A 227,480-nucleotide genomic window follows, 5' to 3' on the forward strand; every position below is an offset into this window, starting at 1 on the left:
GCACCTGCCCGGCAAGGACGGCGTCATCGAACTGCTACGCCAGCAGGGCTTCACGGTGACAGCCGTCAATTAGGTCCAACCTCAGTAATTTGCGGTAGCGGCAGCTCTCTGAGATTGACAACCCCAGTTTGCATACGTCACATGGCGGCATTTACAGCCCTTTGTTCCCAAAAGAGTTTCAATGCTCAGCCAGAATATGGTTTTCACCTCGAGAGCGGCCTCGAAAGGTCTTCCCACGTTCGGTAACGGCGCAATGCTAGTGGCGGCGGCGATGCTAACGATATTTTCCCTTTCGCCTGCCTTGGCCGATGACGAACTGGCTTGCCCGGGTCAGAACCTTTTGACCCAACTGGAAAAGGAAGATCCCGTCCGTTTCAGGAAGGCTGTCGAGAAAGCCGAGACGATACCGAACGGCAATGCGATCTTCTGGAAAATCGAAAAGCCCGGTCTCCAGCCTTCCTGGTTGCTCGGCACGATGCATGTGAGCGATTCCCGTGTATTGGATATGCCGGAAGGATTTTACGAGGCGTACGACGCTATCGACACTCTGACTGTCGAGTTAGCGGAAATCGCAGAGCCGGAAAAACTTGTGCTGGAGATCTTCAAGCATCCCGAGCTGACCACGCTCCACGGTGACAAAACCCTCGATCACATCTTGCCCCCTGACGCGACCAGCGAAGTCGCTGCCGGCTTGAAGAAAAAGGGCATCAACGTGAACCTGATGGCCAAGATGCGACCTTGGTTCATCTACGCCAGCCTCCAGACACGTGGCTGCGATATCAAGCGCAGAGCAAGCGGCCTCAGGGTACTGGACGAATCTCTCGCCCTCGAGGCGCTAGATGATGGTGTCAATCTGGTCGGCCTGGAAACGCCAGTCGAGCAAATTAAGGCCCTGTCGGATGTCCCGGACGACCGCATGCTTCAGAACCTGCGGGAGTTGTTGGCGTTTCCGAATGGTATGGATGACATAACCGAGACGATGATCAGCCTCTACGATCAGGGTAAGATCGGAATGATCTTCTCGCTCATGGAGGTCGTCTCGACAGATCTCGCTGCTGAAAAAGCCTTCGAAAACCGTATGATCACGGATCGAAACAAGGTCATGGCGGAGCGGGCGAAGCCCTACCTCGACAAGGGGCGCACCATGATCGCCGTCGGAGCGGCGCACCTGCCCGGCGACGACGGCTTGGTTGAACTGCTACGCCGGCAGGGCTTTACCGTCACCGCGGTGAACTGAACCCGCCGTCGGTCAGCCGAGCGTCATGCGGCGCAGAACATTGCTTTTCCAATAGAAATGATGGACGAGGGCGCCGGCGACATGCGCCGCGATCAGCGCCCAGAGAATGATCTTCAGGACATCCGCGTGTAACGAACCGGCGGGATCGATACCGAAATAGTAGGCGGCGATGCCCGAAAGCGGCATCGCGAAGATCAGGATGTAGAGGCCGGCATGGGCAAGCCTCGCTGCAAGACGGAAGATCGCCGGCTCCTGTGCGGCCTCGTCCGGGACGCCCTTGGTAAAACGCAGCCCGAGCCTGAGGACGGCAAGCATCAGGATGGCGATGCCGACATAGGCATGGATATTCGCCGACGAAATCTGCTCCGGCGTCGGTACCTGGCCTCTGCGCATCAGCCGATGCCAGATATTCATGCCATCGGGAAACAGCAGGTTGAAGAAGATCAGCAGCGCCACGGCCCAGTGAAGAAAACGCTGGCTCAGGCTGTAACTCACGATGGACGGCTGCTGCATTTCTGGACCTTCACGGATGCTGAACTCAACGATAGGCAACAACTAGAGCCTTTCCGGGTTAGATTGAAGCATTCTGTTGGCTCAAACGGAGTCGGATGGTCGACCGGCCGGCGCGCGTCGTAGTCCAGCTCTGCGGCCAAGCCGGCCGGTCGATCAGCCGGCCCGTTTCAGCCAACCCGAAGGGCCGGGCATCTTTGCGCCAGGGCAGAGGCGATCGGCTCGGACGTACCAAGGGGTATGCCCTTCGCCAATCGCCTCTGCCCTGACGAAAACCTGCTCCGGCAGAATGCTTCAATCTAACCCGGAAAGGCTCTAGAACAGCCGCCTGCCTTCCGGCAAGCGGCTGTATGCTTTGTTACGAATATGTAAGATTACATATGGATCGGCTTGAAGAAGGTTGCGAGCGCAGCCTCTTTCACCGCTTCCGACATTGTGGGATGCGCGTGGCAGGTACGGCCGAGATCTTCTGACGAACCGCCGAACTCCATCAGCACGGCGATCTCGTGGATCATCTCGCCGGCGCCGAAGCCGACGATATGGCCGCCGAGCACGCGGTCGGTTTCCTTGTCGGCAAGAATCTTGACGAAGCCGTCCGTCGCCAGCATCGCACGCGCCCGGCCGTTCGCCGTGAACGGGAACTTGCCAACCTTGTAGGCGATATCAGCCGCCTTGAGTTCTTCCTCGGTCTTGCCGACGGAAGCGATTTCCGGCTGGGTGTAGACGACGCTCGGAATGACCTCGTAATTCACATGGCCATGCTGCCCGGCAAGGATTTCGGCAAGCGCCACGCCTTCGTCCTCCGCCTTGTGCGCCAGCATCGGACCTTTGACCACATCGCCGATCGCATAAATGCCGGCAACATTGGTCTTGAAGTGACCGTCGATCTCGACGCGGCCGCGATTGTCGAGCGTAACACCGGCTTCTTCGAGGCCGAGACCCGATGTATAGGGCTTGCGGCCGGTGGCGATCAGCACGACTTCGGCCTCGAGCGTCACCTTGTCGCCACCCTTGACCGGCTCGAAAGTGACCTTGGCGCCCTTGTCGCCCTTTTCAACGCCGGTGACCTTGGCGCTGAGATTGAAATCGATGCCCTGCTTGGCAAGCATACGCTGGAATTGCTTGGAGACTTCGCCGTCCATACCACCAAGGATGGTGTCGAGATATTCGACGACGGTGACTTTGGCGCCGAGGCGCGACCAGACGGAACCGAGCTCGAGACCGATAACGCCTCCGCCGACGACGATCAGCGTTTCCGGCACCTTCTCCAGCGCAATGCCGCCGGTCGAGGAGATGATGGTCTTTTCATCGATCTCGACCTGCACGCCAGGAATGCCGGCGACGTCGGAGCCGGTGGCGATGACGATGTTCTTGCCTTCGATCTCCTGCACCTTGCCATCGTCGGCGGTGACGGAAACCTTGCCGGCCGAGACGACCTTGCCGATGCCCTGAAAGGTATCGATCTTGTTCTTCTTGAAGAGGAAGGCGACGCCGTCGACATTCGACTTCACCGTCGCATCCTTGTGGGCCATCATATTGCCGAGGTTGAGCGTCGGCGCCGGAATATCGATACCGAGCGCGCTCATTCCGTGGCCGGCCTGATGGAACATTTCGGAGGCATGCAACAGCGCCTTCGACGGGATGCAGCCGACGTTCAGGCAGGTGCCGCCATAGGTCGCCCGCTTTTCGACGACGGCGACCTTGAGGCCGAGCTGGGCCGCCTTGACGGCGCAGACATAGCCGCCCGGGCCGGTTCCGATAATGATCACATCGTAGGACATTGCTTCTTTCCCTTTGGATTTTTCGTTTAATCGGCCGCGCGCGACAAAGCGAGGCGGAAGCCGAAGCCGACAAGTGCCGCTCCGGTGATGCGGTTGAACCATTTGCCGCTGGCGATGAAGCGGTCACGGATCGCCTTGACCGTGAAGAAATAGGAGACGCCGGCAAACCAGGAGACCAGCGCCGTCGCCATGCCGATGCCATAGGAGAACTGGATCAGCGCCGGCGTGTCGTGATGGACGAGCGTCGAAAACAGCGACAGGAAGAACAGCACCGGCTTCGGGTTCAGCGCATTGGTGATGAAGCCCATGCCCAGGCATTTCAACATCGAGACCGGCTTGCGGTCTTCCGCCGTCACCTCGATATCCCTCACCTTGAAACCCGGTTCGCGGAACGACTTGATGCCGAGATAGACCAGATAGGCGACGCCTGCCCATTTGATGACAGCAAACAGCATCAGTGATTTGGACACGATCAGGCCGAGGCCGAGGATAGTGTAACTGATGTGGAAGAGCAGGGAGAAGCCCATGCCGAGCCCGGTCATGATGGCGGCGCGTCGCCCATGCACGATGCTCTGGCGCAGGATAACGGCAAAATCGGCGCCTGGCACGACGATGAAGATCGAAAAGACGGCCATCAGACCGAGGAATTCGAGAATATATTGCATGCTGTTTTTCGCCCTGTCGTTCTAGCGGCCGCCGCTCACATTGAGGATCGCGCCGGTTATATAGGAAGCCGAAGGTGACAGAAGATAGAGGATCGCATCCGCCACCTCCTCGGGCGTGCCCGCACGCTGCATCGGAACCGCCGGCGCCATCTCGCGTGCCCGGTCAGGCAGCCCGCCCGAAGCATGGAGGTCGGTCTCGATGATGCCGGGCCTTATCGCATTCACGCGGATGCCCTCGGCAGCGACTTCACGCGCCAAGCCGACAGTGAAGGTGTCGATCGCCGCCTTCGAAGCGGCATAATCGACATACTGCGTCGCCGAACCGAGGATCGCCGCCATCGACGAGATATTGACGATCGCCCCGCCCTGCCCGCCATGCCGGCTCGACATCCGGCGTATGGCCTCTGCGGCGCAGAGGATGGAGCCGGTCACATTGATGCGCAGCATGCGCTCGATTCGCTCCGCCGACATCTCATCGATGCGCTGCGGATAGTCGACGATGCCGGCATTGTTGACGAGCCCGTCAAGCCGGCCGAAATGTCGGTCGACCGCCGTAAACATCGAGACGATATCCGCAGCCTTGCCGACGTCACCCTGGATCGCCACGGCCTCGCCGCAGCCTTCTGTGATCGAAGCCACGACCGCATCCGCGGCTTGGCGGTTGGCGGCATAATTCACCGCAACACGCCAGCCCTGGCGCGCGGCGAGCCTTGAGGCCGCGGCGCCGATACCCCGGCTTCCGCCGGTGATGAGAACAACAGGTGCATCGCTCATGTCGCACACTCCTTGAATGTCAGTACGTCCCAAGGCGCTACCGAAGCCTTGCCCTCGCCCCAGGCACTGGATTCGCGGATGGCGGGACCAAGGCCGGGGAGCACGAGCTTTTCGGCCGCCGCCGCACCTTCGGGCTGCAGATTGTCCATCTCACCCTCGGCATCCATGCCGTAGACCGCGCCCTGCCAGACCGTGCAGGCATCGAGATCGGCGCCGGTCGCATCGCCCTCGGGGCAGTTGAACATCAGGATGCCGATGGCGCGCACCGGATCTTCCGATGGCATGACATAACCTTCCATCACGACAGGTGTCTTAAGCGCGCTGACCTTGAACTGGTTGCTGGCGGCGGCCGATGGAGAATTCAGCGGTGCGAAGCGCAATTCATAGGCACCGTCGCGATCGACGTAGACGGCTTGTTCCTGCTTGCATGCGGCGCCGAACGTGGATGCCGGAACGGCGAAAAACGCGGCGGCTGCGATCGCAGCCACGCCTTTCCGTCCCGCCATGGTCCCGATCCTTCCGCTCATTGCAGCGTCGGCTCCTTCCGCCCGTCGGCGTTTTCGACAACGCTAAAATCCGTCAGCAGCACCAGCGCGCGGCCGTCCTTGTCGAGCCCCCAGAAAACCGGGTAGAAACCGTCGCCCCAGCCGCTCCAGAACACGGCGACATTGCCTCGTCTGCCGGCAACCGGCCGGTGCAGTGCATAGATGCCCTTGTTGGCATTGAGGTCCGACGCCAGCACGTCATCGTAATAATTGACGTCGGCATCCGGTTTCTGCGCCTGTACCTGCCCTTCACGCTCCCCGATCAGATCAAGCGTATCGGCATCCATGTAGCAGCCGAGGCCGGCATCGACGGGATAGCCGAAGATCTCACCGTCCTTCAGCGTCGCCGGGTCCTGCCCGGGCAGGACCGCAAGCTCCCAATGATCCGGCCTGCCCTCAGCAAACCGCATGCTGGCGGCGGCGATGCGCCCGAAGGCCTGGTAGAGCGTCACCGGATAGTCGCCCGGCGCAACCGTTCTTGCGAGCGCCGGACGATCGGGCTGTGCGAGCGGATCGGCGGCGACGATGCGCCCCGAGGTCAGCTCGACATTGCCCATATGGATCGCGCCGATCGACCGGCCGGAGAGTTCGGCATCGCTCAGCGCTATCAGCTCGAAATTGCTGCTTGCCTTGCTGATGTCCCAGCCAGCAGCCGATGCGGAGACCGGAATATGCGCGGCGGCAGCGCAAAGAAGAAGGCGCGCCGCTCGCATGATCCGGTTCCGCATCGAAAGCGCTCCCTTAGAGATCGAGAACCAGACGTTCCGGATCTTCCAGGCTTTCCTTGACGCGCACGAGGAAGGTGACCGCTTCCTTGCCGTCGACGATGCGGTGATCGTAGGACAGCGCCAGATACATCATCGGACGGATGACCACCTGGCCGCCGATCGCCACCGGCCGTTCCTGGATCTTGTGCATGCCGAGAATGCCGGACTGCGGCGCGTTGAGGATCGGCGAAGACATCAGCGAACCGTAGACGCCGCCATTGGTGATGGTGAAGGTGCCGCCCTGCATGTCGGCCATGGAGAGCGAGCCATCACGGGCTGCCTTGGCAAGACGGCCGAGTTCCTTCTCGATTTCGGCGATCGACATCTGGTCGGCGTCGCGGATGACAGGAACGACGAGGCCCTTGTCCGTGCCGACGGCCATGCCGACATGGCAGTAGTTCTTGTAGATGACGTCGGTGCCGTCGATTTCGGCGTTGACGGCCGGCAATTCCTTCAGCGCATGCGTCACCGCCTTGGTGAAGAAGCCCATGAAGCCGAGCTTGACGCCGTGCTTCTTCTCGAAAATGTCCTTGTACTTGTTGCGCAGGTCCATGACCGCCTTCATGTCCACCTCATTGTAGGTGGTCAGCATGGCGGCGGTGTTCTGCGCGTCCTTGAGGCGCTTGGCGATCGTCTGGCGCAGGCGCGTCATCTTCACGCGCTCTTCGCGCGAGGCATCCTCGACCGTCGACGGGCCACGCGCGGCGGCAGGCGTTGCTGCGGGTGCGGCCGCCGGAGCGGAAATGCCCTTGGCGACGGCGGCGATGACGTCGCCCTTCAGCACCTGGCCGCGCTTGCCACTACCGTCGAGCTGGTCGGCGGAAAGATTGTTTTCGGCAAGCATCTTCGAAGCCGCCGGTGCCGGCGGCATGGTGGAGACGGAAGCGCTTGATGAGGACGACGCAGCAGCGGCAACTGGCGCTGGCTGGGCAGCAGCAGCCGGGGCTGGCTGGGCAGGTGCGGCGGCCGGTACAGCAGCAGCCGGCGCGGCAGCGGCAGCTGCGCCTTCGGCGATCTGGCCGAGCAGCGCGCCGAGGCCGACGGTCTCCCCGGCGGCGACGACGATTTCCGAAAGCGTGCCGGAGGCGGGTGCTGGAACTTCGATGGTCACCTTGTCGGTTTCAAGCTCGAGAATCGGCTCGTCGGCCTTGATGGCGTCGCCGACCTTCTTGAACCAGGTGCCGACGGTTGCCTCGCTGACGGATTCACCGAGAGTTGGAACGCGGATTTCTGTGGCCATTGTTCAGATCCTGATTTCGTGTGTTTTCGTTAATGCGTTTCAGACGGCGGGCGGCCGCAAGATGATCGAAGGCATCGGCAGGATATCGAAGCGGAAACCAAAACCGGAAGCGATGATCGGATCGCCGTCGGCAAGAACCTGCGCCGCCGCCTGATCCTCGACCTCGACGATCGCCATGCCCCAAGCGCCTTCACCCTCGAAGACGGGGCCGACGATGATCGCCGATCCCGCAAGGGCGTGCCGATGCCAGTATTCGACATGGCGTTTCATCGCCGCCATTTCCTCCCCGGTCCCGTCATGCGGGAAAGTGGGGCGCGGCGGCTGCAGTCTCAGAAAGAAATAAGCCATTGCGCCCCCCCGTGTTTTAACCGCCCAATGCATCCTCGAGGAATGCGGCGAGCTGCGACAGATGCTTGGACATCAGACCCGTCGCCGGCGAGGCGGCGGCCGGACGGCCGGTATAACGGACGCGCTGGTATTTCGCGTCGATATGGGCGAGCACCCATTCGAGGAAGGGGTCGATGAACGACCAGGCGCCCATGTTCTTCGGCTCTTCCTGGCACCAGACCATCTCGGCATTGCGGAAGCGCGACAGCTCGTTGATGAGCGCCTTTGCCGGGAACGGATAGAGCTGCTCGACGCGTAAGAGATAGATGTCGTCGATGCCGCGCTTTTCACGCTCTTCGAGAAGATCGTAATAGACCTTGCCGGAGCACATGACGACGCGGCGGATCTTGTTGTCCTTCTGCAGCTTGATCGGGCCGTCCTTGATCACCTCGGCATCGTCCCAGAGCAGGCGATGGAAGGCGGATTCACCGGCCATTTCGGCAAGCGTGGAGACCGCCCGCTTGTGGCGCAGCAGCGACTTCGGCGTCATCAGGATCAGCGGCTTGCGGAAGTCGCGCTTCACCTGCCGGCGCAGGATGTGGAAGTAGTTCGCCGGCGTCGTGACGTTGGCGACCTGCATGTTGTCTTCCGCGCAAAGCTGCAGGAAACGCTCGAGGCGGGCCGAGGAATGTTCCGGACCCTGACCTTCATAGCCGTGCGGCAGCAGGCAGACGAGGCCCGACATGCGCAGCCACTTGCGTTCGCCCGACGAGATGAACTGGTCGAAAACCACCTGCGCGCCGTTGGCGAAATCACCGAACTGCGCTTCCCACAGCGTCAGCGCATTCGGACGGGCGAGCGAATAGCCGTATTCGAAACCGAGCACGGCCTCTTCCGAAAGCATCGAATTGATGACTTCGTAGCGCCCTTGCGTCGGCGAAAGATTGGCGAGCGGGATGTAGCGCTCTTCAGTTTCCTGATCGTAGAGAACCGAGTGGCGCTGCGAGAAGGTACCGCGTTCGCAATCCTGGCCGGACAGACGGATCTTGCTGCCTTCGACGCAGAGCGCACCGAAGGAGAGTGCTTCGGCCATCGCCCAGTCGATACCCTCGCCGGTGGCGATCATGTTGGCGCGGTTTTCCATGAAGCGCTGGATCGTCCGGTGCGCATTGAAGCCCGCCGGGATCTCCGAGAGCTTGCGGCCGATATCCTTCAGCGTCTTCATCGGCACGGCGGTCTTGCCGCGGCGCTGCTCGTCGGCATTGTCGGCCGTGCGCAGGCCCGACCACTCGCCGTCCAGCCAGTCGGCCTTGTTCGGCTTGTAGTGCTGGCCGGCCTCGAACTCCTGTTCGAGATGGGCGCGCCAATCGGCCTTCATCTTCTCGACTTCGCCGTCGGTAAGCAGGCCCTCGGCGACGAGCCGGGCCGCATAGAGCTGCAGCACGGTCTTGTGGGCGCGGATCACCTTGTACATCTTCGGCTGCGTGAAGGACGGTTCGTCGCCTTCATTGTGGCCGTAGCGGCGGTAGCAGAACAGGTCGAGCACCACAGGCTTGTGGAACTTCATGCGGAATTCGGTGGCGATCTTGGCGCCATAAACGACCGCTTCCGGATCGTCGCCGTTGACGTGCAGGATCGGCGCCTCGATCATCTTGGCGACGTCGGACGGATAGGGCGACGAGCGCGAGAAGGCCGGGTTCGTGGTGAAGCCGATCTGGTTATTGATGATCACATGCATGGTGCCGGCGACGCGGTGGCCGCGCAGGCCGGAAAGGCCGAGGATTTCGGCAATGACACCCTGGCCGGCAAAAGCCGCGTCGCCATGGATCAGCAGCGGCAGAACCTTGGCCCGCTCGGAAAGCGGGATGATGTCGCCGTCCCAGACGGTGGCGTTCATATCCTGCTTGGCGCGGGCCTTGCCCATGACGACGGGATCGACGATTTCGAGATGCGAGGGGTTCGCCGTCAGCGAAACGTGGATCTTGTTGCCGTCGAATTCGCGGTCTGAGGAGGCGCCGAGATGGTACTTGACGTCACCCGAGCCCTCGACCTCGTCGGGAGCGGCCGAGCCGCCCTTGAACTCGTGGAAGATCGCCCGGTGCGGCTTGCCCATGACCTGGGAGAGCACGTTCAGGCGGCCGCGATGGGCCATGCCGAACACGGCTTCCTTGAGGCCGAGATGGCCGCCACGCTTGAGGATCTGTTCCAGCGCCGGGATCAGCGATTCGCCGCCGTCGAGGCCGAAACGCTTCGTGCCCTTGAACTTGACGTCGAGGAACTGCTCGTAGCCTTCGGCTTCGACGAGCTTGGCAAGGATCGCCTTCTTGCCTTCCGGCGTAAAGGCCACACCCTTGTCCGGTCCCTCGATGCGCTCCTGGATCCAGGCCTTCTCCTCAGGGTTGGAGATATGCATGAATTCGACGCCGAGCGTCGAGCAATAGGTGCGCTCGAGGATTTCGATCATCTCGCGGATGGTCGCGTATTCCAGGCCGAGCACGTTGTCGATGAAGATCTTGCGGTCGTAATCGGCGGCCGTGAAGCCGTAATTCTCCGCCGACAGCTCGCGATAGTCGTCGACGGGAGCGGCAATGCCGAGCGGGTCGAGCTTGGCGTGCAGGTGGCCGCGCATGCGGTAGGCGCGGATCATCATGATGGCGCGCACGGAATCGCGCGTCGCCTGCAGGACCTCTGTGCTGTCGGCGGGCTTGCCCTGAGCTTCAGCCTTGGCTTTGACCTTGGTCTCGATGACCTTCTCGACGATGCCCCAGTCGCCATCGAGAGCCGACACCAGATCGCCGCTTGCCTGAAGCGGCCAGTTCTTCTTGCGCCAGGAAGCCCCCTTGGCCGCCCTCTTCACATCGCTGGGATCCTCCTCCAGCGCCTTGAAGAAGGCACGCCACTGGTCGTCGACCGATGCCGGATCCTCTTCGTACCGCGCGTAGAGCTGCTCGATATAGGCAGCGTTGGCGCCATCCAGAAACGAGGTGACCTGAAACTGCTCGTTGGCTTCTTGCCGTGCCATGGTGATATGCGGACGCTTCCGTCCGCCTCCTGACTTTGATGAATTTGCCGGCTTGATGGCCGGCTGCCGCATTTCGATTGCCGCCTGTCCGCGGCGCATCTGCTGTTCTCGTGCCGTCGAGGCCGGGCGGAAGGCGCAGATGCCGTTCCTCCGCCCGGTCTATATTTAGGTGGCTTAGCCCTTGAGGACTTCAACCAGCGTCTTGCCGAGGCGGGCCGGAGAGGGCGACACCTTGATGCCTGCCGATTCCATCGCCGCGATCTTTGATTCCGCATCGCCCTTGCCGCCGGAAACCACAGCGCCGGCATGGCCCATGGTGCGGCCCTTCGGCGCCGTACGGCCGGCAATGAAGCCAGCCATCGGCTTCTTGCGGCCCTTCTTGGCTTCGTCCTTGAGGAACTGCGCTGCGTCTTCTTCAGCCGCACCACCGATTTCGCCGATCATGATGATCGACTGGGTGGCTTCGTCAGCCAGGAACATTTCCAGGACGTCGATGAACTCGGTGCCCTTGACCGGGTCGCCGCCAATGCCGACGGCCGTCGTCTGACCCAGACCTTCGTTGGAGGTCTGGAAAACGGCTTCATAGGTCAGCGTGCCCGAGCGGGAAACGATACCGACCGAACCCTTGCGGAAGATCGAGCCCGGCATGATGCCAATCTTGCATTCTTCCGGCGTCAGGATACCCGGGCAGTTGGGGCCGAGCAGGCGCGACTTGGAGCGGTCGAGGCGAGCCTTGACCCGCACCATGTCCATGACCGGGATGCCTTCGGTGATGCAGGTGATGAACGGGATCTCGGCGTCGATCGCCTCGATGATGGCGTCGGCAGCGCCGGCCGGCGGAACATAGATGACGGTCGCGTTGGCGCCGGTCTTTTCCTTGCCTTCGGCAACGGTTGCGAAGATCGGCAGGCTTTCGCCCTTTGCGCCGGTCCAGGTTTCGCCGCCCTTCTTCGGATGGATGCCGCCGACCATCTGGGTGCCGTAGTAAGCGAGCGCCTGTTCGGTGTGGAACGTGCCGGTCTTGCCGGTTAGGCCCTGAACGAGAACCTTGGTGTCTTTGTTGACGAGAATGGACATGCGAGGCCTTTGTTTAGGAGAGGTTGGAAGACGTGGAGGACGCGCGACGATAGACGCCGCTGACGACCTCCTGCCAAGTATCGCTGCCTGCAGGCGAAAAGCTGACGCCCATCCGGTAGCAGTCTTCATTTTCAAACGTGAATACGGTGCGCTGGCTGCCGCGCGGCGAAGTCTTCATCAGCACAAGTTCACTGCCGTTCCACTCGCCGGACGCCGGTACGGGCGGCGCAAAACCTGCGGTATCGAACTGGTAGAGTTTGTAGGTCTGGTCCGAAGCATCGAAGCCGAAAACATTTCGCGCCTCGAACGAAACAGCACCATCGCGCGTCTGGCGATAGCGCTGCTCGAGGAAGAAGCCGCCGAACAATACCTCGCCGGAAAACTCAGCACTGGCCCTGCCTTCACTCGTCCACGCCGACGCCGCGACACGCTCGTCCCCTTCCCACACGCCGGCGAAGGCGTTCAGGCGGAAATGAGCAGCGGAGGGCGTGGACTGGAAGGCCATGATCGTTCTCAGCCGTTGATCGCCGCGACGATCTTCTTGGCAGCATCGTCCAAGTCGTCGGCCGCCGTGATCGCCAGACCCGACTCGTTCAGGATCTTCTTGCCGAGCTCGACATTGGTGCCTTCAAGGCGCACGACGAGCGGAACCTTGAGGCCGACTTCCTTGACCGCGGCAATCACGCCCTCGGCAATGACATCGCACTTCATGATGCCGCCGAAGATGTTGACGAGAATGCCTTCGACCTTGGGGTCTGCGGTAATGATCTTGAAAGCCGCAGCAACCTTCTCCTTGCCGGCGCCGCCGCCGACGTCGCAGAAGTTGGCCGGCTCCTTGCCGTAGAGCTTGATGATGTCCATCGTCGCCATGGCAAGACCAGCGCCGTTGACCATGCAGCCGATATTGCCGTCGAGCGCGACATAGGCGAGGTCCCACTTCGAGGCCTCGATTTCCTTGGCGTCTTCTTCGGTCTCGTCGCGCAGCGTCTTGACGTCGTCGTGACGGAAGAGAGCGTTGCCATCGAAAGACATCTTGGCATCCAGGACGCGCAGGTGGCCATCCTTCATCACGATCAGCGGATTGACCTCCAGGAGAGCCATGTCCTTCTCGCCAAAGGCCTTGTAAAGCGCCGGGAAAAGCGACTTGGCATCCTCGGCGGCAGCGCCGTCGAGCTGCAGAGCCTTGGAGATCGCAGCAACGTCGGCAGCCGTCACGCCGGCTTCCGGATCGATGGCGATCGTCTGGATCTTCTCCGGCGTGTCGTGGGCGACGGCCTCGATGTCCATGCCGCCTTCGGTCGATACGACGAAGGCAACGCGGCCGACCGAGCGGTCGACAAGGATCGAGCAATAGAGTTCGCGGGCGATGTCGGCACCGTCTTCGATGTAAAGGCGGTTGACCTGCTTGCCGGCTTCGCCGGTCTGGGCGGTCACCAGCGTGTTTCCGAGCATTTCCTTGGCGTGGGAAACGACTTCCTCGATCGACTTGGCGAGGCGAACGCCGCCCTTGGCATCAGGGCCGAGCTCCTTGAACTTGCCCTTGCCGCGGCCGCCGGCATGGATCTGGCTCTTGACCACGTAAAGCGGACCGGGAAGCGACTTGGCGGCGGCCTCGGCTTCTTCAACCTTGAGAATAGCCACACCTTCGGCAACCGGCGCGCCATAGCCCTTCAGCAGAGCCTTGGCCTGATATTCATGAATGTTCATGGGTGTATCCCTGTTTCGATTACTTCAGCCCGTCGACTACTTGAGGGCCGGCGCGATGTTGATGCAGGCTTCGCAGAGACCGGCAACGGCGCCGACGGACTTGTCGAAGGCTTCCTTCTCGGTCTTGTTGAGATCGATCTCGATGATGCGCTCAACGCCGCCGGCGCCGATGACGGTGGGAACGCCGACATACATGTCCTTGACGCCGTACTGACCGGTGAGGTGGGCAGCGCAGGGCAGAACGCGTTTCTTGTCCTTGAGGTAGGATTCGGCCATCTCGATCGCCGAGGCAGCCGGCGCGTAATAGGCCGAGCCGGTCTTCAACAGGCCGACGATTTCAGCGCCGCCGTCACGGGTACGCTGGATGATCTCTTCGAGGCGCTCCTTGGTGACCCAGCCCATGGTGACGAGGTCGGTGAGCGGAATGCCGCCGACCGTCGAGTAGCGGGCGAGCGGTACCATCGTGTCACCGTGGCCGCCGAGAACGAAGGCCGTGACGTCCTGGACGGACACGTTGAATTCCTTGGCGAGGAAGAGGCGGAAGCGCGAGGAGTCGAGAACGCCGGCCATGCCGACGACCTTGTTGGCGGGAAGGCCGGAAAACTTCTGCAGCGCCCAGACCATGGCGTCGAGCGGGTTGGTGATGCAGATCACGAAGGCGTTCGGCGCATACTTCTTGATGCCGGCGCCAACCTGCTCCATGACCTTGAGGTTGATGCCGAGAAGATCGTCGCGGCTCATGCCGGGCTTGCGGGCGACGCCTGCGGTGACGATGCACACGTCAGCGCCTTCGATCGCGGAATAGTCGCTGGCACCGGTCAGATTGACGTCGAAGCCTTCGACGGGCGACGACTGGGAGATATCGAGACCTTTGCCCTGGGGAATGCCGTCCGCGATGTCGAAGAGAACGATGTCGCCCAGTTCCTTCAGGCCGGCGAGGTGCGCCAGCGTGCCACCAATCATGCCAGAACCAATGAGTGCGATCTTGTTACGCGCCATTTTCGCTGTTTCCTTTGCGATCAAATTCGTCGAACGGACGCGCAAGGCACCGCCCAATGACGCAATCGCATAGACCCAAAGCCAAAAAATGGCAATTCATTATTTTTGATGCAGCGTTTTCAATCGTTTAGATACAAAAATTCTTACGTAAACGTAAGACAACCTGTCACTGAATTGTTACTCTGCGGCGCGTTTCTCATGGTGCAGCGCAAGATATTCCGCACTGCGCATCTCGAACAGGCGCGATGCCGTGCGGTCGAATTCGAAGCCCTCGGTGCCCCGGCGCTGCAATAGCAGTTCCTCCGGCATGGCCGCCGCGGAAATGTAAAGTCGCACGGCATGATCGTAGAACGTATCGACCAAAATGATGAACCGTTTGATCTGGTTCCGCTTTTCCGGCCCGAGCAACGGAATGTGATCGAGGAAGACCGTATCGAAGCGTTCGGCGATGGCCAGGAAGTCGACCGCCCCGAGCGGTTTGTCGCAAAGATCGGCGAAAGAGAACCGCGCCATGCGGTCGACGGCGAGCGGCACGTGGATGTGGCGCCCCTTCATCGGAATATCCAGCGGCTGCGCCTTGCGCCCATGCAGCGCCTGCGTCCAGGACGCGTCCATCGCCATGTCGTTATGCTCGTTGATCGGCACCAGATAGACCGGCTGACTGCTCAGCTTCTCCATCCGGTAGTCGGTCGGCGAATCCAGGGTGACGACATCGACATGCTGCTTGAGCAAGGCGACGAACGGCAGGAAGAGGCCGCGATTGAGACCATCCGTGTAGAGATTGTCGGGCTCGACGTTCGAGGTCGCGACCAGCACGCATCCGCGCGCGAAAAGCTCGGAGAACAGCCGCGACAGGATCATCGCATCGGCGATGTCGGTGACCGTGAACTCGTCGAAGCAGAGCAGTTCTGCCTCGTCGTAAAGCGCTGCGGCGACCGGCGGCATCGGATCGGCCTGCTTCGTCTCGCCGTTCTTGAGCTTCAGCCGGTGTGCCGCGATGCGGTTGTGCACATCCGCCATGAATTCGTGGAAATGCGCCCGCCGTTTCTTCCTGCACGGCGCCATTGCGAAGAACATGTCCATCAGCATGGTCTTGCCGCGCCCGACGCTGCCGTGGATGTAAAGCCCCTTGATGCCGTCGGCGGACTTCTTCTTGGCAGCAAACAGCCAGCCAAGCGCGCTCGATTTTGCCGCCGGCCGCCGCTGCTTCAGCCCGGCAAGCACCCGATCGAGGCTCTTTGCCACGTCCAATTGAGCCGAATCGACCTGGAGCGCGCCCGATGCGGTCAGCGCTTTAAGCTGTTCGCAGACGCTGAGCGCATAATCCGGCATTGGTTGCATGAGGGCATATCCGCCTGTCAGTCATCGCAGGAGACCTGCTGGAACATTTAGCGGCTGAGGTTGATCGACTGGCCCGTGCTCGTCTGTCCCTCAAAGCGGTTGTCGGCCGTCTTGTAGACGCTGCCGAGCTGGTTGCCCGAGCGGTCCTTGAGCAGCACCTGCTTGCCGGCGACCTCCCAGGACCCCATCGCCGTCAGCTCGCCGACGCAACCACGCGTTCCGCCGCGCGAACCGCTGCCGAGATTGGTGAGCGTCAGGAACATGTCGCAACTGCCGTTGACACGCCAGCTTCCGACCATCGATTCCTTGGTGATATCGAGCGCATTTGCGGCCATTGCGCCAGGCTGAGCGCCCGGCATCGGCGCCGTCGTCGTCGGCGCGGCCGGAAACTGCGAGCTGCCGGTCGGCGGAGGAAGCTGCCCACCCTGCACCGAGGGAACCGGCTGCGCCGTCAACGGCGCCGGGTCGGCACTGGCGTTGGAGCTGTAATCATATGCCGTACGCTGACAACCGGCTAGCGACAGAACCACCACCAGACCTGTCATCGCATATCGCAACTGCATCATCATACTCCTGAATTCGGCTATCGCCGTAGAGAAACGGGCGTGAGACAAGTCCGATTATCGTAATTCGATTTGGTTAATCAAGTCGTGCTGCATAAATTGCCCGTGACAACAACTAACCGAAAAACGATACAGTTCAACTGTCCCGCTGCAAAACTTCCTGCACATAGAATTTGTCAGCAAGGTGTTGCGCGCGTTCATCTCTGTCAGGATCGCTGTCGAACTCGCGCAATGTCTCGGAATAGCGCTCCGGTGCATCCTGCAGAAGGATTGCACCGAGCCGACCTGATATAGATGACGGCTTCGGGATCGAAGCCGTCGATTCCGCCATCGGCATGCACGCTGATCAAACCCGGCGCTCGACCATCATCTTCTTGATTTCGGCGATCGCCTTGGCGGGGTTGAGGCCCTTCGGGCAGGTCTGCGCACAGTTCATGATCGTGTGGCAGCGATAGAGGCGGAATGGATCCTCGAGATTGTCGAGGCGCTCGCCGGTCGCCTCGTCTCTGGAATCGATCAGCCAGCGATAGGCCTGCAGCAGAACGGCCGGACCGAGATAGCGGTCGCCGTTCCACCAGTAGCTCGGACAGGAGGTCGAGCAGCAGGCGCAGAGGATGCACTCATAGAGGCCGTCCAGCTTCTGCCGGTCCTCATGGCTCTGCTTCCATTCCTTGGCCGGCGCCGGCGACACTGTCTTCAGCCATGGCTCGATCGAACGATGCTGGGCATAGAAGTTGGTGAGGTCCGGAACCAGATCCTTGACGACGGGCAGATGCGGCAGCGGATAGATCTTCACCGCACCCTTGATATCGTCGAGACCCTTGGTGCAGGCGAGCGTGTTGGTGCCGTCGATGTTCATCGCGCAGGAGCCGCAGATGCCCTCGCGACAGGAGCGGCGCAGCGTCAGCGTCGGGTCGATCTTGTTCTTGATGAAGAGAAGACCGTCGAGCACCATCGGCCCGCAATCGTCGACATCGATGTAGAAGGTGTCGATTGACGGGTTCTGACCGTCATCCGGGCTCCAGCGGTAGACGCGGAATTCGCGGGTGTTCTTGGCACCCGCCGGCTTCGGCCAGACCTTGCCTTCGCGCATCTGAGAATTCTTGGGGAGAGCGAGTTCAACCATGTCCGGTTCCTCTTGAGATCAGTACACGCGAGCCTTCGGCTCGATCTTGTGCGGATCGATGCCTTCGGCGATCAGCTCGGTGTGGACCGGCCGGTAGTCGAGTTTCACGTCGCCTGCTTCGTTCACCCAGGCGAGTGTATGCTTGCGCCAGTTGACGTCGTCGCGGCCCGCGAATGCACCTTCGGTAAAGTCTTCGCGTGCATGCGAACCGCGGCTCTCCTTGCGGGCCTCGGCGCCATAGATCGTCGTGATGGCGTTGGCCATCAGGTTCTGCAGCTCAAGCGTTTCCACGAGGTCCGAGTTCCAGATCATCGAGCGATCGGTGACCTTGATGTCCTTCATCTCGCCCCAGATTGCCGAGATGCGCTGGCAGCCCGATTCCAGCGATTCCTGCGTGCGGAAGACGGCGGCGTCTTCCTGCATGGCGCGCTGCATCTTCTCGCGCAGTTCCGCCGTCGGCGTGCCGCCGCTGGCATGACGCAGACCGTCGAAGCGGTCCATGATCTTGTCGCAGGCTGCGACATTGAGATGCGGGATCGGCGCTGCGCGGTCGATGACCTCGCCGGCACGGATCGCAGCGGCGCGGCCGAAGACCACGAGGTCGATCAGCGAGTTGGAGCCGAGGCGGTTGGCGCCGTGCACCGAGGCGCAGCCGGCTTCACCGACAGCCATCAGGCCGGGGATGATCCGTTCCGGATTGGCACTGTCGGCGTTCAGCACTTCGCCCCAATAATTCGTGGGAATGCCGCCCATGTTGTAGTGTACGGTCGGCAGAACCGGGATCGGTTCGCGCGTGACGTCGACGCCGGCGAAGATCTTGGCGCTCTCGGAAATCCCCGGCAGGCGTTCATGCAGAACGGCCGGATCGAGGTGGTCGAGATGCAGGAAGATGTGGTCCTTGTTCTTGCCGACACCGCGGCCTTCGCGGATTTCCAGTGTCATGCAGCGCGAAACGACGTCGCGCGAGGCAAGGTCCTTGGCCGAAGGCGCGTAGCGCTCCATGAAGCGTTCGCCCTCGGAGTTGACGAGGTAACCGCCTTCGCCGCGGGCGCCTTCGGTGATCAGACAGCCCGAACCGTAGATGCCGGTCGGGTGAAACTGGACGAATTCCATGTCCTGCAGCGGCAGGCCTGCACGCGCCACCATGCCGCCGCCGTCGCCGGTGCAGGTATGGGCTGACGTTGCCGAGAAATAGGCGCGGCCGTAGCCACCGGTCGCCAGCACCACCATCTTGGCGGCGAAGCGATGGATCGTGCCGTCATCGAGGCACCAGGCGACGACGCCAGTGCAGCGGCTGCCGTCTTCCGACATGATCAGGTCGAGCGCGAAGTACTCGATGAAGAATTCGGCATTGTTGCGCAGCGACTGGCCGTAGAGCGTATGCAGAATGGCGTGGCCGGTACGGTCGGCAACGGCGCAGGTGCGCTGTACCGGCGGGCCTTCACCGTAATTCTGCATGTGGCCGCCGAACGGGCGCTGATAGATCTTGCCTTCCTCGTTGCGCGAGAACGGCACGCCGTAATGCTCGAGCTCATAGACCGCCTTCGGCGCTTCCATGGTGAGATACTGCATGGCGTCGACGTCGCCGAGCCAGTCGGAACCCTTGACGGTGTCGTAGAGGTGCCACTGCCAGCTATCCGGCGTCATGTTGCGCAGCGAGGCGGCGATACCGCCCTGGGCCGCGACCGTATGCGAGCGGGTCGGGAAGACCTTGGTGATGCAGGCCGTGCGGAAACCCTGCTCGGCCATGCCGAGCGTGGCGCGCAGCCCGGCACCACCGGCGCCGACGACGATCACGTCGTAGGAGTGGTCGACATACTTGTAGGCCTTGCCATTCTGGGCGGGTGAAGTCGGTGCCATGTCAGCTTATCCTACGAATGCGATTTTCAGAATGGCGAAGAGACAGAGGCCGGCGATCAGGATCGCAAAGAACGTGTTCAGCATCAGGAGAACGATCTTGCCGAACTCGCCATGCACGTAATCCTCGATGATGACCTGCATGCCGAGCTTCATGTGGATGACGCCCGAGATCACCATCAGCCCCATGACGACCGCGACGAACGGGTTCGACAAGGCGCGAACCACATCCGCATACGGCGCACCGGCATAGGCGAGCATGAAGATGACGAAGAACAGGATGAGCGGAACATTGGCGACGGCCGTCAGCCGCTGACGCCAGAAATGGTCCGTGCCTTCCTTGGCGGAGCCGAGCCCGCGAACCTTGCCGAGGGGGGTGCGCATATCCATGAGAGGACCTTCAGAAGCGAATGAGGAAGCCGATCACCCAGACCAGCACGGTCAGACAGAGCGACCCGATGATGTTGGCGATGGCGAGCTTGGTCGAGAACTCTTTCCCGAAGCCATAGCCGAGATCCCACATGAAGTGGCGGAAGCCGCCGAGCATGTGGTGCAGCAGCGCCCATGTATAGCCGAGAAGCACGAGCTTGCCGAGAAGGCTACCGAGCACCCAATTGGCCCAGTCATAGGAGCCCTGGCCGCTTGCCGCCGCGATCAGCCACCAGGCGACGAGCACCGTGCCGACATAGAGCGCGCCACCGGTAATGCGGTGAACGATGGACATGACCATGGTGGGAATAGGCTTGTAGATTTGCAGATGCGGCGATAGGGGCCGGTTATTTGTCACGTTCGCCATCAGAACCTCGCGGCGGCTTCTCTGCGCTCCCGGATTTCGGAGCATGCTCAGTCAACCACACGAATGACAAAATTCTCTGTGTGCGTTGCATCAATTGCGACGTTTAATCACCGGGAACGCCGACGACAAGCACAATCGCTGTCTGCTTTTAATTTAATCGATTCGCGTTACCGGGAAGTTCGCAGGCTAAAGAAACTGGTCTTTTCCGCTCAAATTTTGTGCCGGTTGGCCGACCTGAATGGACAAGCTTCGGCTTTTGGCGCAATCTGGCGTTAACGATTTGTTAGGGATCGGAATTCCGGAGGCCGGCCACCCATGTTTCGCAGTCTGTCCGCAGTCGCCCTGATTGCCCTGTCCGCGCTTGCTGCACTTCCCGCCGAAGCCGGCGACCGCCGCAACGATCATCGCTTTCCCGGCCATCGTCACGCTTTCCACGGCGGATTGCTCCTCGGCGAACGTATCGGCTGGCGCGATCGCGGCATCCGTTTCGACAACGCTTATCGATACCGGAACCGCAAGGAACGGATGCCGTTCCTGAAACAGTTTTCATCGCCGGCGACCAATCGCGTCGCCCGCAACAATCTCATCGTCGTCGTACCCCAGGCGCAGGGTGGTGGTGGCGGCGACACTTATGCCGGTTCTTCCTACGTCTATCAGGCCGATGGCGGAACCTATGTCGGCGGCGACGGCTATGGCTTCTATCCCCCCGCACGGCCCGAGCAACTGGCGCCGAAGGCGAAGGTCATCGATATTGCAGTGCAAGACGATCCCTGCGCCTACGAGGCAAATGTCTGCGTCATCCGGCCTTAGAGCATGATGCCGAAAGTGCGGAATCCTGTAGCAAATTCCGAGGCCGCTCTTCGCCTACCTTACCGGTTACATCATCCCTTGATCACAAAAGGTCGCAAAGCATCCGGCACCTTTGCTCCTGGAGCAATTCCAGGAAAAGTGCGAAGCGGTTTTCCGTCCGGAATTGCGTAAAAACAAAAGCCAGAGCGGTCCTGCGCTTCCGTTAAAAGCCGTACCGCTCTAGCAAGACATAGCCCTCTTCGACGAAATGTAGACCGTCCTGCTTCAAGCACTTCCGGGTCCGGCTTCGCTGACAAGAGTGTGAAGACGACGAATACAGGCGGCTCAAATTTGCCCGGCCTCACTCTTTCGCGACGCGGCTACGTCAATACGGATGGCGCACATCGGCGGAAGATTCTTGTCCTCAAACGTTGCCCGCCGTGGCGTTCCGCTATCAGGCATCCAAGCATCCCAGGCTCTGTTCATTTCCTCGAATGAGGCAAGGTCCCTGAGCCAAATGTTGACGAGAATGATCTCTGACTTGTCGGTACCTTCGCGCAGTAGCATGTCATTGATGCGCTCCAGTATTTCGTTGGTTTGCGCCGTCACGCTCGCTCCCCTCGTGAGGTTTGCGACCTGGCCGGGCAGATAGGCGGCATCTGCGAGAAGAGTTTCGTCAACTTTGGCTTGCCCCATCATCGTATTCGCAGACTTCCATGAATGCTTGAGATTGGGTCGTCGACCCTTCATTCGATCACTGTGGGGCTTCGCTCGCCACTTCGGTAGGGGGAATTAAATTGACCCGATATAATGGAAGCTGAACGCTCCCAGAGCCTTTCCCGGTTAGAATGCTGCAAGCTGACCAAGAAAGGCTCTAGCTCGACAATATGGCCGTATGCCGCGAAATGAAGTCTACAAGATAGCGCGCGCCTTCGGCCGTCTCGGATTGAGCATACAGACCGATTTCAATGCGCACCGGACCGGGCAGGTCCGCCGATCTGTCAAGCGTCCGGCAGCCCTCGGGTTTCGTGTTGAGCATCATTGGCGCGATACCGATACCAACGCGAACCGCGGTCGCCATGGCCACCAGCGTCGATGCGACGCACGCCGTCTTCCACTTGACGTTCCGCTGGGACAGAGCGGCAAGCGTCGGCAGCGTCCAGGGACACTCCTCCTCGAACATAATGATGGGAAGCGGCTTTTCCGCATCCGCCACAAAGTCGGATCTGACCGTCCACATCAAATATTCGGTCCAGATCAGGGTCGGTTTTCGCGCGAGGCAGGTGATGTCGCAAACCACGAGATCCAGCTTCCCGTCTTCAAACAGGTTGGCGAGGCGGCGATTCGGCTCGACAATGATGTCGATATCGACCTTCGGGTTCTGCGCCCTAAAGTCACTAAGAATGTCGATCAGGTGGCCGGCTGCGAAGTCCTCAACGACGCCGAGGCGAATGCGGTCCTCGATCATCTTGCCTGTCAGCCTTTTCTCGACCTCGTCGCTGAGGGCGACCATTTCGCGGGCATAAGCCAGCATGATCTGCCCATGGCTCGTGAGCTCGAGGCCTTTTGACGAACGCGAAAACAGCGTAACGCCGACAAGCTCCTCCAGCTTGCGGATCTGCATGCTCACGGCGGCCTGCGTTCTGTTCAGCTTGACGGCTGCTCCATTGACGGTGCCGATCTCCGCGACGGTCAGAAATGCACGAAGCAGATAGGAATCAAGATCAAGCATCAGAAGCGCATTCCAAAGTTTGGGGCGCTCGAGTGCTGAGTGCCTCTCCGCCTATAAGCGGATATTGGACGAACCATGTCCTTCCGACAACTGGTGACACTTAGTCGGGAATGCCAGCTTATCGCGCGAAGAGAACGCATGCGTCGGGCGGAATGGAAACGCTGATCTCCTGCCCGCGAGCAAAGGCTATGTCTGGACGGTTCGGGCAAGCCGAGATTAAGCGGTCGCCACTGACGAGGTCCAGAACGATATGCCTGAAGGCACCGAGTGTCACAACGTCGGCAACGCGTCCGGGCATGGCCCCGGCACCCGGAGCGCCGGACGATATCTCGACGCTTTCCGGCCTCACGCAAATCTCGGCGGCACCTGAAAGGCTTCCCGTGGACGCAACCGGAAACTCCCAGCCGGATTCGGAGCGAAATTTGCCGGCCGTTCCGCCCGCGGCCGAAATCGAGCCATGAATCCAATTCGTCCGCCCCATGAAATCCGCGACGAAATGCGAGTCTGGACGCCAATACACATCATCAGGCCTGCCGGATTGCATGATGGCTCCACGGTTCATCACGAATATGCGCTCTCCCAGGCTCATCGCCTCCTCCTGGTCGTGGGTTACCACGATTGCGGTCGAGCCGACCGCGGCGAGCACATCCTTCAATTCGGTGCGCAGCTCATGTCGAAGTTTGGCGTCGAGGGCCGACAGGGGCTCATCCAGAAGAACAAGGCTCGGATGGGTGGCGAGCGCCCGCGCAAGCGCAACACGCTGCTGCTGGCCGCCGCTCAACTGGTGCGGCCGCCGCTGTCCGAATCCGACGAGCCGGACGAGCTCAAGCATCTCGGCGATGCGGCGCGGTATTTGCCCCGGCGGATGGTTGCGATGGCGAAGCCCGTAGCCGATGTTCTGTTCGACGGTCATATGCGGGAAAAGAGCGTAGTGCTGGAACAGCAGCCCGACATTGCGCTCATAGGGTTTCAATCCGGCCATCGGCTCGCCGTCGATCAGGATCGAGCCTTTGTCGGGCCGCTCGAATCCGGCAATGAGCCGAAGAATGGTGGTCTTGCCGCAGCCGCTCGGTCCAAGCAGTGCGATTGTTTCACCTGGGTTCACCGAGAAGGAGATATTACCGAGGGCGACCGTTTCGCCGAAGCGCTTGCTGACCCCTTGAAATTCCACGGCAGAAATCATCGTATTGTCCTCATGAACGAAACAGGCCCTGACCGACGACAGTGTCGAAGCCGACGACACGGTCCAGCACAACGATCAGCAACGCGGTGACGGCAATCAGGACCACGGCCGCCGCAGCGATCGTCAGATCGAAAGCCGCGCGCATGTTGCTGACCAGCGTAACAGGCAAGGTCGTTGCCGACGGATCGCTCAGAAAGAGACTGATCGATACGTCATCTATCGAAATTGCGAAGGCGAAGATCGCGCCGGTGACGACGCCGGTCCGCATGAGCGGTAGGGTAGTGGTCCAGAAGGCCTGGCGCTCGGTGGCGCCGAGAACCATTGCGGCTTCCGTCAATCGTTGGTCGCTGCCAAGAAGGCTGGCGAGGCTGGTCCTTATGCAATAGGGCAACGTCACGATCACGTGGCCGAGGAGCAGTCGCGCCATACCATTTGTGATACCGGCCTTGGAAAGGAAAAGCAGCAGACCGAATCCAATGACGACCGGCGGAACGATGAGTGGCGAGAGAAAGGCCGAAGTCAGCGCTGCCTTTCCTGGAAAATTGCCACGGGCAAGGCCGACAGCCGCCGCCGTTCCGATCGTGACGGACAGAACCGTCGTGAGTACCGCCAAGATGAGGCTGGTGCGTAGGCTGGTAAGGATATCCGCCTGAGAGACGAGCCGTTCGAACCAGTGAAGCGACAAGGCAGGTGGCGGCAGTGGACCGAGGTAGGTCCTGGCGTCGAAAGCCATAAGGCATGTTATCACCAACGGGATGGCGAGGAACGCCAATCCAAGGCCGATGACACCGTAGGCGAGGGAAACGGCGATCCGGTCCCCGGTTCGCGCTGCAAGAGATTGTCTGCTCATCGGGAAACCTTCCAGGCCTGCGCAAACGTTATGACAGCGACGACCGCCAAGGCCGCGGTTAGCATGACGAGCGAGATCGCCGCGCCGCTCGGATAGTTGGCGATATCGCTGAACCGGGTGTAGATGACGTTCGATATGAAAAGCACCCGGCCCCTCCCGAGCACCATGGGAATGACGAAGGCGCTGATCGCGAAAGTCAGCGAGACAAGCGTGCTTGAGATCAGAGCCGGGAAGCTCAGGGGAAGGGTGATCGACAAATGGGCTCTCCATCCCGGCGCGCCGAGCGACTGGGCTGCATCGAGCAGACGCGGATCGATCGATTGCATCGCGCCAATCAGCGTTAGCGTTGCGACCGGTATGATCGAGTGAACCAGGCCCGCAGTAACGACGATATTGATATATTCGCGGCTGTTGGGCGAAAGGCCAAGTGTCAAGAGGAGGGGTCGCAAGATGCCGACCGACCCGAAGGTCAGTTCGATCGCGTATGTCTTGATCAGGACGCTGGATAGAACAAGCGTAATCAAAAAACCGAGGGTGAGCGCGCGCATCCGCGGGGAAATGCGCCGCACGATAAAGTAGGCCAGCGGGAATGCCACAAGCTGGCCGATGATTGCGGCAACTCCACCGATCCAGAAGGTCGTCAGCAGGACACTCGCAAACGCCTGGTTTGCAAGCTCGTAATAGTTTTGGACCGTTGCCGCGGCATTTTCAACGGAACCGACGCGCCCCGGCGTAAACTCCTTCAAGCTTTCGATTGCCAGATTGATTAATGGTGACAGAAAACCGAATGCGAACACCAGCAGGGCTGGCCCGAGCGTCAGGGCCGCATCTCGGCGATCAGGTATCGAAATGGCAACGGGTTGCCGCCTTACTTTGGTCATGGTGGAACAGCCTTTTCCTCGCCCTTACGGGCATGAGAAAGGGAGGCCATCGAAGCACGCTGGCGCCTTCGATAACCTGCCGCGAGGTGCCTTAGAGCAACGGGGCGATATCCTGTTCCCAGCGCTTGGACCAGGCATCCTGCTGTTCGAGAACGACATTGTAGTCCGGCACATAGACGAAGCTCGAAAACTCGTCCGATGTGAAGGACAGATGCTTCAGATTGTCGGGCGTGACCGCCTTGCTGTTCAATGGCGCTTCGCCCGCCACCTTGGCGTAGAGCGAGTTCATGTCCGGGCTGATTGCGAAGTTGACGAAATCGAGCGTTGCCTTGGTGCTCGGTCTATTCTTCAGTACGCCGAAACCGCTCTGGTAGAGGAAGGCCTTGAAGTTGCTGTCCTTGGTGAAACGAGTAACCGGGAAGTTCTTCGCCACGGCCGCCCAGCCGGGCTCGGCGAAGAAGCCGACGGAGGTCTCGCCCGACGTCAGCGAATTGGTGAAATCGATATCGGTGATGGCGACGCGGCCGATATTGCCGGATTTCGCCAATTCCGTCATGAGCTTCCATCCAGGTTCCATATTCGTTTCACTGCCGCCAGCGTGAAGGGCGAGCGCGACAATCTGGAGCATCATGCTCTGTGTTGGGCCTGGCCAGCAGATCGCACCCTTAAGATCGGGGCTGAGCAGATCATCGATGGTCTTCACAGCGATCGGGGCCGTGTCGGTTCGGGCGCCGAAATACATGCCGCCAACTGCGCGTGGGACCGCTTTGATATTGCCCTTGCCATCACGAATGATGATTTTCTCGGGAATATTCGCAAGGTTGGGAACATCGGCAGGATTGATGGTCTCGAGCCAATCCTCCTTCACCATGCTGTTGAATGAGCCCTCCCAGCCAGCGACGTAGTCGTAGTCGACATTCGGCCAGACTGCCTTGATCTTTGGCAGGATAGCGCCCGCGCCGCCCTGATGAAGAACCCAGTTGAATGTCGCCGCATTCTGGTCGGCGGCAATCTGCTTCATAGCTTCGACGACCTCGCCGCCCCATTCGACGGCGGTGAGATTGCCGCTGCCGGCTGCGGCGGATCTCGCAAACCCGGTCATCGTGCCGGCAATCCCCGCGGCAGCGGCGGATCCGAGGAAGCGGCGGCGTGTCATATCGTGCAACATGGTAGGTTCCCTTTGTTGTCGGCCCTCTGCTGGACCGTTCGCATCGGAGACTGCTTGGAGGTTACCAACCGCGGTAGTGGGAAAATTCTCGCCGGGTTATAAAGTTTTCTGAACGCCCGGATGAACGCACTACCCGCTTCGCGCAGCCTCGGCCGGCCTGGTCTATCAAGAATCGTTATATCCCCTCTCGAATTTTCGCGGTTCCAAGAGAAGCGGGCGGCGCCGATGATGATGGCAGCATCAATACCGCGGGAGCCTGCCTTGACCATTGACCGGGATTTTCTGGAAGACTTGAGAAAGCGCTTCGGCAGCGCTGCAGGCGGGGAGATGGAAGATCCGCACTTCCGCGCCGTGGCGACGAGCGTATTCAAGGACGGCGACAGCCGCAAATGGCCCTTCGCCGACCCTGCGACCTTTCTGGACGCCCGTTTCATCGAGAACGGCTTGCGGCCCGAGGTGCTTGAGGCGCTTGACGTGGCCCTGATCGGCGTGCCGATGGATCTCGGCGTCACCAATCGTGCCGGCGCGCGGCTGGGGCCGCGGGCCGTCCGGGCTGTCGAGCGCGTGGGGCCGTACGAACATGTTCTGCGTGTCGCGCCGATGGGAGGGCTAAAGGTCGCCGACGTCGGCGACGTGCCGATGCGCAGCCGGTTCGGCCTGGCCGAGTGCCATGCCGACATCGAGGCCTGCTACCGGATGATCGCGGCAACCGGGGTTATCCCGTTGTCGGTCGGCGGCGACCATTCGATCTCCGGCGCCATTCTCAAGGGCCTGGCGGCCAGTCAGCCGGTAGGCATGATCCACATCGACGCTCACTGCGATACCGCTGGTCCCTATGAGGGCTCCAAGTTCCACCACGGCGCGCCCTTCCGCGAGGCAGTTCTGGCGGGCGTGCTCGATCCGAAGCGTACGATCCAGATCGGCATCCGCGGCGGCGGCGAATATCTCTGGGAGTTCTCCTTTGCCGCCGGCATGACCGTCATCCACGCCGAAGAGGTGGCGGAGATGGGCCTCAAGGCTGTGATCGCAAAGGCTCTGGAGGTTGTCGGCGCCGGTCCGACCTATCTCAGTTTCGACGTGGACAGCCTCGATCCGGCCTTCGCGCCGGGAACCGGCACGCCAGAAGTCGGCGGGCTTCAGGAGGGAGGTCCTGACCCTGCTGCGCGGCTTCAAGGGCATTAACCTCATCGGCGGCGACGTCGTGGAAATCGCGCCGCAATACGACAATACCACCAACACCGCGCAGATCGCCGCGCAGGTCCTGTTCGAACTCCTGTGCCTCGCGATGTTCAGTCCCGCGGTCAGGACAAACGTGACCTGAGAACCAGCTCCACACCGGCAGCGTGCCTCGCGCCCGCTGCCTCCATCACCTGTCGCACAACACGTCTCAAAAAGGGGAACGACATGACTGCTCTTATGAAATTGCGCTACACCGCCACCGCGGCAATTGCCGTGTTCGGCATCCTGGCAGGAGCCGCACAGGCCGACGAACTTGCCGATATCAAGGCCGCAGGCGAGATCAACATCGGCATCTTCTCCGATTTCCCACCCTTCTCTTCGGCAAGCGCCGATATGAGCATCAAGGGCTATGACGTCGACGTCGCCCAGAAGATCGCCGACGGGCTCGGCGTGAAACTCAATCTCGTGAGCGTTACTGGCCAGAACAGGATCGCCTACCTGAACGACGACCGCGTCGACCTGCTGATGAGCGTCGGCTATTCGAAGGAGCGCGCCGAGGTTATCGATTATGCCGCCCCGTACGCCCCCTACTATATCGCCGTCATCGGTCCGGCAGCACTGAAGGTGAGCGGCAAGGAAGACCTCGCCGACAAGACCGTTGCCGTCAATCGTGGGACGCTCGAAGACACGTCGCTGACGGCTGCCGCCCCCGGATCGGCTGCGATCCAGCGTTTCGAGAACTACAATTCGGTCATCCAGGCCTTCATATCCGGCCAGACCCAGTTGATGGTGGTCGGCAACGATGTCGGTGCGCAGGTTCTGGCACGACAGGACGAACTGAAGCCGGAGCAGAAGTTCCAGCTCCTCAGCTCCCCCTCGCACATCGCGCTCCGCAAGGGCGAGGAAGGCCTGAAGAAGGCTGTCAATGACAGCGTCGCCGCAATGATCGCCGATGGTTCGCTCGACGCAAGCTCGAAGAGCTGGCTGAAAGCGCCGCTCAACCCTGAAAACCTGAAGGACTGACGAAGACGGCCTGCCACTCACCTGAGCATGATGCCGAAAACTGTAAGCGATTGCGGTGGCATCATGCTCCCATTCTTTGGTTGAGAGGCGGATCGAGATTTCGGGCCGACCCGGCCCAGATCATCCGGCTCCAAAGGACAAACGATGAGATACAGCCTCGATTTCAACTGGCTTTGGGACGGAATGGGAGCTCTGGCTTATGGCGCAGGCACGACGCTTGCGCTGACGGCCTCCACATCGGTCCTCGGGATCGTTCTCAGCGTTCTCGGCGCGGCCGCTCGCCGGGGACCTTATCCATGGTTGCGCAAGGTCGTCGGCCTGTATGTGGAAATCATGCGCAATACGCCATTCCTGGTGCAGCTGTTCTTCATCTTCTTTGGCTTGCCTAGCCTCGGCATTCGCCTCGATCCGATCTCTGCCGCAGTCCTTGCCATGACCCTCAATATGGCGGCCTACACGATCGAGGTGGTCGGGGCCGGGCTCGATGCCATACCGAGAGGCCAGAAGGAGGCGGCGCAGGCACTCGGCCTCAGGCCCCGACTGGTGTTCTTCAAAATCATTCTGCCGCAAGCGATCGCCATCATTTTCCCGGCGCTGACGAGCCAGGTCATCATCATGATGCTGGAATCGGCGGTGGTTTCGCAAATATCCGTCCGCGAGCTGGCGCAGGAGGCCGATCTGCTTCAGTCGCGCACCTTCCGCTCCTTCGAGACCTATCTGGTGGCGACGTTGATCTACCTTTCGATGTCCGCCGCACTTCGCCGGCTCCTTTTCGCCGGGAAACGCCGTTTTCTGGGAGCCGGTCTGGCATGATTGAGTTCACCTTCTGGGACATTTTGCGCAATCTTGTCTTCGCGACACGCTGGACCCTTATGCTTTCGCTCGCAGCCTTTGCCGGCGGCGCCATCGTTGGCCTGGCGATCCTGTCTGCACGGATATCGAAAACGCGCTGGCCGCGCAGCTTCGCGTCCGGCTACATTGCCCTGTTTCAGGGAACGCCGCTCCTCATGCAGCTCTTTTTGATGTTCTTCGGCCTGCCGATGCTCGGTTTCCGGATCGAGTCATGGACCGCCGCCGTCTGCGGCCTGACGTTCTATGCCAGCGCTTATCTTGCGGAAATCTGGCGGAGCGGCGTCGAGGCGGTGCCGCGCGGGCAATGGGACGCTGCAGCCAGCCTGGGCTTGCATCGTCTCCTCGAACTTCGCCTTGTCATCCTACCGCAGGCCTTCCGGATCACCCGCGCGCCGACTGTCGGGTTCTTGGTCCAGTTGATCAAGAGCACCGCACTGGCCTCGATCCTCGGCTTCGAAGAACTATTGAAAACCGCGAACGCCATCAACAACGCGACCTTCGAACCTTTCAAGGTCTACGGTCTCGTTGCGGTGATCTTCTTCGCCCTGTGCTATCCGCTTACGCAATACGCCAGAATTCTGGAGAAGAAAGCGGCGTTTGGCTGAGCGGTGCCGAGTTGCTCCGCATTCCGATCGCAACGGAGTGTCCAAAGGGCCGATGCCGGTTGAAAAGCTAGTGCGCCGCGCAGCGGCGACGTGGCTCAGGCGCTGCCCCCTTCAATCACACAGAACTCGCTTTATCCAGCAGTCAGAACCTCCTGAGAGATCGCTTCAATGACCGACACACAAATCCGTATTCTCGATGCCCGGACAACGGGCGAGCTTCTACCTTTCGGCGCGCTGGTCGCGACCCTGCGGCAAGCATTTGCCGAAGGCTGTGTTGTGCCGGTACGGCATCACCACACGATCGCCAATAGCGGCGAACCTGATGCGACGCTGCTTCTGATGCCTGCCTGGCATGAAACGCACCGGTCGGAGCGCTACCTTGGCATCAAGATCGTCACCGTCTTTCCCGGCAACACGGTACGCGGCATTCCCGGTTTGACCTCGACTTACATGCTCTATGATGGCCGGACCGGGATGCAGCTTGCGCTCCTTGACGGAAACACGATCACCGCGCGCCGCACGGTAGCGGCATCGGCCCTTGCCGCGGACTATCTTGCCCGACAGGACGCGCGCCGCCTGCTGGTGATCGGCGCAGGCCGCGTCGCGAGCCTCATACCCGATGCCTACCGCGCCGTCCGGCCGATCGCGCATGTGGATATCTGGGATATCGATCCCGCCAATGCGGAACGGCTGGCGCAGAGCCTCCGGCTACAGGGGCTCCAGGCCACCGCCGTCACGGATCTGGAAGCCGCGGCGCGGCAAGCCGATATCGTCAGCGCGGCGACGCTGGCGACAGCACCGCTTATCCGGGGCGAATGGCTACGGCCGGGCAGCCATGTCGATCTGATCGGCGGCTTCACCCCGGCGATGCGCGAGGCGGATGACGAGGCGCTTCGGCGCTCCTCGGTCTATATCGACACTCACGAGGCCCTTCACGAAGCGGGCGATCTGGTTCAGCCGATCAGAGCCGGCGTCATTGCTGCAGATGCGGTGCGTGCGACGCTTGACGAGCTGTGTCGCCGGGATATTCCAGCGCGGACATCCAATGACGAGATCACTCTCTACAAGGCAGTCGGAACGGCGTTGGCTGATCTTGCCGCCGCGACGATGGTGTATGAAGCCGCTTTGATCGCCGGCTGACGTCTTCTGGTCCGGCCGATCGCGAATGATCGGAACGGAAGATTCTCGATTTTTCTAAGAAGGACTGATCACCCTCAAGATACGGGCTCCCGGTTTCGACGCTCTCGGCCTGTCCAGGCATTCCATCGCCAGTGCTGCACCCGACCAATGTCCGAGGCCGACCATGTCGGTTCGGTGGGCTCGGGAAGCAATGGGCCGGCGCTGATATTCGTGCGGCATAACGCTTTGTGTGCCATAGTCGGGTGAGCCCCTTGTGCAATCCGATATAGACCCGCAGTGATTACAAATCCGCCGCGCATCGAAATCCAGCAACTGGCCCATTTCGTGCTGGCCTGTCAGAGCCCGACGCTGGCGGAGACCGCGCGCGAGCTTGGGATTGCTCCTTCGGCGCTGACATCCAGTCTGCGTACTTTGGAAAATGAACTTCAACTCAAGCTCTTCATTCGCAAAAGCGGTCACCTCAGTCCTTTACCGGCAGCCTTCTGGCTGTTTCAGCAGGCAACGGCCATCCTGCATCGCGAAAGGTTCGTGCGTCGGATGCGGAATGGGGACACGGACCATCGTCGCATCGATATTCGTCTCGATCTCAGTTTCTCCATCGGCCGGTTTTCGAAGGCGATCGGACGTACCGTCGAAGATATGGAACGCGAGCGGCCCGACCTGCTGATCGACGTGATGTTTGCAGACCAGCGAGGAAAATCCCTTGTTGACGACGAGGCTGCGGACATCCCGGGCAACGCGGGTTCGGTGGAAATCGAAGTCGGCTATATGACCGGCGTGCCATCTGCGAACCTGCCTGCGATGACGCCCTTTTACGATGAGGTCTGGTTTTCCGTCGGAACGGCGGAGGCCGCGGTTGATCTTCGCTCCCCCAATCAGAAATTTGTCGTTCTGAAAATGCGTCAGGCACTTCGCGATGCCGTTATCCGATATGCGGACGAGCATGGCATCCGCGACCGCATGATCCTGATGGATGAGGAGCCGGCAGACCTTCACCGGCTGCTCAACGAGTTTCCGCAGATGCGGTTCCTGATGCCGCGCAGTATGGTCGCCGACCGGCTCGGACTTGCGCGCCTGCATCTGGAGCCCCTCGATCCGCCTTTGTCGAGCACCTTGGGCGTGCGCGCAAACGGGCCGGATCAGGAGGTCGTGTCCGCCATGCTTTGTAGCCTCAAGAAAAATCTGGAGGCAATGGAGGCCAATATCGTCTTTCGACCGCAGTTGACGGCACGTCAATTGCACTACTTCAACCTTGCGCATCTCAGCGGAGGTATTTCGGCGGCGGCGCGCGCGGCGCATGTCACGCAACCGTCCGTTTCGATCCAGATTCAGAAAATCGAGGCAGTTGTCGGGCAACCTCTGTTCGAACGGCGGCGCAACGGTGCCGAGAGCACGAAGGCCGGCAAGGCATTGCTTCCCTTCACCCTGGAGATCGAAGAGCGCATCGATAGCCTCCTTCGGGCCAGTCTGGATATTGCCGCCCACACACAGGCGACCATCTCGATCGGCATGCTGCCGAGTTCGGGGCATGATAGCGTCATGACGGACAAGGTGGCGCAGGCACTGACGGCAACCCGCCTTGGCCATCCCGAATACCGGCTGAGAATCATCGAAGGTTCCAACGCTGTGCTTCACGATCAGGTGCGCGCGGGAGAGCTCAATCTGGCCATTGTCGGTGCCGTCCAGACGCAGATGACCCGGATCCATCTCGGACCGAGCGAGCGCCTCTCGGTCGTTGCCAATCCGGCCTTGAACCTTGCCGGCCGAACGGAAATTCCACTGGCCGAAGTTTGCGGATTTCCGCTGGTTCTCGGAATCAAGCATCTCAGTATCCATCAGGCGTTCATGGCAGCCGCCAGTGCGCGGCATCTGCGTGTCGAGCCGGTCATGGACGTCGGTTCTCTGCCATTGGCCATCGCCATGGTCCGCCGTTTGCCGGTCTGTACGGTCCTGCCGGTGTCCTCGGTCCAGCAGGATATCGGCAGCGGGCGCCTCACCGCGGCGCCGATTACGGAAGACGTGATCGCCGGAAACCTCTCAGTGATTTTCTCCGGCGAAAGGACGCTGTCCGAGGCCGAACGGACGATGATCCAGTCACTCGTTGCCGTCTTCGGCCGACAGGCGTGATCTAAAAAACATATCGTGCCGAATCGTGCTCATGCGCGGAGCATTCTGATTTTCCTATCCCCCAATTCGTGATTTTCGAGCTACCCAGTCTCCGGCCTGCGGCTGATACTTGCCGCATCACAACAGCCCTCGGAAATGACTTTCACAGGATTACCGGATGAATGATCACCCTGATCCGCTTGAAAACGCGGCAATGTCATCCGGGGCGGCCAGCGCAATGCCACGCGGCGAAAGCGATCAGTCGTGTCGAGGCATTCTTCAGGAACTCGACCGACGCGGTCGGCTGCTGGTGATTTCGGAGGAAGTCGACCCGATCCACGACGTATCGGCCATTCTTTCCATCGTCGATGAAAAGGCGGCGGTACGGCTCGACCGCATCAAGGGTCACGACATGCCGATCTTCGGCAACATCCTGTCGGATCTTGATCGTGTCGCCCTGGCGCTTGATGTCGCGAAAAGCGATATCCAGCAGAAGCTGCTATCCTCGATCGCGTCTCCGGTGCCGCCAGTCTTCGTGGACGATGCGCCGGTACAGCAACAGCTCTTCCAGGACGACATCCTGACCCGGCTTCCAGTCCCGACGTTCTTTTCCAAGGAGACCGGTCCCTACATTACTGCGGGTCTGATCGTGGCGCGCGACCCTGAAACAGGCTTGGGCAACGCGTCCTATGCCCGCATCAAGGTGCTTGGTCCGAACGAAGCGATGATCGGTATTGCACCGAACCATCATCTCGCCATCATGGCTCGCAAGGCAGGCGCCAAAGGCGAGCCGCTGCCCTTCGCCGTCGTCCTCGGCGCGCATCCGGCCATTCAGCTTGCCGCCTGCTTCTATCTGGGGCTCGGTGACGATGAAATGCACTGCGCCGGATCGTTGCTCGGCGAGCCGGTGCGGCTTGTCCACTGCAAGTCGATCGATCTTGCGGTGCCTGCAGAGGCGGAGATCGTGCTCGAAGGTCATATTCATATCGACGAGCCGATCCTCGAGGGATTGGTCTCCGAATATCACGGCATGTACGAGGATTACGGCTCCGGGGTGCGCGTCAGATTTGAATGCATGACTTGCCGCTCCGACGCGATGTTGCAGGTGATCGAGCCCGGTTACCACATGGAGCACCTCTATCTCGGCGCGGTGCCGATCGCTGCAAGCCTCAAGGCCGTCATCCGGCGGTCCGTTTTCAATGTCGGCGAGGTTGCCGTCACCGCGTCAGGTAGCGGACGGAACAACGTGGTCGTGCAGATCGATGCGCCCCGCCCGGGACAGGCACGCCGCATCATGTCGATCTGCTGGGGTGCGGTCAGCATCGTCAAGAACATCACCATCGTCGACAGCGATGTCGACCCCTGGGATCTCGGTGCCGTCGAATTGGCAAAGATGACGCGCATGCGCGCGGAGCGCGACATTCTCATCGTCACGGACCTTCCGGCAGACCGGTCCGAGCCTCAGGAAGACGGCGGCGTGATCGCCAAGGTCGGTTATGACGCCACGATGAAGGCGGGCGATCGGAAGGAAGGGTTCGACAAGGCGCTTCCGCCGCTGGAAACCTACGAGCGGATGCGTCAGCTGCTGTCGCGTGTCAAGCCGGAGATGAACGTTTGAGGCGCTTGATCATCGGCATATCAGGGGCTTCCGGTGCAATCTACGGCCTGCGTGCGCTGGAGATGCTGCGGGATTTCGACGATGTCGAAACGCATCTTGTCATATCGCCCGCGGCGATCCGCACGGCACTGGCCGAAGGGACGGGAAAGACTGCGGACGAAATCCGTGGCCTCGCCGACCGGGTCTACAGCCACGGGGATATCGGCGCCTCGATCGCCTCCGGCTCCTTCCTCTGCGACGGCATGCTGGTTGCACCATGCTCGATCAAGACGCTGAGCGGGATCGCGCATTGTTATGCAGACGATCTGATCGTGCGCGCCGCCGATGTCTGCCTGAAGGAACGCCGCCGGCTGGTGCTGATGGTGCGGGAAACGCCGTTGCATGCGGGCCATATCGCGCTGATGGACCAGGCGACACGCAGCGGCGCCGTCATCATGCCACCGGTGCCGAGCTTTTACACGCTGCCGAAATCAATCGCCGAAATGGTCGACCAGACCGTGGGGCGTGCGCTGGATCAATTCGGGCTTCATCATCCGACGGTCCGGCGCTGGACGGAGGATCATAACGACTGAGCCATGAAGAGCAGCGCTGAAAGCTGCAGGGCCATGATGTCAACCGCATGCAAAACAACGACGCACAATCACTCCCCCAGGGGAACTCAAAAAAAGGAGATAGAGTGATGTTGTCAGACAATCGTTCCAGAAGGCTGCAGAGCCTGTTCATGCGTGGCGCCGCCGCCTTGCTGTTGTCGCTGACGACGGCGGCACCCGTGATGCTCGCCGCATCTTACGCGATCGCGCAGACTGAAAAGCCCGTCAGCGGCGGCACGATGACCATTATCAACGGTTCGGACATCAAGAGCTGGGATCCGGCGATCACCGCCGGCACCTATCCCGGCGGTCCGATGGATGTGCTCGACGCCGTCTACGGCTTCATCGTCTACGTCAACGATAAGGGCGTCGTGACCGGTGGCATGGCCGAAAGCCTGACCAGCACCGACGCGGTGGCCTGGACCTTGAAGCTTCGCAAGGACATGAAGTTCACGGACGGTGCGCCCTATGACGCGGAAGCCGTCAAATACAATTGGGACCGCGCCGCCGATCCGGCCACGCTTTCGCCGGCGCAGCCGTTCATCTCTTCCTGGAACAAGGCGATCACCGTCGTCGATCCACAGACGCTGACGATCAAGCTGTCGTCCCCGAACGCTAATTTCGCAGCGCAGATCGCCGAATTATGCCCCTTCATCGCCTCGCCGGCAGCATTGAAGGCCGCCAAGGAAAAGACCGATATCAAGCCGGTGGGCGCCGGCGCCTTTACGCTGACCGAATGGAACCAGGGCATATCGATGACCATGGCCCGCAATCCCGGTTATTGGGATCAGCCGCGCCCCTATCTGGATACGATCAAGTTCGCCATCATTCCCGAAACCAACAGCCGCATCGCCACCGTCGTGCAGGGCGGCGCAACGATGATGGCCGGTTATCCCTATCAGTTCGGCTCGAACGCAACGGCGCCGGGGGTTGCGACCCGCGAGATCCCGATCCGCGGCATCAACCGCGCCTATCTCAACCAGGCCAAGGGCATCTTCACCGATGTTCGCGCCCGCGAGGCCTTCTATTCCGCCATCGACCGCGCGCGGCTGATGCAGGCCTTCACGCAGATGCCCGGATACAAGGCACCCAGCAATTACTTTGGAGAGAATTCGCCCTATTTCGACAGCGTTTCATCGTTGCCCGCCTATGATCCGAAGAAGGCGCAGGAACTGTTCGATGCTCTGAAGGCGGACGGCAAGCCATTCTCGATCAAGATCGTCACCTATACCAACTCGGACCTGAAGCGTCTTGCCGCCTACATCCAGCAGGTGCTGACCGGCTATGAGGGCGCCTCGGCTGAGATCGTCGAAGTCGACCAGGCCTCGCTGATCCAGCGATGCAAGACGCAGCTCGATTTCGACATCTGCGTCGAGGGCGGGGTACTGGTGTCGAACGGTGCCGAGCCGAACATTTCCAACCTGCTGAGCTCCGGCGGTGCTTTCAACTGGGGACAGTACAAAAGTGCCGAGATGGATGCTGCACTGAAGGAGGCCAGCTCCACTCTCGATCCGGCCGCTGTCAAAGCCGCCTATGTCAAGGTTCAGAAGCTCGTTGCAACCGAGATGCCGCTCTACATCTTCGGGGAACAGACGCGCTCGCTGCTGCTGCGCGACAATACCGGCGGCGTCGTTCCCTCGAATGGCGGCATCCTGCAAAAGCAGTTCCTCTACGTTTGCACGGATACCTGCCAGAAATAGAGGACTCCAGATCACGATGCACAAGCTCGTCCGGAAGATCCGGGCGGGCTGGGAAGGGGCCCGGTCGTTGGGCTGGACGACCGTACACGCCAGAGACGTTAAGACGACGGAATGAGCCCTGCGACGCGGGGCGATCGGAAAAGGTGGATGACGATGATCGGCAATCGCAAGAAGGTGAAGTTTCGGGACCTGGTTTCCCGCAAGCAGGTGTTCACGCCCTGCGTCTGGGATTGCTACTCCGCCAAGGCGGCGGAAATGGCCGGCTTCGAGGCGATCCTGCTCAGCGGCGCATCGCTGGGATTCAGCATGTCCGGCGTGCCGGATCTCGGCCTGCACAATCAGGAGGAACTGGTCTACGCGACCGACCGCATCGCCGACTATTCGCCTTTGCCGCTGGTCATCGATGCCGATGACGGCTTCGGCGATGTCGTCCAGACCTTCCGCACCTGTTATCGTCTCGCCAAAGCCGGTGCCGGAGCGATCCTGATCGAGGATACGCCCAATGAACGCGGCTATGCGCGGTTCGGCCGCGCCATGGAGGCGGCGACGCTGGCCGGCAAGGTCGATGGCAACGTGCCGCATGAGGTCGTCTCGCAGGAGCTGTGGCTCGCCAAGATCAAGGCCTCGATCGAAGCCTGCGAAGGCACCGATTGCGTGGTTATCGCACGCACCGAATCCAAGCTCGAGAAAGGGCTGGACGACGCTATCGAACGCTGTGTGCGCGCCGCAGCACTCGGTGCTGAAATGACCTATGTGCATGGGCTGCGCACGTTGGAGGAATGTCAGAAGGTGGCAAAGGAATTGCCCGGCTGGAAGATGTTCGGCGATGTCGCGACAGTCAACGGCGTGCCCTTCGTGCGGCTCGAGGAAATCGAGGCGCTCGGCTTCAACCTGGTGACCATGCATTATCTCGAGAATGGATCGATGTATGGCATGATGGATTACGGGCGGCATGTCTTCAACGACCGCAGCACGCGTTACGCCGACGAGCACAGCATGGGCGGCATGACGCCTGCCGAGCAGAAGGCCGCGCTGGAGCGGGACAGCGGCTGGCTCGATGCCGAGGACAGATGGAAGGCACTCTGATCCCGGAGGCCGGCCGCTCTGCCGTCTCGTTTTGCGAAATCCGGATGCCGGTCCAGTCCGGCATTGGATATTCCACCTGACAATCGGAGTCCGATCGTTGCGAATTGCCAAGCTCTCCTATCTGAAAGCGGTCGGCGTCCGGCTTCTGGCCGGCATTCCGGTCTTCCTGCTGGTGACGTTCTCGGCGACGGCGCTGTCGAGCCTGATGCCGGGGTCGGCGGCGCAGCTGATCCTTGGAGAGAACGCGACGCAGGCGCAGATCGATGCGCTGAACAGCCGTTACGGCTACGATCTGCCGGTCTGGGAACGTTATCTCGGCTGGCTCGGACGGCTTCTTCAGGGAGATCTCGGGCAGACCATGTTCAGCCAGCAGTCCGTGGCAAAACTCCTGGTCGACCGGGCGGCAGTGACGTTCGAGATTGCGCTGCTTGCCATGTTCGTCTCGCTCCTGATCGGCGTGCCGCTCGCCATGTATACCGCCAGCCGGCCGGGCGGTATCGTCGATACGGTGCTGCGGGCGGTGTCCTCGGTCATGCTGTCGATCCCAACCTTCGTCATCGTGGTTCTGCTCGGCTTCGTCTTCGCAATCGTGCTGCGCTGGCTGCCGGCGACCGGCTGGGTTTCCTTCAGCGACGATCCGATCGGCAATCTCTACTACGTCGCCTTGCCGGTGATGTGCCTCAGCGTGCACCAGGCAGCCTATTTCTACAGGGTGAGCCGCAGCGAATTCGTTGCGGTCCTCCAGGAGGATTATGTCCTCGTTGCCAGGGCCAAGGGCCTGCCGACGCGCTATATCCTGATGCGCCACGTGCTGCGTCCGGCCTCTCCCCAGGTGCTGACGGTGATGGGCCTGTCGATGACCTATCTGCTCGGCGGTTCCTTCATCGTCGAGAGCTATTTCGCGGTGCCCGGCATCGGCTGGACCGTTCTCAATGCGGTGAGCAGCCACGACCTGCCCGTCATGCAGGCCATCCTGTCGCTGACGGTGGTGATCTTCGTCGTGATCTTCATCCTGGTCGATCTCGGTTATGCGCTCATCGATCCGAGGGTGGACGTGTCATGAGCCGCCTCCAGCCAACACAAACGGACCTCGTGCCCGGCGAAGCGGTCGCGTTGTCGGAGACGTTGAATGCCGCGATGCCGAAGACCGCGCGCTTCCGCATGCCGAGCGGCCATCCGATGGAATGGTTCGCCTTCGTGTTCCTGGCGGTTCTGATCGTCTCCTCGGTTTTCGTGGAGTTCATTCCGGGTCTCGTCCGGGCAAGCTTCCCCTATGGCGATTTCTCGCAAGGTCCGGAATGGAGCCTGAACGGCCTGTTCGGAACCGATGCGCTCGGGCGCAGCATCCTGTCCCGCGTGCTCTACGGCGCGCGAACGACGCTCGCCATCGTCTCGGTCGCGACGCTGATCTCGCTGGTGATCGGCATGATCCTCGGAATGCTGGCCGGCTTCTATCGCGGCCCGGTCGAGCGGATCGTCGATCTCTATGCCAATTCCATGGCGTCGCTTCCGCCGATCCTCGTCATCCTGGCGCTGATATCGGTGACCGGAAATTCGGTTTTCACGATGATGCTGGCGCTTGGCCTGCTCGATATCGGAACCTATGCACGCATCGCCAAAGGCGGCGTGATTGCCCAGAACGACCGTGACTACGTGTTGGCGGCACGCGCCATGGGCGCGTCGGACATGCGGCTTCTGCTGCGCGAGATCCTGCCCAATCTCGTTCCGGCGCTGACGGCCATCGTTCCGCCGCTGATGGCGGGGCTGATCATCACGGAGGGATCGCTGAGCTTTCTCGGTTACGGCATTCCGGCGCCGGCGCCGAGCTGGGGCGGGATGATCGCCAGCTCGACCGACCTGCTCAGCCGCTTTCCACTGCTGATCTTCGGACCGATCGTCGCCATCGTGCTGACGGTCTATTCGCTCAATACGGTCGGGGATTGTCTGGCCCGTCGCATGAACCATCGCGGCAGGGAACTCTGATATGAATGAGGCAGCGAACACTACCCCGGTCCTCGATTGTCACGAGCTCTCCTGTCATTTCAGGTCGCCGTTCGGGCCGATCCGCGTGCTGCATGACGTGAGCTTCAGCATCCCGCCGCGCACGACGCTCGGCATCGTCGGAGAATCCGGCGCGGGCAAATCCATGCTGGTCAAGACCGTCATGGGGATTGCGCCGGCGGGCATGAAAACCAGCGGCCGCATCCTTGCCGACGGGATTGATCTGTCGACGCTCAACGAGGCGAAACGCCGCGCCTTTCTCGGCCGCAAGTTCGGGATGGTTTTCCAGAATCCGATGACATCCCTTAACCCGTTCGTGCGGGTGGGGCGGCAGATCGAAGAGGCAAGCCGCTTCCATCTGCGGCTCGGAAAGGCGCAGGCGAAGGCGCTTGCGATCGAACTGCTGGCAAGCGTCGGCATTCCCGATGCCGCGGAATGTTACGGGCATTATCCGCATCAGTTTTCGGGCGGCATGAAGCAGCGGATCATGATCGCCACGGCACTTGCCTGCCAGCCGGATCTGCTGATCGCCGACGAGGCGACGACTGCGCTCGACGTCACGGTTCAGAAGGAAATTCTCGATCTGCTGCAGGTTATCCAGCAGCAGCGGCAGATGTCGATGATCCTGGTGACGCACAATCTGGGCATAGTCGCCGGACGCACCGACGACATCCTCGTGCTCTATGGCGGGCATGTCGTGGAATACGGCCCGACGAACACCGTCTTTTCCCATCCGCGCCATCGCTATACCGAGGCTCTGCTTTCGGCGATGCCGCGCATGGACCAGCCGGCTCATACGAAACTGCACACGATCCCTGGCCGTCCGCCTGATCTTGCCAACCCCGCGCCCGGATGCCCGTTTGCACCGCGCTGTCCAGCCGCCGAGGCCCGCTGCCATGCCTCGATGCCGCCGATGACCACCAGTGCGGACGGCAAGCATCGCTTCGCCTGCTATGTGCCTGTTCAAACCGGCGATGCAGCCGACACCGCGGTCGAAAGGAGGGCATTGTCATGAATGACGAGGCTTCCGGCCAGGCCATCGATGCAGGTGCCGCAACGCATGCCTTCGATGCTTTCCTGCGCGACGACGCGCTTTTGAAAGTTCGCGATCTCTCGGTCAGATACCGGCGCGGCGGCAAGATCTTTGTTGCGGTCGACGGCGTCTCCTTCGACGTGGCTCCCGGGGAAACGCTCGGTCTCGTCGGAGAGTCGGGCAGCGGCAAGACGACCATCGGCCGTGCCCTTCTGAAGCTTCTGCCGAAGGCGGACACGCGTGTCGACGGCCACGTCGAATATGACGGCCTGAATGTTGCCGATCTGTCGGCTTCCGATCTTCGCGCCATCCGCAGCAAACTGCAGATGATCTTCCAGGACCCGATTTCTTCCTTCAATCCGCGCCGCAAGGTGCAGGATATCGTCGGAGAAGGCCTCGAGATCCAGGGCATCCGCAAAGCGGAAAGACTGGAAAGGGTCGATCGTGCGCTCAACGATGTCGGCATGAGCCGGACGATGGTGGAGGGCCGCAGGCCGCATCAGTTTTCCGGCGGCCAGTGCCAACGCATTGCGATCGCGCGGGCGCTTGCCGTTGGGCCGGAGTTGATCGTTTGCGACGAGCCGGTTGCATCTCTCGACGTTTCGGTGCAGGCGCACGTGATCAATCTTCTGCAGGATATCCGCCAGAAGCGAAACCTGGCGCTGATCTTCATTTCCCACGATCTCGCCGTCGTGCGCAATGTCAGCGACAGAGTCGCCGTCCTCTACATGGGCAAGATCGTCGAGATCGGAACCGGCGATGCCATCTATCAGCGTCCGGCGCATCCCTATACCCGCATGCTGCTGGAAGCAGTCCCGGTTCCTGATGCCAGCCGGAAGATCGTGCCGAGCGCAACGCCGACGCAGGCCTTGTCGCGCAGCGCGCCGCCATCCGGATGCCGGTTCCGCAGGCGTTGCCCACGCGCTCAGGCGGTCTGTGCTGCTCAGGAACCGACGCTTGCGGCGATGCCCTACGGCCAATTCGCAGCCTGCCATTTCCCTCACGACGAACCGGCGCCCGGAATGAAGACGGCAGAACAAGCGTGATGGAAAAAGCCCCTGATGCATTCGAAGAAAAAACCTTGGCAAGCGACAGCGCTCGCTCAGAACAGGATACCGGAGCTGCGAGGCGCACTGTTTTCTGTGCCAACGTGTTCGATGCCATGGTCCGGCTCTATGGTGAGCCCGGCATCGCGTCCTTGTGCCTCGAAGCCCAGACACGTCATGCGGTGGACGTGCCGTCACTGCTGTTCTTCGCTCTTGCGGATAGTGACGGACACGGCGCGGATGACTGCGCGATGCGGCGGCTTCTGGACCGTGCCGGCGAATGGCGCTCGCTTTTCGTCCTGCCGTTGCGACATCTTCGGCTAACCCTGCGTCAAGGCCGCAGGAACACGGCAGAGATTGAATTTTACGAGCAGATCAAGGCAGCGGAGCTGGAGGCGGAACGGTTGCAGGTCCGGCGTCTGGCCGACGACTTTCTCCCGCTCGAAGGGCCGGGCGGGCTGGCAGCCCGTTATCTCGAAACGATTGCCATGCCGGAACCCAAGGCAGGGGCGTTGATCGGGCGGCTTCAAGACGCCACCAAAGCCGTGTGCCACGGCTTTCCCCGTCACGCGCACTGAGGGTCTGAAGACATCATGAGCGATTTCGGCGCCGTCATGACAGGAACCATCGTCACCGAAGAAGGTGTCGCGGAAAACTACGTCGCCGTCACTGGTGGCATTACCGCTGCGATGGAGACAGGCCGCGCTCCCGGCGCGCGACGTGTTCGATTTCGGCACTTACTTTCTCACACCCATCGAGCTTCAAGGACATCGAGATGAACGCCATAATTTTAGACGGTGACAGCCTGACGATCAGAGATACCGTTCGTATCGCGCGCCAGGGCGCCAAGGTAGCGCTCGCCGATGCAGCGCGCGCCGAAATCATCAAGGTGAGAAACTATATCGAGGAAAACTGGCTGACCGAAAACGCGCCGCCAACCTACGGCTTCAACACCGGCGTCGGCAAGCTCAAGGATTATGCCATCAACCAGGCCGATAACGATCGCTTCCAGCGCAATATCGTGCTCTCGCATTGCTCCGGCATCGGAGAACCGGCGTCGGAAGAAATCGTCCGCGCCATGATGGCCGTCCGTATCAACGCCTTCTGCCTCGGTGTTTCCGGTCTGCGGATCGAGGTGGTCGATCGTCTCGTTGAGATGTTGAACCTCGGGGTTCACCCTGTGGTGCCGATCCAGGGGTCGGTCGGCGCGTCTGGCGATCTGGCGCCGCTCGCACACATGGTTTCGGTGCTGATCGGCTATGAGGAGGCGGAAGCCTATTACCAAGGCGAACGCATGCCAGCGCCGCAGGCTCTGGAAAAAGCCGGCATCTCGCCAATTGCTTTCGATCTCAAGGCGAAGGACTGCCTTGCCCTCATCAATGGCAACAGCCTCTGCGCGGCCATGGCGGTTCTCAACCTCCATGACGCCGAGATGCTGATGAAGACAGCCGATGCGGCGGGTGCGCTCAGTCTGGAGGCGATCCGCGGCGAGCAGGCAGCGTTCGATCCCCGCATTCATCTCGTGCGCAAGCAGCCCGGGCAGATCGCGACTGCGGAAAATATCCGTCGCATTATCGGGGGTAGCCGCCGCACGACCGAGGCGGCGCGAGCGGTACGCCTCGAGGACGATATCCTGCATCCGAAACACACCGCCCGGGTCCAGGATCAGTATTCCTTCCGTTGCCTGCCGCAGGTGCATGGAAGCTGCCGCGACCAGTTGGAGCACGCCAAGGAACTGATCACGCGCGAGCTCAACGCCGCGACCGACAATCCGCTCGTCTTCTGGAACGAACTCGGCGCGCTGGAATTCCTGTCCGGCGGCAACTTTCATTGCGAACCCATCGCTTTCGCCATGGACATCCTGACGATCGCTTTGGTGGAAATCGGCAATATTTCCGAGCGACGCCTGTTCTCGCTCTGCGACACGACATTGAACTACGGCCTGCCGCCGAACCTTGCCGGCAAGCCAATCGGCCTGAATTACGGCTATGGCATCATCTCGACGGCTGCGGCGTCCGTCGCATCGGAAAACAAGACGCTGGCTTTCCCCGCCGTTGCCGATACCATCCCGACCAAGAGCAGCCAGGAAGATCATGTTTCGATGGCGACATGGGCATGCCGCAAGACGCGTCAGGTGGTCGACAACATGCCGAAGATCCTTGGTGTCGAATGCTTGCTTGCGGCCCGCGCCATCTTCCTGACCGATGAGGCACTCGGCGGCTACAAGCTCGGAACCGGCAGCCAGGCGCTCTATGATGCGCTTTGCGAGGCGATCCCGTTCCAGCAGGAGGACAGCTACATGCCCAAGCAGACCACACCGGCTCTCGAGATCGTGCGGTCCGGCGCATTTCTGGAGGCCATCGAGAAAAAGATCGGCGCGCTGAAATAGGCGGGCCGGCTGATTTGGGCTGCGGCCGCATCATGAAGCGCCGGCGTTTCATCGCCGCCGGCAAATCCCTTGACCGGAGAGAACAATGTTCGATGACCTGACAATGCCGCCAGCCGACAAGATCCTGTCGTTGATACCGATTTTCCGGCAGGATAGTCGTCCGAACAAGATCGATCTCGGCGTCGGGGTCTACCGGGACGCCTCCGGTACGACGCCGATCCCGGGGGCGGTGAGGGAGGCAGAAAAGCGAATCCATACCGCGCAGACGACCAAGGCCTATGTCGGCCCGGCCGGAGATCCTGTTTTCTGCGATCTCATCGGCAGGCTTGTCTTCGGCGCGGCCGCGCCGTGGGAGCGAATTCGCGGTATCCAGACGCCGGGCGGAGCGGGCGCTTTGACGGTGCTCGCCGGCCTGATCTGCCTGGCGCGCCCAGGTGCTGCGGTCCATGTGCCCGACCCGACCTGGGTGAACCATGTGTCGATCCTCGAAGACAACGGGCTTCGGACTGTCACTTACCCGTACCTCGATAACCGTACAGGCGAGGTGGATTTCGACGCCCTGCTCGATCATTTCTCACGGTCGAAGCGGGGCGACGTCGTGTTGCTGCACGGCTGCTGCCACAATCCGACAGGCGCGGACCCCAGCCGTTCGCAATGGCAGGCGCTGGCGGAGATCATCGCCGAACGCGGTCTCGTTCCGCTGGTCGATATCGCTTATCAGGGGTTTGGCGACGGGCTCGAGGACGACGCCTTCGTCGTGCGACTGCTCGCTGGCATGGTTCCGGAAATGCTCGTCTCCGCGTCATGCTCGAAGAATTTCGGAATCTATCGCGAGCGTACAGGTGCTGCATTCATTCTCGCCGCCAACGCGGATCGGGCGGATGCAACCAAGGCGCAACTCACGGTGCGAGCCCGTATCGTCTATTCGATGCCGCCGGATCATGGCGCGGCTATCGTCCGCACCGTCCTGGAAGACCCGGCACTTTCGGCCGACTGGCGCGCCGAACTGGACGGTATGCGCTCCAACATTCTGTCACTGCGCCAGGGGCTTGCTGCCTCGTTCCGGCGCTTCACCAATGGCAGCGACTACGATTTCCTCGCCAAGAACAAAGGCATGTTTTCGCTGATCGGTCTGACACCCGGGGAAGCTGTGATGCTGCGCGAGCGCCACGCCATCTATATCGTTGAGGACGGACGCATCAATGTCGCCGGGTTGCAGGCCAGCCAGATCGACACCTTTGCGGAAGCCGTTCTGGCAGTTCGCGGAATCAGCTGATCAGCACCCGTTTGAGGCGTTAACAGGGAGTTCGGTATCTACGCCGTGTGAAACAGCAACCGAGAATCCTCCTGCAGCCAACGTCGAACTTTGCAACGGAGCCAGACTGTGTCGTTTCGACGTTTGGGCAAAGGCTGTGACCTGCCTTGTGCCGGAAATTATCCGGGCGGATGGCGTTGAATAGCCTGCTGCCACCACGGGCCGGTGTCGCCCGCATCCGACCCGTCTTGCGCCGCTCTTCTCCCCGCAAACCGTCCAGAAATTGCCCGGCCGAATTTGCCACGCGCTCTTGCCTGAACAGTGGCCGCATTCGCGCTTTCACATCTCGTAACGAAGACGCCCAAAGCTCAAGTGTCGCCTCAATCGATACACTTGTCATCCATGACCTCCGAATCATGGAGACCTGTGGCTTCAGGTGACACAAAAAATGCAGCAGCAATGCTAAAGGTCAGCGACTTGTAGATGCATTCGGGTAAATGCGATTAAGCTTTCGATGTGGTGGGCGACAGCTCGGCGAGTTTCCTCGACGTCGCCCCGGTCGATCGCCTCGATGATAACGAGGTGTTCCGTGGAGTCCGGCTTCAGGCGATCTTTCAGGCGGTCGATTTCGAAGAGACGCGTGGTCGCCCGAAGCTCCCGCAATACCTTGGCCATTACCGCGTTGCCGCAATGATCGATGATCATATTGTGGAGATTGTCGTCGGAGAACCAGTGCGCGTCCGTGTGATACGCCGTCGCGTCCAGGAGGTCGTGAATTTCCTGCCGGACGCTCATCAAAAGTCGTCGCGGAATAGCGTTGATCGACAGTACGGCTGCGTCAGGTTCGATCAACAACCTCAGTTTCAAGCTTTGAAGATACTCGCCGACATCCACCTGTCGCACGACGTAGTTTCGGCCATCGCCCTTGCGAACCAGACCTTCGCCCTCCAACCTCTGCAGCGCTTCCCGCAGCGGCGTCCTCGAAATCCCGAGTGTTTCGGCAAGCCTTGCCTCAACGATGACATGCCCGCCTTTCAGCCGGCGATGCCGGATCATGTCGGACACGGCCTTGTAGGTCAGCGATGCAAGATTATGCTGCCCTTTCTCCGCAATTTTCCGACCCGGGGCCTCTAAGGCGTCTGTCACCGTTTGCCATTTCCTTGTTCTTTAAGGCGTTGGCCGCTCGACGCGGCATCGTGCTTTCCTTACGCGATCACTTGTTACATATGATAGCCGATTTGGAAAAGGACTGGAACGAGTGCAGATGGACGATGGTCTGAATGAAGTTGGCGACTCCAGCCTTGCTGACGAAACCTACCGTTCCCTGCTGGCCGATATTCTATCAGCCAGGCTCGCCGGGGGGTCGGTCGTCCAGCAACGCCGCCTGGCGACCAAACATGCTGTTTCGCGTTCTCCCATGCGCCACGCGCTGGGACGTCTCGAAGGAGAGGGATTACTTGTCAGAAACGAAAAAGGCGTTCTCTCGGTCAGGGTCATCAGTCTCAAGGACTACCTTGACAGTCTCACCATGAGGATGCTGCTCGAACCAACTGCCGCCGCGCTCGCCAGCCCCCATGTTTCGCGACTTGAACTGGACTCTTTGACAAGGATGCTTGACGAGATCGAGGCCGACCCCGAACCTGACCCTGAGGTGGTCTGGGCGTTTGACGACGCGCTTCACAACTATATCGCAAGCGAGAGCCGCAACCCCTTTATGGCAACCACGATCGGGGAGATGCGACGCTACACAACGATCTTCGAGCGACAGCTGCCTGTCGTGCGCGCGAAGCCGGGCGTGCGAGAACATCGAGCGATCCTGCTTGCCTTGGCCGCCAACGATGCCGAGGCGGCTCGCCGAGCCATGACCGATCATCTCGAAGTCGTCCGCCAAGGCGTCCTTGCGAACTACTGAATCGATGAATTGAGAATGCACTTGCATCCACAGTGAACTTTTGTATAAAAGTGGGATCCCACTTGAATGCAGAGTCGGGATCCAACGATAAAGAACCGAACTCCAGAGGCTCTCCATGCTCCGTTCACACTTCTCTCGCAGCGTTCTTGCCGCGTCCTTCCTGTCGATCACAGCGTCTTTTGCCTTCGCTCAATCCTGCGAACCCAAAGTGGCGGCAGGCGAGTTGATCAAGCCCGGCACGCTCGTCATGTCGACCAATCCAACGCTTCCTCCGCTCCAGTTCATCGACTCCACGGGCGATCTGAAGGGCATGCGCATCGACCTCGGCAAAGAGATCGCTAAGCGCCTTTGCCTTGAACCCGAATATGTCCGGATCGAATTCTCCGCGATGGTTCCGGGCCTGCAGGCTGGCCGTTGGGACATGATCAATACAGGCATTTTCTTCACCGAAGAGCGCGCCAAGATCATGCAGATGATCCCCTATGAAGATCAGGCCATCAGCGTCTCCGTGGCACCAGATTCGAAGAAAAACGTCGCCGCAAAAGATGATCTGGCCGGCATGACGATCGGTGTCGAAATCGGTGGTTTTGAGGAAACAAAGACACGCCTTCTCGACAAGGAACTGCGTGACGCGGGCAAGGAAGGCTTGACCATCCAGACGTTCGATAATTTCGCCCTCGCCTACCAGGCTCTGCGGGCAGGCCAGGTGCAGGGTGTTGTGTCGATCGACGCCGTCGCCAAGGAGTACGATTCTCGCGGGGACTTCAAACGGGCAATCAGCGGCCTCTACCCCGCTCCGGTCTCCGTCGCATTCAAAAGCCCGGCTTTGGCTGATGCCGTGTCTGCGACGTTGAAAGACATGAAGGCGGATGGATCTCTGAAGGCGCTCTTTGACAAATACGGTCTGCCGATGGTCGCGGGTGACTATTCGGTCAAGGGCCCCGGTCGCTGAACTGATTTCAAAGATCGTTTAGAGATGAGGCGGGGCGCGACCTCGTCGCGCCAAACCTCTTGCAGAAAGTCGTCTTCATGTCGCTTTGGAACTGGTCTGGCTTTTTCGGTTATCTGTTCAACCCCTTTATACTTGGCGGGGTGTTCACGACCGTTTGGCTCACCGTCGTCTCGTTGATTGCGGGGCTTATTCTGGGCTTTGCTCTTGCATTGATGCGGCGATCGTCGAGGCGGGTGCCAACCTACATTGCCAAGGCGTATATCTGGCTTTTTCGCGGCACGCCGCTTCTTGTACAGTTGATTGCGATCTACACGGCGCTTCCGCTGTTCGGCATCAAATTCACCGTCATAGAGGCGGCGTTGCTCGGATTGGCTCTCAACGAGGCGGCTTATCTCGCGGAGATCATTCGTGCCGGAATCGAAGCCGTGCCGGAAGGCCAGACCAGGGCAGCACGCGCGCTCGGCATGACTGAGCGTCAGATCATGCGCTACATCGTGATGCCGCAAGCCTTCAAAGTTATCGTTCCGCCTCTCGGCAATTCGGTGAACGGTCTCTTGAAAACGACCTCTGTCACCTCCGTCATCTCGGTCGAAGAACTCCTTCGCCGGACCCAGGTTCTCATCCAGGAGCGGTTCATGGTGCTCGAACTGTTTGCGGTCGCGGCGATTTATTACCTCCTCCTCACAACACTCTGGGACTTCTTCCAGAGCCATATCGAAAAGCGTCTCGGTCAAGCCGGATCTCGGCTTTCCATGAACGAGAAGCGCTAGAACCAGGATTTTCAAATGCAGAAGACGTTCCGCGGTGTCTACACCGTGATGATTACTCCGTTGGATGCCAGCGGCGCGGTCGATCTGAAGGGGCTGGCTGCCTTTACCGACTGGCAGGTCAAAGAAGGTATCCATGGTCTTATCCCTCTTGGATCGACAGGTGAGTTTCTGTCACTCAGCGAGGAAGAGCGCGATGGTGTGGCGAGGACCGTCATCGAAACTGTCGCGGGACGAGTGCCTGTTTTGATCGGCACGGGAGCGGAAGATACGCGGGAGTCCATTCGCCTTAGCGTCAAGGCCGAGGCAATGGGGGCTGACGGCGTCATGATTATTCCGCCGTTCTATTCCACCCCAACGGATGACGAACTCGTTCACCACTACAAGAGCATTGCGTCTGCCGTGGCCATCCCGATTATGGTCTACAACAATCCCGCGACCGCAAACGTCGATCTGACGCCGGAGTTGGTCAAGCGCATCGCCGAAATCGACGGCTGCGACTATATCAAGGAGTCCACCCTCGAAGTGACGCGCGTGCGCGATATCATCCGACTGGCCGGCGACGATATGACTGTGTTCGGGGGCATACTCGGGTTCGAGTCTTTCGTTATGGGTGCGCAGGGTTGGGTGGCAGTGGCTTCAAATGTTGCGCCAGGACCGATGGCGCGGATCTTCGAACTTGTCGCAAATGAGAAAAAGTTCGATGAGGCAAGAGAGCTTTACCTCAAATGGCTGCCTGTCATTCAGGCGGTCGGGGGCCAGGCCTATGTCGCAGGAACGAAGTCACTGCTGACCCACATGGGATTTGGCGCAGGCCTGCCGCGTCCGCCGCGCCTGCCGTTGCCGCCCGCGCAGGATGCCGCCATGAAGAGGCTGGTGGCCGATTTCGGTCTGACGTTCAGCGTCTGAGGAATTCCATCATGCCCGTCGCTTCCATAAACCAGAGTTTGAGACCCGACGATGCGCGGGTCAGGCTCTCGGTCGACGGTCTGCAGATATTTGCCGAAAAGGGCATGTCTGTTGCCGCCGCCATCGAAGCGACGGGGCGGCATGAATTTTCCCGAGGCATCAAAGGCGAGGGCCGTGGCCTCTTCTGCGGAATGGGTGTCTGTCACGACTGTCTCGTGACGATCGACGGAAAAGTCAGCCAGCGGGCCTGCATGACCATTGTCGACGATGACATGCAAGTTCTGCGCCCCGCTGCGCGGCCAGATCTTGCCACTGGTCAGATTGCCGATCTCTGCAGTGTGCCGCATTCCTTGACGACAAGGACGATGGACGTTCTCATTGTCGGAGCGGGCCCCGCGGGGCTTGCCGCCGCGGAGGTCCTTGCTGCGGCCGGCGCCAAGGTGACTGTCATTGATGAACGGCCGTCTGCCGGCGGGCAGTATTTCAAACAACCCTCGACACGGAGCGCCGCCGAGCGATTGAGTGGCGACGAGCAGGCTTTATCCGGCGCAGCGCTTATAGGGCAAGTGCGCGATCACGGCGTGACATTTCTAACCGCTTCAGTGGTGTGGGGTGCCGCACGTGACGACGACGGTTCGCTTATTATCGCCGGCTATGGGTCCGGCCATGCGTTTTACTGCAAGCCGAAAATACTCATCATCGCGACGGGGGCCTACGAACGCCCAACGCCGGTCAGGGGTTGGACACTTCCTGGTGCGATGACAACAGGGGCCGCCCAGACGTTGCTGAGGAGCTATGGAACCGTTCCCGGCCGAAGGATCATTGTCGCCGGAAACGGCCCTTTGAATATGCAGGTCGCAAACGAACTTCGAAAGGCAGGAGCCTCCATAGTCGCTTTGCTGGAAGCAGCACCACCACCGTGGTCTCGCCCTGCAGCAGCCTTCGGCCTTCTGACAACGGATCCCGCTCTCGCCCGTCACGGATTGCGCCAGATATCGACGCTTAGATCCGCGGGCGTCAAGATAGGCTGGAATAGCGTACTCACCTCGATCAACGGTTCGCAGCGGGTGGAGAGCGTCACGTTCGCCGGACCAGGCGGCGAGACCAATCTCGATGCTGACACGGTCCTTATCGGCGGCAATTTCGCATCCTCCAATGAGCTGTCGCGGCTACTCGGATGCGGCCATGAGGTCGTCGGCGGCGATCTGCGGGCGGTGCGGGATCTTGACGGTCAGACAACGCTTGCAAATGTGCATGTTGTCGGTGAAGCGGCGCGTTTCGGCGGCGCGCATGTTGCGATGGCAGAAGGGCAGATCGCCGCTGCGGCGATTGCTCGAAAATTGGGCCTCCTTGTCCAAACCGACGAAAGCCCAATGAAACGGCTCGCCCGCCATAGACGATTTCAGGAAGCTCTTTGGCAGGTCTTTGCGCCGAAGGACGATGCAAAGATAAAGACGGCAATTCTGCCAGATGACGCATTGATCTGCCGTTGCGAAGGCGTGACTTATGGTGTCTTGAGGACGCTCAGCGCAGATAGTGCGCAGGACATTTCGACATTGAAGCGCCTGTCGCGTGCAGGCATGGGGCGGTGTCAGAGCCGCTACTGCGGCAAAGCGATCACTGACGTCGCGAAAGAACGGCACCTCGCTGGCGAAACGAGCGGATTTCTGGCTCCGCAAATGCCACTTCGGCCTATTCCGCTGGCGGCGCTTGCGGTCGAAAAGCCGGAATGGGGCGGCCACAAGCGCGCACTTTTGCCGGAAAAACCCCCAGTGGCGAATCCTCAAGCTTTGCCGGTGGCGGAAACGTCCACGCTGGTCATCGGCGCAGGCATTGCAGGCCTTTCGACGGCGCTCTTCCTTGCCAGGGAAGGCGAGGACGTTGTGGTGGTCGAGCGCACTTTTGCGAACTCGCTGGCGTCTGGAGGGAATGCCGGAAGCCTTCATGCCCAGCTGCTTTCCTTCGACCACGGTGCCCGTGCCGAAGGTGGCGGCGGAGCGGCCGCTCAAACACTTCCCCTCCAGCGTGATTCAATCGCTCTTTGGGCGGCGCTGCAAAGCGAGCTCGGACAGGATTTCGAGATGAAGGTCACAGGCGGCCTCATGGTGGCCGAAACCGATGACCATATGCGTTTTCTGGCGCAAAAGGTCGGGGTGGAGTGCGCGGCCGGGATCGATTGCCGCTTGATCGGGCAAGAGGAACTGCGCTCCCTCGAGCCTGCTCTGTCTTCCCACTTTGTCGGCGCTGCCTATTGTTCCCAGGAGGGCAAGATCAACCCTCTCGTCGCGACGCAATATATATGGGAGGCGGCACGGCGAGACGGCGCTCAACTCTTCGAAAATTGCGAGGTCACCGGAATAAGGACCTCGGACGACGGGTTCGAGGTCAAGACATCGAGGGGCATATTGCGGGCAAAACGGATCGTCAATGCAGCCGGAGCCTTCGCTTCAAGGATCGGCGCGATGCTCGGTGTCGATGTGCCGGTATTCGGTGCTCCGCTGCAGATGGTGGTTACCGAGGCCGCAGCACCTTTGATCTCGTGTCTCGTCGCCCATGCCGACCGCCATTTGACCCTCAAGCAGGCGGCAAACGGGAACTTCATCATCGGCGGCGGCTGGACCGCAGGCCTCGATCCCGTCCATCAACATCCACGCCCGCTACTGTCGAGCCTTGAGGGGAACCTTTGGGTTGCCCAGCACGTCGTTCCCGCTCTGCGCAAACTTCACGTCATCCGAAGCTGGGCGGCGATGAACATCAACATCGACGGTGCGCCGATCCTCGGCGAACATCCGTCAATGCCCGGGTTCTTCAACGCCGTCACTTCAAACGGCTATACGCTCGGCCCGATCGTCGGCCAGTTGACATCTCGGCTCGTTCTCGGTCGCGAGACCGATAGAGCCTTGCAACCCTTTTCCATCGCGCGTTTCCAGAAAGGCCGGACATGATTGAGATCACTGGCGTTACCAAATATTATGGTCAGTTCGCTGTCCTTAAGAACTGCTCGGTGAACGTCGAGCGCGGTGAGGTCGTGGTTGTCTGCGGTCCCTCGGGGTCGGGCAAATCGACGTTGATCAAATGCGTCAACGGGCTCGAGCAGTTTCAGGAAGGTTCGATCCGGGTGCATGGTATCGAAGTCGGTGACCCGAAGACCGACCTGCCGAACCTTCGCACACGAGTGGGCATGGTCTTCCAGAACTTCGAATTGTTTCCGCATCTGACGATCATCGACAATATCATGCTGGCGCAGAAGATTGTCATTGGCCGCAGCGAAACGGCAGCCCACGCGAAGGCCATGGCGCTTCTTGATCGCGTCGGGCTGACGGACCACGCGAAAAAATATCCAAGCCAACTCTCCGGCGGGCAGCAGCAGCGCGTGGCCATCGCGCGGGCGCTCGCGATGGATCCGCTCGCCATGCTCTTCGACGAGCCGACGTCCGCGCTTGATCCAGAGATGATTTCCGAAGTGCTCGACGTCATGACCGGATTGGCAAAGGACGGCATGACGATGATGGTCGTCACCCATGAGATGGGATTTGCCCGCCGGGTGGCGACACGCGTGATTTTCATCGATCAGGGCGAGATCGTCGAGGATCGTCCGAGCGAGGAGTTTTTCGCGGGAAAACACAATCCGCGAACCGAAGCTTTCCTTGGCAAAATCCTGCAACACTGAAGGTCAGGCTTGTGAGCAACTACGATCTCATCATCCAGAACGGCACGGTGGCGACTGCTGCGGATGTTTTCCAGGCGGATATCGGCATTAAAGACGGCAAGATTGTCCAGATCGGGCAGAGCCTGTCGGGTGCTGCGCGCACGATCGACGCCTCGGGCAAATATGTCCTTCCAGGCGGCATCGACAGCCATGTCCATATCTCCCAGCCTTCGGGCGAAGGGATCGAGATGGCGGACGACTTCGAGAGCGGAACGCTGTCGGCGGTGTTCGGCGGCAATACGACCATCATGCCGTTCTGCCTTCAGGAAAAGGGCAAGTCGCTGCGAGAGGTGCTAACGGCCTATCATGCGCTCGCAGAGGGCCAGTGTTATACCGACGTCAGTTTTCATCTGATCATATCCGACCCGAGCGACGCCGTGCTGGGCCAGGAGTTGCCAGCGCTTGTGGCAGACGGCTATCCGTCGCTGAAGGTCTTCATGACCTATGAGAGCCTGCGCCTCGATGACGCGCAGATCCTGAAGACGCTCGATGTCGCGCGACGGACGGGCGCCACCGTCATGGTCCATTGTGAAAACGAGGACGCAATCAGGTTCCTGATCGAAAAACACGAGCTGGCCGGCGACGTTGCCCCACGCGCTCATGCCTCCACCCGTCCGGTCGCTGTCGAACGTGAAGCCACGCACCGCGCCCTGACGCTCGCCGAAATCGTAGACGTTCCTGTTGTCATTGTGCATGTCTCGAACGGCGAGGCGATGGAAGAGATCGCTCGCGCAAGGACGAGAGGCGTCAAGGTCGTCGGGGAAACCTGCCCGCAATATCTGACGCTCACCGCCAAGGACCTCGACGGCATGGATTGGGAGGGCGCGAAACTTGTCTGCTCTCCGCCGCCGCGGGATGAAGATGCCCAGAAAGAATGCTGGCGCGGCATCGAGACCGGGGCATTCGAACTCTTTTCATCTGATCATTGTCCATTCCGCTACAACGACCAGCACGGGAAGCTTAACCCCAAAGGCCGCACGAATTTCAGGCACATTCCCAATGGCATTCCAGGCATCGAAACCCGCCTTCCCATCCTATTTTCGCAAGGGTTCATGGCCGGACGCATCGATCTGCCGCGCTTTGTCGCCCTGACATCAACGAACCATGCAAAGACCTATGGCCTCTATCCACAAAAGGGAACGATTGCCGTAGGGGCGGATGCGGACATCGCGATTTGGGATCCAACCATCCAGCGGACCATTCGCCATGCGGAACTGCATGATGGCGCAGACTATTCGCCCTACGAGGGGATCGAGATCACCGGCTGGCCGATAACGACAATTGTCGCCGGAAAAACTGTCGTCGAAAACGGCGTCCTGGTGGGTACCAAGGGCCACGGGCAATATCGGAAAGCCGCGGCGAGACAAATCAACAAGCAGTCAAATCTAACAAGAGCGACATCATGAAACTGAAAATTACAGCAGGGCCATTCATCTTCGACGCTGTCCTGGAAACTGCCAGAGCGCCCAAAACCTGTGAAGCATTCATCAAGCAGATGCCGTTCGATGGGAAAATCGTGCACGTTCGCTGGTCTGGCGAGGGCGTTTGGATCCCGCTTGGCGACCATGATTTCGGCGTCGGTTATGAGAACCATACAAGCCATCCGGCCCCCGGTCATATCATCCTTTACCCGGGAGGCATCAGCGAAACGGAAATCCTGCTTGCCTACGGAGGCGTCGATTTTTCATCGAAAATGGGCCAACTGGCTGGCAATCATTTCATCACAATCACATCCAATCTCGACCAACTCGCCGAAATAGGGCGCCTCACGCTGTGGGAAGGCGCGCAATCCATTCGATTTGAGGCCGTATCCTGAAGCATGTCGCGCAAAACTGTGCAGCGGTTTTGCGATAACGACATGCGTAAAAACAAAGACCTAAAGTGCGACGAGCGAGGAAAGATCGCGACGCGCTTTAGGCGCAATAGCGCGAGGCGACAGGGTTGACGCCGGCGTGCCAGCAGCGCCTAACGCAGCGGTTGGCACGTTTCCTGCATTCTAGTTTTCGAGATTTTCTTCGAGATTTCCAATGGTGGACGAGGCCCGAAATGTCTTTTGATTTTGACTTCGAACTTGCGAAAAGAGCGGCGCAAGAACTGCCTCCGTCGCAGAAGCAGCCCAAAACGCGTAAGATGTCTCTTCTGCAGAGGCTCATGGCTTCGCCGCCAATTCCTCCTCGCCCGTCTCTCAGCATTCTGCGCCCATATAGAGGTGGTGATGCGCAATGACGCTGTGATACCCCTGTCGAGCAGGTAAGGCGGTGCTGTGCCGATGGTTCTATTCCCGTCGAGGCGGCGTCATTTCTGCGGATGCGGTGCGTGCCACACTTGACGAACTGTGTCGCCGGGATAGTCCAGCGCGGACGTCCAACGACGAGATCACTCTCTACAAGGCAGTCGGAACGGCGTTGGCCGATCTTGCCGCCGCGACGATGGTGTATGAAGCCGCCTTTGATCGCCGGCTGACGACTTGTGGTCCGGGCGATCGCGAATGATCGGAACGCGCCTGTTGCCCCGTTCCAATAGGCCGGCAGCCTCTGCTCCCAACGACTTCAATAGCGCGCATCTTCAAGGCCACAGAAAGGGTCTACCGGGTTGGTGCCGAGGAAGGGCTTGCGACCGAGCATACAATCAACGACGGCTTCCTGGACACTGTCCATGGTGGAGTACGCATTGATATAGGCCGGTACGCGCGGCGCATCGTAAAGGTGATAGGGATGCCCAAATGAGATCATTACGGAGGGAATATTCGTCCACGGTCGGTACATGGCCTTGAACAGGCCCCCACCACCCATCCTATGCCAGTCGACGAATATCCGGCCTCGTACGAGCAGCGACTCATCGCCTAGCGCGTAGAGGACGAGGTCGAAGTCGTCGGGGGTCGGCACGATGTCCGATCGGTCGATCGTGACTTCGAAACCTTCCTTCCGCAACAGGTCGGGTAGCAAGAATTTCAGTGGCTGCGGCATGAGCGGATGAATGATGCCGCCGTCGACCAGTAGCACACGCTTTATCATCGCCGGATCGAGCGGAAAGATACCATTGACGTCCTTCACAAGCGTGGGCGAGCGGCCGATGTATTCCCTTGATGCAGCGACATTGTCTGGATGCGCAAGCAGGCGGCGCGCTTCAGCGGCATCGGGGAGGACATCTGACGGTTGAAAAAGTTTGAGATGCGCCTTGAGCGCCAGCACGCGAAGAACCGCTTCCTCAAGTCGTTCCGGAGTAATTTTCCCATCTTCGACGGCAGCCTTGACCGCCGCCATATCCTCCTCAGGTTCATCGCTGAAGAGGATCATGTCGCAGCCATTTGCGATGATATCAGGCAGCGTATCGAGGTGGTGGCCCCAGGCGGACAGCCCTCCCATGGGTGTCGCGTCAGAGACGATGATACCATTGAAGCCGAGTTCGTCGCGGAGAAGATCAACGTTCAGCAACCGCGAAACCGAGGCCGGTCGGAAAGCTTCAAGCCCGGCATCTGGTATCTTCGATCGAATATAGGCCGGAAGGGAAATGTGCCCACTCATTATTGCCAACACGCCTTCGGTGATCAGCGTTCTATAGAGCCGACCGAAGGTTTCCTTCCACTCGTCCATGGAAAGCGGATTGGTGGTCGTGACGAGGTGCTGATCGCGGTCGTCATATCCCTCGCCCGGCCAGTGCTTTGCGGTGGCGGCAACTCCATTTCGTTGGAGACCGTGAATATGGGCAACCGCGTGGCGCTCAATCTTGTTGACATCGGAGCCGTATGACCGTGTACCGACAATCGGTGATCGGAACGCGGTATTTATGTCGATGACTGGCGTGAAGGACCAGCGCACCCCCATCGCGCGGCCCTCGCGCGCCAAGATTTCTGAACTTCTCTCGGTCGCCTGAACGTCGTCGACGGCGGCAAGGCCAAGTTGACCCAGCACCGGAGTGCCGAAAGCGAAGGAATGACGGCTGCCTTCGAGGTCTGCGCTGATGATGGGCGGGACTTTGCTCTTGGCCACGAGGTCAGAGATGACCCGCCGCTCGAATTCGAGGTCAGCCGTGAAGAAGCGGGTTACGCCGCCCGGCCTGAGTGAAGCAATGCGTTTGAAATCCTCCTCATCCGTCCCGATCATGATCAAGGTGAAGAGTTGGCCGATCTTGTCATCAAGATCGAGCGAGGCATAGGTGTCGTGGAGCCAGGATATCGCAGCGTCGTCGAGGTTGAACGGCGCTTTGCGAAGCTCGTCGTAAATCGTCATAAGTTCCCCCCGTTGATCAACGCTCTGCGGATAGCCCGTGTGAATATGCACGCTATCCCGTCATAAGCCAGTTCGGTGATGTCAGGTTAAGTTCGTCGGGAACATTTTGGATATCTCGTGCCGAGCGAAGCGCCACACCGTCGTCTTCTTGATTTCGCTGTCCTCCAGCGCCCGCGTTACCGGCACCTCATAAACCGCGCAGAATTCCAGTCGCTCTCTCGGCAGGTAACTGCGTCCGGGGTCTCCGACCAGCACCCACTTGCCGTCGGCTGCCAGCTTCGCGAACCAGGGAACGAGCGCATCGGCGAAAGCGCGGTCGTAGAAGACGTCGCCGGCAAGCACGATATCAGCGTCGACGGCCTGCCCGATCAGATCGGCGCCGGTAAATCCGAGTGAAACGCGATTGGCCTCGGCATTCAGCCGGACTGCCGTCTCCGCCCAGGGATCGACATCGCTAGCCATGACCTCCCGGGCACCGGCCATCGCAGCCGCAATGCCGACAAGGCCGGAACCGCTGGCGAAATCCAGCACCCGCTTGCCGCGCACCGTCTCGGGATGATCGAGAATGTAGCGCGCCAGTCCCTGGCCACCCGCCCAGGCAAAAGCCCAGAAGGGCGGCGGCAGGCCGATCGCTTGCAGCTCCTCCTCCGTCTTCAGCCAGAGCTCATGCGCCTCGCTTGCCAGATAGAGCGAAATCTCCGGCACATGCGGCGGCGGCATCAGGCTGGTATTGGCGCGGATGAAAGCTTGCGGATCAGTCTTCAACGCGGCGGATTGTCCAGTCCGCCCATGCGGCAGACTTCGAGATATTCTTCCTCTGTCACCGGCTGCACCGAAAGCCGCATCGAGGTGACGAGCGCCATCTTGGCGAGCTTCTCGCTCGCCTTGACATCCTTCAGCGTCACCGGCTTCGGTACGTCCATGACGGCGCGGATATCGACGCAATCCCACTTCGGATCGCCCTTGGCGGAAGAATCGGGATGCGACAGGGCGCAGACTTCGACGATGCCGACGATCTCCAGCCCGTCATTGGAATGATAGAAGAACCCTTTGTCGCCGATCTGCATCGCCCGCATATTGTTGCGGGCCAGATAGTTGCGGACGCCGGTCCATTCCGTGCCCTTTTCGCCGGCAGCCTTCTGCTGCTCCCAGGACCAGGAAGCGGGTTCGGATTTATAGAGCCAGTGCGCCATGCTCACGCCTCCGGTTTGTTGAAGACCCAGTTGTAGGCCTTGACGTCGACACTTTCGAATAGTCCGGCCTTGGCATAGGGATCGGCATCGGCAAGCGCACGCGCCGCCTCTTTCGATTCCGCTTCGACGATGATCAGGCTGCCGCAGGGTTTGCCGTCGTCATCGAGAAACGGGCCGGCGATCTTCAGCGTGCCCTCGGCGTTCAGCTTGTTCAGATGCTCGATATGCGTCGGACGCGTATCCATGCGCACGTTCAGATGTCCCGGTTTGTCCTTGCAGAGAAGGGCGAAAAGCATGTCTGTCTCCTATTCGGTGGTGATCGGACGCGTCATCAGCTGCTCTATCGCCTCCGATATATCGAGCCTGCCGTCGATGATGGCGGAAACGGCATCGGTAATCGGCATGCTGACCTTCAATTCCGCCGCAAGCCGCGAGGCGACGGAGGCGGCAAACGCACCTTCCACCAGCGCACCATGCAGGGGATCGGTCTTGTCGCCGCGCCCGAGCGCTATGCCGAAGCGCAGGTTTCGCGATTGATGACTTGTCGCTGTCAGCACCAGATCGCCGAGGCCGGAAAGCCCGCGTACCGTATCCGCCTGCCCGCCCTTGGCGACGACGAAACGCGACATTTCCGCAAGCCCGCGCGCAATCAGCGCCGCACGCGCGGAATCGCCGATACCACAGCCCTCGACGATGCCGCAGGCGATCGCCAGCACATTCTTCAGCGCGCCGCCAAGCTGCACGCCGATCCGGTCGTTGGAGGCGTAGAGCCGAAAGGTTCGGCCTGATATGGCCTGAGCGAGCCGCTCCGCGGTCTCCATGTCGGCTGCCGCGATTGCCATCGCCGTCGGCAAGCCCTTGGCAATATCGGCGGCAAACCCCGGACCGGAGAGCACGGCGATCGGATGGTCCGGCAGTTCCCGTTCCAGCATGTCGGTCAGTAGATTGCCCGTCGTCCGTTCGATACCCTTGGCACAGGTAACGACGACAGCATCCTTGGAAAGATAAGGTCCATATTGCCGCGCCGCATCGGCCTGCGCCTGCGACGGCATCGCAAAAAGCACGATGGAAGCGCCGGCGATCGCATCCGCCTCGGCGGAAAATTCCAGCGTGTCGGGCAGGAGAATGCCGGGCAGCACTGCATCATGCAGCCGTTCGGATTTCAGATCGGCAATCAGTGACGGATCACGCCCGACGAGCGTCACGGCACTTCGTCCCGCAAGCGCGATCACGGCGGCAAGCGCCGTGCCGAAAGCCCCCGATCCGACGACCGCGATGTTTTCGCTCATGCCTTGGCCCCTCGTTTTCCGAAGCCGATCAGCGTTTCCGCATTGGAATCGAGCGGCCAGCGCGAACGCGGCTGCACGTCGAGCGTATCCGGTGCGGCACCGCTCGCCATCCGTTCCAGTCCTGCCCAGGCGATCATCACGGCATTATCGGTGCAGAGGTGCAGCGGCGGCGCGACGAAGCGGAAGCCGTTCTTGTCGCACAGCGCCTGCAGCGTGCCGCGCAGTTCGAGATTGGCGGCGACACCGCCGGCAACGACCAGCGCCGGCTTTTCGCCAGTAGCAGAGAATATCGTCGGAAATTCCGTCTTGAACCGCTGCAGGCCACGGCCGATACGGTCCTTCAGCGTCCGCGAAACTGCCTTCTGGAACGAGGCGCAGATATCCGCCACGTCCTGATCGCTGAGCGGCGCGATATCCTGCGCCGCCTGCCGCACCGCTGTCTTCAGGCCGGAGAAGGAGAAATCGAGCCGTGCCTCGCCGACCAGCGGCCGCGGAAAATCGAACCGATCGGGATTGCCGTCCCGCGCCATCCGCTCCACCGCCGGTCCGCCGGGATAGGGCAGGCCGAGCAACTTTGCCGTCTTGTCGAAGGCTTCGCCGAGCGCATCGTCGATCGTCGTGCCCCAGCGCTCATACCGTCCGACGCCGCGCACCAGGATGAGCTGGGTATGGCCGCCGGAGACGAGCAGCATCAGATAGGGAAAGGACAGCCCGTCCGTCAGCCGCGCCGTCAGCGCATGGCCCTCAAGATGGTTGACCGCATAGAGCGGCTTGCCGGCGGCTCTGGCGATCGCCTTGCCGGTCATCAACCCCACAAGCAACCCGCCGATCAGCCCCGGCCCCGAGGTGGCGGCGATGGCGTCGACATCGTTGAGCGACACATTGGCGCGCTTCAGCGCCTCCTCGATCAGCTCGTCCAGCGCCTCGACATGGGCGCGTGCGGCGATCTCTGGCACCACGCCGCCATAGGCGCTATGCTCGTCGAGCTGGGAAAGCACGACATCCGACAGCACGTTGGAATGCCCCTCAGCATCGCGCTCGACGACCGCGGCGGCGGTCTCGTCGCAGCTCGTTTCGATGCCAAGGATGCGTAGAAAGGGAACCATGAAGCCTGTTCGTTGATTGCGATGGGATGGAAACCCGTTTACGAGAACTCCGGTAACAACGGAATAGAGCGGATGCAAACAAAACCTTTCCGGATCGGCACGCGAGGCAGCCCGCTGGCGCTTGCCCAGGCGCATGAGGCTCGCGACAGGCTGATGGCGGCGCATCATCTGCCCGAGGAAATGTTCGAGATCGTCGTGCTGACGACCAAGGGCGACCGCATCACCGACCGGTCGCTGGCCGAGATCGGCGGCAAGGGCCTGTTCACCGAGGAGCTTGAACAGAAGCTTACCGCCGGCGAGCTCGATTTCGCCGTGCATTCCGCCAAGGACATGGCGACGAAGCTGCCCGAGGGGCTTTATCTCTCCGCCTATCTGCCGCGTGAAGATATCCGCGACGCCGTCATCGGCCGCACCGCGCGCAAACTGATCGACCTGCCGCATGGCGCCACCGTCGGTTCCTCATCGCTGCGCCGCCAGGCGCTGATCCGCCGCATGCGGCCGGATATCAACGTCATCACCTTCCGCGGCCTCGTCGAAACGCGCCTGCGCAAGCTCGAAGAGGGAGAGGTCGATGCGACCCTGCTGGCGCTTGCCGGCCTGAAACGCCTCGGCAAGGTCGACGTGTTGACCGATATCCTCGATCCCGACACCTTCCCGCCAGCGCCGGCGCAGGGTGCGATCTGCATCGAAAGCCGCATCGGCGATGCCAGGGTCGACGATCTGCTGGCGCCCGTCAACGATGGCCCGACCTTCGACACCGTCTCCTGCGAACGCGCCTTCCTTGCGGCACTCGACGGCTCCTGCCGCACGCCGATCGGCGGTTATGCCGTCTGCGAAGGCGATCTGATCCGGTTCTCCGGCCTCATCATCACGCCCGACGGCCGCAGCCAGCATGCGGTGACGACCGACGGCCACCGCCGCGATGCGGCAGCACTCGGGACCCGCGCCGGCCAGGACGTGCGCGCAAGGGCCGGCAGCGCCTTTTTCGACGACTGGCACTGAAGCGGCCATGCGCGTGCTCGTCACCCGCCCCGCGCATTCGGCGACGAGAACCGCACAACGTTTGCGCGATATGGGCCACGAGCCCCTGCTGCTGCCGCTGCGTCAGCCGCTGCACGACAGCGCCGCCGCCCTAGCCGCGCTTGCAACCACCAGCGGCGCAATCGCCGTGACCAGCGCCGAAGCCATCAGGGTCCTCTCCGCTCTCGGGGAGCAACTTCACCCGCATCTTGCCCGCCCGCTTTTTGCGGTGGGCGAAACGACGGCCGAAGAAGCGCGCAGCCTCGGCTTCCGATCGGTCGCCTCATCCCAGGGCAACGGCCGCGATCTCGCCGATCTCATCGCGGCGGAGAAACCGGGCACGCTGCTCTACCTCGCTGGCACCCCGCGCGCCGAGACTTTTGAAGGAAGATTGCGCGAACTCGGCATCGATTTTTCCGTCGCCGAATGTTATCGTATGCAACCGGTCGTACCCAGCCCGGCCGAGATCGAATCGATTTTCTCCGGCCCTCACGCTCAGGCTATTCTTTTCTATTCCCGGCAGACGGCCGAGGATTTTTTTCGCGCGCCGGAACTGCGATCGGCCGTGCCGGAACACAGCGGAATCCGCCTTCTCTGCCTCAGCGAGGCGGTGGCGCAAGCCATCCCGACGGCTCTGAAAAAAAACGTCGAGATTTCACCGATGGCGGATGAGAAAAGTCTTCTGTCGCTGCTTTGACGGCTCTAACCGCCCAAATTTGATCTAACCTCTTCCCTTAACTGGCATCACTGTCTAGTTTCGTTGCAATGCAGAATAAAGAGGACCTCATGGTATCGGGAAACCCGCCACGCCATTCGAAGAGCGCCGACGAGCCGGTCACGATCGACCTCGATGCACAGGAATTCGCCGCTGCAGCCGATACCGAAAAACCGGTAGACAATGAAACTGCCGACGCCGACAGCACCGCTGCCGCCGATGTCGGCCTGCCGCCCGAAACCGAGACTGCGTCGCATGCCGAATATGAAGAGAAGCCTGTGATGGACGCGCCGGAGGAGGAACCGGCAGCTCCAGAACCCTCCTTCACCCCTCCTCCCGAACAGCCTGCGCCGAAGAGCGCCGGCACCTCGGGTCTCATTGCCGCCGGCATTTTCGGCGGCCTGGTGGCGCTGCTTGGCGCCGGCGCTATCCAGTATGCCGGCTACCTCCCGGGCTCCTCCGCGCCGCAGACGACCTCGCCGGAAACGGCCGATCTTGCCGGCGAGATCGACGGCCTGAAACAGGCCGTCGCCAACCTCGCCGCCAATCCGGCGAGTGCGGATAATGGTGAGCTTGAGAAGCGCGTCGCTGCGCTGGAAACGGCTGCGAAGGCCCCCGCGGTCGCCGCACCGGCCGATTCTGTTAACGTCGAGGCACTCAACCAGAAGATTGCGGAACTAACCGGTCAGGTCGACCAGCTGCGCTCGACGCTTGCCCAGTCATCCGAGCAGCAGACGACGAATGGCGCCGATATTGCCAAGCGCCTCGAAGAGGCCGAAAAGAAGCTGAACGAGCCGCGCGAGGACGTCGCCGTTGCCCGGGCGATCGCCGCTGCCGCCCTGAAGGCGGCGATCGATCGCGGTGGTCCTTTCCTGGCCGAACTCGACACCTTCGCCGGCGTCGCACCCGACGATCCAGCCGTTGCCGATCTCCGAGCCTTTGCCGAAACCGGCATTCCCTCACGCACCGAGCTGGTGGCCGAAGTTCCCGATGTCGCCACCGCGATCGTCGAGGCCGTCAACCAGCCGGATCCGAACCAGAGCTGGTCGGACCGGTTGATGTCGAGCGCCAAATCGCTGGTGAGCGTCCGTCCCGTCGGCAATATCGAGGGCGAAAGCGTCGAAGCCATCGCCGCCCGCATGGAGGACAAGGTGAAAAGCGGCGACCTGCCCGGCGCATCCGCCGAATGGAACAATCTGCCGGCCCTCGGCAAGCAGGCGTCCACCGCCTTCAAGCAATCGCTCGAAGCGCGCATCCGCGTCGAGGAACTGGTCGGCGGGGCGCTGTCGAAAGCGGTTTCCGGCACCGGCAAGGAAGGGTGAGACCATGCTGATCCGCCTTGTCGTCTTCGCCCTCTTCGTGCTGCTTCTCGCCTATGGCTTCTCCTGGCTCGCCGATCGTCCCGGTGACCTCTCGCTGATCTGGGAGGGCCAGATCTACCAGACGAGGCTGATCGTCGCCGCCAGCGCGATCATCGCCCTCATCGCCGCCGTGATGATCGCCTGGTGGTTCGTCCGCCTGGTCTGGACCTCACCGCATTCGGTGACGCGTTATTTCCGCGCCCGCAAGCGGGACCGCGGTTATCAGGCGCTGTCGACCGGCCTGATCGCCGCCGGCGCCGGCAATGCGCTGCTCGCCCGCAAGATGGCCGCCCGCTCGCGCGGCCTCATCCGCGCCGATCAGGAGCCGCTGATCAACTTGCTCGAGGCCCAGGCCGCCCTGATCGAAGGCCGCCATGATGAGGCGCGCGCCAAGTTCGAGGCGATGGCCAACGATCCAGAGACGCGCGAGCTTGGCCTGCGCGGCCTCTATCTGGAAGCCCGCCGTCTCGGGGCCAACGAGGCGGCCCGCCAATATGCCGAAAAGGCTGCCGACAACGCGCCATATCTTCCCTGGGCGGCACAGGCGACGCTCGAATATCGCAGCCAGGCCGGCCGCTGGGATGATGCGATCCGCCTGCTCGAACAGCAAAAGGCCGCCCGTGTCGTCGAAAAGGCCGAAGCCAACCGTCTGCACGCCGTCCTCCTGACCGCGCGCGCCGCCGAGAAGCTGGAAAGCAACCCGACGGGTGCCCGCGACGACGCCCTGCAGGCGCTGAAGCTTGCCGCCGATTTCATTCCGGCCGCCCTCATTGCCGCAAAGGCGCTGTTCCGCGAAGGCGGCGTGCGCAAGGCCGCCTCGATCCTCGAACAGGCCTGGAAATCGGCGCCTCATCCTGAGATCGGACAAGCCTATGTCCGGGCCCGCAGCGGCGATTCCACGCTCGACCGGCTGAAGCGTGCCGAACGGCTGGAAGGGCAGCGCCCGAACAACGTCGAATCCCTTCTCGTCGTCGCCCAGGCGGCACTCGACGCGCAGGAATTCGCCAAGGCTCGTGCCAAGGCGGAAGCGGCGGCCCGCATGCAGCCGCGTGAAGCCGCCTACCTGCTTTTGGCCGACATCGAAGAAGCCGAGACCGGAGACCAGGGTCGCGTGCGCCATTGGCTGGCCCAGGCGCTCAAGGCGCCGCGCGATCCGGCCTGGGTGGCAGACGGCTTCGTGTCCGACAAATGGCTGCCGGTATCTCCGGTGACCGGCCGTCTCGACGCCTTCGAATGGAAGGCGCCCTTCGGCCAGATCGAGGGTCCGCTCGAGGACGGTTCGGCACCGGCCTCGATCGAAACGGCTTTGAAGACATTGCCGCCGCTGCGTGACGTCAGGCCGGAAAGCCCGGTTAATGACCATCGCATCATTGAGCTGGAACGCGCCGCGACGATTGCCGAGGCCGTGCGCCCCACGCCGGCACCGGCACCGACATCGGCAAAACCGAAACCCGCCGAACCAGCCGCGGGCGATAAAGCGCCCGCGCCGAGCGAGGCAAAACCTTTCTTTGGCGGACTGCCGGATGATCCCGGCGTTCGCGATCCCAGGGTGGAACCGGAACCCAAGACACGGCTCCGCCTTTTCTGAAATGGAACGAAAACCGCATGTTCGAACGCTTTCAGGCATTCTTCCAGAATCTCACCGCCGACCACCCGAAGAAAGGTTTTGCCCCTGATGATCCCCGCATCGCAGTGGCAGCGCTCTGCATGCAGGTCATGGAGGCCGACGGTCAGATCAAAGCCAGCGAGAAGAAGCGGCTGCGCAAGCTCCTGAAGGAGCAGTATGCACTCGACGGCAAGCAGCTCGATGCTCTGATAGCCGCCGGCCTTGAGGCCGAAAGCTCCGCCGTCGACTATTATCGCTTCACCGCCGACCTGAAACGTCATCTCAATACCGAGCAACGCCTCGAGCTGATCGGCGTCCTCTGGGACATCGTCTATGCCGATGGCGAACGCAGCGAGATGGAAGACCATGTGATCTGGCGTATCGCCGATCTGCTCGGCGTCTCCTCGCGCGAGCGCATCCAGAAGCGGCAGGAGGCCGCCGCCAGGGTGACGGATGTCCAGGTTGCGCAAGATGATACCGACTGAGCAAAACCAGAACCGCGACGGGCGCCCGATCCTCATCGTCCTGCATCAGGAGCGGTCGAGCCCCGGCCGTGTCGGCCAATTGCTCGTCGAAAAGGGCTACCGCCTCGATATCCGTCGCCCGGTTCTGGGCCAGCCGCTTCCGACAACACTGAAAGACCATGCCGGCGCCGTCGTCTTCGGCGGGCCGATGAGCGCCAATGATCCCGATGACTTCATCAAGAAGGAAATCGACTGGATCGACGTTCCCCTGCGGGAAAAACGCCCCTACCTCGGTATCTGCCTCGGCGCGCAGATGCTGGTGCATCATCTCGGCGGCAAGGTGCAGTCGAATGCCGACGGCTCGACCGAGATCGGCTGGTATCCGCTGCACCCGACCGAGAAGGGCCGCCTGCTGATGCACTGGCCGAGAATGGTCTATCATTTCCACCGCGAGGGCTTCGAGCTGCCGCGCGGCGCCGACCTGCTGGCCGAAGGCGATGCCTATCCGAACCAGGCCTTCCGCTACGACGGCAATGCCTGGGGCCTGCAGTTCCACGCCGAACTGACCCGGGTGATGATGCATCGCTGGGTCGTGCATGGCGCCCATCGCTTCATCCTGCCGAATGCCCAGCAGGGCCGCGAACATCTCGAAGGCCGCATGCTGTTCGACGCGCCGCTGAAAGCCTGGTTGACCGAATTTCTCGACATCGTCTTCGAGGGAAAGACGGCGAAGGCGACGTCCTCTATCGCCATCCGCGCATAGTCGATTCCGACTATGGAGTGGGCGCGTCCAGCGTATCGATCCTGCGCAGCTTGGGGAAACTCGAGGCCCAGATCGCCGCCACGACAAGCGTTCCGATCCCGCCGATGACGACCGCCGGCACCGCGCCGAAGATCGCCGCCATCGTGCCCGCCCTGAATTCCCCGAGCTCGTTCGAAGCGCCGACGAAAACCATGTTGACCGCATTGACGCGGCCGCGCAGCTGATCCGGCGTCCAGAGCGCAATCAGGCTCTCGCGGACATAGACCGACACCATGTCGGCCGCCCCCATCAGCGCCAGCGCCGCGATCGAGACTTCGGTGTTGGTCGAGACGCCGAAGATGATCGTTCCGACGCCGAACAGGGCGACGCCGATGAACATGTAGATGCCGGCGCGATGTTTGAGCGGATAGGCGGCAAGCAATACCGCCATGACGATGGCGCCAAGGCCGGGTGCGGCGCGCAGCAGTCCGAGGCCCCACGGCCCGAGAGTGAGGATATCGCGTGCAAAAATTGGCATCAGTGCCGTCGCGCCGCCGAGCAGCACAGCGAAGAGATCGAGCGAGATCGCGCCGAGCACCACCTTTTCGGCGCGGATGAAACTGAAGCCACCAAGGATCATCGCCCAGCTCTTGGTCTCGCCGGTCGTCTTCTGCACCGGTTTCGGGATCATGTAGAGAAGGGCGGCGCCAAGCACGGAAAAGATCACCGCCACCGTATAGGCGGTCGTTGCGCTGACGCCGTAGAGCAGACCGCCGAGCACTGGGCCGGTGATTGCCGCGAGCTGCCAGGACGACGAATTCCAGGCGATGGCATTGGAGAGCGCCTCCTCCGGCACGAGATTGGGTGCCAGCGACTGCACGGCCGGGGACATGAAGGCACGTTCGATGCCGAAGATCAAAAGCACCGCGAAAACAGGCAAGGGCGTGAATGTCCCCATGACAGTCATAACCAGCAGCGCCAGCGTGCAGAGCGCGCTCACCAACGAGCAGAGTGCGGCAATCGCCCGGCGATTGTACCGGTCGGCCACCGAACCGGTGACGAGGATGAGCAGCAGCGACGGCAGGAACTGCACGAGACCGATCAAGCCGAGATAGATCGCGCTGCCCGTCTGATCGTACATCTGCCAGCCGACGGCGACGCTGACGATCTGCTGCGAGAAGGAAAGCAGGAAGCGCGCGAAGAAGAACCGCGTGTAGGACGAATGCCGGAACGCGGCAAAACGGTCTCCGGTGGGCGAAAACGACATGGAGGTTTTCCGAGGAGACGGGCGCCGGAATAGCGGCAAAGCCGCCCGTTAAACATGATTCACCGTGCGTTTCCACACGGCACTTGCTCGTTTAGTCGCCAATGTCTACATGTCTGTCAACAACGAATTGGAGACGATGATGTTTGCGCTGTTTCAAACCATTGATTTGGCTTTGAATATTTACACCTGGATCCTGATTGCCAGTGCCATTTTTTCCTGGCTCTATGCCTTCAATGTTATCAATTCCAGCAATCAGTTCGTCAATTCGGTCGGCACATTCCTCTATAATGTCACCGAACCGGTGCTGAAGCCGATCCGCCGCCTGCTGCCGAACCTTGGCGGCATCGACATTTCGCCGATCATCCTGCTGCTGATCATCTTCTTCCTGCGCACCTTGCTTTGGACCACGCTGTACCCGCTGGTCGCTTGAGCCGTCCCTGGAGCCTTTTCGATGACCATCTGCGCCTCGCCGTCCGGCTGACGCCGAATGGCGGGCGGGACGCGATCGATGGCATCGAGGCCGACGGCGAGGGTGAAGCGTTCCTGAAGGCACGCGTCACTGCCGTGCCCGAGAAAGGCAAGGCCAACAAGGCACTCATCCTTTTGATCGCAAAATCCCTGCGCATTCCCAAATCCAGCGTCAGCCTCGTCTCGGGTGAGACCGCGCGCAAAAAAATCCTCCGGATCGACGGCGATCCGGAGGATTTGGTAAAAAAGCTCGAGACAGTTTTAGGCTGAGCGATCAGCCTTTCTTCTTGGCGCGCTCGACGGCTTCGAGGATGAGTTCGCCGGCTTCCTTGGAGTCGCCCCAGCCGAAGATCTTCACCCACTTGCCAGGTTCCAGATCCTTGTAGTGCTCAAAGAAGTGCTCGATCTGCTTCAGCGTGATCTCGGGAAGATCGGTATAGTCCTTCACCTTTTCATAGCGCAGCGTCAGCTTCGGCGACGGCACGGCGATGATCTTCTCGTCCTTGCCGGAATTGTCTTCCATCTTCAGGACGCCGATCGGGCGCACGTTGATGACGCAGCCGGGAACCAGCGGGCGGGTGCTGGCGATCAGTACGTCGATCGGGTCGCCGTCTTCCGACAGCGTGTGCGGCACGAAACCATAATTGCCCGGATAGGTCATCGGCGTATAGAGGAAACGATCGACCACCAGTGTGCCGGCTTCCTTGTCCATCTCATACTTGATGGGATGGCCGCCGACCGGAACCTCGACGATAACGTTGACGTCCTCAGGTGGATTGTTACCGATTGAAATGGCGTCGATGCGCATAAGAAACTCCCGCGAGGTTGAATTTGCTGGCAGCCAGATAATCAGTTTCATGTGGCAACGCAACATCGCACAGCGTCAATGCTTAACTGCACCGGCGCCCATTCACATCAAAAGTTTCTAATAGGAGATAGTCGTACGCCGACTCCAGCGCCGCGCGCCTTTTCAGACGCGCAAAGGACGCTACAGCATTTGAAGTGCTGCCTAATATGGGAATGACGCCGCCACTCAGCTCCAGATGAAGCCGATCTTCTTCAACTGCCTGTGGTCGAAACTTTCCATGCCTTCGCAGAAATCGACGCCGCCATGATTGCGGTAGAAGTCGCTGGCGTTCTCGTTTTCCTCGAGGCACCAGACAACCAGCCCGTTGCAGCCGAGCGACTTCAAGAGCCGGCGCGCCTCGCCGAACAGCATCCTCCCGAGGCCGATGCCCTGATACTCAGGCCGAAGATAAAGCTCGTAAATCTCGCCTTCCTGCGGCAGAGCGCGGGCGCGGTTGAGGCCGAGCGTCGCGTAGCCGGCGACCGTCCCGGCAACATCGAGAACCAGCAGCGTTGCCGGGCCGCGCGTTGCCTTGCGCCACCAGCTTTCGCCGCGACGCTCGATCATCTGCGTCAGTGCGCGATGGGGAATGATGCCCGCATAGGTGTGTTGCCAGGCAAGCCTGTGTGTTTCCGATATGGCTCGGGCATCTTGCGGCTCGGCCCGCCGGACATCGATCGACAACGTCTTCATAACGTTTACTCTGGTCCCGCCGAGGGCAATTAACCATATGCACAGAGGCATTGTGATCGATTGCCCACAGACTTGATATGTGGACGACGATCAAAAGTTAACGCTTTTTTAACGATTGTCACAAGATGGAATCGACGCGGCGCACAATAAAAAACCCCGGCGTGAAGGCCGGGGTTTAAAGGATTTCTGAAAGATTGCGACGCGCTTTAGGCTCTCAGAGAGCGGCCTTCGACTTTTCGAAACGCTTGCGATCGTTTGCGTCGAGATACATCTTGCGCAGACGAATATTCTTCGGTGTCACTTCCATCAGCTCGTCATCCTGGATCCAGGAGAGGGCGCGATCAAGCGTCATGCGGATCGGCGGCGTCAGCTTCACCGCTTCGTCCTTGCCGGCGGCGCGGATGTTGGTGAGCTGCTTGCCCTTCAGGACGTTGACTTCAAGGTCGTTGTCGCGCGAATGGATGCCGATGATCATGCCGGCATAGACCTTTTCGCCCGGCTCGATGATCATCGGGCCGCGATCTTCCAAGTTGAACATCGCATAGGCGACGGCTTCGCCGGGAGCGTTGGCGAGCAGCACGCCATTGACGCGACCACCGATCACACCCTTGTAGGGCTGGTAGTCGTGGAACAGGCGGTTCATGATCGCCGTGCCGCGCGTGTCCGTCAGCAGTTCCGACTGGTAGCCGATCAGGCCACGGGTCGGTGCGTAGAAACGCAGGCGGAGACGGTTGCCGCCCGACGGACGCAGCTCGACCATTTCGGCCTTGCGCTCGGACATCTTCTGCACGACCACACCGGAATGTTCTTCGTCGACGTCGATGACGACTTCCTCGACCGGCTCAAGAAGCTGGCCGCTTTCATCCTTGTGCATCACGACGCGCGGACGCGACACGGCAAGCTCGAAGCCTTCGCGACGCATGGTTTCGATCAGAACGGCGAGCTGAAGTTCGCCGCGGCCGGACACGTAGAACGAATCCTTGCCTTCGGCTTCTTCGATCTTCAGGGCGACGTTGCCTTCTGCTTCCTTGAAGAGACGGTCGCGGATGACGCGTGAGGTCACCTTGTCGCCTTCGGTGCCCGCCAGCGGGCTATCGTTGACGATGAAGGACATGGTGACGGTCGGCGGATCGATCGGCTGCGCCGGCAGCGGTGCGGTGATCGAAGGATCGCAGAAGGTATCGGCGACCGTGCCCTTGGAAAGGCCGGCGATCGCAATGATATCACCTTGATGCGCTTCTTCGATCGGCTGACGTTCGATGCCGCGGAAGGCGAGGATCTTGGAAATACGGCCGGTTTCGATCGTCTTGCCGTCAGCGTGGAGAACCTTCACTGCCTGGTTCGGCTTGATGGAACCGGAATTGATGCGGCCGGTGATGATGCGACCGAGGAAGGGGTTGGCTTCGAGAATCGTACCGATCATCGTGAACGGGCCTTCGTGGACGGTCGGCTCCGGAACATGCTTGAGCACCAGGTCGAGAAGCGGCGTAAGACCCTGATCCTTCGGACCTTCCGGATTGACGTTCATCCAGCCGTCGCGGCCCGAACCGTAGAGGATCGGGAAGTCGAGCTGCTCGTCGGTCGCGTCGAGGTTTGCAAAGAGGTCGAAGACTTCGTTGATGACTTCTTCGTGGCGGCCATCCGGACGGTCGATCTTGTTGATCGCGACGATCGGGCGAAGGCCAACCTTCAGCGCCTTGCCGACCACGAACTTGGTCTGCGGCATCGGGCCCTCGGACGCATCGACGAGAACGATCGCGCCATCCACCATCGAGAGAATGCGCTCGACTTCACCGCCGAAGTCAGCGTGGCCGGGGGTATCGACGATGTTGATGCGGACACCCTTCCATTCCACCGAGGTCGCCTTGGCGAGAATGGTGATGCCGCGTTCTTTTTCGAGATCGTTCGAGTCCATCACGCGCTCAGCGACACGCTGATTTTCGCGGAACGAGCCGGACTGCTTGAGAAGCTCATCCACCAGGGTCGTTTTGCCATGGTCAACGTGCGCGATGATCGCGATATTGCGAAGTGCCATATGTGAAATCTCTGAAGCTGGGGCGCACGCTCTAGAGGGCGCGCCTATTAGTTTGGGGCGTCCATACAGTTTTTTTTGCGTTTGCGAAAGGGGGGAACGCGCAAAAGCTGCGGCAAGGCTGTCGCCCCGCCGCATCATCGCATGTCATCAAATTGTCTTAGGCGTCGCTGCCTGTCAATTCCTCGAAGGTCGAAAGTCCTTTTTTGACGAGCATCGCATCCGGGCTCGGCAGCTTGCCGCGGAAGGCCTTGTAGGCGTCCTCCGGATCGACCGAGCCGCCGACGGAATAGATGTTGTCCTTGAGCTTGCGCGCCATCTCGCCGTTGAAGGCGTCTCCCGTCTCCTCGAAGGCGGCGAAGGCGTCGGCGTCGAGCACCTCAGACCACATGTAGGAGTAATAACCGGCCGAATAACCGCCTGAAAAGATGTGCTGGAAGTGCGGCGTCGCATGGCGCATGACGATCGACTTCGGCATGCCGATCTCGGCCAGCACCTCACCCTGCACCGCCATCGGGTCCTCGACGGTCGTTCTCGTGTGAAACGCCATGTCGACCAGCGCCGACGAGGTGAACTCGACCGTATTGAAGCCGGCATTGAAAGTGCGCGCTGCCAGCACCTTGTCGAGCAGAACCTGCGGCATCGGCTCGCCGGTTTCGACATGCACGGCATAGCGCTTCAGGATAGCGGGCACCGTCAGCCAGTGCTCGTAGAGCTGCGACGGCAACTCGACGAAATCGCGCGAAACGCCGGTGCCCGAAACCGAGGGATAGGTGACATTCGAAAGCATGCCGTGCAGCGCATGGCCGAATTCGTGAAACAGCGTGCGGGCATCATCGAGCGACAGCAGCGCCGGCTTGCCTTCCGCCGGCTTGGCGAAGTTGCAGACATTGTAGATGATCGGCAATTCGCCGTGGCGGCCATCCTTCAGTTCCAGCCTGTGCTGCGATTGCAACGAGCTCATCCAGGCGCCGGAACGTTTCGAGCTGCGGGCGAAATAATCGCCGAGGAACAGGGCGACGAGCTTGTCCTCGCGGTCCCTGATTTCGAACACCCTGACATCCGGGTGATAGGCGGCCACGCCCTTCTTCTCGACGGCGCGGATGCCGAACAGCCGGCCGGCCACGTCGAAGCAGGCTTCGATGATCTTCTCGAGCTGCAGATAAGGCTTGAGCTCGGCTTCGGAGAAATCGAACTTCCGTGCGCGGATCTTTTCGGCATAGTGGCGCCAGTCCCAGGGCATCACCTCGTGGTTCCGGCCTTCCTCGGCGATCAATGCGGCGATGTCGACCTCCTCCTCGCCGGCGCGTTTCACCGCCCGCGCCCAGACGGCCCTCAGCAGGCCGTTCACCGCATCCGCCGTCTTCGCCATCGTGTTGTCGAGCTTCAGCTCGGCGAAATTGCCGTAGCCAAGCAGCGTCGCGACCTGATGGCGCAGCGCCAGCGTTTCCCTGATGACCGCGCGGTTGTCCGTCTCCCCGTCATTTTCGCCGCGCGCCACCCACGCCTTGAAAGCCTGCTCGCGCAGATCGCGGCGCTCCGAAAAGGTCAGGAACGGCTCGATGATCGAGCGTGACAGCGTCACCGCATATTTGCCCTCTTCGCCGCGTTCGCGCGCTGCCGCCGCCATCGCGTCACGAAGGAATTCCGGCAGGCCCTCGAGCTCGGCGTTGTCCGAAAGGACCAGTGCCCAGGCTTTCTCGTCGGCCAGCACGTTCTGGCCGAATTGCGTCCCGAGGCCGGCAAGCTTTTCATTGATCGCGGCGAGTTTTTCCTGTTCGGCCTTGTCAAGCTTGGCGCCCGATTTGACGAAGCCTTTCCAATGGCGTTCCAGCACGCGTGTCTGCTCGAGCGTCAGGCCAAGCGTCTCGCGATTCTCCCAGAGCGTGTCGATACGGGCAAAAAGCGCCGCATTCATCCCGATCTTCGAATAGTGGCGCGACATCTTCGGCGAGATCTCCCGCTCCAGCGCCTGGATCACATCATTGGTATGCGCGCCTGCTTTGTTCCAGAACAGCGCCGAGACACGCGACAGTGCGTCGCCGGCAATCTCCAGCGCCACGACCGTATTGGCGAATGTCGGCGCATCGCCGTTTCCGGCGATCTCGTCGATCTCCTTTTCATGCGCGGCAAGCCCGGCCTCGAAGGCGGCGGCAAAATCACCGTCATCCAGGGCATCGAAACGCGGCAGGCCGTGAAGACCGTCCCAGGTCACCAGCGCCGGATTGAAATCATGTGGAGAAGGCATCGGAGAATTCCTTTTGGCATGCAGATGGATCGTCAATATAGGAGAGCCGTCGTGAAATTGGTATGTTGCCGGGTAGGGCCTTTTGCCCCGTCTGCCAATCTGATGGACGTCCGTCAAATCTGGTGGACAACAATTGATACGTGAAAATTAACCAATCGTTAACGATTGACGCGAATCACGCGCAGGCGCTAGTTTTCCGATGTTCTTCTTGTAAGGGGACATGCGCCATGGAAATTTTTTCTGTGCGGTCTTCTCAGAGTTTGCTTTTTAAAAACAATCCGAATAACGCAAAAAGTTCGAAGACCTCTGATATTGAAATCGAGACCAGAGCTGTCGCCCCGGCCTCGTTCCAGATCGAAGACGAAGTTGGCGAAGGCCCGGATTTCACCGCGGTCAGCCCTGGAGAGCTGCGCAATTACGCACGCCAGAGCTTCGACAGCGGCCTGATCGATCAGAATACCTACGCCGCGATCTCCGAACCGCTGCCGATGCATGCGATCGATCCACTCGGCAACGTCATCGATCTCTCCAGCGTCACCGACGGCACCAGCTTCAATTTCCTCGATTATTACAAGAACCAGCTGCAGGTCGCCATGTCGATCGGCGATGCCAACGAGGTCCAGACGCTAAAATCGATCGTCAATTTCCTCGATGGCTGATCGGAGCATGACGCCGAAAAGTGCGCAGCGGTTTTAGGATAGCGACATGCATAACAACAAAGACAAGCGCGTCGCATGATTCAAGTTTGGCGCGACGCGCTTTAATCAGGCCTTGCGCCAGCCGAGCAGGCCGGGCGTTGCGTGCCAGAGCGCCTGGGCGGCAAACCCCATGAAAAGCACGCCGGAGCAGCGCACGATCAATCGCTCATGGGCGCGATAGAAGCGCCGCACCGTACCGGCGCCGATGATGCCGATCAGGATGATGTCGGCAGTCACGAAACCGACGAACGACACGACGAGAAGCACCGGCAACGCCTCGAAATCAAGCGCGCCGGCCGAGCCTGCAACCAGTGCGGTGAAGGTGGCGAGCGCCACCGGATAACCCTTCGGATTGGTGACGCCGAAGATCAGACCGCGGCGAAACGGCCGCTCGACCACAACAAGTGCCTGCCCTTCCGCTTTCGGCTTGGCATTGACCGCGCTCCAGCCGATCCAGGCGAGGTAGAAACCGCAGGCAAGGCCGAGCAGGTCGAAGACGAAGGTTCCGATCGTCTTTGCGCCGACGATCGCGATCAGCGCCAGCGACGACCAGATGAGATCCCCGACCAGATGCCCCATCATGAAGAAGGCGCCGGCCTTGCGGCCCTGCCCGGCGCCGATGCCGAGCAGTTGCAGGAAGGCAGGTCCTGGAATGAGCACGTAGAAGAGCGCCGCCAGAAAGGCGCCGAAGAGCAAAGACTGCGTCATGGAAATGCTCCGGAGGATGATGACGCCAGACTAAGCGATCACAGCCATCCGTCAAGGGTGGTGCACTGCCATGGAGAGTGGGATCTACCGGAGGCGGCTTTCGGCCCGAGGCGGACATCTGTTCGTTGGATGCCGCTGCTTTGCGTCCCCAAGTCGGTCGTCTACGGCGCTAGGCCCATCCCACAAGCCGACATCGTTGGGGTACTTCCGACCGCCACAGGACAGCTTAAATGCAAGCGTTCGAATCGCACCGGTGGCCGCGGTGGTACTGTCGTGTTGCTGGGAACTATCCGACCTCTACCGCCTCCAGCACCCAGGCCGTTCTCTCTGCCAGTTCGGGAATCTTGGCCAGATAGGCTTGATAATGGGGTGTCATGCGATGCACCTCGACGGCGGCGGCGTCCAGATAGAGTTCATCGAGCACGTATCGCTCGCCATGCGCCCGGTCGCACCAGACATCCCAGCGCAGATTGCCGGGTTCGGCCCGGCAAAGCGGTGCCATGCCAACAAGCAATGCTCGTAACTCGACGGCCTTTCCGAGATGAGCTGTCAGGATGGCTGTGATCTTGGTCGGCGACTGTGTCATACAGAACGCTCCTGATGGAATGCATGAGGTAACTTGCTTGGGCGGACGAGACGTCGCGGGCCGGGATAACAGCATAGAAGGCACGCCATCACCTTCCATGCCGTGTTCCATCAGATCACGCCGAAACCGTCACCCGGTTGAGGGCCTCGACCAGTTTCGCCGCAAGAGGATGATCCGATCGCGGATTTTGGCCTGTGATCAGCTCGCGGTCCTCTATCACATGGGGGGAGAAGTCGACCGGGTTCGTCGTGACGTCGCCACCCGCCATGCGCAATGCGTCTGGCATGTTGAAATAGAGCTTGCCATGAAGGACCTGTTCTTCGATCGGTTTCTCCTCACTGGCGGAGAACACCGTCATCTTATAACCGGCATACTGCCAGCCCCTAGCGAGTTCAGACGCTTCGGAAACATCGCCTGCAATCAGGGCAGCCCGATATTCCTTTGCGTGCGGCAGTGCGGCAAGCGAGGCGATCGGCCCGTGGCAAAGAAAGGCCGTGGGTTTCCGGCGAGCATGAAAGCGGCGGAGGATCTCGCCGAGATCGGCATCCTGCATAAGATCGACGGCCGGTGCCTGACCGCCGGGTACGAAGACGCCGGCATAACCATCGATCCCGTCTTCGATGACTGATCTCAATGTCCTGATATCGTTCATCGCCCGATGGTCGTCGAAAAAGGCGCGCCCGCGCTTGTGAGCAGCTTCGTCGCCGTCAAAATGCTGTGCCGCGTCCGACACGGGATCGATGTGCGGCTTGGTGCCGTCGGGCGTTGCCAACACGATCTCGTATCCGGCGGCAACAAGAGCCATGGCTGGCACCACGGTTTCGTTGAGATATTGGCCGGTTGGGCCAGTTCCACCGCCCTGAATTTCAATCCGGGTGGCATTCGACCCAACGACAAGAACGTTACCCTTGCTCATAGAATCCTCCTTATTTGATGTGGTTAATTGGTGCCGTACGGCGGATGGTCACGATGGTAGAGCCCTTCAGGGATGTCTGCAGGCCACCTTGGCTCCGCCTTCCGTAAGCATCCATTTCGCTTCGAAGCGTAAGGCTATAACGAGGGGTGGCATCGTCTTATTCGCCTCTGTCGATCCGGATTTCAGTTGTTTCGCCCAAGCGAAAGAGGCGTGCTCGCCCTTGCCACCTATTGGGCCGCCTTCACAATGAGATCCGCTACCTCCTCGGGATGGGAGAGCATCGCCACGTGGCCGGAAGGTACTTCGATCATCTCCGCCTTTGCAGATTTCACCTGATCCCTTTGCATCTGGGGAGCGATGATCTGGTCCTGCGTCGCCACGACCATGAAAGACGGTTTGTCACGCCAGGCGGCATGGCTGACGGGCATGGTGGTGGCACGCACATGGAAACGTCCCTGCACGACGGCAACGAGCCTCTGCTCGTCCGGGGAGAGGCCGGCCGCGAAGTACCTGGAAATGCCGTCATCGCTTATCTTCAGATACCCATCCTCGTCCTTGACGAATGTCTTCCGGCTTTCCTGGTCAGGGTATTTGGAGGCGACATCGACCAGCGATTGACCGGCATCAGGCGCGTAGGCGGCAACGTAGACCAGGGATTTCACCTTCTGGTCATCACCCGCTTCCGTGATGACTACGCCGCCCCACGAGTGACCGACGAGTACGATGGGTTCTTCGGCATCGCGGATCGCGCGCTTGGTGAAGGCCACGTCGCTCTCCAGGGACTCCAATGGATTTTGGACGGCGACAACTTTCAATCCGGCCTTTTCCAGAAGAGGGATGACTTTCTGCCAGGACGATCCGTCGGCGAAAGCGCCGTGAACAAGGACAACGGTCTTGGCTTTGAGATCCGCAGCGACCGCGGCGGGAGATGTGCTTGCGAACGCCACTAGGGCGCTGAAGATAAGTCCAAGGTTTCGGGACATGCGAGTTCTCCGATCATTGATCTCGATGGCGACACGGGGAATAATCGACCAACCCAGCCTCGGACGCATATTAATTGTGGTTAAATCCTGCGATTTTGCCGTGCTTAGTCGCGTGTTGGACTATTCGGGCTTTTTCTTTCGGATCCTTCGCCTATCGGGAACTGTCGAAGCCTGCGGCAGTCGTCCGTCACCGCCACAAACCCCGGAATTGCAAGGACGGCCTAAGACGCCCGGAGCTGCACCGTCTGTCCGCCATCCGAAGAGACAGCCATGCTTGCGCGGCACTGTTGAGGCGCTTGAACATGGTACAAAGACTGGCGTTGTTCGATGGGTGCGCGCTCCCCGGAGGCAAGGAGCTTGAACGCCGCATAGGCTTTAGCGATGCCCGATAGCTTGAGGTGCGCAGGTCCTGTTCCCGGATGAAGTGAGAGGAGGGACTTGTCGATAAGATTGCCGATCGATTTGATGATATCTGCCTGCTCGAAGTCATCATCTTCCACGACCGCGAGGGCAGCATCAACGGAGAACTCGCCCGGGAATACCGACAGTCGCCTGAATACCCGTTGATCCATGTCGGATAAAAGAGCGTAACTCCAATCCATCATCGCTTCTGCGGTTTGGTGGCGTGGGTTGGCGTATCGGCTGCCCCTCCATCGCAAGGAGAGCTGGTTGTCCAACAGCTCCGCGACCCGATCTAGGCCGTAGGGGGCCATGCGGCTCGCCACAAGTTCTATCGCCAGCGGATTGCCGTCCAATCTCCGGCAAACAGCCGCTATTGCCGCTGCTTCCTCGTCGCCTAACGACTCCAGATAGCCGCCATCGACCGCACGTTCCACGAAAAGCTGAATCGCAGGCCAAAGTAGCGCCTGAGCGGCAGTCAAACGCCCTGTAGGCGGAGGAACACCAAGTGGCCGGAGAAGATATACGGCCTCGCCGGGCAAACGGAACGCTTCTCGGCTCGTGGCGAGAATATGCACACTGGCGGTACGCCTGAGCACCGAACTCACGATATCGGCCACGGTGTCAATAACGTGTTCGCAGTTGTCAAGGATTACGAGGGTGCCTCGTGGAGACAACTGACCGATGATGTCGCCGATGGCATCGCCTGCTGAAAAGGGGATCTCCAGAGCCGAGGCTACCGCTTCCAAGACGGCCGTTTCATCATCGATGATGCCGAGATCGACAAAACACGCATGGTCAAACATGTGGAGGGCGTGCGCCACCAAGATGGCCAGAGTCGTCTTGCCGACCCCTCCTGCACCCACAACGGTCACGAACCGGCGCTCAGCCACCATCTGCGAAAGCTTGGAAATATTCTCGTCTCGGCCGATAGGGTGGCTCAAACGAGGCGGAAAAGAGGTATTCGTTGCGCCGTCAGATCCATTGCAGCAAGCCTGATCGCAGCTCAAGGGCGCATACCTGTCCTCCGGCTCGGACGCCTCTTCCCATATGACGGGGGCGACGAAGCTGTAGCCGCGGCCCACCACGCTGACGATATAGCGATTACCGTTTTCGCCACAGCCGATTTCGCGCCTCAGATGCGTCATTTGCACTCTTATGTTGGAGGCTTCGACGTGGAGACCGGGCCATGCGAATGCCATGAGCTCCCCGTGAGAGAGAACCCGTCCATGATTTTGAACGAGAGCGGCAAGGACGTCGAAGGCGCGGCTGCCTATCGCAAGCAGATCGTCGCCTCGCCGGAGAACTCTTGCAGCCGGATTCAAGCGATATGGTCCGAACCCGAAATAGCCGTTCCCAGCGTGAGTTTCCATATTGGTTCCCCTCAATGGTTTTGCAATCGTAGGGCAGTTAATCCATATATATTCAGCTTCAATATTATGAGAGTTCGCTCCCAATGGGAGGTAAAATCCGGTAAATATTGGCGTGGAATGGTTTGCCGCGGCAGAAACTTCGCGCCGGCGGTCCGAGACTTTACAGGCTGTAAGCAGTTATGCGCGACGGAGGCACTGACCAGCAGACCTGTGCGGCGACGTTGTTTATTGATTTGAAGATCCAAGCATCGGGTGTTCCGTCGAGGAAAGACTGAACGGCGAGCGGTGGGCGCGGCCCTTAAAAATGAGGCAACTGGGGTCAGTTCGTCCGACAGGCCCACAGGCGGAAGGCAGACCCTCCCGTGTTCGTTCGCTTAGAGTGATGTTGAGATTGCCGCGTCCACCCGCGCGATAGTGACATTGATATCATTCTTGCGCCGGGTCGATCATCGGCACGCTAAGAGGAACACATGGTACCGACGGAACCGGATGATGTGGTGGCATTTGGTCCCTTTCGCCTTTACGGGGAGCATCGCCGTTTGTTTTGCGGTGCCGAAGAGGTTCAGCTTGGCGGTCGGGCAATGGAGATGCTCGTGACCTTGGCCCGGAAGAAGGGTGAGTTGGTACATAAGGAGGAGCTGTACAATGCCGCGTGGCCCGGCATCTTTGTCCATGAAGCCAATCTGAAAGTGACGATCGCTTCGCTTAGGCGGGCATTAAGGGAATACACTCCCACAGAAGACTATATCAGGACGTTCGTAGGCCGTGGCTACCGGCTGACCGATCAGGTCATTACCGGAGAAATCCCAAAAATTGCGGATCTTCCCGTTGTGGCAAACACCCGATTTCCCGAATTGGCCACGGTTATCGGACGGGATGCCGAAATCGCTGAATTGCGAGCTAGGATTGCCGCCAACCGGCTGACGACGATCGTTGGCCCCGGGGCATCGGCAAGACAACGGTTGCAGTCGCCACAGTGCAACTGCTCGAAGACGAAGAGGGAGATCTCATCACCTTCATAGATTTCTCCCGAGTGGCCGGCGAGGAATTCGTCATCCCTTCAGTTGCGGCTGCGCTGGGCATCAGTTCAGGTAGCCAGGATCGCCTCGACGCGATCTCATCCATCCTCGCTCGAAGGAAGACCTTGCTGTTGCTGGACACGTGCGAGCATGTGCTCAATGCCGTTGCCCATCTCTGCGACGTCATTGTGGCAAACACAAGTGATGTGAGGATTCTGGCGACGAGCCGCCAGGCTCTCCGCGCGAAGCGAGAAGAGGTCTTCTGGCTTGCTCCTCTGGAAGTTCCGCCGCCTGACCATATCCATACAGCCGAACAAGTCCTCCGTTATTCCGCACCACAACTTCTCGTCGTACGAGCGTCCGAGAAAGGGAAATACAAGACGGAGGATGGGGATGCATCTGCCGTTGCCGAGATCTGCAGGCGGCTAGACGGATCGCCTCTCGCTATAGAACTTATCTCATCCCGGCTCGGAAGCCGAAGTGCTGCTGATGTCCTCGAAGAACTTGACGATCGTTTCGCCACACTGGTCGGACGTGACCAGGAGGGACCGCTTCGTCAACAGACTCTGCTTGCGACGATGCAGTGGAGCTACGCACTCCTTACGAAGAACGAGGCAGCCGTGTTGCGTGCCATCTCGATCTTCATGGGCACGTTCGATATGGATGAGGTTGTTTGCATCGTTGTCCACCATGGTTTGGATCCAACGGTCGTCTTTGATGCCATTGCCGGCCTGCGCGCCAAGTCGATGCTGAGCGTCGAACAGATGTCAGGTGGTATGCGATACCGGCTTCTCGACAGTACTCGAGCATTCGCAGGCAATCTGCTGGAAGCCGCGGGGGAACTGACCGCTGTGTCTCAGGCCCACGCCCGACTTGTGCTGGACATCTTCACTCGTGCGAATGCCGACCAGGCAAGACTTCCGACGCGGCAGTGGCATATCGCCTACGCCAGTCGTGCGGACGATTTGCGCAGGGCCATCGGCTGGGCACTCTTTCTTCGCGCCGATCCGCTGCTTGGCATGCAGTTGGTGGCATCGGGATTGCCACTGTGGCATGAGTTGTCGTTGAGCGAAGAGGCCCGCAGCAACTGCGAACAGGCGCTCGTCGAGTTCGATCGGACTGGCTGCAGAGACACAACCCTGAAGCTCAAGCTGGTCGTCGGGCTCGCCGCAGTGAGCAGCTACATATCACCCAATGCGGAGAAGGCTATCAAGATCTTTGAAACAGCAATTCAGCTATCACGTCAGATCGGCGATAGTCGGGCCGGGTGCCAAGCCTTAGGCGCCCTGGCGAGATATCGGCTCCTGCCTGGCCACCAGACCGAAGCCCGGAAGACTCTCAGAGAATTGAAAGGGCTCGCCATGCGCTCCAATAATCGGGCGGCGCAGTGGGAGCATGAGCATCTTTGTACGGAATGGGAAATCATACGTTGCGAGTACCGGCCGGCGATTGCACGGTTGGAGAAATTGCGTCTGGAGTTGCAAAATACCGCCGATGGCACGGTTTCTCGCTTCGACCTCGATCCAAGGATCAGGACGGATACTATATTGGCCGCACTCTACTGGCTCGGATCGCGCAGGCCTGGGACTGGTTTGAATAGAGTTCAAGCTGCAGCGAGGGAGGCTTTGGAAGCCCGTCATGGATGGACGCTTATTTATTGCTACACTCACGGGGTGCTTTTCGTGCTGTGCGAATGTCAGGAGCATGCTCTAGCCAGGGAATATGCCGCGCTACTAAAGGATACGATCTTCCGTCACGGCATGCCGGCATGGATTCCGGTCGCAAGCTGCTACATTGAGGCGCTTGACGCGCTTTCAGGCGTTCGAAAGGACCCGGATGGACTAATGTCAGCGTTCGATGGGCTCCGCACGGGCCTCAAGCAGATCGGACGTCATGTTTATTATGCGCTTTTGATAAGAGCCCTCTATGCGAACGGGCACATGGATGAGGGCGTACGGATTCTCGACTATTTGTTTGAAGTGGGACCGCAACGTTCGATGGTGCCCGAGCTGCTACGTCTTAGGGCTGTCAAAGAACGATCGGTCGGCCGCGACGAAGAAGCACTTTCCACCTTGCGGGGATCTTTGACAGTGGCGGAGGAAAATGGAGCATGGGCGTGGCAAATTCGCTGCGCAACTGATCTTGCTGCTCTGCTTAGAGACCGATTGCAGATCGATGAGGCCAAGAGCGTTCTCGAGCCAGTGTATGGCCAGTTCATCGATGGGTTCGATACTCCGGACTTGCAGAGAGCCCGAAACCTTATGACGGAGCTGCAGGATCTTGGACGACTTCCGGGCTCATAGCGAGTTGCCAGACGCATCCTCAAACGCCACCGATCGATCCGCTGTTTCGCGGCTCACCGGATTGCTCGCCAGCCAGCCGTGGATCGAGTGGACCACGACTGATCCTTCGCCGACGCTGGAGGCAACGCGCTTGACGGATTTGGCTCGGACGTCGCCGACCGCGAATATGCCCGGGACGCTGGTCGCATAGGGCGAACCGTTCGGTGCGCCGTCGTGGTCGTAGCCAGTCAGGATGAAACCCCGATCATCGAGTTCGACGCAACCGTCCAGCCAGTCCGTGTTTGGGACAGCCCCGATCATCAGAAAGAGGTTCGATATCATATGTTCGGACTCTTCCTTCCCGGGTTGTCCCCATCGAACCGATGAAAGGTAGCCTTCACCGGCAAGCGAGGTGATTTCGCTGCGGGTATGTAGGGTAATCCGCGGGGACTGCATGATGCGACCGACAAGATAGTCCGACATAGCGTCCGAAAGTCCGTCACCCCGGACGAGGAGATGCACATGACGCGCCTTTGCCGACAGGAAGATCGCGGCCTGCCCGGCAGAGTTTCCACCGCCCACCACCACGGCTTCCGTGCCTTCGCAAAGCTGCGCCTCGATCGACGTCGCCGCATAGTGAATTCCCTTCCCCTCGAAGCGTTGGGACTCGGGAATATCCAGTCTTCGGTAGCGAGCGCCGGTCGCGACAACGACAGATCGGCCAAACACCACGTTGCCACCTTCCAAATGCACCCCAAACGGATAGCAAGTGCAATCGAGACGCCGCGCCGCCTCGGCGACGGCGAAACGTGCGCCGAACTTCTGAGCCTGTATTTGCGCTCGCCGGGCGAGATCCTGTCCCGAAATACCCATTGGAAATCCGAGATAGTTCTCGATGCGCGAACTCGTGCCCGCCTGTCTGCCAGGCCCAACCGCCTCTATGACCAGCGTGTTCAGTCCTTCGGATGCGGCATAGACCGCCGCGGCGAGACCGGATGGCCCGGCACCCACGATAACCACGTCATATGCATGCGAAGAGTTCAGCCGCTCCGTGATCCCGAGAGCCTCGGCAAGATCATGGTTGGTCGGCTGAGTGAGTACCCTGACGCCGTTGAGAACAACGATCGGCAGGCTATCGGCGTCGGCATGGAATGTCTCCATTGCAGCCCGTGCATCGTGGTCGACGTCAGTGTCGAGGCAGCGATAGGGATAGCCGTTCCTTTCCAGGAAAGTCTGAATGCGGACCGTATTTCCGGAGCGGCAACTGCCCACGATCACGGTGCCGCCCTCGGCGAATTCCAGAAGTCTGGCGCGCCTCAGTATAAGCGCACGCAAAATGATCTCTCCGATGTCCGGCTCGGCGTTCACCAGCCTGAGAAGCGATACGCGGGAAAGGCGGATGACAGACGTGGAAGCCGTGGTTTGCGCGCATACCAGAACCGCCCGTCCGCTTAGATGATGCAACTCTCCAGTGAATTGATTGACCTGGTGCCTGGCGACAATCGCGTGGCCCCCGTGTCCGTCGCTTTCGAACACGTCGACTGACCCGTTCAGAATGATGAAGAAATCGACCTCCCGATCACCGACTTCATACAAGTATTCACCGCCGTCGAATTGATCCCTCCGTCCGAACGGGGCAATGCGTGCCATCATCTCGGGCGTGAGGCGAGGAAACGCCTCGCCAGGTATCTCCCTTAGTTCGGCGGAAATCGGGCTATTGGCTGTGCTGAAGTCACCGCTATAGGCCATCACAAAACCTCGGAATCGGCCCGCGCCGCGGCGTTTGATCGGGAAGCACGACGAACTCTTCGTCGACGTAGCACCAGCCCCATCCCTCCGGCGGATCGTAGCCTTCGATGATCGGATGGGCCGTGGCGAAATAATGCGCGGTCGCATGTCTACCTGGCGAGTTGTCACAGCATCCGACATGCCCGCAAGACCGGCACAGCCGCAAATGTACCCATGCCATGCCGGATGCCAAGCATTCCTCACATCCCAGGGATTGAGGAACGACATTTGAAATGCCCAGCCGATGATTGCAGGACTGTGACATCTTTTCTCCTAACGACATCCGGCGACTTACTTTCGGTCATCGCCGAGTCATCCAACGGGGAATGCTCGACGAAAGCCTACCTGCGTCCGCCTGCGGCAGCCCGTTAAACAGCGCTTATCATCGTGAAATACTGGGAAACGGCGAAACTGCCGCTGGCCATATACGGAGGACGTTCGTGAAAACAACGGGCCGGCCGGTCGCCTTCAACCTGCATAGTCACAGATAACGGTCGGCAAGTGATCAAAACCGAAGGACCTTTCATCAGCCACGAAGGACTTTGCTAATTCGAGCAAGGGCGATGAGATGCCAGATTTCGCGCACATTCACCCCATTTAGCGCGCGCCGCCGCGAGCAAATGTTAACCTGCATCCACTCCAAACGACGGGAACGCATCGCCCGGACGCTCCGGCTTGCCGCCCGTGAACATGGAAAGTCCGGCAGGACGGCGCGCTGATCGGCAGCGTCATCATCTTCGACGGCGCGCTCCCCGTCGTCCGCGCACGGCGGTTGATTAGGTGCCGTGGGAGCAAGCGCTGGATCGGTGGAGCAGGACATCGCTGTCGCCGAGGCCGCCATATCCGCCGTCGACCTCAATCCAGCAGATACGCATTTCGCCACTCAGGAAAGGAGCAAACAAGATGACGACCAATATCGAAGGAAAAGTCGTGTTGATCACCGGTGGCGGCACGGGCCTGGGCGCGGAGACCGCCCAGATGCTCGCCTCGAAGGGGGCGAAGGTCGCGATCGCCGCGCGTCGGCGGGGCAAACTCGACGAGGTAACCTCCAGGATTTCCTTCTCCGGCGGCAAGGCGAAAGGCTATGAGCTGGATGTGGCAGACAAGAACCAGTTCAAATCGGTCGTGGACGCGGTTGTATCCGATTTCGGGAAGCTGGATGTCCTGATCAACAATGCCGGGCTGATGCCCATCCGTCCCATGGTGGAAGTGAACACGGAAGAATGGGACGCGATGATCGACGTAAACCTCAGAGGCAGCCTGTATGGTATCGCCGCGGTTCTTCCGATGTTCATCAAACAGGAAGCGGGCCACATCATCAACATCAGCTCCGTCGCGGGGGTCAAGGTCTTCGCGCCGGGTGGCACGGTCTACTCCGGCACCAAGTTCGCCGTCCGGGCCATCTCGGAGGGGTTGCGCCAGGAGGTCGGAAGCAAGATCAGGGTGACCTCGATCGAGCCCGGCGCCGTCGAGAGCGATCTCAAGCACACGACCAGCGGCACGTCGCAGGGCACGGTCATGGAATTCTACAAGTCGGCGATCCCCGCCAGTTCCGTCGCCAGGGCGATCACCTTCGCCATCGAGCAACCCGCCGATGTGGACATCAACGAGATCGTGCTGCGTCCGACGGCGCAGGAATTCTGATCGGCGGATCGAATCCACCGCTGCCGCGACTCTGACGATCCAGACCCCCGAACCGGGTCGCGGTGTGCGTGAACGCGCGTCTCAAGGTTCAAAGACCGGTCGTTTCCGACCCCGATATAGAAAGGAGACTATGACATGGCCTATCAGAGCGTAAATCCGGCGACCGGCAAGGTCCTTAAGACATTCGACAATCACAGCGACGCGGAAATCGAACGCGCGCTCGCCTCGGCGCATTCCCTCTACAAGTCGCCGTGGTGCAAGGGCGGCAGGGCTCCCCGGCTCAAGGTCCTGAGCCGGTTTGCCGAATTGGCGAACGAGCGCGTTGAAGACCTGGCACGCATTCTCACCCTGGAAATGGGCAAGCGCATCAACGAAGCGCGCACGGAGGTGCGCATCATCGCCGATATCGCAAACTACTATGCCGACAACGCGGAAACCTTTCTCGCCCGCGAGAAAGTTGAGACATCGAAGGGCGATGCATGGCTGGAGTATCATCCGATCGGTGTCGTCGTCGCCGTCGAGCCCTGGAACTTCCCCTTCTACCAGTTGATCCGCGTGGCCGGACCGAATCTGGCGATCGGCAATCCCGTGCTCGCGAAACATGCCAGTATGGTCCCACAGGCCGCCGTCGCCTTCGAAGAGCTGCTGGCCGAAGCGGGTGCGCCGGAGGGCGCCTGGACGAATATCTTCGCGACGGGTGACCAGATCTCCAGGCTCATCGCCGATGACCGGGTCCAGGGCGTGGCTCTCACCGGTTCCGAGGGTGCGGGCAGCATCGTCGCGGCCAACGCCGGCAAGAACCTGAAGAAGTCCGTGATGGAGCTCGGCGGAAGCGATGTCTTCGTCGTTCTCGACGATGCCGACATCGACAAGGCGGCCGTCGTCGGCGTCGAGGCCAGGCTCCGCGGATGCGGTCAGGTCTGCAATGGCGCGAAGCGCTTCCTCATCCACGAGAAGGTCGCCGACGAATTCGTGAAGAAGCTCGCTGAGAAATTCACCAACACCAAGATCGGCGACCCCATGGATGAAACGGTCGGATTGGGGCCGATGTCGTCGATCGAGGCACGAGACGACATCGCCGGGCAGGTCCAGCGCGCTGTCAAGGCCGGGGCCAAGGTCCTGGTCGGCGGGGAGGTGATCGAGGGGCCGGGTGCGTACTACAAGCCGACCATCCTGACCAATGTGTCTCGGGACAATCCCGCCTATTTCGAGGAGTTTTTCGGTCCAGTGGCGCAGGTTCATGTCATCAAGGACGATGAGGATGTCGTCAGGATCGCGAACGATTCGAACTTCGGGCTTTCCGGGGCTATTTTCACTGCAAACGTCGAGCGCGCCAAGTCCCTCGCTTCGCAGGTCGAGACCGGCTCCGTATGGATCAACACATCCTCCTTCACCGGGCCGGAACTTCCTTTCGGCGGGGTCAAGAGATCCGGCTATGGTCGCGAGCTCGCGGGCGCGGGTATTAAGGAACTGGTAAACCAGAAGATGGTGCTCGTCGCGCATTGATCGGCCTCCGAAGCCGGGCGCATCACATTGAGAGCTACCGGTGCCACGATGGGCCGCAGCCGAGCGGCCCATTTTGTTTTAGTGCCGAGGGGAGGACTAACATACTGAACCATATAGTTCAGTGTTTAACCTGATCGCGCAGGAAGCGCAAGCGTCCCGAACTTTCCGTGCCGTAGACCGGTCATCCGAGGTCATGCGCCGCGGCGGCGGCAGCAAAATCGTCTGCTGCGGGGCAAAAGCGGACCTTCGAGCTCCTGATGAACCAATGTCAGCTTTCGGCGCCTGCTCCCCGAAAGCCGTCCGCCGGCGGCCCCGTAGCGGTCGTCTATCCAAGCCGAGCCGATATCCGTTGTTGGTGCAATCCGGCCATACCAGAACGCTCTAAGAGTTTGGTCGCGTTTGCTACCTCACTCCGCGAAAAAGCCCGCGCGGCGATGCCGGCGGGCTCATATCCGGTTCGAAGGAGAACCGTGATTATTTCCCGAGGTTGCGCTTGGCGAGCGTGCGCAGGCGCAGCGCATTGAGCTTGATGAAGCCGGCCGCATCCTTCTGGTCGTAGGCTCCCTGATCGTCCTCGAAGGTGACGAGCTTGTCGGAATAGAGCGACTTGTCGCTTTCGCGGCCGATGACCATGACATTGCCCTTGTAGAGCTTCAGCGTCACTTCGCCTTCGACATGCTCCTGGCTCTTGTCGATCAGCGCCTGCAGCATCTCGCGCTCCGGCGAGAACCAGAAGCCGTAATAGATCAGCTCGGCGTAGCGCGGCATGATCTCGTCCTTGAGATGGGCGGCACCACGGTCGAGGGTGATCGATTCGATGGCGCGATGCGCCGAAAGCAGGATGGTGCCGCCTGGAGTTTCGTAGACGCCGCGCGACTTCATGCCGACGAAGCGGTTCTCGACGAGGTCGAGACGGCCGATGCCGTTGTCACGGCCGTAATTGTTGAGTGTCGCGAGCAGCGTCGCCGGGCTCATCCGCACGCCATTGATCGAAACCGCGTCACCTCTTTCGAAGCCGACCTTGATGGTCGTCGCCTTGTCGGGTGCGGCCTCCGGAGAGATCGTGCGCATATGCACATATTCGGGCGCCTCCTGCGAAGGGTCCTCAAGAACCTTGCCCTCGGAAGAGGAATGCAGAAGGTTGGCGTCGACGGAGAACGGCGCTTCGCCCTTCTTGTCCTTGGCAACCGGGATCTGATGCTGTTCGGCAAAGGCGAGCAGGTCGGTGCGGCTCTTGAACGCCCAGTCGCGCCACGGCGCGATGATCTTGATGTCGGGGTTCAGGGCATAGGCCGACAGTTCGAAACGGACCTGGTCGTTACCCTTGCCGGTCGCGCCGTGAGCGATCGCATCCGCACCCGTCTTGCGGGCGATATCGATCAGATGCTTGGAAATCAGAGGCCGGGCGATCGACGTGCCGAGCAGGTAGACGCCTTCATAGACGGCATTGGCGCGAAACATCGGGAAGACGAAATCGCGCACGAATTCCTCGCGCACATCCTCGATATAGATCTCCTTGATACCGAGCATCTCGGCCTTCTTGCGCGCCGGCTCCAGCTCTTCGCCCTGGCCGAGATCGGCGGTGAAGGTGACGACTTCGGCGCCGAGTTCCGTCTGCAGCCACTTCAGGATGATCGAGGTGTCGAGGCCGCCGGAATAGGCGAGAACGACTTTCTTCACGTCTTTGTATGATGCCATGATGATGAGGTCCGTTGCATAAAAGGCCGGCGAAAACCCGGTGTCGCGGCACTTTTAGCGAGATTGGCGCGTGACGCAAGGCCAAGTGCGACGCTGATAGTGCCGATACCGTTTGACAGCGCGAAAGCGGAGCCCATATTCGCCAGCGTCCGCAAATGCTCGAGGAGAGGCTGCCCCGTGACGAATATTCAAGACATTTTCAAGAAGTCCAATGTTGCCGTCATCACCGGCGGCGCCTCCGGCATCGGTCTTGCCGCGGCGAAATATTTCGCCGGACGCGGCATGAGCGTCGCCATCGCCGATCTCGGCGGCGATCGGCTGGCCGACGCCGCCAACGAACTCAAGGCCATTGCCGGCGAGGAAAATGTGATGGCGGTCGAGACCGACGTCGCAGTCAAAGAATCCCTGGAGGCGCTCGAGCGCGCCGTGCTCCAGCGTTTCGGCCGTGTGCACGTGCTGATGAACAATGCCGGCATCGGCCCGGAAACCTCGATCTTCAGCCCGCAGGCGAACTGGGACCATATCTTCGCCGTCAACCTGATGGGTGTGATCAACGGCACACGCACCTTCGGCCCGAAGATGCTGTCGCACGGCGAGCCAGGCCTCATCATCAACACCGGCTCCAAGCAGGGCATCACCACACCGCCCGGCAACCCCGCCTACAACATCTCCAAGGCTGGTGTGAAAGTCTTCACCGAAGCGTTGCAGCATGAGCTTCGCAACACCGAAGGCGGAAAGATCTCCGCCCATCTTCTGATCCCCGGCTTCGTCTTCACCGGCCTCACCAAGGGCGACCGCGCGGAAAAACCGGCTGCCGCCTGGACGCCGGAACAGACCATCGATTTCATGGTCGAAAGCCTCGAACGCGGCGATTTCTATATTCTCTGCCCCGACAATGACGTGGCGCGTCCGGTCGACGAACGCCGAATGGCCTGGGCGGCCGGCGATATCATCGAGAATCGTCCGCCGCTATCACGCTGGCACCAGGACTTCGCCGACAAGTTCAAGGCCTTCCTCGACCAGAAGTAATCGGCACCATCAGAAGGTTTGATTGGTAATTTTCTGAAAGCCGGGTAAGAGATCCCAGATCCTTTCCGGCTTTCAGAGTGTGTCATGGATTTCCTGCCCAGCCTGCCGACCCTTCTCGCCTTTGCCGCCGCGACGCTGCTGCTTGCGGCGACCCCAGGCCCCGACATGACGCTGTCGATCAGCCGCGCGCTGGCCCAGGGCAAGAAGGCGGCCCTCTTCGTTGTCGTCGGCACCAGCCTCGGCATCGTCGTCCACACCATGCTGGTCGCTTTCGGCATTTCGGCGCTGATCACCGCCTCGCCGACCGCCTTCCTGATCCTGAAGACCGGGGGTGCCGCCTATCTGCTCTGGCTGGCGGTGCAGGCGATCCGCTTCGGTTCGAAGCTCACCGTCGCCAAGGTCGAGGAGCAGAAGGGCACGCCACTTTCGAACATCTCGTCGGGCTTCTGGGTCAATCTTCTGAACCCCAAGGTCATCATCTTCTTCATGACCTTCCTGCCGCAGTTCGTCAGCGCCGGCGATCCAGCCGTCACCCAAAAGCTGCTCTTTCTCGGCTTCTGCTTCATCCTGATCGGCATGCCGGTCAATGCCAGCGTCGTCTTTGCCGCCGACTGGCTGGCCTCCTGGCTGCAGAACAACAAGAAAGTGCTGCGCGGCATGGACTACACCTTCGCCGGCGTCTTCTCGGTCTTCGCCGCGAAGATCCTGCTCACCCAGGCGAGGTAAGCCCCCAGACATTTACCCGATCAGCCCGCTGTCGGCCTTAGCCGATCAGCAGGGCGTCATCATCCAGCGTCTGCCCGCGCATCTTGCGGAACATCGCGATCAGATCCTCGACCTGCAATGTCTTGCGGCTGTCGCCGGCGACATCGAGCACGATCTCGCCGCCATGCAGCATCACCGTCCGGTGGCCATAATCGAGCGCCTGGCGCATCGAATGCGTCACCATCAGCGTCGTCAGCCTGCGCTCGGAAACGATTTTCTGGGTCAGGCCCATGATGAATTCTGCCATGCCGGGGTCAAGCGCCGCCGTATGTTCGTCGAGCAGCAGCACTTCCGAGCCCGCCAGCGTCGCCATGACAAGCGAGACCGCCTGCCGCTGGCCGCCGGAAAGCAGGTCCATGCGGTCCTTCATGCGGTTCTCCAGCCCGAGATTGAGTTCGGCGATCCTCTCGCGAAAATGCTCGCGCCGTTTTGCGCCAAGCGCCGAAACAAGCCCGCGCCGCTCGCCGCGCCGCGCCGCAAGCGCCAGGTTCTCCTCGATCGACAAGGCACCGCAGCTTCCGGTCAGCGGGTCCTGAAAGACACGGGCGACAAGTCCGGCGCGCGCCGCCGTCGTCTTGCGTGTCACGTCGGCATTGCCGATCAGCACCTGCCCCTCGCTTGCCAGCACATCGCCGGCGAGCACGCCGAGCAGCGTCGATTTGCCGGCGCCGTTCGAGCCGATGACGGTAACGAAGGAGCCTTCCTCGATCGTCAGGCTGACACCCGAGAGCGCCTGCTTCTGCAGCGGCGTGCCGCGCCCGAAGACGACCTTGATGTTCTTGAGGTTGATCACGACGCGGCACCTCCACGCAAACGGGGAAGGATGAGCGCCACGGTCACCAGCACGGCGGTGACGAAATTGAGATCGGACGCCTGCAGACCGATGACGTCGCTCGAAAGCGCCAGCTGGATCGCGATGCGATAGAGGATCGAGCCGAGCACACAGCCGATCAACGCGATCAGCAGACCGCGCCGCCCGAGCAGCGTCTCGCCGATGATGACGGCAGCGAGGCCGACGACGATCGTGCCGACGCCGGAGGTGACGTCGGCAAAGCCGTTCGTCTGGGCAAACAGGGCGCCGCCGAGCGCCACCAGCGCATTCGAGATCGCCATGCCGAGATAGATCTGCCGGCTGGTATCGACGCCCTGGGCCCGCGCCATCCTTGCATTGGCGCCGGTCGCCCGCATTGCCAGCCCCGCATCGCTTTCCAGGAAACGCCAGACCAGGATGAGGGCAATGACGACCAGAATACCGACGAAGAGCGGCCGCACGTAGAAATCGCGAAGGCCATGGCCGAAGAACGGGCTGATCATCGTGTCGGCATTGATGAGCGCGACATTGGGTTTGCCCATCACGCGCAGATTGACGGAAAACAGCGCGATCATCGTCAGGATCGAGGCGAGCAAATTGAGGATCTTGAAGCGCACGTTGAGCAGCGCCGTCACCATGCCCGCAGCCGCACCGGCCGCCATGGCGATCAGAGCCGCAAGCCAGGCGTTGACGCCGGCAATGATCAGCACGGCTGTCACCGCCGCGCCAAGCGGAAAGGAGCCGTCGACCGTCAGGTCGGGAAAGTCGAGAACTCGAAAGGCGAGATAGACGCCGAGAGCGACGAAAGAATAGACTAGGCCGAGCTCGACGGCCCCCCAGAATGCGATTTGGCTCAAGGCTTTCAGCCCCTTTTTGTGTCCGTTCCGCCCGTCGCGAAACGGAGCCTTTTAATACAAACAACCGCTCCCGTGCAAACGAGAGCGGCTGAATACGACGAAGGCGCTAGACGTACCGGCCGACTATTCGATGACTTTGTTAGCGCGGGAAAGCACGCTCTGCGGCAGGGTGACGCCCATCTTCTCGGCCGCAGCCTTGTTGACGACGAGGTCGCTGCCGGCGGCAGTCTTGACCGCGATGTCGCCGGGGTTCTCACCCTTCAACACGCGCACGACGATGTCGCCGGTCTGCTTGCCGACATCATAATAGTTGAAGCCGAGGGCGGCGATCGAACCGCGCGAAACCGAATCCGTGTCAGCAGTGAAGAGCGGCAGCTTGCTCTCCTCGGCAACCGCGACGGCGCCTTCGAGCGCGGAGATGATCGTGTTGTCGGTTGGAATGTAGATCGCATCGGCGCGGCCGACGAGCGCGCGTGCCGCACCCTGGACCTCGGCCGACTTGGTGGCGGCCGATTCGACCACCTTCAGGCCAGCCTTTTCGGCTTCAGCCTTCAGCACGGCGAGCAGCGAAACGGAATTCGCCTCGCCGGAATTGTAGAGATAGCCGATGGTTTTCACATCAGGCAGGATTTCCTTGATCAGCGCTATGTGCTCGGCGACCGGCGACATATCGGAAAGGCCGGTGACATTGCCGCCGGGCTTGTCCATGTTCTTGACGAGTTGGGCGCCAAGCGGATCGGACACGGCCGTGAAGACGACGGGGATGTCACGCGTCGAGGAGACGACGGCCTGGGCCGAGGGCGTCGAAATCGGCACGATGACATTGGGCTCGTCGCCGGCGAACTGGCGGGCAATCTGGGCTGCCGTCGCCGGATTGCCCTGCGCCGACTCGAAGACGAATTTCAGGTTCTCGCCCTCTTTATAGCCGGCGGCCGTCAGCGCATCGAGAACGCCCTTGCGCGCCGCATCCAGCGCCGGATGTTCGACGATCGCCGTCACGGCGACGGTGACGTCATCGGCCTTTGCGGGCAGGGAAAGGGCCAAACTGGCGGCAAGAGCGAGCAAAATCGGGCGCATGGGGATCCTCCTGAATGATTTTGGCGCCACTTTTAGGAAAAGCACCCCCTGAAATCAATCGCGGAGAATTGTAGCGAGGATCAAACTTGCTGATCAGTCGTCGGCGCCGTGATTGGCGATCATCATCGCCTCGAAGGCCAGACGTTCGGTCTTGCGCATGCGTTCGGATTCCGATTTCAGCTGGCCGCAGGCGGCAAGAATGTCGCGGCCGCGCGGCGTGCGGATCGGCGAAGCATAGCCCGCCGAATTGATGAAATCGGCGAACTTCTCAATCTGCTCCCAGTCGGAACACTGGTAATTGGTGCCGGGCCAGGGATTGAACGGAATGAGGTTGATCTTCGCCGGCACGCCCTTCAGGAGCTTGATCAGCCCCTTGGCGTCTTCCAGGCTGTCATTGACATCCTTCAGCATCACATATTCGAAGGTGATGCGCCGGGCGTTCGAAAGGCCCGGATAGGTCCGGCAGGCCTCGATCAGCTCCTTCAGCGGGTACTTCTTGTTGATCGGCACGAGAATGTCGCGCAGATCGTCGCGCACCGCATGCAGCGAAATCGCCAGCATGACGCCGATTTCCTCGCCGGTGCGGAAGATCTCCGGCACGACGCCGGAGGTGGAAAGCGTCACGCGGCGCCTGGACAGCGACAGGCCGTCACCATCCGTGGCGATCAGCAATGCCTGCTTGACGGCATCGAAGTTATAAAGCGGCTCACCCATGCCCATCATGACGATGTTGCTGACCTTGCGGCCCTCGGCAGGCATGATCGTACCCTGCGGCGCTTCGCGGTCCGGGAAATCCCCAAGTCGGTCGCGGGCAAGCAGCAGCTGCGAAAGAATTTCCTCCGCCGTCAGGTTGCGCACCAGACGCTGCGTCCCGGTATGACAGAAGGAACAGGTGAGCGTACAGCCGACCTGGCTTGAGATACAGAGCGTGCCGCGGCCCTCTTCCGGAATGTAGACGGCCTCGATCTCGACGGGACGTCCGGCGCCCCGCGGCGGAAAGCGCAGCAGCCATTTGCGCGTGCCGTCGTTGGAGACCTGCTCCTCGACGATCTCGGGACGTGCGATGGTGAAATGCTGCTTCAGCATCTCCCGCATGTCCTTGGCGACATTCGTCATATGGTCGAAGTCGGAGACGCCGCGCACATAGATCCAGTTCCAGAGCTGCGAGACGCGCATCTTGATCTGCTTCTCAGCCACACCCTTTTCCCGGAGTGCCGCCCCCATCTCCTCACGCGACAGGCCGATCAACGAGGGTTTCTCGATGTTGGCGGACGTGCGCGCCTGCGGCTTGGTGACAACGATCGCATCCATGACGGACATAGGCATTTATCCCGAATTCGAACATGTGCCGGCTCTGCGAGCCCGCGCGCTTCAGGGGGTAAGCCGGAAGACTTGCGGGCGCATGACGGCACATCGGCAGAAATTGAATGGCGGAACGGCGACTGGTATCGCGATCTGTCCGCTGTTGGCGCCGGCTTTACCATCATTTTGCCCGCGCGTCACTATCAAGCATGTCGCGCAAAAACACGCGGCGGTTTTGCGATTACGGCACGCTCAAACCAAACTCCTAAAGCGCGGCAGGCGGATCTGAAAGACCGCGTCGCGCTTTAGATGGAAACGAGAAGAGCCGGCGCAAGGCCGGCCCTTGAAATTCTGCGGCCGGAAGGACCGCCTACTTGCAGGTTTCGATCTGCTTCAGGGCAGCCGAGATGCCCGAGAGCGAATAGCTGTAGGAGGTGCCGGTGCCCTTGCGCGAAACGGCATTGACCGTCATCGAATGGCCGGTCTTCATCGCCGCGACGAGGGCCGGCTCCTGCGCCGCGTTCTCGACCCAGCCAGCCTTGTCCTTGGTGAACATCACGAAGGTCTTGTTGTCGATGACGACGTTGATCTTCGAATTTTCCTTGACCGTGTAGCCCATCATCGCCTGCGGCTCGTAGGAAATGTTCTGGCCCGGACGCTGCGAGACGATGAAGAAATTGTCGCCGTGGTCGACGCTTGCCGGCTGCTTTGCCGTCGGAACGGAAAGCACGTAGCAGACGGTGCTGCTGCCCGACTTGTAGGAGTAGGCGCCCCATGCCTGGAACTGCTGGATGCGGTTCGGCGCGGCCTGCTGCGCTTCCGCAACTCCGGCCATAACAAGGGTGAGTGCGAGAGCGGATACGATACTTTTTACAAACATGGATTCCTGCCGGTTCTTGCGATTCAAGGCCCGAAGCGATCATAGCGGGCGCCGCATAATCACGATCTGCTTTATTTTGACTTAATTCAGGTTACCAAATGGTCAACAATAGCTGCGATTTGTATCTGCCTGTGTCATTTCAGCTCGAGTGTCAATTTTCGCCCCTTTGACGGTATCGACCGCGACACCGTGCCCCAATGGCACTGATCGTCCGTTCGGCTGAATTTAAGACACAAAGATTCAGGCAAGAGTTTGACCTTTCCCAAATCCGTTGTACCTCATTAAGACTTGGAAATCCGGGACGAAATTGTTGCCGCAGGGGGCTGGTGAGGGGATATGGATGCCGAGGAAAGACAGCGTTTCGCTGCCCTCGCGAAGGCCGTCGCGAACGATCGCGACCAGCAGGCCTTTTCCATCCTGTTCGACTATTTCGCACCCCGCCTGAAGGCCTGGCTGATGCGCCAGAGGATGACATCAGGCGAGGCCGAGGAACTGGTCCAGGAGATCATGATCGTGCTCTGGCACAAGGCAGACCTCTATGATGCCACGCGATCTTCACTTTCGACCTGGCTTTTCCGCATTGCCCGCAATCGCCGCATCGACATGCAACGCCGCGCCAATACCCGCATCTTCGATGAGACTGATCCGGCCCTGCAGCCGCCGGCCGATATCGGCGCGGAAGAACTCATCGCCAATGACGATCGCGACGCCAAGATACGCGCCGCCGTCGGTCAACTGCCGGAGGAACAGCGCGACATGCTGCGCGCCGCGTTCTTCCTCGGTCAATCGCATTCGGAGATCGCCGAATCGACCGGGCTGCCGCTCGGCACGGTGAAGTCGCGTATCCGGCTTGCCTTCGGCAAGCTTCGCAAGGTGCTGGAACGCGAAAACGCCTGACGTATGTCGCCCAGAAGGGCGCAGCGGTTTTGAGATGACGACACGCATGAAACAAGCGTGTCACATCCCGGCTCGATTCGACGCGCTTTAAATCGTCTTCATCGCTTCTTCCGGCCGATCGGCGAGAACGCGGTCGGCTGCTTCGTAATGGCCCGGCCGGATATGGCCGCGCACCATGGCGAAGGCGGCCGAAAGCACGGCGATGTCATCGGAAAAGCCGATGACGGCGAAAATATCCGGGATCATGTCGATCGGCATGACAAAATAGGCGAGCGCCGCAAGCAGCACGCCGCGCACCTTTGTCGGCGTCTGCGGATCGAGCGCGCAATAGAAACCTGCGACCACATCGCGCGAGAACGGGATCTGTCGCACCGCCCGTCGGAACGTCGGCCAGAATTTCTGCCTGACGGTCTTCTCGCGCCGGCTTTGGGTGTCCTCGTCGCCCGGCAAGAGGATTTCGCCGAATTTGACCTCGTCCATCCCTGCATCCCTTTTGTCCATGCGAACATATGGTGACGGCGCCCAGTCTTTCAATCGGCCCCTTTCAATCGGCCCCATTTTCAAACGACACGTCGCGCCGCAGCCTTCTCCATTGCTTTGGCGAGCTTGAAATCCAGTTCCGTCAGCCCGCCGGCATCATGCGTGTTCAGCGTCACATCCACCCTGGAATAGACGTTGAACCATTCGGGATGGTGGTTAAGCTTCTCGGCCGCAAGTGCTGCCTGCGTCATGAAGCCGAAAGCCTCGACGAAATTTGCGAACTTGAACGTCTTCGATATCGAAGAACCCGCATCATTGAGCACCCAGCCCGAAAGCTCCGTCAGTTGCGCTTCGGCCGCCGTCCGTTCCAGTTTTTCCATTTTCATGCCATGGTCCTCTTCTCTGTCCGACAGGTTACCGATGAAACGCATCAGCATCCTCTTCGTTTGCATGGGCAATATATGCCGTTCTCCGCTCGCGGAGGGAATTTTTGGCCATCTCGTCGCCGCGGCGGGGTTGACCGGCGATTTTACGATCGATTCCGCCGGCACCGGTGGCTGGCATGAAGGCGACCCGCCCGACCGGCGTTCAATCGCCATCGCGAAAGGCCACGGCATCGACATATCGAGACAGCACGCCCGCCGCGTCCAACCGAGGGATTTCAAGGATTTCGATCTGATCCTCGCCATGGACCGCGACAACCTGGCGGCGCTCGAAAAGAGTGCGCCGCATGGGGCGAACATCCACCTTTTCGGTGACACGGCGCTGGGAACGGGAGAGGATATTCCCGATCCCTATTATGGCGGCCCGGGCGGTTTCGAGCTGGTCTACACCAGGCTCTTGACCGGCTGCTGCAGCCTGCTCGAAACGCTGGGCGTCGAGCGCGCCTCGTGCAGCGGGAACACTTCCTCGGTCAGGTAAGGCCCGCCACCAACCGATTCGCGCGACGAAAGCAGCACGAAGCGCGGTGCGGTGAAGGTTGTGGTGTGGAAGTTGCCGCGCCCCGCCAGATATTGCACGACATCGTCGAGCCGCGAGGATTTGAGCCGCGCCAGCGTCACATGCGGCATGAATTTGCGGGGATCCGGCGGCAGGCCGATACGCTGGCAGATGCGCTCGATCTCGCCTTGCAGGGCATACATTTCTGGCGATTGCGAGACACCGGCCCAGACCGAATGCGGTTTCTTCGATCCGAAGGAACCGATGCCTTCGAGCCGGAACTGGAATTCCGGCCGGTCGATCCGGTCGAGGCGTTCAACGATTTCATCGGCCGTGCGGCCGTCGACATCACCGATGAAGCGCAGGGTGATGTGGTAATTCTCCACATCGATCCATCGTGCTCCGGGGAGGCCACCGCGCAGCAATGAAAGACTCATCGCCGCATTGCGCGGAATTTCGAGGGCGGTAAACAGTCTCGGCATCACGAGCACTCCCCGAATCTTTTGCAGGTGCTCACACGGAATCACGCAATCAACAACCGCGCAAGCCCCTATTTCTTCACAGAAGAAATCGTTTCGACGAAATTTGTGACAGCAGGCTCCATCTTTTCGACCATGACGTCGACACCTCTCGCGTTTGGATGCATGCCGTCTTCGAGCTTCAAGTCGGCCTCCAGCGCGACGCCGTCGAGGAAGAAGGCATAGAGTGGAAGCTTATGTTTTTCCGAGAGTTTCTGATAGATCGGGTTGAATCGTGCGGCATAATCCGCCCCCATGTTTGGCGGCGCTATGATACCGGCGAGCAGCACGCCAATCCCACGCTCCTTTAGCCGGGTAATCATTTGATCGAGATTCTTCTCGCTCTCCTCTGGCGGGATGCCGCGCAACGCATCATTGGCGCCAAGCTCGAGAATGACCCCATCGGTGCCGTCGGGCACCGACCAGTCGATGCGCGCAAGGCCTGCCGTCGTCGTGTCGCCGGAGACCCCGGCATTGGCAATGGTGACGTCGAGCCCCTTCGCCTTCAAGGCCGCCTGCAGCTTCTCGGGAAAGCCATCGCCGGGCGGCAACTGATAGCCCGCCATCAAACTGTCCCCAAAACCGACGAGATTGATCGTCCGGGCATCGGCTGCAGTGGCAAAGATCAGCGAGACGGCAATGACGGTGAATTGAAGGGCGGCAACTTTAAATCTCATGCTGGCTTCCCTAGATTGGCGAGGTGCCGTTATGCGGCCATTCGATTACGGACTTATATAGGGCGATTTCTGTTGGCAAAAACCATTATCGAGTTGAAGGGCGCCGATCTGACCCTTGGCAGCGCAGCCGCCTCCGTCCATGTGCTGAAGGGCATCGATCTCGATATCGCTGCCGGTGAATCCGTTGGCATCGTCGGCCCTTCCGGTTCCGGCAAATCCACCCTGCTGATGGTGCTTGCCGGGCTGGAGAAACTCGACAGCGGTGAGATCAACATCAATGACACGCCGCTCCATAGCCTCAGTGAGGACCAGGTCGCCGATTTCCGCGGCCGCAACATCGGCATCGTCTTCCAGTCCTTCCACCTGATCGCCAACATGACGGCGCTGGAAAACGTCGCCGTGCCGCTCGAGCTCGCCAATGTCAGCAACGCCTTCGAGATCGCTCATCGCGAGCTGAAATCGGTCGGCCTCGGCGAACGGCTGAGCCACTATCCCGGTCAGCTTTCCGGCGGTGAACAGCAGCGCGTGGCCATCGCCAGGGCGCTCGCCCCGTCGCCGGCCCTGCTGATCGCCGATGAGCCGACCGGCAATCTCGATACCGAGACCGGCCGCCAGATCGCCGACCTTCTGTTCTCCAAGCAGGCCGAACGCGGTATGACCCTGCTTCTCGTCACCCACGACGTCTCGCTTGCAAACCGATGCTCGCGCCAAATTCGCGTCCGCTCCGGCAGGATCGAAGGTGACAGTGCCGCCCACCGCAGCGAAGCGGCGATCGCATGAGGATCATCACGCCACGCGTCTCGCTCGCTTTTCGCCTGGCGCTGCGCGAGCTGCGCGGCGGCATCCGCGGCTTCTACATCTTTCTTGCCTGCATCGCGCTCGGCACGGGCGCCATCGCCGCCGTCAATTCCGTTTCGCAGTCGATCACCGACACGATCGCCTCGCAGGGGCAGGAACTGCTGGCCGGCGACGTCCGTTTCGAACTCAACAACCGCGAAGCCACACCTCAGGAAAAAGCTTTCCTCGAAGGCCTCGGCACCGTTTCGGTGTCAACAGGCCTGCGCTCGATGGCCCGCAAGCCCGACGGTTCCGATCAGGCACTGGTCGAGGTCAAGGCCGTCGATGACGCCTACCCGCTCTACGGCAAGTTCGTGGCCGAACCGGACTATCCGCTTGCAGCACTGCTTTCGGGCCAAGGCGGCACCTATGGTGCGGTCGCAGCCCCGCTGCTTCTCGATCGGCTCGGGCTTGCGGTCGGCGACGAATTGCTGCTCGGCAACGTCAAGCTCAGCATCACCGGCACGGTGAAAACCGAACCGGATGCGCTGTCGGAAGGTTTTGGCTTTGCGCCGCGTCTGCTCGTCAGCCGCCAGGCGCTTCTAGCCTCCGGGCTGATCCAGACGGGAAGCCTGGTCGAACACGCCTACAAGATCCGGCTGGAAGACAAGGCCGCGATGTCGGGCATCCAGGCGCGCGCCTCGAAGGAATTCCCCTCCGCCGGCTGGGCGATCCGCACCAGCGACCGCGCCGCGCCCTCGCTCACCGAAAACATCACCCGCTTCTCGCAGTTCCTGACGCTGGTCGGCCTCACCGCGCTGATCGTCGGCGGTGTCGGTGTCGCCAATGCGGTGCGCGCCTTCCTCGATTCCAAACGCACCACCATCGCCACTTTCAAATGTCTCGGTGCACCGGCGCAGGTCGTCGTTCTGATCTATCTCTTCCAGATCGCCATCATCGCTCTCGGCGGCATCCTGATCGGCCTCGTCATCGGCGCCCTGTCGCCGATGTTTGCCGCGCAATTCCTGGCGCAATTCCTGCCGGTCTCCACGACGCCGACCCTCTACCCCGGCGCCCTGCTGCTCGCCACGCTCTTCGGCATCCTGACGACGCTCGCCTTCGCCATCCTGCCGCTCGGCCACGCCCGCGAAGTGCCGGCGACGGCCCTTTTTCGCGAACAGGGCTTCGAGGCCCGCCACCTGCCCTCCTGGCCCTACATCCTGCTTGCCGCCCTGTTCATGGCCGCCCTTGCCGGGCTTGCCATCCTCACCGCCTATGACCGCTTCATCGCCGTCGTCTTCGTCGGCGCGATCGTTTTTGCCTTCGTCGTCCTGCGCCTGGTCGCCGCCCTGATTGCCTGGCTCGCGCGCCGCAGCCCGCGCGTCAATTCGCCGGCACTGCGGCTTGCGATCGGCAACATCCACCGCCCCGGCGCACTGACCCCCTCGGTCGTGCTCTCGCTCGGCCTTGGCCTGGCATTGCTGGTGACGCTCACCCTGATCGACGGGAACCTGCGCCAGCAGCTAACCGGCCGTATGAACGAGGGTGCGCCGAACTTCTTCTTCGTCGATATCCAGAGCGCCGAGGTCGATGCATTCCGCGATCTCGTCCAGGGCCAAGCGCCGCAGGGCAAGCTCGTCGAAGTGCCGATGCTGCGCGGCCGGATCATCACCTTCAACGGCGAGGATGTCACCAAGATGAACGTGCCGGCGGCCGGCCGCTGGGTGCTGAACGGCGATCGCGGCATCACCTATGCCGAAACCCTGCCGGAGAACGCCGCCCTCACCGAAGGCAAATGGTGGGACAAGGATTACAGCGGCGAGCCACTCGTCTCCTTCTCCTCGGAAGAGGCGCATGAGCTCGGCCTCAAGATAGGCGATAAGGTCACCGTCAACGTGCTCGGCCGCAACATTACGGCGAAGATAGCCAATCTGCGCCGCGTCGAGTGGGAATCGCTGTCGATCAATTTCGTCATGGTCTTCTCGCCGAATACCTTCCGCGGCGCCCCGCATGCGTGGCTCGCGACGCTGACCGATCCCTCTTCGACACCGGCCGAAGATGCGGCGATCCTGAAATCCGTCACCAACACCTATCCGACGATCACCAGTGTGCGCGTCAAGGACGCGATCGATATCGTCAACCAGCTGGTCGCACAGCTTGCGACCGCGATCCGCGCCGCAGCCTCCGTCGCCCTCATCGCCTCGATCCTCGTCCTTGCCGGCGCGCTTGCCGCCGGAAACCGGGCGCGCACCCACGACGCGGTGGTGCTGAAGACGCTCGGAGCCACGCGCGCCATGCTGATCCGCGCCTTCAGCTACGAATATCTGATCCTCGGGCTTGCGACCGCAATCTTCGCGCTGATCGCCGGCGGCGTTGCCGCCTGGTTCATCGTCGCCCGCATCATGCGTCTGCCCTCGACATTTCTGCCCGACGTGGCGGGACTGACGCTTGTGACCGCGCTCGTCCTCACCGTCGGCATCGGCCTTATCGGCACCTGGCGCATCCTTGGGCAGAAGGCGGCCCCCGTTTTGCGCGAGCTCTGACCGGGCAGCGGCACTCAAACCCTTCACCTTACGGCGATTTAACCGGCCGAGGCTTTGCAAGCCTCTTGTTTGCAATGGGCGAAAGCCTCATATTGTTCGCAGGCATGCTGGAGCTCCGCAGCGGCGCCCGGGTCGAAAACCCCGACACCGTATATCCATCGGAGCTTGTAAGAGGAAACTATGGCTGATCTTCGTAACTATCAAAGCCGCGCTCAGACCGGCGAGATGATTGATCAAGGCCTGCGCGCTTATATGCTCAAGGTCTACAACCTGATGGCGCTGGGTCTGGCGATCACCGGTGTGGCCGCATATCTGTCGTTCCAATTCGCCTTCGCCAATGGCGAACTGACCGCTTTCGGTCAGGCGATCTATGTAAGCCCGCTGAAGTGGGTGGTCATTCTGGCGCCGCTCGCTCTGGTGTTCTTCCTGAGCTTCCGGATCAATACCATGACGGTGGCCGCCGCCCAGACGACCTTTGCGGTCTACGCTGCGCTCGTCGGTCTGTCGCTCTCGTCGATCTTCCTGATCTACACGGGCCAGAGCGTCGTTCAGACCTTCTTCGTCACCGCCGCCTCCTTTGGCGCGCTGTCGCTGTACGGCTACACGACGAAGCGTAACCTGTCGGCGATGGGCTCGTTCCTGATGATGGGTCTCTTCGGCCTGATCATCGCTTCGCTGGTCAACATCTTCCTGGCGTCGTCCGCCGTCCAGTTCGCGATCTCGGTGCTCGGCGTCCTGATCTTCGCAGGCCTCACCGCCTACGATACGCAGCGGATCAAGGAATTGTACCTGGAAGCCGATGACGTCGCCGTCGCCGGTCGCAAGGCGATCATGGGTGCGCTGACGCTCTATCTCGACTTCATCAACCTCTTCATGTTCCTGCTGCAGTTCATGGGCAACCGTAAATAAGCAGGGCAGACTGAGATCGAAAAGGCGGCTTCGGCCGCCTTTTTTGTTGCGCAGGCTTTCGCGGGGTGGTTCGACAGCGCCGCGCGTCTTTTCAGACGCGCAAAGGACGCTGTAGCATTTTGAATTGCTGCATAATTTCGTCCTTAAATCGATTCCGATTAAAGGAATTATGCAGTAGGAAGGCCTTACCCACTCCTATGGACCTGCCGCGAAATGTCCTTCCTCCTGCGCGATGCCTCGAACGCCGATATTCCCGCCATTGCCGATATCTATCGCGAATCCGTCCTGAACGGCGTCGCGAGCTATGAGATCGTGCCGCCGTCAGAGGCCGAGCTGGCGCTGCGTTTTTCGGCGATCGTCAGCCACCAGTATCCCTATATTGCCGCAACCGATGCGGATGGAGTCCTGCTCGGCTACGCCTATGCCTCGGCGTTTCGCACGCGTCCCGCCTATCGCTGGCTGGTCGAGGATTCGATCTATCTCGCGCCTGAGGCCCGCGGCCGGGGCATCGGCAAGGCGCTGCTCGCCGAACTGATCACCCGCTGCACCGGACTCGGTTTCCGTCAGATGGCCGCCGTCATCGGCGGCGCCAGCCCCGCCTCGATCGCGCTTCATCGCGCAGCCGGCTTCGAGGAGGTCGGTCTGATGAAGGGCACCGGCTACAAGCACGGCCGCTGGCTGGATACGATGTTCATGCAGCGCGTCCTCGGTGAGGGCATGGGCACCGATCCGGACCCGTCAGCCTATCCCGGCACGCTGTTTGCCGGCTAGCGCATCGTGCTTTGCGCGTTTGGAAAGAGGCGCAGCGCTGTAAGTGCGGCTTACTTGTCGACGAGCTTCAGGGCCTTGTCGAACACCTTCAGCACCTGGTTCAGCTCGTGACCACGCTTCAGGATCGTACCGTTGGTGTTGATGACGGAATAGGCGCCCTGCTTAGCGGCGAGCTTCGGGTTTTTCTCGATGCGGAAGAGCGGCATTTCGCCGGAACGCTTGAAGACGGAAAAGACTGCCCTGTCCTTGAGGTGATCGATGGCGTAGTCGCGCCATTCACCGTCACCGACCATACGGCCGTAGATCCAGAGGATGGCGTCCAGTTCGCGCCGGTGGAAGGTCACCGGAAGCGGGTCCTTGCTTTGCTTGTATTCCCTGAGATCGACGACGACTGAGGAACTGTGGTCGACGGAACGGCTTTCGCCGTGTCGCAAATCCGGCTGATCTGTCATCAGTCTCACAAGGCCTCCACATGTGACAGGAGAGTGACAGTTTGCCCGAGCCGCCGCAAATTGCAAGAGTGCCAGCCGCCACATTCGGCCGCACCACAGCGCCGCGCGTCTCTCGCGCAAGGGCGCTATAGCACTTTGAGTCTGCGCATCATGCCTTCCGAAAGTTGGGTCCGATTTTCGGAAGGCATGATGCGCTGGGCAGGCCAACGCTTTCTCGACAGCGCCGCATTTCAGTCAAAACAGCGCCTCATTTGCAGGAGATTTATGAATTCCAGTTTGGCGCCAGCGCGCCAAAGGGCCCGGCGGAGCGTATCGACCTTAACCCCAGCCCCGAATACGCTCGGCCGGGCCGCCCCAGTATTTCATCCGTAACCGGATGAAATTTCAGATATTTTTTCCAGCCATCACCACGGTTGCGCCAAGGATCGCTGCCGGATCTCCGTCTGCGGTCGCCGATTGCAGCAGAATCGCGCAGCCCTCGAGCTGCGGACGCTGCAGGACGCTGGCCGGCAGCGTCAGACTGGTCGCCTTGCCGTCCCACATGCCGACGGTTTCGACATTGGTGACGCTGTGCAGATAAGAGATCTTCTGGCCGCTGTTCTCACCCTTTTCGACGTCGATTGTCTTTTCCTTGTCGAAATAGACCATCACGACATTGGCTTTGCCCTGTCCGGCGCCGATCTTGATCTCCAGTTCGTCGCCGCGCATCGCGGCGTTGATGGGAACGGTCAGACCGTTGCCTTCGCTGCTAAAGGTGTCGATCTTGCTGTTGATGCCGTTGAGATCGGCGCCGGCCAGATGGCCGCGTCCGTTGACGATGGCCTGCGGCGTGTAGACGTTGCTTCGGCCCATCGTCCTGGCATAGCCGTACTGCCGCTCGGTGTTTTCCTTGGAGCTCAGCGTATCGGCCCAGCCGAGATAGTTCCAGTAATCGACATGATAGGCGAGCGCGATGACATCGCCCTGGTTCACCAGCTTGCGGAAAGCGGCGTCAGCGGGAGGACAGGAGGAGCAGCCCTGCGCCGTGAAGAGTTCGACGACACCTTTCGGCGTGCCGTCCTCGGCCTGCAACGGGCCTGAGAAAACAACGCTAGCGATCAGCGGAATCAAAAAACGGGGGGACATTCACCTGCACCTCTTTTTCAGCGCCGACGGCGTGTTCGAACCGGAGGCCCTGACATATGAACGTACGAATAATCCTTCCGGGTCCAAACGAAAAGTCACGAACGGGTGAGACGTAGCTCGACGGGAACTTGCGCAAAACAAATCATCGTGAGCCCCGCTTAAATGGCGTCGCCGCAAAGAAAAGCCGCCGGAAACTGCTCTCCGGCGGCCATTATCATGTGAGTTTCTTAAAAATCAGGCAGCGAGATCGCGCAGAACCGTCTGCAGGATGCCGCCATTGTTGAGGTAGATCACCTCGTCGAGCGTATCGACGCGCGACAGCAGCGGAACCTCCTTCACGGTGCCGTCGCCATAGGTGATCCTGGCGATCTTTTTCTCGCGTGGCTTGATCTTTTCCAGACCTTCGATGGTGACGAGTTCATCGCCCTTGAGCCCGAGGCTCTGCCAGGTCGTGCCCTCTTCGAAGACGAAGGGAATGATGCCCATGCCGACCAGGTTCGAGCGATGGATGCGCTCGAAGGACTGGGCGATCACCGCCTTGACACCGAGCAGGTTGGTGCCCTTGGCAGCCCAGTCACGCGAGGAGCCGTTGCCGTATTCGACACCGGCGAAGATGACGAGCGGCACGCCTTCCTGCTTGTACTGCATGGCGGCGTCGTAGATCGAGGTTTCTTCCTTCGACGGGTAGTGGATAGTGTAGCCACCTTCCTTGCCGTTCGGGCCGAGCATGTGATTGCGTATGCGGATATTGGCGAAGGTGCCGCGCATCATCACTTCATGGTTGCCGCGGCGCGTGCCGTACTGGTTGAAGTCGGCAACGGCGACGTCGTGGCCGATGAGGTAGGCGCCGGCCGGCGATGCAGCCTTGATCGAACCGGCAGGCGAGATATGGTCGGTGGTGATCTTGTCGCCGAACAGGCCGAGAACGCGGGCGCCCTTGATGTCGGAAACGCCGGTGCCCTTCTTGCCCATCCCGACGAAGTAGGGCGGGTTCTGCACGTAGGTCGAATTGTCGTCCCAGGCATAGGTCTGGCCCGGCGGAACCTGAACGGCCTGCCAGTTGACGTCGCCCTTGAAGACATCGGCATATTTGCTTTCGTAGAGCTCGCGGGTCACGTATTTCAGGATGAATTCCTGGACTTCCTTCGAGGTCGGCCAGATGTCCTTGAGATAGACCGGGTTGCCGCTCTGGTCCTCGCCAATCGGCTCCTTGGTCAGATCCTTCTGTACCGTGCCGGCAAGCGCATAGGCGACGACGAGCGGCGGCGATGCGAGGTAGTTCGCCTGCACGTCGGGCGAGATGCGGCCTTCGAAGTTACGGTTGCCGGAAAGAACGCCGGAAACGATAAGGCCCTTGTCGTTGATCGTCTTCGAGATCGGCGCAGGCAGCGGGCCGGAATTGCCGATGCAGGTGGTGCAGCCGAAGCCGACGAGGTTGAAGCCGAGCTTGTCGAGGTCGGCCTGCAAGCCCGACTTGGCGAGATATTCGCCGACCACCTGCGATCCCGGTGCCAGCGAGGTCTTCACCCACGGCTTCGTCTTCAGTCCCTTGGCAACGGCGTTGCGGGCAAGAAGACCGGCAGCGATCAAGACTGACGGATTGGAGGTGTTGGTGCACGACGTGATGGCGGCGATCGCCACGTCGCCATGGCCGAGATCGAAATCCGTGCCTTCGACGGCATAGCGGTTGTTCAGCTGGCCGGGCTTCTTGTAATCCGTGTCCATCGAGCCGGCAAAACCGGTCGCGATGTTCTCGAGCGAGATGCGGCCTTCCGGACGCTTCGGGCCGGCCATCGACGGCACGACATCGCTGAGATCGAGTTCCAGCGTATCGGTGAAGACGAGCTCGGAGCCGTCGCCGTCACGCCACATGCCCTGCGCCTTCGAATAGGCTTCGACGAGCGCGATACGGTCCTTGGTGCGGCCGGACATGTTGAGATAATTGATGGTTTCGCCGTCCACGGGGAAGAAGCCGCAGGTGGCACCGTATTCCGGGCCCATGTTGCCGATCGTCGCGCGGTCGGCGAGCGGCATGTTGTCCATGCCAGGGCCGAAGAATTCGACGAACTTCGAAACGACGCCTTTCTTGCGCAGCATCTGCACGACGGTGAGAACGAGGTCGGTCGCGGTGACGCCTTCCTTGAGCTTGCCGGTCAGCTTGAAGCCGATGACTTCGGGCAGCAGCATCGAGACCGGCTGGCCGAGCATCGCAGCTTCCGCTTCGATACCGCCCACGCCCCAACCGAGAACGCCGAGACCGTTGATCATCGTCGTGTGGCTGTCGGTGCCGACGCAGGTATCGGGATAGGCGATCGTCTCGCCGTCCTCTTCCTTGGTCCAGACAGTCTGGCCGAGATATTCGAGATTGACCTGATGACAGATGCCGGTGCCGGGAGGCACGACGCGGAAATTCTTGAATGCCTGCTGACCCCACTTCAGGAAGCGGTAGCGCTCGCCGTTGCGCTGGTATTCCAGCTCGACGTTACGGGCGAAGGCCTGCGGCGTGCCGAATTCGTCGACGATGACGGAGTGGTCGATGACGAGATCGACGGGAACGAGCGGGTTGATCTTCTCGGGATCGCCGCCAAGCGACACCATCGCGTCGCGCATCGCGGCAAGATCGACGACGGCGGGAACGCCGGTGAAGTCCTGCATCAGCACGCGCGCCGGGCGATAGGCGATTTCGTTTTCGACCGCACCCTTATTGTTCAGCCATTCGGCAACGGCCAGGATATGCTCCTTGGTGACCGACTGGCCGTCTTCGAAGCGCAGCAGGTTTTCAAGCAGCACTTTCATCGAATAGGGAAGCTTCGACACGCCGGCCAGACCGTTTGCCTCAGCCTTGGGCAGGCTGTAATAGACATAGTCCTTCCCGTTGACGGAAAGCGTGGAACGACAATTGAAACTGTCAAGAGATTTAGACACGAGATACCCCGTTTCTGATAGCCAACACAGTCGTGCGAACGCCTATGCACTTAATGCACATCAGGATGCGGGTACGGCCATTTCCGCTGTCCGCACGTGGAACAGACGCTCCAAGTTCGGCGCAAGGATGAAATTCACGCCGACCGCTGGCGTGGTTGCAGGTCTTATAGATAATTTCCTAAAAACTTGCCATACCCGAGGACAGTCAAAATCGGACATTTTTTGACCCCGCCGGAAGCCGAAACCAAGAAAGAGCCGACGCATGCATCTCACCGCCGAAAATCTGGCTGCAAGGCGCGGTGAGGATCTCATTTTCGTTAACATTTCCTTTCACTTGGCAGCCGGCGAGGCGCTTGTTCTCACGGGTAGAAATGGATCGGGAAAGTCCACTTTGTTGCGTGTGGCCGCCGGACTGCTGAGGCCGGAAAAAGGCACTGTCATCTTCCGCGACGAAGAGGGCCGGGAAGGCAGGCATCCCGGCGAGGTCAGCCACTACCTCGGCCATAGAAATGCGATGAAGAATGAACTTACGGTTGCAGAAAACCTCGATTTCTGGCGTACCTTTCTCGGCAGTACAGGCGGCGACGCCGGCCTCGCCGTCGAGGACGCCGCCGAGGCGGTCGGTCTTTCGGGAATCACTCACCTTCCCTTCGGTTATCTCTCCGCCGGCCAGCAGCGCCGATTCGCCTTCGCCAAACTACTCGTCGCTTACCGCCCCATCTGGATCCTCGATGAACCCACAGCGGCACTCGATGCCAGCGCCGACCGGCTGCTTGCCGATTTGATCTCGGCCCATCTGGCAAAGGGCGGCATCGTGCTGGCGGCAACCCATCAGCCCCTGGGGCTGCAGAATACACAGGAATTGAAGATGACGGGCTTTGCCGGCGTGGATCATGGGGTATGGGGTTGATGTTTCTCGATGTGGCTACCCCGTCCACCGCTGACGCAAAGAGCCGCCGCGCATGACCGCCCTCTTTTTCCGCGACCTCAAACTCTCGATTCGCGCCGGCGGCGGCGCGCTGATCGGCGTACTGTTCTTCCTGACCATCGTCGCCGTCATCCCCTTCGGCGTCGGTCCCGATCTCAAGCTGCTTTCGCGCATCGGCCCCGCCATCGTCTGGATCGGAGCCCTGCTTGCCGCCCTCCTCGGCCTCGACCGCCTGTTCCAGGCCGAGCGCGACGACGGATCGCTCGACTTGATGCTGATGCAGGAAACGCCGCTCGTCCTGACGGTGCTGGTCAAATGCTTCGCCCATTGGACGGCCACCAGCCTGCCGCTGGTCATCGCCTCGCCGCTGCTCGGCCTCTTCATGAACATGGACGAGACGGCGATCGGCGCGACCATGTTGACGCTGCTCGTCGGCTCGCCCGCCATCACCTTCATCGGCGCTGTCGGCGCCGCTGTTGCCGTGGCGCTGCCTCGCGGCGGCCTGCTGGTCTCGATCCTCGTGCTGCCTCTGACCATCCCGGTGCTGATCTTCGGCGTCAGCGCCACCTATGCCGCGGTCGAGGATCCGGCCCCGTTCCTGCCGCCCTTTCTGATCCTCATCGCTCTGACACTCTTCTTCGCGGTCATCGGCCCGGCAGCAGCCGCCCTTGCGCTGCGAAACACGGCGGATTGATTGGTCATTCGATTGCAGGAAAAACCGGATCAAGGTATGGAAGCGACATGAGCGAAACGAGCCTTGCCATCAGCAAATTCAGCGATCTCGCCAACCCGACGCGATTTCTGGCGCTGGCGGCGCGCGCCATTCCGTGGCTGGCCGGCATCACCGCCCTCTGTTTTACCGTTGGTCTCTATCTGAGCTTCGCCACCGAAGGCGACTACCAGCAGGGCGAGACCGTGCGCATCATGTATATCCACGTCCCCGCCGCCTGGCTTTCGATGATGTGCTATACGATCATGAGTGTCTCGGCGATCGGCACGCTGGTCTGGCGCCATCCGCTGGCCGATGTCTCCGCCAAGGCCGCAGCCCCGCTCGGCGCCGCCTTCACCCTGCTCGCGCTCGTCACCGGCTCGCTCTGGGGCAAGCCGATGTGGGGCACCTGGTGGGTCTGGGATGCACGGCTGACCTCCGTGTTCATCCTCTTCCTGATGTATCTCGGCCTGATTGCGCTCAGCCGCGCCATCGATGATCCGTCGAAGGCCGCGCGCGTCAGCGCCGTGCTCATTCTCGTCGGCTTCGTCAACATCCCGATCATCAAATTCTCGGTCGAGTGGTGGAACACGTTGCACCAGTCGGCGAGCGTGCTGCGCCTCGACGGCCCGGCGATCGATCCGGAATTCCTGCGCCCGCTGTTCATCATGGCGATCGCCTTCACCCTGCTTTTCTTCACGCTGCACATCATGGCGATGAGGAACGAGATCTGGCGCCGCCGCATTGCCGCCCAGCGCCGTCTTGCCGCCCGCATGGCGAGCCGGGAGGAATAGCCGTGACGCATGCCTTCTACGCCTACGCCTCCTATGGCTTCGCGGCCCTGGTGACGATCGCCGTCACCGTCTGGACCTGGGCCGACGGCCGCGCCCGTCGCCGGGAACTTGCAGCCCTTGAGGCCGCCGGTATCCGCCGCCGCTCGGCGCGCGCAAGGGACGGCGAATGAACGACACACCGGAAAAGACGACCGACAAACCGCGCGGGCTGGGTCGCTACACCTTGGCGCTTCTGCCGCTGATCGTCTTCGGCGGCATTGCGGCCACGGCCGCAAAAATGCTCTACGACCAGGATTTCCATGGCAAGAACATTGCCGAAATTCCCTCCGCCCTGATCGGCACCAAGGCGCCGACGCTGAACCTGCCGCCGCTCGACGGCGCCAACCTGCCGGCGCTGACCGACGCGGCAATCAAGGGCAAGCTGACCCTCGTCAACGTCTTCGCCTCATGGTGTCTCCCCTGCCGGGACGAACATCCGGTGTTGAAGGAACTGGCGAAAGACGGACGGCTGAACATCGTCGCCATCAATTACAAGGACCAGAGCGACAACGCCCTGCGTTTCCTCGGCGAACTCGGCAACCCCTATCAGGCGATCGGCATCGATCCGAACGGCAAGGCGGCAATCGACTGGGGCGTCTACGGCATTCCGGAAAGCTATCTGGTCGGGCCAGACGGCACGATCCTCTACAAGCGCGTCGGCCCCTTCGACGATATCAGCCTGAAGGAAGGGCTGTTTCCAGCGATGGAAAAGGCGCTCGGCAAGCCGGTTTCGTAGCGATTACTCCACAAAGCCCCCTCCCCAACCCCTCCCCACAAGGGGGATGGACTAACTCGTGGCCCGCATCGAGCAAATATCAGCCTCTCTGCGGATGAAACGATGAAATGAAAAGCGTCGGAGCGGCATCTAAGCCCCTCCCCTTGTGAGAGGGGTCGGGGAGGGTTTATCGGGACAAAGAAGCGCTAAAGCCCGCTCTGCCAGACCTTGATCGCCTCCACCGGCCAGATCAGCATGACAACGTTGAGCGTCAGGTTGTCGCGGATCATATAGCCGGTGAAAATCTCGAAGAAGATGGCGATCGCCACCGTCAGTGCCACCGGCGCGCGCCGCGCGAAGAAGAAGCCGATGCACATGAAGACGGTGTCCATCGCCGAATTCAGGATGCTGTCGCCGTAATAATCGAGCGCGATCGTCGCCGTGCGGTAGCGGTCGATGATGAGAGGTGAATTCTCGAGCAGCTCCCAGCCGGATTCGATGACGAGCGCCAGCAGCAGCCTTGCCGCCAACGGCTTGCCGCGCAGGATAAGATGAGCGAGCCCGTAGAACAGGAAGCCGTGGATGATGTGCGACGGCGTATACCAATCCGAAAGATGCTGCGAATTGCCGCTGGTATTGACCCCGCCCTCCCACAGCTTGACATAACCGCAGGCGCAGATCGGCACGCGGCCCATCATATATTCGGCGGCAATCTGAATGATCAGAACCGCAAGGCAGGCGGCGAACCAAAAGGTTTGGTGTCTTACCCGGTATTCGGCCTCTGCAGCGCTCACTTCTCGCCGTCCGTTTCCAGATTGATGCTATGCTTCAACACCAGCGGCATCTGCGCCAGCGTGAAGATGATGGTGATGGGCATCGTGCCCCAGACCTTGAAGGCGACCCAGGTACCGTCGGAAAAATTGCGCCAGACGACTTCGTTCAGCACCGCGAGGAAGAGAAAGAAGATGCCCCAGCGGATGGTGAGCTTGCGCCAGCCCTCGGCATCGAGCTGAAAGGCCGCATTGAAGACATAGCCGAGCAGCGACCTGCCGAAGGCCAGCCCGCCGAGAAGCGTCACCCCGAACAGTGCATTGACGATGGTCGGCTTCATCTTGATGAAGGTCTCGTTCTGCAGCCAGATCGACAGCGAGCCGAAAATGAGGACGACGATGCCGGACACAAAGGGCATGATCGGCAGATGGCCGAGCACGATCTTCGACACGATCAGCGAGATGATCGTCGCCGCCATGAAGAGTCCGGTCGCGACGAACAGCGGCCCGCCCAATTCGGAAAGAGCAGGAAACGTCTCCACCAGCCACTGGCCACGCAGATTGGCGAAGAAGAAGATCATCAGCGGCCCAAGTTCCAGCGCCAGTTTCAGCAGCGGGTGATGCCGGTCGGCTGCGGTCGGGGTGATATCGCTTTCGGTGCTCATGCGTTCTTCAAACCTGTTTTCCTGGAAACCTGTTTCCGGCCGTGCCTTGCAGGCTTTCGGCGGCATATCTGTGGCATCATTGCCCAAGTCCGGCAATGGCATGGGCAAAGTCCTCAGCCTCGAACGGTTCCAGATCCTCGACGCCCTCGCCGACGCCGATGAAATAGACCGGCAGCTTGTGCTTGGCGGAGATGGCAACAAGAATACCGCCGCGCGCCGTGCCGTCGAGCTTGGTCATGATCAACCCGTTGACGCCGGCGACGTTGCGGAAGATCTCGACCTGGCTGAGCGCATTCTGCCCGGTCGTGGCATCGAGCGTCTGCAGCACGGTGTGCGGCGCATCGGGATCGAGTTTGCCGAGCACGCGCACGATCTTCTCGAGTTCGGCCATCAGCTCGGCCTTGTTCTGCAGGCGGCCGGCGGTATCGACGATCAGCACGTCGCATTTTTTCGCCTTCGCCTGTTCGAAGGCATCATAGGCAAGGCCGGCGGCATCGGCGCCGAGCTTGGTGCCGATGAATTCGGATTTGGTCCGGTCGGCCCAGATTTTCAGCTGCTCGATCGCAGCCGCACGGAAAGTATCGCCGGCGGCCAGCATCACCTTCAGCCCGGCGCCGGAAAGCTTCGCCGCAAGCTTGCCGATCGTTGTCGTCTTGCCGGTGCCGTTGACGCCGACGACGAGGATAACATGCGGCTTGTGCGAGAGGTCGAGCTGCAGCGGCTTGGCGACCGGCTTCAGGACCTTGGCGATTTCGGACGCCATGATCCGGCTCACATCCTCGCCGGTGACATCCTTGCCGTAGCGTTCGGAAGCAAGCGTGTCGGTGACGCGCATGGCGGTCTCGACGCCGAGATCGGCCTGGATCAGCAGATCTTCGAGATCCTGCAGCGTCTCGTCATCGAGCTTGCGCTTGGTGAAGAGCGCGGTGATCTGGCTGGTCAGCTGCGAAGAGGTGCGTGCAAGGCCGTTGCGCAGGCGCTGGAACCAGCTGAGCCTCGGTTGCAGGGCAACCGGCTCCGGCTCGACGACCTTCGGGCCGGTGGCGAAGCCTTTGGGGAGGATGGGAGAGCCAATCTCCGGTTCTGCCGGGGGGCTACCCCCCTCTGCCCTGCCGGGCATCTCCCCCAGAGGTGGGGAGATTGGCTGGGAGGGCGAATCCAGTCCTGCATCATCCTCAGTCGGAATCTCTTCCGGTTCAGTTGGAATCTCTTCCGGAAGCCTTTCGACGATCTCTTCGAGGTCAGCCGGCTGTTCTAGCGCTCCGGTCTCCACATGATCTCCCGCCTCGTGGGGGAGATGTCCCAGAGGGACAGAAGGGGGTATTTCCGCAACGGTTTCGGCGACCGCCTGGATTTCAGTCTCCGCCTCCGCTGCTGCCTCGGCTTCCAGCAATGAAAGCGGCACGACACCCATGTCGCTCAATTGGTCGGCGGCGGGCAGGATTGCGGATTCGACATCATCTTCAGCAACCGGCGCCTCGACCCCGCCCTCGTCAATATCTGAAGCAGGCCCGCCGGCAGTATCCATTTCCTCGGCCAGCACTGGATCGTCAGCAACCGGCAGATCTTCGACGCGCGAACGCGGCTCCAACTCCTTTTCCACGGCCGCAGGCACAGGTTCTTCAGCCGGCTTGCCGAAGGTGAAGACCTTTTTGATGAAACTGAGCGCCATGGGGATTCCGTGAAAGTCAGGCCGCGGCTGCGGCCGTCAATTGCATGTCGAGATGCTTGCCATTGTGGCCGGTGATCGTGACCGGCACAAGTTCGCCGGGACGAAGGCCGGGTGCGGCGACCAGCGTGAAGTTCTCCGTATGCGCCAGGCCGTTGTTTTCAACAAGCAGCCATTGCCGGGTTCCGATCATCCCATCGAGATGGGATTGATGCAGCCTATGTCCAGTGGCGCGCAGCCTTGCGGCGCGATCCTTGACCAGCGACCGGTCGAGCTGCGGCATGCGCGCTGCCGGCGTGCCGGGACGCGGACTGTAGGGGAAGACATGCAGATGGGCGATAGCAGCCTCTTCGGCCAGCCGCACGGCATTCTCGAACATCTCTTCGGTTTCCGTGGGAAAGCCGGCGATCATATCGGCGCCGAAGCTCATCTCCGGGCGAAGGCGACGCGCATCCTCGATGAAACGCAGCGCATCGGCGCGCAAATGCCGGCGCTTCATGCGCTTCAGGATCATGTCGTCGCCATGCTGCAGCGAGAGATGCAGATGCGGCATGAAGCGTAGCTCGTCGGCGATGAGATCCATCAGGTGGGCATCGGCCTCGATGCTGTCGATCGAGGAAAGCCGCAGGCGGCGGATATCGGGGATCTGCTTCAGAAGGGTCTTCGCCAAAAGCCCGAGCGTCGGGGCGCCCGGCAGATCGCCGCCATAGCTGGTGGCATCGACGCCGGTCAGCACGATCTCGCGGTAACCGCCATCGACGAGATTGCGGGCCTGGTCGACGACAGCTCCCATCGGCACGGAGCGGGAATTGCCGCGGCCATAGGGAATGATGCAGAAGGTGCAGCGATGGTCGCAGCCGTTCTGCACCTGGATGAAGGCGCGCACATGGCCATCAATGTGCCTGACCATCTGCGGCGCCGTCGCCTTGACACTCATGATGTCGTTGACGCGAAGTTTCTCTTCGGCCGAAACGCCGAAGTCCGGCAGGCCGCGATAGGAGGCGCTCGTCAGCTTCTCCTCGTTGCCGAGCACGGCATCGACCTCCGCCATCGCGGCGAAGGTCTGCTTTTCCGTCTGCGCGGCACAGCCGGTGACGATGATGCGGGCATGCGGATTGTCACGCCGTGCCCGGCGGATCGCCTGGCGGGCCTGGCGCACCGCTTCGCCGGTTACGGCACAGGTATTGACCAGGACGGCATTGTTGAGCCCGGCCTTTTCAGCCTGCGCCTTCATCACTTCGGATTCATATGTGTTGAGGCGGCAGCCGAAGGTAATGACCTCGATGCCGCTCACTGCGCCTCCGCCTCTCGGTCAGCCTCGCGCGACCAGAGACCGGTCGCAGGATCGAGCCTGCCCGACCATTCCCATTCGGCCGGGCCGGTCATGATCACATGATCGTCGCGCTCGCGCCATTCGATGGAAAGCGTGGCCGGCGGCTTGGCGCTGGCCACATTGATCGTCACCTTGCGGCCGGTACGGCCGGTGCGCGCAGCACTGACGGCAGCAGAACAGGCAGCCGAGCCGCAGGCGAGCGTCAGTCCAGCGCCGCGCTCCCAGGTGCGCGTCGTAACTGATGTCGGCGACGTCACTTGCGCCAGCGTGATATTGGCGCGCTCGGGAAACATCGGATGGTTTTCCAGCAGCGGTCCGAAGCGGGCGAGATCATAGGACATCACGTCCCTGTCCACCCAGAAGATCGCATGCGGATTGCCCATCGACATCGCCGACGGCGAATGCAGCACCGGCTTGTCGATCGGACCGATCTGCAGTTCGATGCGGCTGGTGTCGTGGAATTCTTCCGCCAGCGGGATCCTGTCCCAATCGAACACCGGCCGGCCCATATCGACCGAAATCGTCCCGTCCTCGTGCTCGACGGCGTTGAGGATGCCGGCGACCGTCTGGAAGGTAAAGACCTTCCTGCCGGTCTCGGCGGCAAGCGCCTGCACGACGCAGCGCGTGCCGTTGCCGCAGGCCTGCGCCTTCGAGCCATCGGAATTCAGGATATCGATGAAGGCATCGGTGCCTTCGGCCTTCGGATCATGGATCGCCATGATCTGATCGAACTCAGTCTGCGGATCGGCATTGAGCGCGACCGCCGCCGCAGGCGTCACCTTGTCCGGCCGGCCGCGCATGTCGACGACCAGGATCTTGTTGCCAAGCCCGTTCATCCTCGCGAATTCGACCGTTGCGCTCATGGGATCATTCCGTCTGTCTTTCCGGTGTATATGGCGGAAATGCGAAGGAATTACCAGTGGGTGAGTGCCGGACAGGCGTAGCGGCCTGCTGACCCCTTCGAGGCAGCAGTTCGGCTTTTACCGCTGCGCACCGTCGGGATCGAAGGACGCAGCATGGGCTTCCACAATGGCTGCGGTGATGACCTTTCTCAGCTCGTAGACCAGCGAGCGGGACCGTTTGCGATCCAGATCCTGTGCCGCCTTCGCAAGATTCAAGCCTTCGTTCAGAACAATATGATGGGCCCGCGCCAGCGCCCAACTCTCAATATCAAGATTTATCATTCGATATCTCCGCCGATTCATTCGGCATCAAGGATATTCACGAATCATTTTACAGGACGCACTTAAGTAGAAAGTAGAATCATAAGCAGAATAATTTGCAACTGGCCCCTCCAGCGAATTCGGGTCGCCAATCGGAATTTTTGCCAGCAAAAATCGGAAAAATCAGGCGGAGTGCGGAAGCCAATACAGAGGTCGGCTTGAACACGTACTTTCGTGCGTGTCCAGCGGCACATTCCGGCCGCGCCCATGTCACGCGGCTTTGAAAAGTCGCCATGCGGTCATTTGCCCGCATTCACCTTGACTTTCGCCCGACTTTCCTGTTTATCGCGCCCAATCCGCGACGAGCCACACGACTCCGAGCCGCCGACCGGGACCTGAGATCCCGGAGGTCAACACCCGACAGCGCGATGCGCCCTCGGGTGCTTTTTGGCTTTGCGTCTTGTTTTCGTCAAGGAAAAGCACGACGTTTCCGGGCATGTAAAAACCCACCCGAAACGTATCAAGGAAGAGCCGATGTTTGAAAACCTCCAGGACCGTCTTGGATCCATTCTGAATGGACTGACAGGCCGTGGCGCGCTTTCGGAAGCCGATGTTTCCGCAGCGCTGCGCGAGGTTCGCCGTGCGTTGCTGGAGGCCGACGTCGCGCTCGACGTCGTGCGTTCCTTCACCGACCGCGTGCGTGAAAAGGCCGTCGGCGCCGAGATCCTGAAGTCGATCAAGCCCGGCCAGATGGTCGTCAAGATCGTGCATGACGAACTGATCGAGATGCTGGGTGGCGAAGGCGTCGGCATCGACCTGCATGCGGCCGCCCCGGTCGTCGTCATGATGGTTGGTCTGCAGGGCTCCGGCAAGACGACGACGACGGCGAAGATCGCCCATCGCCTGTCGACGCGCGAGAAGAAGAAGGTGCTGATGGCATCGCTCGACACGCGCCGTCCGGCAGCCCAGGAGCAGCTTCGCCAGCTCGGCGCGCAGGCCAATATCGACACGCTGCCCATCATATCAGGCCAGTCGCCGACGGATATCGCCACCCGCGCCGTGCAGGCGGCAAAGCTCGGCGGCCATGACGTCGTCATCCTCGATACCGCCGGCCGCACGCATATCGACGAGCCCTTGATGGTCGAGATGGCCGACATCAAGAAGCGCTCGAACCCGCATGAAATCCTGCTGGTCGCCGACAGCCTCACCGGTCAGGACGCCGTCAACCTCGCCCGCAGTTTCGACGAACGCGTCGGCATCACCGGTCTGGTGCTGACCCGCATGGATGGCGATGGCCGCGGCGGTGCCGCCCTTTCGATGCGCGCCGTCACCGGCAAGCCGATCAAGCTGATCGGCGTCGGCGAGAAGATGAGCGAGCTGGAGGAGTTCCATCCCCGCCGCATCGCCGACCGCATCCTCGGCATGGGCGACATCGTTTCGCTCGTCGAGCGCGCGGCTGAAAACATCGACGCCGAGAAGGCGGCCGCCATGGCCGCCAAGATGGCCAAGGGCAAGTTCGACCTCGACGACCTCGCCGACCAGCTGCGCCAGATGCAGAAGATGGGCGGCATGGGCGGCATCATGGGCATGATGCCCGGCATGGCGGGCATGAAGGACAAGATGGCCGCAGCCGGCCTCGACGACAGACTTTTCGGCCGCCAGATCGCCATCATCCAGTCGATGACCAGGGCCGAGCGCGCCAATCCCGACCTGCTCAAGCATTCGCGCAAGAAGCGCATCGCCGCCGGCTCCGGTACCGATGCCGCCGCCATCAACAAGCTTCTGAAGATGCACCGCCAGATGGCGGACATGATGAAGATGATGGGCGGCAAGGGCAAAGGCGGCATGATGAAGCAGATGATGGGCGGCCTTGCCGGCAAGATGGGGCTCGGCGGCATGGGCGGTATGGGTGGCGGCATGCCCGATCTCTCGAATATCGATCCCCGACAGCTCGAGGCCCTGCAGAAGCAGGCCGAAGCGGCGGGGCTTGGAAAGCCGGGTGGGGGTATGCCCGGTCTCGGCGGTCTGCCGGGTGGTTTGTCGGGCCTCGGCGGCGCCAAGCTGCCGGGCCTTGGCGGTGGTTTCCCGGGATTGCCCGGATTGCCGAAGAAGAAGTGAAAGGATCGCTTGCCCCATGAATGATCCAAACGTCAAAGCCCAGCTCGCGAGCTATCGTCAGTCGATCGACAATATCGATGCCGCTCTCGTGCACATGCTGGCCGAACGCTTCCGCTGCACCAAAGAGGTCGGCGTGCTGAAGGCCAAATACAATCTGCCGCCGGCCGACCCGGCGCGCGAGGAATACCAGATCGAACGCCTTCGCCAATTGGCGAAAGCCGCCAATCTGGATCCGGATTTCGCTGAGAAGTTTTTGAACTTCGTCATCAAGGAAGTCATCCGGCATCATGAGCAGATCGCTGCGGATCACGCTGAACAAAGCGCCGCGGCCCGATAACCGTACCGCTCAAGAAAGCGGTCAAGAAAAGCCCAAGGAGTAAAGAACATGGCACTGAAAATTCGTCTCGCCCGCGGTGGCTCCAAGAAGCGCCCGTACTACCACGTCGTTCTCGCCGATGCGCGCAGCCCGCGTGACGGCCGCTTCCTCGAAAACCTCGGTTCCTGGAACCCGATGCTTGCCAAGGACGATGAGAAGCGCGTTCAGCTGAACGCCGAGCGCATCAAGCACTGGATCGAAAACGGCGCTCAGCCCACCGACCGCGTTCTGCGCTTCCTCGATGAGGCCGGCGTTGCCAAGCGCGAAGTCAAGAACAACCCGGTCAAGGCAAAGCCTGGCAAGCGCGCCCAGGAACGCGCCGCCGAAAAGGCTCAGAAGGTCGCTGACGCCGCCGCTGCTGCTGCCGACGCCGCGGAATAATCGGGACATTCCCTTCGAGCGGGCGGCATGGCGACATGCCGCCCGTTTTCGTTTCCAATCGCCCGCACTTCGTTTATGAGAAACCTGTCTTTCGGCTTCACATGAAGGAACCCATGACAAAGCTTGAAAACCCCGTTCTGATGGCGACGATCGGTGGCGCGCAAGGCCTCCGGGGCGAGGTGCGCGCCAAGGCCTATACGGCCGATCCCAGCGCGCTTGGCGACTACGGCCATCTCCACAGCATGGACGGCCGCAGCTTCGAAGTCCTCGAGATCCGCGAGATGAAGAATGTCGTCGTCGTTCGTTTCCGCGGCGTCAACGACCGCAATGCCGCCGAGGCTCTGAACGGACTTGAACTCTATATCGAGCGGGACAACCTGCCGGACGAGGAGCTGGAGGACGACGAGTTCTACTATGCCGATCTCGAAGGGCTCGAGGCGCGGGACGACAAGGGTGTCAGTTATGGCACGGTCACCGGCGTTTTCGATTTCGGCGCCGGCGACCTGCTGGAACTCAAAGGTCCGGGCAAACGCCCGGTGCTGATCCCCTTCTCCGAAGCCTCGGTGCTGGAGATCGACCTTGAGGCCGGCACGCTGCTGATCGATCCGCTGGCGGCGGGTCTGGTCGACGATCCGGAAGAGCTTTCGAAATTCACCCCGGACAAGCCGAAAAAGAAGAAGTGACGCCATGGTTTTCCGGGCGAGCGTGCTGACACTTTATCCGGAAATGTTTCCGGGGCATCTGGGCTTCTCGCTCGCCGGCAAGGCGATGGAGCGGGGGCAATGGTCGCTGGAGGCGGTGCAGATCCGCGATTTTGCCACCGACAAACACCGCACCGTCGACGACACCCCGGCAGGCGGCGGCGCCGGCATGGTGCTGAAACCAGACGTTCTCGCCCGCGCGATCGATAGCGCCTCAGAAAACGATCCCCGCCCACGGCTTCTGATGAGCCCGCGCGGCCGGCCGCTGACGCAGCAGCGTGTGCGCGAGCTCGCGGCCGGCGACGGCGTCATCATCGTCTGCGGCCGCTTCGAGGGCGTCGACCAGCGCGTGATCGAGGCACGCGGACTGGAAGAGGTCTCGATCGGCGACTACGTACTATCAGGCGGCGAGCCGGCGGCGCTGATCGTGCTCGATGCGATCGTCCGCATCCTGCCTGGTGTCATGGGCAACGATCTTTCCGGCCTGCACGAAAGCTTCGAAGGCGGACTGCTGGAACATCCGCATTATACCCGGCCGCAGGAATGGGAAGGCCGGGAAATCCCCGCAATCCTCACCTCGGGCAACCACGGCGCCATCGAGAAATGGCGGCATCAGGAAGCGGTCCGGCTGACCCGGGAGCGGCGGCCGGATCTGCTCGAAGAGGGCTAGCCTATCGGCTCAAAAATCGGATCGATTTTCCGAAGGCACGACGTGTAGATTCAAAACGGTACAGCGTCCTTTGCGTGTCAGAAAAAGACGCGCGGCGCTGTAAAGTGAGAAAAACGGCTGATTTCGCAGCCCTTTTCACAAAAATGCCGCCCAAGGGATGACAAGCCCTGGCCTTTCGTGTATTGGCGCACGCGGAAATGGGGTTTATCCCCGTCTGCCAGCAAACAAAGAATGGCGAATCCGCTCCCGCCCTTGATGGGCAAAGTCCTGAGGCCAGTTCCGAAGGATCAGTGTTGAGCGCTCTGGCTGTTTCAGAAGAACCAAAGGTTAAGACGATGAACATCATTCAGCAGCTTGAGGCCGAACAGGCCGCCAAGATCGAAGCCAAGCGCACGCTTCCCGAATTTTCCCCGGGCGACACCGTCCGTGTCAACGTGAAGGTCACGGAAGGCAGCCGTACCCGCGTTCAGGCCTATGAAGGCGTCTGCATCGCCCGCTCCGGCGGCGGCCTGCAGGAAAACTTCACGGTCCGCAAGATCTCCTACGGCGAAGGCGTCGAGCGCGTATTCCCGGTCTACTCGCCGATGATCGAAAGCGTCGACGTCGTTCGCCGCGGTAAGGTCCGTCGCGCCAAGCTCTATTACCTCAGAGATCGTCGCGGCAAGTCTGCCCGTATCGTTGAAGACACCGGCGTCCGCGCCCGCAAGCTCAACGACGCCGAGCGCGCCGCTATTGCCGAGGAAAAGGCACGCATCGAAGCTGAAAAGGTCGCAGCAGCTCAGGCGCTCGCCGCCGAGAAGGCAGCAGCCGAAGCTGCGGAAGCCAAGGCCGCTGCTGAAGCAGCTGCTGCTGCCGCCGCAGCGGAACCGGCAGCTGAATAAGATCTGCGCTACGCAAAATTCTTTGCTTGGAAAGGCGGCCTTCGGGTCGCCTTTTCTATTTTTTGTTTCGGCACGCAGCCGGCGGCCTTGCCTCAGGCCCATCTTCCGTGACAGTTTTTGCCGTTCAATTTAGGGGAACCGTTCAATGTTGTTTCGCCGTACCGTTCTTGCGAGCTTCGCCGCCCTTGCTCTTCTGCCCCTGGCCGCATCGGCCGCCGAACTGCCTGATCTCGGCGGTAAGAGCGTCGTCGTCGTCACCGAGAATGCCTATCCGCCGCTGCAGTTCGTCGATCCGAAATCCGGCAAGGCGATCGGCTGGGAATATGATGCGATGAACGAGATCGCCAAGCGGCTGAACGTCAAGGTCGAATACCAGAACACCAGCTGGGACGCGATGATCCAGGCGGTTTCCGACGGCCAGTACAACATCGGCATGACCGGCATCACCATCAAGGAAGACCGCAAACAGAAGGTGGATTTCTCCGACCCCTACATGCGCTCGCAGCAGTTCATGCTGGTGCGCGGCGACGAGAAGCGCTTCACTGACGCCAAGTCCTTCGGCGAATTCAAGGACGGTCTGGTGGGCGCGCAGCCCGGCACCACGCCCTTCTACACCGCGGTCTACGAAGTGCTTGATGGCAACGAGCAGAACCCGCGCATCAAACTCTTCGAAACCTTCGGCGCCACCGTCCAGGCCCTGAAGGCTGGCGACGTCGACGTTGTGCTGACCGACGGCACAGCCGGCAAGGGCTATGTCGATGCCTCGAACGGCGCCCTGAAGCTGATCGGCGAACCGCTCGGCACCGAGGATTTCGGCTTCATCTTCCCGAAAGGGTCCGATCTTGTCGCCCCGGTCAATGCCGCCATCACCGCACTCAAGGCCGACGGTACGCTGGATGCGCTGAACAAGAAGTGGTTCCTCGACTACAAGATGGGCGAATGACGCCGAGCTGCAACTGATGGCCTTGCGACCATCTCCCGACAGATACGTCAAGGATGACTATCCCTGGTGGCTGGTCGCGCTTGTCGCGATCGGCCTCGTCCTTGCCGCCGTCATCGTCACCAACGATATCTATGCCCAGGTCTTCCGCACCGTCGTCAACGGTGTCGGCATCACCGTCTTCGTCACGCTGGTCGCCTTCGTGCTCGCCACCGTGCTCGGCCTCGGCATCTGCCTGCTCGGCATGGCCGACAGCCAGGTATTGCGTCAGATTGCACGATTCTACATCGAGATCATCCGCGGCATCCCGATTCTCGTACTGTTGTTCTACGTCGCCTTCGTCGGCGCGCCGGCCCTGGTCGCAGCCTATAATTTCCTGATTTCGCCGCTGGTGACATCAGGTGTGACCGAGCCCATTCTGGTGCGCGACCTCTCGCTGATGTGGCGAGCGATCATCGCCCTGACGGTCGGCTATTCCTCCTTCATCGCCGAAATCTTCCGGGCCGGTTTCCAGTCGGTCGACCTCGGCCAGATCGAGGCGGCAAAGGCCCTCGGCCTCTCGCGCTACCGGCGCTTCCGCTCGGTCGTCTTCCCGCAGGCGATCCGGGTGATCTTCCCACCCCTCTCCAACGATTTCGTCTCGATGGTGAAGGACAGCTCGCTCGTCTCCGTCCTCGGCGTCGCCGACATCACCCAGATGGGCAAGGTCTATGCCGCCGGCTCCTTCCGCTTCTTCGAAACCTATTCGATCGTCACCTATATCTATCTGATCCTGACGATCGGTCTGTCGCTGGCGCTGCGGCGGACGGAGAAATGGATGAAGTCGCGGTGACGGCGCCAATGCCGCATCACCGAGGGGTCTCAGAAGGCCGCCTGATGATTCAAATTGAAGCCGCCGCGAAAAATCGCTATATGCAGGGCCATGGAATCCAAGTTCAGATGCATTGGTGCGCATATTTTCGTGCTGCAGGACCATTATCGCCTGCCGGCGCGGTTTTTTGCATGCGTGTCCGGTGCGCTCAACAGCCGACTTCGTTGATCGAATGACGGCCGGCGGAGCCTGATCTGCCATTTCTCGATTTTCCAAAAGCTTTAGAAAAACGGACTTAACGCCATGAGCGCACCGCGTACCCTCTACGACAAGATCTGGGACGATCATCTGGTCGATGAACAGGCAGACGGCACCTGTCTTCTCTACATCGACCGCCATCTGGTCCACGAAGTCACCTCGCCGCAGGCTTTCGAAGGCCTGCGCATGACCGGCCGCAAGGTTCGCGCGCCGGAAAAGACGCTCGCCGTCGTCGACCATAACGTCCCGACCTCGCCCGACCGCCATCTCGGCATCAAGAACGAGGAAAGCCGCATCCAGGTGGAAGCGCTGGCCACCAATGCCGCCGAATTCGGCGTCGAATATTATTCGGCAAGCGACAAGCGCCAGGGTATCGTTCACATTGTCGGCCCGGAACAGGGCTTCACCCTGCCCGGCATGACCATCGTCTGCGGCGACAGCCATACCTCGACGCATGGCGCCTTCGGCGCCCTGGCGCACGGCATCGGCACCTCAGAGGTCGAGCATGTGCTGGCGACCCAGACGCTGATCCAGAAGAAGGCAAAGAACATGCTCGTGCGGGTCGACGGCGTGCTTCCGCCGCACGTCACCGCCAAGGACATCATCCTTGCCATCATCGGCGAGATCGGCACGGCCGGCGGCACCGGCCACGTCATCGAATTTGCCGGCGAAGCGATCCGCGCGCTGTCGATGGAAGGCCGCATGACCATCTGCAACATGACGATCGAAGGCGGCGCCCGCGCCGGCCTGATCGCCCCTGACGAAAAGACCTTCGAATATATCAAGGGCAAGCCGCGCGCGCCGAAGGGCGAGGCGCTGGAACAGGCAATCGCCTACTGGAAGACGCTGCAGACCGACGAGGGCGCTCATTACGATCGCGTCGTCGTACTCGATGCCGCCAGCCTGCCGCCGATCGTTTCCTGGGGCTCTTCGCCCGAGGATGTCATCTCCGTCCAGGGCATCGTTCCGAACCCCGACGACATCCAGGACGAAACCAAGCGCACCTCTAAGTGGCGCGCGCTCGATTATATGGGCCTGAAGCCGGGCACGAAGATGACCGACATCACGCTCGACCGCGTCTTCATCGGCTCCTGCACCAACGGCCGCATCGAGGATCTGCGGGAAGTCGCCAAGGTCGTCGAAGGCAAGACGGTTGCCCCAACCGTCGACGCGATGATCGTGCCGGGCTCCGGCCTCGTCAAGGAACAGGCGGAAGCCGAGGGCCTCGACAAGATCTTCAAGGCCGCCGGTTTCGACTGGCGCGAGCCGGGCTGCTCCATGTGTCTTGCCATGAACGACGACCGCCTGAAGCCGGGCGAACGCTGCGCTTCGACCTCGAACCGCAACTTCGAAGGTCGTCAGGGCTTCAAGGGCCGCACGCACCTCGTCTCGCCGGCAATGGCAGCCGCAGCCGCGATCGCCGGGCACTTCGTCGATATCCGCGAGTGGAACTGATCTGATCCGGCCAACGGATGAGATTGAAAGCCGCCCGATACGCATCGGGCGGCTTTGCATTTTATGGCGTCTGTCGCTTCGACACCCACATGTTGCGATCCGCACAGCTCCGCGCCTTCTCCCACGCGCAAGAGCTCTGCAGCCCTCTGAATTGCTGTGCTAAAGCGCGTGGCGGGCGAGCCCGTTTGTGCATGGCCCGCCTTCCCAATTTCATCCTTTCGGGCAATCGACATCGATAAATTCCTGTGGCCTCATCGATAATCAGGCGCGACACGCGACAGATACCGTTCAGGCTTCGGCGAACACCGCGCCATCGGGGAAGCGCCATGAGGCAGAAATTAGTAGTGAGTTTACTGCGAGCCAGCCTGATCATGTTTGCACCGCTGGCATCGATCGACGCCGTCGGCGCCGCGCCGATGCATCCAGCCATACCGACAGTCACGGTCGCCTCGGACCAACCGCTGCAGGTCGCGCAGAAGAAGATACCTTCACTTAACGGATATCGCGGCTACAGCAGTGGCCGGCCCGGCTATATCAAGAGCGCCAATGGTTATTGGTATCCCTCACGCGCCTTCGACGATTATACCGGCTCAATTGGAAGACCGCAGAGCCTGGGCAATAGCTGCAGTTACGGCTTCGCGCCGACCAACGGATCGTCCAATTGCAATTATTGACTGAAGGCTGCATGCCTCCGTCAAGTGCGGCCGCCCGGGTGATCTCTCCTCCGGGGCGACCGCTGATGCCCTCGATAGTGCTCAGAAGGCGGCCGTCATCGGATCCGGTCCCATGCGGGCGCTGGCGCTGTCGAGCTTGGCGATCGCGGCCATGTCGTCGGCATCGAGCTTGAAGTCGAACACCTGGAAGTTCTCCTCGATGCGCGACGGCGTCACCGATTTCGGGATGACGACAAGACCGGTATCGATGTGCCAGCGAATGATCACCTGAGCCGGCGTCTTCTGATGCTTTTTGGCGATCTCGCCTATATCAGCGTTCGAGATGAACTTGCCCTGGCCGAGCGGGCTCCAGGATTCGGTGGCGATACCAAGCTTCTGATGAGCCTCCTGCGCCGCCTTCTGCTGGAAATCGGGATGCAGCTCGATCTGGTTGATGACGGGAACGACGCCGGTTTCGCCGATGATACGCTCGAGATGTTCAGGATAGAAATTCGACACGCCGATCGAGCGGGCGCGACCCTCTTCCCGGATGCGCACGAAAGCCTTCCAGGTCTCGGTATAAAGGCCGCGATGCGGCGACGGCCAGTGAATGAGATAGAGGTCGACATATTCGGAACCGAGCTTCTTCAGGCTGCCGTCGAAGGCGCGCAGCGTATTGTCATAGCCCTGATCGGTATTCCTGAGCTTGGTGGTGACGAAGATGTCCTTGCGGTCGAGGCCGGAAGAACGGATGCCTTCGCCGACGCCCTCTTCGTTGTCGTAACCGGAAGCCGTATCGATGTGACGATAGCCGGCGGCGATCGCAATGCGCACGGTGGGAGCGGCAATATCCTGCGGCGTCTGCCAGACGCCGAGGCCGACTTGTGGAATGGAATGTCCGTCATGGAAAGTGATGATAGGTTGAGCGGTCACAATATATCTCCGGGAGTTTGAAGAATTGGACGAGGCATGAATTGCGCCCGCGCTTACGGACGTCCCTGAACGCATTTCAGCCGGAGCGTTCGGTCACCGGAAGCATATAGGCGACCGCATCCGGAAGACAATCAGACGACGCGGACAATCGTTCCCTTTCGAAGGTGGGGCAGCAGGCGGCGCATGTCACGCAGGCTTACCGCCACGCAGCCTGCCGTCGGCTCGTAGCCTGGCCGGATGAGATGGAAGAAGATCGCCGAGCCGCGATTGCGCGCACGCGAGGAAATGTTCCAGTCCATTACCAGGCAGATATCGTAGAGCCCGTCGCTGCGCCGCATCTCCTCATGACTTGCCCGGAACGGCGCCCTGACGAGGCGGTTGTAGCTGGCATTGCCAGACTGATCGCACCAGAGCATGTCAGGACGGATGCGGCGGATGGAAAGCGGGGTGACGAGCCGGCCGTTCCGGTCGCCGCGCCGGAAGCCTGATATCAGCCTCATCGAGGCGATTGGCGTCGCGCCGTCACCCTCGCGTTTCATCACCGTGCGGCCGGAGCGGCCGATCGCAGCGGGCACGGTGATGGCGCCGAGCCGGACGATCGCCCGGCTCTTGCGCCCCGGCGCAGGACGCACCACGATCGTCGACGCCGTCATACTCGGCCTCTGCCTTGCTTTTTCCATTTTTCTCGCATGTCGTGCCTTGTCTGGGGCTTCGATTGAAATCATATCGAAACTGGCCCGGCAACAGCCCGTTGCCCGATCCTTGCCAAACCAGGAATTTGGCGTAGGACTAGGGGACTTAACATGAGGACGCAAACGGCATGACCGCACGCACCATTCTTCTGGTGGATGACGACGATGACCTTCGACAGACGCTGACGGAGCAATTGTCGCTGTACGAGGAATTCACGGTTCTGCAGGAAGCCAACGCCGGCAAAGGTGTAGCGACCGCCCGCTCGACGCCGGTCGACCTGCTGATCATGGATGTCGGCCTGCCCGATATGGACGGCCGCGAGGCGGTGAAGCTGCTGCGCAAGGGCGGCTTCAAGGCGCCGATCATCATGCTGACCGGCCACGATACCGATTCGGACACGATCCTCGGTCTCGAAGCCGGCGCCAACGACTATGTCACCAAACCTTTCCGCTTCGCCGTTCTGCTCGCGCGCATCCGCGTGCAGCTGCGCCAGCATGAGCAGAGCGAGGACGCGACCTTCACCGTCGGCCCCTATCTCTTCAAGCCGAGCCAGAAGCTTCTGACCACCGATAACGGCCAGAAGATCCGGCTGACGGAAAAGGAAGCGGCGATCATCCGCTATCTCTACCGCGCCGAACAGAAGGTCGTCACCCGCGACGTGCTGCTCGAAGAGGTCTGGGGCTATAATTCCGGCGTGACGACGCATACGCTGGAAACCCACGTCTACCGCCTGCGCCAGAAGATCGAGCGCGATCCGTCCAATGCCGAAATCCTCGTTACGGAAAACGGCGGCTATAAGATCATACCCTAGAGCATTTCCGTTTTTCTCCGAATCACGGAAATGCTTTATCTCTTTGTTTTCACGCAATTCCCGGCAAAAGCGTTTCACGCTTTGCCTGGCAAAACCGCTAGGCACTTTTGCTGGAATTGCTCTAAGGCGAAAAGCCCGCATGGCGCTGACCGACGACATCCACATGCTCGCGCAGCTTCCTCTGTTCAAGGACATGAACGAGGATCAACTGCGGTTGATTGCCTTCGGCGCCGACCGGCGCATGATCGCTGCCGGCCAGATGCTGTTTCGCCAGGGCTCACCCGCCGAGAGCGCCTATGTCATCCTCAGCGGCAGCCTGGAGCTGAGCGCGACGAGCAGCGACGGCATGCAGAGGACAGAGGGGATCGCCGGTCCCGGAACCCTGGTTTCCGAGCTGGCGCTGGTGACGCTGGTGGAGCGCAAGTTCACCGCGGTAGCGCGCGAGGACACCAGCATCATCCGCATCACCCGCGCCCTCTTCCACCGGCTGATCGAAGAATATCCGGACGCAGCCCGGCTGATCGAGAACCGGATCCGCGACAATCTCGCGGAGCTTGCGGCAAAGGCCGCAAGCCAGTTCTACCGCTTCAGCTGATCTTGATAGAGGCCGCGCCTCCGAGAGGATGCGCTACAAATCGAAATGCGCCGTCACCGGCACGTGGTCGGAAGGACGATCCCAGCCGCGCGCCTCCTTCAGGATCTCGATCCGCTTCAGATGCGGCCCGAGATCCGATGACGACCAGATATGGTCGAGACGGCGGCCGCGATCGGCGGCCTCCCAGTCCTTGGCGCGGTAGCTCCACCAGGTGTAGAGCTTCTCGTTTTCAGGAACATGCTGACGCATCAGATCGAGCCAGTCGCCGCGTTTCATCACCTCGAGCAGCCCTTCGGTTTCGACAGGCGTATGGCTGACGATCTTCAGAAGCTGCTTGTGCGACCAAACATCATGCTCCAGCGGCGCGATGTTGAGGTCGCCGACGAGGATGGCCGAGGTGTTGGCCTCGCCGTTGGCTTTCAGCAGCTTCATCTCCTCGATGAAATCGAGCTTGTGGCCGAATTTCGGATTGATCGTGCGATCCGGCTCGTCGCCGCCGGCCGGGACGTAGAAATTATGCAGCCGGACGCGACGATTGCCGTGCTCGAAGATCGCCGAGATGTGGCGGGCGTCGCCGACGCCGCAATAATCCTGCCGGTGATCCTCGGTCAGCGGAATGCGCGAGGCGATCGCCACGCCGTGATAGCCCTTCTGGCCATGGATGATGATGTGATTGTAGCCCATCGCCCGCAGCGGTGCCGCCGGAAACAGGTCGTTCGTCACCTTGGTTTCCTGCAGGCAGAGGATATCGGGCCTGTGCTTGAGAACGAGCTGCTCGACAATCGGCATGCGCAGCCGCACCGAGTTGATGTTCCAGGTGGTGATCGAAAAGCCCATGCCCCATACCCTCTTGCGTCCAATGCCAGCGTGCCGGCCGAGCTGCAGTGGCTCGACGCGACGCGCTTTCATGAAAGGGCTTTAAAACAAAGGCGGACGCGAGGGAACCGGCCGCGTGTGAAAGCGGCCGGCGATCAACCGAAAAGGTTTCAATCGCGCGACTGAGGCGTGCCCGGAATGGTTTCATAGGGCACGCGGAAGACGCGATCGTCGAACTGCACGCCGGTTTTGACGTTGAAGATCATCACCGAGGTGTCCTTGCCCTGATTGTCGGTGATCGTCCACTGACGCAGGTCGTAGGTCTTCGGATCGAACATCATGGTGATGGTCGAGTTTCCGAACACCGTATTGTTGCCGAGCGCGATCGTCGTCAGATCAGACTCTTCCTTCACGCCCTTCACCATGCCGGCCGAAAGGTCGATATGCTGCGCCAGGAGCAGGCTGAGCGGGGTCTTGGAGAGCGGATAGAGATCCCAGGTTTTGAGCTTCGTATTGCCGATCGCGACATTCTTGCCGTCAGCGATCACCCGCATCGGCGACGGATCGTCATAGTTGAAACGCAGCTTGCCGGGACGCTGGATGAAGAACTTGCCGCCGGTCTGTTCGCCGCGCGGGCCGAACTGCACGAATTCACCCTGCATCGTCGTGACGCCGGAGAAATGATCGGCGATCGCCTGCGCCGTGCCGGAGGCGGGAGCTGCCGCCTGCGCGTAAGCGCCGAGGGGAATGGCGCTCGCCATCGCAGCTACGGCGAAGGCGCCGAGAAGGTCGCGGCGCGTTACCGTCAGGCCGGAGAGGAAGGTATCGGAGTGACTCATCTAAATCTCCTTTATGCCATCTGCATGCTGCCGAAAGGCGGCGTCTTCAAGGCGTTGCGATCGGCCTGCGAGAGGTAACGGCTTCGATGCTATCAGGTTTCCGCAAAAGCGGCTGCATCGGAAATATATGCCTGTTCTGTCAGCGGTCGAGGATGTCGCCTTCTGTGGGAACGAGAATCTCGCGCTTGCCGGCGTGGTTGGCCGGCCCGATGATGCCCTCCTTCTCCATGCGCTCGACGAGCGAGGCGGCGCGGTTGTAGCCGATGCCGAGCCGGCGCTGGACGTAGGAGGTCGACGCCTTGCCGTCGCGCAGCACGATGGCGACCGCCTGGTCGTAGGGATCTTCCGATTCGGAAAGATTGGACGTGCCGGCCGGACCGCCGCCACCGCCGCCATAATCGCCGTCCTCGTCGTCATCGGCGGTGATCGCGTCGAGATATTGCGGCGAGCCCTGGGTCTTCAGATAGGAGACGATCTCTTCCACCTCGACATCCGAAACGAACGGGCCGTGCACGCGCTGGATACGCCCGCCGCCCGCCATGTAGAGCATGTCGCCCATGCCGAGCAGCTGTTCGGCGCCCTGTTCGCCGAGAATGGTGCGGCTGTCGATCTTCGACGTCACCTGGAAGGAGATGCGGGTCGGGAAGTTTGCCTTGATCGTGCCGGTGATGACGTCGACCGACGGACGCTGTGTCGCCATGATCACGTGAATGCCGGCGGCGCGCGCCATCTGCGCCAGACGCTGGACGGCGCCTTCGATATCCTTGCCGGCGACCATCATCAGGTCGGCCATCTCGTCGATGATCACGACGATATAGGGCATCGGCCGCAGATCGAATTCTTCGGTCTCGTACATCGCCTCGCCGGTATGGCGGTCGAAGCCGGTCTGCACCGTACGCGAGATCGCCTCGCCCTTCGACAGCGCCTGCTCGACGCGGGTGTTGAAGCCATCGATGTTGCGCACGCCGATCTTCGACATCTTCTTGTAGCGCTCTTCCATCTCGCGAACGGTCCATTTGAGCGCGACGACGGCCTTTTTCGGATCGGTGACGACAGGCGAAAGCAAATGCGGGATACCGTCATAGACGGAGAGTTCGAGCATCTTCGGGTCGATCATGATCAGCCGGCACTGTTCCGGCGTCATGCGGTAGAGCAGCGACAGGATCATCGTATTGATGGCGACAGACTTGCCGGAGCCGGTGGTGCCGGCCACCAGCAGGTGTGGCATCTTGGCGAGATCGGCGATGACGGCTTCGCCGCCGATCGTCTTGCCGAGCGCCATGGCGAGCTTCGCCTTGCTGCCTTCGAAATCCCTGGAGGCGATGAGTTCACGCAGATAGACGGTCTCGCGCGTCTGGTTCGGCAATTCGATGCCGATCGCGTTGCGGCCGGGCACGACGGCAACACGGGCGGCAATGGCGCTCATCGAGCGGGCGATATCGTCGGCAAGGCCGATGACGCGCGACGACTTGATGCCGGGCGCCGGCTCCAGTTCGTAGAGCGTGACGACGGGGCCTGGACGGACGTGGATGATCTCGCCCTTGACGCCGAAATCTTCCAGCACGCCTTCGAGCATGCGGGCATTTTGTTCCAGCGCATCGGCTGAAAGCGTGGAGTCGCGCACGACATTCTTCGGCTCGGCGAGCAGATGCATCGACGGAAGCTGGAAACCCTCGGGACGGATGAACGAGCCCTGCGCCTCCCGCTCGATGCGGGCGCTGGGCTTCGGACGTGCGACCACCGGGACGACGCGCGGTTCCGGCTTGCCGGCCGCCTTTGCCGGCGCGCGGATCATCCAGTCGTCGTCATCGTCGTCGGGCAGGATATCGGCCGGGCGCGGCGGCATGTCGCTATCAAAGGGCAGGTCGTCGTCATTGTCGTCGTCGTCATCGATCGACAGCGACGGCGCGGAAACGATGCGCCGCGGCGAAGCCGCCCTTGCTCCCATCGACGGTTCCATCGAGGGCTCCATGCGCTCGCCGCGGACGGTCTGCGCCTTGGCGCGAACGGGTTCGTTCAGCGTGCCGAACTCGTCATCGTTGAAATCATAAGGTGATTCGTAATCGCCCTGACGGCGCTTGCGCGGTCCCATGCCGAAGAGCCGGCGCAGCCGGCCCTGGCTCATGTACCAGGCATGCGTCACGGCCCCGCTGAAAGCGACCCAGCGGGACTCATCCTCGTCCTCGTCCTCGTCTCCGACGACGCGAGCCTTGCTACGCGTATCGACGTAATCTTCCTCGACCTCCTCGTCGGTGTCGCTGCGACCGACGAGGCCGGAGGCAAAGAGCATCATCCAGGCGGTCGGCGCGGCAAAGATGCAACCGACGATCATGGCGAAGGTGCCTGTCGGATAAGCGCCGACAAAGAGTGCCGGAAAACGCAGGATCATGTCGCCGACGACGCCGCCGATGCCGTTCGGAATCGGCCAGGTGAGTGGCGGCGGAAAACAGCCGATGACGGCGGAAGAGAGTACCGAACCGGCAAACCAGGCGCCGATGCGGGCAGGAATACGGCTGAAGCGGCGGCCCGAGATCAGCGTCAGCGCCCAGGCAACGATCGGCAGCATCGAAACAACACTGGCAAGGCCGAGGAATTGCATGACGATATCGGCAAAAGCGGCACCGCTGTAACCGAGAATATTGGTCGGCAGATTGGCGGTGGCATAGGAATAGCTCGGATCCGCAACATTCCAAGTCGCCAGTGCCGCGACGCAGAACGCCAGCAGCAGAAAGATTGCAAAGCCGATGAGCGCCTGGATCTGCCGCAGCATGAATGCCGAGAAGGAAAACCGATCCGGACGGCCATCCATTGCCGGCGACGTGCTTCTTGCCATGTGTCTAACCCGTCCAATGCCTGAGGACATGCGAATCGCTAAAGCTTCGCCGTGCCAAAATGCGTCCGCTCTACCTAATCAGAGCCGGGTTAAAGCGATGTTAACCATGCATGCTAGGACGTGCATTCCGAACCGGGAAATGAAAAAAGCCCGAACCTTGGAAGGTCCGGGCCAAATGCGGTCTATGGTTAGATAGGCCGCGACGGGCCGTGCAGCGGCGCCCTTCTGCCGGGCGCCGCAAACCCTGTGATCAGGAAGAGTGATAGGCGGCTTCGCCGTGGGTCGAAAGGTCGAGACCTTCGCGTTCGGCTTCAACGGTTACACGCAGGCCGATGACAACGTCGACGATCTTGTAGAGGATCGCCGAGCCGATGCCCGACCACAGCAGCGTTGTCAGCACGCCCTTGGCCTGGGCCCAGACCTGGGTTGCCGTGCCGGCATAAGAGGCTGCGAAGTCGGCCGTGGAATAATCGACGATGCCTGCACCGCCGAGCGCCGGGTTGACGAGGATACCGGTGCCGAGAGCGCCGATGATGCCGCCGACGCAATGGACGCCGAAGACATCGAGGCTGTCGTCGTAGTTGAACTTGTTCTTCACGACGTCGACGAAGAAGTAGCAGACCGGCGAGACGATGAGGCCGAGAACGATCGCGCCCATCGGGCCGGCAAAGCCTGCCGCCGGGGTGATGGCAACGAGACCGGCGACGGCGCCGGAAGCACCACCCAGCATGGAAGCCTTGCCGCGGGTGAGGGTTTCGACGATGCACCAGGACACAGCGGCGGCAGCCGTTGCGACGAAGGTGTTGATAAAGGCAAGCGAGGCGTAGGCATTGGCTTCGAGGTTGGAGCCGGCGTTGAAGCCGAACCAGCCGACCCAGAGCAGCGAGGCGCCGACCATGGTCAGCGTCATCGAGTGCGGAGCCATGATTTCCTTCTTATAGCCCGTGCGCTTGCCGAGCATGATGGCGCCGACGAGGCCCGCAATACCGGCATTGATATGAACGACCGTGCCGCCGGCGAAGTCGATTGCGCCATAGGAGAAGATCAGGCCGGCCGGCGAAGTGTAGGAGCTCGGACCGCCCCAGAACCAGACCATGTGCGCCATCGGGAAGTAGATGAAGGTAACCCAGAGCACGACGAAGAGCATGACGGCCGAGAACTTGATGCGCTCGGCGAATGCGCCGACGATCAGGCCGGGCGTGATGCAGGCGAAGGTCATCTGGAACACGATGAAGGTGTATTCCGGAATGGCGACGCCCTTCGAGAAGGTTTCGGCGAGCGACGACGTGTTGACGCCGGCCAGAAACGCCTTGGAGAAGCCGCCGACGAAGCTGTTCAGCGAGCCGCCGTCGGTGAAGGCGAGCGAATAGCCATAGGTCACCCAGATCAGCGCCACGACGGCCGTGATCATGAAGACCTGCATCAGCACCGAGAGCATGTTCTTGGCGCGGACGAGACCGCCGTAGAAAAGCGCAAGGCCGGGGATGGTCATCAGAAGGACGAGCGCCGAGGAGACGAGCATCCAGGTATTGTCACCCTTGTCCATGGTGAAAGCAGGAGCAGCAGCGGCGGTGGCCGCAGCTGGTGCAGCCTCCTGCGCGAAAGCGACGGCCGGCGCCAGAAGGGCGGCCGAAGCTGCGCAAAGCCGCGCAAAGGTGGAAGAAAACTTCGAAATTGACATTGGATAAAGCTCCTTGATCTGCCGTTCTTACAGCGCTTCTGAGTCGGTTTCGCCCGTACGGATGCGCACGGCATGGTCGATCGAATAGACGAAGATCTTGCCGTCACCGATCTGGCCGGTCTTGGCCGATGCCGCGATGGCCTCGACCGCCCTGTCGACGAGTTCCGATGCAACCGCGATTTCGATCTTGAGCTTCGGCAGGAAGCTGACTGCATATTCGGTGCCGCGATAGATTTCGGTGTGCCCCTTCTGGCGCCCGTAGCCCTTCACCTCGGTTACGGTCAGCCCCTGAATACCGATCGCCGTAAGGGCTTCGCGGACCTCATCGAGCTTGAACGGCTTGATAATGGCCATCACAATTTTCATCTGGTTTCCCATCCTTCGTTATCCTCGGCGCGGAGCCGACTCTCCTTGCCGCTGACGTTCCTGAACAGCGACCGGCGATACACATTCAAGGGGCGTGCCAGATTCGAGGCAGATCGTAAGTTATTGAAAAGTAAAGGTTATAATAAAGAGTGCCAATAAACAGGCAAATGATCGGCCAATAAGCGCACAAATAACGCGCAAATTTACAAAGTTGCACAATTTTTATTCATTTGCCTTTTTCCGAATCAGGCCTTCCTGCGCGACCGATGCGATTAGGCGGCCCGATCGCGTAAACAGGCTACCCCGGGTTAATCCTCTGGCACCTGAAGCCGACGGACTGTCCTGCGTATAAAGCAACCAGTCCTCGAGCTTGCAGGGTCGGTGGAACCACATGGAGTGATCGAGGCTCGCCACCTGCAGGCTCTGGTCGAAGATGGACGTTCCGTGCGCATAGAGCGACGTATCGAGCAGCGTCATGTCCGAAAGATAGGCAAGCACCGCCGCCTGATAGAGCCGGTCGTCGGGAACCGGGCCGGTGGCGCGCACCCAGACGTCCTGTTTGGGATCGAGCTTCCTGTCGGAAAAATAATGGGTCAGCGAGACGGGACGGATCTCGATCGGCCGCTCACGTTGCCAGTATTTTCGGATCGCCTCCGGCGCATGCGCGAGATACTGTTCCTTGATCTGCTGCTCGCCGAGCAGCGCCTCCGGCATCTCGACCTCGGGCATCTCAATCTGGTGCTCGAAGCCCGGCTCCTCCACCTGGAAGGAGGCCGACAGCGCGAAGATTGCCTTGCCGTGCTGGATGGCGACGACACGCCGCGTATTGAAGCTCGATCCGTCGCGAATGCGCTCCGCCTGATAGATGATCGGCACCGAGGGATCGCCGGGACGCATGAAATAAGCATGCAGCGAATGGACGAAACGTTCGCCCTCGATGGTGCGCTGCGCCGCCATCAGCGCCTGGCCGATCACCTGGCCGCCGAAGACCCGCTGCCAGCCGACCTTGGGACTGCGGCCGCGGAAGATATCGACCTCGATCGGCTCGAGGTCGAGCGTCGAAAGCAGCGTCTCCATCGCCGAAGGCCCGGTCGTCTCGCCTGTCATTTCTATGTCTCCCAGCGGTAGGAAGTGAAGTTGCGATGATCTATATAGATCACATCTGAGGCATAAGGTACGGGAGCGGCGCGATGCTGGACATGCTGGTTGTGGGCGGGGGTTATGTCGGCCTTTCCGCCGCTGTCGCGGTCAAACAGGCGGCACCCCATCTGAATGTCGCCGTCGTCGAGGCCGCCCCCGAACATGTCTGGAAAAACGATACGCGCGCTTCCGCCATCATCGCGGCGGCGGCGAAGATGCTCGAGGTCTTCGGCATCTGGAACGAGATTGAACCGAAAGCCCAGCCGATCACCAAAATGATCGTCACCGACTCCAAGACCTCCGATCCGGTGCGTCCGGTTTTTCTGACCTTCGACGGCGAAGTGACTGAAGGCCGGCCCTTCGCCCACATGATCCCGAATGTCACGATGGTGGCAGCACTGCGCGGCGCCTGCGAACGGCTCGGCATCGACATCCGCCACGGGCTCGGCGCCACGGAGCTGAAGACCCACGACACCCATGTCACCGTCACGCTTTCGGACGGCAGCGCGCTGGAAACCCGGCTGCTGGTTGCCTGCGACGGCGTGCGCTCGAAACTGCGCGATCTCGCCGGCATCAGGACCGTCACCTGGGACTACGGCCAGTCCGGCATCATTGCAACAGTCGAACACGAGCGGCCGCATGACGGATGCGCCGAGGAACATTTCCTGCCGGCCGGCCCCTTCGCCATCCTGCCGCTCAAGAACAACCGCTCCTCGCTCGTCTGGACGGAGCGGACGCCGGATGCCAACCGTCTGGTTGCCGCCGACGACTTGATCTTCGAGGAAGAGCTCGAACGCCGCTTCGGCCACAAGCTTGGGAGCCTGAAAGTCATCGGCGACAAGCGCGCCTTCCCGCTTGGCCTGACGCTGGCGCGCTCCTTCGTCGCGCCGCGTTTCGCGCTGGCCGGCGACGCCGCCCACGGCATTCACCCGATTTCCGGTCAGGGCCTCAATCTCGGCTTCAAGGATGTGGCGGCACTTGCCGAAACCATCGTGGACGCCGATCGCCTCGGCCTCGATATCGGCTCGATCAATATCCTCGAGCGCTACCAGACCTGGCGGCGCTTCGACACTTTCCGCATGGGGGTGACGACCGACGTGCTGAACCGGCTCTTCTCCAACGATGCGACGCCGGTCCGCATCGCCCGCGACGTCGGCCTCGGCATCGTCGACCGGCTGCCGCGCCTCAAATCCTTCTTCATCGGCCAGGCGGCCGGAACGACGGCAAAGGACAATCCGCGCCTGCTTGCCGGAGAGACGATTTAATCTTTGTTTTTACGCAATTCCCTGGAATTGCTTTAGTCGTCGAGGCGGCGGGCCTCGGACACCAGCATGATCGGAATGCCGTCGCGGATCGGATAGGCAAGTCGTGCCTTTTCCGAGACAAGCTCATTCTGCTCGCGATCATAGGAAAGCCGGCCCTTGGAGAGCGGGCAGACCAGGAGATCGAGCAGCTTTGGATCGACGCGGCTGAGTTTTTCATCCATGGCTGAAGTCTACTGCAGAACCGTGTCGGAGTCACCGAAGACGCGCGCCAGCACGATTTCAGTAATGGCGATCAGCGTCTCGGCCCGCGTCTTCAGGTCCGGCGCCTCCAGCAGCGCTTGTTTTTCTGCCGGCCCGAAGGGCGACATCATCGCCAGCGAATTGACGAGCGTCAGATTGCTCGCCCGCTCGACGCTCTCCCAGTCGGCCTCGAGCTTGTTGGCATCGAGATAGGCCTTGAAGGCGGTCAGAAGTGCTGCCCGGTCGACCGCCTCCTCCTCGTTCGCAGCCGAGAGGTCGGCGATGAACGGGGCGATACGGAAGATGCGGAAGGGATCGCTGGTCGTTTTCTCCTCCAGCAGCCGGAAGCGGCAGACGCCGGTCAGCGATACGATATAGCGCCCGTCGCCGGTCTCCGCGAAGGAGGTGATGCGGCCGAGGCAGCCGACAGCGGCAAGGTTGGGCTCGCCGCCCTTGTCCTCATGTTCGCCAAGCGCCGGCTGCACCATGCCGATCAGCCGGTTTCCGGTCAGTGCTGCATCCAGCATCGCCAGATAGCGCGGCTCGAAAATGTTGAGGGGAAGCTGCCCGGCCGGCAGGAGGAGGGCGCCGGTCAGGGGGAAGACAGCGATCGCATCAGGCAGATCGCCCGGCTTCAGGTATCTGGCATTCCCGACTTGCATGAAACCGTCCCGCATTCTTGTAACGGGCATGCCCGTTCTGACGAGAATGTGGTGCCCTCGTCCGAAAACGCAAGGGCAGATGCTCGAAACTTAACGCATACCCTGAAAATCAGGATCGATGTTCGAGTAGGATTATACGTGGATTGAATGCGATAGCGCGCGGTTAGCGCGTCCTGTTGGACGCGCGGAGCCGGGAGCAATTCCGGGAAAAGTGCGAAGCGGTTTTCCCGGAATTGCGTGAAAACAAAAGGCTAGAGCGGTGCTGCGCTTCCAGGAAAGCTGGATCGCTTTACGAGAACAGCATGGCTGAAAGCTTGCGGCGCGCTGCAACCGTCGCCGGATCCTTGAAGCCCCAGACTTCAAAGAATTGAAGCAATTGGCGGCGGGCGCCATCATCGTCGAAGGCACGGTCCTTGCGCATGATCAGAAGCAGATGGTCGGCCGCTTCGTCGCGCCGGCCTTCGACATTGCGAATCTTGGCGAGCTTCAGACGCGACTCGTGGTCATCGGGATTGGCAGCCAGCTCGCGCTCAAGCGCAACGGGATCGCCGAGCTTGCGGGCCTCTTCGATCTGCTCGAGCTTCATCAGCACGGCCTGGATGCCGGCGTCTTTCGCCAGCTCTTCCGGCAATTCCGTCAGGATTTCGCGCGCCCGTTGATGCTGGTTTGCGGCGATCATGCATTCGGCCATTCCGGCAAGCGCCTTGGCATTCTCGGGGTCGGCCTGCATGACGGCGCCATAGAGCTGAGCAGCCTCGTTGATATTCCCGGCAGCAAACAGTTCCGCCGCTTCCGCAAGCACGGCTTCGATTTCCGCCGCCTCGTCGGCGCCGGCCGGACCGGCGATCCGGTCGATGAACTGCAGGATCTGGCTTTCCGGCACCGCGCCCATGAAGCCGTCGGCGGGGCGGCCGTTGACGAAGGCGATGACAGCAGGGATCGACTGGATGCCGAGCTGGCCGGCGATCGAGGGATGATCGTCGATGTTCATCTTGACCAGCCGGACGCGGCCCTTGGCTTCGTTGACCACTTTCTCCAAGACCGGCGTCAGCTGTTTGCACGGACCGCACCAGGGTGCCCAGAAATCGACCAGCACCGGCTGCTTGCGCGATTCCTCGATCACATCCTTGCCGAAATTCGCGGTCGTCGTATCCGCGATGTAGCTGCCGGCAGCAGCCGCGGGTTCCGGTGCCCCGCCGAAGCTTGTCGTCGCCGTCATCTGATTTCCGAAGGAACCGCTATAGGGGTTGTCGCTGCCGCTCATAGGTATCTCCCGCCGCGCCGATCCTTCCGGCGTCTTTGCTAAAGCATCTCGCGCAAAACTGTGGTGCGGTTTTGCGATAAAGACATGCGCAAAACCAAAGACTAAAGCGCGGCAAGCGAATCTAAAAGATCGCCACGCGCTTTAGCGCTAAAATCGTATGTCAGGACGTCACTTTCAAGACAAGTGGCTTATGTCCCGTCGCTTCCATGAAACGGATGAGGTCGCTGCTCGCAATCGAGGTCGTCGCATCATTGGATAGCGGATGGCAGTTGACGATCTCCTCGCGCATCAGCTCGGCATCGAGCACGAAGGTGACATTCTCCGCAGTATCGTTGATCGCGCCGAACGCCGTGACCGAACCCGGAGGCACGCCGAGATACTCCATCAGCTTCTCCGGTCTGCCGAAAGAGACCCGGCCGGACCCGCCGATGGCATTATGCACCTGCTTGAGATCGACGGCAGCATTTTCCTCCACCGTCAGCAGAAAATACTTGTCCTTCTTGTCCTTGACGAAGAGATTCTTGGTGTGGCCGCCGGGGATCTCGTCGCGCAGGGCCACCGATTCGGCCACAGTGAAGACCGGCGCATGGTCCACCGTCTTATGGGCGATGCCGAGCCCGTCGAGAAAGGCAAACAATTCTTCTCTGGTCTTGGGGGCATTTTCGGACATGGGGCAATCCATTGGACGGGAAGGGAAAAAAGCGAGGCGTCCTGATTAAGTCCGTCCACATCGTTTGGCAATCTTTGCGACCGACGCTTTGCCCCGCATTTGCGGCCTTTCCGCCCGAGCTCTGCGAACACCAGAATTTTTCTTCGCCTCACCGTCATTTCCCTGTTGCATTTGAAAACCCGTTAGGCCATATAGCGCCGGTCGCCGCGAGGCGGCGCCCACGGTCCAACAACTACCCCGGACCGATGCGGATTGAGCGGGTGTAGCTCAGGGGTAGAGCACAACCTTGCCAAGGTTGGGGTCGAGGGTTCGAATCCCTTCGCCCGCTCCAGTTTCTCAATTGCCCATACCGAAGACATAGGTAACAGATTGTTCCTCAGACATGGGTGACAACCTCGTGCCGAACGGGTTGTCGGTGGTTTGCAAAGTCCTCTGCTCCAGGTCGATATATCCCAGATCATAGTCCACCGACAGCTTCGACAGGTTGTAGAGCCCGTTGGGCTGGCAAAGGGCAGGCCGTTTAAGCCAGGGTCATGCCGCCATCGACATGAAGCTCGATCCCGTTGACAAAGCTTCCTGCGTCGGAGGCGAGGAAGAGTGCGGCGCGCGCCAACTCTTCCGGTCGGCCGAGACGGCCGGCAGGGATCAGGGAAGCCATGTAATCTTCGAATGCCGGCCGCTCGGCCTCCGATACGCCCAGCTTGGCGAGGATTTCCGTCTCGACCGGTCCCGGGCTCAGGATGTTGACGCGGATCCGCCGCGACTTGAATTCGATCGCCCAGTTTTTCGCAAAGGCGGCGGTTGCTGCCTTTGAACCGGCATAGACAGTATGGTCCGGGAGGACCTTCGTGGCCGCGAGCGAGCTCGTAACGATGATATTTCCGCCGTCGCGGATCAGAGGGGCGATCGTCTGCACGCCGAAGAACACGCCGCGCGTATTGATTGCGAAGTGCCGGTCATAGTCTGCCGGAGTCACCTCGGCGGAGGGGGTGAGGTTGATGATCCCGGCATTGGCCATGTAGATGTCGAGCCCGCCGAAGCGGCTCTTCACGGTGTCCGCCAGCCTGCGATGATCTTCCAGGTCGGCGGCATCACCCACGAAGCCGATGGCCGACGGACCGATTTCTTGCACGGCGCGGTCGACAGCATCCTGCCGGCGCCCGGAAATGATGACCTGCGCTCCTTCTTCCGCGAACAGCCGAGCGGTCGCTTTGCCGATGCCGCTATTGCCGCCGGTGATGACGGCGACCTTGTCTTTGAGGTGTTGCATTGTTTATCTCCTTTCAACGAGAAATGAGATAAACGCTGCCACTGTTCGTCATTAGATCATGGGCGGGCACATGATCTGTGCCGCGGAGGTGCAAATGCCGAATCTGCTCAACGAGATGCCCGGGTTGATGGCTTTTGTGCGCACGGTAGAGGCCGGATCGTTCAGCGCCGCGGCCCGCGATCTGGCGACGACACCGTCAGCGGTGTCGAAGAGCGTGGCGCGGCTGGAAAAGAAGATTGGCGCCCGGCTGTTCCTGCGCTCCACGCGCGCCCTGATGCTTACCCAGGACGGGCAACTTTTCTTCGACCGCGTTGCGCCGCTGTTGCGAGACCTGGATGCAAGTGAAGAGGCGATCAGGTCCGACGTTGCGCCCTCGGGTCGCTTGCGCATCAGCATGCCTAGCGAAATGGCGCCTCTACTGCTGCCGCGCCTCTTCCGAAGCTTTGCAGCCGACTATCCGAACCTGCATCTCGAAGTCGGGCTTACGGATCGGTTCGTCGATCTGATCAGGGAGGACTACGACGTTGTGCTGCGCGTTGGAAATCCCGCGCCGGGGGACCTCATGGTTCGTCACCTGGCCGACCTGCCGATGACGATCGTCGGGTCTCCGACCTTTCTGAAGACCTGGGGCAATCCTGCAACTGCCGAAGCGCTGGCGGCTCTGCCCTTTGCCCGCTATGCACTGGGTGGTGTCACGCAGCCTCTGCGCCTGCCGGACGGGACGAGCTTCATTCCCTTCGGGCGCGTCGATTGCGACTCAGGGGCCGCACTGATTCAGGCTGCGCTGAGTGGGCTGGGAGCGGCCTATCTTCTGCGATGTCTGGTCGCGAAAGACCTGGCAGACGGCACGCTTGTTACACTCGCGGCGGGGTTTGCGTTCCCTAGCGCTCCCTTTAATGCGCTGCACGCCTTTGGTCGCACCGTGCCATTGCGCGTAAAACTGGTCTGCGATTTCATCGCCCGCGAGGCAAAATCCCTCGAAACCATCTGAGCTTGACCGTGACTTCGCTGATGCCGAGGTCGAAAGCGATCTGTTTGTTGAGGCGTCCGCGCGTCACCACCTCGCGTAGGATCTCACGCTCGCGATGCGTCAGCATCCCTAAACATTCAAGATTGCGCCAGACGACGATAGCTTCCGTGCGCCGGGGCCATCCAACGCGATACCGGCCCCACTGCAGCGAGCAGCGTCTGGTCTGACACCGGCTTGGTGAGGAAATCCATAGCGCCCGGCTTCATCGTTTTGGCACCGTTCCGCCCGCTTGGGAAAGCGCGCCGAGCTTCAATCAACGGCCCCGAGATGTTGATGGCGAGGCCTGTTGGAAAGGCCGCAGCACCAGCTTGCCAGACGAGTGACGTCTCGTTGCTATCTCAGATGGGGCGATGGTGTTCCAACTCGTTATTGGATGCCGACCCTAAGGTCGAAGCAGTCGAGAACCACGTAAACGACGATCCCGAAGGCCAGGATGTCTTTGAGGATCATTGCGGGACGTTTCTCTCGCGGCTGCATCCAACAAACCGGCGAAACCCCGGGCGACTGCCGCATGCACATGCGTCAACAGCAATTGCTCTGCAGCGGCAGCAATCGTTCTGGCGCAGCCGCAGATCGGTTTCGCTAGATCATTAGAGGACACGCCAGCAGTGAGTGTGTCGCCGACCGCTAAAGACTTCACCCGCATTGACCGCGCTTCCCGTCCAGGAAGCGTAAGCCACCCAGGATTAGCACCAGGATAGAAAACAGGAGTTTTCAAAGATGAACCAGATGATCAATGACGCTCAGAAGGCAAGCATGAAACTGGACAACAGCTCACATCCCAGCAGACCGGCGCCCGAAGAGCTGGTTCCGTCGCGCTATGCGGTACGGATCGGCGAGATTGACGTGCTGGTGATCAGCGATGGGGTGCTACCGCTCCCAACCGCGATGTTGGGACACAACGCCGAGCCGGCCGCCCGGGCCGCCTGGCTGGGCGACATGTTCCTGCCGCCGGACGCCTTCGACTGGGCACTGAACGTGGTCGTGGTGCGCAGCGGCGGGCAGACCATACTCATCGACGCCGGGTTAGGATTGGACCCGGACTTGAACTTGCCGCGGGCCGGGCAGTTGATGAAGCGACTGGAGGCCGCCGGCATCGATCTAGGATCCGTGACCGACGTGGTGCTGACACACATGCACATGGACCACGTTGGCGGGCTGCTCGTCGACGGGGTGAAGGAACAGTTGAATCCGGACCTGCGGATCCATGTGGCCGCTGCCGAGGTCAAATTTTGGGAGTCGCCCGATTTCTCCCACGTCTCGATGCCGGCGGGCTTCCCCGACGCGCTTCGGGCGGCCGCCAAGCGGTTCGCCAAAGAGTATCGCAGCCATCTCAGGCTGTTCGAGGATGAGCATGAAGTGGCGCCCGGCGTGGTCGTCTCTCGTACCGGCGGGCACACCCCTGGGCACAGCGTGGTCCGCGTGGCCTCAGGCAACGACCGTCTGATGTTTGCCGGCGACGCCGTGTTCGCGGTCGGGTTCGACCACCCCGACTGGTACAACGGCTTCGAGCATGACCCCGAGGAGGCTGCCCGCGTTCGGGTCCGGCTTTTGCGGGAGCTTGCAGCGACCGGCGAACTGCTGGTGGCAACGCATATGCCGTTTCCTTCCGTTGGCCATGTCGCGGTCGACGGCGACGCCTTTCGTTGGGTCCCGGTCTTTTGGGACTACTGACCGCCTGTTGAATTAAGGCCGAACCAAAGCGTGCATCCTTGAAGGCCGTGCCCAGCCCGGCCTTCAAGCCCGCGCTTCAACCAGACCTTCACCTATCCACCTATTGAACCACGCGCACCGCATGGGCGCGCAGCAAATGGAGCGTCTTATGAAAATCGTGATTATCGGCGGAACCGGCCTGATCGGTTCCAAGACCGCAGAGCGCCTGCGCAAGAAAGGGCATGAGGTCATTGCCGCTGCCCCGAAAACCGGCGTTAATACCCTTACCGGGGAGGGCTTGGCGGAAGCACTGAAGAATACCGACGTGGTGATCGACCTCGCGAACTCGCCATCCTTCGAGGATAAGGCCGTGCTTGAATTCTTTCAGACGGCGGGCAAGAACCTGATGGCAGCGGAAATCGCGGCCGGCGTGAAACACCACATAGCGCTTTCCATCGTCGGCACGGATCGGTTGCCGGATAGCGGCTATCTTCGAGCCAAGGTCGCCCAGGAAAAGATCATCCGGGAAGCCGGCATTCCCTACACCATCGTGCGTTCCACACAGTTCATGGAATTTCTCGGCGGCATCGCCCAGGAGGGCACGGTTGGCGACACGGCCCGCTTGTCGACAGGTTCCCTGCAGCCGATCGCGTCCGACGACGTCGCCGATTTCGTGACGGACGCGGCGCTTGCCGCGCCGGCTAACGGCATTATCGAAATCTGCGGCCCCGAGCGCGCGCGTCTCTGCGATTTCGCCGCGCGCTACCTCAAGGCGATCGGAGATTCCCGCACCGTTGTCGCAGATCCGGATGCCCGCTATTTCGGCACCAAACTGGAAGACGGTTCACTCGTCTCCGACAATCATCCTCGCATCGGCCGCATCGGTTTCGATGATTGGTTTGCGACAATGCCCAGAAAATAACGAGTTGCGCATTGGCCGCCTGATAAGCGGCCCATGCGCCCGCAGCATTACATTTTGATGGCCATGTCAAACATCAAAAAGATGGATAAAAACAATATGTTATATAGAAACCGTGCTCGACTCCAAGTCATGAAAGGACGATAAACATGATCAAGTCATTGGCTTTTGCCGTCGCATTGACGGCTCTCCTGTCAGGTTCGGCTCTTGCGCATGATGCGCCCGGTGGCGGAGAGGGCGCAAAGGTTACGCTGGTCTATGACCACAAACTGCCGAACGTACCCGGCAAGAGCATGAAGGGCGTTCTCGTCGAATATGCTCCGGGTGGTTTCTCGGAGGGCCATACACATCCAGCGTCCGCCTTCATATACGCGACCGTTCTCGAAGGCGCGATCCGCAGTCAGGTCAACGATGGCCCCGTCACTGTCTATAGCGCCGGTGAAAGCTTTTCGGAATTTCCGGGCGATCGTCACGGTGTCAGCGAAAACGCCAGCAAGACTAAGCCGGCAAAGCTGCTTGCTGTCTTCGTGGTCGATACCACTGAGCAGGAACTGACCTTCCCGATCAAGAAATAGGCGATCTGGCCGGGCACGATGCCGTGCCCGGCAGTTCATTGACACAAACCATGATTGGTGAACTCAGCTATGTCCGGTGAAGACAACTTCCTGCCGGTCGTCCTGATCAAGACTCTGGGAATTGCCGGGATCGTCGTGTGGCACACAGGGCGGAAACCGTCCGACAGGTCGCCTGATCGTCCAGATCCTTTTCTTTACCGGCATGAGTCTCGTGCCTTTTATGGCAAGCATCGCGCCGCACCAGCCCGATGGTATCGCACGCCTTCAAAGATTGCTTACGAGCCGAAAGCGCTCGGGAAGAAACGATCGATGAAAGATGAGTTGCGTCAGGAACAAGCCGGAATATGGCAAGCTGCGCTCTTATTCAGAGCGCAGCCTCATCTCGGGATCCGATCACAGTTTGGTCACATGCTCTGGATCAGCTGAGGCCAGCGCAGCGGCGCGCTCGGGCTTCGGCGGATAGATCCAGACGGTATTGATCTCCTGCTTGGTCGCCTTCGCTTTCTCGCCGACCATCTCCACCTTGCGATCCCATCCTCGCGTAAAGAGGGCTCCGGCATCGCCGAGGTCGAGGCAGGTGACATAGGCTTCCTGATGATATTGCCGTGCCGGCACGCCCAACAGTTCAGCGGCGGCGTTGTTGCCCGCGAAGGCACCCATGCGTGTGGCGTGCTGGCACGACATCAGTGCGTAGTTGCCCCAGTCGTCGCAAGCGGCGCGCGCCGCATCCCCGGTGGCGAAGACGCCGGGTACGGACGGCACGCGCAGGCAGCCATCGACCAGCAGCCGGTCGAACTTGTCACGCTCGCCGGGAATTTTGGTGGTCAGCGGATTGGCCCGTATGCCTCCCGCCCAGATCGCGGTCATGGTTTCGATATGCTCACCGGTACTCAGCGTAACTCCAGATTTATCCAGCGATGAAACGCCAGCATTGAGCCGCATTTCCACGCCGAGCTTGCGAAGTGCTTCCTCGATGATCGGGCGCGGACCTTCGCCCATGTCGGGGGCTACCGCGCTGCTGCGGTCGACGATAATGACACGCGGATTGGCGGTTTGGTCGAACAGGGCCCGCAGTCGCGAAGGCATCTCGGTCGCCGCCTCGATACCTGTGAAACCGGCGCCGGCAACAACGATTGTGTCGCGCGCGGCCGAGGCCGGCATCTTCGCAAGCTCGTGCAGGTGGCGATCAAGGGCAATGGCGTCATCGATGTTATCGACGCTGAAGGCGTACTCGGCGAGGCCGGGAATATTCGGACGGAACAACCGGCTGCCGGTGGCGAGCACAAGGCGATGATACTGAAGGGACTTTCGTTCGCCTTTGGCATTGACGACGTCTACGGTGCAGGCCTTCGTGTCGACCGCTTCAACGCTGCCCTGCACGTAGGCGACATCGACGGCATCAAATACATCCTGCAAAGGTGCCGTCAGACTCTCGGGTTTCGGCTCATAAAGGCGGGGGCGGATGACGAGCGTCGGTTCCGGGGACACCAGCGCGATTTCGAGCTCTTCGGGCGAAACGCCTTCGATATCGCGCAGGCGGGCTGCGGAAAGTGCGGCGTACATGCCGGCGAACCCGGCGCCTACAATCACAAGTCTCATGTTATTCACTCCATGATTTTTAGTTTCAAAGGGCCGCGCGTCACCGTTGCCGCTCCCGATGGGCGGCGAGATGGTCGGTAACGATGGCGCGCGGATTGGTGAAGCGAGTCGCTCAGGCGGTGATGAAGGCCAGCATGTCGGCATTGACGACATCTGCATGGGTCGTGCACAGCCCATGCGGCAGCTTCTCGTAGATTTTCAGCGTACCGGCCTGCAGGAGCTTCGCCGACAATGGAGCGGCAGCACCGATGGGAACGATCTGGTCGTCATCGCCATGCAACACCAGCGTCGGCACGGTGATGCTCTTCAGGTCCTCGGTGAAATCCGTCTCCGAGAATGCCTTGATGCCTTCGTAATGCGCTTTCGCGCCGCCCATCATGCCCTGGCGCCACCAATTTGAGATCACCGCCTGCGACGGCTCGGCACCCGGGCGGTTGTAGCCGTAGAAGGGGCCGCTCGGAAAATCGCGATAGAACTGCGAACGGTTGGCGGCAAGCTGGCCGCGCAATCCGTCGAATGCCTCGATCGGCAAACCGCCGGGATTGGCGCCGGTCTTCAACATCAATGGCGGCACGGCCGCAATCAGGACCAGTTTGGTAACGCGACCCTTGCCGTACCGCGCGACATACCGCGCGGCTTCACCGCCGCCGGTAGAGTGGCCGACATGGATCGCGTTGCGAAGATCGAGGTAGTCGATCATCGCGGCAACATCAGAGGCGTAGTGATCCATGTCATGACCGTCGCTCACCTGGCTCGATCGGCCGTGGCCGCGGCGATCATGAGCGATCACGCGAAAGCCTTTGCCGAGGAAGAAGAGCATTTGATTATCCCAATCGTCGGAGCTGAGGGGCCAGCCATGGTGAAAGACAATCGGCTGAGCGGACTTCGGTCCCCAGTCCTTGTAAAAGAGCTGAACACCGTCGCTGGTTGTAATGGAGGTCATTGTGCTGATCCTTTGGAATATTTGTTTCGGCGCCCGTCCTCGCCGGACGGACAGTTGCTTAAATCGGGTATGCAAGCCGCTACGGGTCGCTTCGTTGCGACCGACCCGTAATCGGTGTCCCAGACCATCCCTTGTCTCCGCAGGATCCATCGGAATGGGCGCAATGGTGGTTTAGCGAAACACGTCTACGGCTGCGCCAGAGGGATTGGCGCCATTGCAGAGCAATTGCGGTTTAGCGGGTGCGCCGCAGTTCATCGCCCGGCGTTTTATCGGTCAGCTTTCGAAATGTGGCGGCCAAGGCTGTTTGCGAGACGCAGTCAAGTGAGGCTGCGACCAACGCCATGCCAGGGGGATTGTCGCGTGCTCGAGCCGATGGTGTGGAAGCGAAGAACGGGACGGTCCGGAATCTGAGGCGAGGACCAAGGGAGATTACGGTCAGCCGTGGCGGCGGCGCCAATCAGTCGGTGTTTCACCGGTCAATTTTCGGAATGCAGCTGCAAATGCTGTTTGCGAGGCATAGCCGAGGGAGGCGGCGACCAACGCGATCGAATTTTGAGGATCGCGCAGCATGTTTATGGCTTGCTCGAGCCGATATTGACGCAGCCAGTTGTGAGGTGAAAGCCCCGTGCTTTCCTTGAAAGCGCGACAGAAATGAAAACGCGACAGCCCGGAATCGGCAGCGAGGGCCCCGAGGGAGACGTCCGCGTCGGCGTCCGACCGCAATCGTTCGATGGCCCGGCGCAGCACGCTCGGCGCGAGGCCGCCGAGCGCCGGCTGATAGCTCGGTGCCTTGCCTGTGTGCGCAGCCAGCAGGCGCGTGGCCAGAAGGTCAGTCAACTGCTGCCTGAACAGTGTATCCAGTGCCGTATTGCCTTCCAGGACATCGGCTGCGCTCAGGAGCAATCGGGATGTAATGAGGTCCGGATGCGCCGTTCGCTCCAAGAGATCGGTCGGCGTGAACGTATCGGTTTCGTCGGCAATGCGCGTCAGTGTCGTGCGGGGAAGATAGAGCTGAACGACATCAACCGGTTTTGGAATATCCCATCGGGAGCTTGATCCAGCCGGGATGATGATCACAACCCCGCGACGAAACGTTCCGCTCTCGACCGATCGTCCGGACCGCCGTTCCATGCGCTGTACCACGCCGTTGTAAGCCATGATGACGTGGTCGGTCATGGGCTCGACGACATCATGCAAGGGGTCGTGATTCCAGTGGGCGATTGCACCGCCGGAGGGGTCTGCCGCAAGATGGATTGGCGCAGTCCTCAGAACGCGCGACATCTCGTTTGCAGGATTCTGGTCAGCAGCCGGCATTTCGTCCCGGCGCGCCTCGATTGTCTCAGCCGGCGAGCTCTCGAGAGGATCGCTGGAGCAAGGCACGCTCATGGTCGCCCGCTCGTTGACGAGCGATGCTTATGTGCGGTCCCGGCAACAATCGCGGGATCACTAAGCATCCGCCTATGCTGGCCGACGTTGTCAGTCCTACTACCCATGACATGCCCCAATGTCGCGAGCGATTTCGCCGTTCTTTTGGTTATTCGCGGTGTCTGATGCAGGGTAAATATCAAAAGCTTTCGAGGGGGAAAACCTATTCTCCAGGATAGGTTGCCTTCGCCATTGGACCTCGTTCTCAACCGATTACATGTTTGCATGGCGCCACGATTGATGCCCTTGCGCCGTGCGGCAAGGGACCATATTCGTTCCGAAACTCATGGCAGGAGCTGATTTGACGCCTTGCGCTACGTTTCCGAGGTCATTTTGGCAGGAATCCGTGAGCTGGTACCCATTCTCGAAGAATACGACGGATAGCCTCCGAGTGGGCAGGCGCATCGACTTCCTGTTCGCTGAACCTGTCGAGCGCTTCGCTGAATTCATCGGCCAGCCAGACCCCCACCATAATCTATATAGCACTTCGGAATCCCGAAATTGGTTGCGGTGTTGAAATCATTGGATGTTTCCCCGCAACGACACCGCCCAAAACGCGACGAATTTCGGAATCCCGAAGCGGGGGAATTTCGGGATTCCGAAGTGGGATTTTTTCTTCGTGGCGACGCTGACGCGTTTGTCGACAGCAATCGGCCCGCAGCATCCGACGGAAAAAACCGAGTCGGTCGGAGGCTCATCGATTAAGGCACCTTCAACCTCGACGCCGGCTTAGAAGATCAAGTTTGTAATTATTTTGGTTGATTGGTTCGTTTGTAAACTTATTGTCGAGGCAAAAAGGACGCGTCTTCGGATCGGACCCTGAATGTTCAGTTTATCGCAGCACAAACGCCTTCGAGCGACACCGATCCGCACCCAGCGCGTCGATGCCGGCGCTCGGGCCAGGGTGCCAGCATCGCCGTCAACACCTTCCTGATCGCTCCCAACATCAACTGAGGTTTCCCATGCGCATCGCCGTCGGTGGCATTCATACCGAATGCAGCACATACAATCCCGTCCTGAACGAAGAGAAGGATTTTCGCGTGGTGCGTGGCGAGTCGCTGCTGGAAGCACCGTATTTCGCCTTTCTCAAGGATTATGACGCCGACTTCTTGCCGACCATCCATGCACGCGCCATTGCCGGCGGTCCGGTTTCGCGCGCCACCTACGAGGCCTTCAAGGGCGAATTCCTCGAGCGGCTGAAGCCGATGCTGCCGCTTGACGGTCTCTATCTCGCCATGCACGGCGCCATGTATGTCGAGGGCATGGAAGATGCCGAAGGCGACTGGATCAGTGCGGCCCGTGCGCTGGTCGGCAAGGATTGCACGGTCTCGGCCAGCTACGACCTGCACGGCAACGTCACGCAGCGCATCATCGATGCGCTCGACATCTATTCCACTTATCGCACCGCGCCGCATATCGATGTGGAGGAGACAATGCGCCGCTCCGTCTCCATGCTGGTCAAGAGCTTGAAAACCGGCGTGAGGCCGACCCTTCTCTGGGCGCCGATCCCGGTCGTGCTGCCCGGCGAGCGCACCAGCACCGTCGATGAGCCGGCAAAGAGCCTCTATGACATGCTGCCCGGGATCGATGCGATTGATGGCGTCTGGGACGCATCGCTGATGGTCGGCTATGTCTGGGCCGACGAACCGCGCACCACCGCCGCCGCCATCATGACCGGCACCGACAGCGCCGTGCTGGAGCGCGAGGCCAAACGCCTCGCCAAGGCCTATTGGGATGCGCGCCAAGACTTTGTCTTCGGCTGCGAGACCGGCTCGGTCGAGGAATGCGTCGAAAGGGCGATCGCAAGCCCGACCGCGCCAGTGGTACTTGCCGAATCCGGCGACAACCCCACAGGCGGCGGCGTCGGGGACCGGGCCGATGTACTGGCCGAGCTGATCGCCAGGGATGCCACCGGCGTCGTCTTTGCCGGCATCGCCGACAAGGCGGCGACCGAGGCCTGTTATGCCGCAGGCATCGGCGCGGAACTGGAGCTCAGCGTCGGCGCCTCGCTCGACACCAAGGGCAGCAAGCCGGTCATCGCCCGCTTCACGGTCAAGTTCCTGCATGAGACATCAGATCCTGCCGACCGCCAGGCGGTGGTTTCGGTCAGTGGAATTGATCTGGTGCTCTCCGCCAAGCGCCGGCCCTATCACAATATCGTTGATTTCACCCGGCTCGGCCTCGACCCGCACCGGGCGAAGATCATCGTCGTCAAATCGGGCTATCTCTCGCCGGAACTGGCGCCGATTGCCAATCCGAACCTGATGGCGCTGTCGACAGGTGTCGTCGACCAGTTCGTCGAGCGCTTGCCGCGGCTGCGCAAGCAGCATCCGACCTATCCTTTCGACAAGGATTTTGCCTTCGAGCCACAGGTCTTTCTCTCCGCACGCTCGACGCCGGCCTGAGCTCACCCGAACCAATTGCATTTTTCTGAATAACATTGTCGATCGCGCCGCCCGGTCGCCGCGATCGACTGTTTTCCGTATCGCGGCAATAGCGGGAATTGAGCAAAAAACAAGCAGATTTGGATTTGCACAAAAAAGCGCTTGACGCTCGGCGCGATTTGGTTTGCACTGAACCAATAGAAAATTGGTACGGACCATTTCAGCGAATGCCGATGGATGAGACGCAGGGCAATTCGAATTATGCACTGGAGAGGCTGAGGGCTCTGCTGCGGTCCGACAGTCTCGACGCCGACGGCAAGCTGCCGACCGAGCGCGCCCTTTCGGAAGTGCTTGGCGTCGGCCGCCGTGCCGTCCGCCGCGCCCTCGAAGTGCTGGAGGCCGAGGGCCGCATCTGGCGCCGCCAAGGCTCCGGCACCTATGCCGGCCCGCGCCCCGACGGCTGGAGCGATCATGTCGGCTCGATCGTTGCCGGCACCGATCTCATGGAGGTCATGGAAGTGCGCCTGCGCATCGAGCCGCAACTCGCCCAGCTTGCCGCCATGCGCGCCAAGGCCGCCGATATCGAGCGCATGTACGATCTGGTGAAGAAGATCTACGAAAGCACCGATGCCGACGGACGCGAACTCTGGGACGGGGCGCTGCACCGCCAGATCGCCCAATGCGCCGGCAACGGTTTCTTCCTCACCATCTTCGACGTCATCAACCGGGTGCGCCAGGACGAGGCCTGGCAGACGATCCGTGAGCGCGCCCGCAGCGCCAGCCGGACGCGGCCCGTCACCTTCGGCCAGCACACGGCAATCGTCGATGCGATCGCCGCTCGTGATCCTGCCAGGGCGGGCGAAGCCATGCGCCAGCATCTGCTGACACTGCAGGAAAGCCTCATCCGCATCACCTCGCTCGATCATAGCGAAACGGAGGTCGACAAGACCCTCGCCTGACCGGGGTGAGCAGGAGAAAAAACACGGACTGGCCATAACCGCCGGAATGGAAGCAAAAACCAAACAAAACAGAACAGAGGAGAATGGAATGAAGATCGCCAAATTGCTGACCGCCACCGTTGCCGGCGCGCTGTTTGCGCTTCCTGCCTTCGCCGTCGACCTGAAGATCGGCCTGCAGGACGATGCCGACGTGCTCGATCCCGCGCAGTCGCGTACCTTCGTCGGCCGCATCGTCTACACCGCGATGTGCGACAAGCTCGTCGACGTCTCACCGGATCTGAAGATCGCGCCGCAGCTTGCCACCGAATGGAGCTGGTCGGCGGACGGCAAAGAGCTCACCATGAAGCTGCGCCAAGGCGTCAAGTTCCATGACGAGACCCCCTTCAACGCCGAAGCCGTCGTCGCCACGATCGAGCGCAACATCACCCTGCCGGAATCACGCCGCAAGAGCGAGCTCAGCTCGGTCGCAAAGGTCGAGGCGACAAGCGAATACGAGGTCAAGTTCACCCTCAAGGCGCCTGACGTCACCCTCCTTGCCCAGCTTTCCGACCGCGCAGGCATGATCGTCTCGCCGAAGGCCGCCAAAGAACTCGGCGCCAAGTTCGGCGATCACCCGGTCTGCGCCGGTCCGTTCAAGTTCGTCGAGCGCGTCCAGCAGGACCGCATCGTGCTCGAGAAGTTCCAGGACTACTGGAACAAGGACAAGATCTTCATCGACAAGCTGACCTATCTGCCGATCCCGGATACGACGGTGCGCCTCGCCAATCTGCGGTCCGGCGATCTCGACATGATCGAGCGCCTGGCGGCGACCGACGCTGAAGCCGTGAAGGCGGATTCGAGCCTCGTCTATGCCGACGCCGTCGGCACCGGCTACATGGCGCTCTATACCAATATCGGCAATGGTGCGCGTGCCGACAATCCTTTCGGCAAGGACAAACGCCTGCGCCAGGCCTTCTCGCTGGCGATCGACCGCGATGCCGTCAACCAGATCGTCTATGAAGGCACAGCCGTCTCCGGCAACCAGCCCTTCCCGCCGAGCAGTCCATGGTTCGACAAGGATATTCCCGTCCCCGCCCGCGATCTCGAGAGGGCCAAGGCCCTGATCAAGGAAGCCGGCTTCGACCGCGTGCCGATCGAGCTGCAGATCCCGAATAATCCCGTTGCCATGCAGATGATGCAGATCATCCAGTCGATGGTCGGCGAAGCCGGCTTCGACGTCAGCTTGAAATCGACGGAATTCGCCACACTGCTGAGCGAGCAGACCGCCGGCAACTATCAGCTCAGCCGTTCCGACTGGTCCGGCCGAGTCGATCCCGACGGCAACATCCACCAGTTCATCACCTGCAAGGGCGGCATCAACGACACGAAATACTGCAACCCCGAGGTGGACGAGCTGCTGAACGAAGCCCGTGCATCGACCGACGATGCCGTGCGCAAGCAGAAATATGATGCCGCCGCCGTCATCCTCAACGATGATCTGCCGATCATCTATCTCGGCCATCAGTCCTGGATCTGGGCGCTGCACAAGAACATCACCGGCTTCATCCCGTCGCCGGATGGCATGATCCGCCTCGTCGGCGTCAAGAAAGCCGGCTGATCATAAGCAAAATCATGCGGCGGAAATCTCCGCCGCATGATTCTAAAGCGCGTCGCAATCTTTCAGATTCGCTTCACGCGCTTTAGCTTTTTGTTTGCGCATGTCGTTATCGCAAAACCGCTGCACACTTTTGCGCGACATGCTTTGGTCGTGTCAGGATCGCCCATGTATACCTACATCGCCAAACGGCTCTTGGTCGCCATACCGACGCTTTTGATCATTTCGGTCTTCGTCTTCTCGCTGCAGAAGCTGCTGCCCGGCGATCCGATCCTCGCCATGGCCGGCGAGGAACGCGATCCGCAGGTTCTCGAATTCCTGCGCGAGAAATACCGGCTGAACGATCCCGTGCCCTATCAATATGTCCGCTGGCTGGGTGCCGCCCTTCAGGGCGATCTCGGCATTTCGCTGCGCACCAACCAGCCGGTTCTGCAACTCGTCGGCGAAAAGCTGCCGGTCACCATCCAGCTCGCCATCATGTCGATGATCTTCGCCTTTGCGATCGGCGTGCCGATGGGCATCCTGGCGGCCGTCAAGAAGAACACGATGATCGACTATCTCGCCAACATCATCGCGCTGACCGGCCTGTCGATCCCGAATTTCTGGCTCGGCATCATGTTGATCCTCCTGGTTTCGGTCAATCTCGGCTGGCTGCCGGCATCAGGCTACGAACCCTTCTTCAGCAACCCACTGCGTTCGCTGGAAACCATGCTGATGCCCTCCTTCGTGCTCGGCAACGCGCTGGCTGCGACGCTGATGCGGCATACCCGCTCGGCAATGCTCAGTGTGCTGAGCGCCGACTACATCCGCACCGCCCGCGCCAAGGGACTGCCGGAAAGCACTGTCGTGCTCGAACACAGCTTCCGCAATGCGGTGTTGCCGATCGTGACGCTGACCGCCCTGCTCTTCGGCGAACTGCTCGCCGGCGCCGTGCTGACAGAACAGATCTTCACCATTCCGGGTTTTGGAAAGCTCATCGTCGACGCCGTCTTCAACCGCGACTACGCCGTCGTCCAGGGCGTGGTGATCTGCACGGCGATCGGCTTCATTCTGATGAACCTCTTGGCCGACATCCTCTACGTCCTGCTCAATCCGCGCATGAGGGCCGCCCTATGACCGTGATCGGAGAGACCGGCATTCCCTCCGCGGTCGACCGCACGCCGAGCCGCGCCTGGCGCAAGCTGAAGGCCAACAAGGGCGCCCTCGTCGGCCTTGCGATCATCGCCTTCTTCGCCATCCTCGCGGTAACCGCCCCCCTTCTTCCGATTCCCGATCCGAACGCCACAAGCTGGTCGGCGATCCGCAAGGCCCCCTCCGCCGCCCATTGGCTTGGCACCGACGACATCGGCCGCGACATTCTTTCCCGGATGATCTGGGGCGCGCAGGCTTCGCTGATGGCAGGCGTCTTCTCGGTGGCGATCGCCGTTGTCATCGGCGTGCCCTTCGGCCTTATCTCCGGTTATTTCGGCGGCTGGATCGACATGGTCATCTCCCGCATCACCGAAGCCTTTCTGGCCATGCCTTTCCTCATCACCGCGATCGCGCTCGCAGCCTTTCTTGGTCCGAGCCTGACCAATGCGATGATTGCGATCGGCCTTTCGGCCATGCCCGTCTTCGTGCGGCTGACGCGTGGCCAGGTGCTTTCGGTCAAGACCGAGGAATATGTCGAGGGCGCCCGCTCGATCGGCCTCCGGTCCTCGAGCATCATCACCCGCTATATCCTGCCGAACGTCTTTGCGCCGATCCTCGTGCAGGCGACGTTGACGATCGCAACGGCGATCATTGCCGAGGCGAGCCTCTCCTTTCTCGGCCTCGGACAACAACCGCCGGCGCCGAGCTGGGGCTCGATGCTGAACGTCGCCAAGAATTTCCTCTCCCAGGCGCCATGGATGGCGATGTGGCCGGGTGCAGCGATCTTCCTCGTCGTCATCGGTTTCAATCTTTTAGGCGATGGCCTGCGCGATGCGCTCGATCCGCGCGAAGCATGATTTCTCGAAAGGACATTTGACATGACCGCTTTCACGACCCGTCCAGAAATCCTCGGCACCTTCGGCGTCGTTACCTCGACGCACTGGATTGCCTCGGCGGTCGGCATGAGCATTCTCGAAAAGGGCGGCAACGCCTTCGACGCGGCGGTGGCGACGGGCTTCGTGCTGCAGATCGTCGAGCCGCATCTTTGCGGCCCGGGCGGCGACCTGCCGGCGGTGATCTATTCGAAGAAGAAGGACAAGGTCGAGGTCATCTGCGCGCAGGGGCCTGCCCCCGCCGGCGCAACGATCGAACACTACACGGCGGAAGGCCTGAGCCTGATCCCCGGCGACGGGCTGCTTGCGACCGTCATCCCCGGCTCCTTCGACGGCTGGATGCTGATGCTGCGCGACTACGGCTCGATGAGCGTGCGCGAGGTGCTCGAGCCAGCAATCTACTACGCCGAACACGGCCATCCGATGCTGCCGCGCGTCTCTGCCACCATCGAGGGGCTCGCCGCCTTCTTCGAGAAGGAATGGCCGACCTCCTACAAGACATGGCTGCCCAATGGCAGCACGCCCGAAGCGCATGCGAATTTCAGGAATCCGGTGCTTGCCGAAACCTGGAAGCGCGTCATCGCGGAGGCCGAGGCGAAAAGCGGCCGGGAAGCGCAGATCGAGGCGGCCCGCGACGCCTTCTATCGCGGCTTCGTCGCCGAGACGATCGATGACTATCTCAAAACTGCAGAGGTGATGGATGCGAGCGGCAACCGCCACAAGGGCGTTTTGACTGCCAACGACATGGCGAACTGGTCGGCAACCATCGAGGAGCCGCTGACCTATGATTATCATGGCTGGACCATCGCCAAGATCGGCCCCTGGGGCCAGGGTCCGGTCTTCCTGCAGACCCTGTCGATCCTCAAGGGCTTCGATCTCGCCGCGATGAACCCCGTTGGCGCCGATTTCGTCCATACCGTCGTCGAGGCGATGAAGCTCGCCTTCGCCGACCGCGATGTCTATTACGGCGATCCTGATTTCTCGGAGATCCCTGTCGCGCACCTGCTGTCGGAGACCTATGCAGCCGCGCGCCGCAAGCTGGTCGGCGCAGACGCCTCCTTCGATCTTCGCCCCGGCATCGTGCCTGGCTTCGAGGCGCAGCATGATCTGACGATGACGATGCTCGGCGCGGATTCGAAAACCGGCGCCGTCTACGAGCCGACCATGGCGCATCTTTCCGAAAAGCGCGGCGACACCGTGCATATCGACGTGATCGACCGCGACGGCAACATGGTCTCCGTCACGCCATCAGGCGGCTGGCTGCAATCCTCGCCGACCGTGCCCGGTCTTGGCTTTTGCCTCAATTCCCGCGCCCAGATGTTCTGGCTGAAACCAGGCCTGCCGACGTCGCTTGCCCCCGGCAAACGGCCGCGCACGACGCTGACGCCGTCGCTCGGCCTCTACGAGGGCCGCCCGACGCTGGCCTTCGGCACACCGGGCGGCGACCAGCAGGAGCAGTGGCAGCTCTCCTTCTTCCTGCGTTATGCGCATCACCAGCTGAACCTGCAGGCGGCGATCGACCAGCCGCTGTTCCACACCTCGCATTTTCCAGGCTCCTTCTATCCCCGCACCCGCGAACCCGGCAGCCTGATGGCGGAGGCGAATTTCGGCCCCGAGGTCCTTGATGCCCTGCGCCGCAAGGGCCACAAGCTGACGGTCGCCGATCCCTGGACGATCGGCCGGCTGACCGCCGCGAGACGCGATAGCGACGGACTGTTGCGCGCCGCAGCCACCCCGCGCCTGATGCAGGCCTATGCGATCGGACGATAACCATGACCTGGTCCATCGTCGCCCGTGATCCCTCGACCGGTCATCTCGGCATCGCCGTCGCGACCCGCTTCTTCGCCGTCGGCGCCCTTGTGCCGTATATTCGCGGCGGCATCGGCGCCGTCGCCACGCAAGCCTTCGTCAGCCCGCTTTACGGCGTCGACGGCCTGTCGCTGCTGGCCGCCGGCAAGGCGCCGGAGGAAATCATCGCCGACCTGACCGCGCGTGACGCCGGCCGCGATCAACGGCAGCTGCACCTCATCGATGCGAAGGGGCGCAACGCCGCCTTCACCGGCACCGCGTGCATCGACTGGGCGGGGCATCTGATCGACGAAAACGTCTCGGTCGCCGGCAACATGCTCGCGGGTCCCGACGTCGTCGCCGAGACGCTTGCCACCTACAACAAGGCGATGGACAAGCCGCTGGCCGAACGCCTGCTGCTGGCCATGCAGGCAGGCGAGGATGCCGGCGGCGACAAGCGCGGCAGGCAGTCCGCCGCCCTCGTCATCCATCGCGATCAGGATTATCCCTGGCTGAGCATCCGCGCCGACGATCATCCCGATCCGCTTGCCGAACTTGTCCGCCTCCATGCAGTGGCGGGTGAACGTTACCTGCATGTCGCCGAGACGATGGCCACGCGGCAAAATCCGAACGGCATGACCGACAGGCGCGAGATCGACGAAAAGATCGCGACGCTGGAAGCGGCCCGCATCACGGCAGGCAGGCCTTCCGCCTCCTTCGCCACACCTTTGAAGACGTGAATCAGATAAAACTAAGGGAACGACATGCGTGATGTTTCTTCGGCCCCCGCCTCTCCGGTTCTCTCCGTCCGGAACCTGACAACCTCCTTCCTCGTCGATGGCGACTGGAAGCCGGTGGTGCGCGACGTCTCCTTCGACGTCATGCCTGGCGAGACGGTGGCGATCGTCGGCGAAAGCGGCTCGGGCAAGAGCGTCACCTCCCTTTCGATCATGCGGTTGCTCGCCAAGGGATCGAGCCGCATCGATGGCGCCATCACCTTGAACGGCAAGGATGTTCTCACCCTTTCGGAAAAGGAGATGCGGCAGGTGCGCGGCAACGACGCGGCCATGATCTTCCAGGAGCCGATGACATCCCTCAACCCGATCTTCACCATCGGCCGCCAGATCTCCGAAGCGCTCACCTGCCACGGCGAGATCGGCAAGGCCGAGGCGCGGGCCGAGACCGTGCGCCTGCTGGAAAAGGTCCGTATCCCCAACGCCGCTTCGCGCTTCGACGAATATCCGCACCAATTCTCCGGCGGCATGCGCCAGCGCGTGATGATCGCCATGGCGCTCGCCAGCCGGCCGAAACTGTTGATCGCCGACGAGCCGACGACGGCGCTCGATGTGACGATCCAGGGCCAGATCCTCGACCTGATCAAGATGCTGCAGGAAGAAGAGGGCATGTCCGTTCTCTTCATCACCCACGACATGGGCGTCGTCGCCGAAATCGCTGACCGCACCATCGTCATGTATCGCGGCGAGGCGGTGGAAAGCGGCACGACCGACGACATCTTCCATCGCGGCAGGCATCCCTATACCCGCGCTTTGCTCTCGGCCGTGCCACGCCTCGGCTCGATGGCCGACCGGAAATGGCCGCTGCGTTTCCCCGTCGTCGATACCACGACCGGTGAACGCCGCGAGCCGGTCGAGGTGGCCGATACCGTCGACCGCCGCCGGACGCCGATCCTCGAAGTCAAGAACCTCGTGACCCGTTTCGATATCCGCGGCGGCCTGCTTGGCCGCACGACGGGCGCGATCCATGCGGTCGAGGACGTCTCCTTCGATCTCTTCCAGGGCGAGACGTTGTCGCTGGTCGGCGAATCCGGCTGCGGCAAGTCGACCACCGGCCGCTCGATCACCCGCCTCGTCCAGCCGAACGGCGGCAGTGTCAGCCTCGACGGCTATGACGTGCTGAGCCTTGATGCGGTCAGTCTCCGACGGATGCGCCGCAGCATCCAGATGATCTTTCAGGATCCCTTCGCCAGCCTCAACCCACGCATGACCGTCGGCGCCGCCGTCGCCGAACCCATCACCGAGCATGGCCTCGGCACCGGCGCCCAGGCCCGCGACAAGGCCGCCGATCTTCTCGAACGCGTCGGGCTGAAACCCGACATGATGAAACGTTACCCGCACGAATTTTCCGGCGGTCAGCGCCAGCGCATCTGCATCGCCCGCGCGCTCGCACTCGATCCGAAGGTGATCGTCGCCGATGAAAGCGTTTCGGCCCTCGATGTCTCGATCAAGGCACAGGTCTGCAATCTGCTGATGGACCTGCAGCAAAGCCTCAACCTCGCTTTCCTGTTCATTTCCCACGACATGGCGGTGGTTGAGCGCGTCAGTCACCGGGTCGCGGTGATGTATCTCGGCGAAATCGTCGAGATCGGCCCGCGCGCGGAATTGTTCAGCAACCCGCAGCACGCCTACACGAAGAAGCTGATGGCAGCCGTGCCGGTTCCCGACCCCTCACGTCGCGGCATCAAGCGCAACCTCGGAACCGACGAGCTCAAGAGCCCCGTTCGCCCGGTTGGCTACGTCGCCCCGCCGCGTCGATACCGGGAAGTGACGGCGGGCCATCTGGTGCGGGTCGATGAAGCCGCCTGAGCGTGAAATCCTCTCTTCAGAGCACCCGATAAACAAGTATTGCGGGAAAATAACCCGTCCTGGTGGCACGCGGGCCGTCTTTTTTGCTGCACCGCTTATATGACTTCTGCTAGATATTATTTTACCGATAATTATTAACGACCGATTCCACCCTTTTGTGTTCTCTTATCCTTGCGAATCAAAAAGGTTTGATTTGCCCGGGGACGGCCCCCATGTTCAAGCATGGGGCGATGCAACAGTTGGGTAGGAGCCTATGCTGCAACGGATTGAAGACATTGATGCAGCGCTCGTCGACAGGCTGCAGCATTCGGCGTTCAAGTACTTCCTGAAATATACCAATCCCGAAAATGGCCTTGTGGCGGACACATCGATCGGCGGGGTTCCGTGCAGCATCGCAGCCGTCGGCTTTGCGCTTTCCTCCTATCCTGTTGGTGTCGAGCGTTTATGGATCAGCCGCGAGGAGGCAGCCGAACGCACGGTCAATACGCTGCGGTTCTTCGCCGAGGCGCGCCAGGGCGAGGAACGCCACGCCACCGGCTACCGCGGCTTCTTCTACCACTTCCTGCACATGGACACCGGCCATCGCGCCTGGAACAGCGAGCTTTCGACCATCGATACGGCGCTGCTCGTCGCCGGCATCCTCACGGCCGCACAGTATTTCAATCGCGAAGACGACGAGACGGAGACTGAAATCCGTGAACTCGCCACCTTCATCTACGAGCGCGTCGACTGGCGCTGGGCGCTGAACAAGGGTGACACCATTTCCATGGGTTGGAAGCCCTCTTCCGGCTTCCTGCGCTGGCGCTATCATGGCTTCGACGAGGCGATCATTCTCTATACGCTGGCGCTCGCTTCGCCGACGCACCCGATCCCGCAATCGAGCTACGACGCCTTCACGTCAAGCTATTCCTGGATGCTGCATGGCGAGCAGTCTTATCTCTATGCCGGGCCGCTCTTCATCCACCTCTTCTCGCATGCCTGGATCGATTTCCGCACCATTCAGGACAAGCCGATGGCGGAGCGAAACTGGGACTATTTCCGCAACACGCAGGTGATGATTGACGTCCAGCGTGACTATGCCGAGCGCAATCCCGGTCAGTTCGTCGGCTACAACAGGAATATCTGGGGTTTCTCTGCCTGTGACGGCCCCCCGCCGACACGACGCATGCGCGGCGGCCGCCAGCCGAAGGTTCTGGGCTATGCTGCACGTGGCGCACCGCTCGGCCCGGATGACGGCACGATCGCACCTTGGGCAGCACTTGCCTGCCTGCCCTACGACCGGCAGGCGGCTCTCGACGGCACCAAGGCGCTTCTGACCACCTATCCGAACCTGCTCTTGGAAGGCGGCTTCCCTGGTGGCTTCAACCCGACCGTCAAGACCAAGCGGCCGGAAGGCTGGGTCGACGACCGCACCGTCGGCATCGACCAGGGTCTTGTCGTCATGACCATCGAGAACGAGCGCTCCGACTTCATCTGGAAGCTGATGCGGCAATCGCCGGTCATCCGTCTCGGCCTCGAGCGCGCCGGCTTTACCGGTGGCTGGCTCGAAGGCATCGAGCCGGAAGAAGTGGTGCGCAAGTTCGGCTAGCGCACAAGCCCGGAAATCGAAGCGGATTTCCGGAGAGGATGACGCGAAAACGAAAACAACAGAGCCCGCGCGTCCGATAGGAGGTGCGGGCTCTTGGTTTAGCTCTCGAAGACATGCGCCTTGCCGGCGATGTCGAGGCGAACGAGGTCGCCTCGCGCCGGAAGCGCGACGCTCGAGGTCTTGATCAGGATTGGCGGCAAGGCGACGCCGTCGAGCGAAACCGCAACAGTGCAGACCGCACCGCCGAACTCCACCTCGACGACACGTCCGCCATAGTTGCGATCGCCGTCATCGGCAACGACACGAATCTGCTCGGGCCGCAGCATGATCTCGGCCTTGCCCTGACGACTGCCCTCGACGGCGACGCGGCCGAGGGCGCAGTCGGCAAGGCCGTTTCGGATGATGGCGGGAAGCAGCACGGCATCGCCGAGAAACAGTGCCGTCTCGCGATCGCGCGGATGCAGATACAATGATTGCGGCGATCCGGCCTGGATCAGCCGTCCTTCCCTGAGCACTGCGACCTGATCGGCAAAGGTCAACGCCTCTTCCTGGTCATGGGTGACGAGAATGGTGGTGATGCCGGCCGCCTGCAGCACGCGCGCAACCGCCTTGCGCATGTTTTCTCGCAGGCCGGTATCGAGTGCCGAGAAAGGTTCGTCGAGCAGCATCAGCCGCGGCTTGCGGCCGAGCGCGCGGGCCAGCGCCACACGCTGCTGCTGCCCGCCGGAAAGCTGATGCGGGCGCCGCGCCAGCATGCCGCGGTCGAGCTCGACCATGTCGAGCAACTCGACGATGCGCTTCTCGCGATCGGCTGCGCCTCGTTCGAAGCCGAAGCCGATATTCTCGGCAACGCTTAAGTGCGGAAACAGCGCGCCGTCCTGCGAGACGATGCCGATACCGCGCTTGTGTGCCGGTACTGTCGCCGGACCGTCCGCGAGCAGGTCGCCATCCAGCGTCACTCTGCCGACATCGGGTTGCTCGAAGCCGGCAATGATGCGCAGCAGCGTCGTCTTGCCCGAACCGGACGGGCCGACGACGGCCGTGCGGCTTCCGGCCGAGACCTCGAGCGAAATATCCTTCAGCGCCTGGACGGGGCCATAGCGCTTGCTGATGTTCTCGATCGTGAGCAGCGTCATTGGCCGGCGGTCCGTTTCGATTGGGTATAGAGCATCAGGGTGAGCGGCAGCGACAGCACGACCATCATGAAGGCGTAAGGGGCGGCCGAGACATAGTCTATCTCGCTGGTCAGCGACCAGAATTTCGTCGCCAGCGTATCCACGCCATTGGGCGACAGCATCAATGTTGCCGTGAGTTCATTGGTGATGCCGAGTGCGGCCAGCGCGACGCTGGCGGCCGCTCCGGGTGCGGCAAGCCGCATGGTGATCTGCCGCAACGCCTGGCCTGGGGTGCGGCCGAGGCCCATCGCGGCGCGCTCCAGCTCCACCGGGGCCTGGGCGATGCTGGCGCGCAGCCCGACCATGGCCCGCGGCAGGAAAAGCATCACATAGGCGACGAGCAGCGTTGCGAAGGTCTGATAGAGCGGCAGCACGAGACGCACGGTGATCGTCACCAGCGCCAGCGCCACGACGACGCCCGGCAGCGAGCCGACATAATAATGGCAGGCTTCGAGCACGCGCTGGAGGCGGCCGGGCGCCCGCACGGAAAGCCAGGCCATCGGTGCTGCGGCAATCGTCGCCAGCACGCCGCCGACAATGGCAAGCACGATCGTCTGCAGGAAAGCGTTGCCGACTTCGATGCGCCAGATATCGGTGCCGCCGAGATAGAGCCAGCGGCCAAGCGTCACCAGCGGCACGCCGAGCGTCAGTACCGCCAGGATGACAGGTAGCAAAACGGCGGGCACCACGAACCAGCCCAGCCGGCGGCGGTCCGTGGGGCGTGGCGAGCCCGAGCCGACGCGGGCATAACGTTCGTTGCCGCGCACCAACACCTCGAAGCCGAGCAGAAAAAGACAGCAGGCGACGAGCACGCCGCCGAGCATGTTGGAAGCCGGGCTGTTGTAGGAGGACTGGAACTGGTCGACGATCGCCGTCGCGAAAGTGTCGAACCGGATCATGACGAACAGGCCGTACTCCGAAAGCAGATGCAGCGCGATCAGCAGCGAGCCGCCGCAGATGGCGAGTCTGAGCTGCGGCAACACGGCCCGGAAGAAGACCCGCCACGGATTGAGCCCCAGCGAAGCCGCGGCATCCTCGATGGCCGGATCGAGGCGGCGCAATGCTGCTGCGACCGGCAGGTAGAGGAAGGGATAGTAGGCGATGACCGAGACGAAGACGCCGCTCTGCAGGCCGCGCATGCCGGGAACCAGGCTGACCCAGGCATAACTGTGCACGAAGGCGGGCACGGCGAGCGGAGCGATCGCCAGCCAGGCCCAGAGCCGGGCAAAAGGAATGTCCGTCCGCTCGGTCAGCCAGGCGAGCGTCACCGCAAGCGCGATCGACACCGGGATGGTGATCGATTCCAGGAGAATCGTATTGACGAGAAGTTCACCGACGCGCGGTCGGAAGACCAGGGCCTTCACCGTTTCCCAGCCGACATCGTAGGTCACCCAGCCGATGAAGCCGAGCGGCACGAGACTGAAGATCGCGACGATGGTTGCGAGGAGGATCACGGAAGCGTGCGGCATGCGTCCGCGTGGCAAAGCCATTCGCGTGGCCCTCGGCGCGACCGGCGCCTGGTTGCCGGATGCGAGCAATCTGTTGTCCTGCAGCAAGGCCGATGCCTTTACACGCTGAAAAAGGAAGGCAACCGCCTTGGAAAGGCGGTTGCCGGATATCGTCATGCCCTAAGGTTTTCTTGAGCTAAATGCAATAGTTTTGGCCGGATGACGCCTGCGGCAGAAAGGTCTAAGCATGTCGCGCAAAAGTGTGCCGCGGTTTTGCGACGACGACATGCGGAAAACGACAGATCTAAAGTGTGGCGCGCCACGCTTTAGATCAAGCCGGCGGCCGTCATCAGCTCCACGACCTTCTTGCTGTCGAGGGTCGAAGCTTCGACCTTCGGAGCATTGAGATCGGCAAGCGGAGTGAGCTTGTCGTTGGAAGGCGCATCCTTGCCGATGGCATATTCATAGGAATCGCCGTCCTTGAGGACTGCCTGGCCGGCCTTGCTGGTTAGGAACTTCAGGAAAGCCTGGGCTTCCTTCATGTGCTGCGTGGACTTCAGGATGCCGCCGCCCGAAACGCTGACAAAAGCGCCCGGATCCTGGTTCTTGAAGTAGTGCAGGCCGACATTCTTGCTGTTCTCACCGGTTTTGGCCTGATCGCCGAACCAATAATAGTGATAGATGATCGCCCCTTCGACTTCGCCGGCGTTGACCGCCTTCATGGCGACGCTGTTGCCCTTGTAGGGCGTGGCGTTTTCCTTGAGAGCCTTCAGCCAGTCGGCCGTCGACTGCTCGCCCTTGAGCTGCAGCAGGGCGGCGACGATGGCCTGGAAGTCGGCACCGGCAGGTGCTGCTCCCCAGCGGCCCTTCCAAGCCGGATCTGCGAGGTCGAGCATCGACTTCGGCAGCTTCTCTTCGGTGAGCTTGGTCTTGTCATAGGCAAAAACGGTGGTACGGGCGGCAATGCCGGTCCACATGCCGTCGGCCGGGCGATACTGATCCGGAACCTGATCCAGCGTTTCCTTTTCGATGGGGGCGAAGAGGCCCGCGCCATCGACCAGCGTCATCGCCGGCGAATTCTCGGTCAGGAAGACATCCGCGGGAGAGGCGTCGCCTTCCTGGATGATCTGGTTGGCGAATTGCATGTCGCTGCCCTGGCGCATGGTGACCTTGATGCCGGTCTCCTTGGTGAAGGCATCGATCCATTCACGGCCCAGGCTTTCGTGCTGGGCATTGTAAACGACGAGACCTTCGTCCTGCGCACTAGCGCTGCCAGCGAGCGCAGTGGCGGAGAGAAGCGAAGCGGCAAGCGCGAGGGAAAAACGGTTAAGAGCAATGTTCATGATGGCCTCCGTGACGATGTCACCCGAGCTCTCCAAGGGCGATGAGAGGCGTATATTTTTCCTGACTGCGAATTTCAAGTTTGGCTTGGCCAGAAAAGCCATCACAATATCTTGACTAAATATTTCATATTACAGGGGAATAAATCTCGATTTGGCAAAAAAGGCGACGCTTCCCGAGCGCCGCCTCTCTTTGCAGACTTTTGCAGCCGGCTTATTCGACGTCGAACTTGACGCCCTGCGCAAGCGGCAGCGTCCTGCCGTAATTGATCGTGTTGGTGGAGCGGCGCATATAGGCCTTCCAGGAATCCGAGCCGGATTCGCGGCCGCCGCCGGTTTCCTTCTCGCCACCGAAGGCGCCGCCGATCTCGGCACCGGATGGTCCGAGGTTGACGTTGGCGATGCCGCAATCCGAACCGCGGGCGGACACGAAGGTCTCGGCCTCGCGCATGTCGTTGGTGAAGATCGACGACGACAGTCCCTGCGGCACGGCATTGTGTAGCGCCAGCACCTCGTCGAAATCGCTATACTTCATCACATAGAGGATCGGCGCGAAGGTCTCGTGCTCGACCGGCCCGGTCTGATCGGGCATTTCGACAAGCGCCGGGCGAACGTAGTAGGCGTCAGCCGAACCGCTTTCGACGCGGTCACCGCCGGTCACCGTGCCGCCGGCCGATTTCGCCTCGCCAAGCGCAGCCTGCATCTTTTCGAAAGCCTGGCCGTCGATCAGCGGTCCGACAAGCGTACCGCTTTCCAACGGATTGCCGATGGTGACGGAGCCGTAGGCCTTCTGCAGGCGCGGCACCAGCTGGTCGTAGACGCTGTCATGAACGAAGAGACGGCGCAGCGTCGTGCAGCGCTGGCCGGCCGTGCCCATGGCGGAGAAGGCGACGCCGCGCAGCGTCAGGTCGAGATCGGCCGTCGGGCAGACGATCGCCGCATTGTTACCGCCGAGCTCGAGAATGGCGCGGGCAAATCGCTGCGACAAGCGCGGACCGACGGCGCGGCCCATGGCCGTCGAGCCTGTGGCGGACACCAGTGGGATCTTCGGATGATCGACCAGCACTTCGCCGACCTCGCGACCGCCGATGATCAGCGTCGACAGATTGGCCGGTGCGCTACCGCCCTCGGCGACGAAACGCTTCAGCGCTTTTTCGAACAGCGCCTGCACCGCAAGCGCCGTCAACGGCGTCTTTTCCGAAGGCTTCCAGACGGTGGAATTGCCGCAGACCATCGCAAGCGCCGCATTCCACGACCAGACGGCAACAGGGAAGTTGAAGGCGGAGATGATGCCGATCACGCCGAGCGGGTGCCAGCTTTCCATCATCCGGTGCTCGGAGCGCTCGGTGGCAATCGTCAGGCCGTAGAGCTGACGGGAAAGGCCGACGGCGAAATCGCAGATGTCGATCATCTCCTGCACTTCGCCGAGGCCTTCGGAGGTGATCTTGCCGACCTCGATCGAGACGAGACGGCCGAGCGCCGTCTTTGCGGCGCGCAGCTCCTCGCCGAGCAGGCGGACCAGTTCGCCGCGCTTCGGCGCCGGCACGGCACGCCATTCGAGGAAAGCCTGGTGCGCCGCTTCGATCGCCGCTTTCGTCTCGGAAACGGAATCTTCCCTGAGTTTGCCGATTTCCTTGCCGGTGACCGGCGAGGTGACGGAAAGCGTGCCGCCGTGATAGCGGCTGGCATCGACGCCGAGTTCGGCAAGCAGCTTGGCGGTTTCTGTGGCGAGATCGAGGACGGCGATGGTCATTGTCGTGTTTCCAATCTTATTGTGCTTAGAAGCGTGCATCGGCGAAATGGGCGACCTGAGCGCCGGCTTCGTACCATATTTCCTTGAGCGCACGGAAGCTCGGTTCGCTGAGCGCGGTCAGCGGCAGCGGCAGATCGGCTTCGCCAATCCGGCCGAGGATATGCTCCGCCAGCGTGCGGCCAAAGACCGTGCCAGGCGCAATGCCGCGGCCATTGTAACCCGAAAAGCCGACGACATTCGGGGCGAATTTGTGGAAGCGCGGCAGCGCATTGTCGGTCATGCCGATCTGGCCATACCATTCGCACTCGAATTCGACATCGCCGATAATAGGGAAGAGCCGCTTCAATGCGCGTTTGGCCCATCCTTTGTGCACGGCAAGCCCGGTATTGCGCAGCGCCCCGACACTGCCGAAAACGAGCCGGCCGGCCTGGTCCATGCGGAAGGAGGAGAGGATTTCCTTGGTATCCCAGGCGCCTTCGCGCCCAGGCAGGATCGACTGACGCAGATTGTGGCCGAGCGGCACGGTGGCAAAATTGAAATAGGGCAGATGCACCTGTTCGCTGCGCACCTGCTCCCATGGGCCGGTGCTGTAGGCATCCGTTGCGACGATGATCCACTCAGCGCTGACTTCGCCGCTTGCCGTCTTCACGGTCCAGCGGCTGCCGTTACGCTCCGTTGCGATGACCGGACTGGATGTATGAATGGCGACGCCGGCCTTGACGGCGGCATGGGCAAGGCCGCGCGCATAGGCAAGCGGCTGCAGCGTGCCGGCGCGTTTGTCGAGCAGCGAACCGGTATAGGCATCGCTGCCGATGCGTTTTGCCGTTTCCGCCGCATCAAGCAGCGTCACGGCTGCGCCGCGGGCGGACCATTGCGCCGCGCGATCCTCGATCTCCTTCAGCCCGTCCGCGCCGACCGCGCAATGCAGCGTGCCGTTCCGTTCGAGTTCGCAGGCAATCTGATGCTTGTCGATCAGCTCCATGACGAGCTTCGGCGCATTGCCGAGTAGATCGAGCAGACGTTCGCCATGCACCGGGCCGAGCACGCTGGGCAGATCGTTGGGCATCACCCACATGCCGGCATTGATCAGCCCGACATTGCGCCCGGCACCGCCGAAGCCGATCTCCTTGGCCTCCAGCAACACCACCTTCGACCCGGCTTCGGCAAGATGAAGGGCGGAAGAGAGGCCGGTGTAACCGCCGCCGACGATGACGACGTCGGCCGAAATCGCGCCATCGAGAGGCGAGGTCGTCGGCGCTTCGGGCGCTGTCTTTTCCCAGAGGCCGTGGGAGCGCGGATCATTCAGCATGGCTCAGTCCGATCAGAGCGAAATCGCGGATACTCTAATGCATAAGAGAAAGTGTTGAACCTGCCATTTCACGCAACGGTCTTCAGCGGCAGGCCCGCAAGGTCGAGCGCGGCCAGCGCCGATTCCAGCGATGCGGCCTGGCGTTCGGCGTAAAGTGCCAGCTCGTCCTGAACGGTAGCACCCAGTGCTGCCTCGAAGGCGTCACGGTTCGAGCGGGTCGCGTAGTTCTGCTGCTGGTCGGTGCCGAGGTTCGACTGGAAGATGCCGGCCGCGCTGACGGGCAGGAAGTCTTCGTAGACGATCGGGGTGAAGGCAAGGTAACCCTTGGCGATCAGCGCCTCCGGATCGCCAGGCAGCATGCTGCCGGCCGCGGCGGCAATGCCCGCAGGCGTCGCGGCATAGCGGAAGAAGGCCAGATCCGCCCTGCGCAACTCATCCCAACTGTCCGGGAGTGCCTTGAAACGTGCGGCGAGTTCGTCGTCGTAGGCGCCGGCCTTGGCGCCGCCGGCGCCCACCTGCACCTCGCCGCGAACCGAGGCGAGCAGCCGGTCGTAGAGCGCCCGGCCCTTCGCCGTCAGCGCCACGCCGCGCTGTTCGATCTCCCCGAAGCGGGCGGTATGCGTCCCTTGAATCGCACCGTCATCACCGGAAAAGGCGATCGTTTCCTCCAGCGCCTTGAAGCTCGTCTGTCGCAGCAGGATATCGCAATGACGGCGCGGCGGCCCTTCGATGACAGCCTTCGGCGTGATGCCGCGTTCCGGCATGCGGGCCTGGACCGCGTCGATATCGAGCGTGCGCGGCGTCAGATGGTTGATGTGCGGCCCCTTGAAGCTGACGACGTCGGCGATCAGCCGATGCGCATCATGCAGCCGCTTATAGGTTTCGGCGCTGACTGTCGCTTCGCCATGCCAGCGGAAGGTTTCCAGCGCCCCGGCGACGAATTCCGTCGCTTCCGCCTCGGTCAGGCCGCCGTTCTGCTCGTGGCGCTCGATCAGCGCGACGGCACGCGGCGTGTAGATCCGCCGTTTCGCCAGAATGGCTTCGGCTTCGCCGCGCAACCCCTCGTCCTCGATCAGCTCCAATCGCAACAGCGAGGTGAAGACGCGGAATGGATTGACGTTGAGCGCTGCCTCGTCGATTGGCCGGAAGCTGGTGGAATGAACCGGCACGCCGGCGACCGAAAGATCGTAGTAGCCAACCGGCTGCATGCCCATGACCGCAAACAGCCGGCGGATGGTGAAGAGCTCGTCAGCCGTACCGAGCCGGATGGCACCGTGGCGCTCGACATCGATGCGCTCCAGCTCGCCGGCTTGGGCCAGACGTTCGCGCAGATCGGGATCGTTTTCGAGGCAGCCGGCATTCACATCCGCCACCAGTTCGATCAGCGTGCCGTATTGCGGCACCTCCGCCCGGTACATCTGCGACATCGCCTCGGTGAACAGCGATCGGATGCGGTCTGGGGAAACGAAGGCTTGCGGCATTGGGAAACTCCGGCTCATTCCGTTTTTGCAGGATGAACCTCTTTACACGCGCGACAAAGCCGCAAATATCGCTATTTCGGAAATAGCCCATTCTGAAACGGAATGACCATGCTGACGTCAAGACGTTTTCTGCCATCGATTTCGCATCTCGCCGCCTTCGAGGCGGTTGCCCGCACCGGCAGCGTGACCGCAGCGGCGCGCGAACTCGATCTGACGCAGAGCGCCGTCAGCCGCCAGGTAAGTGCGCTGGAGGAGCAGCTTGGCGTCGAGCTCTTCCTGCGCGAACGCCAGACCATGCGGCTGACGCTTGCCGGTGACGGATATGCTCGCGAGATTCGCGAGGCGCTGCGGCGGATATCGAGCGCCTCGCTGAACCTGCGCGCCAATCCGCATGGCGGCACGCTCAATCTCGCCATCCTGCCGACCTTCGGCACGCGCTGGCTGGCGCCGCGCCTGGGGCGCTTTCTCGCCGCCAATGCCGGCGTGACCATCAATCTGGTGACCCGGCTTTCGCCGTTCGATTTCCGCCTCGATTCGATCGACGCCGCCATCCACTTCGGCCATCCGCACTGGCCGGGCGCCGAACTCGCCTTCCTGATGTCGGAGCGCACGGTGCCGGCCTGCAGTCCGGATTTTCTGCAGCAATATGCGATCTCAGGACCGGAGGATCTGCTCGCCGTTCCGCTTCTGCATCTGACGACACGTCCCGACGCCTGGGAGCAGTGGTTCGCCAGCAACGGCGTTTCCTTCGAAAACGTCCACGGCATGCTCTTCGACCAGTTCGCCACCGCCGCGCAGGCGGCGATCGCCGGCCTCGGCGTCGCCCTGCTGCCAACATTCCTGATGCAGGAGGAGATCCGGCGCGGCGATCTCGTCGCCGCAGTCGACCGTGAAATGGAAAGTCGCGAGCGCTATTATCTCGCCTTTCCGCCCGAGCGCGCCGATTATGCGCCGCTTGCCGCCTTTCGTGACTGGATCGTCGCGGAAGCCACCACCAACCCGGCTGTGTGACGAACGGCTTGCATCGGCATGGCGCTTTCGACCATTATGCGCTCCAAACAACTTTGCAGGAAATCTCCATGAAGCCGATCTTCGTCCAGCTCCAATGCGCACCCGGCAAGACCTATGATGTCGCCGACGCCATCTACCAGACCGAACTGGTCTCGGAGCTCTATTCCACAAGCGGCGACTACGATCTGCTGCTGAAGGTCTATATCGAGGAAGGCCAGGATATCGGCAAATTCATCAACGACAACATCGCCAATATTCCCGGCATCGTCCGCTCGCTGACGACGCTGACCTTCAAGGCATTCTAGAGCAATTCCAGCAAAAGTGCGCAGCAGTTTTGCCAGGCAAAGCGTGAAACGCTTTTGCCGGGAATTGCGTGAAAACAAAAGAGATAGAGCGTTTCCGTGATTCGAGAAAAACGGAAACGCTCCAAATTGCCGTCAGACACGGTTAACCCTTTTCGCGAAGATTGGCCCTCGCAGGACGTCGCCTAAACCGCGCCTTAACGCCGGGCATATCTGGTCGTTGTTATCACAGGCCCGCATCAGCGCGGGCCGGCACGTGCAGCGATAGGTGGAAAATGTCGATCGTCGAGGCAGATAGGGTACGCGCGAAGCCGCAGTTGGAAACAGCTCCGCTGATCGTCCATGTCGTGCGCCAATTCCTGCCCAATCGCGGCGGCCTGGAAGACGTGGTCGCCAATCTCGCCCGCCAGACTGTACGCCGTGGTTACCGCGTGCGCGTCGTCACGCTGGATTCGCTCTTCACCGCGCCTGAAGACAAGCTGCCGCTTCGCGAAGATATCGACGGCATCGAGGTGGTGCGCATTCCCTGGTCCGGCTCCAGCCGCTATCCGCTGGCACCGCAGGTTTTCCGCCATCTCGCCGATGCCGATCTCGTCCATGTCCACGCCATCGACTTCTTCTTCGACGCGCTCGCCTGGGGCCGGCTGCTGCACGGAAAACCGATGATCGTCACCACCCATGGCGGCTTCTTTCACACGCGGAAATACGCGGCAATCAAGAAGATCTGGTTCCGGACGCTGACCCGCGCTTCGGCGATGGCCTATCGCCGCGTCGTCTGCTGCAGCGCCTCCGACCTCAAGCAATTTTGCGAGATCGTGCCCGACAGTCTCCTGATCGAAAACGGCGCCGATATTGGCAAGTTCGCCGACACCGCTGCGCGCCGGGCAAAGCGCCGCATCGTCACGATCGGCCGGTTCTCGGTGAACAAGCGCATCGACCATCTGCTCGATGCGATGGCCGGGCTGAAGACCCGCGACCCGGAATGGCATCTCGACATTGTCGGCGCCGAATCCGACCTGAACCGGGCGGATGTCGAAGGCGCAATCGAAAGCCGTCATCTTTCCGGCCGCGTCACCCTGCATGTGTCGCCCGACAACGACACCATCCGGCGCATCATCGCAGAATCCTCGATTTTCGCCTCCGCCTCGGAATATGAAGGTTTCGGCCTGGTGGCGCTGGAGGCGATGAGCGCCGGCCTCCTGCCGGTGCTGAACGCCAACGATGCCTTTGCGACGCTTGCCGCCCGGCATCCCGTTCTCATGCTTGCCGATTTCACCAATCCTGAGGCCGCCGCCACGGCGATCGAAACGGCCTATGAAGACCTTTCGCGCCAACCGGACGTGGTGCGGGCCGGGCTTCTCGAAGCCGCGCGCGGCTATTCCTGGGATATCGTCGCCGAACGCTATATCGATCTCTACAGATCGCTTGATGTCGTCGCCGCGGAAAACATCTGATCCCCTGCCTAACGGGCATCGCGATCTTTCAGATTCGCTTACTGCACTTTAGGTCTTTGCTTTCCGCATGTCTTCGGCGCAAAACCGCTGCACACTTTTGCGCGACATGCTTCAGAGCAATTCCAGGAAAAGTGCGAAGCGGTTTTCCGTCCGGAATTGCGTAAAAACAAAAGGCTAGAGCGGTCCTGCGCTTCCGTTAAAAGCTGAACCGCTTTAGCTGAAATCCCGGTCACGCTCTGGCGAGACGGATGATCTCGTCGAGCACGAATTTGCGCGATTGCGGCGGCGTCAGATTGTGGTCGGCATCCGGCAGCATCAGCAGCCGTACGTTCGGATAGCGAGAGAGCCTGGCGCCGCGCGGCCCGAAGTGGAAATAGACGTGGTCGAGCCCGACATCGCCCTCGCTGTAGATCAGCGTCAACGGCACCCTGCGCTTGCCGAACAGCGCGAAGGAGTGCCGGACCTCGCGGGCGATATGGCGCCGGTCGGGAAGCAGCTCGAGCACCGGCGCGATCCACGGCGACAGCCGGCGGCCGGCGGCGATGACGATATTCTGCAGCGCCGCAACGACATCCACCTGGCCGCGCAGCAGCCGCTTCAGCGTGTCGAGCCGCGCCAGGCGCTGGCTGTAATCATCCAGACTGCGGGGAACGGAGACGACATGCTCCCTGCGCACCGGCATGTCAGGATCCCAGTAATAGACGAAGGGATTGATCGACACGACAGCCTTCAAGCGCTCGTCGGCGACGCCGGCGCGGAAGGCGACATAGCCGCCGCTGCATCGACCGGCGACCATGACGGGACCGGCGACGACGCCTTCGAGCAGATCGAGCGCGGCGACCGCATCTCCGGTCTGCGTATCCGAATAAAGTACCTGTTCCGGTGCATCCGGCCGCGGCGGGCTGTCGCCGACATTGGCGGAATCGAAACGCAGCGAAACGACGCCTTGGCGGGCGAGCTCGCGCGCCATGTCGACCGTCGTCCGTCCCCAGCCGGCATGCCGGTCATAGGCTGTCGACAGGAAGAGCACGGCATTGCCCTTGATCTCGCCGAGCGGCCGGCTGACGACGCCGACCAGATGATTATGGCTTCCGAAACGGACCGGCGTTTCCGCAAAATCATCGCCGGCAAGCAGCGGGTTGTCGATCGCCGTCGGCGAATGGGCGGCGGATGTCTCTGTCGTCGTTGCCTCCAGCCACGTCGTCAGCAGCGCGACGACAGCCATCGGCGTCTTGGCAAACAGCGGATTGGTGGCGAGTTCGTCATAGCCTTCGAAGGCCTTCTGCTCGACATCGGCGCCAAGCGCTATCAGCGCATCGGCAAAGCCGGTATCCTCGGCCTTGGCAGGACGTTCGAGGATCAGATAGCGCGAGGCTGCGAGCCCCTGCGGCGAGGTGATGTTGAGCTTGCCGAGCTCGGCAGCGATTTCCTCGGGCATGACGAGCCCGGCGATCTGCACCTTCGCGGTCTGGACGTGCTCCTTGCCGAGGCCGAGATCGGCATCGATGATCTTGGACCACATGTTGAGTTCGCGCAGATAGGCCCTGCCGCTCAGCACCGGCGCCAGCATGACGAGGCTGTCGACGCCTTCGATCGAAGAACCGACGCGGTGGGCAAGCGTCGCGCCGAGGCCCTGTGCGATGAGGATGATACGGTCGCAGCCGCTCAGCGACTTCAGCTTGTCAGCGGCCGCACGGATCGAGTTTTCCCAGGTTTCCAGCCTTGCCGGCAGCACCCCGAAATCGAGCGCGTCACCGGTGCCGCGATAGTCGAAGCGCAGGCTCGGCACGCCGATATCCGAGAAATGCTCGGCCGCGACGCGGAAGAATTTGCGGCTGCACATCTCCTCGAAACCCCAGGGGCTGACGAAGAGCACGGCGGCCGAACGTTTCTTCGTGAGAGGATTCTCAGGCATGAACAGCCCGATCGTGCCGTCGAAGACGACAGGCAGGGCAGCGTTGCGTCCCGCCCCCTCGGCCGGTTCCAGCGAGAATTCGCCGGGCGCGACCTTGGCGCGATCGGGATCGCCGGGAAGCCGCGGCGCGATGAAATTGATCGCGTGGCCAACCGGTCGCCGCAGCAGGGACGGCATCTTGTCGAGAATGGAGCGCATGACTTCGACATCCTCGCCCGGCACGGCGCGCAGCACTCGGAGCGCCGCGAAATAGGCGAATGCGCCGGCGATGATCGCGCCGACCAATCCGGCCGGACCTTGGACGAATTCCAGCACGGAAATCGCTCCGCAAGCACAGAGGACGGAGGCGAGCGTCACCTTCGTCAGGCTTGCGTAGAGACCCGAAAGCTGGGATCCGAATCCTGTCTGTCTGATCATCATCACCGACATCGCAACGAATACGAGGATGCGCACAAGTGCAGCACCCTCGGCCGCAAGCCTAGGTACGATCAGTAAACAACCCGCTACCATCAGTAGGCCACCTATCACACTGATGTTCAGGCGGGAGCGGGCCCTGTCCATCGACAGCAGGTAGAGGCTGAGGATCTGCATGAAAGTATAGGCGGGAGCGACGAGCGCAAGCAGCGCCACCACCGTCCCGCTGCGGCGGAACGCTTCGCCGAACACCACGAGCACCAGTTCGCTGGAGATCGCGGCAAGCCCGAGGCTCATCGGCAGCACGATATAGGCCATGCTGCGCGTGACGGCAGCGAAGACCTCGACCGGCAATGTCGAATCGTCGCTGCTGTGGCGCCGCTCGGAATAGTAGGGCAGCAGGCTGCCGGTCATCTGGATCGGCAATTGCAGCGCGATATTCGCGATCGACAGGCCGACGGCATAATAACCGACCATCTCCACCGACCAGAACTGCTGCAGGAAGAGCAGCTCGAGCCGGTTGAGGAAAATGGAATCGATGATGAACTGGATCGACAGGATGACGGAGGAAGAGGCGAGATACTTCAGCGAGACCCCGCACCAGTCGCGCCGTGCCAGAAGGATCGGCAGCGTGGCGAAAAACAGCACCAGCTGGCCGAGCGCATAACCGACGAGAACACCCTCGACGCCATAGAAAACGGCGCCGACGGCAACGCCGGCAAGCTGCACGATCGAGACGGCGACCGTCAGCTTAAAGAAAGCGCCAAGCTTCTTTTCGCCGATCAGGTAGAATTTGACGAAGGATCCGATCGCCTGGATGAAGAACAGCACGCCGGTGACCAGAGCGACGGATGGCGCGGTGTCGGCCCAGTGCATCTTTTCGGACGTCAGGAAAAACAGCGCGTAGAGCGCCAGCAGCACGACGGTCGAGAACATCATGAAGCTGACGAGGATGGCGGCAAAACCCCGCCGACGGCGCGCATCGAAACCCTCCGCCGAAAGTTGCGGCAACGTCTTCAGCAGCGTGATGCTGGAGCCGAGCTCGGCGATCGAGGCGCCGGTCACCACCAGCCAGAGCGAAAAGGCGACGATGCCGTTGGCTTCCGGCCCGAGCAACCGCGCGGTTATGATCGAGGAAACGAAGCCCGTCAGAAGCAGCAGCATGCCTGCCGCCGCGTTCATCACCGAGTTTGCGATAATACCCTTCGACATCTGTCCATCCGTCAGGATCGGCCTAAAGCGCGTCGCGATCTTCAGATCGCTCCTCGCACTTTAGGTTTTTGTTTTTACGCATGTCGTTATCGCAAAACCGCTGCACACTTTTGCGCGACATGCTCTAAAGCCGCATACCCGCCATCTCTAATGCGAAAATGTTAAAATAAAGCGGAGTGACGACCTCAGCTTAGCTGGCCTGCATCGCCGTCAATGTCTGAAGCGCCTTCTCGTAGCTGTTTTCCGCAAGGTAGCGCAGCAGGAACTCCCGCGCCTTCCCGGCCTTCTCTCGTGCACGCTCTGGCGCGCGGAAAATTTCCCTCAAGTACCCGGCCGCCGCCTCGGGTGAGGGGTCGGCCCAGACTGCACCCTCGAGCCCGGCAAATTCGGGATGGGTATCGACCACAGGAATAAGGGGAGAGCCAACCAGCCAGCTATTGTCGGGATCGCAGAAATCTACTGTTCCCGACCAGGCCGTGGAAATGATGGGCGTATGCTGCATGATCGCCTCGGCAACCGTCAGCCCGAAACCTTCGGAACGATGCAGCGAAAGATAGGCGTCGGAACAGCGGATGAGGCCGTTGATATCGGAGTTCGATAACCTGTCGGTGACGATCCTGATCCGGTTGTCGCCCTTAACCGAAGCGACCAGTTCGCGCAGGCCTTCGTCCTTGCCGATATCGCCGCTGGCCTTCATCAAGAGGAAGGCGCTGGGGCATTCGGCGGCGAATATCCGGAAGGCCTCGATGACGGCCTGCGGATTCTTCCGGTTGATCGAGGAGCCGGCGCTGAAGATGAAGCTGACGAGAAAGGCGTCTTCCTCGATGCCGAATTTCTGGCGCATGCCTTCGGTCGCCGGCTTCTCGGTGACGGGATGCGGAACGACGATGACGGGCGCCGTGGTGAGAGGCGCAATCGCCCGCCTGGTGAATTCCGACGGCACGAAGACGGCATTCATGTAATGCATCGCATTGCGCCACTCCGCCGGCACGACTTCGAGCTCCCAGGCGAAATAGCCGATGTTGAAAGCGCGGCTGAAATTCGCAACGCCCTTCTTCAGGATGGCGCGCGGCAGCATCGGCGGATTAAGATGCCAGATCCGGCTTCCCGCCGGTTCGGTGGAAAGATGCGACGGCGTCCATCCGGCGAATGAATTCTCGTCAGGATGCGTGCTGACGTCGGAGTGTGAAATCGCCAGCCCCGCCTCCGACAATGCGTCGGCGCAGAGCCTTGCCGATTCGCCGACACCGACCGCCATCGAGAGATAACCGACGACTTCCACCGGCCTGCGTGGGTTGAAGGCAACACGCGACCGCGGGATCAGCCGCTGCAGGACATGGGCGCGCAGAAGGCGGTATATCGTTCTCAAATCACGGTCTTTCCCAATGGATCGGCAACATTCTTCGCAGGGGCATCAGCCCTCGATTGCGACGCGATGCGAACTGCCTAGACTTCTGATCTCTCCCGCAGGCGGAGTATCGCTTTCCGCGCCGGACAGCGGGTGGAGCTTCACCCGCCGCATCGCGCCGGGGGCAAGGTGGAACCAGTCGTCGTCGGCCCGATAGCCCTCGACGTCGATATGCACCGATTGCGCCAGCCGGTCGGTCCTCAGATCGACGAACCAGTCGTCGTCTCTGCCGAATGATGCTTCGATCCCTGCGTCATGCAGCGCCCTCCCCCGTCCGCAGGGGAAGTGGAAGCTCTCGGCGAGAATGGCGCCGTCTACCAGCGAGCGCAGGCGTGCGACGCTTGCATCATGCGCCGGCGGCCCGAAACGGAAGGCATAGGTCGTATCGAAGAAGGCGCCGAACAGCGCGGTGCAGGCAAGGCGCTCCGTGTCCCTTGCCGCCAGCTTGAAGGCCCTGCTGCCGCTGACGACCTGCTGTTTTCCGTCGCGCAGGCAGACGACCTCGAGCTCGACGTCGAGCGCGGCATCCGTCTCGTTGACGACATGCACGTCGAGACCGTTCGTTCCCTCGTCGGTGAAGATTGCCTGAACCGGCCGGAAGGCACGGCGCATCGCATACCAGACGGGCTTCGGCTCTCCGGTGGAATCGATCACCCCCCAGCCGGGGCCGGGCAGCAGGTCCTGCAGCGTCCAGACAAGCGCGCCATTGCAGGCCGAGCCCTTGCGCCGCCATTCGGCAAAAGTCTCTTCGATCACCTCGCCGGTGACGGCGCGGGAGAGATCGAGATAGCGTTCCGGATCTTCGCGGCGCAGCTGGGCCGGATCGAAACCGTAGAGAAGCTGCAGGTAGAAGTCGCGGACATCCTCGAAATCCCACGATGCGCTGCGGTCGCGGGGCACGCGAGCCTTCCATAGCGGGCTGTGGACGGCGGGCACGTCGAGATGACGTTGCAGCGTCCTCTGCTGCGGCACATGCGCGAAGGCGAGGCTTTCGGAGGCAAAACGCACGTCGGCGCGGCGCGCATCGGCAACCGGCAGCATATAGGCGCCGACGCCGTAATAATGGGCGATACCGGCATTCGGCGAAAAGGGCATTGCCCCGCCATAGGGCGAGTTCGGGACATAGGGCACGTCCGGGCGCATGCGCGCGACGACCGCCGGGATGATTTCATCGGTGACCGGTCCGCTCCAGAATTCCGCCGGCAGACCGAGCATTGCCGCCTGCTGGTGGATTTCGCTGCCGCCGCAGAGCACGGCCAGCGAAGGCGACGCCTGCACGCCGTGCAGAAATTCCTCGACCTCCGCATGCACGTGACCGAGAAAAGCCTTGTCGTTGCGCGGATAATCGAAATTGGCGAACATGAAATCCTGCCAGACGAGCAGACCGAGCTCGTCGCAGAGCGCGAAGAAATCAGGCGTTTCGTAGGCCATGGTGCCGCCGATGCGGATCATGTTCATGCCGGCTCCGGCGGCAAGCCGCAGGAACGGCTCATAATCCGCCCGCCCGCCCGGTAATCGCGCGATATCGGCCGTCGTCCACACGGCGCCGCGGCAGAAGATGCGTTCGCCGTTGACGAGGAGCGCGAAGTCATCGCCATCCGCACCACGGTCGACGTCGATGCGCCGGAAGCCAGTCCTGCCGAGCGGATATTCCACCCCGTCGGAAACCAGCGTCAGCTCATAGAGACGCGCAGCGCCATGCGTGTGCGGCCACCAGGGCTCGATATCGGAAAGCTTGAGGATAGCCGAGTAATGACTGTCGCCGACCTTCTCGAAGGGCTGCTCCATCCCGCCGCAGCGAAGCAGCATTGAGGGATTCTCGGCATTGCTATGCAGGGAAACGCTGAGACGGCCGACACCACTCTCCTCGAATACGGCGCGGATGGAGACATTGTCGATCGAGACGGGATTGCGCCGCACCATCGAAATCGGCCGCCATGGCCCGACGGCATGGATATCGGGGCACCAGCCCGGCATATGACCGAGCAGCGTCGTGCGAAAATTCTTCAAGCCCGCCGGCGTGATCATCTGCGGCCGCCAGCGCGCACGGGGCCCCGGCTCCGACAGGCGGGGACCGAGCGCCCGGAAGCACAAAGCCAGTTCATCGCCACCCGAAAGCGTCACCGGAATCTCATGCGCCGTGAACATGCTCTCGGAAAACAGGATTTCCTGGCCGTTCAGGAAGACATGGCAGAGCGTCGCCAGCCCTTCGAAACGCAGGATCGCGTCGCCGGGCTCGGCATCGAAAAGCCGGCAGAGATACCAGGCATCCCGTGTGTTCAGCGGCTCGGGATTTTCCCGGTCGAAGAGCCCGGCTTTTTCAAGCGCGGCGGCGACGGTGCCGGGAACCGGTGCTGGAATCAACTGCGCCGAGAGCGGGATGTCGTGCGGCACGGCGCAGGCGCCCGGCTCCGTCAGGATCAGGTTCCAGCCTTCGGAAAGTAGACTTTCCTCGGCACCGATGCTCGCCAAACGCCCCCGCATGGTCAGATCTCCGGCCTCAGATTCGCCCCGCAAGCGACGCCATCATGGAATCCCATGCATCGGCGGCCGGATCAAGAGCTGCCTGCAACGGCTCGAACTTCTTGCGGGTGACAGCGCGGGCAAGCTGGAACTGCACCGATTTCGCCACCTCCGAAATGCGCCTGGCATGCTCGGCGGCAGCCGCAAATTCACCAGGGGAGAGCCAGGTGAGATGATCGGCCGCCAGCTCGAAATTGGCGCCGACCTGGCGAAGCGTGTTGAAGGCGTATTTATGGAAGAAGCCGAACGGCCGTTCCGCCACCGCCTCGACCTGTTGCGGAAAGATGCTTGCAAAGGCGCGGATCGGGTTTTCGCGGGGACGCCTGATGAAGTGAAAGCCGGCCAGCCGCCGCGCGGTCGATCGCAGATGCTCTTCATCAGCCGGTCTTTCCGGGAATCGGGCAAATTCCGTGTAGGGCAGGAACGGCGGGTCGTTTTCCGTCAGCTGCAGCTGGAACAGACCGTCGAAATCCTCGCCTTCGAGACGGAAATAACCGGCATTGTGGAAATAATCGACGCGCTTTGCCGAAACATCCAGCCGGTTGATCGCAACCGTCGTCTTGCCATGCTCCTGCCGGTAGGCGGTGCCGCGCGTATCCGGCATGTAAAAGGAATCCATTTCGATCAGGCAGAGACGGCCCCGCGCGATCTGAACCTCGGCATGGCGTTCGACACGGTCGTAGATGGCAAGCTCAGTCGCACGAATGCCGTAGAGCGCTTCGAGATCCTCGAGCGGCACCTTGAAGAAGGTGAACTGGTCGCCCTCGAAATCCTGCGTCAGGGTAAAACCCAGCATCGCCTCTGGTGCAACGCCTGATGTCGCCAGTACTTCGATCCAGAGATCGACATAGCAATTGGTTTCCGGCCAGGCGCGCTCGCCGGAATGCAGCGCATGCGCCCGGTAGGTTTCCGGGTCGATTCCCGAAAATACCGATGTCATCGATTTGCTCAGCCCCACAACGCTTTCCGTACGCTGGCCGGCCATTGCTTCACATCGAGCCCGTGATGATGGAAGAGGGCAAGGGCGATGCGCTCCAGTCCGAAGCCGACGCAGGCGGTGTGCGCGACACTGCCGTCTTCGAGATTGAGACCCCATTTCGTGCCGAAGGCATCCTGATGGTAGTTGAAGCTCATGCAGGCGGTCGGATTGGCAGCCGAGGTAATCGGGATCAGCAGCTCGAACTTCAGGTTCTGGTCGCGCTGATTATTGGCGAGCATCTTGCCGGCGCGGCCGAAGAACGGATCATTGGCGACGTCGATCGTCACGTCGAGACCGACGGCCTTCATCATCTCGACGCCACGATCCATCCAGCGCTGGCGGAAATCGGTGACGTGCAGCTCGGTACCCATGCAGACATATTCACGCATGCGGAACAGCTGCTGGCGGGCCGGGTCTTTCGACGGCTCATGGCGGAAGCAATAGGATTGCAGGTCGAAGAGGCCGCCCGACTTCGGCAGGTTGCCGCGTTTGGCGATCGTCGGATAGAGCGGATAGCAGGCAGCCGGCGTCAGCACGATGTCGGTCGCCTCCTGCCCCTTGGTCCAGTCCTCGCCGACTTCCATGCATTGCAGCAGGCTGACATGATCAAGCTCGCTGCCGCAGAAGCTGTGCACCGTGCCGGCGAGCTGCGGAAAGCTCTTCATGTAGCCGCTCTTTTCGAAGAAGGCGCGGTTCATGCCCGGCGGAAAGCGCATGGCTTCGGCACCATCGGCGCCGCCGAACGTATCGATCAGGCGCTCGAAGGCAGCGATCACGTCTTCGAACTGGCCGCTACGGCCGTAGAGCCCGTCGATGCCGGTATCGATCAGCAGACCGGATTCGAAAAGCCGGTCCAGAAACGAGGTCTGCATATCCATGACTGTCACCCCAGTAGGCTAGTGTCCTGCTTATGGACAAGAAGCATGCTCGACGTGTTGCCGAGGATGCGGTCATTCGAGATCATGAGCTGTGCGGAATGCGCGTCGCGCAAATGGCGTCCGAGGCTGAAGGGCGTGCCGTTCTTGTAGCCCATGATGCCGCAGATCAGCATCGCATGGTTGACGATCTCCAGGATCGTCTCGGACGAGGCGATCTTGACGTTGTTCATCGCCACCGCAAATCCCATCGAAGAGAGCCTGTCGGCATCGGCCTTGGCATCTTCGTAAGCCTTGAGGCCGGCAACCACGTTGGATTTCACCATCTGCAGCAGGTTCGAAACCTCGGCAAGGCGCAGCGCGCCCGGCGGCTGGGCATCCGGCGCCTTGCGGGCAGCGGCGCGCACGAAAGCCTGGGCGCGCACAACGGCATCGACGGCGATGCCGTACCAGACGCCGCTCCACAAGAGGTGCGAGGAGGCAAGCATGGATTGTGCCGCGATCTCCGCGAAAGGCTTCGGCAGGATCTGATGGGCCGGCGCTTCGCCCTTGAACAGGAAGCCGTCCGAGCAGGTTCCGCGCATGCCGAGCGTATTCCAGACATGCGTTTTCTCGAGCGTGTACTGGTCCTTGAGGAAGGCCGTCAGCACCTGATCGGAGGACGCCGCCTGCGCGTGGGCACGCGAGGTGATGAGAATGGCGTCGGCATGCGAGCCATAGGAAATGACGGTCGCATCCTTTTCGAGACGGCACGTGTCGCCATCGACCTCGACCGCACAGATGCTGTTGCGCAGGTTTCCGCCGATACCGCCTTCGGTGGTGGCGGATGCGATCAGCAACTGCTCGGCGGCGATGCGGCGCATGAAACCGCGATGCCATTCGCTGTCGGCGCCGTGTTCAACGAGGCTCGACAGCTTGATGTGGTGCATGGCGAAGACCATGGCGCTCGCGGCGCAAACCTGGCCGAGCAGCGAGCACAATTCGGCGATCTCGGTGATCGAGGCGGATTCTCCGCCGAGATGGCGCGGCACCTGGATGCCGAGCAGCCTTTCGGCCTTCATCGCATCGACGGCTTCCCGGGGGAAGCGGGCTTCGGCATCAACGGTATCCGCGTGTTTCGTCGCGATTTCGGCGACGCGGGCCACCCTTGCGACAAGACCGTCCTGCATGATCTTGACGGGGAAATTCATCAGGCGACCTTCCGGCTGTCCCGGATGAGATCGACTGTCCTGGCGATGGCCGAGATGCTCGCGAAGGATTTGCGGTTCAGGAGATTGTCGGGAAATTCGATGTCGAAGGCCTCTTCGAGGCCAAGCATCAACTGCACAGAAGCAAAGGACGTCAAACCTGCCGCATAAAGATCGGCGTCGTCGGCGACCTGGTCGATCGACCCAGGAAGCTTGCCGAATTTGGCTACGAGGTCGCGGATTGCCTTATTCATCCCATCACTCCAAGATTCTCATGATCCCGAACCGGCGTTCATCGCCTTGTCATGAGCGTTCTTTTAGTGCGGAAAACAGAACATTCCGCTAATTAATTGAGTTAAATATGACTGAGGCTCATAGTTAGGATTTTAGCGATCCTTTCCGCACTGTCGTAAACAACCATTTTATATCAGTGACTTATGATAATTTCGACGCTGCGACACACTCTAGCGTCTGGCGTGGCGAGTACAGAAATGACACGCAAAACGCCGACTTTTGTCTCAATCAACGGGCGGATAGGAATGCTCGCCACCGCGATAATCGGTGACGGAATAACATCCGTCGCCGGTCGCCCGGATCGCGCTCCCACTGACGACGGCCTTGCCGTGACCGCCTGGGATATCGAGGATGTAGGCCGGCTGGCAGAGACCGGAAATCCGCCCGCGCAGCGCCGCGACGATCTCCTGCCCCTCTTCGATCGTCACTCTGAAATGGCCGGTGCCAGGCGCCAGATCTGGATGATGCAGGTAGTAGGGTTTGACGCGGATTTCGACGAAAGCCTTCATCAACTCCGCAAGCACGGCGGGATCGTCGTTGACACCCTTGAGCAGCACCGACTGGCTGACCATGGCGATGCCGGCATCGGCGAGGCGGGCGCAGGCGGCCCGCGCTTCCGGCGTCAGTTCTCTCACATGATTGGCGTGCAGCGCCACATAAACCGTCTTGCCGCTTGCCCTCAGCGCGTCGATCAGCGCCGCATCGATCTTTTCGGGATCGACGACCGGAACGCGGGTGTGGAAACGCACGATCTTCACATGCGCGATCCCGGCAAGCGTCTCCATGATCTCGTGGAGCCGGCGCGGAGAAAGCACCAGCGGATCGCCGCCGGTGAGGATGACTTCCCAGATCTCTTCGTGACCGCGGATATAGTCGAAAGCGGCCTGCATCGCCGCGGCATCGAGCGTGCCGAGGCCCTGCGGCCCGACCATTTCGCGCCGGAAGCAGAAGCGGCAATAGACCGGGCAGACATGCACGGCCTTGAGCAACACACGATCGGGATAGCGGTGAACGATGCCTTCGACGGGGCTGTGGGCATGATCGCCGATCGGATCGGCGCGTTCTTCGCGAGCGACAGTGAGTTCGGCTGCATCGGGCACGAATTGCCGAGCGATCGGATCACTGGGATCGCTGCGGTCGATGAGCTTGCTGATCGCAGGCGTCAGCGCAATCGCGTAACGCGCGGCAACCTCCTCGAGGGTTGCGCGAGCGGCAGACGCGACCAGCCCTGCCTTTACAAGATCGTCGACGCTCTTGATCGGTTTGACGGCATTCATCTTCCGTACTCCGCAACCGGCGCCCAGAGCACCTGGTCGATGCGTGATGCTCCCGTTGCCAGCATCACCAGCCGATCGAAGCCGAGCGCGATGCCGCTTGCCTCAGGCATCAGCGCCAGTGCGGCAAGGAAATCCTCGTCGATCGGATAGGTCTCGCCGTAGATCCGTGCCTTCTCGGTCATCTCGATCTCGAACCGTCGCCGTTGTTCGGCAGCGTTGGTAAGTTCGCCGAAGCCGTTCGCCAGCTCGACGCCGCAGGCATAGAGTTCGAAACGCTCGGCAACCCTGGGGTCGCGTGCCGAGGGACGCGCAAGTGCTGCCTCCGAGATCGGATATTCGTCGAGGATGGTGATGCGGCCGAAGCCGAGATACGGCTCGATCTTTTCGACCAGCACCCGGCTGAAGAGATCGGCCCAGCCGTCGTCATCGGCAACACGCATGCCGACGCGCCTGAGCTCGGCCGCCAGATGGTCGCGATCGGTCGAACCGTCGGCGGCGACCGAGGCGAGAAGATCGATGCCGGCATGACGCTCAAACGCTTCGGCAACGCCGATCCGCTCCGGCCCGGCAAAGGGATCGCTCTCGGCGCCGCGATAGGCAAGCTTCCCGGTCTTCACTGTTTCGGCTGCAAGCGCCAGGATCCGCACGCAATCCATCATCAGGCTCTCGTAGCTTTCGCCGGCCCGATACCATTCGAGCATGGTGAATTCGGGATGGTGCAGCGGCCCGCGCTCGCGGTTGCGATAGACATGGGCAAAACACGAGATGCGTTCCTCGCCCGCCGCAAGCAGCTTCTTGCAGGCGAATTCCGGCGAGGTGTGCAGGTAGAATGGCGCCTTTTGCCCATCCGTCGTCAGTGCTTCCGTGGCGAAGGCATGCAGATGTGCCTCGTTGCCGGGCGAGACCTGCAGCACAGCCGTATCCACCTCGACGAAGTCCTCGCGCGCGAAAAACCCGCGCAACGCCGCCTGGATCGCATTGCGCCCGATCAGAAACGGACGGCGGTCGGCATGCACGGACGGGGTCCACCAGGGGGACGCTTTCGCCGAAGAGTTCATTCCAAGCTTTCTTCGCCGGAGAAGCCGGTATAGGGGGTGGCTATTTCCCGGATTTTAGGTTAGTTGCGCCCCAAAGAAAAACATTTGCGTCTTCGGAGCGTCTCGGCAGTCATCTACGACGCCGAAAGCCGAGTTACAAGGAAGTCTTATGGTCAAGGTCATCGCCTCTTCGGTCCGCAAGGGCAACGTTCTCGATGTCGACGGCAAGCTTTACGTCGTTCTCACCGCCCAGAACTTTCATCCGGGCAAGGGCACACCGGTCACCCAGGTCGACATGCGCCGCATCGTCGACGGCGTGAAGGTTTCCGAGCGTTGGCGCACCACCGAACAGGTCGAGCGCGCCTTCGTCGAGGACGTGAACCATCAATTCCTCTACGAGGACGGCGAAGGCTTTCACTTCATGAACCCTGGAAACTACGATCAGGTCGTCGTCGATGTCGACACGATGGGGGACGACAAAGCTTATCTGCAGGAAGGCATGACCTGCGTTCTGTCAATGCATGAAGGCATTGCGCTGGCGATCCAGATGCCGCGCCACGTCACGCTCGAAATCATGGAGACGGAACCGGTCGTCAAGGGCCAGACGGCATCGTCCTCCTACAAGCCGGCCATGCTGTCGAACGGCGTCCGCACCCTGGTGCCCCCGCACATCAATGCCGGCACCCGCGTCGTCATCGCCACGGAAGACAATTCATACGTCGAACGCGCCAAGGACTGATCCTGGTTTTCATCCGTTCAGGAGGCCGGCTCACACCGGCCTCTCACTGAGATGTGGAATTCAGGCAGGTGTCGATGCCGAGTCCACTCGCAGCACGAGATCGTTTCGGACGGCTCATTCTGCCGGAAATATCTTCGTTCAGCTGAAGCTGCATCCAATCCCCAGATCCGAATTCAGATTACCTTCCGGACCTCGCTCTCAAAGCTCATGACATGAGCCATCGCGATCTTTTCGGCCTCATCTGCGTCACCTCTGCACACCGCCTCAAGCATGAGGACCTGATCATGCAAGACGTCCTCAAGGCGCGGCACCAAACTTGGAAACCGTTTCATGGCGACGTACAGGATTCTCAGCGACAGATTGTGGTAGTGATCCAGCGTATCGGACAGGAAAGGGTTTTTCGCCACTTTGTAAATGAAGCGGTGAACCCGGCGATCGAGAGCAAGTATGTCCTCCAACGCCATCGGACCGGTTGTTTGCTTGAGCTCATCGATCAGTTGCCGCGCTTCTTGCCGCTCGAACTCGCGCAGCCTTTCCGCAGCTAGTCGGGTCGCCCAGGACTCGATCCGTGCTCGCGCCTCATAAACCGCAGTAAGATCATTGATATCGATCTTGCTCACAAATGTGCCGCGCCGCGCGCTGACGACAACGAAACCATCATATTGCAGACGCTGAATCGCCTCCCGGACCGGCGTGCGCCCGACGTCCATGCGTTTCATGATTTCGGCTTCGCGCAGAAGTGTGCCCGGAGGAAGCAGCGTCGTAATGATGTCGTCGCGCAGCCGAATGTACGTCCGTTCCGCCAGTGTCGATTCCGCCGCTTCGTAATCCACTTCGAATGCCGACATATTCAGCGTTTTCCTCTCTCTGCCCGTTTCCGCATAGCTAGACGCTTTTCCGCCTAGAAAAAAGCCGCTCAACGAATCTGCTTGACTCCATATCATGTCTGCATATTCTTAATATATCAGCAATATATAACCACAAAGAGGGGTTCCAATGAAACATGCTGAATTGACGAAAAAATCGCAGGCAAACGGGATTATTGCCTTGGCGGTCTTGGGTTTGGGGCTATTCGCGACGGCGGTGCCATCCACTGCAAACGCCGACGATCTGGAGCTGATGAAGCCGGGCACGCTCGTCGTTGCAGTGCAGCCTTACATGCCCTATACGGCGGTCAAGGATGGAAAGCTGGTCGGTCTCGACAGCGACATCCTGACAGCCGTGGCCGATAAGCTCGGCCTCAAAATGGAAATCAACGTCACCGACTTTCCAGGCATGCTGGCTTCCGTCCAGACGCAGCGGGCTGATATAACCATTGGCGGAATTGCATGGTCCGACGCTCGCCAGAAGGTCGGCCTGTTCACGGACCCTCCGTACTATTCGCCGCCGGCCATGGCGGTGAGCGGCACGGCGAGCTTTCCGGATGTTGCGAGTCTGGAAGGCAAAAATCTCGGCACTGTGACGGGGTATGTCTGGGCGAAATCGATCGCGCAGGTCCCTAACGCATCACCACATACGTTCCCGAACGCCGAAGGTGTGTTCCAGGATATTTCTTCCGGACGTCTGGACGTTGGCTTTCTTGATCCGCTGCTGATCACCTATCAACAGCAGCAGCGCCCCGACATGAAGGTCCGCATCGAATATCTGAAGCCGCCGACAAACGAACAGGTGGCCGCACACCCCGATTACAAATATTTTCAAGCCTACATGACCGGATTCTACCTTCCCAAGCAGTCGCCGAAGCTGGCCAAGGCTGTATCCGATCAGATCGACGGCATGTACAAGGATGGATCCCTTGCGGCTTTGATCACGAAATGGGGCGGCGATCCCAAGCAGTTCCTGGTTCCATCGCCCGAGATGGCGGCACAGCGGCGCGGCGTTGACCGTCCCGCCGACTGGAACCCGCCTTCCATCGCGAAGTGAGATCGGGGCATGACGGCGCTGTCATCCTTCACCGATGTTTTCCAGGTTCCCTGGAATGACTACGTCGGAAGCATTGCCGGGGGTCTGCTCAGGACCCTCGGCTACACCGTGGCCAGCTTCATTGGCGCGACGATTCTTGGTCTTGCACTTGCGTTGATGAGGCTCAACCGGCTGCGGCTCGTCCGCGTCCCTGCAGCGTTCTATACCGAGCTCTTTAAAAACGTACCGCTTCTGGCGATCATATTCCTCACATACTTCGGCCTGCCTTCCGTAGGCATCAGGCTGGAGGTTTTCGAGGCTGGAGTGTTGAGCTTGGTGCTCTTCTACGCCGCTTACCTGTCCGAGATCTTTCGGGCCGCTATCGCCGGCGTACACCAAGGACAGCAAGAGGCGTCTCAAGCTCTCGGGCTAGGGCGCGGCAAAACGTTCACCCATGTCGTCCTGCCGCAGGCAGTGCGGCTCGCGCTTCCCGGTACGAACACAATGTTCGTCGACCTGATCAAGTCGACCTCGCTGCTTGTCACGATCTCCGCCGCCGAACTGATGACGCAGGCACAGTTGATAGCCTCGGAAACATTCCGAGCGCTTGAAGTGTATCTCGTGATCTCTACGGCCTATTTCGCTATCTGCTACCCGGTGTCACAATGTCTGCTTCTGCTGGAGCGCAAGATCCATGCGGGCGTGCCATTGTCCTTGGCCAGAAGGCGCCGGCTGAAATTAGCGAGGACCTACCTCGCCGAGGGGAAGATCTGCCCATGACGACCATCCCTGCCAAAACTCCTTTCGTGTCACGGCAGCCGGTCGGACGCCCGGCCGTCAAAATGAGCGGATTGCGCAAGTCTTTCGATGGGCGCCTGGTGCTTGACCGCGTCGATCTCGAGGTTCCCGCTGGCAAGATCGTGAGCATCATTGGCCAGAGCGGCGGAGGAAAGACCACCCTCATGCGCTGCGTCAATTTGCTTGAACGTCCCGATCAGGGAACGATCACTGTCGGCGATGAGACGCTCTTCGCCAATGGCGAGGTGACCTGCCGCAACCTTGCAAAGCTTCGGCAACGTGTCGGCATGGTGTTTCAGCGCTTCAATCTGTTCCCGCATCTGACGGCCGTGGAGAACGTCGTTCTCGCTCAGATGCATGCAGCCGGGATCGGCGAGAGAGAGGCTGTGGAACGGGCCGTGGAACTTCTGACGAGAGTAGGCCTCGCCAAACGGGCGATGGCTTATCCGGAACAGATGTCGGGCGGCGAGCAGCAGCGTGTGGCGATCGCACGCGCCCTGGCGCTAGAACCAACGGTGTTGCTGTTCGACGAGCCGACATCGGCGCTCGATCCTGAATCGACCGGGGAAGTGCTACGCGTCATGCGGGAACTTGCGGCCGACGGCATGACGATGATCCTGGTCACGCATGAGCTGCCCTTCGCGAAGGAAGTGTCCGACTGGGTCGTGTTCATCGACGGTGGTCTTATCATCGAGCAGGGAACCGCCGGAGATGTCCTTGACCGTCCAACCGAAGCACGCACGGCGGCTTATGTCGCGCGCTACGCTTCGCCAGGCTAAAGCATGTCGCGCAAAAGTGTGCAGCGGTTTTGCGGCAACGACATGCGTAGAAATAAAGAGCTAAAGCGCAAGGAGCGAATCTGAAAGATCGCGACGCGCCTTAGTCCTCGATTGAACCGAACCGGCCCGGCGGCGCATGGCGCCGCCGGGTTGGCGAATTCACATAACGGATCGCGGCATCACAAGGCGCCGAGGTAGATACATAATTTCATGGACAAACTAACGACAGATATCGCCGTCATCGGCGGCGGTGTGATCGGCGTGGCAACCGCGCTGCGGCTACGTGCAGACGGTCGCGATGTCGTAGTGATCGAACCTAACAAACCCGGTTCGGGAGCATCTTACGGCAATGCTGGAACGATCGCCGACTATGCAATCATTCCCGTCGGTACGCCCGCCGTCCTCAAAAACCTGGCCTCGCTGCTTCTCAATTCCGACAGCCCGCTGTCCATCCGCAAAACGGCATTGCCCACGCTGTTTCCTTGGTTGATGCGTTTTGCCTACGAATCTCTCCCGCACAGATACAGAGACAATACGAGCCGCATCGCCGACCTTCTGTCCGACGCTTCATCGGAATGGCTCGAACTCGCGGCAGAGATCGGCGCATCCGATCTTTTGAGCGCGAAGGGATGCCTCTATCTCTACCAGACGCCCGAGGCCTTCAAGGCAGCCGCTTCGGATGTCGAGCTTCGCCGAACCTATGGGATAGCGCAGCAGCTTCTCACACCCGACCAAGTGCAAAGCCTGGAGCCTCGGCTGCCGCAGGTCCATGGCGGAGGGCTTTTCTTTCCGAAAGCGATAAACTTCACCGATCCCGGCCAGGTCATGAGCGTGATGGAAGCCGCCGCCAAACGAGCGGGCGTCGAGTTCGTTCGAGACTCGGTGACGACTATTTCGCGTGAGCGGAGCGGAGTGAGGATGATGGCTTCGGCCCACGGCATCCATGCCCGAGCGGCGGTGATCGCTGCCGGCGCCCATTCCCGCGGTCTGGCTCTGCAGCTCGGAGAGCGGGTCCCCCTGGATACCGAGCGGGGTTATCATCTCGAATTCGATATGGAAACATTGCCGGTGGAACGACCGGTATGCCCGACGCATCACGGATTTTATTTTTGCCCGATGCGCGGCCGCCTGCGGGTGGCCGGCACTGTGGAACTCGGAGGCATCACCGCGCCTTCGAACCCAAGGCGCCTCGAAGTGTTGTTGGCAAACGCTCGCAGGATTTTCCCGACGCTTGGCGAACCAAGCCGCAGTTGGATGGGCTTCCGCCCTTCCATGCCCGATTCCGTTCCGGTCATCCGGCCTTCAAGAGGAGGAAGGGACGTGGTGTTTGCTTTTGGACACGGGCATATCGGTTTGACGCTGGCGCCGCGGACGGCTCGGATGGTCAGCTCCATTCTTGCCGCTTGATCGCGTCAGGAGCATGTCGTGACATACGGAACTGTGAATTGCGACACCGCTTCGCTCCCATCATCAGAGATGCGGGTTGCGCGGCCGGTATTTCCGCACGAGCTTCTGGTTGATCTCGGCAGCACCCGGCATGTTGGCGCTGAGATAAATTGGCGCATCGCCGGATTTCGAAAGTTCCGAGGCGACTTCGGCGAAGATCGCATTGATGACCGTCACGCCGACTGCCGTCGAGACCGGCCCGACCCGAAGCCCCGTGCCTTCGAGATCGACAACGGCATCACCCGGCGGCAGCCCGTTATCGAGCACCACATCGGCCACGTCGGCGAGCCGCCGGCGGCCATTGGCGATCGCTGAGGAATAGGCGATCGAGGTGATGGCGATCACCTTTGCGCCGATTTCGCGCGCATAGTCGGCGGCCTCGATGGGCGCGGCGTTGACGCCGGAATTGGAGGCAATGATGATGACATCGCCCGGCTGCATGCCGTAACGCTCCAGCATCGGCCGCACCAGGCCCTGTGTGCGCTCATAGACCGAGCTGATGACCGCACCCTCATGCAGCATGGCCGAGCCGACGAGCACCGGCACGGTGAAAGCGAGCCCGCCGGCACGATAGTGCACCTCTTCCGCCAGCATGTGCGAATGGCCGGTGCCAAAGACATAGACGCGCTTGTCGCCGTGGGCAGCATCGAGGATGACGGCTGCTGCCTGCGCCATCGGCTCGGCAAGCACCTGCTTCAGCTCTTCCAGCCGGCCGATCAGGTTGGAGAAATAGGCATCGGTAATGTCGGTCATCCCACTTCTCCTAGAGCATGTCGCGCAAAAGTGTGCCGCGGTTTTGCGATAACGACATGCGTAAAAACAAAGATCTAAAGCGCCAAGAGCGAATCTGAAAGATCGCGACGCGCCTTAGCGTTCAGGCCGCTTCGCCGCCGAGCCAGGTGGCGGTGACGGCAAGCGCATCGGTCAGATGCACGAGATCGGCGCGTGTCCCCGGCGAGAGATGGCCTCGATCAGCAAGCCGGAGGAACCGGGCGGGATAAAGGGTCGCCATGCGCAACGCCTCGGCGAGCGTCAGATCGAGATAGGTGACGCCGTAACGGATCGTCGAGATCATGTCGACATCGGAACCGGCCAGCGTGCCGTCGGAAAGCACCAGCTTCGAGCAGAAGCCGCCTCTTTCGCGCCGGACGGTGCGCCCGTTCAGCGTGAACGAATCCTTCTCCGAGCCGACAAGCGACATCGCGTCGGTGACGAAGAACAGCTTGCCTTCGCCGCGCTTGGCGCGCAGTGCCGTGCGCAAGGCCTTCGGATCGACGTGATGGCCATCGGCTATGATGCCGCACCAGGTCGAGGGATGATCGATCGCCGCGCCGACGAGACCGGGCGCACGGTGTCCCAGCTGGCTCATGGCGTTGAAGAGATGCGTGACGCCCCGCGCGCCGGCATCGAAACGTTCTTCCGCCGCCTCGCTCGAACAATCGGAATGGCCGATGCTGATGGTGACACCGGCTTCCGCAAGCTCGCGCACCTGGGCAACCGTCACCTGCTCGGCCGCCATTGTGACGAGCAGCGTGCCGATCGCCTCGCGTGCCTGGATGAAGGCCTTGACGTCGCGGTCCTCCACCGGTCGCATCAGTTCGGCCAGATGCGCACCCTTCCTCGCAGGCGCCAGATGCGGACCTTCGAGATGCAGACCGGCAACGCCGCGGTTCGCCTTGACAGCCTCCTTGGCCGCCTCGATGGCGGCAATGGACGCTTCTGATGTATCGGTAATCAGTGTCGGCAGCAGCGACGTCGTGCCATAGGGCCGGTGCCCGCCGGCGATAATGTCCATCGAGGCAGCGGAAGGCTCGTCGTTCAGCATCCGCCCGGCGCCGCCATTGACCTGCGCATCGATGAAGCCGGCCGACAGAATACCGCCCGCAAGCGTCACCACCTCGCCGTCCGGCAGATCATCTCTGGCAGCGATCGCTTCGACGCGGCCATCGGCAACGATGAGCGCCTTGTCGTCATGGAAGCGCTCGCCGTCGAAGATGCGGGCGCCGAGGAAGACCTTGCGGACCATCAGACCGTCTCCGTCACCTTGAGCAGGTTCGCCGGCTTGTCGGGATCAAAGCCCTTGCGGCGCGTCACCGACTCGATCAGCCGGTAATAGACGAGCAGCGACACCAGCGGATCGATGAGACCGTTGCCCGTCGTCGGCACGCGCAGATGGACGCCGGAAAGCGGCTGCGCCGAGAAGCCGACAGTGGTGGCGCCGAGTTTCTGCAGGCGCTCCAGCGCCTGGACATTGTTGGCGAAGGCCGCATCGTCGGGTGCGAAGGCGACGATCGGGAAGCCCGGCTGCACCAGGCGCATGGGGCCGTGCATCAGTTCCGCCAGCGAGAAGGCCTCGGCATGAAGGCCGGAGGTTTCCTTGGCCTTCAGCGCCGCTTCGAGCGCGATCGCAAAGGCCGGGCCGCGGCCGGCGGTATAGAGCGAGGTCGCATTGAACAGCACCTCCTCGGCTGCCGCCGTGTCGATCCCGGCGGTCGCCGACAGCGCCTCCGGCAGCTTGTCGAGCGCCGCCTGCAGGTCGGACGCGCCGCCGATCGCAGCCGTCACACCGGCAAGGGCGGCGACCGAGGCGATGAAGGATTTCGTCGCCGCGACGCTCTTTTCCGCGCCGGCATTGAGGCCGAGAACGATATCGGCCTGTTTCGCAAGCGGGCTGTCGGTGACGTTGACGACGGCGATCGTCGTCGCTCCGCCCTTCTTCGCCGCATCCTGCAACGCGACGATATCGGGGCTGGCACCCGACTGCGAGACGGTGAAATGGACGCCGCCCTTCAGATGCAGCGCCGCACCGTAGACGGAAGCGATCGACGGACCGACCGAGGCGACCGGAACGCCGCAGGTAATCTCGAAAAGATATTTGAAAAAGGTGGCGGCGTGGTCCGAGGAGCCGCGCGCCGCCGTCGTCACCACGCTCGGGCGGGCGGACGAAAACAGCCGGGCAATCTCGGCAAAGACCGGTTTTTCCTTTTCGAGAAGCGTAGCCACCACCTCTGGCGATTGGCCGGCTTCTTGCAGCATCAGTGACTGGTTGTCATTCATAGGTCATCTCCGATTCTCAATTCGGCTACGAAATCATAGGCATCGCCGCGATAATGCGAGCGGGTGTATTCGACGACGCGCTGGTCTTCCAGGCGCGAGACACGTTCGATCAGGAGCGCCGGCGCGCCTGATTTGACGTTCAGGATTGCGGCGGAGGACGGGTCGAGCGTGACCGCCGTCAGCCGCTGCAGCGCGCGCACGGGCCTGTGGCCGCTGGCCGTCAGCGCATCGTAGAGCGATCCCTCGCCGCCGGCATCGTGCCCGAGGAACTTGATCGGCACCACGGCGCGTTCAATCGCCAGCGGCAGGCCGTCGGCAAGGCGCAAGCGGTCGAGCCTCAGCACCGGCTCGTCGCCGCCGAGGCCGAGCAGGAAGGATTCTTCCGGCGACGGCGTATTGACCGCCCGCGACAATATCCGTGCGGCCGGCAGACGCCCGCGTGAACGCATGTCGGCGGAGAAGGAGGAAAGCCGCCAGAGCGACTGTTCCATGCGCTCCACTCTGCTCGACACGAAAGTACCGCTTCCGTGGCGCGATTCCAATGCGCCGGACGCCATCAGATCGCGATAGGCGGTGCGCACGGTGACACGACCGAGCTTCAGAGCTTCGGCAAGGTCGCGCTCGCCCGGGAGTGCGGTGCCGGGCTTCAGCAGCCCTTCCTGAATGAGGCCGGTCAGCGTCTGCGCCAGCCGCTTGTAAAGCGGCCCGGTCAATGCCTCGTCACGCAGGCCGCGGCTATTCAATTCCGCTATCAGACTGGTTCTATCCATGGACGCACAATAGAACCTATATAGGACCAATCGGCAAGACAGAATCGAGTGCCGAAAGAAAAAACCCTCGCCGGCGGGCCGGCGAGGGTTTCATAGCGACCAATTTTGACAACCGTGCGTCGACAGCGCCCCGCGTTAGAAACGCGCGGCGCTGGAGGACGCTCAGTTCTTGGTGAAGATATAATCCGTCTCCTGGCGCAGCACTTCGCCGGGGCGCAGAACCGCATTCGGAAAACCTTGGTGATTGATGGAATCCGGCCAGACCTGGGTCTCCAGGCAAAAGCCGGCGAATGGACCGTATTTGCGCCCGCCGATGCCGGGAGCCCCGGTATCGAGCTTGAAGCCGGCATAGAACTGGACGCCTGGCTCGGTGCTGCGCACTTCCAGCGACACACCGGAATAAAGGCTGCGGGCGAGCGCGACACTCCGCTTGGCGGTGCGCTCGGCGGACAGGCAGAAATTATGGTCGTAGAACGCCTGTTCGCTGCCGACGAAACGCTTCATCGGCGCCATCTCGCGGAAATCGAATTCGGTGCCCTCGACGGAACGGATCTCGCCGGTCGGCACCTGCTTCTCATCGGTCGGCAGATAATGATCGGCGGCAATCATGATATCGTGGCCAAGCGCATCGTCGCGACCGTCGAGATTGAAATAGGCGTGCTGGCAGACATTGGCGAGCGTCGGCTGGTCGCTGGTCGATTCGTAGGTGATCGACAGTTCACCGTTGCCATGCACCCAGAAAGTCGCCTGGATGGTGCAATTGCCGGGATAGCCGGCGCGGCCATCGGGATCGACGATCTTCAGCACCACGCGGTCGACGTCATGCTCGACGATCGTCCAGTTGCGTTTGGCGATATTGTCGCTGCCGCCATGCAGATGCGTCACGCCGTTTTCATTCAGTTCGAGCTGATAGTCCTTGTCGTCAAGCGTAAACCTGCCGCCGCCGACGCGGTTGGCGCAGCGGCCGGGTGTCGCGCCGAAATAGGATGAATAGAGGGGGTAGCTGTCGAAATCGTCGAAGCCGAGCTGCAGCGGCGCGTCATGTCCCTCGAGGCGCAAATCCTGGATGACTGCGCCCCAGCTTATGATCTTGGCCGTCAGCCCACCGCCCTTGATCACGACGCGATAGACGGTTTCGCCCGCCTTCGTCTGCCCGAAAACGTCCCGCTCCAACTTATCCGACATGATCGACCGTCCATTCTATCTCTGATGCGAATTCCTCAATTCGGAATCGATTTGAGGAATTTGCAGCGATTCAAACTGTGCATTGCACGTCCGATGAAGACGCGCGGTGTGGTAGGGTTCGGGACAGGAACCTGCCCGCATTTGCTTCATTCCGCAACCGGCGGATCAGAAAGAAAATGCCGCAGCAGTGAGGCGGCGGCACCGGCTCGGGGCGCGATCGGCAAGGTCAGAGGTCCGTGCCGATCTCTTCCACATCAAAGGGCGTCGTCTGGTAGATTTCGTTGATCCAGTTGCCGAACAGGAGATGCGCATGGCTGCGCCAGCGGTTCTGCGGCGCAAGCGCCGGATCGTTATGCGGGAAGTAATTGTGCGGCATCTTGATCGGCACGCCGGCATCGACGTCGCGAAAATACTCGTCGGAAAGCGAGGTGGAATCATATTCGACATGGTTGAACATGTAGAGCCGCCGGCCCTTCTTCTCGTGCACGAGACACACGCCCATCTCGGGTGATTCCATCAGGATCTCCAGGTTTTCGGACTTCTCGATATCGGCGCGGCGCACTTCGGTCCAGCGCGACACCGGCACTTCGAAATTGTCGGAAAAGCCGTTGAGATAGATCGACGAAGGCTTCAGGTTGCGGTGGCGGTAAACCCCGAAGGCCTTCTCTTTGAGCTCGTATTTCGGAACGCCGTGGAAATGATAGATCGCCGCCATCGCGCCCCAGCAGACGTTCATCGTCGAATGGACATTCGTTTCCGTCCAGTCGAGAATCTGCTGCATCTCCGCCCAATAGGTGACGTCCTCATAGGGCAAGAGCTCGATCGGCGCCCCGGTGATGATGAAGCCGTCGAACTTGCGGTGTTTTACCTCCTCCCAGGTCTGGTAGAAGGCAAGCAGATGATCTTCTGACGTATTCTTCGCCTTGTGGCCGCCGATACGGATGAGCGACAGTTCCACCTGCAGCGGCGAGGCGCCGACGAGACGCGCCATCTGCAATTCGGTCTTGATCTTGTTCGGCATGAGGTTGAGCAGCCCGATCTGCAACGGTCGGATATCCTGACGGATCGCCAACGTCTCGGTCATCACCCGCACACCTTCCTGAACCAGGGTTTCGAAGGCGGGCAGCGTATCGGGGATCTTGATGGGCATTGCGGTCACTCGATCAAAAACAAAAACCGGCGGCGAAAAAAATCGCTACCGGTCCGCACGCGGCCCTTTAGCGATTTTTTTAACGTGGCTGCAAGCCGGCCGGCCAAATCACCACGGAGCGCTTTAATTAGACCCAGTCGGGTCGCGAATCAACTGTCGACTGCAGTCAAGTGACCTCTGCCGCATCATCACAGTTTAATGAATGATAGAATCTGTTGATAGACCCGTAACGCCACCATGTTATTTATAGGGGCATGGGCGATTTGGAAAAGCGTAATGGCAGATAAGATTGAGGGGAGGCCGGGCATCCGGAGGCAGGATAGGGTAGGGTATGATTTCAGCCTGACATATCGCCTCGGCGTCATGTTCTCAGCATTCTGGAATTCGGAAGTGCGTGGCAGGGTGCTGTTTCTGGCGACCGTGCTGATCCTCGTTATCCTGGCGACGTCCTACGGCCAGGTCATATTGAACGAGTGGAATGCGCCCTTCTATGACTCGCTGGAGCGCCGCGACCTCGGCGAATTCTTCCACCAACTCGAAATCTTCGCGATGATCGCCGGCACGCTGCTGCTGCTCAACGTGCTGCAGGCCTGGCTGAACCAGATGACGGCGCTCTATATGCGTGAAGGCCTGTCACGCGATCTCGTCGACCAGTGGCTGAAGCGCAAGCGGGCACTGCGGCTTGCCTCCAGCGGCCTGATCGGCGTCAATCCGGACCAGCGTCTGCACGAGGATTCCCGCAACCTTGCCGAAAGCACGACAGGGCTCGTTCTCGGCCTGCTGCAGTCGACCATCCTCCTGGTGAGCTTCATCGGCGTGCTCTGGGAGCTTTCGAGCGGCTTCATCTTCCGCATCAGCGGCCACAGCTTCTCCATTCCGGGCTACATGGTCTGGGCGGCGATTTTCTATGCCGCTTCCGCCTCGGTGCTGAGCCAGGTCGTCGGCCGCAAGCTGGTCAAGCTCAATGCCGACCGTTTTTCGAAAGAAGCCGAGCTTCGCTTCACGCTGATGCATGCCAATGAGAACATGCCGGCGATCACCGTTGCCCGCGGCGAGGAGAACGAGCGCCGACGTATCAACACCGACATCAGCTCGGTACTGACAGTCGTCAAGCGGCTCGCCATGGCCAATACCAATCTCACCTGGGTTTCGGCCGGCTACGGCTGGCTGGTAATCGTCATCCCGATCATCGTTGCCGCCCCCGCTTATTTCTCCGGCGGCCTCACCCTCGGCCAGCTGATGATGTCGGTCGGCGCCTTCAACCAGGTCAACACGGCGCTGCGCTGGTATGTCTCCAATTTCGGCCCGATCGCCGAGTGGCGCGCCACGCTGATGCGCGTCACCGATTTCCGCCAGGCGCTGCTCGACATGGACGAGGACTTCGACCTGAAGGACAGCATCGCCTATGAAAACGCCGCGCCCGACACACTGACGTTGAAGGATGTGGTGATCGTCGCCAAAGTCGGCGAAGATATCGAGGAATGCGGCGGTTTCCGACTGCGTGAAACCAATGTCGTGATCAAGGCCGGCGAAAGGATCATGATCAACGGCGATCACAGCGTCAACCGCAAGCTGCTGTTCCAGGCGATGGCCGGCCTCTGGCCGTGCGGTAGTGGCACGATGGGCCTGCCGCCAATCGACGACATGCTCTTCGTTCCGCAGGTTGCTTATGTTCCCGGCGGCACGCTGCGCGAGGCGCTGGCCTTTCCCGAACGTCCCGAAGCCTACGAGAAAGCCGCCGTCGAGGCGGCCCTCGACAAGGTTGGCCTGCATTCGCTGATCGCAAGGCTCGATACCCGCGCCCGCTGGGACAAGCTGCTCGACGGCGACCAGCAGAAAGCGATCGGATTTGCCCGCCTCCTGCTCGTGCGCCCGCGCTGGATCATCTTCGACGAAGTGCTGGAAGGCATGGAGCCGGAACTGCAGGAAACAATGGCCAACCTGCTCGTCTCCATGCCCGAAAGCGGCATGATCTATATCGGCCGCTCCGAGGCCTATCTCGAGGCGCTGAAGCCGCGCGTGCTGCATCTGCAAGCGCTGCCGTCAATTTCCGAGGAGCCGCCTGTCGCCCAGACCGGCGCCAGCGCCAGTGCGGGCGCTGCCGCCGTGCCCGCGCCGGCGCTTTAATACATGCCGCCCAAAAGTGTGGAGCTGTTTTGGGATGACGGCCTGCATAAGGTAAGGATTTGAGCCGCTGGTCACATCGGCGGCGTGATGCCGTTGAGGCCGACGGCGATCTGGCTGGCCGAGATGCTGCCGTCCGCCGCCTTTTCGCCGGTGACGACGACGCCGGCGCCGGGCTTCAGATCATCCTTGGTCGCAGGCGCCAACGTCACGATCGGCGTGCCATCGGCAATCGCGATCGTCTTTTCCTTGCCCTGATAAGTCAGCGTGATCGTGTGGCCGTCCACGGATTTGACGGCGTTGCTGACGGTCGCATTGGTCATCTGGCTGTTCGGCTGCGCATCCCAGGGACGGTTGCCCTCGCCGGTTCCCTTCATCGACGCCGGAAAGATCAGCACCTCGATCGCCCCGTCCGGGCCCGTGCCCTTCGGAAGTGAAGCGACGCCGACGAAATCGCCGGGCTTGATATCCTCGACCGAGGCTTTCTTGATGCCGCCGACCTTCCAGCCGGATTTCAGCGCGATCGTCGCATCGCTGCCCTCGCGCGTCTTGACGACGAGCGTATCGCCGCTGAGGCTTTCGATGGCGCCGCGAACACGAATGCGCTGGGCATCCTGCGCCTGCGCGGCTTGCGACAGGGCAAGGGTCACGAGGCTACCGGCGACAAACGCCGTGAAAATTCCGGAATAGGGCTTGCGAGACATCTGACTTTTCCTTGTCGCCATTGCGATCGGCAATATCCCCGGCTGCCGGACGGCACCTTATGCCGCAGGACGACACACTGACGAATCAAGGAAAAGTGAGCCTTCAGCCTCGAGAAAATCTCAGCCTTCCAGCTCTTCCCGCAGCATTTCGAGCTCCAGCCACTCCTCTTCCATCTTTGTCAGGCCGGCGCGCAGTTTTTCCATCTCGCTGGCAAGTCGGTTGAAGGCGGCAGGATCGCGCGTGAAAAGATTGGGATCTGCCATCACCTGTTCGCGCTTGGCGATTTCGGCTTCGGCCTTCGCCATTTCCTTCGGCAGGTTTTCCAGTGCGAATTTCTGCTTGAAGGAGAGTTTGACCTTCGAGCTGCCTGGCGCTGGTGCCTCCTGCGTCTTCGGCTTCTCCGCCGCCTTCTCGGCTTTTCTGCGCTCCTCGAGCGCGCCCTTGCGTTGCACAAGCATGTCCGAGTAGCCGCCGGCATATTCGATCCAGCGGCCATCAGGCGCATCCGGCACGGCGGGTGCGATCGTCGAGGTCACGGTGCGGTCGAGGAAATCGCGGTCGTGGCTGACGAGAATGACAGTGCCGGGAAAGCCGGCGACAATCTCCTGCAGGAGATCGAGCGTTTCGATATCGAGATCGTTGGTCGGCTCGTCGAGAATCAAGAGATTCGTCGGGCGCGAAAGGATGCGCGCCAGCATCAGCCGGGCGCGTTCGCCGCCGGAGAGGTTTCTGATCGGCGTACGCGCCTGTTCCGGCTGGAACAGAAATTCCTTCATATAGCCGGTGACATGGCGCTGCTCGCCGTTGACGAGCAGGTTTTCGCCGCGCCCGTCCGTCAGATAATTGGCAAGCGTATCCTCGGGGTCGAGATCCTCGCGCTTCTGGTCGAGCGTCGCGATCTCCAGATTGGTGCCGAGCTTCACCGTGCCGCTATCAGGCGCAAGCTGCCCGGTCAGCATCTTCAGCAGCGTCGTCTTGCCGGCGCCGTTCGGCCCCACGAGACCAATGCAGTCGCCGCGATGTACGCGGATCGAAAACGGCGTGACGATTGCCCGCTCGCCGAAGCTCTTGGTGATCTTGTCGGCCTCGATGACCAGCTTGCCGGATTCCTGCGCGTCCGAAACCGTCGCCTGCACCGTGCCCTGCGGCCCCTTGTGGCCGCGATAGTTCGAGCGCATCGTCTGCAGCTCACCGAGACGGCGCATATTGCGCTTGCGCCGCGCCGTGACGCCATAGCGCAGCCAGTGCTCCTCGCGCTCGATCGACTTGCCGAGCTTGTGCTGCTCCAGTTCTTCGGCCTCCAGCACCTGGTCGCGCCAGGCTTCGAAATGCGCAAAGCCGCGGTCGAGCCGGCGTGAGGTGCCGCGGTCGAGCCAGACGGTTGCCGTCGAGACCTTTTCGAGAAAACGCCGGTCGTGCGAGATCAGCACCAGGGCGCTGCGCGTCTTTTGCAGCTCGCCTTCCAGCCATTCGATCGTTGGCAGGTCGAGATGGTTGGTCGGTTCGTCGAGCAGAAGAATGTCCGGCTCCGGTGCCATAACCCGGGCAAGGGCAACGCGCCGCGATTCGCCACCGGACAGCATTCTGGGGTCTTCATCGCCGGTCAGCCCGAGATGCGACAGCAGATAGGTGACACGATAGGGGTCATCGCCCGGCCCGAGGCCGGCCTCGGCATAGGCCTGCACCGTATTGAAGCCGGCAAAATCCGGCGCCTGTTCGAGATAGCGCACCGTCGAGGACGGATGGCGGAAGACCTCGCCGGACTGTGCCTCGACCAGGCCGGCGGCAATCTTCAGCAGCGTCGATTTTCCCGAGCCGTTACGCCCGACGAGACAGATTTTGTCACCGGCCTCGATCTGCAGGCTAGCACCCGCCAGAAGCGGTGCGCCGCCGAAGCTCAGGAAGATATCGTCGAGTTTTAGAATGGGAGGGGCCAAAAATCAGACTCCGGAAAGATCATAGGGCCGGGCGAGCACGATTGCCCGGCCGCTGCGGAGCGAAAAGCGAACGGTGCCTTCCGCAACATTGGAAATGGTGCGCGACGAGCCGAAAGGCAGATGGAAATCCGCCAGCGGATAACGCGCATTCTCGATGGAAAGCCCTCTCAGCTCGCTGAATCCGGGCACGGAAAACAGGCTGCCCTTGGGAAGGTCCAGTTCGATCGTACCGGCAACCAGCGGCACTGCCTCTTCCTTGCCCGAGGTCAGCAGCAGGTCGAAACCCTCTTCCGCCAGGCTGACGGCCGACACCAGGTGCTGAAGCGCGTGGTCGGAGCGTTCACCGCCGAGCGCGCCGGCGAGGATGAGCCGCCGCGCGCCCCGCGCGATTGCTTCCGCCACGGCGATTTCGCCGTCCGTCGCCGCCTTCGCTGCCGGATAAGGCTGTTTCGGCACATTGGGAAATGCATTCGCGAGATCGGCCGGTGTCGAATCGAAATCACCGACCCAGAGCTCCGGCTCGATGCCGAGTGCTGCCGCATGCCGCATGCCGCCATCGGCCGCAATGAAGCGGCTGTCGGCGATGGCATGGCGCAGGCGCTCCGTCAGGCTGAGTTCGCCGCCAAGGAGAATTGTGAAGGTGGATTGGCTCATGGGCATTGCCCTTAGCGCAAACGGGGGGTCGAGGGGAAGGGGCGCCGCTTGCCTGAAAGCGCCGCGCGTCCAACACCAACAGGACGCTCGATCACTTTGAACTGCCGCCTAGCCCGGCGTATCCTTGTCGCGCGACAGGAAGACCGCCTCGTAGCCGCCGATGAAGCGCTCGAAAAGCGCTGCGAAGCGCTCGACATCTTCCTGCGGCCAGTCGGAAACGATCTCGGAAATGATTGCAAGCTTCTGCGCGACGATCTCGGCAAGCAGGTCCTGGCCGACCTCGGTCATGACGACGACGATCCGCCGCGCATCGGCCTGCGAGGCCTCGCGGCGCAACACGTTACGCCCGACCATGTCGGCGACCACCCGGCTTGCCCGTGACGGATCGATGCGCAGCATCTCCGCGATCAGGCCGACCGTGACCTCGCCGGCAGGCTGCGCCCTCCGCACGGCATCGAGCACGTCGAGATGCGAAAGCTCAAGGCCTGGTGCAGCACTCTGGATCGCCAGCCGGCCGATCAGCCGACGCCCGGTCATCAGCCGCATGCGTGCCATGCTCCGGCCGATACGCGGCACGTTTTCACGATCCGGCTCGGCCGGCTCCGCAGAAAGGGTCTTGGTCAGGACGTCGCTCATCACTGGACCATAACAGAGCCGATTCGAAAATTGAATATGCCGACGTCATTAATGTGCCATTGACAACTATATGCTGTTAGCACATAAAAGCACATCAACCCGGAACGATGCCTCCCATGGACATGCAACTCGCGCCTGCGCCGCTCGTGACGGATCCTCGTCGCCGGCTTATCCTCTTCCTTTTTCTGATGACCGCCATGTTCATGGCGACGCTTGATAATCAGATCGTCTCCACGGCTCTGCCGACGATCGTCGGCGAATTCGGCCATCTCGAGCGTTTCGGCTGGATCGGCTCGGCCTATCTGCTGTCGCTGAGCGCCGTCATGCCGCTCTATGGCAAGCTCGGCGACTTGTTCGGCCGCAAATATGTGATGATGACGGCGATCATGATCTTCACCGTCGGCTCGGCGGTCTGCGGCCTTGCGGTCTCGATGAATACGCTGATCGCCGCCCGCGTGCTGCAGGGCCTTGGCGGCGGCGGCATCATGGTGTCGATCTTCGCCGTCAACGCCGATCTGTTCGAGCCGCGCGAGCGGGCTCGCTACCAGAGCTATTCCAGCCTCGTGTTGATGGCATCGGGCGCGATCGGCCCTGTGCTTGGCGGCACGATGAGCGATCTTTTCGGCTGGCGCTCGATCTTCCTCGTCAACGTGCCGATCGGCTTCATCGTGCTCACCGGCCTTGCTTTCATGCTGCCGTACCGCAAACCGCATCGCCGCCCCAAGATCGATTATACCGGTGCGCTCCTGCTTGCCATGACGACGACAAGCATCGTGCTTGCCACCGACAGCAGCGAACTGTTCGGCGCATTGATCTCGCCGCAGAGCATTGGCATCGTCGCCTTCGGCGTCATCTGCGCCGTCACCTGGGTATTCACAGAGCGTCGCGCGCCGGAGCCGATCGTTCCCCTGCAGCTGTTTCGCAATTCGACCTTCAGCCTGCTCCTGGTGATCTCGATCATGGGCGGCGCCATCGCCATCGGCATGGTCAATTATCTCGCCCTCTTCCTGCAGACCACGACCGGCCTTTCGCCGTCGGCCGCCGGCCTGCTCTTCATCCTCCTGACCGGCGGCCTCGTCTGCGGATCGCTGACAGCAGGGCGGATCATCTCGAAGACGGGGCGCTACAAGCCCTTCGCCATCGCAAGCCTCACCTGCAGCGCCACGGCCTTTGCGCTGATGTCGCAGATCCACGCCGGAACGCCGATCGTCTTCATCGGCGCGATCATGATGCTGCACGGCATCGGCATCGGCCTTGCCCAGCAGGTTCCCGTCATCGGCGTACAGAATGCAGCACCGGCCCGCGACGTCGGCGCCGCCACCGGCTCGGTGACGCTGTCGCGCATGGGCGGCGCCTCGATCGCTATTTCCATCTACGGCGCCATCATCGCCTCTGAGCTCGGTAAGGTCGGCGTCTCTATTCCCGGCGTCGCCGATATCGAGCAGTTGACGCCGAAGATGATGGCCGCCCTTCCCGAAGCGAGCCGCCAGGCCGTTGCCGATACCTATGCCGCCGCCTTCTCACCGCTCTTCATGACTTCCTGCGCCATTGCGCTGATCGGCCTTGCGGCCGCCATCATGCTGAAGCCGGTGCAACTGCCCCGCGCCAGCGAAACGACGAGGCCGCAACCGGCGACAGCGGAAGCTGCCGAATAGTCGAATCGCCCCGCGGAAATGCCTTACCAAGAGGCGTCTCCTCACCGAGAACATATTTCTGGTTGCAATTTTCACGCATGGCTGTCGCTATCGGGCTGGTTATTTCAATCGGTCCGTTCTTTTTCCGCGCCGTCGACGAATCTCCGCCTTGTGACGGAACTTTCGCCATAATTTCATCCGAGCGAAGGGAGGCCTTAATGCCTGAGGCTTGCCAAAATGCAACGGCGCCACATTTAAGCAGAGTCTCGCTATGCAACCGATGCGTAAATCAGCTACAGCAAAGACTTGTATCGGCCGATTGTGCAGCGCGAGATCAGGGGTGCGCACCTGTTGAATTCCCTTTGCCATGGTCGGTCCGAATCTCAGGCAAACCGGCAAAACAACGACATGATGCGGAGAAACAGACTGGACAGCTTGACGACGTGGAAATCGCCCGCGCTTTCCAGTGATGCCATCTCCGCGCCGCGGCGCTTCGCGCGTCGCCTGATCCTGCTTTCGGCCGTCGCAATGGCGCTGAATGGCTGCCAAACGCTGATCGACCAATCCTATCAGCCGAGTGTTTCGCCTTCTTCCAATCCACAAATCGTCGACGAGGTGCAGAAGAACGACCCGCGCGCGGCGATGGGCGCCCGCGAGCATCCGCGCATCGTGGCAAGCTACGGCGGCGAATACAAGGACGCCAAAACCGAGCGCCTCGTCGCCCGCATCGCCGGCGCGCTGACGGCGGTGTCGGAAAATCCGAGCCAGTCCTACCGCATCACCATCCTGAATTCGCCGGCGATCAACGCCTTTGCGCTGCCGGGCGGTTATCTCTACGTCACCCGCGGCCTGCTTGCCCTTGCCAACGACGCTTCGGAAGTTGCCGCCGTGCTGTCGCACGAAATGGGCCATGTGACGGCAAACCACGGCATTGAGCGGCAGAAGCGCGAAGAGGCTGAGGTCATCGCCAGCCGCGTCGTCGCCGAAGTCCTTTCCAGCGACATCGCCGGCAAGCAGGCGCTTGCCCGCGGCAAGCTGCGGCTCGCCGCCTTCTCCCGCCAGCAGGAGCTGCAGGCCGATGTCATCGGTGTGCGCATGCTCGGCGAAGCCGGCTACGACCCCTATGCCGCTGCCCGTTTCCTCGACTCCATGGCCGCTTACAGTCGCTTCATGTCGGTTGATCCCGAAGCCGACCAGAGCCTCGACTTCCTGTCGAGCCATCCGAATTCCGCCCAGCGCATAGAGCTTGCCCGCACCCACGCCCGCGCCTTCGGCCAGGAAGGCTCTGTCGGCGACAAAGGCCGCGATTATTATCTCGATGGCATAGACGGACTGCTGTACGGCGACAGCCCGGAAGAAGGCTATGTGCGCGGCCAGACCTTCCTGCATGGCGGCCTCGGCATCCGCTTCGACGTGCCGCCGGATTTCCACATCGACAACAAGGTCGAGGCGGTGATGGCCACCGGTCCGAACGACATCGCCGTCCGTTTCGACGGCGTCGCCGACAATCAGAACCAGAGTCTCACCAACTATATCTCCAGCGGCTGGGTAACCGGCCTCGACCCGTCGACCATCCAGCCGATCACCATCAACGGCATGGAAGCAGCCACCGCGCGCGCCAGCGCCGACCGCTGGGATTTCGATGTCACCGTGATCCGCAACAATTCGCAGATCTTCCGTTTCCTGACCGCCGTGCCGAAAGGCAGCGACGCCCTTGAGCCAACGGCCAATGTGCTACGCGCGAGTTTCCGCCGCATGACGCCGGCAGAGGCGGCCTCGCTAAAGCCGCTGCGCATCCGCGTCGTCACCGTCCGGCCGGGTGAGAATATCTCGACGCTCGCTGCCCGCATGATGGGCACCGACCGCAAGCTCGATCTCTTCAAGCTCATCAACGCCCTGCCCACGGGTGCGGCCGTTTCAACGGGCGATCGCGTCAAGATCATCGCCGAATAAAAAAGGCCCGGCTTGCGCCGGGCCAGTCTGTGCTGCTGGAGGGGACAAGCATGTCGCGCAAAAGTGGGCAGCGGTTTTGCGATAACGACATGCGTAAAAAAAACACCTAAAAGCGCGACCGGCGAATCTGAAAGATCGCGACGCGCTTTCGGTTCAGGCGTAGGCCGCCATATGCGGATCGGCGCTGACGAGGGCGCTGCGGAGTTTTTCCATCGCCCGGCTTTCGATCTGACGCACACGTTCCTTGGAAATGCCGAGATCGGCACCGAGTTCTTCGAGCGTGGCACCGTCTTCCGCCAGACGCCGGGCGCTGATGATCTTCATCTCGCGTTCGTTGAGATGTTTCAGCGCCGAAGCGAGCCAGACGCGGCGACGCTCGCCGTCGATCATGTTTGAAACCTGCTCGTCCGGCAGGGGATCGTCGCTGACGAGGAAGTCCATCTTCTCTGCGCTCTCGGCATCGCCGGAGACCGAAGGCGCCTGCAGCGAAGCGTCGTTACCGGAAAGCCTGGCATCCATCGTCTGCACATCGGCGAGGCTCACGCCGAGGGCCGCGGCGATTTCCTGGTGAATGGATTGCAGCGTCAGCTGTGTGTCACCCTTGGCGAGCTTGGCGCGCAGACGACGCAGATTGAAGAACAGCGCCTTTTGCGCTGAACTCGTGCCACCACGAACGATCGACCAGTTGCGCAGGATATAATCCTGGATCGAAGCCCGGATCCACCAGCTTGCATAGGTCGAAAAGCGCACGTCGCGTTCCGGCTCGAAGCGTGCGGCGGCCTCCAGCAGGCCGACATAGCCCTCCTGCACGAGATCGCTCATCGGCAGGCCGAAATTGCGGAACTTGCCAGCCATGGATATGACGAGGCGCATATGGGCCATGGCGATCTGGTTGCGCGCGCCGCGGTCGTCGTGATCCTTCCAGCGGGTGGCGAGATCGTGCTCTTCCTGACGGGCAAGATAGGGGGCGGCCATCGCGATTTTGATCATGCGCCGATCTGCAGACATGTTCTTCATTTCGATCTCCCAAAGCAGGCCTCTCGCCCTGAAATGAACAATAAAACTCGTGTTCCGGAACATCGCTGTCCGGATTGAATGGGTTCTGAATGCATAAAAGCCTCGCCCCTGGACTTTTCAGGGGGAGGCCCTATTTCTCATCATGTGCCGGTAAGACGGCTGGGCTGGACCTGTTTCTTCACTTTGCCGGATGGGCAATATAGAAAAGGCATGATCCGCTCCTCATCGAACATTGACGGAATAGCAGTTCGCTCGTTGAGGCCATTGCCTGACGAGCAGTCCGCAATTACGTGTGATAAACGCGGCAGTCGGGAAAAAGTTCCAATAAAAAAACCCGGCACGAAGGCCGGGTTTTTTGACAGAAAAACAGGGTCGCTTTACGCGGCTTCGTCCTGCGAATCGTCTTCTTCAATCGCCTTGCCGCGCTTCGGACCCTTGTTGAGATTGGTCTCGACGAGACGGACGGCTTCGGTTTCCGACATCTTGTTGACAGCGGCGATTTCGCGCGCCATGCGGTCGAGCGCAGCCTCATAGAGCTGGCGTTCGGAATAGGACTGCTCAGGCTGGTTCTCGGCACGATAGAGATCGCGCACAACTTCAGCGATGGAAATCAGGTCGCCGGAATTGATCTTGGCATCATATTCCTGGGCGCGGCGGGACCACATGGTGCGCTTGACACGCGCCTTGCCCTGCACGACCTTCAATGCACGCTCGACGAAATCCGTTTCCGAAAGCTTGCGCATACCGATGCTCATTGCCTTCGCAACCGGAACCTTCAGACGCATCTTGTCCTTCTCGAAATCGATAACGAAAAGTTCGAGCTTCATGCCGGCAACTTCTTGCTCTTCGATAGCGGTGATGGTACCGACGCCATGAGCGGGGTAGACGATCGATTCACCGGTCTTGAAGCCGTGACGTGCTGTAGAAGGCTTTTTCTGCTGAGTCGTCATTCTATTCAAAAACTCCCTGTTACGCTTCCGGCGGCGGCCGGAGCCGGGTCAGTCAGGCCCGGGTGAGACGGTAGTATCCGTCGGGTGACTTCACTCTGGTCCCATCGGGCAAAAGCAAAGACTTCTTGCGCGCGATCTTGGGACCCGGCGCTCAAAGCGTTGATATGTCACGGAAACCGCGTACGGATTGGTTTTGCTTTCGTGATGGTTTTGGGCATGCGTCATGCCACAAATGGAACAGTAACCGAAACCTATCATAAAAATATGAGGAAATCAATAATTTGCTTCGCTTGAGTCATGCGGGCAACACATGTCACCCATATGCCTCACGCAGCTTTTACAACGTTTCGGCCCGCGGTCGCCCGAATCCGGCGACCGAATGTGGACACTGTTTCAATCGCCGGAACCAGGCTTCTCGGAAAAATATTTCTCGAATTTTCCGGACTCGCCATCCATTTCCTTGGCCTCAGGCAACGGCTCCTTCTTGACCGTAATATTCGGCCAGATCGTCGCATATTCGGTGTTGATCTTCAGCCATTTGTCGAGGCCCGGCTCGGTATCGGGCTTGATCGCCTCGGCGGGACATTCCGGTTCGCAGACGCCGCAATCGATGCATTCGTCGGGATGGATGACGAGGAAATTCTCGCCCTCATAGAAGCAGTCGACAGGGCAGACTTCCACGCAATCGGTGTATTTGCACTTGATGCAATTGTCGGTCACGACATAGGTCATGAAGAACTCCAGGATTTCCATGCGGATGGGGCCGGGCAACCTGGAACGTCGCGCCTATCCCCGTGCCGGAGGAAAAGCGTGAGCAGGCTTGGGAGGCAAGCACGCTTCCGGCAGGTTGTCAGTGACGTATCGGCTTTATCGCCGGATTTCAAGGATAAACGATCTGCAAAAGCCGCCGCCGCAGACAGAGTTTTCTAATCCTCGTCCGACATCAGCCTGTCGATTGCACGTCTTTCCTTTTTGGTCGGACGGCCGGTGCCGGTCGCCCGGATTGCCTGCTCGTAGGGCGTGAGACGTTTTGCCTCATCGGGCGGCGGGGATTGGTCGTCGTAAAGCAGGCGCGCCTGCTCGTAAGGCCCCCGCCGCTCGCCGGCAAGACGCACGACGAGAACGACATCGCGCCGCTCCAGCGTCAGCTCGATACGGTCACCTGGCTTGACCATCTGGCTCGGCTGGCTGCAGCGCTCGCCGTTGATGCGCACATGGCCTGATTGGATATGGCTCTGCGCCACCGAGCGTGACTTCGCCATGCGCGCGAAGAACAGCCACTTGTCGATGCGCTGGCGCGAACCGCTTGTCGGCTGTGTCTCCCCGCTCATGACTACTTCTTCATCTGCTCCTTGAGGGCCGCGAGCTTGGCGAAAGGCGAATCCGGATCGATCGGCTTCTCCTTGCGCGGCGGCTTGGCCTCAAAGCGCAGCGGCTGCGAGCCGCCGCGATTGTTGTTGCGGTCGTTACGATCGTTGCGGTCACCGCGATCCTTGCGATCGCCACGGTCCTGCCGGTCGCCGCGCGGCTGGTCGCCCCGTGGTTGGTTGTTGCGGTCGCCCCTTGCCTGCTGCGGCCGGCCGCCATCGCGACCGCCGCCTTCCTTGCCGCGGTTCTGGCGATTGTTGTCACGGCCGTCGCCGCCGCGATTGGCCTCGCCGCCTTCACCGCCGCCGGGCCGGCGATTGCGGTCGCCGCGTTCCTGGTTCTGACCGCGCTCCTGGCCCTGGCCGCCACGGCGATCGCCATGCCCGCCGCGCGCCTGGCGCTGATTGTCGTTGCGGCCGCCGAGACGCCACAGAAGAACCGGCTTCGGTTCCACCGGCTCGCCGGCTTCCCCAGCAGCAGGTGCTGCTTCCTCGGGAGCGGACACCGCTTCCCCAGACGCTTCCACCGGAGCCGATGTCTCGATCGCTTCGACCGGAGCGGGGGTCTGGACCGCTTCGGCTACGGGCGCGTCAGCAACCGCCGGAGCCGTCTCGGTTGCAGACGCTTCGGCAGCAGTCTCTTCCGCCGCTCCGTCGGCATCGTCGTGATCGGCCTTTTCGGCTGTCTCTTCCGCAGGCGTTTCCGCAGTGGCAGCAGGCACTGAGGCCGCATCCTGCGTCGCAAGATGTACTGATGCCTCTTCCGCCTTCACGGCATCGGCGCGATAGCCGAGACCCTTGAGGATTTCTTCCATGTCCTCGAGCGTCGCACCGAGGATCGACAGCATCGCCGTCGTCGTCGTGAAGCGGCGGCCGTCATAGGCGCCCTCCGGACGGTTGTTTTGACCGGGCTTCCATTGCAGCAGCGGTCGGATGATATCGGCAAGCCTTTCCAGAATGTCGATGCGCACGGCACGCTTGCCGAGGAAACGGAAGCCGGCGAGCTTGTAGAACATCCGCTCGAAGCTCGGATCGGTGACGACGGAGGTGCGGCCGGCGGCAAGCACCGGAATGAGATCGCCATAACCCGCCTTGTCGAGGCCGTCATTCTTCAGCGCCCAGAGCAGCGTGATGAGCTCGGCAGGCGCCGGCTTCAGAAGTGCCGGAACGAAGATATGATAGGCGCCGAAACGCACGCCGTAACGGCGCATGGAGGCACGGGCCTCCTGGTCCAGCGACTTCACCTCCTCGGTCACGTCGCGACGGAAGAGCACCCCGAGATTCTCGACGAGCTGGAAGGCAAGCCCCTTGGCGAGACCCTGCAGGTCCTCGGCGCGCGACAGATCATCGAGCGGCTTCAGCACCGTGCTGATATGATGATTGACGAAGCGCTCGATGCGGGCGGCGACGTGATCACGGGCATTGCCCGTCAGTTGTTCGTCGGCCAGCAGGATCACGCGCGGACGCATGATGTGATCGCTGCCCGAAAGCCGCGCCACCGGGTCGCCCAGCCAACGGATCAAACCGTCCGAGCCGATCACCAGATCGCTGTTGCCGGCGGCATGCATCCGCGCCGCGCGGGCTTCGAACTCGAGCCCGAGCGCCTTCTGCGACGCAGCCTGAACCGCCTTGGCATCCGGTCCGTCCGTTCCCGCCACCGGCGTGAAACGGAATCCGCTCAACTGCCCTACATGATGTCCTTCAACGAAGACATCGCCATTCACACTGATTTCAGCTTCCAGCATCGCATTCTCTCTCAGGCGCTTCATGAGCACAGATGTCCTGCGATCAACAAAGCGTTTCGTCAACCTTTCATGTAACGCGTCGGACAATCGATCTTCGATTTCCCGCGTCTTTTCCTGCCAGTGTGTCGGATCGGCAAGCCAACCGGGCCGATTCGAAACGTAGGTCCAGGTCCTTATCTGCGCGATTCGCGCCGAAAGCGTGTCAATTTCCCCATCTGTTCGATCGGAGCGATGAACCTGCTCCGCCAGAAACTGCTCGTTCACCGTGCCATAGCGGACGAGATCGGAAAAGAGGGTCGCGATAAGATCGGCATGTTGTGCTGGGGTGATACGCCGATAGTCGGGAAGCGCGCAAGCCTCCCAGAGTTTTTCGACGCGCGCCGGCCTGTCGGCGAGATCGATGACCTCGGGATAGCGCGAAAGCTGTTCCAGCGCCTGCTGGTCGACCGCAGGCAGCGCCCGCGTCAGCCCCGGTACGCGCGGTCCCACCTCAAGGCTGGCGCGCAGCGATGCGATTGAGGAGAAGTCCATCTCCGTCGTCCGCCACTGCAAAACCTTGACGTTGTCGAACTCGTGCCCCTCGATGCGCTGCACCAGCTCATCGTCGAAGGGCGAGACCTGTCCGGTGACGCCGAAGGTCCCGTCCCGCACGTGTCGCCCGGCGCGCCCGGCGACCTGGCCGAGTTCGCCAGGATTGAGATTGCGGAATTGGTAACCGTCGAATTTCCGGTCCTGGGCGAAGGCAACGTGATCGACATCGAGGTTGAGGCCCATGCCGATCGCATCGGTCGCCACCAGATATTCGACGTCGCCTGCCTGATAGAGCGCCACCTGCGCATTGCGGGTGCGCGGGCTGAGCGCGCCAAGCACGACCGCGGCGCCGCCGCGCTGCCGGCGGATGAGCTCGGCGATGGCATAGACCTCGTCGGCGGAGAAGGCGACGATGGCCGAACGCTGCGGCAGCCGGGTGATCTTCTTCTGCCCGGCGTAGAAAAGATGCGAAAGCCGCGGCCGCTCGACGATATTGATGCCGGGCAGCAGCTGCAGCAGAATCGGCCGCATCGTCGCCGCACCGAGCAGCAGCGTTTCCTCTCGGCCGCGAAGATGCAGGATGCGGTCGGTGAAGATATGGCCGCGCTCGAGATCGCCGGCGAGCTGCACCTCGTCGATCGCGACGAAGGCGGCCTTAGTCTCGCGCGGCATCGCTTCGACGGTGCAGACGGAAAAACGCGCATTGGGCGGCGAAATCTTTTCCTCGCCGGTGACCAGCGCCACATTCTGCACGCCGACCTTCTCCACCACCCGCGTATAGACCTCGCGCGCTAGCAGCCGGAGCGGCAGGCCGATCACGCCCGTCCCGTGCGCAACCATGCGCTCGATGGCATAATGGGTCTTGCCGGTATTGGTCGGCCCGAGCACCGCGGTCACACCGCGCCCACTCAGAATCATCGGCTGCGAAGTCAGAGTCATGAGTCCATGCAAATGAGGCGGGTGGCCCCAGGAAAATCTCGGCTCCTCGATGGAAGCCAGTGAACACATGGACAGCTGCCGCCGCAAACGCAAGGGCAGATTTCAAAATGCCTCGGGGATTACGACCTTTGCGAGTCCCGTGGAGCGCCCGAATTGCCGATTCGGAACAGCGTGAGAACGAATCAGCGACGAATCGGTGACTCCAGCTGATTCAGCTTTTGTTCACGGCTAAGTATTGATTTTGAATCACTTTTTCCCACTAGATGCTGAATCGTGAGACTCTCTCTTGTTCGTATTTTCGCTATCGTGAGTGACCGATTCCCGCCTGATCTTGAACAAGCGAAAATCCGCCCGAAATTAACCTCTCGACCAAAGCCGGAACGAATCGGAGACGAATCGCTGACTCCGTCGTTTTCGCCTTTCGTTCACGGCCACATCTGGTAGCAGCTTCAGGTCCGGGCGCTAGATGCGGATCGGCGGCAGGGGCCTTCGTTCCACCTCATCGCACCGGCATTAATCTTTCGGGAGCCGGATTCAGATCGCGTTAAACTGCGGCAGCCGATACGGGTGCCGAGTGCAGGCGTTGATCAAAGAGGGAACGAATCGCTGACGAATCGGCGACATCACGATTTTCCCGCTTTGTTCACCGCAACATATTGTATTTAAAGGAGTTTTTAACCATAGGGGTGATTTCCCGGGATGGTCGAATTCGACCGATGCTGCCGACCGTTCGTGAAAGCGGCCATGCTCCTCAGAAAACCGCAAACAAGGTTTCGTCACATTTCGAGAGCTTAGCCGGGAACAAAAATCGCCAATAAGTGTTTCTCGTCCATTCGAATTGCAGATGAAATGAAGGGAACACACTATGCTCGGCACGATACTTCTTGTTATCCTTATTCTGCTTCTGATCGGAGCCCTGCCGAATTGGGGTTACAGCCGTGGCTGGGGCTATGGACCTTCTGGCGGTTTGGGGCTAGTTCTCGTCATTATCATTATCCTTGTACTCATGGGCCGCGTCTAAAGGCCTACAAACCTGGGGAGTTACGACATGATGAAGAAGATTGTTCTTATTGGTGCGCTCGTCGGCGCTCTGGCATCCTGCACGGCGACCGAGCAAGGTACGGCGATCGGCGCCGGCACCGGTGCGGTCATTGGCGGTGTCGTCACCAACAGCTGGGGCGGCGCAGCCGTCGGCGCCGTTGCAGGCGGTCTGACCGGTGCTCTGATCGGTCATTCGGTCGAACGCCGCGGCTACTGCGTCTATCGCGACCGCTACGGCCGCCGCTACGAGGCTCGTTGCCGCTAATCGGCAAAGGCATATCGGACTCCCGACGGGCGCTTCGGCGCCCGTTTTCTTTGCCGCTCACACCCGTCAACGAGTCGTTGACACTCGGTTGCGAAAGTCAAATCTACCGCCGCCCGACGGGCAGGCCCATATCTCCTTCACGAACGGACAGGCAGAGCCGCCCGGCGCACCGGAAAGGAACGTTTCCATGATCCAGATTTTCCTGAATTCCCTCGTCGCCGCTCTCATCGCATCGGCTTTCCTGACGACCGCGATATCAGCCCTCTGCAGTGGCGACCGCTCGCTCGCCAAAGTCCCAGCCAGAGTTCGGAAACAGCGACATCCAAACACCGACCGCCGGTCTTGATCCAGCAAATGAAATAAGCGATGGCGCGTCTCCCGGCGCGTCATCGCTTTGAATCTGCCGATAATCCGTATTACCGACTCGAGGAATGGAATTGCCTAGGCGAAATACTGTCCACCATTGGCCGTCAGCGTCGAACCGGTGATGAAGCCGGCATCGTCGGAGACGAGGAAGGTGACGCAGCGCGCGATCTCTTCCGGTTCGCCGAGACGGCCGACGGGGATCTGCGGAATAATGCGTTCATTCAGCACCTTCTCCGGCACGGCAAGCACCATTTCCGTTCCGATGTAACCGGGGCAAATGGCGTTGACGGTGATGTTCTTGTTTGCCCCTTCCTGCGCCAGCGCCTTGGTGAAGCCGAGATCGCCCGCCTTGGCCGCCGAATAATTCACCTGGCCCATCTGGCCCTTCTGCCCGTTGATCGACGATATATTGACGATACGGCCGAAGTTGCGGTCACGCATGCCGGTCCAGACCTGATGCGTCATGTTGAACAGGCCGGTGAGGTTGGTATTGATCACCTCGTGCCAATGCTGCTGCGTCATCTTGTGGAACATCGCGTCGCGGGTGATGCCGGCATTGTTGACGAGGATTTCGACAGGCCCGATCTCGCTTTCGATCCTGGCAATTCCCTCGCCGCAGGCGAGGTAATCCGAAACATCCCATTTGAACACCGGAACGCCGGTGACATCATGGAAGGCTTTGGCCTTCTCGTCGTTGCCCGCATAGCTGGCCGCGACCCTGTATCCGGCGTTTTTCAGTGCCATGGATATTGCCGCGCCGATGCCGCGTGTACCCCCAGTGACCACAGCCACTCTGCTCATGTTCCGCTCCCCTTTTGTTTTTCGCCCCGCCGCGTGGCGGGATCTTCAATCAAACATGGATCGTATGCTATTTAAAGCGCTTCAAAGCACATGGCCACACCCATGCCGCCCCCGATGCAAAGCGTGGCAAGACCTTTCTTCGCGCCGCGGCGCTTCATTTCGAACAGCAGCGTGTTGAGAACGCGCGCGCCGGAGGCGCCGATCGGGTGGCCGATCGCGATCGCCCCGCCGTTGACGTTGACGATCGACGGATCCCACCCGAGATCCTTGGTGACGGCGCAGGCTTGCGCCGCGAAGGCCTCGTTGGCTTCGACGAGATCAAGATCGTTCACCGACCAGCCGGCCTTCTCGAGCGCCTTGCGCGAAGCCGGGATCGGTCCGGTGCCCATGATCTGCGGATCGACACCTGCCGTTGCCCAGGAAACGATGCGAGCGAGCGGCTGGATGCCGCGCCGGACTGCCTCCGCTTCACTCATCAGCACCGCCACAGCGGCACCATCGTTGAGGCCGGACGCGTTCGCGGCCGTGACCGTGCCGTCCTTGTCGAAGGCCGGGCGCAATTTCCCCATCGCCTCGAGCGTGGCGCCGTGACGGATATATTCGTCAGCATCGACGGTAACGTCGCCCTTACGTGTCTTGATGACGTAAGGGATGATCTCGTCGACAAAGCGGCCGGCCTTCTGCGCTGCCTCCGCCTTGTTCTGCGAGCTGACGGCGAATTGATCCTGGTCGTCGCGCGAAAGCTGCCACTGGCGCGCAACATTCTCGGCGGTGATGCCCATGTGGTAGCCGTGGAAAGCGTCGGTCAAGCCGTCCTTGATCATCGTGTCGATCATCTTCATGTCGCCCATCTTGACGCCGCCGCGCAGATGCGCGGCATGCGGGGCCATCGACATGGATTCTTGGCCGCCGGCAACGATGATCTTGGCGTCGCCGGTGGCGATCTGCTGCATGCCGAGCGCAACCGCGCGCAGCCCCGAGCCGCAAAGCTGATTGACGCCCCAAGCGGTCGCCTCCTTCGGAATGCCGGCCTTCATCGCCGCCTGGCGGGCCGGGTTCTGGCCCTCGCCGGCGGAGAGCACCTGGCCGAGGATCACCTCGTCCACCTCGCCGGGATCGACGCCGGCGCGCTCGAGCGCGCCCTTGACGACGGCCGCCCCGAGCTCATGCGCGAGAACCGTCGCGAAAGCGCCGTTGAAAGCGCCGACTGCTGTTCGCCCTGCACTGGCGATGACGATGGATGGATTGCTCATGGGGACGCTCCTCGTTTTCGTCTCACTTACATAAGTGGAAACTGGCAAAGCTTGGAGCACAAGTCAAACGCGAAGACCGGCTGCCGTCATTTTTCGGCAGCAGCCCGCGTAAGCCCGATTCATCTGCTCTGTGAAAGGTTTGCCGCATCGCACAAAGAGATTGTCACCGGCCTTCTTTTGCGTTTACAGTCTCAACTGGAGGAATATCCATAAATCAGACGGGGGTTCAGGAGACTGATATGGCGAAGCATGAGGGTCAGATTGTTATCAAGAAATACGCCAATCGCCGCCTATACAACACGGGCACCAGCACTTACGTGACGCTGGAAGACCTGGCGGAGATGGTGAAGAAGGGCGAAGAATTTACCGTACAAGATGCAAAAAGCGGAGATGACATCACCCATTCGGTGCTGACCCAGATCATCTTCGAACAGGAATCAAAGACCGGAAACACACTGCTCCCCATCTCCTTCCTGCGCCAGCTCATCACCTATTACGGCGACCAGATGCAGATGGTCGTGCCGAGCTTTCTCGAACATTCGATGCGCTCCTTCACCGAACAACAAGCCCAGATGCGCGAGCAGGTGACCCGCGCTTTCGGCGAAACGCCGCTCGGCAAGAACCTGCAGTTGCCGATGCAGATGGTCGAGGACCATGTTCGCCGCAACACCGAGCTGTTTCAGCAGGCGATGCAGATGTTCTCGCCCTTCATGACGCCGCCTGCCAAGGAAAGCCGCAAGGCCGAGGCCAAGGATATCGACGAGCTGAAGGAACAGCTCCGCGCCCTTCAGAACAAGCTCGACAACCTATAGTCCGATCGAGACATCCCGCCCGGCGCTTCGGATCGACACGGCAAAACCGCCGATGACATCGATCAGAGCGATCGTCATCAAAATGAAGAATACCTGCGTCGCAGCATCCCGGACGAGCAAAAACTCGACCAGGAAGGCGATGAAGACCAGCATCGACAACATGTGGTTGACGAGATTGCCGGGACCGGTTCTGGTCGCTTTGAGAATTTCGAAGAACAGCACGACAAGTGCGATGACGATGAAAAGATCGCCGAGCGCCATGCTCCAGATCGCGCCCGAGATCATCGACAGCACGATGATATCATGCTGCAGTGCCGGAATGCCGCCATCGCCCATCAGGCCCAGCATCGCCAGATTGTAAAGAATAAACGGGATAATCATCAGGGGCATGGCGGCTATCATCGGCAATCTCCCAGCGCATCATGCTTTCCGAAAATCGGATGCGATTTTCGGAAAGCATGATGCGTAGCTTCAAAGTGCTACAGCGTCCTTTGCGCGTCTGAAAAGACGCGCGGCACAGTAGCGCGCAAGAAGAATACTGCCGCAAACCGTTGTCTAACTGCAAGTCATTGCAAATATTATATTGTCGAAATGCAAAAGGCCGGCATGACGCCGGCCTTGAAACTTCGATCGGACAAGCCGGATCGGGAAATTATGCGCTTTCCTTCGGCGTCAGGACCTGGCGGCCGCGATACATGCCGGTCTTCAGGTCGATATGATGCGGGCGGCGCAGTTCGCCGGAATTCTTGTCTTCGACGTAGGTCGGAGCCTTCAGTGCGTCTGCCGAACGGCGCATACCGCGCTTGGACGGGCTTGTTTTTCTCTTCGGTACAGCCATTTCACTTACTCCACTTGCGGGCAAAACATTCCCACGGCCAGACTGGCGGCCGAAACGGACATGTCGCGATTTCGGAATTTGGCGCGCTTATACATGCAAGGGGTGGCCTTGACCAGTCCCCATACGTATTTTTTGCGAAGCCGATGATTCCAGGCTCAGACTTCGTCTTCCGGCACGATCCAAGGCTCGGCGCGGGCCGCCTCTTCCCATTTCCGCCAGGCCGGATGCGCCTTCATGGTCTCCATATAGGCCAGGATATCGTTTCGGCTGACGAGATCGTAGATGTCGAACCGGTTGACGACAGGCGCAAACATCGCATCCGCCCCGCTGAACGCGCCAAACAGAAATGGTCCGCCGGATTGCTGCAGCAGGTCGCGCCAGATCGTCTCGATGCGGCTGATATCGGCGTCGACACCATCCGGCAGCGCGATCTTGCCCTTCGGCCGGCGGATATTCATCGGGCAGGCGCTACGCAGCGCCCGGAAGCTCGAGAGCATTTCCATCGAAACCGAACGGGCGAGCGCCCGCTCGGCACGATCCCTCGGCAGAAGGCCAGCGTCCGGATAAAGCTCGGCGACATACTCGATGATCGCCAGCGATTCCCAGATCTTCAATGCGCCGTGCTGCAGGATCGGCACCCGCCCGGTCGGCGAAATCGCCTTGATATTGGGATTGCCACCAGGATAGTCGAAGGGGATCAGGACTTCCTCGAAATCGACGCCGGCGCCGTCAGCGCCATCCAGGGCCGGAACGACCAGGAAGAGTAGTTCTTGTTGGCAATGTACAGCGTCGGTTTATCCATGGGCCTCTCCCGTTCAGGCTTCGAAATCGAAAATCAGCAATTCGTGGAAATGGTTCATATCCTCGAACACGCAGAATGCCGGCGGGGTCAGCTCGAGAACAGGGGCCTTGCGGCGGATATCGTCGGCCACCTCATCGAGCATCGCCTGCCAGCGCGGCAAGGCTTCATCCTCCAGCCGTTCGATCGCATAGGCAAAGGTCATGTGGAACTTGTATTCCTCATGGCTCGGCTGGCGATAGCCCAGAAGATCAGCCAGCGCATTGCGCCAGGCGCGCATGACCCTGCGGTCGTTCTCCGTCGCCCCGTCGACGAGCAGGCCCGATGGGCGAGCGTCGACGATGGCGACCTTGAAGGGATCGAACATCGAGAAACCTTCGAGCCTGGCCGCCATCAGCGCGGTCATGTCTTCGATCGGCGTATCGAGTGGGAGGTCGCCCGGCCAGGAATCCTGCCGGCGCCTGGTCTCGATGACACCTTCGAAAAGCGTCATGTGAATGCTTGATATCGGCGTGAAGAGGAACTGCGGGGCCTCGGGCATCGCCAGATATTTCTCACGCGCCTCGATCAGCGCCGTCTGCGTCTGCGAGCCCTTCTCGAGATGGCAGACGATGGTGTTGCCGGCTTCCGGCAGAAAGCCGCCGACCTTGCGATAGCGGCTGCCGAGATGGACGGGCGGGGTCGGATTATGCCTCTTCGAATAAAGGAGGAGTTCGGGCGAAAACGTCGTGGTGGTCATGGGCGACTCGGGGGCTCTGGTTGGACTGCATTCGCCCATATGGCAGAACCAAGAATGTCAGATGACACTTGCCGCTTATAGAGCATGATGCCGAAAAGTGTGAGCGGTTTTCGGACGACATCCTGCTCTAACGACAAGTTCTGATGTCAATCATAGATGCACCTGATGTAGTCGCCTGAACCTTGTGCGCGTCTCTCGATGACGCCGGCCAGCCGGCGAAGGCCTCGTCCAGGCTTGCCGGCATTGCGGTCGATCGGGTTCGGCAGCGAGACGGCAAGCAGTGATGCCTGGCGCCGCGTCAGCTTCGAGGCCGGCACCTTGAAATGATGCTGGGCCGCGGCCTCGATGCCGTAGATGCCGGGACCCCATTCAGCAATGTTGAGATAGATTTCCATCAACCGCCGTTTCGACAGGACGAAATCCGTGGTCACCGCGAGCGGAAGTTCCAGCGCTTTGCGCACGAAGGAGCGGCTGTTCCAGAGGAAGAGGTTCTTCGCCGTCTGCATCGGAATGGTACTGCCGCCGCGTGTCGCCTGACCTTTCAGCGTATCCTCGACCAGCATGCGCATTTCCGCCCAGTCGACGCCACCGTGAAAGCAATATTGCCCGTCCTCCGACATCATCACCGACTGCACCACAACCGGGGCGATGTCATCAAGAGACACCCATTGCCTGTCGTAACCACGCAGCAGCACGAGATCGCGCAGCATCAGCGTCGAGACGGGGTGAATGAAGGGCAGCAGATAGAAAAAGATCAGTGCATAGGGAAGGATCAGCAAGATCAGCACGGCAAGAACAATGCGTTTCAACACACGCCGGTCTTCGAACCATCGCCGACGAGCCGGCATGTCGACGCTGTCCTCTCTCTCTGGCGCTATATCCAATGTCCCCAAGTCCGATTTCGCTCCTGTCGTTCTCATAACGCCTGTGCAGAGCTTATGCCAGAGTGCGTGGCGAATCTTGCTGCCGCCATCGACAATTCCGTTGCAAGCCCGTGGGCGCTCATGCCAAACAGCGCCCATGGACGCGAACCGGGACACTTTCGAGACGAGGCTGAAGAACAACGCCCACGAGATCGAGGCGCTGCTCGACCTATTGCTCTCGCCGAGCAGCCTTTCCGATGAAATCGCCAGGCCCGAGACGCTGCGCGATGCCATGCATTATGCCGTGCTGAACGGCGGCAAGCGGCTGCGCCCGTTTCTCGTCGTCGAAAGTGCAGCCCTTCTCGGCGGCGACGCAGAGGCGGCACTTCGCGTCGGCGCCGCCCTTGAATGCGTTCACTGCTATTCCCTCGTGCATGACGACCTGCCGGCCATGGACGATGACGACCTGCGCCGCGGCAAACCGACGGTACACATCAAGTTCGACGAAGCGACGGCAATCCTCGCAGGCGACAGCCTGCTGACCTACGCCTTCGACATCATCGCTGCGCCGGAAACGACCCTTCCCGATACCAGCAAGGCATCGCTGGTGCTGGCCCTTGCCCGCGCAGCCGGTCTCGGCGGCATGGCCGGCGGCCAGGCGCTCGATCTCGCGGCAG

213 protein-coding genes, 1 tRNA gene, 5 pseudogenes and 1 riboswitch (2 of these 220 cut by a window edge) are annotated in these 227,480 nt (G+C 61.1%); of the genes and pseudogenes, 100 read left to right on the forward strand and 119 right to left on the reverse strand.

Going from position 1 to position 227,480, the window contains the following annotated elements; translation table 11 throughout:
• Positions 1-73 carry the 3' end of a TraB/GumN family protein gene (locus tag BS629_RS06655; RefSeq protein ID WP_018517252.1) on the forward strand. It extends 1,004 nt beyond the left edge of the window, so only the last 73 of its 1,077 coding nucleotides appear in the window; the start codon falls outside the window, past its left edge; it ends in the stop codon at positions 71-73.
• Between the two features lie 108 nt (positions 74-181).
• The gene (locus BS629_RS06660) at positions 182-1,237 is read left to right on the forward strand and encodes a TraB/GumN family protein (RefSeq protein WP_018243875.1); all 1,056 of its coding nucleotides are present in this window, start codon (positions 182-184) and stop codon (positions 1,235-1,237) included.
• Between the two features lie 12 nt (positions 1,238-1,249).
• Here the strand turns inward: BS629_RS06660 and BS629_RS06665 are convergent, their stop codons facing one another.
• From BS629_RS06665 to sdhC, 19 genes are all read right to left on the reverse strand, one after another.
• Positions 1,250-1,750 (reverse strand): cytochrome b, encoded by a 501-nt coding sequence (locus tag BS629_RS06665; RefSeq protein WP_018517253.1) that lies wholly within the window; start codon positions 1,748-1,750, stop codon positions 1,250-1,252.
• 371 nt (positions 1,751-2,121) lie between these two features.
• Positions 2,122-3,528, reverse strand: a complete 1,407-nt coding sequence (gene lpdA / locus BS629_RS06680) for a dihydrolipoyl dehydrogenase (RefSeq protein WP_018243877.1) — start codon at positions 3,526-3,528, stop codon at positions 2,122-2,124.
• 26 nt (positions 3,529-3,554) lie between these two features.
• Complete coding sequence (locus tag BS629_RS06685; protein ID WP_077988084.1) at positions 3,555-4,193, reverse strand: LysE family translocator; 639 nt, start codon at positions 4,191-4,193, stop codon at positions 3,555-3,557.
• Between the two features lie 21 nt (positions 4,194-4,214).
• A complete protein-coding gene (locus BS629_RS06690) occupies positions 4,215-4,967 on the reverse strand; it encodes an SDR family oxidoreductase (protein WP_018243879.1) in 753 nt (250 codons plus the stop codon).
• Positions 4,964-5,494, reverse strand: coding sequence for a hypothetical protein (locus tag BS629_RS06695; protein ID WP_018243880.1), 531 nt, complete (start codon positions 5,492-5,494; stop codon positions 4,964-4,966). The genes BS629_RS06690 and BS629_RS06695 overlap by 4 nt, the downstream gene beginning before the upstream one ends.
• Positions 5,491-6,240 (reverse strand): DUF4241 domain-containing protein, encoded by a 750-nt coding sequence (locus BS629_RS06700; RefSeq protein ID WP_018243881.1) that lies wholly within the window; start codon positions 6,238-6,240, stop codon positions 5,491-5,493. Before BS629_RS06700 ends, BS629_RS06695 begins: the two co-directional genes overlap by 4 nt.
• A gap of 13 nt (positions 6,241-6,253) precedes the next feature.
• Entirely contained in the window at positions 6,254-7,519 is a 1,266-nt protein-coding gene (gene odhB, locus BS629_RS06705) for a 2-oxoglutarate dehydrogenase complex dihydrolipoyllysine-residue succinyltransferase (RefSeq protein ID WP_018243882.1), read from the reverse strand.
• 39 nt (positions 7,520-7,558) lie between these two features.
• Complete coding sequence (locus BS629_RS06710) at positions 7,559-7,867, reverse strand: YciI family protein (RefSeq protein ID WP_077988085.1); 309 nt, start codon at positions 7,865-7,867, stop codon at positions 7,559-7,561.
• Between the two features lie 16 nt (positions 7,868-7,883).
• Positions 7,884-10,868 carry a 2-oxoglutarate dehydrogenase E1 component gene (locus BS629_RS06715; protein ID WP_026188546.1) on the reverse strand — a complete coding sequence of 995 codons (2,985 nt, stop codon included), beginning with the start codon at positions 10,866-10,868 and terminating at the stop codon, positions 7,884-7,886.
• A 174-nt stretch (positions 10,869-11,042) separates the two neighbouring features.
• Positions 11,043-11,945 carry a succinate--CoA ligase subunit alpha gene (sucD, locus tag BS629_RS06720; protein ID WP_011653811.1) on the reverse strand — a complete coding sequence of 301 codons (903 nt, stop codon included), beginning with the start codon at positions 11,943-11,945 and terminating at the stop codon, positions 11,043-11,045.
• A 13-nt stretch (positions 11,946-11,958) separates the two neighbouring features.
• Positions 11,959-12,450: a DUF1579 family protein gene (locus tag BS629_RS06725; RefSeq protein ID WP_018243885.1), complete on the reverse strand. Its 492-nt coding sequence runs from the start codon at positions 12,448-12,450 to the stop codon at positions 11,959-11,961.
• An 8-nt stretch (positions 12,451-12,458) separates the two neighbouring features.
• Entirely contained in the window at positions 12,459-13,652 is a 1,194-nt protein-coding gene (gene sucC / locus BS629_RS06730) for an ADP-forming succinate--CoA ligase subunit beta (protein ID WP_018243886.1), read from the reverse strand.
• A 36-nt stretch (positions 13,653-13,688) separates the two neighbouring features.
• Complete coding sequence (gene mdh / locus BS629_RS06735) at positions 13,689-14,651, reverse strand: malate dehydrogenase (RefSeq protein WP_018482680.1); 963 nt, start codon at positions 14,649-14,651, stop codon at positions 13,689-13,691.
• 177 nt (positions 14,652-14,828) lie between these two features.
• A complete protein-coding gene (gene zapE, locus BS629_RS06740; RefSeq protein WP_018243888.1) occupies positions 14,829-15,992 on the reverse strand; it encodes a cell division protein ZapE in 1,164 nt (387 codons plus the stop codon).
• Between the two features lie 47 nt (positions 15,993-16,039).
• Complete coding sequence (locus BS629_RS06745; protein WP_026242399.1) at positions 16,040-16,555, reverse strand: protease inhibitor Inh/omp19 family protein; 516 nt, start codon at positions 16,553-16,555, stop codon at positions 16,040-16,042.
• Between the two features lie 346 nt (positions 16,556-16,901).
• Positions 16,902-17,681, reverse strand: a complete 780-nt coding sequence (locus BS629_RS06755; RefSeq protein ID WP_018243891.1) for a succinate dehydrogenase iron-sulfur subunit — start codon at positions 17,679-17,681, stop codon at positions 16,902-16,904.
• An 18-nt stretch (positions 17,682-17,699) separates the two neighbouring features.
• Positions 17,700-19,541, reverse strand: a complete 1,842-nt coding sequence (sdhA, locus tag BS629_RS06760; protein ID WP_018243892.1) for a succinate dehydrogenase flavoprotein subunit — start codon at positions 19,539-19,541, stop codon at positions 17,700-17,702.
• Between the two features lie 6 nt (positions 19,542-19,547).
• A complete protein-coding gene (sdhD, locus tag BS629_RS06765) occupies positions 19,548-19,928 on the reverse strand; it encodes a succinate dehydrogenase, hydrophobic membrane anchor protein (RefSeq protein WP_018243893.1) in 381 nt (126 codons plus the stop codon).
• 10 nt (positions 19,929-19,938) lie between these two features.
• A complete protein-coding gene (gene sdhC, locus BS629_RS06770; RefSeq protein WP_018243894.1) occupies positions 19,939-20,334 on the reverse strand; it encodes a succinate dehydrogenase, cytochrome b556 subunit in 396 nt (131 codons plus the stop codon).
• Between the two features lie 315 nt (positions 20,335-20,649).
• Between sdhC and BS629_RS06775 the strand changes: the two genes are divergently transcribed.
• Positions 20,650-21,144, forward strand: coding sequence for a hypothetical protein (locus tag BS629_RS06775; protein ID WP_018243895.1), 495 nt, complete (start codon positions 20,650-20,652; stop codon positions 21,142-21,144).
• 324 nt (positions 21,145-21,468) lie between these two features.
• Here the strand turns inward: BS629_RS06775 and BS629_RS06780 are convergent, their stop codons facing one another.
• The 6 genes from BS629_RS06780 to BS629_RS06805 all read right to left on the reverse strand — a co-directional run bounded on the left by BS629_RS06780 (position 21,469) and on the right by BS629_RS06805 (position 26,937).
• Positions 21,469-21,822 (reverse strand): RidA family protein, encoded by a 354-nt coding sequence (locus BS629_RS06780; protein ID WP_018243896.1) that lies wholly within the window; start codon positions 21,820-21,822, stop codon positions 21,469-21,471.
• A 175-nt stretch (positions 21,823-21,997) separates the two neighbouring features.
• Positions 21,998-22,855, reverse strand: coding sequence for a LysR substrate-binding domain-containing protein (locus tag BS629_RS06785; protein ID WP_018243897.1), 858 nt, complete (start codon positions 22,853-22,855; stop codon positions 21,998-22,000).
• A gap of 118 nt (positions 22,856-22,973) precedes the next feature.
• Complete coding sequence (locus BS629_RS06790; protein WP_018517256.1) at positions 22,974-24,038, reverse strand: ABC transporter ATP-binding protein; 1,065 nt, start codon at positions 24,036-24,038, stop codon at positions 22,974-22,976.
• Positions 24,039-24,048: 10 nt separating this feature from the next.
• Entirely contained in the window at positions 24,049-24,888 is an 840-nt protein-coding gene (locus BS629_RS06795; RefSeq protein WP_018243899.1) for an ABC transporter permease, read from the reverse strand.
• On the reverse strand, positions 24,885-25,769 hold the full coding sequence (locus BS629_RS06800; RefSeq protein WP_018243900.1) for an ABC transporter permease: 885 nt from the start codon (positions 25,767-25,769) through the stop codon (positions 24,885-24,887). The genes BS629_RS06795 and BS629_RS06800 overlap by 4 nt, the downstream gene beginning before the upstream one ends.
• 91 nt (positions 25,770-25,860) lie before the next feature.
• The gene (locus tag BS629_RS06805) at positions 25,861-26,937 is read right to left on the reverse strand and encodes an extracellular solute-binding protein (protein WP_018243901.1); all 1,077 of its coding nucleotides are present in this window, start codon (positions 26,935-26,937) and stop codon (positions 25,861-25,863) included.
• 261 nt (positions 26,938-27,198) lie between these two features.
• Here BS629_RS06805 and speB point away from each other — a divergent pair.
• The 17 genes and pseudogenes from speB (at position 27,199) to BS629_RS06890 (ending at position 46,581) form a co-directional block, all read left to right on the forward strand.
• Positions 27,199-28,258 (forward strand): annotated as a pseudogene (gene speB / locus BS629_RS06810) (agmatinase).
• Positions 28,259-28,341: 83 nt separating this feature from the next.
• Positions 28,342-29,139: a transporter substrate-binding domain-containing protein gene (locus BS629_RS06815; RefSeq protein WP_018243903.1), complete on the forward strand. Its 798-nt coding sequence runs from the start codon at positions 28,342-28,344 to the stop codon at positions 29,137-29,139.
• A 144-nt stretch (positions 29,140-29,283) separates the two neighbouring features.
• Positions 29,284-29,952: an amino acid ABC transporter permease gene (locus tag BS629_RS06820; RefSeq protein WP_018243904.1), complete on the forward strand. Its 669-nt coding sequence runs from the start codon at positions 29,284-29,286 to the stop codon at positions 29,950-29,952.
• Complete coding sequence (locus BS629_RS06825) at positions 29,949-30,596, forward strand: amino acid ABC transporter permease (RefSeq protein WP_018243905.1); 648 nt, start codon at positions 29,949-29,951, stop codon at positions 30,594-30,596. The genes BS629_RS06820 and BS629_RS06825 overlap by 4 nt, the downstream gene beginning before the upstream one ends.
• Before the next feature lie 168 nt (positions 30,597-30,764).
• A complete protein-coding gene (gene lhpI, locus BS629_RS06830) occupies positions 30,765-31,736 on the forward strand; it encodes a bifunctional Delta(1)-pyrroline-2-carboxylate/Delta(1)-piperideine-2-carboxylate reductase (protein ID WP_018448204.1) in 972 nt (323 codons plus the stop codon).
• 276 nt (positions 31,737-32,012) lie between these two features.
• The gene (locus tag BS629_RS06835; protein ID WP_018243907.1) at positions 32,013-33,863 is read left to right on the forward strand and encodes a LysR family transcriptional regulator; all 1,851 of its coding nucleotides are present in this window, start codon (positions 32,013-32,015) and stop codon (positions 33,861-33,863) included.
• 157 nt (positions 33,864-34,020) lie between these two features.
• Positions 34,021-35,460 (forward strand): UbiD family decarboxylase, encoded by a 1,440-nt coding sequence (locus tag BS629_RS06840; protein ID WP_018243908.1) that lies wholly within the window; start codon positions 34,021-34,023, stop codon positions 35,458-35,460.
• Positions 35,457-36,032 (forward strand): UbiX family flavin prenyltransferase, encoded by a 576-nt coding sequence (locus BS629_RS06845; protein ID WP_018517259.1) that lies wholly within the window; start codon positions 35,457-35,459, stop codon positions 36,030-36,032. The genes BS629_RS06840 and BS629_RS06845 overlap by 4 nt, the downstream gene beginning before the upstream one ends.
• A 107-nt stretch (positions 36,033-36,139) precedes the next feature.
• On the forward strand, positions 36,140-37,750 hold the full coding sequence (locus BS629_RS06850; protein ID WP_018243910.1) for an ABC transporter substrate-binding protein: 1,611 nt from the start codon (positions 36,140-36,142) through the stop codon (positions 37,748-37,750).
• A 147-nt stretch (positions 37,751-37,897) separates the two neighbouring features.
• Complete coding sequence (locus BS629_RS06855) at positions 37,898-38,836, forward strand: isocitrate lyase/PEP mutase family protein (protein ID WP_077988086.1); 939 nt, start codon at positions 37,898-37,900, stop codon at positions 38,834-38,836.
• A 97-nt stretch (positions 38,837-38,933) separates the two neighbouring features.
• Positions 38,934-39,899 (forward strand): ABC transporter permease, encoded by a 966-nt coding sequence (locus tag BS629_RS06860; protein ID WP_018448208.1) that lies wholly within the window; start codon positions 38,934-38,936, stop codon positions 39,897-39,899.
• Positions 39,896-40,819 (forward strand): ABC transporter permease, encoded by a 924-nt coding sequence (locus BS629_RS06865; protein WP_018243913.1) that lies wholly within the window; start codon positions 39,896-39,898, stop codon positions 40,817-40,819. The genes BS629_RS06860 and BS629_RS06865 overlap by 4 nt, the downstream gene beginning before the upstream one ends.
• A 1-nt stretch (position 40,820) precedes the next feature.
• Positions 40,821-41,852, forward strand: coding sequence for an ABC transporter ATP-binding protein (locus BS629_RS06870; RefSeq protein ID WP_018243914.1), 1,032 nt, complete (start codon positions 40,821-40,823; stop codon positions 41,850-41,852).
• Positions 41,849-42,916 (forward strand): ABC transporter ATP-binding protein, encoded by a 1,068-nt coding sequence (locus BS629_RS06875; RefSeq protein ID WP_018243915.1) that lies wholly within the window; start codon positions 41,849-41,851, stop codon positions 42,914-42,916. Before BS629_RS06870 ends, BS629_RS06875 begins: the two co-directional genes overlap by 4 nt.
• On the forward strand, positions 42,916-43,494 hold the full coding sequence (locus BS629_RS06880; RefSeq protein ID WP_018243916.1) for a TIGR02444 family protein: 579 nt from the start codon (positions 42,916-42,918) through the stop codon (positions 43,492-43,494). The genes BS629_RS06875 and BS629_RS06880 overlap by 1 nt, the downstream gene beginning before the upstream one ends.
• A gap of 197 nt (positions 43,495-43,691) precedes the next feature.
• Complete coding sequence (locus BS629_RS06885; RefSeq protein WP_018243917.1) at positions 43,692-45,305, forward strand: HAL/PAL/TAL family ammonia-lyase; 1,614 nt, start codon at positions 43,692-43,694, stop codon at positions 45,303-45,305.
• Positions 45,306-45,390: 85 nt separating this feature from the next.
• Positions 45,391-46,581, forward strand: a complete 1,191-nt coding sequence (locus BS629_RS06890) for an amino acid aminotransferase (protein WP_077988087.1) — start codon at positions 45,391-45,393, stop codon at positions 46,579-46,581.
• 179 nt (positions 46,582-46,760) lie between these two features.
• Here the strand turns inward: BS629_RS06890 and BS629_RS06895 are convergent.
• Together BS629_RS06895 and BS629_RS06900 are read right to left on the reverse strand one after the other, a co-directional pair.
• Positions 46,761-46,978 (reverse strand): annotated as a pseudogene (locus tag BS629_RS06895) (IS701 family transposase); the annotation flags it as partial.
• Between the two features lie 44 nt (positions 46,979-47,022).
• On the reverse strand, positions 47,023-47,706 hold the full coding sequence (locus BS629_RS06900; RefSeq protein WP_018243919.1) for a GntR family transcriptional regulator: 684 nt from the start codon (positions 47,704-47,706) through the stop codon (positions 47,023-47,025).
• A gap of 112 nt (positions 47,707-47,818) precedes the next feature.
• Here BS629_RS06900 and BS629_RS06905 point away from each other — a divergent pair, with 112 nt between their 5' ends.
• The 9 genes and pseudogenes from BS629_RS06905 to BS629_RS06945 all read left to right on the forward strand — a co-directional run.
• A complete protein-coding gene (locus BS629_RS06905; RefSeq protein ID WP_018243920.1) occupies positions 47,819-48,472 on the forward strand; it encodes a GntR family transcriptional regulator in 654 nt (217 codons plus the stop codon).
• 115 nt (positions 48,473-48,587) lie between these two features.
• A complete protein-coding gene (locus tag BS629_RS06910; protein WP_018243921.1) occupies positions 48,588-49,424 on the forward strand; it encodes an ABC transporter substrate-binding protein in 837 nt (278 codons plus the stop codon).
• A 77-nt stretch (positions 49,425-49,501) separates the two neighbouring features.
• Positions 49,502-50,194: an amino acid ABC transporter permease gene (locus BS629_RS06915; protein ID WP_026188548.1), complete on the forward strand. Its 693-nt coding sequence runs from the start codon at positions 49,502-49,504 to the stop codon at positions 50,192-50,194.
• Positions 50,195-50,209: 15 nt separating this feature from the next.
• A complete protein-coding gene (gene dapA, locus BS629_RS06920) occupies positions 50,210-51,100 on the forward strand; it encodes a 4-hydroxy-tetrahydrodipicolinate synthase (protein ID WP_018243923.1) in 891 nt (296 codons plus the stop codon).
• An 11-nt stretch (positions 51,101-51,111) separates the two neighbouring features.
• A complete protein-coding gene (locus BS629_RS06925) occupies positions 51,112-54,045 on the forward strand; it encodes an FAD-dependent oxidoreductase (protein ID WP_032980576.1) in 2,934 nt (977 codons plus the stop codon).
• Positions 54,042-54,770: an amino acid ABC transporter ATP-binding protein gene (locus tag BS629_RS06930; RefSeq protein ID WP_011653851.1), complete on the forward strand. Its 729-nt coding sequence runs from the start codon at positions 54,042-54,044 to the stop codon at positions 54,768-54,770. Before BS629_RS06925 ends, BS629_RS06930 begins: the two co-directional genes overlap by 4 nt.
• A gap of 11 nt (positions 54,771-54,781) precedes the next feature.
• On the forward strand, positions 54,782-56,215 hold the full coding sequence (hydA, locus tag BS629_RS06935; RefSeq protein WP_018243924.1) for a dihydropyrimidinase: 1,434 nt from the start codon (positions 54,782-54,784) through the stop codon (positions 56,213-56,215).
• Positions 56,212-56,625: a DUF3830 family protein gene (locus BS629_RS06940; RefSeq protein WP_018072093.1), complete on the forward strand. Its 414-nt coding sequence runs from the start codon at positions 56,212-56,214 to the stop codon at positions 56,623-56,625. The genes hydA and BS629_RS06940 overlap by 4 nt, the downstream gene beginning before the upstream one ends.
• A gap of 469 nt (positions 56,626-57,094) precedes the next feature.
• Positions 57,095-57,301 (forward strand): annotated as a pseudogene (locus tag BS629_RS06945) (hypothetical protein); the annotation flags it as partial.
• A gap of 57 nt (positions 57,302-57,358) precedes the next feature.
• On the opposite strand, the gene BS629_RS06950 reads toward BS629_RS06945, so the two are convergent.
• The 6 genes from BS629_RS06950 to tsaD all read right to left on the reverse strand — a co-directional run bounded on the left by BS629_RS06950 (position 57,359) and on the right by tsaD (position 62,626).
• Positions 57,359-59,038 carry a glycoside hydrolase family 3 protein gene (locus BS629_RS06950; RefSeq protein ID WP_018243925.1) on the reverse strand — a complete coding sequence of 560 codons (1,680 nt, stop codon included), beginning with the start codon at positions 59,036-59,038 and terminating at the stop codon, positions 57,359-57,361.
• A gap of 81 nt (positions 59,039-59,119) precedes the next feature.
• The gene (locus tag BS629_RS06955) at positions 59,120-59,803 is read right to left on the reverse strand and encodes a class I SAM-dependent methyltransferase (RefSeq protein ID WP_018243926.1); all 684 of its coding nucleotides are present in this window, start codon (positions 59,801-59,803) and stop codon (positions 59,120-59,122) included.
• Positions 59,800-60,231 (reverse strand): EVE domain-containing protein, encoded by a 432-nt coding sequence (locus BS629_RS06960; protein WP_003543603.1) that lies wholly within the window; start codon positions 60,229-60,231, stop codon positions 59,800-59,802. The genes BS629_RS06955 and BS629_RS06960 overlap by 4 nt, the downstream gene beginning before the upstream one ends.
• Positions 60,232-60,233: 2 nt before the next feature.
• The gene (locus BS629_RS06965; RefSeq protein ID WP_003543605.1) at positions 60,234-60,527 is read right to left on the reverse strand and encodes a YciI-like protein; all 294 of its coding nucleotides are present in this window, start codon (positions 60,525-60,527) and stop codon (positions 60,234-60,236) included.
• Between the two features lie 9 nt (positions 60,528-60,536).
• Positions 60,537-61,520 carry an NAD(P)H-dependent glycerol-3-phosphate dehydrogenase gene (locus BS629_RS06970; protein WP_018243927.1) on the reverse strand — a complete coding sequence of 328 codons (984 nt, stop codon included), beginning with the start codon at positions 61,518-61,520 and terminating at the stop codon, positions 60,537-60,539.
• The gene (tsaD, locus tag BS629_RS06975; protein WP_018243928.1) at positions 61,517-62,626 is read right to left on the reverse strand and encodes a tRNA (adenosine(37)-N6)-threonylcarbamoyltransferase complex transferase subunit TsaD; all 1,110 of its coding nucleotides are present in this window, start codon (positions 62,624-62,626) and stop codon (positions 61,517-61,519) included. Before tsaD ends, BS629_RS06970 begins: the two co-directional genes overlap by 4 nt.
• A 72-nt stretch (positions 62,627-62,698) precedes the next feature.
• Here tsaD and hemC point away from each other — a divergent pair, with 72 nt between their 5' ends.
• The 6 genes from hemC (at position 62,699) to BS629_RS07005 (ending at position 68,555) form a co-directional block, all read left to right on the forward strand.
• Positions 62,699-63,628, forward strand: coding sequence for a hydroxymethylbilane synthase (gene hemC / locus BS629_RS06980; protein ID WP_018243929.1), 930 nt, complete (start codon positions 62,699-62,701; stop codon positions 63,626-63,628).
• Between the two features lie 7 nt (positions 63,629-63,635).
• Positions 63,636-64,343 carry a uroporphyrinogen-III synthase gene (locus BS629_RS06985; RefSeq protein ID WP_018243930.1) on the forward strand — a complete coding sequence of 236 codons (708 nt, stop codon included), beginning with the start codon at positions 63,636-63,638 and terminating at the stop codon, positions 64,341-64,343.
• 68 nt (positions 64,344-64,411) lie between these two features.
• Positions 64,412-65,683, forward strand: a complete 1,272-nt coding sequence (locus BS629_RS06990; RefSeq protein WP_018243931.1) for a COG4223 family protein — start codon at positions 64,412-64,414, stop codon at positions 65,681-65,683.
• 4 nt (positions 65,684-65,687) lie between these two features.
• On the forward strand, positions 65,688-67,310 hold the full coding sequence (locus tag BS629_RS06995; RefSeq protein WP_018243932.1) for a heme biosynthesis protein HemY: 1,623 nt from the start codon (positions 65,688-65,690) through the stop codon (positions 67,308-67,310).
• A gap of 17 nt (positions 67,311-67,327) precedes the next feature.
• On the forward strand, positions 67,328-67,813 hold the full coding sequence (locus BS629_RS07000; RefSeq protein ID WP_012759325.1) for a tellurite resistance TerB family protein: 486 nt from the start codon (positions 67,328-67,330) through the stop codon (positions 67,811-67,813).
• On the forward strand, positions 67,782-68,555 hold the full coding sequence (locus tag BS629_RS07005; RefSeq protein ID WP_032980581.1) for a glutamine amidotransferase: 774 nt from the start codon (positions 67,782-67,784) through the stop codon (positions 68,553-68,555). Before BS629_RS07000 ends, BS629_RS07005 begins: the two co-directional genes overlap by 32 nt.
• Before the next feature lie 10 nt (positions 68,556-68,565).
• On the opposite strand, the gene BS629_RS07010 is transcribed toward BS629_RS07005, so the two are convergent.
• Positions 68,566-69,801 (reverse strand): MFS transporter, encoded by a 1,236-nt coding sequence (locus BS629_RS07010; protein WP_018243934.1) that lies wholly within the window; start codon positions 69,799-69,801, stop codon positions 68,566-68,568.
• 139 nt (positions 69,802-69,940) lie between these two features.
• Between BS629_RS07010 and BS629_RS07015 the strand changes: the two genes are divergently transcribed.
• Both BS629_RS07015 and BS629_RS07020 read left to right on the forward strand, forming a co-directional pair.
• Positions 69,941-70,231, forward strand: coding sequence for a YggT family protein (locus tag BS629_RS07015; RefSeq protein ID WP_018448228.1), 291 nt, complete (start codon positions 69,941-69,943; stop codon positions 70,229-70,231).
• Positions 70,228-70,539: a DUF167 domain-containing protein gene (locus BS629_RS07020; RefSeq protein ID WP_018243936.1), complete on the forward strand. Its 312-nt coding sequence runs from the start codon at positions 70,228-70,230 to the stop codon at positions 70,537-70,539. Before BS629_RS07015 ends, BS629_RS07020 begins: the two co-directional genes overlap by 4 nt.
• Positions 70,540-70,543: 4 nt before the next feature.
• Here BS629_RS07020 and ppa read toward each other — a convergent pair whose 3' ends face one another.
• From ppa to BS629_RS07040, 4 genes are all read right to left on the reverse strand, one after another.
• Positions 70,544-71,077, reverse strand: coding sequence for an inorganic diphosphatase (gene ppa / locus BS629_RS07025; protein ID WP_011653868.1), 534 nt, complete (start codon positions 71,075-71,077; stop codon positions 70,544-70,546).
• A gap of 225 nt (positions 71,078-71,302) precedes the next feature.
• A complete protein-coding gene (locus tag BS629_RS07030; RefSeq protein ID WP_018243937.1) occupies positions 71,303-71,809 on the reverse strand; it encodes a GNAT family N-acetyltransferase in 507 nt (168 codons plus the stop codon).
• Positions 71,810-72,023: 214 nt separating this feature from the next.
• Positions 72,024-73,844, reverse strand: coding sequence for a translational GTPase TypA (gene typA, locus BS629_RS07035; RefSeq protein ID WP_018243938.1), 1,821 nt, complete (start codon positions 73,842-73,844; stop codon positions 72,024-72,026).
• 157 nt (positions 73,845-74,001) lie between these two features.
• Positions 74,002-76,089, reverse strand: a complete 2,088-nt coding sequence (locus tag BS629_RS07040) for a M3 family metallopeptidase (RefSeq protein ID WP_018243939.1) — start codon at positions 76,087-76,089, stop codon at positions 74,002-74,004.
• A gap of 227 nt (positions 76,090-76,316) precedes the next feature.
• Between BS629_RS07040 and BS629_RS07045 the strand changes: the two genes are divergently transcribed.
• On the forward strand, positions 76,317-76,748 hold the full coding sequence (locus BS629_RS07045; protein WP_018243940.1) for a hypothetical protein: 432 nt from the start codon (positions 76,317-76,319) through the stop codon (positions 76,746-76,748).
• 105 nt (positions 76,749-76,853) lie between these two features.
• Here the strand turns inward: BS629_RS07045 and BS629_RS07050 are convergent, their stop codons facing one another.
• The 5 genes from BS629_RS07050 to BS629_RS07070 all read right to left on the reverse strand — a co-directional run bounded on the left by BS629_RS07050 (position 76,854) and on the right by BS629_RS07070 (position 81,752).
• Complete coding sequence (locus BS629_RS07050; RefSeq protein ID WP_012759334.1) at positions 76,854-77,495, reverse strand: LysE family translocator; 642 nt, start codon at positions 77,493-77,495, stop codon at positions 76,854-76,856.
• Positions 77,496-77,781: 286 nt separating this feature from the next.
• Positions 77,782-78,081: a putative quinol monooxygenase gene (locus BS629_RS07055; protein WP_018243941.1), complete on the reverse strand. Its 300-nt coding sequence runs from the start codon at positions 78,079-78,081 to the stop codon at positions 77,782-77,784.
• A 115-nt stretch (positions 78,082-78,196) separates the two neighbouring features.
• Complete coding sequence (locus BS629_RS07060) at positions 78,197-78,997, reverse strand: type 1 glutamine amidotransferase domain-containing protein (RefSeq protein WP_018243942.1); 801 nt, start codon at positions 78,995-78,997, stop codon at positions 78,197-78,199.
• A gap of 227 nt (positions 78,998-79,224) precedes the next feature.
• A complete protein-coding gene (locus BS629_RS07065; RefSeq protein ID WP_018243943.1) occupies positions 79,225-79,980 on the reverse strand; it encodes an alpha/beta fold hydrolase in 756 nt (251 codons plus the stop codon).
• A gap of 221 nt (positions 79,981-80,201) precedes the next feature.
• Positions 80,202-81,752, reverse strand: coding sequence for an ATP-binding protein (locus tag BS629_RS07070; RefSeq protein ID WP_018243944.1), 1,551 nt, complete (start codon positions 81,750-81,752; stop codon positions 80,202-80,204).
• A 470-nt stretch (positions 81,753-82,222) separates the two neighbouring features.
• Here BS629_RS07070 and BS629_RS39650 point away from each other — a divergent pair, with 470 nt between their 5' ends.
• Positions 82,223-82,774, forward strand: a complete 552-nt coding sequence (locus tag BS629_RS39650) for a winged helix-turn-helix domain-containing protein (RefSeq protein ID WP_245315071.1) — start codon at positions 82,223-82,225, stop codon at positions 82,772-82,774.
• Positions 82,729-85,074 (forward strand): ATP-binding protein, encoded by a 2,346-nt coding sequence (locus tag BS629_RS07075; protein WP_245315072.1) that lies wholly within the window; start codon positions 82,729-82,731, stop codon positions 85,072-85,074. Before BS629_RS39650 ends, BS629_RS07075 begins: the two co-directional genes overlap by 46 nt.
• Here BS629_RS07075 and BS629_RS07080 read toward each other — a convergent pair.
• Together BS629_RS07080 and BS629_RS07085 are read right to left on the reverse strand one after the other, a co-directional pair.
• Entirely contained in the window at positions 85,069-86,802 is a 1,734-nt protein-coding gene (locus BS629_RS07080) for an FAD-dependent oxidoreductase (protein ID WP_077988089.1), read from the reverse strand. The genes BS629_RS07075 and BS629_RS07080 overlap by 6 nt on opposite strands.
• Positions 86,792-87,106, reverse strand: a complete 315-nt coding sequence (locus BS629_RS07085; protein ID WP_077988090.1) for a UBP-type zinc finger domain-containing protein — start codon at positions 87,104-87,106, stop codon at positions 86,792-86,794. The genes BS629_RS07080 and BS629_RS07085 overlap by 11 nt, the downstream gene beginning before the upstream one ends.
• Positions 87,107-87,744: 638 nt before the next feature.
• Here BS629_RS07085 and BS629_RS07090 point away from each other — a divergent pair.
• Both BS629_RS07090 and BS629_RS07095 read left to right on the forward strand, forming a co-directional pair.
• Positions 87,745-88,485 carry an SDR family oxidoreductase gene (locus BS629_RS07090; protein ID WP_018243947.1) on the forward strand — a complete coding sequence of 247 codons (741 nt, stop codon included), beginning with the start codon at positions 87,745-87,747 and terminating at the stop codon, positions 88,483-88,485.
• Between the two features lie 135 nt (positions 88,486-88,620).
• Positions 88,621-89,991: an NAD-dependent succinate-semialdehyde dehydrogenase gene (locus tag BS629_RS07095; RefSeq protein ID WP_018243948.1), complete on the forward strand. Its 1,371-nt coding sequence runs from the start codon at positions 88,621-88,623 to the stop codon at positions 89,989-89,991.
• A gap of 474 nt (positions 89,992-90,465) precedes the next feature.
• Here BS629_RS07095 and BS629_RS07100 read toward each other — a convergent pair whose 3' ends face one another.
• Positions 90,466-91,689 carry an argininosuccinate synthase gene (locus BS629_RS07100; protein WP_018243949.1) on the reverse strand — a complete coding sequence of 408 codons (1,224 nt, stop codon included), beginning with the start codon at positions 91,687-91,689 and terminating at the stop codon, positions 90,466-90,468.
• A 177-nt stretch (positions 91,690-91,866) separates the two neighbouring features.
• On the opposite strand from BS629_RS07100, the gene BS629_RS07105 reads away from it, so the two are divergent.
• Positions 91,867-92,718: an SDR family NAD(P)-dependent oxidoreductase gene (locus tag BS629_RS07105; RefSeq protein WP_018243950.1), complete on the forward strand. Its 852-nt coding sequence runs from the start codon at positions 91,867-91,869 to the stop codon at positions 92,716-92,718.
• An 84-nt stretch (positions 92,719-92,802) separates the two neighbouring features.
• Positions 92,803-93,444 (forward strand): LysE family translocator, encoded by a 642-nt coding sequence (locus tag BS629_RS07110; protein ID WP_018243951.1) that lies wholly within the window; start codon positions 92,803-92,805, stop codon positions 93,442-93,444.
• A 37-nt stretch (positions 93,445-93,481) separates the two neighbouring features.
• Here BS629_RS07110 and BS629_RS07115 read toward each other — a convergent pair whose 3' ends face one another.
• From BS629_RS07115 to BS629_RS07135, 5 genes are all read right to left on the reverse strand, one after another.
• On the reverse strand, positions 93,482-94,276 hold the full coding sequence (locus BS629_RS07115; protein WP_018243952.1) for an ABC transporter ATP-binding protein: 795 nt from the start codon (positions 94,274-94,276) through the stop codon (positions 93,482-93,484).
• Complete coding sequence (locus BS629_RS07120) at positions 94,273-95,151, reverse strand: ABC transporter permease (protein WP_018243953.1); 879 nt, start codon at positions 95,149-95,151, stop codon at positions 94,273-94,275. The genes BS629_RS07115 and BS629_RS07120 overlap by 4 nt, the downstream gene beginning before the upstream one ends.
• A gap of 123 nt (positions 95,152-95,274) precedes the next feature.
• Positions 95,275-96,228 (reverse strand): ABC transporter substrate-binding protein, encoded by a 954-nt coding sequence (locus BS629_RS07125; protein WP_018243954.1) that lies wholly within the window; start codon positions 96,226-96,228, stop codon positions 95,275-95,277.
• A 93-nt stretch (positions 96,229-96,321) separates the two neighbouring features.
• On the reverse strand, positions 96,322-97,548 hold the full coding sequence (rlmN, locus tag BS629_RS07130) for a dual-specificity RNA methyltransferase RlmN (protein ID WP_018243955.1): 1,227 nt from the start codon (positions 97,546-97,548) through the stop codon (positions 96,322-96,324).
• 352 nt (positions 97,549-97,900) lie between these two features.
• The gene (locus BS629_RS07135) at positions 97,901-98,410 is read right to left on the reverse strand and encodes an invasion associated locus B family protein (protein ID WP_018243956.1); all 510 of its coding nucleotides are present in this window, start codon (positions 98,408-98,410) and stop codon (positions 97,901-97,903) included.
• Between the two features lie 336 nt (positions 98,411-98,746).
• Here BS629_RS07135 and BS629_RS07140 point away from each other — a divergent pair, with 336 nt between their 5' ends.
• Positions 98,747-99,307, forward strand: coding sequence for a sigma-70 family RNA polymerase sigma factor (locus tag BS629_RS07140; protein WP_018243957.1), 561 nt, complete (start codon positions 98,747-98,749; stop codon positions 99,305-99,307).
• A gap of 87 nt (positions 99,308-99,394) precedes the next feature.
• Here the strand turns inward: BS629_RS07140 and BS629_RS07145 are convergent, their stop codons facing one another.
• The gene (locus BS629_RS07145; protein ID WP_012759347.1) at positions 99,395-99,787 is read right to left on the reverse strand and encodes a YkvA family protein; all 393 of its coding nucleotides are present in this window, start codon (positions 99,785-99,787) and stop codon (positions 99,395-99,397) included.
• 80 nt (positions 99,788-99,867) lie between these two features.
• Positions 99,868-100,173 carry a 4a-hydroxytetrahydrobiopterin dehydratase gene (locus tag BS629_RS07150; protein ID WP_026188549.1) on the reverse strand — a complete coding sequence of 102 codons (306 nt, stop codon included), beginning with the start codon at positions 100,171-100,173 and terminating at the stop codon, positions 99,868-99,870.
• A 34-nt stretch (positions 100,174-100,207) separates the two neighbouring features.
• On the opposite strand from BS629_RS07150, the gene BS629_RS07155 reads away from it, so the two are divergent.
• Positions 100,208-100,708, forward strand: a complete 501-nt coding sequence (locus BS629_RS07155; RefSeq protein WP_077988091.1) for a low molecular weight protein-tyrosine-phosphatase — start codon at positions 100,208-100,210, stop codon at positions 100,706-100,708.
• Here BS629_RS07155 and thpR read toward each other — a convergent pair.
• Positions 100,615-101,208, reverse strand: coding sequence for an RNA 2',3'-cyclic phosphodiesterase (thpR, locus tag BS629_RS07160; protein WP_018448244.1), 594 nt, complete (start codon positions 101,206-101,208; stop codon positions 100,615-100,617). The two genes, BS629_RS07155 and thpR, sit on opposite strands and share 94 nt — an antisense overlap.
• 68 nt (positions 101,209-101,276) lie before the next feature.
• A complete protein-coding gene (locus BS629_RS07165) occupies positions 101,277-101,921 on the reverse strand; it encodes an arylesterase (protein ID WP_018243961.1) in 645 nt (214 codons plus the stop codon).
• A 72-nt stretch (positions 101,922-101,993) separates the two neighbouring features.
• On the opposite strand from BS629_RS07165, the gene BS629_RS07170 reads away from it, so the two are divergent.
• The 4 genes from BS629_RS07170 (at position 101,994) to BS629_RS07185 (ending at position 106,921) form a co-directional block, all read left to right on the forward strand.
• Positions 101,994-102,701 (forward strand): ABC transporter ATP-binding protein, encoded by a 708-nt coding sequence (locus BS629_RS07170; RefSeq protein WP_018243962.1) that lies wholly within the window; start codon positions 101,994-101,996, stop codon positions 102,699-102,701.
• The gene (locus BS629_RS07175) at positions 102,698-105,241 is read left to right on the forward strand and encodes an ABC transporter permease (RefSeq protein ID WP_018243963.1); all 2,544 of its coding nucleotides are present in this window, start codon (positions 102,698-102,700) and stop codon (positions 105,239-105,241) included. The genes BS629_RS07170 and BS629_RS07175 overlap by 4 nt, the downstream gene beginning before the upstream one ends.
• A 180-nt stretch (positions 105,242-105,421) precedes the next feature.
• The gene (locus BS629_RS07180) at positions 105,422-106,150 is read left to right on the forward strand and encodes a Bax inhibitor-1/YccA family protein (protein WP_011653891.1); all 729 of its coding nucleotides are present in this window, start codon (positions 105,422-105,424) and stop codon (positions 106,148-106,150) included.
• 213 nt (positions 106,151-106,363) lie between these two features.
• Positions 106,364-106,921 (forward strand): GNAT family N-acetyltransferase, encoded by a 558-nt coding sequence (locus BS629_RS07185; RefSeq protein WP_018243965.1) that lies wholly within the window; start codon positions 106,364-106,366, stop codon positions 106,919-106,921.
• 50 nt (positions 106,922-106,971) lie between these two features.
• Here BS629_RS07185 and BS629_RS07190 read toward each other — a convergent pair whose 3' ends face one another.
• The 3 genes from BS629_RS07190 to acnA form a co-directional block, all read right to left on the reverse strand.
• Complete coding sequence (locus BS629_RS07190) at positions 106,972-107,373, reverse strand: DUF2794 domain-containing protein (protein WP_018448249.1); 402 nt, start codon at positions 107,371-107,373, stop codon at positions 106,972-106,974.
• 384 nt (positions 107,374-107,757) lie between these two features.
• The gene (locus tag BS629_RS07195; protein WP_018243966.1) at positions 107,758-108,498 is read right to left on the reverse strand and encodes a DUF1223 domain-containing protein; all 741 of its coding nucleotides are present in this window, start codon (positions 108,496-108,498) and stop codon (positions 107,758-107,760) included.
• A gap of 234 nt (positions 108,499-108,732) precedes the next feature.
• The gene (gene acnA / locus BS629_RS07200; RefSeq protein ID WP_018243967.1) at positions 108,733-111,423 is read right to left on the reverse strand and encodes an aconitate hydratase AcnA; all 2,691 of its coding nucleotides are present in this window, start codon (positions 111,421-111,423) and stop codon (positions 108,733-108,735) included.
• Positions 111,424-111,685: 262 nt separating this feature from the next.
• On the opposite strand from acnA, the gene ccmA reads away from it, so the two are divergent.
• The 5 genes from ccmA to BS629_RS07225 are packed head-to-tail and all read left to right on the forward strand — an operon-like array spanning position 111,686 to position 114,629.
• On the forward strand, positions 111,686-112,333 hold the full coding sequence (gene ccmA / locus BS629_RS07205; protein ID WP_018243968.1) for a heme ABC exporter ATP-binding protein CcmA: 648 nt from the start codon (positions 111,686-111,688) through the stop codon (positions 112,331-112,333).
• 52 nt (positions 112,334-112,385) lie between these two features.
• A complete protein-coding gene (ccmB, locus tag BS629_RS07210) occupies positions 112,386-113,045 on the forward strand; it encodes a heme exporter protein CcmB (protein WP_018243969.1) in 660 nt (219 codons plus the stop codon).
• 47 nt (positions 113,046-113,092) lie between these two features.
• Positions 113,093-113,854 (forward strand): heme ABC transporter permease, encoded by a 762-nt coding sequence (locus BS629_RS07215; protein ID WP_018243970.1) that lies wholly within the window; start codon positions 113,093-113,095, stop codon positions 113,852-113,854.
• 2 nt (positions 113,855-113,856) lie between these two features.
• Positions 113,857-114,024: a heme exporter protein CcmD gene (gene ccmD, locus BS629_RS07220; RefSeq protein WP_018243971.1), complete on the forward strand. Its 168-nt coding sequence runs from the start codon at positions 113,857-113,859 to the stop codon at positions 114,022-114,024.
• Entirely contained in the window at positions 114,021-114,629 is a 609-nt protein-coding gene (locus BS629_RS07225) for a DsbE family thiol:disulfide interchange protein (protein ID WP_018243972.1), read from the forward strand. The genes ccmD and BS629_RS07225 overlap by 4 nt, the downstream gene beginning before the upstream one ends.
• Before the next feature lie 185 nt (positions 114,630-114,814).
• Here the strand turns inward: BS629_RS07225 and BS629_RS07230 are convergent, their stop codons facing one another.
• From BS629_RS07230 to BS629_RS07255, 6 genes are all read right to left on the reverse strand, one after another.
• On the reverse strand, positions 114,815-115,402 hold the full coding sequence (locus BS629_RS07230; RefSeq protein WP_018243973.1) for a DUF2585 domain-containing protein: 588 nt from the start codon (positions 115,400-115,402) through the stop codon (positions 114,815-114,817).
• Entirely contained in the window at positions 115,399-116,043 is a 645-nt protein-coding gene (locus tag BS629_RS07235; protein WP_026188550.1) for a septation protein A, read from the reverse strand. The genes BS629_RS07230 and BS629_RS07235 overlap by 4 nt, the downstream gene beginning before the upstream one ends.
• A 76-nt stretch (positions 116,044-116,119) precedes the next feature.
• A complete protein-coding gene (ftsY, locus tag BS629_RS07240; RefSeq protein WP_018243975.1) occupies positions 116,120-117,715 on the reverse strand; it encodes a signal recognition particle-docking protein FtsY in 1,596 nt (531 codons plus the stop codon).
• Between the two features lie 16 nt (positions 117,716-117,731).
• The gene (gene mtaB, locus BS629_RS07245) at positions 117,732-119,006 is read right to left on the reverse strand and encodes a tRNA (N(6)-L-threonylcarbamoyladenosine(37)-C(2))-methylthiotransferase MtaB (protein WP_018243976.1); all 1,275 of its coding nucleotides are present in this window, start codon (positions 119,004-119,006) and stop codon (positions 117,732-117,734) included.
• Positions 119,003-119,908, reverse strand: a complete 906-nt coding sequence (gene dapF, locus BS629_RS07250) for a diaminopimelate epimerase (RefSeq protein ID WP_018243977.1) — start codon at positions 119,906-119,908, stop codon at positions 119,003-119,005. The genes mtaB and dapF overlap by 4 nt, the downstream gene beginning before the upstream one ends.
• A gap of 117 nt (positions 119,909-120,025) precedes the next feature.
• Positions 120,026-120,250 carry a hypothetical protein gene (locus BS629_RS07255; RefSeq protein ID WP_018243978.1) on the reverse strand — a complete coding sequence of 75 codons (225 nt, stop codon included), beginning with the start codon at positions 120,248-120,250 and terminating at the stop codon, positions 120,026-120,028.
• Between the two features lie 492 nt (positions 120,251-120,742).
• On the opposite strand from BS629_RS07255, the gene ffh reads away from it, so the two are divergent.
• The 11 genes from ffh to BS629_RS07310 all read left to right on the forward strand — a co-directional run bounded on the left by ffh (position 120,743) and on the right by BS629_RS07310 (position 129,473).
• Positions 120,743-122,326: a signal recognition particle protein gene (gene ffh / locus BS629_RS07265; protein ID WP_018243979.1), complete on the forward strand. Its 1,584-nt coding sequence runs from the start codon at positions 120,743-120,745 to the stop codon at positions 122,324-122,326.
• A 16-nt stretch (positions 122,327-122,342) separates the two neighbouring features.
• Positions 122,343-122,663 carry a chorismate mutase gene (locus tag BS629_RS07270; protein WP_018243980.1) on the forward strand — a complete coding sequence of 107 codons (321 nt, stop codon included), beginning with the start codon at positions 122,343-122,345 and terminating at the stop codon, positions 122,661-122,663.
• Positions 122,664-122,711: 48 nt separating this feature from the next.
• A complete protein-coding gene (gene rpsP, locus BS629_RS07275) occupies positions 122,712-123,083 on the forward strand; it encodes a 30S ribosomal protein S16 (RefSeq protein ID WP_018243981.1) in 372 nt (123 codons plus the stop codon).
• A gap of 113 nt (positions 123,084-123,196) precedes the next feature.
• Entirely contained in the window at positions 123,197-123,766 is a 570-nt protein-coding gene (gene rimM, locus BS629_RS07280) for a ribosome maturation factor RimM (protein ID WP_026188551.1), read from the forward strand.
• A 4-nt stretch (positions 123,767-123,770) separates the two neighbouring features.
• Positions 123,771-124,454 (forward strand): tRNA (guanosine(37)-N1)-methyltransferase TrmD, encoded by a 684-nt coding sequence (gene trmD, locus BS629_RS07285; RefSeq protein WP_018243983.1) that lies wholly within the window; start codon positions 123,771-123,773, stop codon positions 124,452-124,454.
• Positions 124,455-124,789: 335 nt separating this feature from the next.
• On the forward strand, positions 124,790-125,335 hold the full coding sequence (gene rplS / locus BS629_RS07290) for a 50S ribosomal protein L19 (protein ID WP_018243984.1): 546 nt from the start codon (positions 124,790-124,792) through the stop codon (positions 125,333-125,335).
• A gap of 145 nt (positions 125,336-125,480) precedes the next feature.
• Positions 125,481-126,278, forward strand: coding sequence for a transporter substrate-binding domain-containing protein (locus BS629_RS07295; protein ID WP_018243985.1), 798 nt, complete (start codon positions 125,481-125,483; stop codon positions 126,276-126,278).
• 16 nt (positions 126,279-126,294) lie between these two features.
• A complete protein-coding gene (locus tag BS629_RS07300; protein WP_018243986.1) occupies positions 126,295-127,107 on the forward strand; it encodes an amino acid ABC transporter permease in 813 nt (270 codons plus the stop codon).
• A complete protein-coding gene (locus BS629_RS39135; RefSeq protein WP_163925906.1) occupies positions 127,089-127,322 on the forward strand; it encodes a hypothetical protein in 234 nt (77 codons plus the stop codon). The genes BS629_RS07300 and BS629_RS39135 overlap by 19 nt, the downstream gene beginning before the upstream one ends.
• A gap of 67 nt (positions 127,323-127,389) precedes the next feature.
• Positions 127,390-128,799, forward strand: a complete 1,410-nt coding sequence (leuC, locus tag BS629_RS07305; RefSeq protein ID WP_018243987.1) for a 3-isopropylmalate dehydratase large subunit — start codon at positions 127,390-127,392, stop codon at positions 128,797-128,799.
• Positions 128,800-129,125: 326 nt separating this feature from the next.
• Positions 129,126-129,473 (forward strand): hypothetical protein, encoded by a 348-nt coding sequence (locus tag BS629_RS07310; protein ID WP_018243988.1) that lies wholly within the window; start codon positions 129,126-129,128, stop codon positions 129,471-129,473.
• A gap of 81 nt (positions 129,474-129,554) precedes the next feature.
• Here BS629_RS07310 and BS629_RS07315 read toward each other — a convergent pair whose 3' ends face one another.
• Complete coding sequence (locus BS629_RS07315) at positions 129,555-130,385, reverse strand: aldo/keto reductase (protein WP_018243989.1); 831 nt, start codon at positions 130,383-130,385, stop codon at positions 129,555-129,557.
• A gap of 131 nt (positions 130,386-130,516) precedes the next feature.
• Positions 130,517-131,038 carry a L,D-transpeptidase family protein gene (locus BS629_RS07320; RefSeq protein ID WP_018243990.1) on the reverse strand — a complete coding sequence of 174 codons (522 nt, stop codon included), beginning with the start codon at positions 131,036-131,038 and terminating at the stop codon, positions 130,517-130,519.
• A 167-nt stretch (positions 131,039-131,205) separates the two neighbouring features.
• Between BS629_RS07320 and BS629_RS07325 the strand changes: the two genes are divergently transcribed.
• Together BS629_RS07325 and BS629_RS07330 are read left to right on the forward strand one after the other, a co-directional pair.
• Positions 131,206-131,889: a response regulator transcription factor gene (locus BS629_RS07325; RefSeq protein ID WP_018243991.1), complete on the forward strand. Its 684-nt coding sequence runs from the start codon at positions 131,206-131,208 to the stop codon at positions 131,887-131,889.
• 139 nt (positions 131,890-132,028) lie between these two features.
• Positions 132,029-132,484 (forward strand): cyclic nucleotide-binding domain-containing protein, encoded by a 456-nt coding sequence (locus tag BS629_RS07330; RefSeq protein ID WP_003543679.1) that lies wholly within the window; start codon positions 132,029-132,031, stop codon positions 132,482-132,484.
• A 33-nt stretch (positions 132,485-132,517) separates the two neighbouring features.
• Here BS629_RS07330 and BS629_RS07335 read toward each other — a convergent pair whose 3' ends face one another.
• From BS629_RS07335 to tesB, 6 genes are all read right to left on the reverse strand, one after another.
• Positions 132,518-133,321 carry an exodeoxyribonuclease III gene (locus tag BS629_RS07335; RefSeq protein ID WP_018243992.1) on the reverse strand — a complete coding sequence of 268 codons (804 nt, stop codon included), beginning with the start codon at positions 133,319-133,321 and terminating at the stop codon, positions 132,518-132,520.
• 149 nt (positions 133,322-133,470) lie between these two features.
• On the reverse strand, positions 133,471-134,139 hold the full coding sequence (locus BS629_RS07340) for an outer membrane lipoprotein carrier protein LolA (protein WP_018243993.1): 669 nt from the start codon (positions 134,137-134,139) through the stop codon (positions 133,471-133,473).
• A gap of 139 nt (positions 134,140-134,278) precedes the next feature.
• The gene (locus tag BS629_RS07345) at positions 134,279-136,972 is read right to left on the reverse strand and encodes an FtsK/SpoIIIE family DNA translocase (protein WP_018243994.1); all 2,694 of its coding nucleotides are present in this window, start codon (positions 136,970-136,972) and stop codon (positions 134,279-134,281) included.
• Positions 136,973-137,222: 250 nt separating this feature from the next.
• Positions 137,223-138,653, reverse strand: coding sequence for an ammonium transporter (locus tag BS629_RS07350; RefSeq protein ID WP_018243995.1), 1,431 nt, complete (start codon positions 138,651-138,653; stop codon positions 137,223-137,225).
• Positions 138,654-138,680: 27 nt separating this feature from the next.
• On the reverse strand, positions 138,681-139,031 hold the full coding sequence (locus BS629_RS07355) for a P-II family nitrogen regulator (RefSeq protein WP_003543684.1): 351 nt from the start codon (positions 139,029-139,031) through the stop codon (positions 138,681-138,683).
• Between the two features lie 210 nt (positions 139,032-139,241).
• Positions 139,242-140,126: an acyl-CoA thioesterase II gene (gene tesB / locus BS629_RS07360; protein ID WP_018243996.1), complete on the reverse strand. Its 885-nt coding sequence runs from the start codon at positions 140,124-140,126 to the stop codon at positions 139,242-139,244.
• Between the two features lie 83 nt (positions 140,127-140,209).
• Between tesB and BS629_RS07365 the strand changes: the two genes are divergently transcribed.
• Positions 140,210-141,424: a ubiquinone biosynthesis hydroxylase gene (locus BS629_RS07365; RefSeq protein ID WP_018243997.1), complete on the forward strand. Its 1,215-nt coding sequence runs from the start codon at positions 140,210-140,212 to the stop codon at positions 141,422-141,424.
• A gap of 32 nt (positions 141,425-141,456) precedes the next feature.
• Here the strand turns inward: BS629_RS07365 and BS629_RS07370 are convergent, their stop codons facing one another.
• The 4 genes from BS629_RS07370 to BS629_RS07385 form a co-directional block, all read right to left on the reverse strand.
• Positions 141,457-141,645, reverse strand: a complete 189-nt coding sequence (locus tag BS629_RS07370) for a Trm112 family protein (protein WP_017966162.1) — start codon at positions 141,643-141,645, stop codon at positions 141,457-141,459.
• 9 nt (positions 141,646-141,654) lie between these two features.
• The gene (locus BS629_RS07375; protein ID WP_018243998.1) at positions 141,655-142,341 is read right to left on the reverse strand and encodes an LON peptidase substrate-binding domain-containing protein; all 687 of its coding nucleotides are present in this window, start codon (positions 142,339-142,341) and stop codon (positions 141,655-141,657) included.
• A gap of 274 nt (positions 142,342-142,615) precedes the next feature.
• A complete protein-coding gene (gene trxA, locus BS629_RS07380; RefSeq protein ID WP_018243999.1) occupies positions 142,616-143,590 on the reverse strand; it encodes a thioredoxin in 975 nt (324 codons plus the stop codon).
• Between the two features lie 160 nt (positions 143,591-143,750).
• Positions 143,751-144,260 (reverse strand): prolyl-tRNA synthetase associated domain-containing protein, encoded by a 510-nt coding sequence (locus tag BS629_RS07385; RefSeq protein ID WP_018244000.1) that lies wholly within the window; start codon positions 144,258-144,260, stop codon positions 143,751-143,753.
• Positions 144,261-144,516: 256 nt separating this feature from the next.
• Here BS629_RS07385 and BS629_RS07390 point away from each other — a divergent pair.
• Positions 144,517-144,591: transfer RNA gene (locus BS629_RS07390), tRNA-Gly, on the forward strand.
• A 189-nt stretch (positions 144,592-144,780) separates the two neighbouring features.
• Here the strand turns inward: BS629_RS07390 and BS629_RS07395 are convergent.
• Complete coding sequence (locus tag BS629_RS07395) at positions 144,781-145,530, reverse strand: SDR family NAD(P)-dependent oxidoreductase (protein WP_018244001.1); 750 nt, start codon at positions 145,528-145,530, stop codon at positions 144,781-144,783.
• Between the two features lie 58 nt (positions 145,531-145,588).
• Here BS629_RS07395 and BS629_RS07400 point away from each other — a divergent pair, with 58 nt between their 5' ends.
• Complete coding sequence (locus tag BS629_RS07400; protein WP_018244002.1) at positions 145,589-146,521, forward strand: LysR family transcriptional regulator; 933 nt, start codon at positions 145,589-145,591, stop codon at positions 146,519-146,521.
• Here the strand turns inward: BS629_RS07400 and BS629_RS07405 are convergent.
• Positions 146,520-146,772, reverse strand: a pseudogene (locus BS629_RS07405) (response regulator transcription factor); the annotation flags it as partial. The gene BS629_RS07400 and the pseudogene BS629_RS07405 sit on opposite strands and share 2 nt — an antisense overlap.
• A gap of 508 nt (positions 146,773-147,280) precedes the next feature.
• Here BS629_RS07405 and BS629_RS07410 point away from each other — a divergent pair.
• The 4 genes from BS629_RS07410 (at position 147,281) to BS629_RS40470 (ending at position 150,133) form a co-directional block, all read left to right on the forward strand.
• Complete coding sequence (locus tag BS629_RS07410) at positions 147,281-148,234, forward strand: MBL fold metallo-hydrolase (protein ID WP_018244003.1); 954 nt, start codon at positions 147,281-147,283, stop codon at positions 148,232-148,234.
• Positions 148,235-148,382: 148 nt separating this feature from the next.
• Positions 148,383-149,135 carry an SDR family oxidoreductase gene (locus BS629_RS07415; protein WP_018244004.1) on the forward strand — a complete coding sequence of 251 codons (753 nt, stop codon included), beginning with the start codon at positions 148,383-148,385 and terminating at the stop codon, positions 149,133-149,135.
• 146 nt (positions 149,136-149,281) lie between these two features.
• Complete coding sequence (locus BS629_RS07420; protein WP_018244005.1) at positions 149,282-149,707, forward strand: cupin domain-containing protein; 426 nt, start codon at positions 149,282-149,284, stop codon at positions 149,705-149,707.
• 69 nt (positions 149,708-149,776) lie between these two features.
• Entirely contained in the window at positions 149,777-150,133 is a 357-nt protein-coding gene (locus BS629_RS40470) for a hypothetical protein (RefSeq protein ID WP_376775204.1), read from the forward strand.
• Here the strand turns inward: BS629_RS40470 and BS629_RS07430 are convergent.
• From BS629_RS07430 to BS629_RS07445, 3 genes are all read right to left on the reverse strand, one after another.
• Positions 150,101-151,306, reverse strand: coding sequence for an NAD(P)/FAD-dependent oxidoreductase (locus BS629_RS07430; protein ID WP_018517284.1), 1,206 nt, complete (start codon positions 151,304-151,306; stop codon positions 150,101-150,103). The two genes, BS629_RS40470 and BS629_RS07430, sit on opposite strands and share 33 nt — an antisense overlap.
• A gap of 112 nt (positions 151,307-151,418) precedes the next feature.
• Positions 151,419-152,249 carry an alpha/beta fold hydrolase gene (locus tag BS629_RS07435; RefSeq protein WP_018244007.1) on the reverse strand — a complete coding sequence of 277 codons (831 nt, stop codon included), beginning with the start codon at positions 152,247-152,249 and terminating at the stop codon, positions 151,419-151,421.
• 435 nt (positions 152,250-152,684) lie between these two features.
• Entirely contained in the window at positions 152,685-153,635 is a 951-nt protein-coding gene (locus BS629_RS07445; RefSeq protein ID WP_018244008.1) for a helix-turn-helix domain-containing protein, read from the reverse strand.
• Between the two features lie 1,001 nt (positions 153,636-154,636).
• Between BS629_RS07445 and BS629_RS07455 the strand changes: the two genes are divergently transcribed.
• The 9 genes from BS629_RS07455 (at position 154,637) to BS629_RS07495 (ending at position 166,614) form a co-directional block, all read left to right on the forward strand.
• Entirely contained in the window at positions 154,637-156,079 is a 1,443-nt protein-coding gene (locus BS629_RS07455; RefSeq protein WP_018244010.1) for a M81 family metallopeptidase, read from the forward strand.
• Between the two features lie 206 nt (positions 156,080-156,285).
• Positions 156,286-157,017, forward strand: a complete 732-nt coding sequence (locus BS629_RS07460) for a FadR/GntR family transcriptional regulator (RefSeq protein ID WP_018244011.1) — start codon at positions 156,286-156,288, stop codon at positions 157,015-157,017.
• Between the two features lie 88 nt (positions 157,018-157,105).
• Positions 157,106-158,614 (forward strand): ABC transporter substrate-binding protein, encoded by a 1,509-nt coding sequence (locus BS629_RS07465; RefSeq protein ID WP_077988093.1) that lies wholly within the window; start codon positions 157,106-157,108, stop codon positions 158,612-158,614.
• Positions 158,615-158,779: 165 nt separating this feature from the next.
• Positions 158,780-159,727, forward strand: a complete 948-nt coding sequence (locus BS629_RS07470) for an ABC transporter permease (RefSeq protein WP_018448289.1) — start codon at positions 158,780-158,782, stop codon at positions 159,725-159,727.
• The gene (locus tag BS629_RS07475) at positions 159,724-160,599 is read left to right on the forward strand and encodes an ABC transporter permease (RefSeq protein ID WP_018244014.1); all 876 of its coding nucleotides are present in this window, start codon (positions 159,724-159,726) and stop codon (positions 160,597-160,599) included. The genes BS629_RS07470 and BS629_RS07475 overlap by 4 nt, the downstream gene beginning before the upstream one ends.
• 21 nt (positions 160,600-160,620) lie before the next feature.
• The gene (locus BS629_RS07480; RefSeq protein ID WP_018244015.1) at positions 160,621-162,405 is read left to right on the forward strand and encodes a gamma-glutamyltransferase family protein; all 1,785 of its coding nucleotides are present in this window, start codon (positions 160,621-160,623) and stop codon (positions 162,403-162,405) included.
• Positions 162,406-162,407: 2 nt separating this feature from the next.
• Positions 162,408-163,163, forward strand: a complete 756-nt coding sequence (locus BS629_RS07485; RefSeq protein ID WP_018244016.1) for a DUF1028 domain-containing protein — start codon at positions 162,408-162,410, stop codon at positions 163,161-163,163.
• Positions 163,164-163,187: 24 nt separating this feature from the next.
• Positions 163,188-165,026 carry an ABC transporter ATP-binding protein gene (locus tag BS629_RS07490; protein ID WP_018244017.1) on the forward strand — a complete coding sequence of 613 codons (1,839 nt, stop codon included), beginning with the start codon at positions 163,188-163,190 and terminating at the stop codon, positions 165,024-165,026.
• 253 nt (positions 165,027-165,279) lie between these two features.
• Positions 165,280-166,614 (forward strand): glucoamylase family protein, encoded by a 1,335-nt coding sequence (locus BS629_RS07495; protein ID WP_018244018.1) that lies wholly within the window; start codon positions 165,280-165,282, stop codon positions 166,612-166,614.
• A gap of 98 nt (positions 166,615-166,712) precedes the next feature.
• On the opposite strand, the gene BS629_RS07500 is transcribed toward BS629_RS07495, so the two are convergent.
• From BS629_RS07500 to hglS, 6 genes are all read right to left on the reverse strand, one after another.
• Positions 166,713-167,750: an ABC transporter ATP-binding protein gene (locus BS629_RS07500; protein ID WP_018244019.1), complete on the reverse strand. Its 1,038-nt coding sequence runs from the start codon at positions 167,748-167,750 to the stop codon at positions 166,713-166,715.
• The gene (locus BS629_RS07505; protein WP_018244020.1) at positions 167,747-169,414 is read right to left on the reverse strand and encodes an ABC transporter permease; all 1,668 of its coding nucleotides are present in this window, start codon (positions 169,412-169,414) and stop codon (positions 167,747-167,749) included. The genes BS629_RS07500 and BS629_RS07505 overlap by 4 nt, the downstream gene beginning before the upstream one ends.
• 149 nt (positions 169,415-169,563) lie before the next feature.
• Entirely contained in the window at positions 169,564-170,580 is a 1,017-nt protein-coding gene (locus BS629_RS07510; protein WP_018517285.1) for an iron ABC transporter substrate-binding protein, read from the reverse strand.
• Positions 170,581-170,791: 211 nt separating this feature from the next.
• Positions 170,792-172,330 (reverse strand): L-piperidine-6-carboxylate dehydrogenase, encoded by a 1,539-nt coding sequence (gene amaB / locus BS629_RS07515; RefSeq protein ID WP_018244022.1) that lies wholly within the window; start codon positions 172,328-172,330, stop codon positions 170,792-170,794.
• Between the two features lie 25 nt (positions 172,331-172,355).
• A complete protein-coding gene (locus BS629_RS07520) occupies positions 172,356-173,639 on the reverse strand; it encodes an NAD(P)/FAD-dependent oxidoreductase (RefSeq protein WP_018244023.1) in 1,284 nt (427 codons plus the stop codon).
• 68 nt (positions 173,640-173,707) lie between these two features.
• Complete coding sequence (hglS, locus tag BS629_RS07525; protein WP_018244024.1) at positions 173,708-175,138, reverse strand: 2-oxoadipate dioxygenase/decarboxylase HglS; 1,431 nt, start codon at positions 175,136-175,138, stop codon at positions 173,708-173,710.
• Between the two features lie 84 nt (positions 175,139-175,222).
• Between hglS and BS629_RS07530 the strand changes: the two genes are divergently transcribed.
• From BS629_RS07530 to BS629_RS07540, 3 genes are all read left to right on the forward strand, one after another.
• Positions 175,223-176,131: a LysR family transcriptional regulator gene (locus BS629_RS07530; RefSeq protein WP_018244025.1), complete on the forward strand. Its 909-nt coding sequence runs from the start codon at positions 175,223-175,225 to the stop codon at positions 176,129-176,131.
• Between the two features lie 68 nt (positions 176,132-176,199).
• Positions 176,200-176,436 carry an Lrp/AsnC ligand binding domain-containing protein gene (locus tag BS629_RS07535; RefSeq protein WP_003543721.1) on the forward strand — a complete coding sequence of 79 codons (237 nt, stop codon included), beginning with the start codon at positions 176,200-176,202 and terminating at the stop codon, positions 176,434-176,436.
• 272 nt (positions 176,437-176,708) lie between these two features.
• Positions 176,709-177,887 (forward strand): glycosyltransferase family 4 protein, encoded by a 1,179-nt coding sequence (locus tag BS629_RS07540; RefSeq protein WP_018244027.1) that lies wholly within the window; start codon positions 176,709-176,711, stop codon positions 177,885-177,887.
• Between the two features lie 229 nt (positions 177,888-178,116).
• Here BS629_RS07540 and BS629_RS07545 read toward each other — a convergent pair whose 3' ends face one another.
• From BS629_RS07545 to epmA, 9 genes are all read right to left on the reverse strand, one after another.
• The gene (locus tag BS629_RS07545; RefSeq protein WP_018244028.1) at positions 178,117-181,428 is read right to left on the reverse strand and encodes an oligosaccharide flippase family protein; all 3,312 of its coding nucleotides are present in this window, start codon (positions 181,426-181,428) and stop codon (positions 178,117-178,119) included.
• Positions 181,429-181,618: 190 nt separating this feature from the next.
• Entirely contained in the window at positions 181,619-182,797 is a 1,179-nt protein-coding gene (locus tag BS629_RS07550) for a glycosyltransferase family 4 protein (RefSeq protein ID WP_018244029.1), read from the reverse strand.
• Positions 182,798-182,842: 45 nt separating this feature from the next.
• Entirely contained in the window at positions 182,843-185,320 is a 2,478-nt protein-coding gene (locus tag BS629_RS07555) for a glycoside hydrolase family 2 protein (RefSeq protein WP_018244030.1), read from the reverse strand.
• 16 nt (positions 185,321-185,336) lie between these two features.
• Positions 185,337-186,299 carry a DUF1839 family protein gene (locus BS629_RS07560; protein ID WP_032980776.1) on the reverse strand — a complete coding sequence of 321 codons (963 nt, stop codon included), beginning with the start codon at positions 186,297-186,299 and terminating at the stop codon, positions 185,337-185,339.
• Positions 186,300-186,307: 8 nt separating this feature from the next.
• Positions 186,308-187,216 carry an amino acid--[acyl-carrier-protein] ligase gene (locus tag BS629_RS07565; RefSeq protein ID WP_018448307.1) on the reverse strand — a complete coding sequence of 303 codons (909 nt, stop codon included), beginning with the start codon at positions 187,214-187,216 and terminating at the stop codon, positions 186,308-186,310.
• 5 nt (positions 187,217-187,221) lie between these two features.
• Positions 187,222-188,403 (reverse strand): acyl-CoA dehydrogenase family protein, encoded by a 1,182-nt coding sequence (locus tag BS629_RS07570; protein ID WP_018244033.1) that lies wholly within the window; start codon positions 188,401-188,403, stop codon positions 187,222-187,224.
• Positions 188,403-188,654 carry an acyl carrier protein gene (locus BS629_RS07575; protein WP_003543737.1) on the reverse strand — a complete coding sequence of 84 codons (252 nt, stop codon included), beginning with the start codon at positions 188,652-188,654 and terminating at the stop codon, positions 188,403-188,405. Before BS629_RS07575 ends, BS629_RS07570 begins: the two co-directional genes overlap by 1 nt.
• A gap of 264 nt (positions 188,655-188,918) precedes the next feature.
• Positions 188,919-189,971 (reverse strand): lysine-2,3-aminomutase-like protein, encoded by a 1,053-nt coding sequence (locus BS629_RS07580; protein WP_018244034.1) that lies wholly within the window; start codon positions 189,969-189,971, stop codon positions 188,919-188,921.
• Positions 189,968-191,029, reverse strand: coding sequence for an EF-P lysine aminoacylase EpmA (gene epmA / locus BS629_RS07585; protein WP_018244035.1), 1,062 nt, complete (start codon positions 191,027-191,029; stop codon positions 189,968-189,970). The genes BS629_RS07580 and epmA overlap by 4 nt, the downstream gene beginning before the upstream one ends.
• Positions 191,030-191,177: 148 nt before the next feature.
• On the opposite strand from epmA, the gene efp reads away from it, so the two are divergent.
• Complete coding sequence (gene efp / locus BS629_RS07590; protein WP_018244036.1) at positions 191,178-191,747, forward strand: elongation factor P; 570 nt, start codon at positions 191,178-191,180, stop codon at positions 191,745-191,747.
• 173 nt (positions 191,748-191,920) lie between these two features.
• Here efp and BS629_RS07595 read toward each other — a convergent pair whose 3' ends face one another.
• Positions 191,921-192,595 (reverse strand): GntR family transcriptional regulator, encoded by a 675-nt coding sequence (locus BS629_RS07595; RefSeq protein WP_018244037.1) that lies wholly within the window; start codon positions 192,593-192,595, stop codon positions 191,921-191,923.
• 148 nt (positions 192,596-192,743) lie between these two features.
• Between BS629_RS07595 and BS629_RS07600 the strand changes: the two genes are divergently transcribed.
• The 4 genes from BS629_RS07600 (at position 192,744) to BS629_RS07615 (ending at position 196,633) form a co-directional block, all read left to right on the forward strand.
• Positions 192,744-193,670 carry a substrate-binding periplasmic protein gene (locus BS629_RS07600; RefSeq protein WP_018244038.1) on the forward strand — a complete coding sequence of 309 codons (927 nt, stop codon included), beginning with the start codon at positions 192,744-192,746 and terminating at the stop codon, positions 193,668-193,670.
• Between the two features lie 9 nt (positions 193,671-193,679).
• Positions 193,680-194,429 (forward strand): amino acid ABC transporter permease, encoded by a 750-nt coding sequence (locus BS629_RS07605; protein WP_018244039.1) that lies wholly within the window; start codon positions 193,680-193,682, stop codon positions 194,427-194,429.
• On the forward strand, positions 194,426-195,226 hold the full coding sequence (locus BS629_RS07610; protein ID WP_077988094.1) for an amino acid ABC transporter ATP-binding protein: 801 nt from the start codon (positions 194,426-194,428) through the stop codon (positions 195,224-195,226). Before BS629_RS07605 ends, BS629_RS07610 begins: the two co-directional genes overlap by 4 nt.
• Positions 195,227-195,436: 210 nt before the next feature.
• The gene (locus tag BS629_RS07615; RefSeq protein ID WP_018244041.1) at positions 195,437-196,633 is read left to right on the forward strand and encodes an NAD(P)/FAD-dependent oxidoreductase; all 1,197 of its coding nucleotides are present in this window, start codon (positions 195,437-195,439) and stop codon (positions 196,631-196,633) included.
• Positions 196,634-196,696: 63 nt separating this feature from the next.
• Here BS629_RS07615 and BS629_RS07620 read toward each other — a convergent pair whose 3' ends face one another.
• The 6 genes from BS629_RS07620 to metA all read right to left on the reverse strand — a co-directional run bounded on the left by BS629_RS07620 (position 196,697) and on the right by metA (position 202,834).
• Positions 196,697-197,425, reverse strand: a complete 729-nt coding sequence (locus BS629_RS07620; protein ID WP_018244042.1) for an SIS domain-containing protein — start codon at positions 197,423-197,425, stop codon at positions 196,697-196,699.
• A 121-nt stretch (positions 197,426-197,546) separates the two neighbouring features.
• Complete coding sequence (gene nagA, locus BS629_RS07625) at positions 197,547-198,698, reverse strand: N-acetylglucosamine-6-phosphate deacetylase (RefSeq protein ID WP_018244043.1); 1,152 nt, start codon at positions 198,696-198,698, stop codon at positions 197,547-197,549.
• Positions 198,698-199,729, reverse strand: a complete 1,032-nt coding sequence (locus BS629_RS07630) for an SIS domain-containing protein (RefSeq protein ID WP_018244044.1) — start codon at positions 199,727-199,729, stop codon at positions 198,698-198,700. The genes nagA and BS629_RS07630 overlap by 1 nt, the downstream gene beginning before the upstream one ends.
• Entirely contained in the window at positions 199,726-200,499 is a 774-nt protein-coding gene (locus BS629_RS07635; RefSeq protein ID WP_003543751.1) for a GntR family transcriptional regulator, read from the reverse strand. The genes BS629_RS07630 and BS629_RS07635 overlap by 4 nt, the downstream gene beginning before the upstream one ends.
• Positions 200,500-200,661: 162 nt before the next feature.
• Positions 200,662-201,684, reverse strand: a complete 1,023-nt coding sequence (locus tag BS629_RS07640) for an aldose epimerase family protein (RefSeq protein WP_018244045.1) — start codon at positions 201,682-201,684, stop codon at positions 200,662-200,664.
• Positions 201,685-201,910: 226 nt separating this feature from the next.
• The gene (gene metA, locus BS629_RS07645) at positions 201,911-202,834 is read right to left on the reverse strand and encodes a homoserine O-acetyltransferase MetA (protein ID WP_018244046.1); all 924 of its coding nucleotides are present in this window, start codon (positions 202,832-202,834) and stop codon (positions 201,911-201,913) included.
• A 47-nt stretch (positions 202,835-202,881) separates the two neighbouring features.
• A riboswitch (SAM riboswitch) is annotated at positions 202,882-202,959 on the reverse strand.
• Between the two features lie 112 nt (positions 202,960-203,071).
• Between metA and BS629_RS07650 the strand changes: the two genes are divergently transcribed.
• A complete protein-coding gene (locus BS629_RS07650) occupies positions 203,072-204,961 on the forward strand; it encodes an ABC transporter ATP-binding protein/permease (protein WP_018244047.1) in 1,890 nt (629 codons plus the stop codon).
• A gap of 71 nt (positions 204,962-205,032) precedes the next feature.
• Here the strand turns inward: BS629_RS07650 and BS629_RS07655 are convergent, their stop codons facing one another.
• From BS629_RS07655 to BS629_RS07670, 4 genes are all read right to left on the reverse strand, one after another.
• A complete protein-coding gene (locus tag BS629_RS07655; protein WP_032980592.1) occupies positions 205,033-205,662 on the reverse strand; it encodes a hypothetical protein in 630 nt (209 codons plus the stop codon).
• A 120-nt stretch (positions 205,663-205,782) separates the two neighbouring features.
• Positions 205,783-207,600: an ABC-F family ATP-binding cassette domain-containing protein gene (locus BS629_RS07660; RefSeq protein WP_018244049.1), complete on the reverse strand. Its 1,818-nt coding sequence runs from the start codon at positions 207,598-207,600 to the stop codon at positions 205,783-205,785.
• A 3-nt stretch (positions 207,601-207,603) separates the two neighbouring features.
• Positions 207,604-208,260 (reverse strand): thiamine diphosphokinase, encoded by a 657-nt coding sequence (locus tag BS629_RS07665; protein WP_018244050.1) that lies wholly within the window; start codon positions 208,258-208,260, stop codon positions 207,604-207,606.
• A gap of 102 nt (positions 208,261-208,362) precedes the next feature.
• The gene (locus tag BS629_RS07670) at positions 208,363-208,890 is read right to left on the reverse strand and encodes a MarR family winged helix-turn-helix transcriptional regulator (protein ID WP_026188553.1); all 528 of its coding nucleotides are present in this window, start codon (positions 208,888-208,890) and stop codon (positions 208,363-208,365) included.
• 116 nt (positions 208,891-209,006) lie between these two features.
• Between BS629_RS07670 and BS629_RS07675 the strand changes: the two genes are divergently transcribed.
• Positions 209,007-210,545, forward strand: a complete 1,539-nt coding sequence (locus BS629_RS07675; RefSeq protein ID WP_018244052.1) for an MDR family MFS transporter — start codon at positions 209,007-209,009, stop codon at positions 210,543-210,545.
• 387 nt (positions 210,546-210,932) lie between these two features.
• Entirely contained in the window at positions 210,933-212,477 is a 1,545-nt protein-coding gene (locus BS629_RS07680; RefSeq protein WP_018244053.1) for a M48 family metalloprotease, read from the forward strand.
• A gap of 153 nt (positions 212,478-212,630) precedes the next feature.
• Here the strand turns inward: BS629_RS07680 and BS629_RS07685 are convergent, their stop codons facing one another.
• The 5 genes from BS629_RS07685 to BS629_RS07705 form a co-directional block, all read right to left on the reverse strand.
• On the reverse strand, positions 212,631-213,494 hold the full coding sequence (locus BS629_RS07685; RefSeq protein ID WP_018244054.1) for an RNA polymerase factor sigma-32: 864 nt from the start codon (positions 213,492-213,494) through the stop codon (positions 212,631-212,633).
• A gap of 377 nt (positions 213,495-213,871) precedes the next feature.
• Positions 213,872-214,444, reverse strand: coding sequence for a CarD family transcriptional regulator (locus BS629_RS07690; protein WP_003543775.1), 573 nt, complete (start codon positions 214,442-214,444; stop codon positions 213,872-213,874).
• Positions 214,445-214,837: 393 nt separating this feature from the next.
• Positions 214,838-215,176: a ferredoxin FdxA gene (fdxA, locus tag BS629_RS07695; RefSeq protein WP_026188554.1), complete on the reverse strand. Its 339-nt coding sequence runs from the start codon at positions 215,174-215,176 to the stop codon at positions 214,838-214,840.
• 194 nt (positions 215,177-215,370) lie between these two features.
• Positions 215,371-215,775: an RNA-binding S4 domain-containing protein gene (locus BS629_RS07700; RefSeq protein ID WP_012759434.1), complete on the reverse strand. Its 405-nt coding sequence runs from the start codon at positions 215,773-215,775 to the stop codon at positions 215,371-215,373.
• Between the two features lie 2 nt (positions 215,776-215,777).
• Positions 215,778-219,026 carry a helicase-related protein gene (locus BS629_RS07705; RefSeq protein WP_018244056.1) on the reverse strand — a complete coding sequence of 1,083 codons (3,249 nt, stop codon included), beginning with the start codon at positions 219,024-219,026 and terminating at the stop codon, positions 215,778-215,780.
• A gap of 865 nt (positions 219,027-219,891) precedes the next feature.
• Here BS629_RS07705 and BS629_RS07710 point away from each other — a divergent pair.
• The 3 genes from BS629_RS07710 to BS629_RS39475 all read left to right on the forward strand — a co-directional run bounded on the left by BS629_RS07710 (position 219,892) and on the right by BS629_RS39475 (position 220,678).
• On the forward strand, positions 219,892-220,047 hold the full coding sequence (locus BS629_RS07710) for a DUF3309 family protein (RefSeq protein WP_007632343.1): 156 nt from the start codon (positions 219,892-219,894) through the stop codon (positions 220,045-220,047).
• A 27-nt stretch (positions 220,048-220,074) separates the two neighbouring features.
• Positions 220,075-220,332, forward strand: coding sequence for a YMGG-like glycine zipper-containing protein (locus BS629_RS07715; RefSeq protein ID WP_018244057.1), 258 nt, complete (start codon positions 220,075-220,077; stop codon positions 220,330-220,332).
• Between the two features lie 187 nt (positions 220,333-220,519).
• A complete protein-coding gene (locus tag BS629_RS39475; RefSeq protein ID WP_018244058.1) occupies positions 220,520-220,678 on the forward strand; it encodes a hypothetical protein in 159 nt (52 codons plus the stop codon).
• Positions 220,679-220,773: 95 nt separating this feature from the next.
• On the opposite strand, the gene phbB is transcribed toward BS629_RS39475, so the two are convergent.
• A complete protein-coding gene (phbB, locus tag BS629_RS07720) occupies positions 220,774-221,499 on the reverse strand; it encodes a beta-ketoacyl-ACP reductase (RefSeq protein ID WP_018244059.1) in 726 nt (241 codons plus the stop codon).
• A 71-nt stretch (positions 221,500-221,570) separates the two neighbouring features.
• Positions 221,571-222,752, reverse strand: a complete 1,182-nt coding sequence (locus BS629_RS07725) for an acetyl-CoA C-acetyltransferase (RefSeq protein WP_018244060.1) — start codon at positions 222,750-222,752, stop codon at positions 221,571-221,573.
• 239 nt (positions 222,753-222,991) lie between these two features.
• On the opposite strand from BS629_RS07725, the gene phaR reads away from it, so the two are divergent.
• Positions 222,992-223,564 (forward strand): polyhydroxyalkanoate synthesis repressor PhaR, encoded by a 573-nt coding sequence (gene phaR, locus BS629_RS07730; RefSeq protein ID WP_003543798.1) that lies wholly within the window; start codon positions 222,992-222,994, stop codon positions 223,562-223,564.
• On the opposite strand, the gene BS629_RS07735 is transcribed toward phaR, so the two are convergent.
• The 5 genes and pseudogenes from BS629_RS07735 to mtgA all read right to left on the reverse strand — a co-directional run bounded on the left by BS629_RS07735 (position 223,559) and on the right by mtgA (position 226,824).
• Entirely contained in the window at positions 223,559-223,966 is a 408-nt protein-coding gene (locus BS629_RS07735) for a hypothetical protein (RefSeq protein WP_003543801.1), read from the reverse strand. The two genes, phaR and BS629_RS07735, sit on opposite strands and share 6 nt — an antisense overlap.
• 250 nt (positions 223,967-224,216) lie before the next feature.
• Positions 224,217-224,402 carry a 50S ribosomal protein L32 gene (gene rpmF / locus BS629_RS07740; protein WP_003543812.1) on the reverse strand — a complete coding sequence of 62 codons (186 nt, stop codon included), beginning with the start codon at positions 224,400-224,402 and terminating at the stop codon, positions 224,217-224,219.
• 155 nt (positions 224,403-224,557) lie between these two features.
• Positions 224,558-225,204: pseudogene (locus tag BS629_RS07745) on the reverse strand (glutathione S-transferase family protein).
• Positions 225,205-225,217: 13 nt separating this feature from the next.
• Positions 225,218-225,940, reverse strand: coding sequence for a DUF1868 domain-containing protein (locus BS629_RS07750; protein WP_018244062.1), 723 nt, complete (start codon positions 225,938-225,940; stop codon positions 225,218-225,220).
• A 146-nt stretch (positions 225,941-226,086) separates the two neighbouring features.
• The gene (gene mtgA, locus BS629_RS07755) at positions 226,087-226,824 is read right to left on the reverse strand and encodes a monofunctional biosynthetic peptidoglycan transglycosylase (protein WP_018244063.1); all 738 of its coding nucleotides are present in this window, start codon (positions 226,822-226,824) and stop codon (positions 226,087-226,089) included.
• Positions 226,825-226,960: 136 nt separating this feature from the next.
• Between mtgA and BS629_RS07760 the strand changes: the two genes are divergently transcribed.
• A protein-coding gene (locus tag BS629_RS07760) for a polyprenyl synthetase family protein (protein WP_018244064.1) crosses the window boundary here: on the forward strand, positions 226,961-227,480 show its 5' portion. Its footprint extends 395 nt past the window's final position; the window shows 520 of its 915 coding nt (coding positions 1-520); the start codon lies at positions 226,961-226,963; its stop codon lies off the right edge, out of view.

Source organism: Rhizobium leguminosarum bv. viciae USDA 2370 (genome assembly GCF_002008365.1).
GTDB classification, from domain to species: Bacteria; Pseudomonadota; Alphaproteobacteria; order Rhizobiales; family Rhizobiaceae; genus Rhizobium; species Rhizobium leguminosarum.

Excerpts from the sequence above, each read along its gene's own strand:
- BS629_RS06660 (WP_018243875.1), top strand. The coding sequence starts at position 182 with ATGCTCAGCCAGAATATGGTTTTCACCTCGAGAGCGGCCTCGAAAGGT.
- BS629_RS06665 (WP_018517253.1), bottom strand. The coding sequence starts at position 1,750 with ATGCAGCAGCCGTCCATCGTGAGTTACAGCCTGAGCCAGCGTTTTCTT.
- lpdA (WP_018243877.1), bottom strand. The coding sequence starts at position 3,528 with ATGTCCTACGATGTGATCATTATCGGAACCGGCCCGGGCGGCTATGTC.
- BS629_RS06685 (WP_077988084.1), bottom strand. The coding sequence starts at position 4,193 with ATGCAATATATTCTCGAATTCCTCGGTCTGATGGCCGTCTTTTCGATC.
- BS629_RS06690 (WP_018243879.1), bottom strand. The coding sequence starts at position 4,967 with ATGAGCGATGCACCTGTTGTTCTCATCACCGGCGGAAGCCGGGGTATC.
- BS629_RS06695 (WP_018243880.1), bottom strand. The coding sequence starts at position 5,494 with ATGAGCGGAAGGATCGGGACCATGGCGGGACGGAAAGGCGTGGCTGCG.
- BS629_RS06700 (WP_018243881.1), bottom strand. The coding sequence starts at position 6,240 with ATGCGGAACCGGATCATGCGAGCGGCGCGCCTTCTTCTTTGCGCTGCC.
- odhB (WP_018243882.1), bottom strand. The coding sequence starts at position 7,519 with ATGGCCACAGAAATCCGCGTTCCAACTCTCGGTGAATCCGTCAGCGAG.
- BS629_RS06710 (WP_077988085.1), bottom strand. The coding sequence starts at position 7,867 with ATGGCTTATTTCTTTCTGAGACTGCAGCCGCCGCGCCCCACTTTCCCG.
- BS629_RS06715 (WP_026188546.1), bottom strand. The coding sequence starts at position 10,868 with ATGGCACGGCAAGAAGCCAACGAGCAGTTTCAGGTCACCTCGTTTCTG.
- sucD (WP_011653811.1), bottom strand. The coding sequence starts at position 11,945 with ATGTCCATTCTCGTCAACAAAGACACCAAGGTTCTCGTTCAGGGCCTA.
- BS629_RS06725 (WP_018243885.1), bottom strand. The coding sequence starts at position 12,450 with ATGGCCTTCCAGTCCACGCCCTCCGCTGCTCATTTCCGCCTGAACGCC.
- sucC (WP_018243886.1), bottom strand. The coding sequence starts at position 13,652 with ATGAACATTCATGAATATCAGGCCAAGGCTCTGCTGAAGGGCTATGGC.
- mdh (WP_018482680.1), bottom strand. The coding sequence starts at position 14,651 with ATGGCGCGTAACAAGATCGCACTCATTGGTTCTGGCATGATTGGTGGC.
- zapE (WP_018243888.1), bottom strand. The coding sequence starts at position 15,992 with ATGCAACCAATGCCGGATTATGCGCTCAGCGTCTGCGAACAGCTTAAA.
- BS629_RS06745 (WP_026242399.1), bottom strand. The coding sequence starts at position 16,555 with ATGCAGTTGCGATATGCGATGACAGGTCTGGTGGTGGTTCTGTCGCTA.
- BS629_RS06755 (WP_018243891.1), bottom strand. The coding sequence starts at position 17,681 with ATGGTTGAACTCGCTCTCCCCAAGAATTCTCAGATGCGCGAAGGCAAG.
- sdhA (WP_018243892.1), bottom strand. The coding sequence starts at position 19,541 with ATGGCACCGACTTCACCCGCCCAGAATGGCAAGGCCTACAAGTATGTC.
- sdhD (WP_018243893.1), bottom strand. The coding sequence starts at position 19,928 with ATGGATATGCGCACCCCCCTCGGCAAGGTTCGCGGGCTCGGCTCCGCC.
- sdhC (WP_018243894.1), bottom strand. The coding sequence starts at position 20,334 with ATGGCGAACGTGACAAATAACCGGCCCCTATCGCCGCATCTGCAAATC.
- BS629_RS06775 (WP_018243895.1), top strand. The coding sequence starts at position 20,650 with ATGTTTCGCAGTCTGTCCGCAGTCGCCCTGATTGCCCTGTCCGCGCTT.
- BS629_RS06780 (WP_018243896.1), bottom strand. The coding sequence starts at position 21,822 with ATGATGGGGCAAGCCAAAGTTGACGAAACTCTTCTCGCAGATGCCGCC.
- BS629_RS06785 (WP_018243897.1), bottom strand. The coding sequence starts at position 22,855 with ATGCTTGATCTTGATTCCTATCTGCTTCGTGCATTTCTGACCGTCGCG.
- BS629_RS06790 (WP_018517256.1), bottom strand. The coding sequence starts at position 24,038 with ATGATTTCTGCCGTGGAATTTCAAGGGGTCAGCAAGCGCTTCGGCGAA.
- BS629_RS06795 (WP_018243899.1), bottom strand. The coding sequence starts at position 24,888 with ATGAGCAGACAATCTCTTGCAGCGCGAACCGGGGACCGGATCGCCGTT.
- BS629_RS06800 (WP_018243900.1), bottom strand. The coding sequence starts at position 25,769 with ATGACCAAAGTAAGGCGGCAACCCGTTGCCATTTCGATACCTGATCGC.
- BS629_RS06805 (WP_018243901.1), bottom strand. The coding sequence starts at position 26,937 with ATGTTGCACGATATGACACGCCGCCGCTTCCTCGGATCCGCCGCTGCC.
- BS629_RS06815 (WP_018243903.1), top strand. The coding sequence starts at position 28,342 with ATGACTGCTCTTATGAAATTGCGCTACACCGCCACCGCGGCAATTGCC.
- BS629_RS06820 (WP_018243904.1), top strand. The coding sequence starts at position 29,284 with ATGAGATACAGCCTCGATTTCAACTGGCTTTGGGACGGAATGGGAGCT.
- BS629_RS06825 (WP_018243905.1), top strand. The coding sequence starts at position 29,949 with ATGATTGAGTTCACCTTCTGGGACATTTTGCGCAATCTTGTCTTCGCG.
- lhpI (WP_018448204.1), top strand. The coding sequence starts at position 30,765 with ATGACCGACACACAAATCCGTATTCTCGATGCCCGGACAACGGGCGAG.
- BS629_RS06840 (WP_018243908.1), top strand. The coding sequence starts at position 34,021 with ATGAATGATCACCCTGATCCGCTTGAAAACGCGGCAATGTCATCCGGG.
- BS629_RS06850 (WP_018243910.1), top strand. The coding sequence starts at position 36,140 with ATGTTGTCAGACAATCGTTCCAGAAGGCTGCAGAGCCTGTTCATGCGT.
- BS629_RS06855 (WP_077988086.1), top strand. The coding sequence starts at position 37,898 with ATGACGATGATCGGCAATCGCAAGAAGGTGAAGTTTCGGGACCTGGTT.
- BS629_RS06865 (WP_018243913.1), top strand. The coding sequence starts at position 39,896 with ATGAGCCGCCTCCAGCCAACACAAACGGACCTCGTGCCCGGCGAAGCG.
- BS629_RS06870 (WP_018243914.1), top strand. The coding sequence starts at position 40,821 with ATGAATGAGGCAGCGAACACTACCCCGGTCCTCGATTGTCACGAGCTC.
- BS629_RS06875 (WP_018243915.1), top strand. The coding sequence starts at position 41,849 with ATGAATGACGAGGCTTCCGGCCAGGCCATCGATGCAGGTGCCGCAACG.
- BS629_RS06880 (WP_018243916.1), top strand. The coding sequence starts at position 42,916 with ATGGAAAAAGCCCCTGATGCATTCGAAGAAAAAACCTTGGCAAGCGAC.
- BS629_RS06885 (WP_018243917.1), top strand. The coding sequence starts at position 43,692 with ATGAACGCCATAATTTTAGACGGTGACAGCCTGACGATCAGAGATACC.
- BS629_RS06890 (WP_077988087.1), top strand. The coding sequence starts at position 45,391 with ATGTTCGATGACCTGACAATGCCGCCAGCCGACAAGATCCTGTCGTTG.
- BS629_RS06910 (WP_018243921.1), top strand. The coding sequence starts at position 48,588 with ATGCTCCGTTCACACTTCTCTCGCAGCGTTCTTGCCGCGTCCTTCCTG.
- BS629_RS06915 (WP_026188548.1), top strand. The coding sequence starts at position 49,502 with ATGTCGCTTTGGAACTGGTCTGGCTTTTTCGGTTATCTGTTCAACCCC.
- dapA (WP_018243923.1), top strand. The coding sequence starts at position 50,210 with ATGCAGAAGACGTTCCGCGGTGTCTACACCGTGATGATTACTCCGTTG.
- BS629_RS06925 (WP_032980576.1), top strand. The coding sequence starts at position 51,112 with ATGCCCGTCGCTTCCATAAACCAGAGTTTGAGACCCGACGATGCGCGG.
- BS629_RS06930 (WP_011653851.1), top strand. The coding sequence starts at position 54,042 with ATGATTGAGATCACTGGCGTTACCAAATATTATGGTCAGTTCGCTGTC.
- BS629_RS06940 (WP_018072093.1), top strand. The coding sequence starts at position 56,212 with ATGAAACTGAAAATTACAGCAGGGCCATTCATCTTCGACGCTGTCCTG.
- BS629_RS06950 (WP_018243925.1), bottom strand. The coding sequence starts at position 59,038 with ATGACGATTTACGACGAGCTTCGCAAAGCGCCGTTCAACCTCGACGAC.
- BS629_RS06960 (WP_003543603.1), bottom strand. The coding sequence starts at position 60,231 with ATGGCGCACTGGCTCTATAAATCCGAACCCGCTTCCTGGTCCTGGGAG.
- BS629_RS06965 (WP_003543605.1), bottom strand. The coding sequence starts at position 60,527 with ATGCTTTTCGCCCTTCTCTGCAAGGACAAACCGGGACATCTGAACGTG.
- BS629_RS06970 (WP_018243927.1), bottom strand. The coding sequence starts at position 61,520 with ATGAGCGAAAACATCGCGGTCGTCGGATCGGGGGCTTTCGGCACGGCG.
- tsaD (WP_018243928.1), bottom strand. The coding sequence starts at position 62,626 with ATGGTTCCCTTTCTACGCATCCTTGGCATCGAAACGAGCTGCGACGAG.
- hemC (WP_018243929.1), top strand. The coding sequence starts at position 62,699 with ATGCAAACAAAACCTTTCCGGATCGGCACGCGAGGCAGCCCGCTGGCG.
- BS629_RS06985 (WP_018243930.1), top strand. The coding sequence starts at position 63,636 with ATGCGCGTGCTCGTCACCCGCCCCGCGCATTCGGCGACGAGAACCGCA.
- BS629_RS06990 (WP_018243931.1), top strand. The coding sequence starts at position 64,412 with ATGCAGAATAAAGAGGACCTCATGGTATCGGGAAACCCGCCACGCCAT.
- BS629_RS06995 (WP_018243932.1), top strand. The coding sequence starts at position 65,688 with ATGCTGATCCGCCTTGTCGTCTTCGCCCTCTTCGTGCTGCTTCTCGCC.
- BS629_RS07000 (WP_012759325.1), top strand. The coding sequence starts at position 67,328 with ATGTTCGAACGCTTTCAGGCATTCTTCCAGAATCTCACCGCCGACCAC.
- BS629_RS07005 (WP_032980581.1), top strand. The coding sequence starts at position 67,782 with ATGTCCAGGTTGCGCAAGATGATACCGACTGAGCAAAACCAGAACCGC.
- BS629_RS07010 (WP_018243934.1), bottom strand. The coding sequence starts at position 69,801 with ATGTCGTTTTCGCCCACCGGAGACCGTTTTGCCGCGTTCCGGCATTCG.
- BS629_RS07015 (WP_018448228.1), top strand. The coding sequence starts at position 69,941 with ATGTTTGCGCTGTTTCAAACCATTGATTTGGCTTTGAATATTTACACC.
- ppa (WP_011653868.1), bottom strand. The coding sequence starts at position 71,077 with ATGCGCATCGACGCCATTTCAATCGGTAACAATCCACCTGAGGACGTC.
- BS629_RS07030 (WP_018243937.1), bottom strand. The coding sequence starts at position 71,809 with ATGAAGACGTTGTCGATCGATGTCCGGCGGGCCGAGCCGCAAGATGCC.
- typA (WP_018243938.1), bottom strand. The coding sequence starts at position 73,844 with ATGGCACTTCGCAATATCGCGATCATCGCGCACGTTGACCATGGCAAA.
- BS629_RS07040 (WP_018243939.1), bottom strand. The coding sequence starts at position 76,089 with ATGCCTTCTCCACATGATTTCAATCCGGCGCTGGTGACCTGGGACGGT.
- BS629_RS07045 (WP_018243940.1), top strand. The coding sequence starts at position 76,317 with ATGGAAATTTTTTCTGTGCGGTCTTCTCAGAGTTTGCTTTTTAAAAAC.
- BS629_RS07050 (WP_012759334.1), bottom strand. The coding sequence starts at position 77,495 with ATGACGCAGTCTTTGCTCTTCGGCGCCTTTCTGGCGGCGCTCTTCTAC.
- BS629_RS07055 (WP_018243941.1), bottom strand. The coding sequence starts at position 78,081 with ATGACACAGTCGCCGACCAAGATCACAGCCATCCTGACAGCTCATCTC.
- BS629_RS07060 (WP_018243942.1), bottom strand. The coding sequence starts at position 78,997 with ATGAGCAAGGGTAACGTTCTTGTCGTTGGGTCGAATGCCACCCGGATT.
- BS629_RS07065 (WP_018243943.1), bottom strand. The coding sequence starts at position 79,980 with ATGTCCCGAAACCTTGGACTTATCTTCAGCGCCCTAGTGGCGTTCGCA.
- BS629_RS07070 (WP_018243944.1), bottom strand. The coding sequence starts at position 81,752 with ATGGAAACTCACGCTGGGAACGGCTATTTCGGGTTCGGACCATATCGC.
- BS629_RS39650 (WP_245315071.1), top strand. The coding sequence starts at position 82,223 with ATGGTACCGACGGAACCGGATGATGTGGTGGCATTTGGTCCCTTTCGC.
- BS629_RS07080 (WP_077988089.1), bottom strand. The coding sequence starts at position 86,802 with ATGGCCTATAGCGGTGACTTCAGCACAGCCAATAGCCCGATTTCCGCC.
- BS629_RS07085 (WP_077988090.1), bottom strand. The coding sequence starts at position 87,106 with ATGTCACAGTCCTGCAATCATCGGCTGGGCATTTCAAATGTCGTTCCT.
- BS629_RS07090 (WP_018243947.1), top strand. The coding sequence starts at position 87,745 with ATGACGACCAATATCGAAGGAAAAGTCGTGTTGATCACCGGTGGCGGC.
- BS629_RS07095 (WP_018243948.1), top strand. The coding sequence starts at position 88,621 with ATGGCCTATCAGAGCGTAAATCCGGCGACCGGCAAGGTCCTTAAGACA.
- BS629_RS07100 (WP_018243949.1), bottom strand. The coding sequence starts at position 91,689 with ATGGCATCATACAAAGACGTGAAGAAAGTCGTTCTCGCCTATTCCGGC.
- BS629_RS07110 (WP_018243951.1), top strand. The coding sequence starts at position 92,803 with ATGGATTTCCTGCCCAGCCTGCCGACCCTTCTCGCCTTTGCCGCCGCG.
- BS629_RS07125 (WP_018243954.1), bottom strand. The coding sequence starts at position 96,228 with ATGCGCCCGATTTTGCTCGCTCTTGCCGCCAGTTTGGCCCTTTCCCTG.
- rlmN (WP_018243955.1), bottom strand. The coding sequence starts at position 97,548 with ATGTCCGTCATGGATGCGATCGTTGTCACCAAGCCGCAGGCGCGCACG.
- BS629_RS07135 (WP_018243956.1), bottom strand. The coding sequence starts at position 98,410 with ATGTTTGTAAAAAGTATCGTATCCGCTCTCGCACTCACCCTTGTTATG.
- BS629_RS07140 (WP_018243957.1), top strand. The coding sequence starts at position 98,747 with ATGGATGCCGAGGAAAGACAGCGTTTCGCTGCCCTCGCGAAGGCCGTC.
- BS629_RS07145 (WP_012759347.1), bottom strand. The coding sequence starts at position 99,787 with ATGGACGAGGTCAAATTCGGCGAAATCCTCTTGCCGGGCGACGAGGAC.
- BS629_RS07150 (WP_026188549.1), bottom strand. The coding sequence starts at position 100,173 with ATGAAAATGGAAAAACTGGAACGGACGGCGGCCGAAGCGCAACTGACG.
- BS629_RS07155 (WP_077988091.1), top strand. The coding sequence starts at position 100,208 with ATGAAACGCATCAGCATCCTCTTCGTTTGCATGGGCAATATATGCCGT.
- thpR (WP_018448244.1), bottom strand. The coding sequence starts at position 101,208 with ATGCCGAGACTGTTTACCGCCCTCGAAATTCCGCGCAATGCGGCGATG.
- BS629_RS07165 (WP_018243961.1), bottom strand. The coding sequence starts at position 101,921 with ATGAGATTTAAAGTTGCCGCCCTTCAATTCACCGTCATTGCCGTCTCG.
- BS629_RS07175 (WP_018243963.1), top strand. The coding sequence starts at position 102,698 with ATGAGGATCATCACGCCACGCGTCTCGCTCGCTTTTCGCCTGGCGCTG.
- BS629_RS07180 (WP_011653891.1), top strand. The coding sequence starts at position 105,422 with ATGGCTGATCTTCGTAACTATCAAAGCCGCGCTCAGACCGGCGAGATG.
- BS629_RS07185 (WP_018243965.1), top strand. The coding sequence starts at position 106,364 with ATGTCCTTCCTCCTGCGCGATGCCTCGAACGCCGATATTCCCGCCATT.
- BS629_RS07190 (WP_018448249.1), bottom strand. The coding sequence starts at position 107,373 with ATGACAGATCAGCCGGATTTGCGACACGGCGAAAGCCGTTCCGTCGAC.
- BS629_RS07195 (WP_018243966.1), bottom strand. The coding sequence starts at position 108,498 with ATGTCCCCCCGTTTTTTGATTCCGCTGATCGCTAGCGTTGTTTTCTCA.
- ccmA (WP_018243968.1), top strand. The coding sequence starts at position 111,686 with ATGCATCTCACCGCCGAAAATCTGGCTGCAAGGCGCGGTGAGGATCTC.
- ccmB (WP_018243969.1), top strand. The coding sequence starts at position 112,386 with ATGACCGCCCTCTTTTTCCGCGACCTCAAACTCTCGATTCGCGCCGGC.
- BS629_RS07215 (WP_018243970.1), top strand. The coding sequence starts at position 113,093 with ATGAGCGAAACGAGCCTTGCCATCAGCAAATTCAGCGATCTCGCCAAC.
- BS629_RS07225 (WP_018243972.1), top strand. The coding sequence starts at position 114,021 with ATGAACGACACACCGGAAAAGACGACCGACAAACCGCGCGGGCTGGGT.
- BS629_RS07235 (WP_026188550.1), bottom strand. The coding sequence starts at position 116,043 with ATGAGCACCGAAAGCGATATCACCCCGACCGCAGCCGACCGGCATCAC.
- ftsY (WP_018243975.1), bottom strand. The coding sequence starts at position 117,715 with ATGGCGCTCAGTTTCATCAAAAAGGTCTTCACCTTCGGCAAGCCGGCT.
- dapF (WP_018243977.1), bottom strand. The coding sequence starts at position 119,908 with ATGAGCGCAACGGTCGAATTCGCGAGGATGAACGGGCTTGGCAACAAG.
- BS629_RS07255 (WP_018243978.1), bottom strand. The coding sequence starts at position 120,250 with ATGAATCGGCGGAGATATCGAATGATAAATCTTGATATTGAGAGTTGG.
- ffh (WP_018243979.1), top strand. The coding sequence starts at position 120,743 with ATGTTTGAAAACCTCCAGGACCGTCTTGGATCCATTCTGAATGGACTG.
- BS629_RS07270 (WP_018243980.1), top strand. The coding sequence starts at position 122,343 with ATGAATGATCCAAACGTCAAAGCCCAGCTCGCGAGCTATCGTCAGTCG.
- rpsP (WP_018243981.1), top strand. The coding sequence starts at position 122,712 with ATGGCACTGAAAATTCGTCTCGCCCGCGGTGGCTCCAAGAAGCGCCCG.
- rimM (WP_026188551.1), top strand. The coding sequence starts at position 123,197 with ATGACAAAGCTTGAAAACCCCGTTCTGATGGCGACGATCGGTGGCGCG.
- trmD (WP_018243983.1), top strand. The coding sequence starts at position 123,771 with ATGGTTTTCCGGGCGAGCGTGCTGACACTTTATCCGGAAATGTTTCCG.
- rplS (WP_018243984.1), top strand. The coding sequence starts at position 124,790 with ATGAACATCATTCAGCAGCTTGAGGCCGAACAGGCCGCCAAGATCGAA.
- BS629_RS07295 (WP_018243985.1), top strand. The coding sequence starts at position 125,481 with ATGTTGTTTCGCCGTACCGTTCTTGCGAGCTTCGCCGCCCTTGCTCTT.
- BS629_RS07300 (WP_018243986.1), top strand. The coding sequence starts at position 126,295 with ATGGCCTTGCGACCATCTCCCGACAGATACGTCAAGGATGACTATCCC.
- BS629_RS39135 (WP_163925906.1), top strand. The coding sequence starts at position 127,089 with ATGGATGAAGTCGCGGTGACGGCGCCAATGCCGCATCACCGAGGGGTC.
- leuC (WP_018243987.1), top strand. The coding sequence starts at position 127,390 with ATGAGCGCACCGCGTACCCTCTACGACAAGATCTGGGACGATCATCTG.
- BS629_RS07310 (WP_018243988.1), top strand. The coding sequence starts at position 129,126 with ATGAGGCAGAAATTAGTAGTGAGTTTACTGCGAGCCAGCCTGATCATG.
- BS629_RS07320 (WP_018243990.1), bottom strand. The coding sequence starts at position 131,038 with ATGACGGCGTCGACGATCGTGGTGCGTCCTGCGCCGGGGCGCAAGAGC.
- BS629_RS07325 (WP_018243991.1), top strand. The coding sequence starts at position 131,206 with ATGACCGCACGCACCATTCTTCTGGTGGATGACGACGATGACCTTCGA.
- BS629_RS07330 (WP_003543679.1), top strand. The coding sequence starts at position 132,029 with ATGGCGCTGACCGACGACATCCACATGCTCGCGCAGCTTCCTCTGTTC.
- BS629_RS07335 (WP_018243992.1), bottom strand. The coding sequence starts at position 133,321 with ATGGGCTTTTCGATCACCACCTGGAACATCAACTCGGTGCGGCTGCGC.
- BS629_RS07340 (WP_018243993.1), bottom strand. The coding sequence starts at position 134,139 with ATGAGTCACTCCGATACCTTCCTCTCCGGCCTGACGGTAACGCGCCGC.
- BS629_RS07345 (WP_018243994.1), bottom strand. The coding sequence starts at position 136,972 with ATGGCAAGAAGCACGTCGCCGGCAATGGATGGCCGTCCGGATCGGTTT.
- BS629_RS07350 (WP_018243995.1), bottom strand. The coding sequence starts at position 138,653 with ATGTCAATTTCGAAGTTTTCTTCCACCTTTGCGCGGCTTTGCGCAGCT.
- BS629_RS07355 (WP_003543684.1), bottom strand. The coding sequence starts at position 139,031 with ATGGGAAACCAGATGAAAATTGTGATGGCCATTATCAAGCCGTTCAAG.
- tesB (WP_018243996.1), bottom strand. The coding sequence starts at position 140,126 with ATGACAGGCGAGACGACCGGGCCTTCGGCGATGGAGACGCTGCTTTCG.
- BS629_RS07365 (WP_018243997.1), top strand. The coding sequence starts at position 140,210 with ATGCTGGACATGCTGGTTGTGGGCGGGGGTTATGTCGGCCTTTCCGCC.
- BS629_RS07370 (WP_017966162.1), bottom strand. The coding sequence starts at position 141,645 with ATGGATGAAAAACTCAGCCGCGTCGATCCAAAGCTGCTCGATCTCCTG.
- BS629_RS07375 (WP_018243998.1), bottom strand. The coding sequence starts at position 142,341 with ATGCGGGACGGTTTCATGCAAGTCGGGAATGCCAGATACCTGAAGCCG.
- trxA (WP_018243999.1), bottom strand. The coding sequence starts at position 143,590 with ATGAGCGGCAGCGACAACCCCTATAGCGGTTCCTTCGGAAATCAGATG.
- BS629_RS07385 (WP_018244000.1), bottom strand. The coding sequence starts at position 144,260 with ATGTCCGAAAATGCCCCCAAGACCAGAGAAGAATTGTTTGCCTTTCTC.
- BS629_RS07395 (WP_018244001.1), bottom strand. The coding sequence starts at position 145,530 with ATGCAACACCTCAAAGACAAGGTCGCCGTCATCACCGGCGGCAATAGC.
- BS629_RS07400 (WP_018244002.1), top strand. The coding sequence starts at position 145,589 with ATGGGCGGGCACATGATCTGTGCCGCGGAGGTGCAAATGCCGAATCTG.
- BS629_RS07410 (WP_018244003.1), top strand. The coding sequence starts at position 147,281 with ATGAACCAGATGATCAATGACGCTCAGAAGGCAAGCATGAAACTGGAC.
- BS629_RS07415 (WP_018244004.1), top strand. The coding sequence starts at position 148,383 with ATGAAAATCGTGATTATCGGCGGAACCGGCCTGATCGGTTCCAAGACC.
- BS629_RS07420 (WP_018244005.1), top strand. The coding sequence starts at position 149,282 with ATGATCAAGTCATTGGCTTTTGCCGTCGCATTGACGGCTCTCCTGTCA.
- BS629_RS40470 (WP_376775204.1), top strand. The coding sequence starts at position 149,777 with ATGTCCGGTGAAGACAACTTCCTGCCGGTCGTCCTGATCAAGACTCTG.
- BS629_RS07430 (WP_018517284.1), bottom strand. The coding sequence starts at position 151,306 with ATGAGACTTGTGATTGTAGGCGCCGGGTTCGCCGGCATGTACGCCGCA.
- BS629_RS07435 (WP_018244007.1), bottom strand. The coding sequence starts at position 152,249 with ATGACCTCCATTACAACCAGCGACGGTGTTCAGCTCTTTTACAAGGAC.
- BS629_RS07445 (WP_018244008.1), bottom strand. The coding sequence starts at position 153,635 with ATGAGCGTGCCTTGCTCCAGCGATCCTCTCGAGAGCTCGCCGGCTGAG.
- BS629_RS07455 (WP_018244010.1), top strand. The coding sequence starts at position 154,637 with ATGCGCATCGCCGTCGGTGGCATTCATACCGAATGCAGCACATACAAT.
- BS629_RS07460 (WP_018244011.1), top strand. The coding sequence starts at position 156,286 with ATGCCGATGGATGAGACGCAGGGCAATTCGAATTATGCACTGGAGAGG.
- BS629_RS07465 (WP_077988093.1), top strand. The coding sequence starts at position 157,106 with ATGAAGATCGCCAAATTGCTGACCGCCACCGTTGCCGGCGCGCTGTTT.
- BS629_RS07470 (WP_018448289.1), top strand. The coding sequence starts at position 158,780 with ATGTATACCTACATCGCCAAACGGCTCTTGGTCGCCATACCGACGCTT.
- BS629_RS07475 (WP_018244014.1), top strand. The coding sequence starts at position 159,724 with ATGACCGTGATCGGAGAGACCGGCATTCCCTCCGCGGTCGACCGCACG.
- BS629_RS07480 (WP_018244015.1), top strand. The coding sequence starts at position 160,621 with ATGACCGCTTTCACGACCCGTCCAGAAATCCTCGGCACCTTCGGCGTC.
- BS629_RS07485 (WP_018244016.1), top strand. The coding sequence starts at position 162,408 with ATGACCTGGTCCATCGTCGCCCGTGATCCCTCGACCGGTCATCTCGGC.
- BS629_RS07490 (WP_018244017.1), top strand. The coding sequence starts at position 163,188 with ATGCGTGATGTTTCTTCGGCCCCCGCCTCTCCGGTTCTCTCCGTCCGG.
- BS629_RS07495 (WP_018244018.1), top strand. The coding sequence starts at position 165,280 with ATGCTGCAACGGATTGAAGACATTGATGCAGCGCTCGTCGACAGGCTG.
- BS629_RS07500 (WP_018244019.1), bottom strand. The coding sequence starts at position 167,750 with ATGACGCTGCTCACGATCGAGAACATCAGCAAGCGCTATGGCCCCGTC.
- BS629_RS07505 (WP_018244020.1), bottom strand. The coding sequence starts at position 169,414 with ATGACGATATCCGGCAACCGCCTTTCCAAGGCGGTTGCCTTCCTTTTT.
- BS629_RS07510 (WP_018517285.1), bottom strand. The coding sequence starts at position 170,580 with ATGAACATTGCTCTTAACCGTTTTTCCCTCGCGCTTGCCGCTTCGCTT.
- amaB (WP_018244022.1), bottom strand. The coding sequence starts at position 172,330 with ATGACCATCGCCGTCCTCGATCTCGCCACAGAAACCGCCAAGCTGCTT.
- BS629_RS07520 (WP_018244023.1), bottom strand. The coding sequence starts at position 173,639 with ATGCTGAATGATCCGCGCTCCCACGGCCTCTGGGAAAAGACAGCGCCC.
- hglS (WP_018244024.1), bottom strand. The coding sequence starts at position 175,138 with ATGAGCCGGAGTTTCCCAATGCCGCAAGCCTTCGTTTCCCCAGACCGC.
- BS629_RS07530 (WP_018244025.1), top strand. The coding sequence starts at position 175,223 with ATGACCATGCTGACGTCAAGACGTTTTCTGCCATCGATTTCGCATCTC.
- BS629_RS07535 (WP_003543721.1), top strand. The coding sequence starts at position 176,200 with ATGAAGCCGATCTTCGTCCAGCTCCAATGCGCACCCGGCAAGACCTAT.
- BS629_RS07540 (WP_018244027.1), top strand. The coding sequence starts at position 176,709 with ATGTCGATCGTCGAGGCAGATAGGGTACGCGCGAAGCCGCAGTTGGAA.
- BS629_RS07545 (WP_018244028.1), bottom strand. The coding sequence starts at position 181,428 with ATGTCGAAGGGTATTATCGCAAACTCGGTGATGAACGCGGCGGCAGGC.
- BS629_RS07555 (WP_018244030.1), bottom strand. The coding sequence starts at position 185,320 with ATGCGGGGGCGTTTGGCGAGCATCGGTGCCGAGGAAAGTCTACTTTCC.
- BS629_RS07560 (WP_032980776.1), bottom strand. The coding sequence starts at position 186,299 with ATGACATCGGTATTTTCGGGAATCGACCCGGAAACCTACCGGGCGCAT.
- BS629_RS07565 (WP_018448307.1), bottom strand. The coding sequence starts at position 187,216 with ATGGATATGCAGACCTCGTTTCTGGACCGGCTTTTCGAATCCGGTCTG.
- BS629_RS07570 (WP_018244033.1), bottom strand. The coding sequence starts at position 188,403 with ATGAATTTCCCCGTCAAGATCATGCAGGACGGTCTTGTCGCAAGGGTG.
- BS629_RS07575 (WP_003543737.1), bottom strand. The coding sequence starts at position 188,654 with ATGAATAAGGCAATCCGCGACCTCGTAGCCAAATTCGGCAAGCTTCCT.
- BS629_RS07580 (WP_018244034.1), bottom strand. The coding sequence starts at position 189,971 with ATGAATGCCGTCAAACCGATCAAGAGCGTCGACGATCTTGTAAAGGCA.
- epmA (WP_018244035.1), bottom strand. The coding sequence starts at position 191,029 with ATGAACTCTTCGGCGAAAGCGTCCCCCTGGTGGACCCCGTCCGTGCAT.
- efp (WP_018244036.1), top strand. The coding sequence starts at position 191,178 with ATGGTCAAGGTCATCGCCTCTTCGGTCCGCAAGGGCAACGTTCTCGAT.
- BS629_RS07595 (WP_018244037.1), bottom strand. The coding sequence starts at position 192,595 with ATGTCGGCATTCGAAGTGGATTACGAAGCGGCGGAATCGACACTGGCG.
- BS629_RS07600 (WP_018244038.1), top strand. The coding sequence starts at position 192,744 with ATGAAACATGCTGAATTGACGAAAAAATCGCAGGCAAACGGGATTATT.
- BS629_RS07605 (WP_018244039.1), top strand. The coding sequence starts at position 193,680 with ATGACGGCGCTGTCATCCTTCACCGATGTTTTCCAGGTTCCCTGGAAT.
- BS629_RS07610 (WP_077988094.1), top strand. The coding sequence starts at position 194,426 with ATGACGACCATCCCTGCCAAAACTCCTTTCGTGTCACGGCAGCCGGTC.
- BS629_RS07615 (WP_018244041.1), top strand. The coding sequence starts at position 195,437 with ATGGACAAACTAACGACAGATATCGCCGTCATCGGCGGCGGTGTGATC.
- BS629_RS07620 (WP_018244042.1), bottom strand. The coding sequence starts at position 197,425 with ATGACCGACATTACCGATGCCTATTTCTCCAACCTGATCGGCCGGCTG.
- nagA (WP_018244043.1), bottom strand. The coding sequence starts at position 198,698 with ATGGTCCGCAAGGTCTTCCTCGGCGCCCGCATCTTCGACGGCGAGCGC.
- BS629_RS07630 (WP_018244044.1), bottom strand. The coding sequence starts at position 199,729 with ATGAATGACAACCAGTCACTGATGCTGCAAGAAGCCGGCCAATCGCCA.
- BS629_RS07635 (WP_003543751.1), bottom strand. The coding sequence starts at position 200,499 with ATGGATAGAACCAGTCTGATAGCGGAATTGAATAGCCGCGGCCTGCGT.
- BS629_RS07640 (WP_018244045.1), bottom strand. The coding sequence starts at position 201,684 with ATGTCGGATAAGTTGGAGCGGGACGTTTTCGGGCAGACGAAGGCGGGC.
- metA (WP_018244046.1), bottom strand. The coding sequence starts at position 202,834 with ATGCCCATCAAGATCCCCGATACGCTGCCCGCCTTCGAAACCCTGGTT.
- BS629_RS07650 (WP_018244047.1), top strand. The coding sequence starts at position 203,072 with ATGTTATTTATAGGGGCATGGGCGATTTGGAAAAGCGTAATGGCAGAT.
- BS629_RS07655 (WP_032980592.1), bottom strand. The coding sequence starts at position 205,662 with ATGTCTCGCAAGCCCTATTCCGGAATTTTCACGGCGTTTGTCGCCGGT.
- BS629_RS07665 (WP_018244050.1), bottom strand. The coding sequence starts at position 208,260 with ATGCCCATGAGCCAATCCACCTTCACAATTCTCCTTGGCGGCGAACTC.
- BS629_RS07670 (WP_026188553.1), bottom strand. The coding sequence starts at position 208,890 with ATGAGCGACGTCCTGACCAAGACCCTTTCTGCGGAGCCGGCCGAGCCG.
- BS629_RS07675 (WP_018244052.1), top strand. The coding sequence starts at position 209,007 with ATGGACATGCAACTCGCGCCTGCGCCGCTCGTGACGGATCCTCGTCGC.
- BS629_RS07680 (WP_018244053.1), top strand. The coding sequence starts at position 210,933 with ATGATGCGGAGAAACAGACTGGACAGCTTGACGACGTGGAAATCGCCC.
- BS629_RS07685 (WP_018244054.1), bottom strand. The coding sequence starts at position 213,494 with ATGAAGAACATGTCTGCAGATCGGCGCATGATCAAAATCGCGATGGCC.
- BS629_RS07690 (WP_003543775.1), bottom strand. The coding sequence starts at position 214,444 with ATGACGACTCAGCAGAAAAAGCCTTCTACAGCACGTCACGGCTTCAAG.
- fdxA (WP_026188554.1), bottom strand. The coding sequence starts at position 215,176 with ATGACCTATGTCGTGACCGACAATTGCATCAAGTGCAAATACACCGAT.
- BS629_RS07700 (WP_012759434.1), bottom strand. The coding sequence starts at position 215,775 with ATGAGCGGGGAGACACAGCCGACAAGCGGTTCGCGCCAGCGCATCGAC.
- BS629_RS07705 (WP_018244056.1), bottom strand. The coding sequence starts at position 219,026 with ATGACTCTGACTTCGCAGCCGATGATTCTGAGTGGGCGCGGTGTGACC.
- BS629_RS07710 (WP_007632343.1), top strand. The coding sequence starts at position 219,892 with ATGCTCGGCACGATACTTCTTGTTATCCTTATTCTGCTTCTGATCGGA.
- BS629_RS07715 (WP_018244057.1), top strand. The coding sequence starts at position 220,075 with ATGATGAAGAAGATTGTTCTTATTGGTGCGCTCGTCGGCGCTCTGGCA.
- BS629_RS39475 (WP_018244058.1), top strand. The coding sequence starts at position 220,520 with ATGATCCAGATTTTCCTGAATTCCCTCGTCGCCGCTCTCATCGCATCG.
- phbB (WP_018244059.1), bottom strand. The coding sequence starts at position 221,499 with ATGAGCAGAGTGGCTGTGGTCACTGGGGGTACACGCGGCATCGGCGCG.
- BS629_RS07725 (WP_018244060.1), bottom strand. The coding sequence starts at position 222,752 with ATGAGCAATCCATCCATCGTCATCGCCAGTGCAGGGCGAACAGCAGTC.
- phaR (WP_003543798.1), top strand. The coding sequence starts at position 222,992 with ATGGCGAAGCATGAGGGTCAGATTGTTATCAAGAAATACGCCAATCGC.
- BS629_RS07735 (WP_003543801.1), bottom strand. The coding sequence starts at position 223,966 with ATGATAGCCGCCATGCCCCTGATGATTATCCCGTTTATTCTTTACAAT.
- rpmF (WP_003543812.1), bottom strand. The coding sequence starts at position 224,402 with ATGGCTGTACCGAAGAGAAAAACAAGCCCGTCCAAGCGCGGTATGCGC.
- BS629_RS07750 (WP_018244062.1), bottom strand. The coding sequence starts at position 225,940 with ATGACCACCACGACGTTTTCGCCCGAACTCCTCCTTTATTCGAAGAGG.